This window comes from Mycolicibacterium sp. TUM20985 (genome assembly GCF_030295745.1).
Lineage (GTDB): Bacteria > Actinomycetota > Actinomycetes > Mycobacteriales > Mycobacteriaceae > Mycobacterium.
Window position 1 is genome coordinate 5,806,979 of record NZ_AP027291.1, and the last position, 228,430, is coordinate 6,035,408.

Here is a 228,430-nt window from a genome sequence, read left to right on the forward strand (position 1 = left end):
GCGGGTCGTCGACGTGACCGGCGATGGTCTTTCGGGACGTCGACAACCGGGACTGGATGTAGCCGAACTCGCGGTCACCGTGGGCGGCCTGATTGAGGTTCATGAAGTCCATGTCGATGCTGTCCCATGGCAGTTCGACGCCGAACTGGGTGTGCAGGTGCAGCAGAGGCTTGCGCAGTGCCTTTAGCCCGCGGATCCACATCTTCGCCGGCGAGAACGTGTGCATCCAGGCGATCACGCCGATGCACTCGGGTGTGCTGCTCGCCTCGGTGAGCACGCGGGCGATCTGGTCGGCGTCGGTGACCACGGGGATCCAGCGCACCTCGACCGGGATCTCGGTGCTGCCGTCGAGCCGCTCGGCGATCTGGCGGGACTGATCGGCGACCTGGTCGAGGATCTCCTGCCCGTACATGGACTGGCTGCCCGTGATCATCCAGACCTGGCTGGTGACGAGTCTGGACGCGATCATCGCTGGTTCTCCTCGAGAGTGTCGGCGTGCGGGCTGGTTTGGCCGTACACGTTCTGGTAGCGCTCGAACAACGCCGTCACGTCCGCCGCATCGATGGATGGCGCCATGCCGAGTTGACGGCTGATGTGTACGGTCCGGGCGACGTCCTCGACCATGACCGCCGCCTTCACCGCGTCACGGGCCGTGCGGCCGATGGTGAAGGGGCCGTGGTGCCGCATCAGGACCGCTGGAGATCGGCTGTCGCGCAACGTCTCGACGATGCCGCGGCCGATCGAGTCGTCACCGATGAGCGCGAAGGGACCGACCGGAACATCACCGCCGAACTCGTCGGCGATCATGGTGAGCACGCACGGGATGGGCTCACCCCTGGCGGCCCACGCCGTGGCATACGTGGAGTGGGTGTGCACGACACCGCCCACCTCGGGCATGTGCCGGTAGACGTATGCATGCGCGGCGGTGTCCGACGACGGGTTGAGCGCACCGTCGACGAGGTTGCCGTACAGGTCGCACACCACCATGTCGTCGGCGGTCAGCGAATCGTAGTCCGCCCCGGACGGTTTGATCACCATGAGGTCGCTGTCGGGCACCCTGGCCGAGACGTTGCCCGCGGTCCAGATCACCAGCTCGTAGTGCGTCAGCTGCGCGTGGAGTTCGCAGACCTCGCGGCGCAGCCTGGCGATGACGCGGTCGGTCTCGGACGTGACGGTCATCGCAGCGCTCCGATCGCGTCGCGCGACCCGATGCGACGCAGCCGGCGCATCATGTCGTTACCGCGCCCGAACCAGTCATACATCGACACGTACTCGCGATAGAGCTCGTCGTAGAGCGCGACGTTCTCTGGTATCGGGTTGTAGGCTCCGCGGATTCGCCGACCCATCTGCTTGGCGGCGGCGCGGACGTCGTCGAAGGCGCCCGCCGCGGTGGCCGCGTGGATCGCCGCACCCAGCGCGGGTGCCTGCGTCGAGGGCACCGTCGACAGTGGCAGGCCCACCACGTCGGCGTAGATCTGCATCAGGAGGCGGTTCTTCAGCAGGCCGCCTGCCACCACCAGCTCGGTGACCGGAACACCGCTGTCGACGAAGGTCTCGACGATCATTCGGGTGCCGAAGGCGGTGGCCTCCAGCAACGCCCGGTACATGTCGACACACGTGGTCTTCAACGTCTGCCCGACGATGACCCCGGACAGTTCGTGGTCCACCAGGACAGACCGGTTGCCGCTGTGCCAGTCCAGCGCGACCAGCCCGTGCTCACCGACCCGCTGCGGGGCGGCCAGCTCGGTGAGGTATTCGTGCAGGGTGATGCCACGACGGCGCGCCTCGACCTGGTACCGCTCCGGGACGCAGTTGTCGATGAACCAGGCGAAGATGTCCCCCACGCCGGACTGGCCGGCTTCGTAACCCCAACTCCCCTCGAGGATCCCACCGTCGACGACGCCGCACATACCGGGTACCTCGCGCAGCACGTCGGAGTTCATCACATGGCAGGTGGACGTGCCGATGATCGCCACCAGCTCGCCGGACTCCAGCGCGTCGGCGGCCGCGACGGTCACGTGGGCATCGACGTTGCCCACGGCCACCGAGATGCCCTCGGGCAACCCGGTCCACTGCGCGGCCTCGGCGGTGAGGGTTCCGGCGCGGTCGCCGAGTTGGCCGATCGCGTGATCCAGCTTCTCGGTGACGAAGTCGGCGAAATCCGGGTGCACCTCGGCGAGGAAGTCCCGGGAGGGGTACCTGCCGTCCTGGCGGATGCCCTTGTACCCGGCGGTGCACGCGTTGCGGACGTAGCTGCCGCACAGCTGCCAGACGATCCAGTCGGCGGCCTCGACGAAGTGGTCCATGGTCGCGTACATCTGCGGATCCTCTTCCAGGATCTGCAGCGCCTTGGCGAACTCCCACTCACTGGAGATCAGCCCGCCGTAGCGCGGCAACCAGGTCTCACCCCGTTGGGCCGCAACGGTATTGATGCGGTCGGCCTGGGGTTGCGGCGAATGGTGGCGCCACAACTTCGCGTAGGCGTGCGGCCGGTCGGCGAACTGCTCGAGATCGCAGAGCGGCGTCCCGTCGTCGAGCACCGGCACCATGGTGCAGGCGGTGAAGTCGGTGCCGATGCCGATGACGTCGGACGGATCGATGCCGGCCCTGGCCACGGCTTCGGGGACCGCGGTACGCAGCACGTCGACGTAGTCGGAGGGAACTTGAAGAGCCGTGGACGCCGGCAGCCTGACGTCGTGACCGGGCAGCGTCTCGGAGACCACACCGTGTTCGTAGACGTGTTCGGCGCTCGCCAGCTCGTGCCCGTCGCTGATGCGTACCACCAGGGCCCGTCCGGAGAGGGTGCCGAAATCGACTCCGACGGTGTATTTCTCGGTGGCCTGCTCGCCGCTCATCGGGTCTCCTCGTGCGGTGCCGTGCTACTGCGGACGATCAGTTCCGGCGGCAGCAGTGGCACGTTGGTGGTCGAGCCGTCCAGGGTGGCAGCGACCAGGTCGATGGCCTTGCGGCCGATCGCCTGGAAGTCCTGTCGGACGGTGGTGAGGGCGGGGTTGAGGTACCCCGCCTCGGGGATGTCGTCGAACCCGACGATGCTGATGTCTCCGGGGACCGACAGCTTGGCCTCGGCGAACGCGTGCAGGACGCCGATGGCCATCTGGTCGTTGGCCACGAACACCGCGGATGCCTCACCGCGGGCGGCCAATTCGCGACCGATCTGGTAGCCGCGCGCCGGGGTCCAGTCGCCCTCCCAGTGTTCCCTGGGGGTCAGCCCGGCGTCCCGCATCGCCTGTTCGTAGCCGGTGCGGCGGCCCTTGGCCTCGGTCCAGCTCACCGGTCCCGAGACGTGGTCGATGGCGCGGTGCCCGAGGTCGATCAAATGCTGGGTGGCCTGGCGCGCCCCGTCGATCTGATCGACACCGACGCTGAGACCGCGACCGGAGAGGTCGCCCTCGACCACGATCAGAGGCAGACCGGGGTCGGCGGAGTGCACGACCGCGAGGGCGTCCTCCTGCGCGGCGATCATCACGATGGCCTCGACCGATTGGCGCACGAGGTAGTCCAACGCACCCCGCAGGTCCTCCACGGTCACCTCGGCCAACGGCACCAGGCTGGAGAAGTAGCCTGCCGCGCGGGCAGCTTCCTGCACCGACCGCTGGATGCTCGCCGGGCCGTAGAGCGCGCTGTTCGTACCGACGATTCCGATGACACCGGACCGCCTCGTCACCAGCGCCCGGGCGGCGGTGTTGGGCCGGTACCCGAGTTCCTCGATGGCCTGGACGACGCGCGCCTTCGTGGCGGGCCGGATACTCGGCGACCCGTTGATCACCCGTGACACGGTCTGGTGGCTCACACCGGCCAGCCGTGCCACGTCGGCCATGACGGGCTTCGGCGTCATCGGTTGCAGGGGATGGCTACTCATCCGGGCTTCCTCACCAGTAGTCGCTGAACGAGCACGAACATCAGCAGCAGTACTCCGGTCATGATCCTGGTCCAGTAGGAATCGAGATTCTCCGCGGTCACGAATGTCTGGATGGTGCCGAGGACGAGCACGCCGATCAGTGAGCCGAGGACGAATCCCACACCGCCGGAGAGCAGCACCCCGCCGATCACCGCGGCGGCGATGGCGTCGAGTTCGAGGCCGATGCCGTTGAGGCTGTATCCGGACAGCTTCTGCGTCGCGAGCAGCAGCCCCGCCATGGCCGCGCAGAACCCGCTGATCGCGTATACCGACACCCGGGCGCGAGACGCCTTGAGGCCCATCAGCCGCGCCGACTGCAGGTTGCCGCCCACGGCGTAGACGGTGCGGCCGTAACGGGTCTGGTGCAACACGAAGACCGCGACGACCACTGCGATCAATGCGACCACCACGGACCACCGGATGAACTTGTCCTCGTAGACGTAGACGTAGTTCAAACCGAACTGGCGCAACAGCGGATCCTTGATCGGCAGCGTGTCGACACTGATGACGTAGCAGAGGCCGCGGGCCAGGAACATGCCGGCGAGCGTGGCGATGAACGGCTGGACGTCGAAGTATTCGATCACCAGTCCCATCAGCAGGCCCAGTAGCGGACCCACCACCAGCACGGCGCCGACGGCCAAGGGCATCGGCCACCCCGCCTTCAGTGCGGTCGCGACGATCACCGTGGACAGGGCCACCACCGACCCGACGGACAGGTCGATGCCCCCGGTCAGGATGACGAATGTCATGCCGACCGCCAGCACGATGAGATAGGCGTTGTCCACCAACAGGTTCAGGAAGACTTGCGTGGGGCTGGCGAAGTCGTAGCGGGCGACGACCACGCCGAATAGGACGACGAACAGCACCAGGGAGGCGAGCGGGGACAGGTATCGACCCCGTATTCGCCGCATCAGTTCGCCGGTGTCGACGAGTGGACGGGTCGCGGATTGAACGCTCATTTGGCCGCCATCGCCGTAGGGGGTACCGAAACGGGTTGTGCGGCAGCATCATCTGTTGGCGGAGCCACTGTCGGCGGCGAGGTCCGGGTCCGGCGTCTGGCCAACAGGGCGCGGAACTTCGGCGCCTGCAGCAGGCAGACGGCGATGACGACGAGGGCCTTGAACACCAACGTCGTCTCCGGGGTGATGCCCGCGGTGTACACCGTGGTGGTCAGGGTCTGGATGATCAGGGCGCCGAGGATGGTGCCGGTGAGGCTGAATCGTCCACCGAGGAGCGAAGTTCCACCGATCACCACGGCGAGAATGGCATCCATCTCGATCCACAGGCCCGCGTTGTTGGCGTCCGCGGCCGAGATGTTCGAGGCGATCATCAGCCCGGCGATCCCCGCGCACAGCGCGCAGAAGACGTACACGGCGAACACGATGGTGCGGTGACGCACGCCGGCCAGCCTGCTGGCCTCCGGGTTGATGCCGACCGATTCCAGCAGCATGCCGAGCGCAGTGCGCCGGGTGAGCAGACCCACCAGGGCGAACACGGACAGGCTCACCAGGATCGCGACGGGCAGTCCGAAGACGAAGCCCGCGCCGAGCACCTTGAACGGGGGGCTGGTGATCGTGACGATCTGCCCGTCGGTGATCAGCAGCGCCAGGCCGCGGCCAGCCGTCATTATGAGCACCAGGGTGGCGATGATCGGCTGAACCCCGAACACCGACACCAGCATTCCGTTCCACAGGCCCAGCGCGACCGCGACGCCCAGCGCAATGGCCATCGCGGTCACGACGGTGCCGGCGCCGGTCGGGTCTGCGGAAGCGGCGATGTGCGCACAGGCGAGAGCTCCGCTAACGGCGACGACCGCGCCGACGGACAGGTCGATTCCGCGGGAGGCGATCACCAACGTCATGCCGAGGGCCACCAGCATGGTGGGGGCGCCGTTGCGCAGGATGTCGATGAGGCTGCCGAACAGGTGACCGTCCTGTATGCGGATGTTCAGGAAGCTGGGCGTCACGATGACGTTGACGACCAGGAGGGCGATCAGTGCCAGCGCCGGCCAGATCAGCGGCGACGCACTCAGCTTCTTCGTCATCGCGCACCTCCCGCCGCGATGAGGGTGGTGAGTTCCGAGACGCTGCGGTCGGAGCCGACCTGCGCGACGCAGTGGCCGTCGCGCAGGACGGCGATGCGGTCGCTGATCCGGGCTACCTCGTCGAGTTCGGCGGAGATGAACACCACGCCCATACCCTCGTTGGCCAGGTCGGCGACGAGTTTCTGGATCTGCGCCTTGGCGCCAACGTCGATGCCGCGCGTCGGTTCGTCGAGGATGAACAGTTGAGGTTCGGTGATCAGCCACCGCGCCAGCAGCACCTTCTGCTGGTTGCCGCCGCTGAGATTCTTGACCGGTATCGACGCGTTGCGGGGCCGGATGTCGAGGGCGTCCAGGTAGCGTTCGACGAGGTCGTCCTTGGCCTTGTGTGACAAGGGGCGGGCGAAGCCGCGGCGAGCCTGCAGTGCGAGCACCAGGTTGTCGCGCACGCTGAGTTCACCGATGATGCCCTCGGCCTTGCGATCCTCCGAGGAGAAGGCGAGTCCCTTCGCGATGGCGGCGCGCGGCGAGCGCATCGCGGCCGGTTTGCCATTGACCAGCATCCGTCCCGTGGTCGCCCGGTCGGCGCCGAAGAGCAGTCGCGCCAGCTCCGTTCGCCCGGAGCCCAGTAGACCGGCCAGGCCAACCACTTCGCCGCGGTGCACGTCGAGATCCATGGGTTGTAACCGGGGTTTGCGCCCAATTCCCCTGGCGCTGAGCACGATCTCGTCGGTGGTCGGCGTGGTGGTGGCCGCGGTGTCGGCGATCTCCTCCAGAAGATTCAGGTCGTGTCCCAGCATCGCGGCCACCAGCGCGACCCGGTCGAGCGCCGCGGTCGGGTACTCACCCACCAGACGGCCGTTGCGCAGCACCGTCATTCGGTCCGAGACTTCGTAGACCTGGTCCAGGAAGTGGGATACGAACAGGATCGCCGTACCACCGTCACGGAGGCGGCGCATCACCCGGAACAGCTCGGCGACCTCGTCGGCATCGAGGCTGGAAGTCGGCTCGTCGAGGATCAGCACGCGGGCCGAGACCGCCGTGGCGCGGGCGATCGCGACGAGCTGCTGGATGGCGATCGGGTGCGCACCGAGGGTCGACCGGGGGTCGATCTCGAGGTCGAGCTCGCCGAGCAGTTCGGTCGCGCGACGGTTCATCGCGCGGTAGTCGATGCGGCCGAGGCGGCGTGGCTCGCGGCCGAGCAGGATGTTCTCCGCCACAGTCAGATTCGCGCAGAGGTTGACCTCTTGGTAGACGGTGCTGATCCCGGCGTCCTGCGCTTGTCTGGGGCCGCTGAACCGTTGTTCGACACCGTCGACCGTGATGCTGCCCGAATCGATCTCGTAGACACCGGTGAGCGCCTTGATCAACGTCGACTTGCCCGCGCCGTTCTCCCCCATCAACGCGTGGATCTCACCGGGCAGCAGCCGGAAGTCGACACCGTCGAGCGCCTTCACGCCAGGAAAGTCGATGGTGACGTCCTGCACGAGGACCACCGCGGCGTCGGCGGGCCCGGGGCGGGGTGTGGTCATCGGAGCATCCTTAGTGATATTCGACAGTGGTAGTCAACGCCGCCCGGACATGGCCGGGCAGGGCATCCGGGCGGCGTCGACGGTCTTGGTGGAGTCAGTACTTGCGTTCGGGCAGCACGGCCGCGGCCTGCTGCTGATCGAACGCCTCGTCCGGGGTGACCACACGCGGCGGCACCGGCTCGCCGGCCACCACCTTCTTGGCCAGGTCCATCAGTTCCGGCCCGAGCAACGGGTTGCATTCCACGATGTAATTGAACTTGCCGTCGGCCAACGCCTGCATGCCGTCGTGGGTCGCATCCACGGCGACGATCTTGATGTCCTGGCCCGGCTTGAGGCCGGCGGCTTCGATGGCCTCCATGGCGCCCAGACCCATGTCGTCGTTCTGCGCGAACACCAGGTCGATCTTCGGGTTGGCCTTGAGGAACGCCTCCATGACCTGCTTGCCGCCGGAGCGGGTGAAGTCGCCGGTTTGGGAGGCGATCACCTTCAGGTTGGGGTTCGCGGCAATGGCCTTGGCGAAGCCGGTGTTGCGCTCGATGGCGGGATCGGCACCGGTGGTGCCCTCGAGCTGAACGATGTTGACCGGACCGGGGGCGGACGCGTACTGCTTCACCACCCAGTCGCCCGCGCGTTGGCCCTCCTCCACGAAGTCCGCCCCGAGGAAGGTCTTGTAGACGTCCTTCTCCTGGGTGTCGACGGCGCGGTCGGTCAGGATGACCGGGATGTTGGCGTTCTTGGCCTCGAGCAGCACGGCGTCCCATCCGGTGCGGACCACCGGGCTGAAGGCGATTAGGTCGACCCGCTGCTGAATGAACGAGCGGATGGCCGAGATCTGATTCTCCTGCTCACCGTTGGCGTCGGAGAACTTGAGGTCGACGTCGGCCGCCTTGGCCGCGTCCTGGATGGACTTCGTGTTGGCGGTCCGCCACCCGCTCTCGGCACCCACCTGGGAGAAGCCCATGGTGATCTGGCCATCGCCCGCGCCGCCGCCCGAGCCGCTGTTGGGTGCGGGCCCGCTGCCACACGCTGCGAGTACGCCTGCCGTCGCGATGCTCAGCACCGCGGTCAGAATCTTCTTCACCACAACTCCTTCGTTGTCTTTGGTTGCCGAACTCGGACCGTGCCGGGCATGTTCGGCAGGACCCACGGGGTGCGGGAGGCTGCGGCAGACGATGTGACCGGCGTTACACGCTGGGGATGTTAACGCTCACATTCGTCGGGTGTCAACACTTTGTTAGCGCTCACATTCGGTGCCCGTCCGGGCTTGACAAAGCCGTGAGCCGCGTCACAAGATCTGAATGTTAACGCTCACATCATTGGCGGTCGGTTGTGCGATCGCGATGGGAAGCCGGAACCAAAATCGGAGGACTTCATGCGTAAGGGCTTTGTTCGAGTAGGGAGCGCGCTCGTCTGGGCGTTGATGGTGGTGGTGGCGCTCACCAGTGCCGGTTGCGGCCGCTCGACGACGGAGGAACCGGCCGCCAGCGGGGGCGAACGTACGGGGACGGTGGGCATCGCGATGCCGACGAAGTCGTCCGAGCGCTGGGTGGCCGACGGTGACAACATGGCCGAGCAGTTCAAGGCGCTCGGCTACGACACCGACCTGCAGTACGGCGACGACGTCGTGCAGAACCAGGTGTCGCAGATCGAGAACATGATCACCAAGGGCGTGAAGGTGTTGGTCATCGCCCCCATCGACAGCTCGTCGCTCACCGACACGCTGCAGCGCGCCGCGGACGCCAAGATTCCGGTGGTCAGCTACGACCGCCTGATCCGCGGTACCGAGAACGTGAACTACTACGCGACCTTCGACAACTTCAAGGTCGGCGTGCTGCAGGCCACCTACATCACCGACAAGCTCGGCCTCGCTCAGGGCAAGGGCCCCTTCAACATCGAGTTGTTCGCCGGCTCTCCCGACGACAACAACGCGACCTTCTTCTTCAAGGGCGCGATGAGCGTCCTGCAGCCGTACATCGACAGCGGCAAACTCGTCGTCAAGAGCGGCCAGACGTCCTTCGACCAGGTGGCCACGCTGCGCTGGGACGGCGGGCTGGCACAGTCGCGGATGGACAACCTGCTGAGCAAGGCCTACACCAGCGGCCGGGTCGACGCGGTCCTCTCGCCGTACGACGGCATGTCGCTAGGCATCATCTCGGCCCTGAAGAGCGCGGGCTACGGCATGCCGGCCAACCCGCTGCCCATCGTCACGGGCCAGGACGCCGAGCTGGCGTCGGTCAAGTCGATCATCGCCGGCGAGCAGACGCAGACGGTGTCCAAGGACACCCGCGAGCTGGCGAAAGCGGCTGTGCAGATGGCTGATTCGCTGCTCACCGGCGGCAAGCCCGAGGTCAACGACACCACCACCTACGACAACGGCGTGAAGGTCGTGCCGGCGTTCCTGCTGCAACCGGTCAGCGTGGACGCGTCCAACTACCAGAAGGTGCTGGTCGACTCCGGGTACTACACCGCCGGGCAGTTGGCGTGACGGTCACCGAGACCGCGCCACTGCTCGAGATGCGGGACATCACCAAGCGATTCGCGGGTGTCACGGCGCTGTCGGAGGTCAACCTCGCCGTGCGCCGTGGCGAGATTCACGCGATCTGCGGTGAGAACGGCGCCGGAAAGTCGACGCTGATGAAGGTGCTCAGCGGCATCTACCCGCACGGCAGCTACGAGGGCGAGATCCTCTTCGACGGCCGACCCGGCGACTTCAAGGACATCCGGTCCAGCGAGCGCCGCGGTATCGGCATCATCCATCAGGAGCTTGCGCTGGTTCCGGTGTTGTCCATCGCGGAGAACATCTTTCTCGGCAACGAGCATTCGTCGGCCGGGGTGATCAGCTGGCACGAGACCATGACCGACGCCGCTCGGCTCCTCGCCAGGGTCGGCCTGTCGGAGAGCCCGCGCACCAGGATCGCGGACATCGGCGTCGGCAAGCAGCAGCTGGTCGAGATCGCCAAGGCGTTGTCCAAGAAGGCCAAGCTGCTGATACTCGACGAGCCCACCGCGGCGCTCAACGACGAGGACAGCAGGCATCTCCTCGACCTCATCGTCGAGCTCCGCGACCAGGGCCTGACATGCATCATCATCTCGCACAAGCTCAATGAGGTGATGCGGGTCGCGGACACCATCACGATCCTTCGCGACGGCCGCACCATCGAGACCCTGGCCGTCGGTCCCGAACTGACCGAGGAGCACATCATCCGCGGCATGGTGGGGCGCGACATGACCGACCGCTTTCCCGAGCGGGCCGATCACCCGATCGGCGACGTCACCTTCGCCATCGAGGACTGGACCGTCTTCCATCCACTCGACCAACAGCGCAAGGTGGCCGACGGCGTCTCGATCAACGTCCGCCGCGGCGAGGTGGTCGGGCTGGCCGGGCTGATGGGCGCCGGCCGCACCGAGCTCGCGATGAGCGTCTTCGGACGGAGCTACGGCAAGAAGGCGGGCGGCACGGTCTTCAAGGACGGCAAGGAGATTCGCACGCGGACGGTGCCCGAGGCCATCAGCCACCGGATCGCCTACGCCACGGAGGACCGCAAGCACTACGGGCTCAATCTGATGGATGACATCGCGCGCAGCGTGACGCTGGCCTCGCTGCAGAAGGTCAGCCGGGCGTCGGTCATCAACGAGCACGAGGAGACCGTGGTCGCGGAACGCTTCCGAAAGGACATGCAGATCAAGGCCGCCTCGGTGCGGGCGACCACAGGCAACCTGTCCGGCGGGAACCAGCAGAAGGTGGTGCTGAGCAAGTGGATCTACGCCGACCCCGACGTGCTCATCCTCGACGAGCCGACGCGAGGTATCGACGTCGGTGCCAAGTACGAGATCTACACGATCATCAACGACCTTGCCGCCCAGGGCAAGGCGGTGATCGTGATCTCGTCGGAACTACCCGAACTGATCGGTCTCTGCGACCGCATCTACACCCTCAACGAGGGGCGGCTCACCGGCGAGGTGGCCCGCGCGGACGCGAAGCAGGAGACCCTGATGCGCTACATGATGAAGGGACGCAGCTAGATGACCACCACCCCCACGGTGAGCACCGCTTCGAGCGCGCCGACGCCGTCGCGCCCGCCCACCCCACCGGGTGGACGGCTCCGTGCGGTGCTGCAGGGCAACTTCCGGCAGTACGGCATGGTGGCCGCGCTCGCGGTGATCGTCATCCTGTTCCAGGTCTGGACCAGTGGCATCCTGCTGAAGCCGTTGAACGTCACCAACATCGTCCAGCAGAACGGCTACATCCTGATCCTCGCGATCGGGATGGTCATCGTCATCATCTCCGGTCACATCGACCTTTCCGTCGGCTCGATCGCCGGGTTCGTCGGGGCGATGTCCGCCGTTCTGATGATCAAGAACGACATGCCGTGGCCGGTCGCGGTGGCCCTGTGCCTGGGGCTCGGTGCGCTGATCGGTGCGTGGCAAGGGTTTTGGATTGCCTACGTCGGCATCCCGTCGTTCATCGTGACCTTGGCGGGCATGCTGGTGTTCCGCGGCGCCACCCAGTATCTGTTGGAGGGGCAGTCCATCGCGCCGTTCCCCCGCAGCTTCAGTCAGGTCAGCAGCGGCTTCCTGCCCGAGATCGGCGGCCCCGGGCTGTACCACTGGCCCACCGTCATCCTCGGGCTCTTCGTCATGGCGGCCGCCGTGTGGCAGCAGGTGCGGCAGCGAAGGACGCAGTCGCGCTACGGTTTCGAGGTCTCACCGCTGGGCTGGTTCGCATTCAAGTGCGCGGCCATCGTCGCCGCGCTGGCCGCCTTCACCCTGCTGTTGGCCAGCTATCGCGGCGTGCCCGTGGTCGGCATCATCCTCGCCGTCGCGTTCGTCATCTACGCCTTCGTAATGCGAAGCACGGTCTTCGGCAGGCAGGTGTACGCGGTCGGCGGCAACGAGGCGGCCGCACGGCTGTCCGGCGTCAAGACCAAGCGGGTCACGTTCCTGGTCTTCGTCAACATGGGCCTGCTGTCGGCACTGGCCGGGCTGCTATTCGCGGCGCGGCTGAATTCCGCCACCCCGCAGGCCGGTATCGGCATGGAACTCGAGGCCATCGCCGCGGCGTTCATCGGCGGTGCGTCGGCCAGCGGCGGTGTCGGCACCGTGCTCGGCGCGATCATCGGCGGCTTCGTCCTCGGCGTGCTGAACAACGGGATGTCGCTCATCGGCATCGGTAGCGACGTGCAGCAGGTGATCAAGGGTCTCGTCCTGCTGGCCGCCGTCGGCTTCGACATCTACAACAAGAAGAAGGGTGGGTCATGACGTGCCGAACGACCACATCGCGGATCGCTTCGCCCACGACATCGTCACCTTCATGCGCAACTGGGCGCCCTATGGAGGGCCGCCCGCCGACGAGGTGCTCCCCGCGTTCGGCTTGACCCGGGATCAACTCGTCCAGCGCTATCAGCAGATCCTCGCGGTCGAGGCGACCCGGCGGATGCGCGGTTACGCGGGCGTGCGGCCCACTACTCGCCTCGCCGCGGACACCGAGCGGTGACCGGTCAGGCAGATTCGGTTCCCGGCTCCGGTTCGCTGCGCCCCGCCATCGTCGTGTAGTCCTCCTGCACGGTGTCGCCGTGCTGGTTGAAGATCCGGCTGCGCAGGGTGAGGACGTCGGCCCCGAACGCCCGTCGCAGTGAGTCGATGCGGATCTCGCAGTAGAGCTGGTCGCCGGCCTTGATCGGCTGCAGGAACTTCAGGCCCTGTTCGGCCTGGATCAGCTTCTCCTCGAAGATCGGGATGTTGGCGTGCTCGAAGAACGCCAGCTGCGCGCGGAGGCCCAGGATGGAGACGAAGGTCAGAGGGGCCAGGATTGCGTCGTGTCCCAGCGCGCGGGCGGCCTCGTCCTCGTAGTACGCCGGGTCGGTGTGCTTCACCGCGCTGGCGTACTGCCGAACCGCCTCCCGACCGACCTCATAGTGATCGGGGTACAGGTACGTCATGCCGACGATGTCTGGTGACAGGGCCATGGTCCCCAAACTTAGCCGGTATGCACCGGTGGGCACCGGTTTCGTCAGCGAAGGCGAAGGGTATCGCCAGCTCATGACATCTTCGGAGCAGCCAAACGAGAACGACGAGATCGTGACCACGCCAGCCACACCGGGTGCCCAGGCGCTGCCGACCAGCGCGCCCGATCCGGACGCCGGCGACGACGCCGCCGCCGAATGACGGTGTCAGGAATATCGGCGCCCCTGGCACCGTTGGCGAGCACATGACTGACAACACCGAGTTGAGCCCCACCGACTGGGTCCGCGAGCAGACCGAGCGCATCCTGGCGCAGGGCACCACGGACGGCGTCGAGGTGCTGGACCGGCCCATCGTGCTGTTCACCACCACGGGCGTGAAGTCGGGCAAGCAGCGGTACGTGCCGCTGATGCGCGTCGAGGAGAACGGCCGCTACGCGATGGTCGCCTCCAAGGGCGGCGATCCCAAGCACCCGTCCTGGTACTTCAACGTCAAGGCCAACCCCACCGTCACCGTGCAGGACGGCGAGCAGACGACGACGCTCACCGCGCGTGAGGTCGACGGCGATGAGCGCGCGCACTGGTGGGAGCTGGCGGTCGCGGCCTACCCGCCGTACGCCGAGTACCAGACCAAGACCGATCGACAGATTCCCGTCTTCGTCCTGGAGTAGTTCACCCCTCCGGTGCTGACGGTGCCGCTACGACTTCGCCTCCATGGCCATCAGCACGGACGAGCGGCGACCCACTGCCTCCGATGGCGGTGCAATTTCCGGAGTGCGGAACTTGTGCTCGGACGAGGTCTCCGGCGCGTCGTCGGACGTGGCCGTGAGAAACCGATCTGGCAGGGCCAACTTCAGAATCGTTCGCAGGGTGAGCAGGTACTGGCGGGTCAACGCACCCGTGGTGTACGGCAGATCGTAGGTTGCGCAGACAGCCCTCACCCGCCGCGAGATCTCGGCATAACGGTTACTGGGAAGGTCGGGGAAGAGGTGGTGCTCGATCTGGTAACAGAGATTGCCGCTCATGAAGGCCATGGTGGGCCCTGCGTTGAAGTTCGCCGTTCCCAGCATCTGGCGCAGATACCATGCTGGCTTCGTCTCGTCTGCGAGTGCGGCTTCCGTGAACTTCTCTGCGCCGTCGGCGAAGTGCCCACAACAGATCACCACGTAGGCCCACACGTTGCGGAGGAAATTTGCCGTCGCGTTGGCCTTCAGCGTCCGACGCCATCTGCGCCCGCTGAACAGGGGTAGAAGCACGTAGTCCTTGCCCACCTGACGGGCAGTCTTGCGGGCAAAGGCGGCGACGGTAGCGGAGTCAGTGGTGGCCGCGCTCGCACGTTCCCGCTCGGAATGGAGGTCGTGAAGCGCAATGCCCCACTCAAAGGTCAGCGCCATCAGCATGTTTCGCAAAGGCTGCGTCAGATTGGCGACTCTCCACTGTTCATCGCGGGTCACCCTCATGACTCCGTAACCGAGATCTTCGTCGACACCGACGACGTTGGTGAAGACGTGATGGCGGTAGTTGTGCGAATAGCGCCACTGCGACGACGGGCCCACCATGTCCCACTCCCAGGTGGTGGAGTGAATCTCGGGATCGTTCATCCAATCCCATTGTCCGTGCCCGATGTTATGGGCGAGCTCCATGTTCTCGATGCTCTTGGCGACAGCCAGTGCAGTGGTTCCCACGGCCCAACCAAGCCTGCCCTTGCTCAGGCCGATCGTGAGTCGTGCGGCGATGTCGAGGCCGCGTTGCAAGAGGATCGTGCGACAGATATAGGCGCGATCCTGCTCGCCCCGAGAGTCCTCGACGTCAGCGCGAATTTCGTCGAGCTCGGCCGCGAACGCCTCGAGGTCCGCAGTGCTGAGATGGGCGTACTTGGCGACGTCGGTGATGGCCATGAGGTGCCTTTTCTAGGATGCTCGCCACCATCGGGAAGCCGGGAAGCAAGACGAGCAAACACACTTGCGTCGACCGGGGGCCAGGGGGCCAGGGAGTCGTCTGACCCTTCTTGTATGCCCATCCTGATGCCGTCAAAACTGCGCGTGACAGCGTTCACAGCTGCGGACATCACATGCGCAGGTTTACGACCGAAGTTGGCAGGCTATGAGTAATGCCCTTGCCGCCCAGGGATTCTCCACTAGGCCCAGCAATGATCCGTTGATTTGCGAGCCCTCCACCGCCCTCGATTTGGAACGGAAGCTACTCGCAGGTAACCTCGGCGACGTTGGTGCTACAGACTGCTGGCACCGATCCGTCTAGGCAATTTGCCTCGGCGCCAGACTTCATTCGACCAGTTCATGACCGCCTGCGATCAGGCCCCGCCGCAAATGCGGCGGTCAAGCGGCAAACACCAAATTTCTGCAAGCCCGATCACTGCTGCGGTCACGCTGTCGCGTCTGCGCCCATGGAAAGTTGCCAGCTCACTGCCGGTTCACCCTTGAACCGGCGTCCGTAGAGGAGTACTACATGACCACGAACAATCCCACCGCGCATGGTTCCACCACCGCGAACCGGCCTGCCGCGCCGATGGCCCACAGCTCGGCCGAGTCCCATGCCGTGCGAGTCCCAGCGCGTCGCAGCGACGAAACCAAAGTGGCCTTCAAGACGACCGAGTTCATCGTCTACGTCTTGGCCGTCATCGGCGTTCTGATCGCGTCGTTCGTCGTCAGCACCACTGACGCGCACGAGGACTACTTCAGGGCCGACCGCGCGTGGTTCTACGTCGTGCTGCTGACCATCGGCTACATGGTGAGTCGTGGCCTGGCAAAGTCCGGCAGCCGCCACAGCGACGACGCCTAACCCGACTAGAAACGACTACCCCCGCCAGCGCACTGTCGCGTTGGCGGGGGTAGTTGCGTTGTACTACAGCGGCATCCGTATTCGCTGCCGTGCTCGATGGGACGTGGCCGGTGTGGAGCCTGCGTCACCACCTGTCCATCAACCCCGCAACCTGCAGTAGGTAGAGGACCGCGACGGTGAGGAAGATGGCAATCAGCACGCCCACCACGACCATCCCCCCCACCATCGCAGGGGTGAACCTGCTCCGGGGCGGTGGGTCCTGGTTGGCCGTTGCCGACGTCGACCCCGAATCAGGGGGAGTCTCACCGGGTTCGACGCCGTGCGCGCTCCCCACGGTGGGCATCTCGACGGGATCGGGGTCTGGCGGTACTGCGGTCATCGTGTGACGAACGTATCGAGCATCTTCATGATTAGCCTCCTGTAGCCCTGGTCTAGGGCGCATCCCCGCCGCCCGGGACCCTCAAACTCGCAAGGTCCGCCGAGAGCGCCACAGAGGTGGCCTATTCCTTATCGTGACCTTATCTTTTCCTTAGCTTTCTTAGACGAGGTGTACCGTCGGCACCATGAATCACTCCCGAATCCGAACAGTGCTGGTGACGGGCGCGTCGAGGGGCATCGGCGCGGAGGTGGCTCAGCAGCTCGCCAGCCCGGACACCCACGTCATCGTGAATTACCGACAGAAGACGGACCGGGCGGAGGCCGTCGCGCAGACCATCCGCGAGGCAGGCGGCCTCGCGTCGACGTTGGGCGCCGACATCTCCGATGAGGCCGAACGGGTCGCGATGATGGCAACGATCGCTGCGCGATTCGGCGGCCTCGACGCGCTCGTCCTGAACGCCTCGGGCGGCCCCGATCTGGGTACCGACCCCCAGTACGCGATGCGCCTCAACCGGGACGCGCAGCGTCACCTCGCGCAGCTCGCCGTACCGCTGATGCCGGCGGGCGCGCGCATCGTGTTCGTGACCAGCCACCAGGCTCACTTCTTCCCGAACAAGGCTGTGCCGAAGGGTTACTCGGCCGTCGCCGCGAGCAAGCGGGCGGGAGAAACGGCGCTCTACACGATGCGGTTCGTCTTCAGTCGGTCTGGCGTCGGCCTGACCGTGGTTTCCGGGGACGTGACCGATGGAACGAGTGTCGTGCCGACCGTGGACGAATTCGCCCGAGCCATCGTCGCTGCGACCATTGCCAAGAACCCGCCGGGAATCGTGTACGTGGGTTCGGCCGACTACCGCATGACCGCATAAGCGAATTCGTCATTCAATGCGTCGCTACTCGGCGCATTGCCTTTGTTCGAATTGCCGAACGCCGTCAAAAGGCTCGAATTGCCGACGATTCGATCAAGAAATGATCTCGCCGGACGCATGGGGCTCCATACTGGGCAGTGGGTCTCGAGCTGCTGAAAGACGTTGGAATCGAAGGGTTTTGTCACTGCGCGGCCACGGGGCGGTCACAGTTCGACTCATTACCTGCGGACGCGATAATTAGCGCGCGTCACCTCTGGACACCATTTACGCGCTGCTATACCGTTCGGGTGAAGAATTGCAACAGTGTCATTCAGGAAAGAAATGAGGAGGTCGATGGTGACGATTATCTTTGATCGTTCCGCTATCAAGATAGTCGCCGGCGCAGGACTATGCGCGGTCGCCGTGGCCTTGAGCCCGCAGGCCGCGGCGGTGCCGTTGCTCACGGGTGGAACGAACTGCGTTGAGGATCTTGCGGGCGGGTTCGCTCCTGGCGGCGGTGCACCGGCTGCCGGTGGCGGAGCCGTGGCGGGCGCCGGCGGTGGCGGTGGCGGCGCGCCGTGTAGCGCCCCGGCGGTCCAGTCGGCGGGGATCGTGCCCGCCGCACTGCCGGGGCCGGTGCCCGTCGCGGCACCCGTCCCAGTCGCCGCACCGATCCCGGTCGGCGCACCAGTCCCCGTCGGCGCACCGATCCCGGTGGGCGCACCAGTCCCCGTTGGGGCACCAGTCCCGGTTGGCGCACCCGTGCCCGTCGGGGCACCCATCCCGATCGGCGCACCGATTGCCGTGGCAGCCGGCGCCCCGGCGGCCGTACCGGGAGCGGTCATGGCGCCACTCACCGAGATGGGCGGCGCGGCAAAGGACAAGGGCGCGATGAACATTCAGCCGCCCTCTGGAGACGGTGTGACACCTGGAGTGCCGCTCCTGCCCGGCCCGACGGGCTGATCCGCACCTGCAATTCCCCCGACTGCACGCTCGTCGAATACCAACGACGAGCGTGCAGTTGGCGTTTGGCGTCAGACCGACGTCCGGGCCCGGAACGCGCCTGTATCCAGGTGTGCCTGGAACTTCGCGCTATGCGCGTCCTCGACACCAGGGTCGCCATTCCGCTAGTCGAGCGTCGAATCCACGACCGTGGTGCAGCAATCGCGGCCGGGACCCACCGTTGAGCTTCGACATCGACACCAGGGTCGCCAGATCGCGCGCCGACGGCCAGAGCCACGACCGTGGTGCAGGGAACGTGCATAGCGCTTCATTCGGGCACATCCCGAAAGGAGCTATCCCGCAGCCTATTCCTGGACGATGACGGGGTCGCCGACCTCGACGGTGTTGAAGTACCACTCAGCGGTGGTCGGGTCCAGGCTGATGCAGCCGTGGCTGACGTTCTCGAAACCCATTGCGTTGACCGCCCATGGTGCCGAGTGCACGTAGAGGCCTCGCCGGGAGATGCGCACGGCATAATCCACCGTTAGCAGATAGCCGTCGGGATCGGTGATCGGTATGCCGACGCTACTGGAGTCCATGATGACGTCGCGATCCTTCGAGAGGACCGTGTAGGTGTCGACGGGCGTCGGATACTCCGGCCGGCCCATGGAGGCCAGCAGCACACCCTGCTCGCCTGCGTGCGGAAGATGGTGCGGCGCAGGGCCGGTCGCGACGCCGTCGACCGTCACGGTGAACGTGTGCTCGGAGATGTCCGCGATGCCGACGACTGCGGGACCCGTGTCGAATTCCGTGGTCCGGTTGCCCACCGACAGCATGATCGTGCTGTGCGCCGGCCAGTATCGGTCGGGAACCCACTGCACCACCGTGTCATTCAGCCACTCGAAGCTGCCGGTCATGCCGGTGGTCGACGTGACGTCGATGGCCCGTTCGGCGGCGGCGCGGTTGGAGATGGGTTGGTTGAAGGTCACCACCACGGGGTGAGCCACGCCCACCCGTTCGCCGGGGGCCGGCGAGATCGACTCGATGGGCGAGCCCAACGGAAGGCTGGCCGCCATCGTGTCGACGTCCGTCCCACTCCCGGCCACGCCCGTGGACACCAAACCGACCGCTATAACGAATTGAATGACCGCTCGCATCAACCGATCCCGTTGCATTTGACCAACACGTCATTATCGGTTGTCACCGTACCGGCTGATGAAGCCCGAACACGCATGCACGCGTTGACATTTCGGTCAAGCCTTCGTCACGGTTCGGCCACGGGATGGAGTCGGCCGCGGCTCCTCCGCTACAGGTCCACGACACGCCCGCCGTCGACCACCCAGGACCGGTCCAATCGCACGTTCTGCAGCATCCGGCGGTCGTGGGTCACCAGGAGTAGCGCACCGTCGTAGCTCTCGAGCGCCTCCTCGAGTTGCTCGATGGCCGCGAGGTCCAGGTGGTTCGTCGGCTCGTCAAGCACCAGGACGTTCGTGCCTCGGGCCTGCAGCAGGGCCAGGCCAGCGCGGGTCCGCTCACCGGGCGACAGCTCGTCGACCGCGCGCTCGACGTGGTCGGCTCGCAACCCGAACTTGGCCAACAGCGTCCGCACGTCGGCCGTCGTCCAGTCCGGCACCCGCTCCTCGAAGCGGTCGACGAGGCGGCCCGCACCGGAGAACTCGGCGCGGGCCTGGTCGATCTCACCCACCGCGACGTTGGCACCCAGGCTCGCGCGCCCCTGATCGGGCAGCCGGCGACCCAGGAGCAGCCGTAGCAGGGTCGACTTCCCCGCCCCGTTCGAGCCCGTGATGCCGATCCGCTCGCCGGCATCGACCTGCAACGAGACCGGGCCCAGGACGAAGTCGCCCTGCCGCACGACGGCCTCGTCGAGGGTGGCCACGACCGCGCTCGAGCGCGGCGCCGAACCGATGGTGAACTCCAGCGTCCATTCCTTGCGCGGTTCGACGACTTCCTCGAGCCGGGCGATCCGACTCTCCATCTGGCGGACCTTTTGCGCCTGCTTCTCACTGGATTCGGTAGCGGCGCGCCGCCGGTTCTTGTCGTTGTCGGGGGCCTTGCGCATCGCGTTGCGGACACCCTGGCTCGACCATTCCCGCTGAATGCGGGCTCGCGCCACCAGGTCTGCCTTCTTGTCGGCGAACTCGTCGTAGTTCTCGCGGCGGTGCCGGCGGCCGACCTCGCGCTCCTCCAGATAGCTCTCGTACCCGCCGCCGAAGACAGTGGTGGTGTTCTGTGCCAGATCCAGCTCGCAGACGCGGGTCACGCTGCGGGCCAGGAACTCTCGATCGTGGCTCACCAGCACGACACCTCCGCGGAGGTCGCGGACGAAGTGTTCGAGGCGCGCGAGTCCGTCGAGATCCAGATCGTTGGTGGGCTCATCGAGCAGGACGATGTCGAACCGCGACAGCATCAGCGCCGCCAAGCCCACCCGCGCTGCCTGCCCACCCGACAACGCGGTCATCATCGTCGAATCCGGGCGTAGGGCTTCGGAATCGAGTCCCAGGTCGGCGAGAACGGCGGGCACGCGTTCGTCGAGGTCCGCCGCGCCGGTGGCGAGCCAGTGGTCCAATGCGGCGGAGTAGGCATCGGCGGGATCAGCACCCGCGGAACTGGGTTCGGCCAATGCGGCGGCCGCCGCCTCCATGATCCGCGTCGCTTCGGTGCATCCAGCGCGGCGGGAGATGTAGGCGGCAACCGTTTCTCCCGGCACTCGCTCGTGCTCCTGCGGAAGCCACCCCACGAACGCGTCGGCCGGCGCGAGATTGACGGCACCTTCGAGCGGTTCGAGCACGCCGGCCAGGATCCGCAGCAGCGTGCTCTTGCCGGCGCCGTTCGCGCCGACGACTCCGACCACGTCGCCCGGTGCCACCGTCAGGTCGAGCCCCTCGAAGAGGGTGCGGTGGGCGAATCCGCCCGCCACGTTCTTCGCGACGAGCGTTGCGGTCATGGGTCCATGGTCTCACCACGGGCGCCACACCCCGGCGCCCGTGGGCGCCGGGGTGTGGGTTACACCGCGAGCAGGCGGTCGAGGAAGCCGCGATAACGCTTGAGGGCAAGGCGGAGGTCTTCGGTGCTGGCCTCTTCACCCCGACTCCACTGTTGTTCGAGGCGTGAGCGGGCGTCCGTGAAGCCCGAAGTGAGTTGGGTGACGACGTCCGCCACGAGGCCGTCCGCCTTCTGGACGCAGTCTCTGGGATCGTCGACGAACCCCGCTTGCACGGTGTCCCATCGGGCGCGCAACCCAGCAAGCTCGTCGTCGGCGAACAGCGACCCGTCTCGCGTCGAGTCCGTCTCGGATCTCGCCGCGTCCGGCATGTCGGCGTGCTGGGCGGTGTGTGACGCGTCGGGGTCGGCCCGGCCATCTCCGAAGTCGTCTCGGTTCACCGGTGGGGTATCGACGACGTATCGATCAGTCGCCGCGGCCTTCGGCCCAACCTCTCGGAGGGTAGGAACGTCTTCGAGACGTCGGTCGTCAGTGGTCATGCGCGTGTCTCCTGTGCTGTTTCGGTGGGCCGTGATCGGGTGGTGTCGGCGTCCCGCTCGAGAAGCCGTTCGAACAGTGCGCGGTAGTGAACGAATGCCTGGCGCTGCTGTTCGGTACCGACGTCGCCGCGCCGGTGTGCAAGGTGAATCGCGTGGGCGGCTCGGTAGTTCTCCACCACCGTTGGATGGTCGACCGAGACGTCGGCGGCCCGCTGTTCGAAGTCGTCGACCGGGTATCCGCGCTCTCGCATGACCTCGGTCACGAGGTCGTCTGCCTCACCGACCGCGCTCGTGGGGTCGTCGACGAACGCGGTCTGGACGGTCTTCCAACGGCTCGTGTATTCCTGCAGCGCGGTGGATGTCAGCGGCACGATCTCCAGCTCGTCGCGCTTCCGCTCACGTTCGACGAGCTCCCGCTCGGCCGCACCGTGATCTCCGGATGCGGCCACGGCCCGGTCGTACTCGGGTCCGAACCGCTCCTTGAGGTGGTGGGTTCGCTTTCGTCGGCCCGTCACCAGGGCGACGGCCAACACCGCCCCGGCGATCACCACCATCGCTACGATGACCAGCCATACCCAATCAGGCATGAGATCTTCTCCTTCTCAGTCGAGTTCGGTTGTGGCTCAGTAGTAGTGGCGTCGACCGCCGACGGCGCGCCCCGCGGTTCCCATGATCGCCAGGATCACGCCAACGACGAGCAGGATGACCCCGACCACCAAGACGAGGTGAGCAAAGGCAAAGGCGGGGACGAGGCTGGGCAGAATGAGCCCCAGCACGATGAGGACGATCCCGAGAACGATCATGGCGAACCTTTCGATGAGACGCCGCGAAGGGGCCGGCGGGTACACGATGGCTGGGCGGATGCCTGGCCTGTCACCAATAGAAGACCCTTTAGGGGGGTTCCAATACACCCTTAGGGCGGTACCTTCGAGCCATGCCCCCACCACAGGACGGTCCCATTACCGTGGCGCTCGTCGACGACTACGACGTCGTCGTCATGGGGGTGGCCAACATGTTCGACCGCTACCGCGATCGCGTCGTCGTCGCCGAACTCGACACCACCATGCCCGTCGACGACACGGTGGACATCGTGCTGTACGACTCGTTCGCCCAGCCCGAGTCCGATCATCACGAAATCGGTGTGCTGGTGGCCAATCCGCGTGCCCACCGAGTCGTGGTGTACACCTGGAACTTTCACCCCGACCTCATCGCGAGCGCCAAAAAGCATGGGGCACACGGCTATCTGTCGAAGACACTGCCCGCCCGAGACTTGGTCGCCGCACTGGAAGCCGTGCATGCGGGCGAACTCGTGGTCAGCGACCCGCCGCTGCGCGCGCGGAGCGCACCGGGCCTTGACTGGCCCGGTCGCGGGGAGGGGCTCAGCGATCGCGAGTCGGAGATCCTTGCGCTCATCACCCAGGGCAAGAACAACGCCGAGGTCGCCCAGCTGACCTACCTCAGCCCGAACACCGTGAAGTCATACATCCGGTCGATCTACCGCAAGATCGACGTCGGCAGCCGCACCCAAGCCGTCCTCTGGGGTGTCAAGCACGGCTTCACCCCCGACCACAACCGGATCGAGCACTGGAAGGGCGGCCCGTAGTCCCGGCCGTGGGAGTGCGCGCTATTGGCCCGCGTTGCGGGCGAGGTCGATGGCGTACTGGTTGACGAAGCGCCCCGCTCCGGGGTTCCCGCGACCGCAGGACCCGTCGGACTCGCCGGGACGCTTGACCCACAGGAAGGCGTCGACGTTCCCGTTCCCGGTGGCCGTCGTGGGCGGGCTGCCGAGCGCACGTCCGCTGGGATTGCACCAGTACAGCGGGTCACCCTCGACGGGTCCCGCGCCGTTGCGCCCCGTGTCGATCACGTACGGCTTCCCGTTGGTCAGCCCCGAGATCGCGTCGCCGTAACCCATCTCCTCGGCGGTGGTGAAGAAGTTCGCGGTGTTGAGACTGAAGCCCCTGGCCTTGGCGACGCCGACCTGGTTGAGCATGCCCGCCATGTCGTCGGCGCTGACCCAGCGCGAGTGGCCTGCGTCGACGTACACGGCCGTCGCCGGGTTGCGGGTCAGCGTGTCGACGGCGTAGCTGATCAGGTCCAAGCGTTCCTGGCGCTGATCGCCCGAGAGACAGCCGGCCATCGCGAGCGCGTCGGGTTCCAGGATGACGGCCGCCGGGCCACCGCCAATGGCACCTGCGACGCCGTCGATCCACCCGCGGTAGGCCGCCGCCGACCCGAACCCGCCTGCGGCGAAGCTGCCGCAGTCGCGATGCGGTATCCCATAGAGGGACAGCAGTGGGATGGTGCCGGCAGCCTGGGCCGCGGCGATGTACTTCGCGTCCACGGCGGGCGTGGACAGCTGGTCCATCCAGTACGCCTGGGGCGTGTTCGCGATGGCGGTCAACGCCGGATTCGGCGGATCGGTGGCCCTGGCAGCGCGCATCGCCGCCGAGTCGGGATTGACGTAGAGCGGCAGTCCGGCCAACGGGTTGGCATCGGCGGCGAGGCGCATCGCCGGGGCCGGGCCGCCGACGAGGCCCGTCATCACCACGGCCGCAACCGTCAGCAGGGGGGCGATCCAACGTGCGGCTGCACCGGCAGCTGAAGACTTCACCTTCGGGAAATTAGTGCCTCGAAGGACCCAACGCCAATCACTCCTGGCGGTGTGGGTACCGGGGGCGGGAACATGGGGACCATGCCCGAGGGGACGTGGTGGTGCCGCAACTGCCAGCGGGGCGCTGATGGCGGCCGCTAGGGACGACGATCGACTGGTCCTTCGCCGCGACCCCGGCGACGCCGGACGACGCCGCGTGATCGTCTCTCTGCACGGTAGCGGCTTCACCGCCCCCAACCACGAGGCGATGATCGATGCGGCCGAACTGTCTCGACGCGGTGCGCTGGTTCTCACGCCTCAGGCCTTGATCCCGTTCCGGTACGGAGACGGGTTTCCGGCGGGATTCGGCTGGAACGTTCCCGGTTCACCGTTGCCCGGCGAGGACGCGGCACGCGAGGAGCCCGACGACGTCGGCTACGTCTCCCGGCTTCTGGCGACGATCCGGCGTCGCCATCCCACCCTTCCCGTTCACCTGCTCGGGTACTCCGGCGGCGCGCGACTGGCCTCTCACGTCCTCGCGAGCGATCGGACTCCGACGTCGGCCGGTCTCGTCGCCGGCGCCGTGTTCCCCCCGACCGGCGCACCGGCCGTCAGCCCGTTGCTGGTGATCCACGGCCGGCGCGATGACGTCAATCCCTACGGCCATGGTGACGGTGCCCGCTGGCCCACCGGGATTCAGCGAACCACCGAGTCGTGGGCCGGCGCCGGCGCCGGCGCACGCCTGCAGGAACTGGAGCCCGGGGTGGTCGAGCAGCGTTTCGCCCCCCTCGCGCCGTCGGGCGCCGTCGTCCGTCTGATCAGTCTCTACGACGTGGGACACACCTGGCCGGGTACCGACGACTCACGATGCTTGCGACAGTTCGGTCCGGCCGGAACGTGGTCGGCGACGAGGCATCTGAGCACGTTCTTCGCCGGGTTCGATCGACCGGCCCACCCCACCGAGGAATGACGGCGGTCACCCAGCCGCGGTGGCCCTGACGCCGAGCGGGGTGTGGCCCGTCCAGCGATTCAACGCGCGGTGAAAGGAATTCGGATCGTCATAGCCCAGGAGAAAGGCGACAGCACCTGGCCTTCTGCGCTCGCAGATCGCGCCAACGCTCCCGCAACATGCGCCAGTCCTGCTTGGCGCGACGGCTTAGGCTGGCATCGCCGACCCACGAGGAGAATCACATGCCAGAAAAAGCCGACTTCGACGCGATGAACCGGAAGGTCATCGAGGAGTTCAGGAAGACCGGCGGCACGGCGGGTGGCATGTTCGAGGGCAAGCCGCTGGTGCTCGTGCACCACGCCGGGGCGAAGTCCGGGGTGGAGCGGATCGCCCCGCTGGTGCCGTATCTCGACGGAGGTCGCATCTTCATCTTCGCGAGCAAGGGCGGCGCCGACACCAATCCCGACTGGTATCACAACCTGGTGGCGAACCCGGGCACCACCGTCGAACTGGGGTCGGAGACGTTTCCGGTGACCGCTCGCGTGCTCACCGGTGCCGAGCGCGACGACGTCTACGCCAAGCAGGTCGCGGTCGAGCCCCAGTTCGGTGACTACCAGCGCAACACCACACGCGTAATTCCGGTCTTCGAGTTGGAGCGCATTTCCGACTGAAGTGTTGCCAGCCAACGTCTTTCGTGGTTGATCGCAGACACCTGGCCGTCTGTTGCGCCAGCCGCGGGCATTTGACGTTTGTCGCCTCCGGGTGCGGGTAAGCGTGTAAGTACCGCTGGCTTCCAGAAACGTGAGTCCGTCGGTTGAACAACGCAAGGGGCGCGTACTCAGCTACGTACACCCAACGACTAGTCCCGCGTGCGCTGACATGCGACAGTCCTCGACTCGACGTCGACCCCCTAGGAGAATTCGTGTACCTGCACACCCAGCAGCTCATCAACGAGATCGTCGCCGACGAGCCCGATCCGGCCGCGGCCAACGCGCTACAGGAAGGTCTCGGCGGACAGTTCGGCGAGATGCGCACGATGATGCAGTACCTGTTCCAGAGCATCAACTTCCGAGGCGACCCCGTCTCCAAGCCGTACAAGGACCTGATCCAGGGCGTCGGCACCGAAGAGATCAGCCACGTCGAGCTCATTGGCACGACCATCGCGCGGCTCCTGGACGGCTCCCCCGAGTACAGCGGCAAGAAGACCGACCCGGTCGACGAGCCGGGCGCCAAGGGTGCAACGCCGTTGAAGATTGCGCTGGACACCAGCAACATTCACCACTACCTGGTCGGCGCCCAAGGCGCGCTGCCGGTCGATGCCGCCGGGAATCCGTGGAGTGGCTCGTATGTCTACAACAGCGGCAACCTGGTCCTCGACCTGATGTACAACCTCATGCTCGAGTCCACCGGTCGCCTGCAGAAGTGCCGGATCTACCAGATGACGGACAACAAGACCGCCCGCGCCACCATCGCGTACCTGATCGTTCGCGATCAGGCGCACGAGAACGCGTTCGCCAAGGCACTCGAGAGCTTGGGCGTCAATTGGGGTGCGGCGCTTCCCATTCCGAAGACGAATGCCGAACAGTTCCCAGAGGTGAAGAAGCTGCTCGACATGGGGCTGCAAAGCATTCAGTACACCTTCAGCGCGGATGACGAGAACCAGGCGGCGAAGCTCTATCGCGGCGCCTCGCCGTCCAACGACGGTGCGGAGCTCAGCACCGCCGTCATGCCCGAGGGGTTCCCCATGACCATCGCGCCCGAACGGCGGGAGGAGTTCGCCCCCGGCCTGGACAAGGAGCTGCTGGCGCTCATTCAGGCGACCGCCGAAGCCGAGATCGCGGCGAACAACGGCTAGGCCAGCAATTAGCAACCAAGGGGTGGGCGGCGCCGCGCGTGCCGCCCACCTCGCTGCGCCGCCATCGTCGACGCGCAGCGTGACTCCAGAGACGTTGGGCGCGTGGGTGATCAAGTGCAACCCGCGCATGACGCCCGTCGATCCGATGCGTGCGGCTCGAGAGGCCAAACCGCTCTGGTGCATCGCCGACAACTACCGCTCCCGGCTCATACGGCCCGGCCAGCGGGTGCTCTTCTGGGTAAGCGCGCACCCGCTGCGGGGCCTGTGGGGTGCTGGACGGGTCATTGGTGACGTCACATGCGATCAAGGCAAACTCCATGTGCCCGTACACATCCCGTTGTTCCCCGCACCGGTGACGGCCGCCGAACTGTCGTCGGTCCCGGCCCTGCGCTCGATGGAGGTCTTCCGCGCCCCTCAGCAGGCCAACCCGTCGTGGGTGAGCACGACGGAGCTGGCGCTCATCGAACCGCTGCTCCCCCGGTGAGGCCGTCGAATGGAACCGTCATCCGGCGCCGCGCACACTCTCGAGTGATCGCTCCACTCGAGGAACAGCCTCCGACGTCAGCACTCGAGGCCGCGCGTTAGTGTTCGTTGGTCGGTCTCAGCGAACAAGCCGATAGAGGAGTTGGGCACACTCATGACCGCAGCACCGGAACCCTTGGCGCTTGAATCGCGGGTCGGGCACTACTACCAGATGCACGACCCGTACCTGGTCGGACGCGAGAAGGTCCGCGAGTTCGCCCGCGCCGTGCAGTGCTATCACCCGGCGCATTGGGATCTGGCCGCAGCCGCGGCGCTGGGGTACTCCGACCTGGTGGCGCCGCTGACCTTCACCTCGGCACCGGCGATGGCCTGCAATCAGCGCATGTTCGAAGCGGTGGTCGTCGGCTACGACATGTACCTGCAGACCGAGGAGGTCTTCGAACAGCACCGCCCCATCGTGGCCGGTGACGAACTCCGAATCGACGTCGAACTGACCTCGGTGCGCAGGATCGCTGGTCGAGACCTGATCACCGTGACCAACACCTTCACCGACGCCGCCGGCGAACGGGTGCACACGCTGCACACCACGGTCGTCGGCGTGACCGCCGAGGACGTCGACCCGGCGATCAGGTCGGCCGTGCAGAACGTGATGATGCACGACGTCAACATGCTGGGCGTCGACGAAACCCACGACGGCTACCAGAAGACGGTGCGCCCCGAGGGCGAGTCACGGATCGCCGAGGGCGGCACCACCCGCACGCCGGGATCGGCGTCATTCGAGGACGTGAAGGTCGGCGACGAGCTACCGGTTCACCACGCGCGGCTGTCCCGTGGCGATCTGGTCAATTACGCCGGTGTGGCGGGCGACGCCAACCCGCTGCACTGGGACGAGGCCATCGCCAAGCTGGCCGGCCAGCCCGACGTGATCGCCCACGGCATGCTCACGATGGGTTTGGGCGCTGGCTTCGCCGCGTCGTGGTCCGGCGACCCGGGCGCGCTCACCCGCCTGGCGGTGCGGCTGTCCGCACCCGCGATCGTGCCGGCTACCGGCGGCGCGGACATCGAGTTCAGCGGCCGCGTCAAGTCACTGGACCCGGCAACGCGCACCGGGGTGATCATCGTCGCCGCGAAGTCGGCAGGCCGGAAGATCTTCGGGCTGGCGACTACGGACGTCCGCTTCCGCTGACCGAGGCGGCCACGTGGCGTCAGGGGACGTCGGCCCTGGGGCCGGAACCCATCACGACGGTGATCTTGGTCGTGACCTCGACGGTGCGGTTGGCGAACGGATTGGTCCCCACCACCCGATCCTGAAGTTCGGCTGACGACGGTAGCGACGCCTGCTGGAAACTTCGGAAACCCGCGTCCATCAGCGTGCGAATAGCCTCGGCGTAGGTCAGTGCCGAGACGTCGGGAACCACCCCCACCATGGCCGGCGGGCCGCTCGGTGCCGGACCCAGCGACACGTCGAGCGTGACGTCACCGCCCGCGCCCACCGGGGCATCTGCCGGAGGTTCGGTGGCGATCACGTGGTCGGCCGGCACCGTCGGATGCACCATCTTCTCCACGCGAGGGGTGAGGCCGCGGTCGCGCAGGATGGCGATCGCCTCGGCGGAGGCCCGACCGCGCACGTCCGGCAGCGCCGTGTCGGCGGGGCTGCGCCGGTCGAGGACGATCGCGATGACCAGCACGGCGGCGAGCACCGCCAGCACACCGATCGCCGTCAGCCGCGCTGGCACCGATGACGTACGGCGAGGCGTTTCGGTCATCGCCAGCGGTGAGGTCCGTTCGGCAGCGGTCTCCCTGCCGACGGCATACGGAATGTCTCCGCGCTGGAAGCGAATCAGGTCGACGCGCATCTCGGCGGCGGACTGGTAGCGACCGCCGGGGTCCTTGGTCATCGCCTTGAGGACGATGGCATCGAACTCCGCGGTGAGTTGGGGATTGCGGCTGGACGGCGGCGCGGGGTTCTCGCGCACGTGCTGGTAGGCGACTGCCACGGGGGACTCACCGGCGAAAGGTGGCTCGCCGGTGGAGATTTCGTAGAGCACGCACCCCAGCGAGTAGACGTCGGAGCGAGCGTCGACCTCACCTCCACGCGCTTGTTCGGGAGAGAGATAGTGCGCCGTGCCCATCACCGCGCCGGTCCGGGTGATGCCGAGGTGGCTGTCGGCGAGTGCCCTGGCGATGCCAAAGTCCACCACCTTCACCACACCATCGTCCTTGCTGAGCAGGATGTTGGCCGGCTTCACGTCGCGGTGTATGAGGCCGTGCCGGTGACTGAACTCCAACGCCTCGCAGACATCCGCGACCACTGCGGCGGCCCGCCTCGACGTCATGGCCCCACGGGTCGCGAGGACCTCACGCAGCGTCTGGCCGTCGACGTACTCCATCACGATGTAGAGCAGGGGCCCCTGGGGCGTCGCCGCCTCGCCGGTGTCGTAGACGGCGGCGATCCCGGGGTGGTTCAGCCCGGCCGTCTTCTGCGCTTCCCGCCGGAAGCGCGCATTGAGGTCGGGGTCCTTGGCCAGGTCTGCGTGCAGCACCTTGACCGCGACATCGCGATTCAATCGCAGATCCCGCGCCAGGTGGACTTCGGACATGCCCCCGATCCCCACGACCTCACGAAGTTCGTAGCGATCGGCGAAGCGCCGCGGCAGGCTCACCGCGATGCCCCGAGGGGGTCTAGGTCCGACGTGCTCGGCACGCGGCTCACGATCTTGGTCGTGCGTGCTGGGCCACGTCTCGATCCTGACACGTCGCGGGCGGCCCGGCATAGCTCTATCCGCAACTAGCTCGCTGCGGGAGCTGCTTTCCCTCTTGCTCCTGCCCGATGGCCTTGTCGGCCAGTGCATCACCATCTTCGGGCGCACGGCGCCCCGTCGGTGCGGACGTGGCGCTGCCCGGCACAGGGCAATTTTCGTTGCGCCGGTTTGGCCAAGATCGGTGGGGGTATTCCCCACTGCGCGCACCGACCTGACGAAGATCGTCTGGTGCTCAGCGAGGAAGAGTGAACCCCATGTCCGCCGTGTTCGATTCCCTGATGCCGTTATCCGGTGGCAGCCTCGCCTACACTTCGGCCGGAACCGGGCCGGAGGTCCTTCTGCTCATTCACGGGCTGGGCGGGAGCCGACAGACTTGGCGCCACCTGATCCCCGCGTTGGCACGTACCCACACCGTTGTCGCTCTCGACCTCCCAGGGCACGGCGATTCGGCGCCCCCGGCCGGAGACTATTCAGTGGGCGCGCATGCCTGTGCCGTGCGTGATCTGCTGCTGGCGCTCGGTCATCAGCGGGCAACGCTCATCGGCCACAGTCTGGGTGGCGGGGTCGCCCTCCAGACCGCGTACCAATTCCCCGAGCGCACCGACCGTCTGGTCTTGGTCAGCAGTGGCGGGTTGGGGACCGAGGTGGCGCCGATATTGCGCGCCGCCACCCTGCCCGGTGCTGAAACGGTGGTGGCTGGGCTCTCCAGGATCCCGACCGCACTGACCCGGAACCTCCTCACGGTCCTCCCGCCGCTGACGTCAGCACCGGATGCGGCTGCGTTGGCGGTCGCGTTACGTGGGCTCGCGGGCCATCAACAGCGCCGCGCCTTCGTGCGGACCGCCCATGCCGTCATCGATTGGCGCGGGCAGACCGTAAGCGCCAGCCGCCAACTCGGTTTGCTCCGCGACGTCCCCGTCCTGGCGGCTTGGGGCGTGAAGGACACCACCATCCCGCCACACCACCATCAACACTTCGCCGAACGCGTCCCGCATGCGGTGATGGTCGAGATCCCGGACGCTGGGCACTTCCCCCACGAGACCGCGCCTGAGCAGTTGCTGGCCGCGCTGGAGGCATTCCTGGCCTCCACCACACCCTTCGACTATTCCGCGGCTGAGTGGACTGATTTGCTTACTACACGCCAGACGCAAAGCGTCTCCTCGGGACGTGAAGCGTTGGCGACGCACCAGGACGTCGACAGGGCCGTCGGGGTGTTGATGGGGTTGCGTAACTGCTCAGCCGAGGTCGCCCTGCGTGAACTCGTACTTGCCGGCCAGGAGACGCGCACCGGCACTGCAGGTATCAGTGCGGCCTTGGTAGATCTTGCTGCCGGCAATCGCGACGTCGAAGGCGAACGGGGGGCGGAATACGCTGCAGCGCTTGGCCGTTGGGCGCGTTTGATCGACGCGCGAGCAGAGTTCGACTCGGCAGCACGCGACGATCCCGCCGTCATGGCGGGCGACGTCATGATTCGGTACGGCGGGGTGGACGACTACACGCGGTGCTGATCCGACCGTCGCTCGTGCAGGACCGCAACCTTCGCGATCAGGCGGGCGTTCGCGGGGGACCGACCGGCGATCGGGTTCAGGAGAGCTCGGCCTGGGTGCTGCCCACGGCCGACAGAACCACCTCGCGGGTATCGGGGTCGCTGATCATCCGTCGGCACACCTCGCTGAGATGGACGTGGTTGGCCCGCGCGTAGGAACGCAGCAGGCTGTAGGCGTTGGGGACGGGTACGTCAATCGCTGCGCTCACGAAGCCCTTGGCCTGCTCGATGATGACGCGATTGTTCACCGCCGTGTGTAGGCGGGGCAGTATCGACACCGCGGTGGATGGATGTCCTTGCATGATTGCGACACACGCCAGGTGGGCAAGGGTGTGGGCGACCAGCAGGTCGGCCTCGCTCAGCTCACCGGTATCGGCGCCGAACAGACCCAGTGCGCCCAGGGTGAGACCGGCGGCGCGCATCGGCACGGCGTGCACGGAGGCAAAACCGGCCTCGATGGCGGCCGGGACGAAGTCCGGCCACCGTTGTTCTTGAGCGCTCAGGTCGGGCACCGAAACCGGTGCAGCTGTGCTGTAGCAGTCGACGCAGGGGCCCTGATCGGCGTGCAGTTGGGACAACTCCACGAGGCGTGAGGACTCCGAGGTCGCGGCCATCAGATGCAATTGGCGGCCCGGACCGGCGAGCAGGAGGCCAGCTGCGGAGACGTCGAGCAGTTCACTGCAGTGCTCGGTCAGGTCGGTGAGCAACTCGACGACGTCGAAGTCGCCGAGCAAGCTGTCGACCACGGTCACCACCGCGTCCAAGACGCGAGATTCACGCGATGAATCAGTCACATCGACCTCCACTTCGAGCGTTCTTCGGCGCGCGGCGCGATCACGGGGACGGGGCTCAATCTGGGCGGGTGCACGTCAGTTGCGTTCCAGGTGAAGGCGGCGGGCAAGGACGTCACCTGCGACCGCGGTCGCGGAGCGGCCGCTAGCGTAGGCGTGCGCGCGCAGCCGTATGAGGGCCGCAGGCGCACTGAGGTGCAGCTGGGCCATGAGGACACCAGTCGCCTGGCTGACCTCCGCCCGTGTCAACATGCGGATTTCGTTCCAAGCCGCACTACCCGGGGGGGCAGCCGCCTCGCCCATGTCGCGGGCGAGCAAGTCCATCACGGGGATTTGGGCCAGCTCGGCGGCTTCGCCGATGCCGATCAACTGCTCGACGGTCCATGCCGGGGGCTCGGCGTTGAATACGTCGAGGGCGCCTACGTACTCGCCGGCCACCACGATCGGCATCGCATACACGCCGCGGATCCGGTTGGCCAGCATTGCCTCGCCGTACGCGGGCCAGCGGCTCCCGCCTGAGCGGTCGGCGAGATCGGCGATCATGACGGGTGCGCGGTGGGCCACCGCGTCCAGGCATGGGCCCACCCCGAGGGTGAACTGCAACTCGTCATAGCTGCGCGCCGCGGGGTCGCTGGCGCCCAGGGTGGCGATGTTGACGCCATCGTTCACCAGCGAGATGGCCGCCCCATCCACGCCCAGCAGGTGTACACAGGCCTGACAGAGGCGGTCCGCGACACCCGCACCGCGTCCTCCGCCCATTTCGCCGAGCAGTGCGTCCTCGATCCTCACGTCACCTCCACACCCGATGGCGGGCGTCGCTTTGGACGGCCTCGTTAACGCGTCGTCCGCCGCGAGGGGTCGCCCGGTGCTGCGTTCTCGTCCACACCGATGGGCGCGTGAGTCCCGCGGTGGGTGCGGCCCAGCAGCAGCCCCGCGGCCAGCATGGCGGCCGCCAAGACGAGGTGCAGCCAGTTGTCGGCATCGTTGACCGGGACGAAGTTCATGGAACTCTCGTGGTCGATGACCAGGCCGTAGACGAACAACGCCAGGTAGATGACGCCGCCGCCGATCAAGTACGAGCGGGCCGCGTTGAAACTACGCGCCAATGCAATTCCTGCCACGCCGAACGCGAGATGGACGATGTTGTGCAGGATCGAGACGTTGAAGATTCCCAGCAGGGCAGCCTCGGAGTGGTGACCGGCGAAGGTGAGCTGGTCGTAGTGGGTGGTCACCCCGGGAATGAAGCCGAGGATTCCGACGAGCAGGAATACCGCGCCCATGGCCAAGGCGGCCTTCTGCACGGCCGAGGGGTACCGCGACATCGCGGAGCCCGCACCGTGGGTGGGGTTGACTGAGGTCATTGGTCGAGCCCTTCATCGAGCTGAATTTAGAACAGCAAATCTCTTACCCCGGCTCCGAGCGGCTAAACGACGTCGCTGCGACGACTTGGTGGGCGGCTGGAGCGGTTCGAGCTGCACGAGGGGGATCTTGCGGGGCCGTGGTGCCGAGAACACTCGCCCACTGGCTGATCATCGAGCAGCTCAACATGTTTCACAGATACGGCGTCGGCATCGGTCATAGCAGCGCCTGGGAGCCGGTTGCCCATGGCCGGGTCATCGATGGTATCGACGGCGGATTGATGTACGGCTTATTCTTGATGGGTGCAAGACCCTGCACCAACACCTGACCCTGCAGCGGCTGGCGACGCCGCCACCGCGGCTGACCGACCCGGCACCGAAGATCAGCCGGCCAGACGTGTCGATCAGGCGCTGCTCGGTGGCGAACCACAACGGGTCGGCCGGTTCGAATACCGCTACGACAGCGACGCCTGGACCTGGTCGGACGCGGTTGCGATCATGCACGGCTATGAACCGGGCCAGGTCCAACCCACGACCGAACTGGTTCTGAGTCACAAGCATCCCGACGACCTCGCCGAGGTCGAAGGTCTGCTCAAGCAGTCGGCGGCCCCGTTCAGCAGTCGCCACCGCATCTACACGACCACCCGAGCGCTGCGGACCGTCGTCGTCGTCGGCGACGCGGCCACCGATGACGAGGGCCGCATCGTGGCGACCCGCGGCTTCTACATCGACGTCACCGAGAGCCTGCACGCCGAGATGGAACAGTCGGTCACCGAGAAGCTTCAGCACGTGGTCGCGCACCGAGTGGTCATCGAGCAGGCCAAGGGCATGCTGATGATGGCTTATCAGATCGACGCGGACGCTGCGTTCGGGATCCTTCGGTGGCGTTCTCAAGAACTCAACGTCAAGCTCTCGGCCGTTGCGGAAAGGGTGGTCGCCGAAGTGCCGGCCCTGCTGAAGAGAGCCGCCCCCGGCACGCCCGCGCCCGCGCCCATCGACCACTACCTCATGACGCTGATCGCGCCCGAGTCCACCCCACGCTGACGTCCGGATGACGCTTACTGCGTCCGTTGCACTGCCCCGCCCTTGGACATCGGAGGTACTTGCATGGTCCGAGTCGTATACGCGCTCAACGAGTTTCACTTGGCGGTGATCGAGCACGCCGACCTCGACGGGAGCGATGGATTCAACCAGCTGCAGCGCGAGATCCGCCGAGGAATTTAAGCCGGACGTACACCGTTCGGTTTACGTGAGCAGAATTGGAGCAGAGATGACCTCACTCACCAGCCAGACCGTGCTCGTCACCGGGGCCAACCGCGGCATGGGCCGCCATTACGTCACCCAACTACTGGACCGCGGCGTGTCCAAGGTGTACGCCGCGGCCCGTGACACCTCGCAGATCGACGCCACGGACCCGCGCGTGATCCCGTTGCGGCTCGACGTCACCGATGCCGCGTCGGTGGCCGAGGCCGGGCGCGTCGCGGCGGACGTCACCGTGCTCATCAACAACGCCGGCGTCGTGCGGGGCTCCTCCGTGTTGGCCGCGGACACCACTCCGCTGCGAGAGGAGTTGGAGACCAACCTCTTCGGGCCGCTCGCGATGGCCTCGACTTTCGCCGACCGGATCGCCGACCGGTCGGGCGCCATCGTCAACGTCGCGTCGGTGCTCGCCTGGCTGCCCATCGGCGCGAGCTACGGCGTCACGAAGGCCGCGCTGTGGAGTGCCACCGACTCCATGCGGCTCGAGCTCGCGCCGCGCGGCATTCAGGTGGTGGGCGTGTACGTCGGTCTCGTCGACACCGACATGGGATCGGCCTTCCCCGGCGACAAGGCGAATCCGGCGGACGTCGTGCGACGGGTGCTCGACGGCATCGAGTCCGGCGCCGACGAGGTCTTGGCCGATGACACGACCCGCGCCGTCCGCGACCTGCTGAACAAGCCGATCATGGAACGGATGGGCAGCATCCCGCGATGAGTTTTGCGGTGCCGGCTCGTCTACATCGCTGACACCTGCTGACTTCCGACCGGGGAGACCGATGTGACCGCCACCTACACCTTCGACGTCTTCTCCAGCCTCGACGGTTTCGGCTCCGTGACCGCCGACTGGACCGGCTACTGGGGCAAGCAGGGACCAGAGCTGCTCGACCGCCGACTGGCCCTGTACGGCGCCGAACACCGAATGGTGTTCGGCGCCAATACCTATCGCCAGTTTCAACAGATGTTGGCAGGCAGCACAGCTGAATCAGAGGTGCGCGACCCGTGGGTCACCCGGATGCGGAACGCGCCGGCCACCGTGGTGTCCACGACCTTGACCGAGCCCCTCGACTGGCCGGACGCCACCGTCGTCGGCGGCGACGCGGTCGACGTCGTGGCCCGGCTCAAGAAGGAGTCCCCGGTGCCACTGCGATCACACGGCAGCCTGTCGATGAACCGGGCGCTGATGGCGGCCGGTCTGGTCGACCGCGTCCAGGTGACGATCTTTCCCGTCATCACCGGCCAGACCGGGTGCGACCCGATCTTCGCGGGGGCCCAGGACTTCGACCTGGAACTCCTCGAGCACCGGACCCTGGACGGCCGAACTCAAGAACTCATCTACCGGCCCACGCTGCACTAGTCGCTACCCCTGCGTCGTCGGCACCCAGTTGCCGTGGAAGCCGGCGGGTACGCGGTGCGGCAGCTTGATGGCGGCCACCTGATCCAGCGTCTGCGCGTCGAGGATGGCCAACTCGCTGCGATCGGTCGACACGTCGTAGACGTAGCCCATCAGGACTCCGTCGTCCTCGTCGGCGTCGGGTGACGAGGGATGGAAGACGAACTCGCCCAGCGACTTTCCCGTGCCGAAAGACTTCACCTGGCTGCCGTCGCCGACGAGGTCGTGCTTGAGGAGCGCCTCGGTGCCGCCCGTGCCCTCACCGACCGCAGGCGCGTAGCCGTACCGGTGTCGCTTGCCGACGAGGCGTTCGTCGATGCGGGGGAATTCCTGCCCACGGTCATCGATGCGCGACTCGCGGACCTTGCCGTCGATCAGGTCGACCGTCCAGCGATCCAGCGTGGGCGGTCCCTCGTTCGGCCCGAGGTGGTCGGTGTCGAACATCTTCGCGTGCCGCACCACGTCGAGGACGACGGTGTCGCCGTCGTCGTAGGCGTTCATCGGATGGAAGACGTAGCACGGCTCGACCTCGAACCAGCGCACGTCGGCGCTACCGCCGTCACGCGGCATGACGCCGACCCGGGCGGGATAGCGCGGATTCCACGAGTAGGGGAAGCGTCGGTCGGCGCTCATGCCAGAAGGCGTCCTGGCAGTGATGGGATCGGGGATGCGGATCCGACCGATCAACGCCGACAACAACAGTCGGGCCGGTAAGCGGAGCCCGCGTGGCACGGTCATCTCCGCGGCCTGACGATTGTCGAAGGTCACCGGCAGGTCGTAGAAGACGACGTGCTTCTCGGTGAGCGAGAAGTCGTGCATCATCGGGCTGCCGGTCACTTCGATGTCGACGGTGCGCCGCACCTTCCCGTCGGCTCCGATCACCGAGTACTGCACGTTGTTGCCGCGATACATGCTGTACGAGACCGCGTGCAGTTCACCGGTGTCGGGGTCGCGCTTGGGATGTGCGGTGTACCCACCGGTCAGCTTGCCATCGAAGTCACAGGGTCCGACCGTGTCGAGATCGTCGGTCAGCTCGTAGTTGGCGACACCACCCTCGACCAGGGCCAGCGTCTTGCCTGCGTGGCCAATCACGTTGGTGTTCGCGCCGATTGGCGATATTCCCGTGTGTGCGTCCGACGGCGGCTCACCGAGCAGGCGTGATGCGTGCGGGCTGCGCACCCACCGGTTGCGGTACCACTCGGCCTTGCCGTCGCGGATGCGCGTGCCGTGCACCATCCCGTCACCGATGAACCAGTGGTAGAGCTCGGGGTCGATCTCCCCGATCGGATTCGGGCCGTTGCGCAGGTATCGCCCATCGAGGTAGTCGGGGATCGAGCCGGACACCTCGAGCTCGGTGAGGGTGAATTCCTCGCTGAGCGGGGCGAAGGCGCCTTCCAAGTAGCGGTTCGTCATGACACTCCTTCCATAACAGCGTTATCAATGGCTCCTTTATAACAGCGTTATGGCAAGATCGCAATGGTGAGCGGCGTACGAGAACGATTGGTCGACGGCGGCATCCGGTTGTTGGAACGCGACGGCCTGCAGTCATTGAGCGTCCGCAACCTCGCCGCCGAGGTCGGCACGTCGACCATGGCCGTCTACACCCACTTCGGGGGGATGACCGGCGTGATCGACGCCGTCGCCAACGAGGCGTTCTCCCGTTTCACTCAAGCGCTGACGGACGTGCCGCAGACCGATGATCCCGTCGCCGACTTCTTCGTCATGGGTGCCGCCTACCGTGCGTTCGCGCTGGCGAACCCACAGCGCTACCAGCTCATCTTCGGCACGTCCTCACCGGCGTCGATCGCTGGCGATCGCACCGATGTCACCAGCTCGGGGGGCGTGACGGACCGCACGGATTCGGCCGCATCGTTCGACGCGCTCCTCAATGCCGTGCGCCGAATGATCGCCGCCGGCCGCATCCGCGACGATGGAGAATTGAACATCGCCGGCAGGTTGTGGAGCCTCACCCACGGCGAGGTCATGCTCGAGTTGGCGGGATTCTTCGGCCACGAGGGCCAGGGACTGAATCAGATCTTGGCTCCGCTCGCCGTGGACACGATCGTCGGCATGGGCGACCACCGCGAGAAGACTCTCGAATCGCTGGCTGCCGCACGGCACTAGGCGTCCCGAGCTGGGACGCTCACCTACCGTTCCCGTCAGTCTGTCGGGCGGTGGCTCACCGAACGCAGGGCGACGTAGGTCAGCCACCCGGCCACGGCGAGCAGTTGCGCCCGCTGGGCCAGGCCGACGTCGCCGTCGCGTCCGGTGTCGTCGATGGCGACGGCGATCACCGTCCACACGGTCGCCGCGGTCAGTGCCGCCAGCACGATCCATCCCAGGCGGACAATGGGTCTCGGCGTGTGCCCGACGACGTCGGCGAGGACGAACGCGATCAGCGAACCGAACGCGACGACGATCGCGGCGATGCTACTCAACGTGTGAAGGTGGTGACCGAGGGGCAGCGCGCCGGCTGCCTCGCGGGCCGCGCACAACACATCGGCATGGGGCGCACACCGGAGTGACCAGATGGTGCTGTCCAGGACGGTCACCGCGGCGAATGCGGCCAACATCCACCAGCCGAACGTGACCAGGGCGCACTTCGAGCGCGCGATGCCCGCCGCAGCGGCGACGACAAGACACCCCGCCGCCGCCAGGTCCAAGCCTCGAAACCAGGCACCGTACGGTTGATCTGCCGCGGCGAGCTCGCTGATGAACGCGTCGGGGTCGGGCAGCGAGAAGTCGATGCCGAACTCCAACAACCAATTCGAATACAGCACCATGCCCAGCAGCGTGCCGACGACCGTGACCCACCGCAGCGCGTCGTCCGTCGTGACGAACCGTGAGACGGTGCGGTCCGGTCGCATCGTCACCGCGAGGCCCGTGGCGGCCGAACGCTTCGCGCCTGCGCCGCGCTGCTCGTCCATGGGTCGCCTCCCCCAGCGGGACGCGGCCCCGTGCCAACCGCGTCGTTGCGTGCCGCCCCACACCCGGGCGAACGTGGTCACGGTAGCAGCGCGTCCTGCAGGCGGGAGGTGAACCCGCGGGTCACTCGGATGGGCTGGTAGGACGGCCCTTAACCGCCGCTGCCGCCACCGCCCGTGTCGCCATCGGGCGCACCGGAGCCGCCGCCAGAGTCGAGGTTGCCGCCACCGCCCTCGGTGCCGTCTTGACCCGTGTTGCCGGCTTCACCGCCGGAGGTCTGCGGGGCGACGTCATTGGGCCCCGTCGAACCCGTCACTCCTTCGGCACCGCCGCCGCCGCTCGCATCACCGCCAGTCGAGCCCTCACCGCTCGCGGCAGGGCCAGCCACCGGCTGGATCCAGGCCAGCAGGTCCTCGGGCCCGTTGTTGTAGACGACGCTGTTGGGTACGTCGCCGACGACGTCGAAATAGATCTTGCCGTTCGCGGTGGCGCCCTCCGCCAACGGCGCTCCACTGAGGCTGGAGACTGCTGCAAGCGCCGGGTAGTTGGCTCCACCCTCGGCGCGGGCGTTGAAGAATGGCACGACGGGAACAGCCGTGCCCCGGGTCGCCCTGGCCATGACCGAGGCCTCGTACAACTGGCCCGCGACCGGGTATGCGACGGCGTCGGCGCTCGGCAAGATCTTGGTGACCGTATAGGCGATCTCCGGGCCGTTCGGGTCCCCCAACGTCTCTTCGATACCGACGACCTGGATATTGGCCGTCGCCAACGCCGGCGGCGCGGCACCGATGCTCAACACGACTGCGGCGGCCGCAACGGCTCCCGCCAAGATCTTGTTCTCCATCTCGATGTTCCCCAATTCCTTAGAAGATGCAGTTCGCCATACCCGGCGGGTCAGCGCCCAAACCCCGCGGGTCGGACACCTCGTCCGGCGGCGTTCCGCCGGTCATCGAAGGTGGACCTCGAAGAACTCGAGTATCCGCTGCCATGCGTCCTCGGCCTGAGGCGCTGAATGATGCAATCCGGCAATGCGTTCCACGATCCGTAACGGAGAGGGCGTGCCCCACTCGTTCATGAAGCTGTGGCCGGCGCCCGGATACTCCTTGATGTCACGTGGCACCTCACTCGGAGCAAGGCCTTCCTCCAGCTTGGCGGCGGCGCCTGGCAGAAGTCGGTCGTCGGCGCCGTAACTGGCGACGATGGGACAGGAGCGCCCGGGTACGCCGGTCGCCGGCGGGAATGGTCCGTAGTTCGGTGCGATGGCGTCGAACACCCCGCGGTCGGCGAGCAGCAGGCAGAAGCCGCCGCCCATGCAGAAGCCCGCCGATCCGATCTTCCCCGTGGTCCTCTCGTCGGCCCGCAGGTAGTCGGCCGCGGCGAGGATGTCATCGACCGTCGAACCGGAACCCGTTGCAAGTGATCGGAAGGCGCCGACGATGCACAGTGGTTTATGGCCCCGTTGAAAGAGCGCCGGAGCAAATGCCAGGTAGCCATTGGCGGCGAATCGGTCGGTGATCCGCCGAATGTCGTCGTTCAGACCGAAGACTTCGTGGAGCACGACGACGGCGGGCCACGGCCCGGTTCCCGACGGGGTGGCCAAGTATCCGGGCAAGCCTTCACCCTGGATCGGCAGTTCGATGTCGGCCATGGGTAATCGGCCCTCCGTCAGATCGATGTCATCGAGGCGGTAAACCCGACCGGTGGCCCTTACCCGTTATCCGGCGGAGCGAACATGGCCCAGACTTGGGAGGGCGCCGGTTGCGGCCCGTGCACCGCGGCCCATAACGTGAATCGGTGACCGACGACCAGCGGGACCAGGGCGTGCCCGGTCCTCCCACGGCAAGGACCCTCAGCCGGCTGCTGCGGATGCTCGAGCCAGCGCGCAGGATCATCAACCCGAAGGTCTACGGCGTCGAGAACCTGCCCGAGCGCGGCGCGCTACTGGTGGGCAACCACACGCTGATCGGGCTGATCGATGCGCCGCTGCTGTGCGCCGAACTGTGGGAACGCGGAATCCGAGTGCGCGTCCTGGGCAACCACGCCCACTTCAAGCTCCCCGGGTGGCGCGATCTCCTCTTCGCCGCCGGCGTCGTACCGGGTACCCCGGCAATCGCCGACGAGCTCATGCGTCGAGGGGAGACCCTGCTCGTCTTCCCCGGCGGCGGCCGCGAGGTGGCCAAGCGCAAAGGTGAGAAGTATCAACTGATTTGGGAGAACCGAATGGGGTTCGCCCGTCTCGCGGCCGCACACGAGTACCCCATCGTCCCCTTCGCCACGGTCGGCGCCGAGGACGCGCTCGACATCCTGGTCGACACTGACCATCCCCTACTCGCCCCCGTCCAACGGCTCTTCGAGAGGGTCTCGGGCAGTCCCGACTTCTTCCCCATCGTCCGCGGTATCGGGCCGACGCCGATCCCCCGCCCGGAGCGGCAGTACTACTGGTTCGGCGAACCCATCGACACCGCGGGCGTCACGACCACCGACGATCGCGCCGTCGGATGCATCCGCGATCGAACGAAGACGGCGATCGAGCAGGGCATCACCTTCCTGCTCGACGAGCAGCGGGTGGACCCCAACCGGGCGCTGTTCAAGCGGCTGCTCGGCCCGGAACGGCGGCGATGAGATCGCCGGGCCGCGGCGGGGTCTCAGTCGGCGGCGGCGAGGTATGCGGCGAGATCGCCCGCGAGGCCAGAGGCTTGTCGCCGGAAGGACCGTAGCGGCCCGATCAACGGCTCGACGTATCCGGCGAACCACAGTCCCTCTGCGGCGCTTGGGATTCCGTTGGTCAGAGGTCCGCCGTCACGATCGAGCACTCCCAGGTGGCCGACCATTGCGTCGAGGCCCTTCTCATACCCGGTAGCGGCGATCACCACGTCGGGCCGTAGTACGGTTCCGTCCGACAACACCACGCCGTCCCCGCTGAACGCCTCGACGGAAGCGACGACTTCGATGCTGCCATCTTCGACCTTCGGCACCAAGGCATCGCCGAGGGTCGGTATGCGTCTGTCCTCGAGTAGCGCACTGTAGATCCCTTGGCGGGGCGCTGGGAGACCTTGCGCACTGAGATCGCCCAACCACACCTTGCGCATCAGCGCGGCGGCTCGGTCGAGAACGGCTACCGGCAGATGAACGAAGACGTCGCTGAACGCGTCGACGGGGATACCGGCGACGGCTCGCGGGACGAGGTGGGGTGGAGTACGCACGGCCATGCGGACTCGGCTGGCGACGCCGTCAGTGAGTTGAAGGACGATGTCGGTAGCCGAATTCCCGGAGCCGACGACCAAGACGTCGCGACCGAGGAACGAGCTGGCACTTCGGTAGTCCGCCGAGTGCACTAGCTGCCCGGTGAACTGCTCCATGCCGGGCCACCGCGGCAGCTTCGGGGTGTGATAGTTACCGGTGGCCACGACTACTGTTGTGGCAGTTAGTATTTCGTGGTCAGTCGTGACACGCCACCCGCGCGGGTAGCGGTCCAGGCGGGTGACCGTCGCATTCAAGCGCAACCGTAGTCCCTGGCGCGCCACGTAATCGTCGAAGTAGTCGACCATGTCGTCACGCCTCGGCCACCGCCCGTGACGACGGGGCATACGCTGACCCGGAAGATGTGACCAGTATCCGCACGTGTTCAACCGAAAGCCGTCGTAGCGCTGCCGCCACGACGACGCCGGGCCAGCCGCACGGTCCAGCACCAGCGCGTCGACACCCCGCTGATGCTTCAGCTGGCGAGCGAGGGCCAGTCCGCACGGGCCCGCGCCGACGATGACGACCCGCTCAACGGCTCGTTCGCGTGACCGCACTCGCCCACCCCTCCACGAACAGACTGTATCCAGGTTTGCGCGAACGCTGCTGAGGTGTCGGCTGCGGTTTGTGCGTCCTCGACCCGGGTAAGAGCAGTCGAGTAAGCCACCCCCCATCCGCCGGAAGGCATACGTCATGCGCATCGTGATCACTGGAGCCAGCGGCAACGTCGGGACCGCGCTCCTGCGCGCGCTCCCCGCCGAGCATGACATCGTCGGCGTGGTGCGCCGGCCTCCGCCACCACACGGCGTCTATCAGCGCGTCGACTGGCGCGCGCTGGACCTCACCGACCCCGACGCCATCTCGACGTTGCACACCGTCTTCGAGGGCGCCGACGTCGTCGTCCACCTCGCATGGGGATTTCAGCCCACCCGCGACACCGACTATCTGACCCGGCTGGGGGTGGGAGGAACGTCCGCGGTGTTGCAGGCCGCCCACACCAGCAGCGTCGGGCAGTTGATTCACATGTCCTCGGTCGGGACGTACGCGGCAGGGCGCTACGGCGAACGGGTCGACGAATCGTGGCCCACGACTGGAATCGGAACCTCCCCGTACAGCCGCGACAAGTCCACGGCGGAGGGGATTCTCGACGAATACGAGGGGCGCCTCGGCAGTGCGGCGATCCCGATCGCGCGGATGCGTCCAGGCTTCATCCTCCAGCGCGACGCGGCGAGCGGACTCATGCGCTACGGCTTGCCGGGATACGTTCCAATGCGACTGGTTCCGTGGTTGCCAGTGCTTCCGCTGGACCGGAATCTCTGCATCCCCCTGATCCACGCCGACGACGTCGCCAGTGCGATCGTGCTGGCGATCGAGGCCCGTGCCTCAGGACCGTTCAACCTCGCCGCCGAGCCGCCGATGGATCGCGACGACGTGGCCGCCGTAATGGGCGCCCGGGCGGTGCACGTCCCATCGGGCGTGCTCGGCGCGTTGGTGGACCTGACGTGGCGGGCCCGGCTGCAGCACATCGACCGTGGGTGGCTTGATCTGGCGTTCAGCGTTCCTCTGCTGAACTGCTCGCGCGCACGCTCGGAGCTCGGATGGGAGCCGAAGTGGACCGCGAAGGAGGCGTTGGCCGACCTTCTCGAAGGGGTTGCCGACTCCGCCCACACCGACAGTCCACCGCTTCGGCAACGCTCGCTGCTGGACCTGCTGCGTCGTGACGTCACCGACGGATTGATCTCGTCGCGCCGGGTGCCCTGATCTAGGATCACTACGGTGCTCGAGGCCAGGTATCGACGATGACCGCCATACCGACTGACCGGGTAATGCTGGGCACTTGGCCCACGCCGCTCGAACCAGCCCCTCGTCTCGCCGCGGCCCTCGGCCTGCAGCCCGAGGATCTGTGGCTCAAACGCGACGATCTCACCGGTCTCGCGGCCGGGGGGAACAAGGTTCGCAAACTCGAGTGGACCATGGCGGCCGCACTTGCCGCGGGCGCCGACACGGTGATCACCACTGGCGCAGCGCAATCCAACCACGCCCGCCTGACCGCGGCCGCAGGCGCACACCTCGGTCTCGACGTCGTCCTCGTCTTCCCGGGGACACGAGGAGCGTCATCCGCCGGGAACCTCGCGCTCGACGAACTCCTTGGTGCCACCATCATCTGGACCGGTGAGCAATCGGGACCATCGCACGACACCCTCACGGTCGGTGCCGAGGAGGCCGCTGCGAAATTGCGGGCCCAGGGACGCCGACCGGCCATCATTCCCTATGGGGGCTCCAATGCCGTTGGGGCACACGGTTACCGCCTCGCGGCGGTGGAGATCACCGACCAGCGTCCCGCCGTCGACCACGTGGTCTGCGCCCTCGGCTCGGGCGGCATGATGGCGGGCTTGATCGTGGGCCTCGGCCCGCAACGCGTCCTCGGCGTGCACACCGGCGCCGTCGACGATCCGTGGGCGCAGGTCGCCGGACTCCTTCGCGACATGGACCACCCGGTCGATCCAGACGCCCTGCGCCTCCGCACCGATCAGGTCGGGGACGGCTACGACGCCCTGACTTCGGCTGCAGCGCAGGCGATCATCACCGCCGCCCGCACCGAGGGCCTGATCCTCGATCCCGTCTACACCGCCCGCGCGCTGGCTGGGCTCACCGCCGAAGTCCGCGACGGCGCGATACGGCCCGGCCAGACCGTCGTGTTCCTCGCCAGCGGGGGCCTGCCCGGTTTGTTCGGTCACCCCGCGCTGGCGGAACTCCTCGCACAGGCGAAGGAGTAGGCAGTTCACGTGCGCCCAGGCCAGCTGCCGAGTCTGCGCTGACGGTCACGAATTACGAGCAATCCCCGCCGTGAGCGCAGAATCGAGCGCTCATCGCACACTCGCTACCGCGGCGTCGCCCGATCGGCCGCGGCCCGAACCAGGGACCACATCCCGGGCGCGAACTTGGTGATCGGCCAGGCGATCAAACCGGCCACCAGCGTGCACAGGCTCTCGGCAACCGACGACGGCACGTGATCGGGGTCCATCAGGTCGTTTTCGGCGAACGGACTCGCGTCGGCCGACACCATGAACTCGGTGAACTTCCGCAGCGAGCGGCCAGTACCGCGCAGCGCCTCGATCGCTTGGAGGAACGAGCCCCGCGAAGCCTCTTCGGCCCGGAACACCTCCAGCGACACGCCCAGGTGCTCGGCGGCCAGGTCGGCGCGCAGGCTCGCGATGTGCTGGGTCACGTCGTCGCGACCCTCCAGCGCCTCGATTGCCACGTCGCATTCGCTGTCGAAACCCAGGGAGCGGTTGTTGAGGTTCGACGATCCGATGCGCAGCAGCCGGTCGTCGATCACCAGGACCTTGGAGTGCACGTATACCGACTCGCCGCCCTTGACCGCGGGCCAGTACACCCCGAACCGGCCATGCAGATCGGCGTCCCACAGCATGCGCACCAGCCGCTCGCGCGCGCTGTCCATCGACTGCTTCTCGAGACGACTCTCGGAGCTGCGGGGCAGCACGATCACCACTTCGGGGCCGTCCGGTTCGCGAAGGCGCTCCGCGAGCGCCTCAGCCAGGCCGCGCGCCGCCAGGTACTGGTTCTCCAGGTAGATCACGTCGCGGGCGGCCGCGATGGCTGCCAGGTTCAAGGCCTCCACCTCCCGAACCTCGTCCCGTCCCGGCAGTGAGGGCATGGTTCGGGCGACACCGACCTCGACATCACGCACCGCCGGCTGCAGCCGTGGCGGCCAGGGCGACGATTCGCCCGGCTCCAGCGGCTCCAGCGTCTGACCGGTCGCGCCGGACCACCGGTCACGTGCTTGTTCGGCCAGCACGCGGGCAGCGGCGCCGTCCACCGCCACGGCCACCTCGTGGCGCGGGCCGTAGGCTTCGCCGGCGCTCCGTCGGCCGGGATCGTTTGGAGCGTGGGCCCGGGTGTCCCAGCGCCCGAGGGTGACGTCGATGCCGCCGCAGAAGGCCACCGCATCGTCGATCACCACGATCTTCTGGTGGTGCACCGCGCCCAGTGGGTGCGCCCCGTCGACGGCGAAGTTCAGTCGCCGCGAGGTGATCTGGTTGAGCAGTGACACCGGTCCGATCCCGAACCAGAATCCGTCGAAGGTCGGCAGTAGCCGCAGATTGGACTTCAGTAAATACACCTCGAGGTCTCGGCGCTGCCACAGAAGCCAGTGCAGGAACAGCGCCAGGTGGTTCGGACCAGGCAGCGTGGTGTCGCCCGATTCGAACGTGACGCGGTGGTCCAGATCCCAACCGATCAAGATGATCCGGCGCTTGGCCTGCAGCATGGCGGCCTTCACGTGAGCGAGATAGTCTGCCCCGTCGACGATCGGCGCGAACCGGTCAGCGCGTGCCGTGCGCCAGCACGTCTCCCCCGGCACCAGCAGCCGATCACCCGTCCGGCTGACCACCTCATCGTGCGATCGTTCTGCCGTCGTCACCGTGCGACCCTTCATCTCAGCTGCGTCGAGAAACTTGCCCGTCATGCCATTAGACGGATTGGGTTCCCATATCCGCACGTCACACCGCTATGCCATTGATCACATCGACGGACCGCGGTGACGGCGGGTACCCCATTCATCCGCCGATCACGCGTGGGGTCGCTCGAACCCGGGTACTGATACGTGCGCACCGCGTGGTGCCACGAATAGAACGAGGTTCAGCGTGGCCGACATCATCGATTTGATCTACGCCGACCACGACTGGCTTCGTCGCCAGTTCTTCCGGCTCGACGACGCCTCGGCTCCCGACGAGCTCGCGGCCATCTGGGATCAGTTGAGTGCCCGCCTCGACGCCCACGCGGACGCGGAGGAAACGGTGTTCTACCCGGCCCTGCTGAAGCACGGGGGTCGTGACGATCCGGGAAACCGCCAGGGGGACCCGAGGGACGAGACCGAAGACGCGATTACCGATCACAACGCCATTCGCGACGCCGTACGCGATTCCCGCCGACACGCACCCGGCAGCCCGGAGTGGTTCGAAGCCGTCTTCAAGGCCCGCGCCGAGAACGGTGAGCACCTCGAGGAGGAAGAACGCGAGGCGATGCCCGACTTCATCAAGAGCGCGTCACTGCAAATCCGCCACGAGTTGGGCATGAAGTGGCTTCAGTTCTACGCTCGGCACGACTCGACTGAGGGCATCGACAATTCGGACAAGGACGCCGACGCCTACCTCGACGAGCACGGCTGAGACGGGTGGCACGCGTGAGCGCGTGCACCGCACGTTCCTAGAACGACCCTGTAACGATCCGAGGTACGACGATGTCCGCTGCACCGGCCGCGGTCGGTTTCCGCTCCGAGCGGGGACCGGTGCTCATCTCGGTCATGCTCAGCACCGGACTGGTCGCCATCGATGCGACGGTCCTGGCGACCGCCATCCCGTCGATCGTCGGGGAGTTGGGTGGTTTCCATCAGTTCCCCTGGTTGTTCTCGGCATACCTGCTGGGCCAAGCCGTCACCACACCCGTCTACGCGAAGCTCTCCGACCTGTTCGGCCGCAAACCCATCCTGCTGCTCGGGATCGGCCTGTTCCTGGTGGGATCGATCCTGTGTGCCGCGGCGTGGAACATGCTGGCCCTGATCGTGTTTCGGGCAGTCCAGGGCCTGGGTGCCGGCGCGGTGCAACCTACGGCGATGACGATCGTCGGTGACATCTATACCGTGGCCGAACGTGCCAGGGTGCAGGGCTATCTGGCGAGCGTGTGGGCCGTATCGTCGGTCGTCGGGCCGATGCTGGGCGGCGTGTTCTCTCAGCTCGGGATTTGGCGGGGCGTATTCCTCGTCAACATCCCGCTCTGCGTGCTGGCGGCGTGGATGTTCCACCGGCACTTCCACGAAACCGTCACGCCGCGCCACAGCAAGGTCGACATCCTGGGCGCGGTGCTGCTCACCTCGTCGATGACCTCGCTCGTGCTCGCCGTCCTCGGCGGAGGTCAATCCTGGCCATGGACGTCGGCACAGAGCATCGGCGCGTTCACCGCCGGAGCCGTGCTGTTGGTGGCCTTCGTGGTTGCGGAGCGCCGGGCACCCGAGCCGATCCTGCCGCTGTGGGTGTTCTCCCGCCGACTGCTGTGTGCCACCACCGTCGTCGCGTTCGGTGTCGGCGCCATCCTCATGGGCCTGACCTCCTACGTGCCGACCTATCTCGAGGGCTCATTGAACACCACCCCCATCGTCGCCGGTCTTGCGTTGGCCGCGTTGACGATTGGCTGGCCGGCAACTGCAGCCGTGGCCGGCCGGTTCTATCTGCGATGGGGTTTCAAGCGCACCGCGTTCATCGGCGCCACGCTGGTCGTCGGCGGATCAGCGGTACTCGCCGCGGTGGCGAACAGACCCAATGTCGCCATCGTCGCCGTGGTCTGTTTCGTGATCGGCGCCGGTATGGGACTGCTGGCGATGCCGACGTTGATCGCGGCGCAGGCGAGCGTCGACTGGCACGAACGCGGCGTGGTCACGGGCACCAACATGTTCGCGCGCTCGCTGGGTAGTGCTCTCGGTGTGGCGATCTTCGGGGCGATCGCGAACTCGATCTTCGGCTCTGGCGACATCCACTCGATCGGTCCGGCGGCCATCCGGTCGGGGTCGGCGGCAGTGTTCGCAGCAGTGCTGGTCGTTGCCGTCGCCACCTCCGTCGCAGTGCTCGCGATGCCCCGCACCCCCGTGTCAGATCACGCTGCGCCCGTGCGGGAGTGAGCGGTCACGTCACCGGGTGACCTGCGTGCGAACCGTTCGAGTTGCGCCGCCGCGCTTGCCGAATTGCTTACTAACTTATAAGTTAGCGTGCCATGAGCACTCCAACCAAGACAGCCGTCGACGATCTCGCCTCGGTCCACGCATTCACCCGCGATTGGGCGACCGCCTGGAACAGTCGTGACGGTGCAGCGGTCGCCGCACTGTGCGCCGGGGATCTGGTGTATGACGAACCCGCACTTGGCGATACGGTCCACGGCCGTCAGCCCATCGAGGACTTCGTCAACCACCTGGCAGGGGCCTTCCCCGACTACGCGTTCTCGCTACAGGGCCTCTATGCCGAGGTGAGCCGACCCGCGGTACTGGTCGCGTGGGAGTTCACCGGAATCCTCGCGGGAACCGAGTGCACGGTTCGATTCCACGGGGATGACCGTCTCGAGTTCGACGACGATGGGCAGATTAGCGCGTACCGGTGCCTGTACGACAACGACCTCGTCAACAAGCAGATTGCGGCGGCTCGCCAGCAGTGACGTCCGCCCCAGCACGGCGCACGGGTCGCAAGCCGGCCTCCACCCGACGAGCCGAGATCATCGACGCGGCGGCGGTTCAGTTTGCACTGAGCGGCCTGGCGGGCACCAGCCTTGAATCCATCGCGGCGCGCGTAGAGGTCTCGCACCCGCGCATCGTGCAGATGTTCGGCTCCAAACGCGCCTTGTTCCTCGACGTCCTGGCAGCCGCCTACGAGCAGATCGGCGTGGAATTCACCCGGGCCGCAGCAGTTTCGACAGATGGTGTCGTCCCTCTGCTCGACCTCGGTCAGGCGTACCGTCGCCTCCTGGTTCGCGATGGCAACATCGCCCTAGTGATCCTCCAGGGGTACGCCGCCGCAGGTGACGAGACGGTTAGGAGTGCCGCGGCGCGCCACCACGGCGATCTCGAGAAGAGGATCGCGACCATCAGCGGTGCAAATGACTTCGACGTACGCACATTCATCGCCACCGGACTCGTCGTCACCGTCTCGACTGCCCTGGGGCTGCGCAGCCGCAGGAAGGACGACGCCTGGGCGGCAACTCTTCTGAATCCGGCCGACTGATCCAGTCCTCGTGCGAGGAAGGTGGCTGCGTCATCCTTCCTCGATCGACCGCGCATAGAGTGGTTCAGTCCTTCGCACCGAGGACTGACAGGGGCTGGCATGGGTTCGTTGGATGGCAAGGTCGCCATCGTCACCGGCACCAGCCGTGGCGTCGGAGACGGGATCGCCGAGGAGTTGTTGCGAGCGGGCGCCACCGTCGTCGGCTGTTCGCGGTCACCGCTCGACGAGCTACCCGCGGTGACCCGGGTCCCCGGTGGCCGCGAGAGGTCCGCGCAGTGGGTGTGCGACCAGGGTGACTACCACGCCATCGATGCCTTCGTGCGCCGCGTCGCCGATGAGTATGGCCGCATCGACATCCTGGTCAACAACGCCGGTGGCACCGTCCCGAGCCCCAGTGTCGACGCCGTTCCCGAACTGGTGCAACGCATTCAGGGAAGCCCGCGCAGCGACGGCGACTTCGAGCGCAGCGTGCTGTTTCACGCCTTCGCCATTCAGATGAACCTCGTCAGCCCGTTGTGGTTCGCCATCCGGGCCGCACCCGAGATGCGCCGTGGCGGTGGGGGCTCGATCATCAACATCTCCAGCGGGGCAGGACATCCGGCAGGATCGCCGACACTGGTGTCCTATGGCGCAGCGAAGTCCGGTCTCAACCATCTGACGCGGTCACTCGCCCAGGAGTGGGGGCCTCGGATTCGCGTGAACTGTCTCGCCCTGGGGCCCACCATGACCGAGAACTTCCGTGACTTCGTGCTGCCATCCGATGACAAGGACGGGAGCGAGTACTTCACGAAGGTGCCCCTCAAACGCGCGGGCGGCGCCGACGAGGTCGGCCGGACCGTGGTCTTCCTGTGCAGCGGGCAAGCTGATTACGTCAACGGGACGACCATCGAGATCGACGGGGGCATGCTCCCGGGCGTCCTCTACGACGCCGGGCTGAAGACGATCACCGATCTGATGTGACGACACCGGGAGTTTCGCTGATGCTCAGAGTGATTCAGTTCTCGACGGGTAACGTCGGCCAGCACGCGTTGCGCCACATCATCGAGCACCCCGCCCTCGAACTGGTCGGCGTGTACGCCAGCAGCCCGGCCAAGGTCGGCCGCGACGCAGCAGATCTCTGCGGTCTGGATCAGCCCACCGGGATCACCGCCACCGACGACCTCGAGGCCTTGGCGGCACTGCACGCCGACTGCGTCGTGTACACCTCCCAGGGCGAAACGCGCGCGACCGAGGCGCTGGCGGAGCTCACCGGGTTCCTGCGCAGCGGCACGAACGTGGTGGCGACGTCACTCGTCTGGCTGGTCAATCCCGCATCAGCCGACCCGTGGCTGCGCGAGCCACTGGAGGCCGCCTGCCACGAGGGGGGGACCACCATGTACGTCAACGGCATCGACCCGGGGTTCTCCGGAGACATGCTGCCGTTCGCTGCGCTGAGCCTGTGCCAGTCCGCGACGTCGGTGACGGTCCAGGAAGTCTTCGACTACGGCACCTACGACGACGCCGAGTTCACCGGCCTCAGTTTCGGATTCGGCTTCACACCCGAGCAGGATCCGCCACTGATGTTCCTCCCCGGGGTACTGCGCTCGATCTGGGGCGGACCCGTGCAGCACCTGGCCGAATGCCTCGGTATCGAGCTCGACGAGATCCGCGAGCGCCATGAAACCTGGGTGACGCCGGAGCCGATCGACTGCGCCATGGTGCACGTCGACCCAGGTCACATCGCAGCGGTGCGGTTCGCCGTCGAGGGCATCAAGGACCAGACGCCCGTCATCGTCATGGAACACGTGAACCGCCTTACCGCGGCCGCGGCTCCCGGTTGGCCCTATCCACCAGAAGGCCGGGGTGGTGTGCACCGCGTCGTCGTGACCGGCAGACCGGGTGTCGAGATCAACACCCACGTGGGGTCGGGTGACATCGATCAGAACGAAGGCGGTGTCATCGCCACCGCGGCGAAGGCGGTCAACTCCGTCGCCGCGGTGTGCGCGGCACCACCCGGGATGATCTCGCTGCGCGATCTACCGATCGCACAAGTCCACGGCCTGATGAGGTGACGGCGGGGCCGAAGTGAGGGTGCGTCGTCGTCCAGTGACCTAGGGGGTCGACCGTCACGGGCTGGTGAATCGTTCGACGAGCAGTCGCACGCGCTCCAAGTCGAGGCCGGACCGTAGTCGGCCGCCGCGGCCGAGGGTGACCATGCCGTGCAGTGCACTGAAGAACACCTCGGTCAGCGAATCGGCGTCCGGGTCCTCGGCGGCGAGGGCGACCGCTTGGCGCATCTCGGCGAAGGCAGCGTTCAACTCCGGTGCCGTGTCCTGGTTGGCGAAGAGCAAAGTGGTTGCGCGGCTGAACATCACGTCGTAAACCGCCGGATTGTCGCGGGCGAATTCGAGATAGGCGTGCGCAATTCGGATCAGGGCGGCCTCGGCCGCGTCGGCATCCGAGCGGGCAGCCCGAATGACCTCGGCCAGTTCACCGAACCCGTCGATGGCGATGGCTTCGGCGATCTGTTCCATTCCGGTGAAGTGCTTGTACAACACGGGCTGGCTGTATTCGATCTCCGCGGCCAACCGGCGGGTGGTGACCGCGTCCCAGCCTTCGGCCTCGGCCAAGGTGCGGGCAGTGGAGATGATCAGGCGTCGCCGGGCGGACCGCTCCCGCTCGCGCCGATCCTCGATGGCCATGCCAGCACGATATCACCGCTAGTCGTACTAGCACCGCTATTGACGAGCCGACTTTCGGGGGTTAGCGTTGCTAGCACTTACTGGCACGACGAGGGAGCACCACATGGTCCTGGAGAACATCGCCCGCGTTACCGCGCTTATCGCAGTGCTCGCAACTGCGGTCGTCTATGGCACCGATGTCTTCTGCGCGATGGTGCTGCGGCCGGCCCTGGCTCGCGTCGACGACGCCGCGGTCGTGGCGGTCATGGGACACGTGCACCGCTACGGAGATCGCCGCATGCCAGTGCCTGGAGTGCTGGGGGTCCTCGGCGCCGCGTTGAGTACGGCACTCGCCGCCATGGCGCTGCAGTGGACGCAGGCTTTCGCTGCCGGCACCGCGCTGGTCCTGCTGGTGATCTGGCTGGTGCTCTACACCCGGGTGAGTGCACCCATCAATAGGCAGATGACGGCCGCCACCGACGCCAGCAGGGCGCTACCGAATAGCCGCGCCCTGCAGGCCAAGTGGGACTCCGTCATCAACACCCGCGCCGTGCTGCAAGGCCTGGCAGTGGCGGGCCTGTGCGTGGTGCTGATGACCTGACCCGCCACCTGACGACCTTCGATGCGTTCGGAGTCACCACTCACGGCGTCTGGACCGGAACGAGCCGCCAACGCGACCCGCCTAGTCGCGCTGGTCGGCTACCCCTCGGGCGCCGACCCCGAACACCTCACGCGCGAGATCATGGCCAGCCCGGAGTTCGCCGCCGACATGGCCGGTTTCGACCTCGACGACATCGTGGACGTCCAGACGACACTGCTCGACGCGACATCGTTCTCACCGCTTCACCAATCGACCCAGGAGGGTTCGACATGACCGTCACCACCACGATCGGCTACGTACTCGCCGGACTGCTCGCCGCGGGCATCATCTTCATCGGGATCCGCTTCCTCGTCGCCCCGCGCGTCGCCGCCGCCGGCTACGGCGTGCTCTCCGAACTCGACCAGTCATCCGCACGTGCCTACACGAGCGTCAAGGGCGTCCGCGACATCGCTACGGGGCTGTTCGTCATCATCCTGATGCTCGCGGGTGCGACGCGCCTCCTCGGATGCGTGATGTTGGCCGCGACCATCATTCCGATCGCTGACGCACTGATCGTGCTGCGCAGTGGTGGCCCCAGGTCGATTGCCTGGGGAGTGCACGGCGCCACCGCCGCCGTCATGCTCATCACCACCGCCCTGCTGCTGGTCGCCTGAACCAATTGCACCCGCCGCGGTACCACCCGATGCGGCGCGGAATAGGACCCGGCTCCACCGACGTTGCCCTCAGCCAAGGGCCGCAAACACCACGGAGGCGAACCATGCAGATTGGAATCATCGGGGCTGGGCAGATCGGGGGAACGTTGACGCGACGGCTCCGTGAACTCGGACATGACGTGAAGGTGTCGAACTCCCGCGCTCCCGAGACCCTCGCGGACCTCGCCACCGAGACTGGCGCGACGGCCGTATGGGCCAAGGACGCCGCAGCCGATGCCGACCTCGTCATCGTGAGTATTCCGCAGAAGAACGTTCCCGACCTCGCCGACGGAATCGTCGATGCGCGCAAGGCGGGCGCACCGGTCATCGAGACGAACAACTACTACCCGCAACAACGCGACGGTGAGATCGCGGCGATCGAGGACGGCCAGCCCGAGAGTGCGTGGGTCGCCGAACAGATCGGTGCACCGGTGTACAAGGTGTTCAACGGGATCTGGTGGAAGCACCTCCTCGAAGGAGGGAAGCCCAGCGGCACGTCGAAGCGCATCGCACTGCCGGTCGCCGGCGAGGACGGAGCGGGCCGGGCACTGGTGCACGACATCGTCGACCAACTCGGCTTCGAGCCCGTCGATGCCGGCCCGATCTCCGAATCGTGGCGCCAGCAACCGGGTACGCCGGTGTACGGCAAGGACTTCGACTCGGACGTGACGCGCAAGGCACTCGCGGAGGCGACGCGCGAGCGTACTGCCGAGTGGAGCGCCCGCACGGCGTGACGCGCGTCCCGCGGTCCCCATCAGGCGCAGACGCGCGCTGGCTCAGCTCGATTCGAGTCGCGTGATCACGCCTCGGTCGCCGTCCACCCTGACCCGGTCGCCGGTCTTGAGCACCTGGGTGGCCACCAACGTGTTGACGACACAGGGAAGGCCGTACTCCCGCGCGACGACCGCGCCGTGGGACACCGAGCTACCGATGTCGGTGACCAGTGCGGCGATGACCGTGAAGTACGGCGTCCAGCCCACATCGGTGACGGGTGCGACGAGGATCTCTCCGCGCCGAACCTGGCGCGCATCCTGAATCGATTTCGCCACGCGGACAGTACCTTCCACGATCCCCCGGCTCGCCGGCCGTCCGACGATCTGGTCGTCGGCGACGATGCCCGAAGTTCGAGCGAGGACGGGTGTGGGTCGTCCGACCGAGACGTCGTCGAACTCCAGTGACTGTTGGAACGCCAGCGCATCACGACGCTTGAGCGCGCGCTGCACGAGGTCGCTGACCTCATCGGGGTCGGCGATGTCGGCCACCACCCGGGGCAATTCGGAGCGATCGAAGAAGAAGACCAGGTCGGGATCGGGAAGGTGACCGGAGTCGGCCAGCACCTCGCCGAGGTGTCGGTACCCGAGCTTGAGGCGGTGCGCCATCAGGGCCATCTTCGACTTGGTCTCCTCACGTCCGCGGGCCCCGCCCTGAGCCAGGCGGGCAAGCAGCCTGACCGTGCGTGACGTGGGTTCGGCGACGGCGTTGCAGGTGGGACCCACCCCGACGGTTTCGCGGGTCGACTGCACCATCACCTGCATCATCGACCCGAGCCCCTCGGCGTCCTCGGCCCACGCGGGGTCGCGCATGCACAGCTCCCGGTAACCGCGGTGGCCGTGTCGAATCAGGAACCGTCGCAGCGCTACCCCGCCAGGGCCGTCCGAGTTCCGTAATCGGTCGAGGGCATCGGCGGGCGCCGCGGCGAGGAACTGCTCGGCGGCATCGTCGGCGGCGATCTCCCGCACCACCGCATGCAGTTCGGCGACCATCATCGCGCTCTCGACGTCATCGGCACCTGCCATCAGGCGGGCGGCCTCGGACTGACCCTCGCTCTCATCGCGACCGTCCTTGACCGCTTTGCGCACGAGGTAGCTCTCGAGCACGTTCGCACCGACCGCTGCCCGTGACGAGGACCGGACGTGGACCAGCGTGACGTGGCAGTACAGCTCGACGCCTGACTCCAGTTGCCGTAGGACGTCTTTGGCGTCGCGACCGGTGGGGATGGCGAAGGCGGTGATCTGGTCGCCGAGCCGCCGGATCGCGGGCCCGGCGGACAGCGCGTGGGACGTGAGCCGAATCGTGTTGACGAGCTTGGCGGGGAACGGTTTGGGCGGCTTGGCCTCGAGCTCATCGACCACCCGACCGCAGATGGACATGGAGAACTGCTCCAAGGAGTTTCCGAGGATTCCCGAACTCAGGCCCGTGCCCTCGGTCATGTTCAAGAACATGTGCCCGTAGAAGTAGCCCACCTGAAGCCATGGCTCGTCGTAGCGTTCCTGCGCCCGCGCCACCACCTGCGTCATCTGCATCGCATAGTCGATCGCGTGCCCGGACACCGATGCGGTGAGTGGACAGAAGGCCCCCGGCATCATCTCGCCGATGTTGCAGCGCGTGTAGACGTGCGCGGCGCCGGCCACGGGGGTGTCCATCTCGTTGAGGTCGCCGGGCAGCGTCGTGATCGGCCGGGCCTGGAGCCACCACAGCTGGCCGGTTCCATCGATCGCCCACTCCAGATCCATTGGTCTGCCCCAATGCTGCGCCGCGTCGAGCGCACCCGCGCGAATGCTGGCGACCTCCGCATCCAACAGGACGGGCACCTCGCCGACCTCGCGCACCACCTGGGTGCCGTCGGTGTCCAGCACGAGGTGGTCGGAGCTGGCCGATCCGTCGACGAGTGCTTCCCCCAGACCGGCGATGGCATCGATGACCAGGAGATCCCTGCGACCGGACGCCGGATCGGCGGTGAAGACCACTCCGGCCGCGCGGGCATCGACCATCCGTTGGACCACCACGTTCATCGCGACCGCACCCGGCTCGCCGTCATGGCTGCCGTAGGACGAGGCGCGCTCGGACCCGATGGAGTCGACACATCGTCGGACGGCCGCGGTGAAGCCCTCGAGCGAATCGACGCCGAGCACGGTGTCGTACTGTCCGGCGAACGACTGCTCGACTCCGTCCTCTCCGGTCGCCGACGAACGGACGGCCACGGGTGCCGTCCCCGTTGCCCGCAGTTGGGTGAAGCGTTCCGTCACGGCGTCCGGAAGTGGGCCCGGTGAAGCCTGTCCGATGACGAAACCCGTGGGGACGGAGAGCCCTAGCCGCGTGAGTTCGGCCAGCCCGAGGGCCTTTCCACCGAACCGGTCGTCGAAGATGTCGTCGAACTCGATCGTCGTGATGGGCATTCGTCAGCCCAACGCGTCGATGATCTCGGCCAGCGGCTCCACGGCGATGGGCCCGGGTTGGTAGAGACAGATTCGGTCCGAGACGCCGTCGACGCGGTCTCGGATGTGCGCGGCCACCTCGGCCGGGGTCCCACAGGCCGCGATCGTGTGGAGCATCTCGTCGTCGATCAGCGTCGACATGTCCTGCCACCGCCCCTGCTTGGACATGGCGTTCAGTTCGGGCTGTAGGTCACCCCAGCCGTGGACGTCCAGCACCGGGCGGTAGGCGGGGGTTGAACCGTAGAACGCCAACAACATCCGCGTCGACGTGTGGTCCTCGCCGACCGACACGATGATCTCCGGTACCACCGCGAAATCAGCAGCGTCTCGTCCAGCGATGGTCAGCCCCTTGCGAACGGCCGGCATGGTCTTCTCGTGCAGGAACCGCTTCGACCCGAACGGCATCACCAACAGCCCGTCGGCCACTTCGGCTGTGGCCCTGGTCATCTGTGGGCCGAGCGCACCTAGGTAGATCGGCGGTGGCCCGAACGGGTTGGGCCCCGGATTGAACGTCGGCGTCATCAGGGTGTGCCGGTAGAACTCACCGTGGAAGTCGAGTCGCTCGCCGTCGTTCCATGCCGCGAAGATCGCCCGGAGTGCACCGACCATCTCCTTGATCCGAGCCACCGGGCGGTCGAACTCGGCGCCGTAGCGCTTCTCGATCTGCGTCCGAATCTGCGTGCCCAGGCCGAGGATGAAACGCCCCTCGGATATCTCCTGCAGGTCATTTGCTTCGTGGGCCAGCTGGATGGGGTTGCGGGGGAATGCAATCGCCACATTGGTCATGAGGTCGAGGCCCTTGACCGTGGAGGCCAGTATCAGTGGGGTGAAGACCTCACGGGGGCCCTCGAAGGTGAAGACACCCGATGCCCCGGCTTCACGCAGAAGCGCTGCCCGCTGCACCGCGTCCGTCGGGCCGAACAGTGCCGTCATGACCTTCATGGCGTCGCCTGTGCCAGGACGTCGGTCCAGTCGGCGAACCCCGACGGGTGGTGCGGGCCGATTACGGCGTGCTCGAACAAGCCCACGCCTTTCCGTGTACTGCCGTCGGCCTCGGTGCAGACGGCGCGGCCGACGTGGTCGATCAAGCTGAAGGGCGCTCGCGCCAGGACTTCGGGGTCGGTCATGTCGTAGGAGACGCGTTCGGCGAACGGCCCGTCCCGCCACGTGCCGTGCGCCCAGGACGAATCGCCGCCGTATCCGGAACCAAAGGCGATGGGAGTGAACAACTTCGACTCGACGTCGAGTTGGAGTCGCTCTCCGGACCGGGTCATCATCTCGACGTGCGCGCCGTGCGGGATTCGGGTGCCGGGTGTGTAGTGGATCGTCGCCCGCACGCCGTCGAGCTGTTCGACCCTGCCATCTCGCCAACGTCGGGTGCAGTCGTAGAGGCTGCGGTGGCCGTCCGGGTCCTCCTGAATGATCAGGAAGAGCTGGTAGTCGTCGAACGCCAGCGGTAGGTACAGCCACCACATTCCGCCGAACGCGGTGTCTGGCCGGCCAGCAGGCTCCGCCTCTCCGATGGGCCGGATGCCCCACGACCTGTCCCGACTGCCCACCGAGGTGGTCGTGTCGACGTTCAGGCGGTCACCGTCGACGTCGATCCACCCCTCCCATGTGCCCAGCTGAGCAAAACGGCACGCCTGCAACGTAACTCGCCGTTCCGAATGCATCTCGTGTGGATGCTCCAGGGCGGCGGAGAACAGGCCGCGCCACCTGAGGTCGGCCGAGATGCCCTCGGTGTCGGCGACGGTCAGATGCAATTCCTGCAGCGGTTCGACGACCTCGAGCCGGTAGCCGTTGACGTTCTGGTGGAGACGATCCCCGTCGATCGCGTCGCTGAAGCGGACGGCGGTCTGCGTGTCCCCGCGCCGGATGACCACGTAGGCGTCCTTCACGCCCAGCCGGGGGTAGTAACCGATACCCGTCAGCGCCATGAATTCGCCGTTGCGATCGAGCACGTTGAAGTACGAGCGATCGTAGAAGTTGCGATCCGAGGTGGCCGGGGCGCTGATGGGCACCGGCGCCTGGTGGATCGGGTACTCGTCGAGCGGACTCAGGTACACGCGGCTTCTCCAAGATTAGATACGATGCGAGTTATATTGAAATTATGAGAACAGATCGGCCGAGGGATGACAAGGGACCAAACCGGTCACCCCCGGGGCGACCGCGCGACGGCAAGATCGATGCCGCGATCGTGGAAGCTACCCGGGAGCTCCTGTTGGAGACGGGTTATCCCGCGCTCTCACTGTCCGCGATCGCGGCCCGCGCGGGGACCACGACGGCGGCGATCTACCGGCGCTGGTCGGGCAAGGCCCAACTCGTCCACGAGGCGATCCTCCCGGCCGAGGTAATGGCCATGCCGAGTGCCTCCGGGGACGTCGAGGGGGACATCCGGGCCTTGGTGGAGGCGACGCGCACGATGTTCGACCGCCCGGAAGTCCGGATCGCCCTACCGGCGTTGATCGCCGATACGGTCGCTGATCCCGATGTGCACAGCAGAATGACCTCTCGTTTCGCCGGCAGTCTCGCCACTTTTCGCACCAGGCTCGACCAGCCCGATGACGACGGCGACCTGCCCCTGCTCGCGGAGGTCGTCGTCGGCAGTGCGATCTTCCGCATCATCGTGCGGCACGATGCACCGTTGGACGCGGCATGGGTGGACGACCTGACCAAACTGGTCACTGCCGGCTGGTCCTCGATGTCGGGTGGTTCCTCGTCCCCGTCGTAGGACGTCGATTCAGGGCACCCGGGTGAGCAGAACGTCGACGGGGTGGGGCAGTATCCCGGGTCGGCCGGGCAGCGAGATGTCACGCAGGTAGTCGAGCAACCACTCGCGCGCGTCCGGTCCAAGCGCGCGCGAACGCGCGCCGATGAGGAAGTCCAGCACGGCCTCTCCACGCCCCAGCGGATCGTTGAGCGCGTCGCGGGCATCGAGGTGTCCGACGATGGTCTCGGTGCGTGTGGACAGGCCGCGCAGCTCGAGCTCCTCGTGAACGTCCTCGGCGAACCACGGCTTGAGTCCAGCCCATGGGCACAGCAGCTCGGTCAGCGCGCACAGCGGCTGCAGCGGCGCGATGGCGGCCAGCAGCAGACCGCCGGGTCTGACCATGCTCAATCCGTGGTCTAGCGCCGCCGACAGGTCCTCGACGTAGTACAGCGAGTGGACGAAGTGCACCAGATCGGCGGGATGGCCGGCGTCGTGGTCGGCGAAATCGCCGATGACGACGGTCGGCGTGAGCGTTAGCTCCTCCATCGCGTTCAGCTTGGCGGCGAACTGCGCCGCCGAAGGCGGATGCGGTTCCACCCCGGTGTAGCGCACCCGGCGTCCGTCCGCGGCGAGCGCTGCCGCCAGTGGCGCGTCGATGCTCCCGTCCCCGACTCCGACGCCGACCACCCGCAGCGGATCGCTCTCGCCGAGCATCGGTGGCAACGCGGTGGTGAGCCACGACTGGAGTCGCGGTCGCTGATCGCTAGCCGCCTCGTAGAGAGCGTGGGTATGTGCGTATCGCTCCGGCGACAGCGCCGGTAGTGCCGGCCGGTCGAGGATCTGCGCCCGTAGTCCATCGAGGGGCAGGGGCGGCCCCATGACTGTCATCGAGACCAGTCTTCACTGAAAACGGCGTCGAACGGCTCGATCGTCGGGGCCGACACCGTTAGGTAAGAAGTGGGTCCTCCGATCCATGGTTGGCTTGAGCGATGTCCCGACCAGATACCGCCCAGCGCAGCCTCGACCACTGGAGCGAGGCCGGCCGGTCGGAGATGCAAGCCTTCTATGCCCTGGCCACCGAGGACTACCGGCAACTCGTCGCTGCCCGAGATTGGGCCACCGATCTGCGCAAGCACGGCGTCGACGGCCGGGTCCGCCTGCTCGACGTGGCGTGCGGGAGCGGGAAGTTCCCCGCGGCACTGCTCGCTGCGGGCCTGCCCGAACACCCGGTCGTCGACGTCGACCTGCTCGACCCCTCGGCGTTCAGCATCGCCGAGGCGCGACAGGCCCTCGCGCCACCGTTCACCGCCGCGGGCGAGCACGAGGTGTTCCTGCAGGACTTCGCGGGCACGGGTTACGACGTCGCCTGGGCCACCCATGCGCTATACGCGCTGCCGCCCGCCGAATTGGCCGCCGGCGTGGCCAAGATGGTGGGAGCCCTTCGTCCCGGCGGGTTCGGGGCCGTCGCGCAGGCGTCGTCGCGTTCGCACTACCTGACCTTCTACGACGCGTACCGCGCCTCGTTCGCACCCGACGCCACGCCCTACACCGACGCGGAGGGGGTCGCCTCCGCCCTGCGCGCGGCCGACGCAGCGATCGAGGTCCAGGTAATCCACTACCGCACCGGGACGTCCGACCGCGCGGTCGCGGAGGGTTTCCTGCAGCGCTGCGCGTTCGACGACGCGGTGTCGCTGGATCGCATGGAGGCCAGCGAGGCGCTTGGTGCGTACCTGGCCGACTGCCGGGATCCCAACGGCGCCTACGAGTTCCAGCACGAGGCACACCTGATCACTTGGCAGCAGCCATGATTCGCAATCCCCACCTGTCCGAGACCACCGCTGCGGGCACGGCGTCCGACGTCGCCGTCGAATGGGATCGCGGCAACGACCAGTGGTGGGACTGGTACATGTCGCTGGCCGACGGACCCACGCCCGGTGGCCCGCTCGTCGACCCGCCGCCACACGATCCGGGTCCGCTACCGTCCGACGACGAGATGATGGCGCAACTCGCCGAGCCCTACCCGGTCACCGCGGCTCAGATCCGGCAGTTCGAATCCGACGCGTTCATCAAGTTGCCCGGTGTGCTGACTCCGGGCGCGGTGGAACGGCTGCGGGCCCGGTTGCGCGAATTGCTCGACGAGGCCGTCGATCCCACGGTCGGATTCCAGAGTCGCGAGATGATGTGGCTGGAGGACGACCTGGTTCGCGCCGCCGTGTTGTCACCCCGCATCGGCGGCATCGGTGCGGCCCTGCTCGACACCAGTCAGGTACGGCTATACCACGACAACGCATTGTCGAAGGAACCCGGCGCGGGGCGCACCCCATGGCATTACGACGCCCACCACTTTCCACTGGACTCGCCTGACGTGCTGACGGCGTGGATTCCGCTGCAGCCCACCCCTCGCGAGATGGGTCCGCTGGCGTTCGCCCGCGGTGCCGACGTCGGGAAGCTGGTCGCCGACCTCGAATTCGACAAGCACGGTACGTCCTACGATCGTGGTGTCTCCGAGACTCTTCGCAACCGACGGGTGCCGATCGAGGATGGGCCCTTCGCGGCAGGAGAAGTCAGCTTCCACGCCGCTAGCTGCTTCCACACGGCTGGGGCGAACCGCACCACCGCCGCGCGCGTCGTACTGGCCACGACGTACTTCGCCGACGGCACCCGGGTGGTGCCCAGCCCGACCATGATCAGCGGCGACTGGCGCAAGTTCATCCCCGGCGCCGAGCCGGGCCAGGTGGTGGCGAGTCCCCGGAACCCCCTGGTGGCGCGTCCTCGATCGGCCTCAGTCCAGGAGGCAAGCCACGAGGGCTTCCAGGTCGGCGTGCAGTCGTCGACGTGAGACGTCCTCGGTGCTGACGAGGTGGTCCACCAGATCTATCCGGGTGGCGGCGAGCAGGACGTAGGCGAACCATCGGGCGTTGCCGTGGTCGCCTACTTCGGTCACCAACTGCACCAGCAGTTGGTGCGTCGTGACATAGCCCGGTGACGTGTACAGCGTGGGTGCCCCGCCGGTCTGATCCTGCTCGATGGCGAGCGCCAGCCGGCGGTTGTCCAGCTTGAAGTCGACGATCGCCTCGAGCACCGCGGAGATGCGCGTCCGGGAATCCCCGTCGGGTCCCAGCGGCGGCGGGCCGGATTCGATTGCCGTGCGCAGATCGACCAGCCGGGCGTCGTAGACGGCACGTAAGAGGCTCGCGCGGTCCCCGAAGCGACGAAACAGAGTTCCCTTGCCAACGCCTGCCGCTCGGGCGACGTCATCCATCGACACGGCGTCGACATCGGCGGCGTCGTCGAACAGGCGGCCGGCGGCGGAGAGCACCGCTTGCCGGTTGCGCGCGGCATCGGCGCGTTCCGCCATGACGGCCTCCCTTGCCAAAACGGACCGCCGGTCCATATAGTCGGGGACCAAGCGGACTAGCGGTCCGAATATTAGCCGAAAGGAGAGCCACATGACCATTTCCCTCCCAGGAGACGTGTTCGTCGAAGCCACGGAGGCGATCCGGACAGGTGACGCCGACGGATGGCTGGCGAGGTGTCACGACGACGTCGTCCTCGAATTCCCCTACGCGCCCGCAGGACGACCGCAGCGGGTCGAGGGCAAGGCCGCCGCCGGTGAGTACCTGCGCGCCGTCCCCGCGCAGATCAGCTTCGAGCGCGTGACGAACCTCGTGGTGCATCAGACGGTCGATCCGAACACGGCGATCATCGAGTGGTCGGCGACCGGACGCGTCAAGGCCACGGGCGCCGCGTACGAGATGTCCTACGTCGTCGTGCTCACCGTGGTCGATGGGAAGATCGCGCACTACCGCGACTACTGGAACCCGCTGACCGTCCTCGACGCGATCGAGATGCCGTGACGGCCAGGTCATTTGCGGCGATTCTCGTCACCGGAGCCACCGGCAACACCGGCAAGCACATCTGCGCGGAACTCGCCGCGGCCGGTGCGGCGGTGGTCGCCGCCAGCAGGGGCGGCGAGGCACCGGCAGCGGGTAACGGTGCCCACTTCGACTGGTACGACCGCACCACGTGGCGTCCAGTCCTGGCCGGGGTCGACCGCGTCTACCTCATCGCTCCCTCCAACGACCCGTCACCCGAGTCGGTGATGCGACCATTCCTGGAACTGGCCCTGGAATCAGGAGTCGAACGCGTCGTGTTGCAAGGCAGTTCGCTCATCGAGTCGGGTGACCCCACCCTCGGCCGCGTCCACGCCCTCGTCGCCGAGACGTTCCCGGAATGGACGGTGTTGCGCCCGAGCTGGTTCATGCAGAACTTCTCCGGCCGACATCCGCATGCCGATTCGATCCGCGAACGAGCCGTCGTCACCACCGCGACCGACGGCGGCCGAGTAGGCTTCATCGACGTCCGCGACATCGCCCGGGTGGCCGCGCATGCTCTGACGTCCGAGGTGGCCTTGAATGCCGATCCGATCCTGACGGGTCCGGCGGCGCTGAGCTACGACGACGTGGCCGCGATCATCGGCCGGGCGTCCGGTCGCCCCGTCGCACACGTCGCCGTCGACCTCGAACGCATGCGGCAGCTCTACGCCGCGGACGGAATGCCTCCCGCCTACGCCGACATGCTGACCGGCCTAGACGCGTTGATCGCCACCGGCGCGGAGGACCGCGTGACCGACGAGGTACTGCGCTTGACCGGAACCGCACCGCGGTCCTTCGAGGAGTTCGCCGCGGAGACCCTGGGTCGTTGAGTCGGCAGGAGCGCTGGGTTCGAGACCGGTGAAACCCGTCGGCAGGGCACGATGGACACATGGACGTGCTAGTGGTCGGGGGCGGGCCTGCGGGTCTCGCGTTGGCCGGGGCGTGCGGGCGGCTCGGTCTGGCAACCGGGTTGGTGGACAAGGCCCCCGACCGCCCGTGGACGGCGACGTATGGGATGTGGAGCGACGAACTGCCGGCCGACCTGCCGGAGTCCGCGGTCGCGGCCCGCGCTGCCGGTCGCGCGATCGCGGTAACCGAGCACGAGTTGGGTTGGGAGTACGCCGTTCTCGACGTGCCTGCTCTGCGCGCACATCTAGCGGACGGGCTGACCGGCGTACGGGTCCACGCCGCGCGCGTCGTCGGGTCTCCGGAGTCCGGCGTCGTTGCCTTGGCCGATGGGTCGGACCTGCGTGCTTCGGTCATCATCGACGCCGGGGGCGGCGCTCGACCCTTGGACTCATCCGCGTCGCGCCGGGCGCCCGCGGCACAAACTGCTTACGGCTTGGTCATCGACGAAGCGGCTGCCGCGCCGTTCGTGGTCCCCGGCGACGCACTGTTCATGGATTGGCGTGCCGATCATGGCGAGCCGGGCTGGCCGACGTTCCTCTACGTCATCCCGCTCGGCGGTGGACAAGTGCTGGTGGAGGAGACGTCGCTGGCGCGCCGGCCGGGGCTGCCGTTGTCGACGCTGCGCCGTCGGCTCCACGCCCGGCTGGCCCGTCACGGCGTCCAGCCCCCGAAAGATGCTCGCAGCGAACGGGTTTCGTTCCGAGTGGACCACCCGCGACACCGCGGGTCCGGCGTGCTCGGGTTCGGTGCTGCCGCGCCACTGATCCATCCGGCGACCGGCTTCAGCCTGGCCGCTTCACTGCGACTCGCTCCGGAGGTGGCCGCCGCGCTGGCCGCACACCTACCGGATGGTCCCGGTAGGGCGCTGGCAGCGGCGCAGAAGACCGTGTGGCCGCTCGACGCGCAGGTGGTCCACCGCGTCCGGCGGATCGGCCTGGAGTCCCTGCTCCGGATGCCTCCGGCCGATGTCCCGGGCTTCTTCGAGCAATTCTTCGCGCTTCCGGACTCACACCGCTGGACCTATCTCACCGCGCGCGACGACGTCCGCGGCATCGTGGCAGCGATGAATTGCCTCTTCCGGACGTCGAGCGGTCGGTTGCGTCGGCACCTCGTCACCTCAGCCCTGCGTCCCGCGGTGGTGACCAAGGATGCGGGCGAGCTGAATTGATCGCGGCGCGAGCCGACTATTCGAAGATCTTGCCGGGGTTGAGGATTCTTGCAGGGTCGAGTGCATCCTTGATCGCACGATGGAGTCCCAGCACCGTCGGCGACAACTCGTGCACGAGACCGCCACGCTTGAGGAGGCCGATGCCATGCTCGCCGCTGATGGTGCCGCCGAGGGACAATGCGGCCTCGAGGATGCCGTCGAATGCGGCATGGATCCGGAGCCACAGGTCGGCGTCCTCGCCTGGCGGTCCGATGATCAAGGGGTGCAGGTTGCCGTCGCCGGCGTGCGCGATGTTGGCGATCTGCACGTCGTGCTGGGCCGCAAGTGCCTCGATGCGGGCCAGCATCTCCGGGACGTGCTCCTTGGGCACGCAGACGTCCTCCGTGATCACCGGTCCGAGTCGCTCCAGCGCCGGGTAGGCCAACCGGCGGGCCGCGAACAACGCGTCGGCCTCCTCGGCGTCAGTTGAGCGTTCGGCCCAGGATGCGCCGGTCGCGCGGAAGTGTTCGACGATGGCGTCGGCGAGCGCGGTACCGGTGGGCTCTGGATCGTCGACCCGCGCGAGCAGCAGCACGTCTCCTGCGGCCGCCAGCCCCATCTGTTTCCAATCATCCACGGCGCGTAGGCAATACCGGTCCATCAGCTCCAGTGCCGACGGGTTGATGCCCGCCGCACCTACCGCACGCACCGCGTTGCCGGCGGCCACCAGCGACGGGAAGAAGCCCGCCACCGTGGTGGGTGCGCTGGGCAGGCTGCGGAGTCGAACCGTGATCTCCGTGACGATGCCCAAGGTGCCCTCGGACCCGACGATCAGGCCGACCAGGTCGTAGCCGGCGACGCCCTTGGCGGTCCGGTGCCCGATTCGCACCACTTCCGCCGAACCGGTCACCATCTCGAGTTCGAGCACGTACTCACGGGTGACGCCGTACTTGACGCAACACAATCCGCCGGCGTTCGTGGCGACGTTGCCACCCAACGTCGACCATGGCGAACTCGCGGGATCGGGTGGGTACCACAACCCGTGCTCTGCCACCGCCGCTCGGAGGTCGTCGTTGACCACGCCCGGCTGAACCACCGCCAACCGTTCCAAGGGGTTGATGTCGAGGATCTTCGACATCGCCTCCAGCGACAGCACCACGCAGCCGTCGATCGCGTTCGCGCCACCGGACAACCCGGTGCCCGCTCCGCGCGCTACGACCGGGATGCGGTGACGCAGACAGATCTCGACCACCCGACGGACCTCTTCGGTGCTGCGGGCGCGCACGACGGCGGCTGGCTCGCCGGCGGGGGCCCCGGCCGCCTGATCGCGGCTCAGGCTTCGAGCCACGTCGGCGTCGACGATCAATCGTCCCTCGGGCAACGCGGCCCGAAGTTCGTCGACGACGGTCTCGGTTGTGGCAGTCACCAATTGCTGGGCCGGTGGCGTCATGCGGTGACCTCCAGTGCCTCGGGGCGCGTCTGTATGAAGGCTAGCCCCGTCGGGCTCAGCGCAGCAGGGTGCGGCCCGGCCGACCGCGGCCGCGCCGCAGCCCGTGGAGAGCCCCGCCGAACGACCGTGCGACCGCCGCGCCGACCAGCAACCCGACCGCGATGGCACAGACCACCGTCACCACCCCGAACGCATTCGCGCCACCACCGTCGGGGTTGGTGACCAGGGTGGTGCTGGAGAGCAGACCGAGGCTGCCGGGGACGAGCAACCAGAAGGCCGGCAGGAAGACCACCAACCGCGGCAGATTCGGACGCACGGCCTCGACGAGCGAAGAACCCAGTGTGGCGGCGACGGCACCGAGGAAGCTACCGAGCGCCGCGCCACCGACATGCTGGCCGAAACTCTGGGCAGCGAAGGCAAGGATCAAGACCGCGGTGATCCAGGGCAGCAGCCGCACCGGTGGACTCTCCAGGACACCGATCCCGATGCTGATCAGGATCAACCCCAATGGCGCGGCCCACCAGCCGAGGGTGTCGACTCGGAGATTGGTCAATTCAGCTGCCGGCACGGTGATTACGTGACTGGCCGCCACGATGCCCAGAGTGAACAGGAGCAACTGGACCAGCCCGAAGGTCAACCGCGAGGCTCCGGCCACCATGTCACCCGCGGCCAGCTCGGACATCGCCGTGACGATCAACGCGCCGGGCAACAGGACCGCCAACGGCGGCAGCAGGGTGCGCAGCGGTCCTTCGAGCAGATCGGCGTTGGCGGCTGCGAAGACCCCGCACGCCAGGAGGAATGCCGCGAGCGTCGGTAACAGCGTGGCGACCAGAACGAACCGCTGCCCCAGCCGGAAGAGAGCGACCACCACGACCGCCCCCACGGCGGCGAAGGCGACGTTGGCGCCGCCGGGCTGCAGGATCAGGGCGATTCCCGTGGCGATCGCGATCCAGCCGAGGTTGGCCACCCACTGCGGGTAGCGGGGTGGGCGATGCCGAAGCGCGAGCAAGCCCTCGGTGGCCTGGGCCACCGTGAGGGCAGACTGCGACAACCCATGGCGAATCGTTCGTACGTCGGCGGCCTGGTCGAGACGCAGTCCACCCTTGACCGACTCGAACGTCGCGGGGGCGCCGCTGGCCAGGTTCACGAAGACGCCGGTCGGCGACGCCGCGATCTGGACGTCGGGGTAGCCCAGCACGGTGCTCACCTCGGCCAGCTCGTCCTCCACGTCGCTGACCGGTTGTCCCGTGGCCACCATCGCGGCGCCGAGGTAGGCCAGGAGAACGCGGACGGCGTCGTCGTCTTCGGACACGGAGTCACTCTGCCAGGTCGGGGCACAGGCGCAGAGATGGGCTAGGCGATCGGCCTAGCGCATCGCCCGTCCCGCCGATCCCAACATCTGTGCCGCCTCGACAACCCTTGCGGCCATGGCATTCTCGGCCGGCTTGCCCCACGACCGCGGGTCGTAGGCCTTCTTGTCGCCGTAGCCGCCGTCGACCTTGAGCACCTGGTCGTACTTGCCGATCATGTGGCCGGCGATGGACCGGGTGAAGGCGTATTGGGTGTCGGTGTCGACGTTCATCTTGACGACGCCACTCGCGACGGCGGACGCGATGTCCTCTGCACTCGATCCCGATCCGCCGTGGAAGACGAGGTCGAACGGCTTGGCCATTCCCGTCTCGGCGCCGATGACGGTCTGGATCTCCTCGAGGATCTCGGGACGCAGATGCACCGAGTCCGGGTGGTAGACACCGTGCACGTTGCCGAAGGTCAGCGCCGTCAGATACCGACCGCGCTCCCCCGTCCCCAGTGCCTCGATGGTGGCGCGCGCATCTTCGACGGTGGAGTACAGCTGTTCGTTGATCTCATGGGACACGCCGTCCTCCTCGCCGCCGATCACGCCGACCTCGATCTCGAGGAGCGTGTTCGCCTCGAGTGACGACTCGAGCAATCCCGCGGCGATGCGCAGGTTCTCGTCGAGAGGTACCGCGGACCCGTCCCACATGTGTGACTGATACAGCGGGTCCAGGCCCCGCCCGCGCCGCTCGATCGAGTCGGCGATCAACGGCCTGACCCAGTCGTCGAGGTTCTCGGCGGGACAGTGATCGGTGTGCAGGGCGACGGTGACCGGGTAGTGCGAGGCCACTTCGTGGGCATAGAGTGCGAGCGCCTTCGACCCTGCGAAGCGGCTCTGAACCTTGTTGCCGGACAGATAGAGTGCCGTCCCCAGCGATACCTGGATGATGCCGTCACTGTCCGCTTCGGCGAACCCTTGCAGGGCGGCGTTGAGGGTCTGGGAGCTGGTGACGTTGATGGCCGGGTAGGCGAATCCGCTCTCCTTGGCGCGATCGAGCATCGCCACGTAGTGATCGGGGGTCGCCATCGGCATGGTGTGAACGTCCTATCGGTGCGTGTTACGTGCATCCGCACGAGTTACGGTGGTGGAACGTGGTCGGTACGTAGATCCGTTGCGGCGCTTCACCCTGTCCCCGGATTCGGCGCAGAAGTAGCTCGACCGCGGTGGCGCCGATCGTGTCGACGTCCTGCGCCGCGGCGGTGAGCTTGGGTTCGAACAGATCCGCCCATTCGAAGTCGTCGTAACAGACGAATGCCACGTCACCCGGGATCGACAACCCGAGCGCGTTGACGGCTTTGAGTGTGCCGATGGTCATGGAGTTGTTCAGGGACACCAACGCGGTGGGCCGGTTGGCCCCCGACATCAACGCGTGGACTTCGCGTTCCGCCACGTCGGTGCTGGAGTTGCCATCGAGGACGAGTGCGGGGTCGACGGCGACGTCGCGTCCTTCGAGCGCCGCGCAGTAGCCCTCGAATCGCTCAGTGGTGGATGAGATCCCGGCGAGGCCACGGACGACCGCGATCCGGCGATGGCCGAGGTCGAGTAGGTGCTCGGTCAACGACCGCGCCGACGAGACGTTCTCCGGGCCGACCTGGTCGCAGCCGACGTCGACACCGCGGTCGATCAGCACCAACGGCGTTGCGGAGTGGGCGATCTTGGGAAGCGTGACCCGCTCCGACCCGGCGGCAGGTGCCACGATCATCCCGTCGACCCGCCGGTCGAGAAGCGAGTCGGTGACGCGCTTCTCCGAGTCCACGTCGTCGTGGGAATCCCCGACGATGAGCACGTACCCGGCGTCCGACAGAGCCCGCTCCACGGCGTGGACCAGGTTTCCGAAGTAGGGGTTCGTCAACGCGGAGATCGAGAGTCCGACGGTGTGCGTACGCCCGGCCGCGAGTGATCGGGCGACGACGTTACGCCGGTACCCCGTCTTCTCGATGGCCGCCTCGACGCGTACGCGCGTGGCTTTTTCGACGTTGCGCGTGCCGTTGAGCACGTGCGAGACCGTGGACGCCGAGACGCCGGCAAGGCGCGCGACGTCGCCCATCGTGGTCACCGGAGCCGCACGATCCGGTCCGCGCGACCTGCGGTCGACTCGATGAGTTGGGCGTTGCGCTCATCGGACCCGAAGGCCCAGAACGCCGCGTTCTCCGGTGACTTCCCGTGCGCCTGGTGCCGGCGCAGCAACCGGTCGTGACGAATGTCGTTGTCGGGGGCTAGGAACCAGACTTCGTCGATGCTGGACCGCGCCGTGGGCCACGCATCGGATTGCAGTAGGAGGTAGTTCCCCTCCGTGACCACGAGTGGCACGGTCGGGAGGACGGGAATGGACGAGCCGATCGACTCCTCGATCTCGCGTCGGAACCGCGGCGCGTACACCACGGGGTCGTCCACGCGCTGCGCTCGTAGGGTCGCGATCAGCCGGGCATACCCGCCGTCGTCGAACGTGTCGTGCGCGCCCTTGCGATTCAGGATCTCCTTGTCGATCAACACCTCGTTGGCGAGATGGAAGCCGTCCATGGGGACGAGTACCGCGACATCGGGCCCCAGCGCATCGACGAGTTGCTCTGCGACGGTGGACTTTCCGGCTCCCGGAGCACCGGTGAGGCCGAGGATTCGGCGTTCCCCGGGAACGTCGAGTGCGGTGGCCCACTCGACCAACTGGCCGAGTGTCGCGTTCTGCACGTCCTGCTCGATGGTCACCGTTCTCACTTTCGAGTCTCGTCGAGGGGAAGCGCGCTGAGCCACGCCCGCGGCCCGACCACCGAACACCGGAGTGCCGCCACGCGGGCCGAGCGCTCGACGCGCGCGCCGATCCCGCCGTCGCCCCGAGTCGAGAAGTACGAGTACGCGCCGTGGAAGGCATCGCCCGCACCCAGTGTGTCCACCACCTCCACCGGTGGCACCGGCACGGAGCCGGAGTCGCCGTCCGACCACCAGTCGATGGGCTCCCCGCCGTGCGTGGTGACGACGGTGCGGACCCCACTGCGGACCAGCGACGCGGCCGTTGACTCCGGCGTGTCGGTGCCCGGCATCCGGAAGTCGCTGGAGCACACCATGTCCGTCACGTGCGGGACGATGTGGATCATCACTGGCTTCCATCGGCCGGCGTCGACGACGAGAGTGACGCCCCTGGCTGCCCCATGCTCGACGGCGGCCCGGGCCATCAGGGGGTGGTGCCCGTCGACGAGTACGACGTCCGCCTTCGCCACGAGGTCGCCGAGCGCATCGGGTGGCGTCGCGTCGGAGTTCACGGCGTCGAGTGAGACGACCGACCGGTCACCGGTCGATTCGACGACCGACACGGCGGAGACGGGCACCGCCCGCGTGGTTCCCGTCGCCGCATCGACGACCGTGACGCCGTACGCCGCGAGGTCGGCGCGGATCAGTTCGGCGACCGGGTCGTCGCCGAGGGCGGTTACCAGGATCGCGGCGCCGCCCAGCGCCGCGAAGGTGACTGCAGCATTCGCCGCGGGTCCACCCGCGGCGACGAACTGAGCGCTCGACGTGATCTTCTGGTTCACCGCTGGCGCTTTCGCGATGCGGTGGATCACGTCGAGGGTCGCCAGCCCGACGAAGACCCCGACCGGAGCCTTCTCAGAGGCCGGCGCGTTCCTCATCGCTCGGCTCCTCTGCACCGGTCATGAGCGCGACCACCTCGGACATCGAGCGCGTCTTGGGATCGACGACTCCGGCGCGTTGGCCGAGCCGGTGGATGTGGATCCGGTCGGCCACCTCGAAGACGTGCGGCATGTCGTGGCTGATGAGCACCACGGGGATGCCGCGGTCGCGGATCGATCGGATCAAGTCGATGACCTGTCCCGACTCCCGAACACCGAGAGCCGCGGTCGGCTCGTCCATGATGATCACGCCGCGGCCGAACGCGGCGGCCCGCGCCACCGCGACACCCTGACGCTGACCACCGGACAACGTCTCCACGGCCTGGTTCACGGACTTGATGCCGATCTTGAGATCCGCGAGGTGCTGCGACGCCTCCTGGCGCATTCTCGGCATGTCGAGTCGGCGGAAGAGGCTGCCCGCGATTCCCTTTCGTCGCACTTCGCGTCCCAGGTACAAGTTCGAGGCGATGTCGAGAGCCGGTACCACCGCGAGGTCCTGGTACACCGTTTCGATTCCCGCCGCTCTGGCGTCTCGGGTGTTCCTGAACGACATGGGCTTTCCACTCATCAGGATCTCGCCCGAATCGGGAATCACCGCGCCGGCCAAGGCCTTGATCAGACTGGACTTTCCGGCACCGTTGTCACCGATGACCGCAAGCACCTCGCCCTCGCGGAGTTCGAAGTCGGCGCCGTTGATCGCCGTCACGTTGCCGTACTTCTTGACGAGTCCGCGAGCTTCGAGAACGGGTGCGCCGGTCGTGTCAGTCGTCATCGTGATCTCCTGCGGGTGAACTGATCCACGGCCACCGCGACGATGACGAGGATTCCGGTCGCGATGTTCTGGTAGAGGCTGTCGACGCCGGCCTGGGTGAGGCCGTTGCGGAGAACGCCGACGATCAATGTGCCCACCAGTGTTCCGCCGACGCCGCCGCGCCCACCGAACAGACTGGTTCCGCCGATGACCACCGCGGTGATCGTCTCGAGGTTGGCGTTCTGATAGGCGTTGGGGTCGGCGTTCGGGATGCGACCGAGTGCCGCCCACGCGGCGATGGCGGCGATCACACCCGTGGTGAGGTAGACGGAGAACAGCACCCGCCCGGACTTGATACCCGATAGGTCGGACGCCTGGGGGTTGCCGCCGACGGCGTAAATGTGCTTGCCCCATGAGGTTTGGGACAACGCATACCACATCACCAGATAGACCAGGAGCATCGCGACCACGCCGAACGTCGTCGAGAACGAACCGATGCGGAAGGACGTGCCCAGGAACGTGAGCGGCCCCGGCTCGACGCGGTAGGTCTCCGAGCCCGCGAGCAGGCGGGTGGCCGCCTGGATCGCGGTAAACGTTCCCAGCGTGACGATGAACGGTGGCAGTCGCAGGGACGTGACGAGCCCGCCGTTGATCGCACCGAATACCACGCAGACCAGGAGCGTCGACCCCAGCGCCACGACGGGCCCGTTGGCGCCCGCACTCTGCGCCATCACGATGGTGCCGAAGACGGCGACCGCGCCGATCGACAGGTCGATGCCCGAGGTGAGGATGATCAGCGTCTGGCCGACGGCGAGAATGCCGACGACCACCGACTGTTGCAGGATCAGGGACACGTTCTGCGGGTTGAGGAACGAGTCCGAGACCGCGCTGAAGATGATGATCGCGATGACGAGCGCCGCCAGCGGACCGAGGAGCGGTTCACGCAGGAGGTTGCGTGCGTTGAACCGGCTCGATACCGACGGTGTCGCCGTCGCGGGAGCGCCAGTGGTCATGACCCGGCTTTGCCCCAGCAGTTCTGTTCGCCCCAGGCGGTGTCCTTGGACTCGAGTCCGGCAACGGGCTTGTCGGTGACGAGCTGCGAGCCGGTGTCGTTGAATCCGCTGGGCTTGGTTCCGTCCTTGGCGAATGCGACCACGGCCTGCACGCCGAGCTCGGCCATCTTCGCCGGGAACTGCAGCACCGTGGCGCCGAACTTGCCGGCCTTCACGTCCGCGATGCCCGTGCAGCTTCCGTCGATCGACCCGATGGTGATCTGGCCGGCGCGGTTGGCGGACTGGATCGCCTGGTAGGCACCGGCGGCTGCGGGCTCGTTGATGGTGTAGAGCGCGTTGATGCCGGGGGCGCGCTGGAGGATGTTCTCCATGGCGGTCTGCGCCTTGGTCTGGTCGCCGTTGGTGTTCTCCTGGCCGACGATCTCCGGCGATTCGTTCGTGATGCCGAAGCCCTCGAGGAATCCGTCGTGCCGGAAGGTGTCGACGGTTCCGCCCGGGGTTCCGTCCAGCATCACGACCTGGGGCGGTGTGTTGCCGAGCGCAGCCCTCACCCACTTGCCCTGACTGACGCCCGCGGCCTTGTTGTCGGTGGCGAAGGTGGCGTCGACGGCGTCCTCGGGGTCGGTCGCGGTGTCCAGAGCGATCACGATGACGCCGGCGTCGCGCGCCTTCTTGATCGCGTCGAGCACTCCGGTCGAGGAGTTCGGGGTGATCAGGATGCCCTTCACGCCTTGCCCGACCATGTTCTCGATGGCCGCGACCTGGCCCTCGTTGTCGCCGTCGAACGCACCCGCCAACGCGACCAGCTCGGCGCCGTCCTTGTCGGCCTGCGCCTGGGCCGCCTCACGCAACTTCACGAAGTAGGGGTTCGAGTCGGTCTTGGTGATCAGGCCGACCTTGACTCCGTCCGAGTCCGAGCCGCCGCAGCCGGTCAGGCCGAGCACCAGCGAGCCGGCCATGAGTGCCGCGCCGATGGCGGCAGTGCCTCTGTTGCGCTTTCCGAGCATGTGGACTCCCTTGTCCTCGAGGTGACGCCGATCACGTCTCGGCTCGAGCCTATGGGGAATGCAAGCGCTTGCGCATGCGCTTTCGCGAAATGAATTCGCGTCGCCGTCCTGGTGCTGGGGCGGAGTGCGTACGCCTCGAGAACGGGGGGCTGCACGCTTGCGCACCCGGCGTCCTCGCTAGCGCACCACCAGGACGGGGCACTGGGCGTGGTGGATCACGTTCTGACTGACCGACCCCAGGGTCGCCGCCGCAATCCTGCCTCTGCCGTGGCTGCCCACCACGACCAGCTGTGCATCCCCAGACAGCTCAGTGAGACCCTTCGCCGGGCCGATGTCGCGAAAGATTTTGCCCACGTGTGTGTTCGGGTGCTTCTTGGCAAGAGGAGCGACGAGTTCGTCCATGCGTTGACGCTGCTGGGTCTGCAGCAGATCGAGCAGCTTCCAGTCCATCAAGCCCTGGCTGTAGCCCAGCCCTACCGCAGCGCCTATCTCCCACATGTGGACCACCGTGAGGGGCGCGTGCAGAACGTGCGCGGTATCGAAGGCGACCGTCAGCGCCCGCAGAGAATCCTCCGATTCGTCGATGCCGACGACGATGGGCAGCGGTTTGCCGGTGCGATGCGCCACCGGGGTGCGCCAGACGAGCACCGGGCACAGCGCCCGGTGGGTGATGCGCACGACGTGGCTCCCCAGGGCCCCGCCGTCCGCGCCGGTTCCCACCACGAGCAGCCGGGCGCCTTCGGATGCGTCCTGCAGAGCGCTGGCAACGGACTCCTTGATCGTCTCGCAGCGGACGTCGAGATCCGGATGCGCTTTGAGCACCGCCGCCTTGGCGGCACCGAGAACGGAGTCAGCCGTGTCGTTTCCGTCGATCGCAGGCGCCTGCGCCTCGCCGAGGAAGTGCCAGTCCAGCCTGGCCACCGCGTGCAGCAACACCAGCGGCGAGGAGCTCTTCGCGACGAACTCGGCGGCCCAGAGCGCGGCCGCCAGCGCACTGTCGGAGCCGTCGACTCCCACCACGACCGGCTGCCCATTGTCAACGAAGGTGTTCACCGCCTGACACTATCGCTGGGATCGGTGCACGCGACGGGTTACCGCCGCGGCCGCCGGACCGTAACGCCCGGCCGGACCAGGTGCACTACCGGTCCATGCACACAACGAAGATTGATGTCACCGCTGCCCGCGGGTGGGCCACATTGCTTGGGAACCCCGAAATCGCCTGGTGCGCATCGACACTCATTCTATTCGCAGTGACGCGGCGAGAGCCGCCGCGTCGTGCCGCGCCGCTACTTCCCCGCGTCGTGTAACGCACGGGTCTTTCGCCGACACAACGCCACAGTTGAACGATCAACCCGAAGCAAGGAGACACCATCATGAAGAATCTCGGACTCGCCGGAATCATCGCCAGTGGATTCGCCGCCGCCGTGCTCGGTCTGGCCTCCCCCGCCAACGCCGACTACGGACACAACCAGTGGATCAACGAGATGAGCTCTAGCGTGTCGGTGCCCCACGTCGACACCACCGCCCACCGCTGACCCTCGGCCTCCGCTACGCAGTGCACGACCGCGTCGTCACCCACGCGGTATGTCAGGTCAGTTTCGAGCTCATGGCCTTACGGGTCTTGCGTACCTTGCGGAGGTCGGTCTTCAGCGATTTGACCGTGCCGCGATGGGTGGCCGCAGTCTTCTTCAGCTGGTCCAGCGTATTCTTTTGCCCCTTCAGCGCTTTGCGAAGCGCGTTCTCCTTGCGTTCGACGGTCCGCAGAATCTTCTGTGCGGCAGCCACGTCAGCAGCGGCAGGGGTGGGCCCCAATCGTTTGCCAGAGGTCACCTTGGCGCCCTTCGCGGCGGTCGGACGGCTGGCGCGCCGGACAGGCTGCTTGGTGCTGCCTGCGCTCTTGCCGACTCGTGGGGTGGTCTTGGTGGCCATGTATTCGGTCCTCTCGATTGCGGTCGCTTGGCGATCACCAAGCGTGGGGCTGCTGCGCGAGCGGCTTCGTGCTACTCGACGCGGTGCCCACGCCGCGGACGTTTGTCGACGTGGACCGTGGTGCGTGTCGCCACCGCGACATCACCCAAGACGTCGGCGATTTGGCGTCCCACCAGGTCGATCGGTGTCCTCAGGTCGGTGAGAGTCATTGGTGAGGAAGCATTTACGACGAGGTCGATGGTGCGGGTGCCGCGGTCGATGACCGCTTTGCCCTTGGCCGAGTCGATGTTGGGATCTTCTTCGAGGGCGCGTGCGGCGGCGTCGGCGACCGCGCCGAGATCGGCCGTGATCGTGCCGTTCTCGCCGCTCGCTAGCCGAAGGTCCTTGACCTTGGCCTTCGGCGTGTGGCTGAGCAGCCACCGGAGGGCGATCAGGATGAGCAGGATCCCACCGACGCCGAGGGCCCAGGGCCACCAAGCGGTGCCGGCGGCAGTGACGAACCCGGGCGCGGTAATCGCCTGAGGGATGCGCGGAACCCAGTCGGTATTCCACACCAATAGCCCCAGCCCCAGCACGATCAGGAGCACCCCGAGCAGCAGGGCAGCCAAGCGGTCGACGGTACTGGCCGTGCGAGTCATCTAACGACCTCCTGTCCGGGTGCGCACCGAGACCTTCAGCGGGGTGGCCAGGAAGTCATTGACGGTGTCGCCGACGGCCTCGGCGATGGCCTTCTTGATCTGCTTGCCATCCTTGCTGACGTCTTCATCAGACGTGGTCTGGGCAGTGACGACGATCTTGCGGAGACCCGCCGACGAACGGGCGTCGAGGACGCCGGGCACGGATTGCGCTGCGGCGGAGGCAATCCGGGCAAGATCGGCGGGCGAGATCCAGACGCTGGTATCCGCGGCCACGGGTATTGCAGTTCGGCGGCGGGGTCGCAGCGCGGCGTACACCCACCACGCTCCGATGAGAATCGCGAGGATGCCGACGGGGCTGGTCCACCAGGAGACGGTGAGACCGTCGATCCCCTCGATGGCTGTGGTGGTGAACGGCTGGCCGTCGAGCCATCCCGCAAGCACGGCGGTGTCGCGTAGGGCAACGATCCCAGCGCCGAGCAGAACCAGGGCGATGACGGTGCCGACGTACCCGGCGGATGGGGCGGCCACCGGTGCCCGTCCAGCTGCCGGCAGTCGGGCGGGGCGCCGATCCGTGGCGGAGGCGGTCTCCGAGGGTGTCGTCACAGCAGAGTCCTGGTGGCGTCCGGGGTGGGGCCGACGACGGCCTCGATGGCCACGTCCACACCGTCGACCACGAGTCCAATGGCGTTGGTGAGGGCATCGGTGACGTTTCGTTGCACCGCGGCGCCGACTTCGGGAAGCGGATGTGGCCAGGCGACCGCGATGTCGAGGTGAGCCCGCACCCGGGTCACGGACAGGTACACCTTCGCGCGCGGCAGTTCACGACCGGTCAGTTTGTCGAGGCCGGCGGCGTGAGATTGCACGCCTGCGGTGTCGCGGGCGGCTTTCTCGGCGACGCGTTGGGCGACCTTGTCGCGGATGACCAGACCCCCGCGGTCACCACCATCGTCGCCTCCCCCACCTGGGGAGGTGGGACGTGACGCAGCTGGGTGGAGCGCGGGGTCAACCACGGTTGCGTCCCCGAAGCAGGGCGGCCAGATCGAACTCCCCATCGCGTTGTCCGCCGATCAGGTACCCGGCGGCGCCGAGCAGCAGCGCAACGAGGAAGCCGGTGAAACCGCCGGCCGCGGCCGCGACACCAAGCAGCAGTCCAGCAATCAAACCCATTGTTGATGTGGTCATCGAAACCTCCAAACGAATGTCCGACGGGATGTCCGTCGTACGTGAGCTAAATACCAAGGGGCAAGAACGTTTTCAGAGCAGATGTCGCGGCGACTGCACTTGATGAAGTTGGCGGCGCACGGTCCACCACCGAGGTGTCACGACCCCGTCGTGCCCGTCAGATCGGGTGTGGCGACATCGGGCTGGGCGGTACTCGTCTCGACGACGTCCTCGACGGTCACGTCCACGCTGCCGCCCACCAGGGGACCGACCACGTCGCGGATTCGGGCGGCGGTCTCCGAGACCGGTGAACCGAACGACAACGTCACGTGCACCTCGGTGGTGCCGTCGGCGATCCGGACGCCTGGGACGCGGCGACCGGGAAGGTAGGTGCCGACTTCGCCGAACATGCCCGCGTGCAGCCCAGCGACCCCGGGAACACCGGCTACCGCTGCGGCCACGACGTCCGCCAACTCAGTCATCTGCTGCCCCTCGCCATCAACGGACTCGATCCGCGTCACTGCACCCGCGCGGGTGCTGGCTCGTCCGCGTCGTCGTCCTCATCGTCGAGGTGGACGTCGTGCACGGTGACGTTGACCTCGGTCACCTGCAAACCAGTCATGCGTTCGATCGCGGCAATGACATTGCGACGCAACCCGTTCGCCAAATCGGTTATCGACACGCCGTACTGCGCGACGATGTCGATGTCCACTGCAGTCTGCGTCTCGCCCACCTCGACCGATACTCCCTGCGCGTGGTTCGTACTCGCGCCGGGGATGCGCTCGCGCAGCGCGCCGACGACGCGGGAGGCGCCGCCGCCGAGGCTGAAGACACCGTGGACTTCCCGTGCCGCGATGCCGGCGATCTTGGAGACGACGGTGTCGGCGATCGTGGTCTTTCCCTGCGAACTCTCCAGCGTGGACTGGTTGCGCGAGTCGACGTCCTTCGAAGTGGCTGCCACGGCGGTGGCCGTCGATGGTTGCGTGCTTGTCATGTGTTTACGACTCCTTCAGTCTGCGATTGCTTACCTCTGTTAGTCGGTGTTCGGGCGTCGATCCGCATGTCCGACCGAGCGTGACCTATGTCACATACTTGGCGGCTCCGTCAATTGGCGCGGTGATCCCGATTGCGCCCGCCACGTTCGGGTACTTCAGCTTGGGGCGGAGGGTCGATTGAGGAGCACGTGGTGACATACCGGCCGGAGGTGCTCGACCTACGGACTGCGGGTGATGGCTACCTTGCGAGCGCAGCGGCACTCGGTGACCGGGCGGCGTTCGAAGTCCTGGTACACCGACACGGTCCTTCGTTGTTCGGTTACGCCCGTCGAATGCTCGCCAACGAGAACGACGTCGCCGACGTCGTCCAAGACACGTTCGTCGCAGCTTGGCGCCAACTCGACGCGTACCGCGGCGGATCCGCGTTGCGGACGTGGCTTACCGCCATCTGCGCCCGCAAAGTCGTAGACACCTACCGCGTCAAACGGGCTCAACCCCTCGACGACCAACTCCTTGAAGCGTATCCGGCGACCGACATCGCCTCGGATCCGTTCGCCTCCGCGTCAACCACGGCCTTTCTCGCCGCGCTCGAAGCGGCGTTGGCCGAACTTCCGCCGCGGCAACGGGCATCATGGGTGTTGCGCGAAATCAACGAGATGAGTTTCCCGCAAATCGGCGACGCACTCGGTCTGAGTCCGGACGGCGCCCGCGGACATCACTTCCGCGCCACGGCAACGCTGAGGCACCGACTGGAGAGGTGGAGATGACCGAAACCCGAGATCTCCTGTCGCAGGCCACTGACTTCATGCGACACCAGCCGGAACCCGGATGGGACGCCATCGCCGACCGCGTCATCGCCGCCGTACGAGCGACGCCCCGCCACGGCGGTCGCCCATTGCGTGCTCAAGTCCCCCCCGGGGACGCGACTCCGGGCCACACCTACATCAGCGAGCACGTGGTGCGCAGCGCCTTGGTGGTCGCTCTGAGACGGCGATACCTGTGCGTGCCCACCGCCATCGACTTCGACATCCCCGACGACGCCATCCGTGCCGTCCACATCGAGGTCACCGGCAGCTACGGCACTGAATTGCTCAAACTGGGCGACCGCATCCGCGCCACCACGGTCGACACCATCGACGAACTGCTCGGGGCCTCCGCCAACGACCGTCGGCCCGTCGACGTCACCATCACCGACGTCGTCGCGGTCGACCCCCTGGAGATCTAGTCATTGAACGGCCGGGCCCGGTGTGAGCCGAGCGCGAGCGTCCGTCACAGGTCGAGTACGACGGTCTCGGAGGGTTGTGAACAACAGATCAGGATGTTTCCCTCGGCGGGCCGTTCCAAGGGTTCTGGGTCGTAGTGGACCGTCCCCGACAACAGCGCGGTCTCGCAGTTGTGACACACCCCGACGCGGCAGGACCACCGGGTCGGAACGTCGCACGTCTCGGCGAACTCGAGCAGGCTGGTGCTTGGCGGTCCCCAGGGTGCCGACAGTCCGCTGCGCGCGAACTGAATCTCCGGCCCGGATCCTGGCGGTCCCACGGGTGGGTGCGGCGGAACGGACGTCGCAGCGATTCCGGGGGTGAGGGCGGCTGCGGCGCCGAAGATTTCGGTGTGCACACGGGAGGGATCCAGTCCGTAGGTCGCGAGGCCGGAGCTCAGTTCGGTCATGAAAGCCGACGGTCCGCAAAGATAGGCGTCCGCGTCGCGTGGAAGGCCCAGTCCGGCAATCGCTTCGAGCGACAGCCGACCCTGCTCGGTGAAGTCGAAACCGCGTCGGTCCGTCGACGTGGGACGGCTGTAGAAGACGTGAGAATGACTGTTGGGCAACTGGTTCAGGAGATCACGGCATTCTTCCGCAAACGGGTGCTCCTCCCCATTTCGGGCGCCGTGCAACCACCAGAGCGGACGTTCTGAGCGCGTCGCCACCAGCCAATGCAGCATCGAGAGCACCGGGGTGGCTCCCACACCTGCGGAGAGCAGGATGACCGGCGCATCCGCATCGCTCAGGAAGAAGGTGCCGCGTGGTGCGGCGACGTCGAGCAGATCACCGGGGTGGACGTGACCGTGGAGGTATCCGCTCGCCAAACCTCGCGGTTCCCGTTTGACGCTGATCCGGTAATCCGCGGACCCCGGCTCATTCGACAGCGAGTAGTTGCGGATCAGCGGTGCGCCGTTCGGGTCGGGGAGAAGCCGGAGTGTGATCGACTGGCCGGGTGACCATTTCGGTAGGGGCGTGCCGTCGGGGGCGGTCAGCGAAACTGAGCGCACATGGTGACTTTCGTCGTGGACAGCGCTGACCCGCAGCGGGCGAAACCGGGTCCACGCCGGCGGTGGACTAGTCGCGGCGGCCGTCAGGCCGACATTGCCCGTCGCCCCCGACGAGTTCTCGTTCTGCTCCGCCAGACTCCGCAGGGACGCTTGCCAGCCGGGGCTCAGGGCCGGCACGCGCAGCGCGCGTTGCAGGGCCTCGCGGGGATGGCCGGGCAGGTAGAGCAGGGCGTCGACCTCGGCGACCGACACCCCCTCGGGTCCGGAGCCGACCTTGACGATGTCTTGGCCAGCTTCCACTTCCCCTTCGGTGATGACCCGGCAGTAGAAACCGGGACGCCGATGGGAGACGAGCAGTGCCGCCATCCGCGGCTCGCCGATGCGCATGCCGGCGCGGTAACAGGTGACGCGTGGCTGGGTGACCTCGAAGACGGCCTGCCCAATCCGATACCGGTCTCCAATGCACACCTCGTCGTCGGACAGGCCGTCGACGGTGAGGTTCTCCCCCAGCAGCCCGGGTGCCAGGTCGTCGCGGTCGAATACCTGCGCCCAGTGCCGGTAGGAGTCGAGTTGGTAGATCAGGACGGCGCGGTTCTCTCCACCGTGGCCGCCGAGGTCACCTTGGCCGTCGCCGTCGACGTTGAGCCGACGCACCATTCGGGGACCGGTCACCGGTTGTTTCCACGCGCCGGTGTAGACGGTCCGTTGCTTCCACTCGACATTCCTCGGCATGCCGACGTTCACCGACGTCAGTGTCGCCATTGCGGTCTCCTCTCTTCGGGGTGGTCGACGGGCTACTCTCCGCGGTCGAGCTTCTCGCGTAGCTGGGTGTTGTCGGTGCGCAGCGCGGCGAGTTCACGGCGCAGCGGGTCGGTTTCCGGCCAAACTTGGCCCAACGCGAGCCCGGCCAGGTTGATCCGCGCTGCAGGGGAGAGCTACCCGTCTGCCTCGCCGGCGGAATAATCGCTTCGGATCCACGCATCCTCGCTCAGTCGTGCTCATCATCCCGCAAGGCGATCCCTCAAGACGAGTACTGCAGTACTCGCGTCAGACTCGTCGACGCGCAGCATGCCGGCGGTAGGCCTCGATGGGAGATGCACGATGACCACTCTGGAGCAACACGCACTCGATTCCTTCTATGCGCTCGACAATGTTGAGACGATCAAGATCCTTATGCCGCAAGCTGAGTGGGAGGCGGTGCGAAACGAGGAGTCCAAGGGTGGTCGGTGCAACTTCGAATGCTGCCGGTGCGCGCTAGCCCACCGCCGAGGAGCTGCCAAAGCTGGGCGGGGCACATGATCCCGAGCGCAATGCTGGCGGGGAGAACGGATGTCGGGCTTCGATACCGCGGTGATCACCGACGGACTGATCACGGTCATGTGCCTCGTGCGGCCGAGCCGATTAGGCTTAGATCACCGGTGGGTGCAGCCTCGACTCCGCTCCCCTGGATCAGGATCTGCTCCGAGGAGATGTATGCGTCAGCGGCTGCCCAAATGGGCGACGGCGGGAATGGCGGCCATGTGCGTCGCGCTGCTGGTCAATGGATGTGAAGCACGGGTCTGGGGTACGCCGCCGGCCGCCGACGACACGCCGCCGGCCACGGTCGTGACCCCGCCGGCCACGCTTCCCGTGCTGCCCGCAGCCCCGCCCGACCAGGCCGCCGCGCCATTCGACGGGCTCGAAGCGCGGGTTCGTCAGGCTACCGCCGATGCGGCCGCGTCCGGGGCCACCATCGAGACGGTGGTGATGGACCGCGACACCGGCCAGATCGTCTCCAATGGGGTCACCAAACCCTTCCCGATCGCGTCGGTGGTGAAGCTGTTCATCGCCGACGACCTGCTGCTGCAGCAGTCGACGGGGCAGACGACACTATCCGCGGCCGAACGCAAGTCACTCGACGTCATGCTTCGCTCCTCCGATGACAGCGCGGCCCAGATGTTCTGGGACCGCAGCGGCGGGAACGCCGTCATCTCCCGCGTCAAGGCGCGGTATGGCTTGGCGGGCACGACCGCGCCCTACAACGGGCATTGGGACGTCACGCAAAGCACCGCAGGCGATCTCGTCCGGTACTACGACATGCTGTTGGACGGCACCGGCGGGCTGCCCCCCGAGCAGGCCGTCGTCATCATGAGCAACCTCGCGCAATCCACGCCGACGGGAAGCGACGGGTATCCGCAGCGGTTCGGAATTCCCGAGGGGCTCTTCGCCGAGCCGGTCGCGGTCAAGCAGGGCTGGTTCTGCTGCTGGAGCGGCGCGAACCAGTTGCACGTGTCGACCGGCGCGATCGGACCCGAACGCCGCTACGTGATGGCGATCAGCTCCCTGGAACCCGATGACGCCGCCGACGCCCGCGACACCATGACTCAGGCCGTGAAGACCATGTTCCCTGGCGGCAAGATCTAAGGCGGCCGTGCCGCGAGTATTTCGATTTCGCGTCACCTAGACCGCGAACCGGATACGGCCAGTCCAGGTTCCACGATGAGCGGCATCCACGTTGTTAACGTCGCCCGGTGCTGGACTCGCCGGGAACCACGGACCTGCAGTCGTCGCGCCCGATGTCCCGGCGCGACGCACTGCGCTACGCCGCCGCGACGTCGGCGCTGGCCGGGCTGGGTGCCGCAGCGGGTGCTGGCGCGCCGGCGGCGTCGGCCGCCGCCCCCACGTTGATCGACTTCGCCATGCGTCAGGTTGCGGCGCGGGACATCCGGGCGGCAGGACACTCGGGGGTCATCAACTACGTCTCGACGTCACGGCCCGGATCGTCATTCGGCGCCAAGCCGATCACCCTGCCCTACGCGCAGTCACTGACCGCCGCCGGGCTGGTCATCGTCAGCAACTACCAATACGGGAAGCCGGGTGGGACTGCGCCGTCGGACTTCACCCGCGGGTACGCCGGGGGCGTGGCCGACGCTCGTACCGCCTGGCAGTTGCATACCGCCGCAGGTGGCGGGCAGAGCGCGCCGATCTTCTTCAGCGTCGACGACGACGTCAACCGGGATACCTGGAATAACGTGGTGCTCCAATGGTTTCGCGGGATCAACTCGATGATCGGCGTGCAGCGCACCGGCATCTACGGCGGTATCAATGCGTGCCAGTGGGCTGCCGCCGACGGAGTGATCGGACGTTCACGCTCACCCGGTCACGTCTGGGCGTGGCAGACGCGGTCGTGGTCGCGCGGGCAGATCTACCCCGCCGCCGTTCTCTACCAGCGCGTGGTGAGCACCGCGTCGAATCCAGGCCCGGTCGTTGGCGGGCTCGAAGTGGACGTCAGCGACGTACTAGCCCAAGATTGCGGCCAGTGGAACCTGCATCCGTGAGGGTGTAGCCACCCGAGCTGGACCGTGGGGCCCCGAGATGCGAGAAGCCCTGCCCGCCAACGCGCCGCTGCAGAACGCTGAAGCAGTAGCGCGTGGCCACCTCCGAGGCCCGACAGGATTGACCGTGCAAAATAGTCGGTCACGATTGCGTAAGACTTTTCGCGTAACCCCAACCACCGTTGTCGACACCTCCCTATAGCTCACGCGGCGCCGTCACCCTGACGGCCCGAATGAATAGAAGGAAGTGCAGCATGATGATGACACGCAACCGCGGATTCGTGACGGCCTGCGCCGCAGCCGGGTTCCTAGCCCTCGGCGTTGGCGCCACCGGTGGAACACCTGCCGGCGCATCGCCGGCGACCATGCCGGCCTCGGCGACCTACATCGCCGATCTGCCCGGAGGGCCCGGGAGTGAGACGATGACAGTAGCCATCACGATGCGGGACGACGACGTCGTCGCGTACGCGACCAACGGCACCAACGAAGACGCGTACTTTCTGGGCACGTACGAAGACGATGGCATGCACTTGATGTCGATCTACGGCGACGTACTCAAAGCGTCGTTCGACGGCACGAACATCGCTGGCGAGGTCACGATGAACGAGGCTAACTCGGTGCCGGCGAAACTGACCGCCGTGCGGGTCGGGGCGCCAGCAGGCATCTACACGGCCGCCATGGGCACCTCCCGCGCCACCTATGTCGTTCGCCCCGACCGTTCGGTCGTCGGCGTCATGGACAACAGTGCTCCCGGCGACCACCGGGTTACCGACGCCATCATGGCGAACGAAGACGCCTTCAAGGACAGCGTGCGTCAGATGCGACTCGACCGCTCGGCCAGCCAAGCACCTTCGCTGAACACCGACACCATGGAGGGTGAGATGGGCGGTCAGCGGTTCCGCGCGGTGGCAGTTACAGGCGACATGTCCCTCTGATGACCTCAGCCATGCGCTGCCGCTTGGGTGCGAACGCCACCAAGTCCATCAAAGCCCCCATTCGTGCTCTCCTGCTTGCGATCACTGTGCTGGCCGCAGCGCCGCTCGCCTTCGCGGAGGCGGACCCCATAATTCCCCAGGCGGGTTCGGAGCCAGCCGATGCGACGATCAGGGACTTGCAGACAGCTGGATTCGATGTCCGTATCAATTACTCGAGTGGGACTCCGAACGTGCCACTCTCCGAATGCAAGGTCACCGATATCAACAATCCCAACGGCCCCACGGCCAGCATGCTGACGTTGTCGACCATCTATGTCAGCATCAGTTGTGCCAACGCAAAGTAGTGCGTGGTACTCGCTGAGGTATGCCTTTACATGTGGGCGAACGCATGCTTGAGCCAATTGCATGCCGCCAGGTGTGGTGCACATTCTGTCGGTCATCGTGTAGCGGGGCGGTACCGACGGCGTGGCCTAGGTACGTGTGGTGAACGGCAGCTGGCAGGGAGTACCCCGCATTCAGCACCATGCCGCATCGGTGCTCGTAACTGCCTACGAGCGAGGCGATTTGGTGTGCGTCAACGTCGCCCTAGCCAATCGGAAGGGGCACGCCCATATTTCGCGCGTGTGGCCGTCGGCGTCGGTATCAGCTGGAAGCATCGTCTGAGTGCTCGACCAGCCACGATGCCTCATTGCGGTGAACCCGGCGGCGCTCGGCCACCATCAGTACGGTCGCGGCCCCACCGATCACCAGCGCACCGACGACCAACGCGCCTGCCCAGCGCGGCTGCATGTACCCGGCAGATGCCAGTGCCGAAACGAGCACGGTAACTGCGACGGCCAAGAGACCAAAGGCGGGCAGTGCCACGCGGCTTCGGAAGGCTACGCCCGCATGTGGCTGGGTCGTGCGGTAGTGATCGATCGGATCATGTCGAGAATCCTTGCTCATGCTTACGTGGTGTGCGGCAACGGCGGATTCGTTACACGTCGCCAAACAGGGCCAGCGCGCCGCGATGATCACCGCCGAGCTGCATGTTCCGGCGCACAGTCAGCCGGGTCGAGCCGACCGACGCCGAGTGGCCACGTACGGCACGCTTTGACGCGTCAGCCGTCACATCGGTGGCCACTCGGCGCTGGTGTCGATGTCAGCCTTGTCGTTCTCGCACAGTGTCTTTCGCGTCCTGCGCACGACCCTGCACGTCCTGGGCGGCGGAAGTGCCCTCGTCCTTGACGGTGCTGGCCGCCTCAGTCGCAGTGTCCTTCACCGACTGAGCGGCCTGCTGCGCGGGCTCCTTCAGGTGCTGCGCCGCCTCCTTGGCAACGTCGGTGACTTCCTGCTGCAGCGGCTGAGCCTTCTCCTTGACCGCCACCGCGACCTGTTGCTCCGTCTCGCTCGCCGGGATCATCGCTGCGACCACGAGGCCAGCGCCGAAGGCGATCAGACCGGCCGCAAGCGGGTTGCCCTGGGCCTGCCTGCGTACCGCGGAGGGTGCGGACTGCGCAGCATCCGTCGCCGACGACATCGCCGACTGGGCAGAGTCACTGATGGACGACGTGCTGTCGTGAGCCGAGCCCATCACGCGTTCCCGTATCCCGCCGACCGCACCGCTGACCTTGCCGACCTGGCGTTTGGCCATCGTGCTCGGCTTCGCCTCGTAGGCCAGGGTGTCGACGTTGGTGCTGAGACGGCTGCGGGTCCGCTCGATCTCGGCGCGGATCTGATCGGGGTCGTTGCTGCTGGTCATCGGGTCTCCTCGGGTCGTGGGGTGAGCGCATCAGGAATACGTTTGATGGTGTCGGTCGTGCGGGGCAGTCCCTTGACTGCGGTCAAGGCGGAACGTCCCATGAGGGCCAGCACCACGGCGATGATCGCCCAGACGAGCATCACCACCAACGCCGACCAAGAACGCCCGATGGCATTGCCGAGCGCCCACCAGCCGGCCACCGATAGGAACATGAGCACGAAGAAACCGGCCACGGCGGCACCGGCGAGCATGCCGACGCCCTTCCCCGCACGGCTGGCTGTCTGCGTTGCTTCCGCCTTGGCGAGCGCCAACTCCTGACGCATCAACTCGGAGAGGTCGCTGCTGACCTCGCCTACGAGTTCACCCAGCGACGGCGCGGGCGCAGCGGCATGATCTGGACCGCTGTACTGGGCACTCACGGATTCAGGTCCCGTCCGCTATATCCCTGCGGATGGCCGGGCGCCGGCTCGGACGAATAGCCCAGTGGTCGTTCGTATCCCGGCGGCGGCGGCGGGTAATTAGGTGCCGGCGGTGGGTAGTTGGGCGTGGCAGGCGGGTAGTTGGGCGCGGGAGGTGGGGGCGTGTAGCCGGAAGCCGGGTCGTATCCCCCGCTGGGCCCGTAGCCGGGCGTCGGCGGATAGGTCGGAGCCGATGGCGACGGCGGCGGCGCGTACCCGGTTGCGCGGGTGTCGGCGATCGGTGCGCGGGACACCGCTCCGTCGTTGCTGTCGTCACTCGCCGCTTTCAGACCGCGTCCGAGGCGGCCGACGAGGAGGCCAGCACCGGCCGCAAGCGCCAGGAACGTTCCAGGGCGTTGCCGTGCGAAGCGGGTGACCTCGTCGACGACGTGCCCGGGTTCGCGCTGCTCCAACCACGACGCCACCGCGTCGGTGCGCTGACTGGCTTGATGAACGAGGTCGGTTGCCATGCCGGATTGCTCCGAACCTTGCGCCATCGTGCTCAGTTCCTTGCTGAGCGAACGCAATCCACTTGCCACCCGTTGCTGTTGAGTCGCCGCCTGCTCGGTGAGTTCGCCTCGCGTTTGGTGCACGAGATGCTTGACCTGCTGCGTGGCTTCGGAAGCCACCTGGCTGGCCTGCTCGCCGGCAACCCCGGCGACGTGCTTGCCAGCGTCGCGTGCCGTACCTGCTACCTCGGCGGCTTGATCCTTGGCGACATCGGCGGTGGGCTGCTGCTGCTGGGGACGCTGCGGATACTGCGGACGTTGTGCACCAAAGTCACGGTCGAGGCCGTTGGGTTCGCCCGCCGGGTATGGCGCCGGATAGGCCCCACTGCCGAGCAGGGGATCGTTCGCGTGAGTCATGGGCTTCCCTTCGTGTTCGGACTACGGATCCGAGGCCGCCGGCCGGTGATCGTTGGCCTGTAGGTCGCTCTACCCGCGAAAATTGACGGGAAACGAGAAACACCGGAATCAAACCGTGGGTCGCGCTAAACCTCTCGCGTGCTGCACTGCTCGCAGAACGTGGCGTGCTGGTCAAGTGCCCTCGAGAACTCGACCGCGCTCCGCACGCCGTCCAACTGCTGATGACGACGGCCAAGGCTTCAGCTCGGGTCAGGGCGGCGATATGACTCCAACCGCCGATGCGCTCACGAATTTCGGGTCAGACTCGCAGGGTGAAGGGAACCGCCATGCGACGGTCGGCATACGAACGCCTCCGCGCCGCTCACCTCGGTGCGGTGCAGGCCGCACTCGACGATCACGTCGGCCGCCTCGACTGGTCGGCGGAGAAAATTCGCCGGCACCGCGACCATGGGCTGCGTTCGCTACTTGCCTACGCCCGCGAGCGTTCTCCGTTCTACTCCGATCGACTGCGGGGCCTTGACATCGACGCGGCCACGCCAGCCGACCTGGCGTCCCTCCCGATGCTGACCAAGGCGGAGGCGCAGGGCCAGTGGGATGCGATCGTGACCGCAGCCGACCTCGATCGCGCAGCCGCTGAACGGGTGCTGAGTGAACAAACGTGGTTCTCGTACACGCGTCACGATCAGCAGATGTTCAGTTCGGGTGGCTCCAGCGGAGTGCGCGGGGTGTACGTCTGGGATTGGCAATTCTTCATCTCCTCGGCGTGCCTCGCGTGGCGCGTGCAGGCCCGCGAGGAGCGACGCCGCGGGCCCGGACCGATCTCGCGGCTCGCGGTCCTCACCGCCGGTGTCCCGCCGCACGCCAGCACACCGTTGTTCGACGTGCCCACCGCCGCAGGTATGGACACCGCCGTCATCGAAGCCGGGGCTCCGTTCGAAGAGGTACTCGCGGCCGTCGAGAAGTACGCTCCGACTCACCTCGTGGGCTACGCGAGCGTCATTGGCCGACTGGCCCGCGCATCGTTGACGGGCGATCTCCACATCCGTCCCGAGCGGGTGAGCACCAACTCGGAGCCGTTGCTACCGGAGGACCGAGACGCGATCGTCGATGCTTGGCGAGCTCCCTTGCACAATCTTTGGGGCTCAACGGAACTCGGCGTTCAGGCCGTCGGCTGCGGCAAAGGTGCGGGCCTGCACATCTGCGAGGACGAAGTGATCCTCGAACGGGTCGACGCCACGGGAGCACCCGTGGGGCCCGACGAACCTGCGGTACACACCCTGGCCACGGGCTTGTCGAACCGTACGTTCCCCTTCATCCGGTACGACCTCGGCGATGACATCGCGATGATGTCCGAACCATGTCCGTGCGGCAGCGCGTTCGCCCGGGTGGCCGACATCAGCGGTCGCCGCGACGACGACTTCGTCTACGGCTCACACACGGTGCCCGCCAGCGCCTTTCGGCACGTACTCGGAACGGACCGACGCATCGCCGAGTATCAGGTGCTTCAGACCGCGGACGGTGCGGAGGTACTGGTGGTCGCCGACGGCGAAATGCACTCGCTGGCTTCGGCGTTGGTCGCGGCGATGCAGCGCTTCGGCGTTGCCCACCCGACGATTCGCATACGCACCGTTGAAACCCTGGGTCGCAACCAGGCCAGCGGCAAGCTCAAGCGCTTCGTGCCACTACCGGTTCGCTGACGGGGTCAGAGTCGGCGTCACGGGCGGTCGCTGCGCTGCTCCACCCCGTCCCCGAACCGGAACCTGCGCCCGGTGATCTCGTTGGGCACGATGCGGATGAAGCGATTCTTCGTCGTCGTGATCCACGACAGCACCTTCGCACGTTCAGCTTCGGCGAGTTCTGCGCTGCCCAGCACATAGGCCCGCCCCTTGACGACGACACTCCAGCCCTCGTCGACACCGTGGTCATCGACTTCGAAGGCGACCTCGGCATTGGTGATCGCGTTCGACAGTTTCGTGCCTTCGGCGGTGCGCAGCAGAATCGTGTGTTGCTGGACGACGAAATTGACCGGGAAGATATCCGGCCGGCCTTGGACACTGGTGGCCAGTCGGCCCAATGTGTTGCTGGCCAGTAGGTTCCAGCTGTCCCGATCGTCGAGCTCGCTCACTGGATTGACTTCGAAAGCGGTCATCGTGGGTCCAATCGGTCCGTGGGGATCCGCGGCCCACCAGTAACGCCGAGAGCCTACGTTCACGACAGTAAGTCACGTGCCTCTCCAGCGTCTCGGGGCATGGGTCACCGAGGGCGGGGCACAAAGTCACACCTGGCCGCGCGGCGCCGTGTACTTCTTTGCTTCTGCGGCGTGGATCGCTGGGGAGCGTCGGACGCGGCGACACCAGGAATATGTGGGGATGTGTCCCCGTTTATGCCTATGGCCGCGAAAGGGCCTCCCCCGCTAGTTAGGAGACGTCATGACCAGGATCGCCGTGATCATCACCAGTACCCGCCAAGAGCGCTTCGCCGACCGACCGGCCGCGTGGGTGACGGAGCGACTACGCCGCGAGGGCCTGGACGTGGACGTCATCGATATGCGCGACCACGACCTACCCAGCTTCGACGGCGGGTCACCGATGTATGCCCCGCGTCAGTACGCAACGCCGGCGGTCGCTGAGTTCGGCCGTCGGATCGACGAGGCCGATGCGTACATCGTGCTGACCAGCGAGTACAACCACGGATACACCGGTGTGTTCAAGAACGCAGCCGACCATCTGTTCGCTGAATGGGACCGTAAGCCGATCGCATTCGTGGGCTGGGGAAACGTCGGCGGTGCGCGCGCAGTGGAGCAATTACGAACCATTGCAATCGAATTCGGGATGGTGCCCATTCGCCCGGCGGTGCACATCCTGCCCGACGTGCTGGTGCCCGCGATGACGGCGTCCACCTTTGATGGCGAACTCTTCACTTCATTGGCACCGAAGCTCGACGCGCTGGTGGAGGAGTTGATCTGGTGGGCGGGCACGTTGCGCCGGGCGCGGGGCCCCGTGTCCTCGGTTTGACTCTCAAGCACAGGCCAGCTCAGTTGTGCAGCGCTCGGCGAATCTGGGGGTCGCTGGGAGCCGGCGGCACTTCGACGGAGATCTCGTGGAAGATCAGACCGGCCAACCACAGCGCGACCAGTCGGGCGCTGGACCGCGGAGCGTGATCGGCGGTGCGGTGGATGAGACCCGCGTTGGCAATCAAGAGCGCCGCCATGTCGACGGGGGTTGCGTCAGCGCGCACCTTGCCGCTGCGTACCGCGCGCTTGAACACCGTGGCGATGGCGAGGTGGTGGCGAGCTCGGAGTTCTTCGACGTGCGGCGACAACGGTCGTAGCGATGCCAACAGATCGGCCAGTCCTCGGTTCGTGGCCTGCAGCGCGCAGGTGGCGGTGACGCAATCCCGCAACGCGATCACCGGATCGGCTGCGCAGGCGGCGTCTTCGGCGAGCTCGCAGTAGCGCTCGAGGTGGCCCGTGTAGACCTCGGCAAGCAACACCTCTCGAGTTGGAAAATGCCGGTACACCGTCGCATTCCCAATCTCGGCGCGCCGGGCGATCTCGTTCAGCGATACCTCCACCCCTTGTTCGGCGTACACCGCCTCGGCGGCGTCCAGCACAGCAGTCCGATTGCGTTGGGCATCGGCACGCACCAGCGAACCCCTTTGGTCGTCGAACGGAATATCTGGGGATAACTCCCCGTTTAATCTTACGCCCGGATAAATGGGGAGGTCTCCCCGTATAGGAGGAGTTCGGCATGAAAGCAGTAGTGGTCACCGAGTACGGCGGTCCGGAAGTTCTTCGGCAGGTGGACATCGACGAGCCGCACGCTGGTCCCGGCCGGGTCCGCATCCGGGTCCACGCCGCGACTGTCAATCCCGCGGACGTGTTGCTGCGGATCGGCGACATCGACGAGGCGCTGCGGGCGAGCACGTTGTCGCCGCCGTACCGTCCGGGCATGGAGGTCGCCGGACTGGTCGACGAGATCGGCCCCGGCACGACTACCGACATCCGCGTCGGTGACCGCGTGATGGCGATCCTGATGCCGATCGACGACTCCGGCGGTGCCTACGCCGAATACGTCGTCGTCGACGCCGACCAGGTCACCGCCGCGCCCGCCGGAAGCAGTCACGCCGAGGCAGCCACGTTGCCGATGAACGGTCTCACGGCTCGGCGGGCGCTCGACGTGTTGAACCTGGCACCTGGTGACACCCTCGCAGTCACCGGCGCCGCGGGTGCAGTCGGCGGTTATGCCGTCCAGCTGGCGAAGGCCGACGGACTCCGGGTGATCGCCGACGCCGCCCCCGCCGACGAGGAGCTCGTCTCGGCCCTCGGCGCCGACGAGATCGTCGCGCGTGGATCTACTGTGGGAGAATGCATTCGGCGGCGTCACCCCGAAGGTGTCGCGGCGGTTGTCGACGCCGCGTTGCAAGGCGACGAGGTCATGCCAGCGCTGCGCGACGGCGGTCAGATCGCCATCGTTCGTCGCCCCGGGGAGCGCGGCACCTCGACGCTCCATCCCGAACGCGACATCACGATCCGCGATGTGTGGGTGCCCGACTACACCCACGCGACCGACAAGCTCGACAGCCTTCGCGCCCTCGCGGAGCAGGGCCAGATCACGCTGCGGGTGGCACAGACATTCCCCGCCGCGGATGCCGCCGCGGCACACCGCGCCATCGAACAGGGCGGCGTCCGTGGCCGCCTCGTCCTCACCTTCGACTAGACCGCTCTTCAACCAGAAAGGGACCATCGCGATGAAACCCATCGGAGTCGGCATCATCGGCGCCAGCCCGGGCACCGGATGGGCCGCCGCAACGCACGTTCCGGCGCTGCGGGCCCTGCCGCAGTACGACCTTCGTGCAGTTGCCACCAGCCGCCACGAATCAGCTCGGCGCGCTGCTGCCGAATGGAAGGTCGATGCCTTCGACGATCCACGGCAGCTGATCGCCCATCCCGGTGTTGATCTCGTCGTCGTCGCCGTGAAAGTTCCCGGCCATCACGACCTGGTGACGCAGGCACTGACGGCAGGGAAGATGGTCTTCAGCGAGTGGCCACTGGGCGTCGACCTCGCGGAGGCCGAGGACCTGGCCGCGATGGCGGCCGCGGCCGGTGTTGGCAACGTGATCGGCCTCCAGGCTCGATTCGACCCGGTGGTCGCACACCTACGGGCCCTGGTTCGGCACGGCTATCTCGGCCGGGTGTTGGCGACGAATCTCGTTGGTTCAGGCCAGGCCTGGGGTGCGATCACCGATCCGGCGCACGTCTATCAGTACGACCGTCGCAACGGCGTCACACCGCTGTCGGTGTCAGTCGGTCACACCCTCGACGCGCTGACCTTCGTCCTCGGCGACGTCGCCTCGGTCACCGCAACGCTCGGGATCGGCCACCGGGACATCACCGTGCTGGACAGCGCACCGATCAGCTCCACCACGCCTGACCAGGTGGCGGTGACCGGTGGGTTGGAAAGCGGAGCGGTTGCCTCGATCTTTTACCGAGGCGGCCTCTCTCGCGCGGGTGACCTCCGGTGGGAGATCAACGGAACCGACGGCGATCTACTGATCACCTCCCCCGCCCCCAACGGCAACATCCAGGCCACCGAGTTGGTGCTGGCGGGCGGACGCGGATCGGATGGCCACGTGCAACCCATCATTGCGCCCGACGACTACTCCGGCGGCGGATTGCCTGGCCCAGCCCGCAATGTGGCGGCGCTCTACGCGGCCTTCGCTCGCGACCTCAGCGAGGGCACCGCAGTGGCTCCGTCTTTCGGCGACGCGGTGCGGTTGCACCGGTTGGTCGACCGGATAGCCCGCGGTGCATCCACCGCTGGGGTGAAGATGACAGGTGATTCCGAGGAGTCATCATGCGCGCTGCAGTCCTGACCGCCTACAACGCCCCGCTGCGGGTGAGCGAGATCCCCGATCCCACCCCGGGTCCCCGCGAAGTCCTGGTTCGCGTCATGGCCAGCGGTGTCAACCCACTCGACATCAAGATCCGCCGGGGGGAGGCCGCGCACGCGAAGATGGCGCCCCCGGGCGTTCTCGGCATCGACATGGCCGGGGTGGTGGAGGCAGTGGGGGCACAGGTCGACGAATTCCACATCGGTGACGAAGTATTCGGCATGACCGGCGGAATCGGCGGCGTGGCGGGGTCGCTGGCCGAACTGGCCGCGGTCGATGCGCGGTTGATCGCTCACAAACCCAAAGCACTGTCAATGGAGCAGGCTGCGGCCCTTCCGCTGGGCTTCATCACGTCCTGGGAGGGGCTCGTCGACCGTGCGGATGTCGCTGCGGGGCACCAGGTACTGATCCACGGCGGCGCGGGCGGAGTCGGTTTCCTCGCGGTGCAGCTCGCCATCGCCCGCGGCGCGCAGGTGTTCGCCACCGGAGGCCCCTCGAGCCAGGACGCAATCCGCCAGGTCGGGGCGACCCCCATCGACTACACGACGAGTGCAGTCGCCGAATACGTCGCTGAGTACACCGGCGACGAGGGCTTCGACATCGTGGTCGACAACGTCGGCGGCGCCACGCTTGACGCTTCGTTCGCCGCGGTCAAGCGCTACACCGGCCACGTCGTGAGCGCACTGGGATGGGGCACTCACAGCCTGGCGCCCCTGTCCTTCCGCGGAGCCACCTACTCGGGGGTGTTCACCCTGATGCCGCTGTTGAGCGGCCGCGGCCGCGAACACCACGGCCACATCGTGTCTCAAGCTGCCGCACTCACCGACGGTGGCAAGCTGGCCCCTCGGCTGCACTCGACGACCTTCACCCTCGACGAGGTCAACGACGCCCATGCGATCGTCGAGAACGGCGCCGCTACAGGCAAAGTGATCGTGCTGCCACCGCTGTAGCCGGCTACCAGCTAGCAGGTACCGAGCACACCGGTCAACAGGAGTCCGTGATGGCCGCGAACACTGACGACATCAGCCGCCGATCGAGGGAACATCGATGGGCATCCTCTTAGACACGTCCGCCGACATGAAGAGAGACACCCCGATGGACTGGAACTCCAGCGACACCGCCGTGGTATTCATCGACCCGCAGAACGACGTCCTGAGCCCCACCGGAATCAACTGGGCGGCGACCGGCGCCAGCGTCACGGAGAACGACACCGTCGCGCACATGCTCGCCATCTTCGAAGCCGCGAAGGCCGCGGCGTTCGGGATGTTCATCTCGCCGCACTACTTCTATCCCACCGATCACCGCTGGCTGTTCAACGGCGCACTCGAGGCCGACGAACTGCGCACCGGCACCTTCGACCGGCAGGGCCCGTTGACCCTCGACGGGTTCGACGGCTCGGGAGCCGACTGGCTCGAGGAGTTCAAGCCCTTCATCAACGATCCGGGCACGGTGGTCGTCAGCCCGCACAAAGTATTCGGCCCGCAAACCAACGACCTGACTCTGCAGTTGCGTAAACGGCGGATCAACAAAGTCCTCTTGGGCGGGATGCTCGCGAACATGTGCGTCGAGTCGCACCTGCGCGATCTCCTCGAACAAGGCTTCGAGGTCTACGTCGTACGCGATGCCATCGCCGGTCCACGCCACCCCGAGTGGGGGGATGGTTACCAGGCCGCTCTGGTCAACTACGCCTTCCTCGCCCACGGGGTGGTCTGGACCGAGGATGTCGTCACCGCAATGCGGGCCACGCATAGCCGTTGACCGACAGAAGGATGCGACGGAGACGGTCAGCGGGACGAGCCGTGCGGCTTCACCCAACGCCACTGCCGCGTGGAGCATTCCTGCGCGTCGGGCACCCGATCCCGCACTGCGGCAACCACACCCGGCCACCACTGCTGGTCATAGTCGTCTCCGGACAGCCAACCGCCCGGGGCGACCTTGGGCAGCCAGCCGTCGATGTCGGCGACCACACTGTCGTACTCGTGGCGGGCGTCGAGGTGCACCCAGGCCAGGGACCCGTCGGCGAAGAGCGCGGCAGCGGCCGGTGACGGGCTGACCAGAAGGTGCACCTGGTCGGCGAACCCACACCCGATGACGTTGCGGTGCAACTGTCCGGCGAGGGTGCCGCCACCATCGGCGACGGCGGCGGCATGAGAATCCTTGTCCGCGGTGCCCTCGCGTCCGCTGCCACGGCAGGAGTCGACGCCGACGACGGTGAAGTCGCGATTCGACTCGCTCACCACCTCGGCCAGCGAACACAGGCTGCGGCCGAGGTAGGAACCAACCTCGACGAACGTGCTGCCCTCGGCGAAGGTCGCCACGGCCTCCTCCTGCAGGTCGCGCCAACCGAACCAGCCGTGAATCTGCGACCAGTGTGATGGCGGCGAAGCGTGGTCTTCGGCGGGTGGGCTCACGTGTTCAGATCCTTTCCGAGCCGTCACCGTCGAGCATCCGACAGCACGCCTCGCTGAATGCCAATGGTCCCCGTCGCTCGCATTCGCTGTTGACACTCTGGCGTGGGGTGAACCGCCACGAACGATCTGGCACCAGGACAGTGTCGCCCCCACAGGGCGTCCACACCACGTCGGCAACCCGTCGCGCAGATCATCGCGGGGGGCTGCACCCGGTTTGATCATGGCAATCGGCCAACGGATATCGTTGGTAGACAGAGTGTTTCGCTCCGGTACGCGTGCCTGAACTCCGCTGCTCGCTTACCCTCGCATCTCGACAATCGAGCGTGAGTCGGTACAGTCGAGGATTACCATGGTCAAGAAGCGCAACGTTCGACGATTGGCACTAGTGCTGGTCGTCTTGGTGATGACCACCGCGCTCGGATCTGCGACTGCCGGGGCCGCCGAACTCAGCGATTATCTCTGGGATCGCCGTCCCTTGCTGGTGTTCGCGCCGACGGACAGAGATCCGAGGGTCGGTGAAACGCTGAGTCGAATCGAGGCCACTCGCTGTGACTTCGTCGGTCGTGACATGGTGTTTGGCTTGGTGGTGACCGAGGGCAACAGCACGCTCGATGGTCAAGGCATCAGCGCCGATGAGTCACGACGGCTGAGGAACCAGTACGCGATTGGTGAGACCGCCTTCGGCGTGCTGTTGATCGGAAAGGACGGCGGCGAGAAACTGCGCGTCAACGAGGTACCGGATCTCCAAGCCATCTATGCCGTGATCGATGGCATGCCCATGCGCAGCCGCGAGATGAGCACCAATGCGAGTCGGTGTTGATGTCGGAGACAGCGGTGAACAGGCATCGATTACAGCTTGGACTAGTCGGCATCTTGGTCGCACTTCTGATCGTCTCGTGCGGAAGCGCCGGGCGAACCGCCAACGCAGACGAGACGACGAACCCGCCGACGACACCTAGCTCGGCCGCCCAGGCCGTCACGCTCGTCGACCTCGACGAGGCCAGCGAGGTAGCCACCTGGACAACGGTCAACGACCCCGTCATGGGCGGTCAGTCGACCTCGAGGATCACGTTCGGCGATGGTGGCCTCGTGTTCTCGGGCGACATCTCGCTGGAGAACAATGGCGGGTTCGCCTCGGCGCGCAGCCCGCAGGACCCCGATATCGGGCGACGAGCCACAGGCGCGAAGTCGCTGCGCGTGCGCGCTCTGGGCGACGGTAAGACCTACGTACTGAAGGTCGGCACTGCCGGGCAACCTTGGTCCTACATCCAGCGCTTCACCACCGAGGCCGCCGTCCAGCGGATCTACGAACTCCCCATTGCAGGCTTTCAGCCCGTTGGCCAGCGCCTCGATCCCGCACCCGACGCGCCGCAGACTTTGGACCCGTCGAACATCGACCAGGTTTCGGTCTACATCCTCGACAAACAGCAGGGCCCCTTCGAACTCACCATCAGCACGATCGACGCGACGACCTGAGGACTGAGTGGCAGCGCTACGCTGGTGGTCCAATCTGACCGGATTGCTTTGCGGCGCAGGTCAATCGCGGACTGAAGAGGTCCGCCCACGCGAAGTCGTCGACGACCCCGAGCGCCGCGCATTCACGCGTGCGTGGCGAGTTCCTCGAACTCGGTGACGTTGTCGAGTTCGGTGCCCATCGCGACGTTGGTGATCTTCTCCAAGATCACCTCGACGACGACCGGCACGCGGAACTCGGCCATCATCGCCATCGCCTTCTCGAACGCTGCCCCCAGCTCGTCGGGTTCGCGGACGCGAATAGCCTTGCAGCCCAAGCCTTCGGCGACCTTGACGTGGTCGACTCCATAGCCCTCCAAGTTCGGCGAGTTGACGTTGTCGAACCCGAGCTGCACCCCGTAGTCCATGTCGAACGGCCGCTGGGCCTGACGGATGAGCCCCAGGTATGAATTGTTCACCAGGACATGAACGAAGGGCAGTCGGAACTGCGCGCCGCAGGCGAGCTGCTCGACCAGGAACTGGAAGTCGTAGTCACCGGAGAGCCCGACCACGGTGGCCTCGGGGTCGGCTACGCACACGCCCAGCGCAGCGGGCACCGTCCAGCCCAGCGGGCCGGCTTGGCCGGCGTCGATCCAACCCCGCGGCCGATATACGTGCAGGAACTGCGCACCCGCGATCTGGGACAGCCCGATGTTGCTGACGTAGCGGGTGTCCCGCCCGAAGGCCTTGTTCATCTCCTGGTAGACGCGCTGCGGCTTGATTGGTACGTCGGGGAAGTCGGTGCGACGATGCATCGTCTCCTTGCGATCGACGCACTCGGCCACCCACGCGGTGCGGTCGGGAAGCCTCCCCTCGTCCCGGCGTTCGTGGGCCACTTCGACGAGCCGCTCCAGCGCCGCGCGGGCGTCGGAGACGATGGCGTAGTCCGGGGCGAAGATTCGTCCGATCTGCGTCGGTTCGATGTCGACGTGTACGAACGTGCGGCCGTCGCGATAGACGTCCAGCCCTCCGGTGTGCCGGTTTGCCCAGCGGTTTCCGATGCCCAGCACGAAGTCCGACGCCAGCACCGTGGCGTTGCCGTAACGGTGCGCGGTCTGCAGCCCAGCCATGCCGGCCATCAGCCGGTGGTCGTCCGGGATCGTGCCCCAGCCCATCAGGGTGGGGATCACCGGCACGTCCAGAATTTCGGCAAGCTCGACCAGCAGCTCGGCGGCATCGGCGTTCACGATTCCGCCGCCCGCGACCAGCAGCGGGCGCTCGGCGGCGCAGAGCATGTCGATCGCCCGCTCGGCCTGCTCCCGGGTCGCGGCCGGCTTGGTCACCGGCAACGGCTCGTAAGTGTCGATGTCGAACTCGATCTCGGCGAGCTGTACGTCGACGGGCAGATCGAGCAGGACTGGCCCGGGCCGTCCTGAGCGCATGACGTGGAACGCGCGTTGGAACGCCCCGGGTACCTGAGCGGGCTCCATTACGGTCTCGGCCATCTTGGTGACGGGAGCGGCGATGGCCGCGATGTCGACGGCCTGGAAGTCCTCCTTGTGCAACTTCGCGACCGGCGCCTGCCCGGTGACCACGAGCAGAGGCACCGAATCGCCCCACGCGGAGTACAGCCCGGTGATGGTGTCGGTGCCGCCCGGGCCGCTGGTGGCCAGGCACACCCCGATGTTGCCCGGTTCAGCCCGGCTGTAGCCCTCTGCCATGTGTACGGCGCCCTCGACGTGGCGACCGAGGTAGTGAGTGATGCTGCCGCGCTTGCGCATAGCGGAGTAGAGCGGATTGATCGCCGCACCAGGGACACCGAACGCACACGTGATGCCTTCCCGTTCCAGGACGAGGACGACGGCATCGATCGCGCGCATGCGGGCCATGTCAGGCTCCCTTGGTCGGGTTGGATAACTGCTGGACGAGCAGAAGCAACGCGCTGTGATCCAGCCCGCCGTGTCCCTGGGCCCGAAGTGCGCCGACCAACTGGGCGACGTGAGCGCCGAGCGGAATAGTCACGCCGGCTTCGCGAGCGGCCGCGGTCACGATGCCAAGATCTTTGTGGTGCAGGTCAATTCGGAAGCCCGGCTCGAACGTACCGGCGAGCATGCCCGCGGCCTTGCGGTCCAGGACGGTGCTGCCGGCCAGGCCACCGCCGAGAACCTTGATCGCAGCGTCGAGGTCGACACCGTGCGCGTTCAGGAACACGATCGCCTCGGCCAGCAGTTCCAGGTGCCCGGCGACGATGAGCTGATTCGCCGCCTTGACCGTCTGTCCCGCGCCGGTCGGTCCGACGTGAACCACGGTGGAACCCACCGCTTCCAGCAGCGGACGGGCCCGTTCCACGTCGGCGTCCCCGCCGCCGACCATGATCGACAGCGTGCCCTCGACGGCGGCCGGTTGTCCGCCACTGACCGGGGCATCGATCACCCGCAGGCCGCGTTGTTCACCTTCGGCGGCGAGGCCCCGCGCCACGTCGGGCCGGATCGACGAGCAGTCGATGTGCAGCGTCCCGGGCTTGGCGTTCGCGTGGATGCCATCCTCACCGTGGGCGACTGCCTCCACGTCGGGACTGTCCGGCAGCATCGTGATGACGACCTCGGCTTCGGCGGACGCGGCAGCCACGGTGCCCGCGCGGGCACCGCGCTCGGTCAGCCGCTCGACGGCCTCCTGGCTGCGGTTCACGGCGATGACGTCATGGCCCGCCTCGACCAGGTTCGCGGCCATGGGCTCGCCCATGATGCCGAGGCCGATGAATGCGATCGTGGTCATGTCGCCCTCCCTGCGGTGTTGGCGGCCGCCCGGCGTTCGCGAGGCAGCCAGTGAAGTCCGGCTTCGGTGGTGGTGGCGGGCGCGTATTCGAGGCCGACCCAGCCGGTGTAGCCCCGGGCCTCTAGTTCACGAAGGGGCGTGTCGAGATCGAGGTCACCGCTGCCGGGCTCGTGACGGCCGGGCGCATCGGCGATCTGGACATGGCCGATGCGCGAGTGATGTTGCGCGACTGCGGCATTGAGATCATCGCCGTTGGTGGCCAGGTGGTAGAGGTCGGCGAGCAGTCGCAGGTTGTCCGCACCCGACTCCCGCTCGACACGGTCGAGGACGGCGACGACGTCGGCCGCCGTGCGCAGCGGGTAACGCGGAGCGCCGCTGACGGGCTCCAGCAGTACGACCGCGCCGATGCGGGCTGCTGCGGTGGCCGCATGCGCCAGGTTCTGCGCGGCCAAGTCGTTCTGGGCGGCGGCGTCCTCGTCATCGAGGCGGTTGCCGTAGAGAGCGTTGAAGGCGTGGGTTCCGAGTTGGCCGGCGATGCCCACGGCCACCTCCACACCGTCTTGGAATTCCGCGGCGCGCCCCAACCAGGACAGCAGGCCCCGGTCACCCGACGGCATGTCACCGGCCGGGAAGTTCAGTCCGACCAACCGAACCCCGGCGTCGGAGATTGCCGTCACGAAGGCGTCGACCTCCGGGTCGGACGGGACGGCACGGTCGAAGGGCCACCAGAACTCGATGGCGTCGAAACCCGCGGCATGCGCTGCCGCCGGACGTTCCAGCAGGGGTGACTCGGTGAACATGATGGAGCAGTTCGCAAGGTAGGGAAGTTCGTGTCGCATGCCATTCTTCCGTATCGTGGAAATATACATCTGCTATGTGGAATCTACGGGTGACCCAGCTCACGGTCAACCCCCTTTGGCCGCAGTAGGTGTAAATTCCGCAATGCGGAACGAACTGAGGGAGCCGGGCGGCGTGGACGAAACTCGCGGGAGCGGTGTGCAGTCGCTGGACCGCGCCATCGCGTTGCTGGAGCACCTGGCGGATGCGGGAGGATCCATGAGACTGGCCGAACTCGAGGCCGCCACCGGACTTCCGCTGCCGACGATCCACCGGCTCCTGGGGTCGCTGGCACACAACGGCTACGTACGGCGGGAGCCCTCCCGGCGCTATGCGCTCGGCCCGCGGTTGATCCGACTGGGCGAGACGGCCGTGCGCGCCCTTGGCGGCAGCTGGGCCGGGCCGCGATTGGCCGAATTGGTGGAGGAGATCGGCGAAACGGCGAACATGGCCGTGCTCGAGGGCGATGCCGTCGTCTACGTGGCGCAGGTGCCGTCCGCCCATTCGATGCGAATGTTCACCGAGGTGGGTCGCCGGGTCTCCGCGCACAGCACCGGCGTGGGCAAGGCACTGCTTTCCCAGCTGCCGAACGGTCAGGTGCTGGAGTTGCTGCGGCGGACCGGAATGCCCGCCTCGACGCCTCGCACGCACACCGATCCCGCGGCGTTCCTCGCCGAACTCGACGAGATACGCGAGCAGGGGTGGGCGGTGGACGACGCCGAGCAGGAGGCCGGAGTCCGGTGCGTCGCCGTACCGGTCCTCGACGCGCCCGCCTGTTCGGCGTTGTCGGTGTCGGGACCGTCTGGCCGCATCACCGCGGGCCGCGTCGTCGAGATCGCCCCCATCCTCATCCGGGTGGCGAAGAGTCTCAGCCGCGATCTTCACGGTGACCCCTCGGTCTGAGATCGGCCGCGTTCGCTCCTGGCCTAAGGTCGTCATAGGTATGTGACGGTTGACACACGCCTCCTTAGCGCGCAGTCTTCCATTAGTCGGTAGTTAGATTCCGAAATATGGAAGCCGAGGTAGACGATGACGTCGACGCAGGTCAGGGCGGCACCGACCGGTGACATCACCGGCACGATGGCCGACGAACTCCGTCGACGGCTCTCGCCGGACCGAGTCATCACCGACCGGACTCGCCTCAAGGCCTATGAGTGCGACGGGCTCACTGGTTACCGCGTGATCCCCGCACTGGTAGCACTGCCGGAGTCCACCGAGGAGGTGGCGGCCGTGGTCGCGGCGTGTGCACGCGCCCACGTCCCGTTCGTCGCCCGTGGTGCGGGCACCGGCTTGTCGGGCGGCGCCCTGCCGGTTGCCGACGGCGTGGTGGTGTCCCTGGCGCGGATGCGTCGAATCCTCGACATCGACGTGGCCAATCGGCGGATGACCGTCGAGCCCGGCGTCACCAACGCCGACATCAGCCGCGCCGTGGTCGCACACGACCTGTACTTCGCCCCCGACCCGTCCAGCCAGACGGTGTGCACCATCGGTGGCAACATCGCCGAGAACTCGGGCGGCGCGCACTGCATGAAGTACGGCTTCACCAGCAACCACGTGCACGGCATGACGCTGGTGCTGCCCGACGCCACGGTGGTCACCGTCGGCGGGGATGGGCCCGAGGTGGTCGGCCCGGACCTGCGCGGCGCCGTGATCGGTTCCGAGGGAACCCTCGCGATCGCCACCTCCGTCACCGTGCGCCTGATGCGCCGCCCCGAAGCCGTCCGCACGCTGGTGGCCGACTTCACCAGCCCCGCTGCCGCGGGTGAGGCGGTCAGCGGCATCATCGCGGCCGGGATCGTCCCCGCCGCAGTGGAAATGCTCGACGCACTCGCCATCGAAGCGTGCGAGGCCGCCGTCCACGCCGGTTTCTCCCTCGACACCGCTGCCGCACTCGTCGTGGAACTCGATGGCCCGGCGCACGAATGCGACGAGGGGTTCGCCGAGGTCGAGCGGATCTGCCGCGCCGCCGGCACCACCGGAATCCGGTTCGCAGCCGACGCCGACGAGCGCGCACTGATCTGGAAGGGCCGCAAGGCCGCCTTCGCCGCGATGGGGCGGATCAGCCCCGACTACTACGTGCAGGACGGCGTCATCCCCCGCACCCGCCTCGGCGAGGTGCTGGCGAGCATGCAGGAGATGGCCGACGAGGCCGGGCTGCGAGTGGCGAACGTCTTCCACGCCGGAGACGGCAACCTGCACCCGCTGGTGCTCTACGACGCAGCGGTGGAGGGGGAGTCCGAGCGTGGCGAACACCTGTCCACGGCGATCGCGGAGCTGTGTGTCCAGATGGGCGGGTCGATCACCGGCGAGCACGGCGTGGGTACCGACAAGGCGTGCTCGATGCCGAAGATGTTCTCCGAGGACGATCTGGCGGTGATGAAGCGGCTGCGTGCTGCGTTCGACCCGGACGGAATTGCCAACCCCGGCAAGATCTTTCCCACCCCGAGGCTATGTGGCGAGCGTCCCGGACCCTACCGCGTGCATCCTCTCGAGGCAGCTGGCGTGATCGAGCGCATGTGAAAGACGGAGGCGAAACGATGACCGCACCCGCGACCCGGCGGCAGGACGTGCAGCGCCCCGGCACAGTGGCCGAGGCCGCGCAGCTCCTGCGGGACTCCACCGGCTCGGTGCTGGTCCGCGGCGGCGGAACCAAGCTCGATTGGGCGGGCCGGGTGTCCGACCCGGACCTGCTCCTCGACACCACCGACCTTTCCGGGGTCTTGACCCACAACCCCGGTGACATGACCGCATCGGTCCGCGCGGGCACCACCCTCGACACCTTGCAGGACCACCTCGCCGAGAGCGGTCAGTGGCTGGCACTGGATCCGCCGAGCGCAGCCAACGGAGCGACGCTGGGTGGGCTCTTGGCAGCCGGGGACTCGGGACCGTCGCGGCTTCGCTACGGCGGGCTGCGCGATCTGGTCATCGGCGTCACGCTCGTGCTCCCCGACGGCACCGTCGCCCGCTCCGGTGGCCACGTCATCAAGAACGTCGCCGGCTATGACCTCGCCAAGTTGGTACACGGTTCGCTCGGCTCGCTCGCCCTGATCGGTGAGGTCGTCCTGCGGCTGCACCCGCGGCCCCCGGCCGAACTGACGACGACGGGCACCGCCGACGCGACGCAGGCCACCGCGGCCGCACTCGCGCTCGCTGCCTCTCCGCTCGAACCCGCGGCCGTGGAATGGATCTCGGGTGAGCCGGGGCGGCTCCTCGTGCGATTTCACGGCACCCAGGCCTCGGTCGAGGCGGCCGGCACCCGCGCCGCCGATCTGCTGGCAGGGCTTGGCATCCACGCCGATGTGATCGAAGACGCCGCGGCCACTTGGCGGGAACACGGCGCAGCCGTTCTCGGTGCCGACGACGAGACGGTCCTCCGCATCGCAGGGCTGCCCAGCGGACTCGACCATCTCGCCGGCCACGTCGTGGAAGAGGCCGGCCGCGCCGGCCTGGACGCGCACGTCGTCTCCAGTGCCGCACTGGGGATGCACACCGTCCGGCTTCGCGGCGCATCGGCGCCGGAGCACGCGACGATGCTGACGGCCCTGCGCGAGTACGCCGCGAAGCATCGCCTGAGCCTCCTGCTGCGCCATCGCCCCGACGGCGTCGAGGACCTCGTCGACGCGCTCGGTCCGCCTCCGTCGACCCTCGAACTCCTCCGAAGGATCAAGACCCAGTTCGACCCCACCGGGCGTCTTGCACCAGGCCGCTTCCAGCCCTGGTACTGAGCCGCCAGACATGACTCGTCGACCACGAAGGACCGTGTGATGACCGATCCAGCTTCCCGACACACCGACGAGCTCTCGGTGGCGGCGGCGATCGATACCGAGGGCGTTGGCTTCGGCATCTTCGATGCGCACCACCCGCCGAGTGAGGAACTCATCGACGACTGCGTGCACTGCGGCTTCTGCCTGCCCACCTGCCCCACCTACCTACTCGAGGGCAACGAGGCCAACTCCCCGCGCGGGCGCGTCTACCTCATGGAGGCGGGCAAGGCCGGTGAGGTGCCGATGGACCAGGATTTCGTAGCGAACTTCGACGCCTGCCTGGGCTGCATGGCGTGCGTGACGTCGTGTCCGTCCGGGGTGAAGTACGACCAGCTCATCGAGGCCGTCCGGCCGCAGATCGAACGCAACTGGGAGCGCACCCGAGCCGATCGCCTGTTCCGGACTTTGATCTTCAGCCTGTTCCCTTACCCCACGCGACTCCGCCCCGCGGCCCTCTTCGGTGCGCTCTACCAGCGTCTCGGGCTGCGTCGGCTACTGATGGCCACCGGCCTGCTCGACCGGCTCCCGGCCCGGCTGCGTGCGATGGAAGCCCTCCTGCCAGACCTGTCACTGCGCGACGTGGTAGCCCGCCAGCCCGCCTTCACCCCCGCCGTCGGCACCTCGCGCCAACGCGTCGGGATGCTCTCGGGATGCGTCCAGCGCGTCTTCTTCGGTGACGTCAACGCGGCCGCCACCCGGGTACTGGCTGCCGAGGGATGCGACGTCGTCGCCCCCAAGGACCAGCAGTGCTGCGGGGCGCTGTCCAGCCACTCCGGCCGCGAAGAGGAAGCGATCGCGCGCGCGCGCCGGCTCATCGACGTCTTCGACGCTGCCGACGTCCAGAGCATCGTGGTCAACGTTGCCGGTTGCGGCTCATCGATGAAGGAGTACGCCGTGCTCCTGCGTGACGACCCCGACTATGCCGACCGCGCCGCCGCCTTCAGCGCCAAGGTCCGCGACATCTCGGAGCTTCTGGCCGAACTCGGACCCGTCGCGCCGCGCCACCCCATTCCCGCCCGTGTCGCCTACCACGACGCCTGCCATCTGGCCCACGCCCAGGGGATCAGGGCCCAGCCGCGCGCGGTCCTGCACGGCATTCCGCAGCTGACCGTCACCGACATCCCCGAACCCGACATCTGCTGCGGCTCGGCTGGCATCTACAACCTCGTCCAACCCGACGCCGCCGAGCGGCTCGGCCAACGCAAGGTCGAGCAGATCAACACCACCGCACCCGACGCGGTCGTGACCTCGAATGCGGGCTGCCTCCTGCAGATCCGGCGCTACCTGGATGCCGGCGTGCCCCTGTTCCATCCCGTCCAGCTCATCGACGCCTCCATCCGCGGCGTCAATCCGATCCCGTCGAGAGGGCCCGACCATGTATGAGCAGATCTTCGATCCGATAGGTGGATCGCTCGCACTGTCCTCGGCGTTCGCGGCGCTGCCGCTACTGACCATCTTCGTGCTGCTGGGTGCCGTGCGAATGAAGGCCCAGTGGGCTGCGCTGATAGCCCTGGCGGTGGCGTTGATCGTTGCGGTCGCCGTCTACGGCATGCCCGTCGGGCAAGCCTTCAGCAGCGCCGCCGAGGGCGCCACCTTTGGGATCTTCCCGATCATGTGGATCGTCGTGACGGCCATTTGGATCTACAACATGACGGTCGAGACTGGCCACTTCGGCGTGCTGCGCCGCTCGTTCGGCACCGTGTCGAGCGACCAGCGTGTCCAGGCGGTCATCATCGCGTTCTGCTTCGGCGGGCTGATGGAGGCCCTCGCCGGCTTCGGGACGCCGGTTGCCATCAGTGCGGTCATGCTCATCGCGCTGGGGTTCTCGCCGATGAAGGCGGCCACGGTCGCACTGGTCGCGAACACCGCGCCCGTCGCATTCGGCGCCATCGCGGTACCCATCACGACGCTGGCCAAGATCACCGGAATCCCCGTTGACGACCTGGCCTCCACCGTCGGCCGGCAGACCCCGATCCTTGCCTTGTTCGTACCGCTGGTGCTCGTCCTGATCGTCGACGGCCGTCGAGGGATCCGGCAGTGCTGGCTGCCGGCCGTCGTCGCCGGGGTGGTGTTCGCAATCGGGCAGTTCGTCTCGTCGAATTTCTTATCCGTCGAGTTGACCGACATCATTGCCTCACTTGCCGCCGCTGGCGCACTGGTCATTCTGATGCGGGTCTGGCAGCCGTCCGAGGAACTCACCGTCGAGCGCCTGAGCGAGGACGAGATGCAGGACCGGATCTCCAACGCCGAGTCGTCGGCCCACGCCGTCGAGACGGGTGACCGCGGTCGCGGCACCACCGCGGTGTCCACCCGATCGGGGGGCGTATCCGGCGATGGCACGCCGCCGAACGATTCCGGTCGGAAGGTACCCCGAGGAGCATCCGACGGCCACGATGATCGGGGTGACCACCCGCACGACGACGCCGATTCCAAGCGGGAGGTGCTCAAGGCATATTCGCCCTACCTCATCATCATCGCCGTGTTCTCCCTGGCGCAGATCGGCCCCATCAAGACGCTGCTCGCCAAGGGCGCCGTGACCTTCCCCTGGCCGGGGCTGAACATCGTTACCCCGGCGGGCAAACCGCCGTCAGGCGTGACCTTCGCCTTCGGATGGCTGTCCGCGGCCGGCACGCTTCTGCTCATCTCCGGCCTCATCACGATGGCCGTCCTCGGGCTAAGTCCCGCCTCTGCGCTCAAGGCCTTCGGCGCGACCCTCAGCCAGCTCAAGTGGGCGATCGTCACCGTGGCCGCCGTCCTAGCTCTGGCGTACGTGATGAACTTCTCCGGCCAGACCATCACCATTGGTCAGTGGATCGCCGGGACCGGCAGCTTCTTCGCCTTCCTGTCCCCCGTGCTCGGCTGGCTTGGCGTCGCGGTGACGGGTTCGGACACCTCGTCGAACGCGCTATTCGGCACCCTGCAGGTCGCCGCAGCGCAGAAGGCGGGCCTGAGTGAGGTGCTACTCGCGGCGGCCAACAGCTCGGGTGGCGTGCTCGGCAAGATGATCTCCCCGCAGAACCTCGCGATCGCCGCGGCGGCCACTGGCATGGCGGGTAAGGAGGGCGACCTGTTCCGCAAGGTCATCGGATGGTCAATAGGTTTCCTATTGTTGATGTGCGTGTTGGTCTACCTGCAGTCCACGCCGGTGCTGGCCTGGATGCTGCCGTGACCCCGGGCCGGCCGCGGATCGTGGTGGCGCCCGACGAGTTCAAGGGCAGTCTGACCGCCACGCAGGAACCCGCTACATAGCCGGCGCGGCGGCACCACCACGGCGCTGAGGTTCCGTTGAGGACCGCGCCCGATGCTCTATCTCATGCAGCCACACCAAGTGGCTTCGAGAAGAGGAGCTCCCATGATCACCACCCGCATCGCCACCGCCGCGGCCATCCTCACCTTCGGAATCGCCGGGCTCGGCGGAACCCTGGTGGCCATCGCCGCCCCGGCCCACGCCGACACCGCGACGATCACCCACATCGACGGAACCCCCATGACGGGCACCGCCGGGCCAGCCGTCGAAGACGCCAGCACGATCACCGACGAACTCGAAGCTGCCACCCGCGGCCCCAACGTCGCAGCCGTCCCCGCCCCCGGCACCGCCGCCACCCAGCAGCACATCCCCTTCCCCCACAACCCCGCCCCGCACAGCGACCACGCGGGCCAGGGCCACAAGGGAAGCAACGAGCAGCACGGCCGCTGACACCGGGCAAGGGCAATGCCGCAGTTTCGGTCTTTGACCTGTTCACGGCGTTGTACGGTCACGTCGACCACGACACTGGATCCGGCTCCAAACGAACGAAGAACGAGGGGATCCATGTCCAGCAAGAGTCGAAGACGCGCAACGTGTTCCATGGCAATCGGCGCCGTCACCGCCATCACACTCGCGGGCGGCTCCGGCACGGCCTGGGCCGCGGAGCCCACGAACGGGGAGTCGCTGCGCATCGCGCTGGGTTCGCAACCGCAGGCGTCGCAGATCCCACTGGTCTACGGCGTAGACCACAACGGAGGCGACTTCGGGCTGGCCATCAGCGTCGAGCAGAACGTGACGACGTCCGATTCCCACACCACCGCCGTGCAGACCTTCCTCGACGGCAAGGCTCAGGTCATGGCGACGTCGTTCTCCGCGATCCTGGATGCACGCGAGCAGGGTGAGAACGTCAAATTGTTCTGCCCATTCGTCAGCATGGACGACTTCGTGCTGGCGGGTGCCAATGGCGTGAACACCGCCGGACAGCTGTTCGACCCGTCGGCCAGGGTCGGCATCGACAGCCCGGGCGGCGCCGGGGCGATCGTGCTGAACGCGATGCTCAGCGGCGTCGGCGAGCCCCGCGACGTCGATGAGATCCCCACGCAGCGGATCATCGAAAGTTCCAGCGCCCGAACGGCGGAGTGGGCCGCAGGCGGCCTGGATGCCACGGTCATCCACGACACGCAGTACGACGGCGCGCACGCTTCGGTGAACCAGCCGGTGGAGATCGCCACCCTGTACGACAACGCCCCCGGATTCATCAAGGTGGCTCAGGCCGCCCGCGCGGAATGGCTCGACCAGAACCGTGAACTCGCCGCCAGATACTGCGCCACCACGCTGCGCGCGATGAAGACGTTGAAGAGCGACTTCGGCCTGTTCCAGGCGGCGGTCGACGAATACGTTGCGGAACCGCCCTCCGACGTATCGCTGCGAGAGCTGTTCGCGCTCATCCAGCGGTACCCGTTCTGGACCGAGGACGGTGGGCTCTCCGACGACAGCGTGAAGTTCATGATCGACATGGCGAGCGAGTCGGGCGTGCTCACCCAACCGATGAACGCTTCCGATGTCGTCGACCGTGCGACGCTGACTCGGGCCGTCGAACTGGCCAACCAACCGCCGGGGTAGTAACCGCCTCCTGCAACGGGTTTGGACTCAGGAGCACGCGCGGTCGGTGAGCATCTCCAGCGGAACCGCGTCAGCCATCGCCTGGTAGCCGGCGAGGTTGAAGTGCAGGCCGTCGGAACCGTCGTAGGCCGGATTGATCCGCGACGGGTCGGCGGGGTCGCGGACAGCGGCGTCGAAGTCGACCACTCCGTCCGCTGGGCTTTCCTGCCGGATCCAGGAGTTGACGGCCTGGCGCACGGCGTCGCTACCCGGCGGGGCGGCGGAACTACCACCGGCCGGGGTGAGCGTGCCCTGCAGCACTCGCAGACCCTGCGAGTGCAGGCGGTCGATCACGTCTCGGTACCCGCCGGTCAGCTGCTCGACGGTGGCGTTGGGGGACATCAGCAAGTCATTGATGCCCTCGAGCCAAATCACCGTCGTCACGCCCGACTGGGTCAACACGTCGGCGTCGAGCCGACGGATCACCGCCGCTCCCTGGACATCCGGTTGGCCACCGACTGCCGAATCCTGCAGCACGCGGTTGCCTGCGATACCGAGGTTGAGCACCGACAGTGGGCGGTCCGCGGCGGCAAGCCGGCGGGCGAGGTCGTCTGGCCAGCGCCCGTCCGCATCGATACCCTCCAGTGTCTCGGGTGCCCCTGCTGGCACCGCTTGGTAGCCGTCGGTGATCGAGTCACCGAGTGCCGCAACAGCACTGTCCGACAGTGGCGCCAGCACCTCGACGCCGCTGACGAAGGGGCGGCTGGTGGTGCGTTGGGTGAACGCGTCCCCATCGACGTCGCTGGTGTGGTCACCAGTGCCCTCGGGCGTGAGGTAGGACGTCTGCCGCGCGACGTCATGCTCGGTCGGCTTACCGACGTCGCCGGCCACGTGCAGGCTCACGGCCAGCGACTCGAATGCCTGGACGGCGAATTCGACGGGGTCGCTCAGCACGTCCTGACCGGGGGCCACTGTGACGCTCCGGTCCCCGGCGAAGGTCAGCGGTGCAGTGGTGTCCGGAACCAACGCCGGCCCGGATGCACGGCGCGCGACGGCCGCGTGCGCGAATGTCACTGGGACGGTGCCGAATCGGTTCGACAACCGGACTCGCGCGGTGGTGCCACCGAACGTCGGCGTCAGGATCGCCCGGATGGTCTCGTCCCGCACCACCGACTTAGGGTTCATCGACATGTCGTACCGATCCATGTCGTCGGTGCCGCCAGAGGCATCCGACGGCGCGGCCGCCCACACCCCGAGCCAGCCCTGATCCGAACAGCTGGGCAGTGGATCGGCCGCAGCCACGCCGGGCGCGACGAGTTGGATGACCAGCCCGGCCACCGCGGCCGAGATCGAAAGACGCTGGCGGGTATTGGTGGAGGTCATGCGGTCGTCTCCCGAACGGTCACGACGGCGTCGCCGAACCGCGCTTCTGTGTCTAGGATTTGGCGGCGGAAGTAGACATGTACGCGAAGTACACGCCGCCGGCGAGGATGAGGCCGACGACGATCAGGACCGGAATGGTGTTGTCGCCGGGTGTGACGAGCACCAACAGGAAGAATGCCTCCCAGATCAGCGCAGCTACGGCGACCGGCATTTCGAAGCGCCCCAGGCTGAAGCCACCTTCCCTGTGCTCCAAGCGTTTTCGCACCGCCAGGTAGCGGATCACGATGCCGGTGTAGATCAGCGCGGGCAGGAGCGTCGATCCCACGATCAGCGGGATCAGTGCGTCACCGGGGAGCGCGAGCATCAAGACGACGCCGACGGCGAGGATCAGAAGCGTCGCCGGAACCGGGGTTTGCGTCTTGGGGTTGACCTTCTTCATCAGCTCGTGCGCCGGGAACCGATTGTCGCGGGCCATCGCGAACACCTGCCGTGAACACGCGGCTATCACTACCATGCCTGCCCCGAACATCGCGAACACCAGGCCCGCCAACAGGATCCGCTCGGCGACCACGCCAGACTGGCTGCGGATGATCTCGGCGACCGGCGATCCACTCGAGGTCACTCCCGAAATATCCTTGATGGCGACGGTCAAGACGATCAGGAACAAGAACCCAAGCACTCCGGCTGCGAGCGCCGACGCCACGATCGCGCGAGGGACGCTGTTGAACGGATCCTTGGCTTCTTCAGCCAGATTCGTCGCGGAGTCGAAGCCGACCAGAGTTGTCAGGCCCATGATCATGCCGGCCATCAAGCCGCCGCCGATGGCGAAGTAGTTCGGTGCGTCGGTGGTGACATCGCGAGCTCGATGCCTACCGCACTGGACGTGATCATGCCGAGCAGTCGCGTGGAGGCGATCACCAGCACCGCCTGGATGACCAGTATCGCCACCGTGAGCATCCGCGCGGTGTCTTCGTTCTCGGCCATTCCGACCAGAGGCAAGAACGCCTGGCTGGCCAGCGCGTTGTCCAGCGCCACGACGGCGATCGCCAGGTACCAGAACGTCAACCAGCCGGACAGCCAGCCGATCTTCGGGTTGGCCAGCCGCGACGCCCACTTATAGGAGGATCCACTGAGCGCAATTCGGGCCGCGAACTGCGCCACCACGAGGGCTACCAGCGCTTGCCCGATGGCGGCAAGGATCCACAACCAGATGCCGACCGGTCCGGAGCTCTTGAGGAGGTCGTCGTAGGTCGCGAAGATGCCGACGGCCACCGAGATGAATGCGAAGGAGACCGCGAACACCTGGAATGCACTGAGGGTTCGCTTGAGTTCGGGTTCGTAACCGCGATCCGGACTTCGTTCGTCCGGAGCGGCGAGGTTCGCCATATCATCTGCCGTCATCGACGTTCCGCTCTTCTATGGCTGGTGCGTACGGGACACTAGAGCAAAGTTCAAGCCTTGCGGCGCAGAATCTGCTTTTGCGTCAAACCGCCTCCGACGCCGATTCCCGTGGCGGGCGTCAGCACGATCACTCGTCGGTGTACGAGCTCGCATGGTTGATGTCCCGCAGCCACTCCGGAGCCCCTTGCTCGGTGTTGAGGCCCTTCTCGATGATGGCTAGGTTGTGGTGCACGTGCACGCCCGTGATGGCCAGATCGGTCTTCGACGGTTGATCGTCGCCGGTCCGTATCTGCTCCGACTGGTGCAGGCCGTCCAACATGGTCTTGATGAGCTCCATGGACATGTACTGGGCTGACGGGTCCCGGTCGCCGCCCCAGTCGGGCCAACACGACGACGCCAAGTCCTCGATGACGTCGTAGATGCCACCCGGTTTCACGTGTGGGAATAGGGCATTGAAAGAGGCCGCAACGACTCTCTCGCAGTCTTGTTGACTCACGTCAATCTCGCGGTCCCACGGACGCCTACCGAGCGTCAGCTCTCCGGCAGCGCGGCGAAGCGCTTCTTGACGTCGTTGTACCAACCCATCGACTTCAGCGGGTGGCGCCAGCGGCCCTTCATGTCGTCGCGGGCGGGTACGTGTTCGTCGTCTCCGGCTTGCACAAGTTCCTTGAGGTGTTGGTCCTGGGCGTTGATGATGTCATCGGCACTGTCACCGCGGTGCGCGAGATCGCAGGGGCCACCGAGATCTTGGCAGGTCATCGACTTCACGGACGTTCCTCCTGTCTTGGTCACACCGGACAATCCGGGTGCGTCAAGGTGATGACGCATCCGACGACGAAAGTGTGACCGCGATGGTGAGCGACGACCAGCTGCGCGAGGGCTTCCAGGCCGAGCGGCCTCGTCTGGAGCGCATCGCTGCGCGAATCTTGGGCGACGCCCACGCGGCCGAAGACATCGTGCAGCAGGCGTGGCTGAGGCTGCACGCCACCGACGAGCCCATCGACAACCTGGCGGGCTGGCTCACGACGGTGACGTCACGGTTGTGCCTGGACCGGCTGCGGGTGCGTACCCCGGAGCCGATGGATTCGATCGAGGTCGAGGCGACGGCACCCGACCCGGCCGACGACGTGGTGCTCGCCGACACCGTTGGCATCGCGCTGCAGGTGGTGCTCGACCGACTCACGCCCGCCGAGCGGGTGGCGTTCGTGCTGCACGATAGCTTCGCCGTCGACTTCGATCTGATTGCCGCGATGCTCGATACGACTCCGGTCGCCGCGCGCAAGCTGGCGTCTCGGGCGCGCGCCAAGGTGCGCCCCGCCGCGCCCGAAGATGCTCTCGCCGACTGGGAGATCGTGGACGCCTTCATGGCCGCGGCCCGCGAAGGCGACTTCGCCCGGCTGCTGGAACTGCTGGCTCCCGACGTGGTGGTGTCCGCCGACGCGGCCGCCGGTGCGCTCGGCACGCCGACGCACATGCGGGGCTCCGATGAGGTAGCCACCTTCTTCAACGGCGCTGCGGCGGCTGCCTTTCCGGTGTTCGTCGATGATCGCCCCGGGGCGGCGTGGATCAATCGCGGCGAGGTGAAGGTCGCCTTCGACTTCACCGTCGAGAACGGTCAGGTGCGGCGGCTCCACTTTCGCGCCGACGACGACGTGCTGGCCGGCGTACGACGGCGCGAGGGCGGGAGTGCGCGACAGTGACCCGCTGGTGATCTAGCTGACGTTGAGCGTCACGGTCGCAACGGCGCTGTCGACCTTTCCGTCATTGACCTTGTAGGAGAAGGAGTCTTGCCCGACGTAGCCCGCCGTGGGCTGGTAGGTGAACGCTCGCTGGTCGCCAAGGAAGACAAGAGTGCCGTGCTGAGTGCTGGTGACGAGTATCCCGGTCAGCACGTCGCCGTCGACGTCGGACGATCGGTTGGCCAGCGCGATGGCCACGAAGCTGTCCTTTGCGATGGGAATGACGTCGTTGAGCGCCACGACCGGTGCGTCGTTGACGGCGGTCACCGTGATGGTGACGGTCGTGAAGGCCGTCTCGGCAGCCCCGTCGCTCGCCTTGTAGGTGAACGTGTCCGTGCCGTTGACGTTGGGTCCCGGCGTGTAGGTGAAGGACCCGTCCGAGCGGAGCTCCAGCGAGCCAAGAGTCGGTTCGATGCCAATGCTCACGACGCTCAGCGTTTGGCCGTCGGCATCTGTGTCGTTGCCGAGGAGGCCTGGGGCGTTCACGGTCAGGACCGTGTCTTCGGCGATGGTGTAGGAATCCGAATTACTCACCGGCGCAATATTGTTGGCGTCGGCCGTGACGGTGATCGTGACGGTGCCCTGGCTGGTCGCCGTGCCGTCGCTCACCGTGTAGGTAAAGGAATCGGCTCCGGCGTAGTTGGCTGCCGGCGTGTAGGTGAAGGTGCCGTTCGAGAGCAGCCCGGACAGCGTGCCGTGTTGAGGTGCGATGGCCGCCGTGATGCGGATCTGGTCGCCGTCGGGGTCGGTGTCGTTGGCCAACAGGCCCGGTGAGTTGATGGTCAGGGTGCCGTTTCCGGCGACGGTGTAGGCGTCGTTGCCGGCGATGGGCGCGTCGTTGACTGCGGTGATCGTCATCGTCACGGTCGCTTCATTACTGAGCGCGCCGGTGTCGTCCCTGACCTTGTAGCCGAAGCTGTCGGTCCTCGCCTCGCTGCCGTTGTTGACGTAGGTGACCGAGCCGTTGGCGTTGGCGGTCGCGGTTCCCGCGGTGGGTTGTCGGGTGATGACGACGGTGGTGGTGTCCACGGTGCCGTCGCCGTCGATGTCGTTGGTCGTCACCGCGATGGTGGTGCTGCCGCCTTCGGCGACGGTCGCGGCGTCGTTCACGGCGACCGGTGCGTCGTTGACTGCGGTGATCGTCATCGTCACGGTCGCTTCATTACTGAGCGCACCGGTGTCGTCCCTGACCTTGTAGCCGAAGTTGTCGGTCCTCACTTCACTGCCGTTGTGGGCGTACGTGACCGTGCCACCGGCGTTGACGGTGACGGTTCCTGCGGTGGGCTGCCGGGTGATGACCACGGTGGTGGTGTCCACGGTGCCGTCGCCGTCGGTGTCGTTGGTCGTCACCGCGATGGTGGTGCTGCCGCCCTCGGCAACGGTGGCGGCGTCGTTCACGGCCGCCGGCGGTGTGTTGAGCGCGGCGGTCGCGGAGGAGATCAGGACGGTGTGATTACTGGCGGCGACCTGGGTGTAGGTGACCCCGGCCGGCAACACCGGGATGTTGAGCTGCCCGCTGGCATTCTGCCCGAAGGCGACGGCGGTGCCGTCGGAGCGCAGCAGCGCCGAGTTGTAGCGGGCGGCGGCTACCCCGGTGTAGGTCACCCCGGCAGGCAACGCCGGAACGATGGATTGCCCCCAGCCATTGTTCCCGACCGCGACGGCGGTGCCATCGGAACGCAGCAGCACCGTGTGTATCTCGCCCGCGGCGACCTGGGTGTACTTCACCCCGGCCGGAAGCGCGGGGATGTTGAGTTGCCCCCAGCTGTTGTCGCCGATGACGACAGCGGAGCCGTCGGAGCGCAGCAACACCGTGTGCCGTATGCCGACCGCAGCCTGGGTGTAGGTGACCCCGGCCGGCAGCGCGGGGATGTTGAGTTGTCCGTAGTCATTCTGACCTACGCCGACGGCGGTGCCGTCGGAGCGAAGCAGGACCGTGCCATCTTCGCCGGCGGCGATGCGGATGTAGGTCACCCCAGTCGGCAGCTGGGGGATGTCGATCTGCCCGTCGTCGTTGTCCCCGAGGCCGATTGCGGTGCCATCGGAGCGCAGTAGCACCGTGTGCCGGTAGCCGGCCGCTACTTGGGTGTAGGTGACCCCTGCCGATAGCTGAGGAATGTCGAGCTGCCCATCGGAGTTGTACCCGACTGCGACGGCGGTGCCATCGGACCGCAGCAACACCGTCGAAAACAAGCTGACGGCCACTTGGGTGTAGGTGACCCCGGCCGGTAGCGCTGGGATGTTCGCCTGCCCGGAGACGTTGATCCCGATGGCGGTCGCGTTGCTGGCGGTGCCGATGACCAAACTCTTCGTCGCCGTGGCGTTTTGGGAATCCGTGACGGTGACGGTGACCGGCAACTGTGCGCCGGGGTGCGCGCGGGCCCAGGTGGGGTCGACGACTACCTGGATGGAACCACCGGCCAGTTGAGTCACAGTGAGCGGGATGGTGCCATTGGCGCTAGTGACCGTGGTGGTCAGCGTGTCCCCGTCGACGTCGCTGGCGTTCGGCGATATCACCCACGTGTTGCCGACTCCCGGTGTGGACGTCGGCTGTCCGAGGACCGGGGCGTCGTTGACCGCGGTGACGGTGATGGTGACGGTGGCGGTGGAGCCGCCGGCGAGGGTGTAGGTGAAGGTGTCCGTGCCGTTGTAATTGGCAGTGGGCCTGTACCTCAGCGTGCTGCCGGTGAAGGTGACCACGCCATTGATGGGTTGGGTCACGCCGGTGATCGTCTTGGGCCCGGCGTCGACGTCAGTGTCGTTGCCCAACACGTTGATCAGCGTGGTGCCGCTGTCCTCAGCGACGGTGGCGGCGTCACCGACCGCGACGGGTGCGTCGTCGACGGCGGCGACGGCAATGGTGACGGTCGCGGTGGAGCCGCCGGCGAGGGTGTAGGTGAAGGTATCTATGCCGGTGAAGTTCGCGTTCGGCGTGTAGCTCAGGGACGTGCCGGTGAACGTGACCGTGCCCCCGGCGGGCTGGGTGACGCCGGCGATCGTCCTGGGCCCAGCGTCGACGTCAGTGTCGTTGCCCAACACGTCGATCAGCGTGGTGCCGCTGTCCTCAACGACGGTGGCGGCGTCACCAACCGCGACGGGTGCGTCGTCGACGGCCGTGACCGTGATGGTGACGGTCGCGGTGGAACCGCCGGCGAGGGTGTAGGTGAAGGTATCTATGCCGGTGAAGTTGGCGTTCGGCGTGTAGCTCAGGGACGTGCCGGTGAAGGTGACCGTGCCCCCGGCGGGCTGGGTGACGCCGGCGATCGTCCTGGGCCCAGCGTCGACGTCAGTGTCGTTGCCCAACAAGTTGATCAGCGTGGTGCCGCTGTCCTCGGTGACCGTGGCGGCGTCACCAACCGCGACGGGTGCGTCGTCGACGGCCGTGACCGTGATGGTGGCGGTGGCGCTGAGGCCGCCGTTGAGGGTGTAGGTGAAGGTGTCGGTGCCGGTGTAGTTGGCGTTCGGCGTGTAGCTCAGGGTCGTGCCGGTGAAGGTGACCGTGCCCCCGGCGGGCTGGGTGACGGCGGTGATCGTCTTGGGCCCGGCGTCGACGTCAGTGTCGTTGGCCAACACGTCGATCAGCGTGGTGCCGCTGTCCTCAACGACGGTGGCGGTGTCGTTCACAGCGACCGGGACGTCGTCGACCGCAGTGACGGTCACGGTGACCGTGGCTGTGCCGGTCAAGGAGCCATCGGTCGCGGTGTAGGTGAAGCTGTCGGTGCCGTTGTAGTTGGCGTTCGGGGTGTAGGTGACCCCCGAAGCGGTGAAAGTGGTTGTGCCGTGGCTTGCTTGGGTGACGCCACTGACCGTCAGCGGGCTTCCGTTGGCGTCGGTGTCGTTGCCGAGCACGGCGATGGTGATCGGGGTTTCTTCGACGGTGGTGCTGACGTCGCCGTTGATCACCGGCGCGACGTCGACGCGGTTGAGCGATACGGCGACTGTCCCGCTGGCGGTCGTGGAACTCCCGGACAGCGGGATGCCGAAGAAGTTCCGACGGGCGCCGGCGTCACTAACGGTGTAGGTGAAGGTGTCCGTGCCCCCACTCAGCGCATAGGCGTCGTCGGGGTCGTAGGTGAAGGTGCCGGTCGTCTGGTCGACGGTCACGGTGCCATGGGTGGGACCTCCGACGGCACCGCGCGCGGGCACGGTGTAGGTCAGCGGATCACCGTCGGCGTCGGTCGCGGCGAATGCCACGGGTCCGCTCACGGCAGTGGGGGTCGTCAGCGTGACGGTGACGTTCTGGTTGGGCGCCGTCGGCGTCGAATTCGCGAAGGTGCGCTGTAACTCGCGACGCACCCAGGCCAGGACCGCCCACAGCAGCGGTGGTTGCGCGGGTGCGATCGGAGCGCCACCGAAGAAGGGTCTCAACACTGCGTTGATCAGCGTGGTGACGATGGATACGGGCACTGCCAGGAATGCGCTGATCGGGTCGCTGGCCACCGCCGGCGCGAGTGCCGCCGTCGTGGCCGCGAAACTCGTTCGTTGCGTCGTGGATTCGACACCGGAAGCAGATTGCTCCGACACCGAAGTGGTCGGGCGCAGGCTGCGCGGGAGTGCCGCGGCCTTCGGTTCGGTGGTCGACTTCGGCGAGGGCACCGTCGTGGAGGAGTCCGCCACCGAGGTTTTCGGTTCGTCCGTCTGCGTCTCAACGTCGTCGGAGCTGGGCGGCGGGCTCGCGGTTGGCGTCGAGGAGGCAGTCGGGGCGACGGTGGCGTCACTAGTCGTGTCGTCACTAGTGGTGTCGTCGACGGCCGGCTCGGGGGTGACGGGCGCGGTGGGCGTTGCGGTGGGCCCGGTCGTCGCACTCGTCGATGCCTGAGTGCTGGTACCGGTGTTGGTTTGAGCACTCACGGTGCTCGACGGCGCCTCGCTGCCGCCGCCCTGGCCGTCGCTCGTGGTGCCATTCGTCGACGCGTCCGTCGTGGTGTCCTGCGGTGATTCGACGTTCGTCACCGCAGTCGCCGCTCCGGGGGCGTCAGCCGGCGACTGCGCTGACACGCCGACTGGCTCGTTCGGAGAACCGCCTTCGTCGGCGAACGCGGGTTGCGGGAATACGACGACCGTGCCGACTCCCAGCACCACGGCCAACGCCCCGACACGGCCGACGTATCGACTGAAACCCATTGATCCACCATTCACGAGCTCAGCTAACCAAGTATCGTTACAGCAATCGCGGCAACGTCGTCACAATACTTACCTTGGCGTCAGCGGTTTTGTGCTGCATCTGTGAACATCGCGTGTGGATCTAGCAAAGTGTTGAAGATCTGGACGAGGTATCGACGACATCTCGGTCGACGTCAGGACGCCCCGGGCCGCACGCGACACGGCACGCCGTTGACGACGTGGGTGCTACTGGGGACGTCCAGGACGTCAATGGGGTTGAGCAGATTGGCGTTGATTCCGGGGTGCGCGTTGGCCACCGCGAGCATCGTTCCAGGCAGGCCATGACCCCAGCCGTGCGGCAGCGAGACGACGCCGAAAAAAACATCATCTCAGCGCTTACCTGCACCACCACGTCCACCGACCCGCCATCGGTCTCCACCGTTGCCGTCTTCGGGCGGCGGCGGACCCCAACGCGCGTGCGTCGTCGGGGTGCACGAGCAGCGTGCAACGTTCCCTACCGCAACCATATCCATAGCTGGGTGAGGCGTCAACCATTGGAGGTAACCTGGGGTCATGGAACCGAATTGGCTGGATGCCCGTGAAGAGCGCGCCTGGCGGGCGTTCGTCGACGCGCGTCACCGCGTCGGCGTGCACCTGGAGAGGGGTCTGCAGCGATCGGGCCTGTCGGGGGCTGACTACGAGGTCTTGGCATTGCTCTCCGATCACGACGAGGACCGAATGCCTTCCCATGAGCTACGCAACGCATTGGGCTGGGAGAAGAGCCGCCTGTCTCACCAGCTCCGAGGCATGGAGAAAGGTGGGCTGATCAGCCGCGAGCCCAACCCGAATGACGCCCGCAGCACCATGGTCTGCTTATCGCCGGCGGGTCGAACCGCGATCGAGAATGCGGCGCCCGGCCACGTGGCGGACGTCCGCCGGAACTTCATCGATCTGCTCACCCCAGCTGAGCTCGACCTACTCGCCACTCTCAACGAACGAATCCTGCAGCACCTGGCCGCGAACGACGACTCCCCCGCCGACGAAGAGCCTTCATGACCCGCATCGGCCGTGAGGGATTCAGCGCCGAAAGCGGTATTTGCGTCGGGCGGCACCGGTGCCCTACTCGCTGATCGACCGGACGATAGAAACCGAACACGTGCCGATGGCCAAAGCGCTACACGTAGCTCAGCTGAGTGATGTTGTTCCGCTGCATGGATTTCGTAGCTTGTCCTGGCCGGGGTTGCGCCACAATGCCTTTGGCAGAACGGCATCCGCCGACTGGCGGACGGTCTCGAACGCAATCTCTCGGGATGCGACACCCCCACCGGGGATCTGTCCGCGTCGGTCAGTTCGGCTCACCATCTGTAACGGCATCGTCGTTGCCGGCCGCTGGCCGCAACTTCGCTCCGTTGAATACCAGATTGACGCTGCGGTCGATGGTCTTGCGAACGTTGTGGATGGTGCTGCGCCCGAGCGCCCACGAACGAGTTCGAGCGCCGAGCACGGCGACGAGGGTGTCGACGATGGCCTGCCCGTCGGCTGGGCGGACGTCATGCAGCGCGTGGAGCATGACCTCGAGGTGTCGGTCTGTGAACTGTTCGAAGAGCTGCTGGACGTTGGGGTCTGTGGAACTTTCGAGTGCGATCTCTGCCCGCAGTACTTGCGGTCGGCGTTCGAAGGCGCCCACCGCTCGCATCAGCAAGCCGCGGATGCGTTCCTCGTCGCTGGCGCCGGGTATGAGATTTTCGTCGTTGAGGTCGAAGTCGGTCGACCACTCGAGGAGGGTGGCTGCATAGAGGTGCTCCTTGGACGTGAAGTAGCGGTAGAGCGTTCCGAGCGACACCTTGGCCGCTTCGGCCACTTCGCGCATTTGGATGTTGGCGTACTCGTCGTTCTCCAGGAGCTCGAACGCGGTTTGGAGGATCCGTGTTCGGCGGGCCAAGCGATCTGCGGGCAGCTCCAACGGATCAGGTGGGACGGCTTTTTTCACTGGTTCACGCCACCACTCCGCGTTCTCGGAGGTCCGCGGCGCGGTCACCGGCACCGATCTCCTCCAAGATCTCGGTGGTGTGTTGCCCCAACGCCGGCGCTGGGCGACCCAGGCTCGCGGGAGTTGCCGAGAACCTGGTCGGGTGCCGCGGCATTCTGACCTGGCCGGCGATGGGGTGGTGCTGTTTCTCGAGGAGGCCGATCGCCAGGGCGTGCTCATCGTCGATCAGTTCCTTGGGACTGACCACCATCGAAAACGGCACACGCTCAGCGTCCAGTCGCCGGGTCGCTTCTGCCTTGGTCAGGTTTGCGGCGTGGGCGCGACACAGATCGAAGATCGCCGTGACCGCACCAGAGTTGTTCCAGCGCGCCGCCATCGTCGCGACCTCGGGGTCGTCGTAGCCGTCGACGCCGAAGGCGCGGCACACCCCGGCGAAGTCGTCGTCGCTGGTCGGTACGACCACGCCCCAGCCATCTTGGAACTCAAAGGGAGCGAAGCCACCGACCATCGACGACGGCGTTGAATCGTCCGAATCCATCAAGACTTCGTTCCCTGCGCAGTCCAACCAGAGAAACGAGACGATGGAATCCATCATCGACGATTCGAGGTGTTGTCCGCCCGCACCGTGCTCGCGCGCGTAGAGGGCGGCGGAAATCGCTTGAGCGGCAAAGAGTGCGGTCACCTTGTCGGCCACCGTCTGGCGGACGAACACGGGCACGCCATCAGTGGGATCGGCCTGAACCGAAGCGACGCCGCCGTACCCCTGAATGGCCAAGTCGTAGGCACTTCGGTGCGCGTAGGGACCAGCGGAGCCGTAGCCCGAAAGCGACGCATAGATCACCCCGGGGTTGTCAGCGGCAATGTCGTGGTAGCCGAGCCCGAGCCGGTCCATCACACCAGTTCTAAAGTTCTGGATGACCACGTCGGCCTCCGCGCAGAGTCGGCGGGCAATGTCGAGGCCGTCTGGGGTGGCGAGATCGATCGCAATGGACCTCTTGCCTCGATTGCATAGAAGGAAGGCCGCCGACATGCCGTTGACGCTGGTACCGACCCAACGACAGATGTCGCCGATACCAGGACGTTCGACCTTGACGACGTCGGCGCCTTGGTCGGCGAGTATCGCCGCCGCGAATGGCCCAGTCATGGCGACAGAGAACTCGACTACACGGATTCCATCGAGGGGTCCTGCGGCTGACGCTGGTTGCATGGGGATTCTCCGTACGTGGGTTGAGATTAGGAGCGGGACTGCACCGACGGGTCGGGGTCCGCGAAGGCGAACACGCCCCGGTCGACCGAGACCGGGCGGCCTGGTGCGTCTGTCGTGAGGAATCGGGCGATCACAGCCACATCCTGGGAGTAGGCGACAGTTCGCTCGCCGGTGGCGAGGTCCACGATCACGATTGCTCGTTCGGCCTCGTTCCCCGCGAAGGTGACGGTCGACGCGACGATCGTGCCGTAGCCGTCAGCGATCTCGGCGACGGGTAGCGCCGGTTCCGCCTGCGCGACGGCGTCGGTCACGTCTACGACGGTGAACGGACGTCGCGGTGGTTGGGCCGCGAGAATCATGAGGCCTTGCTTCGTGTAGAGGCCGCTCACGCTGCTCACCAGAGCGTACTCACCCGCTTCGGCCGAAAGCCGTTGCGCAGCAGCGACGAGCGCGTCGAAGACGTAGCTGTTGAACGGCCCTCCGGCGAATGACATGCCACCCGTGACGGTCAGATCACGTCCCGCGGGGACGTTGAGCCCCTCGGCGGCAGCGTTAACGGCCACCGGCATCGGGCTGTACAGATCGAGGATCTCGATGTCAGCGGTGTCGATCTCGGCTTCCCGTCGAACCGCTTCGGCCATGATTCGCATTGCGGCGGGCTGAGATGGACGCGTGCGCGCAGTGACCGGCACGACGTGGTTGGATTCCACCGCAGCGGCCGGAAACAACCATGTCGACCGTGGGATTCCGAGCCGTGATGCGGTGCTAGCCGACGCGAACAGCAGCGCGCTTCCGGAGTCGACCGTCCACGTCGACACCATGTGCTTCGTGTACGGGAACGCCACCATGGGGTTGGCGTCGGAGTGCTCGCGGAGCCAGTCCGCGCTCCGAACCTGCGGGCGAACCGCGTGCGGGTTCATCGCCGCGATCTCGGTGAATCGGCTGTACAGGCGGGCGATGTCATCGCGGTGAGCGTCGAGTCCGCGGCCGTGCGCCACTCGCCATTCGCTGTCGAGCAGTGCATAGAATCCGGGCGCGCCGCCGAGTCCGGCATCGACCTCTGCGCGAAGGACCAGTTCAGCCTCGACAGTGAGGGTCTCGTCGGGAACCGTCCCGGCGGGCTGGGCCGTGATGGAGGCGACCTCGCCGGCCGCCCTCGCGCGAACGTCTCGGTATCTCGCCTCGGCACCGACCACCAGTGCCAATTGCGATGTCCCAGCCTGCACCCGACGGCAGGCCTCGGAGAGCAGGGTCTGCTGCATCACACCGACCTTGGCGAGGACGGTGTGGGCTCCGGGCGCGCCCATCGCCTCGGCCACGATCCGCCCCGGATCGGCGTACACCGTCAGGCCATCGGTCGCGCCGATCCAGTCGACCTCGCCGAGCACGCTGTCCGCCAATGGGGTTGGCAGCATCGACTGGGTCGCCTCGATCATGAGTGCCGCAGCCTCGGGCGAGGCGGTGTGGTCCGGCTCGCGTCTGCTCACTGATGCCCAACCGACAAGGACCGGCGTGGACGGGTCGACGCTCCCTTCACCGGTACCGGTGCGCGAGCCCATCAGCGTGGGACCGTCACGATGACGGTGCCGGGCCCGACCGAGAGTCCGCCCGAGTTCGCCGTCCACACCATTAATTCGGCGACCGTGCGGTCCCCGTCGTTCCGATGGGATTGCACCTTGCCCCGCACCGTCGCGGTGTCGCCCGCTGTATTGAACGAGACCATTCGGAATCCCGAGATCCGCTCGATCGTCCCCTTGTTGCCGATGAACGCCCGGACCGTCCGTTCCCACATACCTTGCAAGAACAGCGTATTGGCATACATCTCAGGGGCCCCGCTGGCCTGTGCGGCCTCGGTGTTGTGGTGAATCAGATTGAAGTCTCGGTTGGCACCCGCCGCCATCACCAAGCGCAAGACCGGTAGCGGAAACGAGATAGCTTCGATGAGTTGACCCGGCTCGATGTCGCGGCCTGTTCGTTGGCCGTCGACGATGGGAGCCGATGACCCCTCGAGCCAATCGTCGGGCACCGGAATTTCCGGCAGGGTCCCACGATCTCCGTTCTCGTTGGAGCCGGTCGGTTCGTTGGGCTCGAAGACGAACAAGCCGGTGCGTAGCGTGGCAACCGGCAGCTCCGCTCGGTCGACCATCGTCGACTCGGACTTCACGAACGCACCACGGCCAACGCGCGTCTGCTTGAGGGACACGTCCGTCAACGTGCGGCCCCGCCCGCCAAGGCGTTCTCCGACGACCACCGGCCGAATGAACTCGACTTCGAAATCGGTCGCAAAGAGACCCGTTGCAGCAGCGGGGTATTCGCCCGGATCGATCACCAGCCGCTGCGGCGCGGCATTGCGGTCCGCAGAAGGAAACGCCACCTCGCCCGGGGACCACTGGGGTCCTCCCACGAAGGAGAAGATGCTCGTATAAGGGGCGATCACGTCGTCGTAGCCGTGCTTCTGGGCAACCTCGGTCGAGTAGTGGAGCGCACAATCGAACTCGAGCGGTTCTAGATAGCGCCTCACGGCACCTCGCTCGACCACGTCAGCTGCCCAGGTGATCGAGCCGTCACCGACGGTCCTACCGACCCGACTGATCACGTCATGCCAATCGGCCTTCCAGTCCTCCGCATCCGACATTCGTTGCCTTCCTCCGCGCACGTACCGCCGACGCGAGACCCCGGTCGGAGCTGACCGACCGGGCGCAACGAGCGCTCCAAACAATAGACAGTAATCGGATTACCGTGCAAGTAGTTACGAAGGTGCCGGGCCGGAAGCTAACCCGATCTGCACTAAACCTCTCACTCTGCCTGGGAACGGTTTGAGCAAAGGGTCATTGAAAGGCCAGACCCAGGCTGGCCACCATGGCCTGCTCGGACTCGTCGGTACGCTCGCGTCCGATAAAGTAATGAGATTCTTCTCCATCGACGAGCCGGACATCGAATTGTGTCGACCGCACCCTCGCCTGGACGTCGGTGCCAAATACCCCCTTGCCCCCCGAGGTCGCTGTCGAGATGCAGCGAAGCCACGGTCGAGGCCCCGGCGAGGCTTCACGATTAACTCCCGTCTCATCGTTAACATCGGGGCCGTGCAGGACTCGCCGGAGACTCTCGGCCTTGGGCCGTTGCGCCCGGTATCCAGGCGCGACGCGTTGCGTTACGCCGCCGCTGCATCGGCGGTGGCCGCGTTGGGTATCGGGTCGGCAGCTGCCGGCAGTCCCACGGCGGCGGCCGCCACTCCGTTATTGATCGACTATGCCGCGCATCAAATTCCTGCCGAACACATCAAGGCTGCAGGCTACGCGGGAGTGGTGAACTACGTTTCGATGTCGCGTCCCGGCACGAACTTCGGCGCCAAGCCGATCACTCGCCCCTACGCCGAGACATTGGCCAAAGCAGGGCTGGTGATCATCAGCAATTATCAGTACGGAAAGCCGGGCGGCGGCGCACCGTCGGACTTCACCCGCGGGTTCGCCGGCGGTGTCGCCGACGCCCGGGCTGCCTGGCAGCTGCACACCGCGGCCGGTGGCGCCCGCAACGCTCCGATCTTCTTCTCCATCGATGAGGACATCAACCGCACTACATGGAACAATGTTGCGCTGCAATGGTTTTACGGAATCAATTCCGTACTCGGTGTGCAACGCACCGGCGTTTACGGCGGCATCGATGTGTGCCATTGGGCTGCGGTAGATGGCGTGATAGGGAACTCCCGCACACCCGGACGCGTATGGGCGTGGCAGACCCGGGCCTGGTCAGACAAGCGAGTCCACCCCAATGCTGTTCTCTATCAGCGCATTGTGGCCACCAAGTCAAATCCAGGCCCGTTGGTTGGGGGCTTCGAAGTCGACGTCAACGACGCCCTGGCCCAGGATTGCGGCCAGTGGAATCTGCATCCGTGAAGTGCTACCGCACATCCGCCGGACCGTGGCAGGGTGTCGGCGTGAATTCAGTTGGCGCGGAGGCCGGCGGCAGGTCAGCGTTCAGCCTCGGGTTGCGGATGAGGCGAAGTCCGACTCTGAGGTGTCAACCGAACGGGCTAGGGCTGCAGCCATGTAGCGGCGCCACAGCGGTTTGAACGGTCCGGCGATGATCCAGCGGCGACCGGGCAGAGGCTTGAACTCGTAGGACCACCGAATGAGAGTTCCGTTGCCGTCGGGTGTGAAGGTCCACTCACCGCGAACGCCGACGGCGAGCTTGGAGAGCATGTTGGTGAAGCCGGTGAGTTGGTAGGCGAAGCTTGTGCCCGCGGTGTACTCGGTCATTTGCTCGTCGGCCTGGGACCCATCGGTGAACTGCGGATTTCGGGTAGGCCCGGGGTGATCCCACGCCTCGGTCTGATTGGCGACACCTGCGACACCGGGAAACGGCAATACGGGAAGGAACACCCGTGAAAGATCAATCGGCGCAATGAGACTCATGGAGTCCGCGGGAGCCAAGCGTGAACGCTGCTGAACGGTGATCGGTACCGTGCGTGTCGTTTGCCATGAGCATGGGACCACTGTGACCTGATTTTGCCAGTGGGATGGGACCACCTGGATTGCCAGTTATGGGACCACCGGCGCGCCGCGTCGGTGGTCTCTTCGTTTGCCCGTTCGATCGCCGTGACAGTTCAAGTCACGGAGGCACGGGCATGGCTTTTCGGGAGGTCAGTGTGAACGAGATCAGGGAAGTGCTGCGGGTGTGGCTCGGGGTGGTGGGGTTACCGGCGCCGGGGTACCGCAGGATCGCCGCGCATTGCGGTGTGGACCGCAAAACGGTGCGCCGCTACGTGGAGGCCGCCCAGGCAGCGGGGCTGCGCCGAGACGACGATGTCAGCGCGCTCGATGACGGGTTGATCGGTGCGGTCGCCGAAGCGGTCCGCCCGGTGCGCCCCGATGGTCACGGCGCGGCCTGGGATCGGCTGCTCGAATTCGAGGAGCAGATCACCGCGTGGGTGGCCGGCGAGGGCGAGGCGCGGCCGTTGACGATCACCAAGATCGCGACGCTGTTGGACCGCCGAGGGTGTGTGGTTCCGTATCGGACGTTGAACCGATTCGCCAGTGAACGTTGCGGTTTCGGACGTAAGGACACCACGGTGCGAGTCGCCGACGGCGACCCGGGGGTGGAATGCCAGATCGATTTCGGCTACCTGGGGATGCTCACCGACACCGGTGATGGTCGTCGCCGCAAGGTGCACGCGTTGATCTTCACCGCCGTCTACAGCCGGCACATGTTCGTGTGGTTGTCGTATTCGCAGACCTTGGCGGCGGTGATCGCTGGCGCTCAGGCGGCGTGGGAGTTCTTCGGCGGCGTCTTCGCGGTGCTGATCCCGGATAACTTGAAACCGGTGATCGCCGCTGCCGATGCGGTCAACCCCCGGTTCACCGCGGGCTGGCTCGATTACGCCGGTCATGGCGGGTTCCTCACCGACCCGGCCCGGGTGCGCTCGCCCAAGGACAAGCCGCGGGTCGAACGCACGGTGCAGTATGTGCGTGGAAACTTCTGGGACGGTGAAACATTCACCAGTCTCGAGCAGGCGCAGCAGGCGGCGACCGCGTGGTGTGAGCGGACGGCCGGTATGCGCATCCACGGCACCACCTGCGCACGGCCGGTGGAGGTGTTCACCGCCGAAGAACAGCGACTCCTGCTGCCGGTGCCGGGGGCCTACGACGTGCCGGTGTTCAAGGCGGTCAAGGTGCACCGCGACTTCCACGCCGAGGTCGGCAAAGCCCTGTACTCGTTGCCCGAGCAGTGGATCGGCACCACGGTGGACGTGCGCGCCGATAGCGAGCTGGTGAAGTTCTATCACCGCGGCACGCTGGTGAAGGTCCATCCCCGCCAACCGGCAGGTGGGCGCAGCACCGACCGCAATGATCTGCCTGAGCACAAGGCCAGCTATGCGCTGCGGGACTTGGCGGCGTTGATCGCGGCGTGTGCCAGCCACGGGCCGAATGTCGGGATCTACGCCGAACGCATCCTCGATGACCCGCTGCCCTGGACCCGGATGCGGACCGTCTACCGGCTCCAGGGTCTGGTGCGCCGTTACGGCGCTGAGCGCGTCGATCGAGCATGTTCACTCGCGTTGGACCTCGACGTCGTCTCGGTCAACAAGATCGCTTCCATGCTGGAACGCGCCACCGAAACCACCACTCCGGCATTGCCCCGGGCGGTCGGGCAGTCAGCTACCCGGTTCTCGCGTGATCCATCCGAATTCACCAACACCCCAGCATCATTGACCGTCGTGGCCGATGCGCAACCCGAGGAGACCCGCTGACATGACCACGACCAACCGCGCAGCCGCCGACCCGGTCGGCGCTGATCTGCTCCGACTGCTCAAAGCACTCAAACTCGGCGCGTTGGCCGACACCCTGCCCGAACGTGCCGCCCTGGCCCGCCAACACAAACTCAGCCACATCGGGTTCCTCGAAACTCTGCTGGCTGATGAGGTATCCCGACGCGAATCCCGCTCAGCCGCCTTACGGGCGACCAAAGCCGGACTCGACCCGAGCATGCGTTTCGACACCTGGACCGCACAAGAGGACCTCCGCTATGACCGCACCCTGCTCGGGGATCTGACCTCGCTGCGGTTCCTCGACGCCGGCCAGTCCGCGATCGTCCTCGGGCCCGTCGGAGTAGGCAAGACGCATTTGGCAACAGCGTTGGGGCACATGGCTATTCGCCGACGGCACACCGTCATATTCGGTCGCGCCGACAAACTGTTCACCCGGCTACGCGCAGCCCGACTCGACCACACCGTCGACACCGAGATCCGCCGCCTGGCCGCGATTGACGTCCTCATCATCGACGACTTCGCGCTGCGCTCGCTCGATGCCACCGAAACCAGCGACTTCTACGAAATCGTCGTCGAACGTCACCGCACCAAGACCACCATCGTGACCTCCAACCGGGAACCCGCCGAATGGCTGACCATGACCGCCGACACGCTATTGGCTCAATCAGCCATCGACCGACTGACCGCGGCGGCCCACACCCTGGTCATCGAAGGACCGTCCTACCGCCAACGCGCCCGGCCCGGCCAGCTTGACCCAGACCACCCCGCCGAGCATCCTCAATAACGCGCCACGGTGGTCCCATCCTCCTGGCAATCAGGTGGTCCCATCACCCTGGCAAGCGACACGTGCGGTCCGTAGAGTCGATGAGGAGTGCGCTCGGGATCGGGTGGGCCATGACCTGAGCATGCAGGCTCCACGAGTTCCTCACCAGAGACCACCAGTACCACCCAGTGATCGACAGTGCGGTGGCAGACTCGGGTAATGACCGAGCTCGGGGTGGCGATCAGAGCGTGGCGCGACCGCGTGAGCCCCGCGGAGGTAGGTCTGCCGGCCGGCCGGGATCGTCGCAGCCCGGGTCTTCGCCGTGAAGAATTGGCCTCCCTCTCCGGCCTGTCCGTGGACTACCTGGTGCGTCTCGAGCAGGGTCGGGCGCAGAATCCCTCACCACAGGTGATCGCCGCACTGGCGCGCGCTTTGAGGCTCAGCGTCGATGAACGCGACGTGCTCTACCGCTCGGCGGGAATCGCACCGCCACCGCGTGGCGTGATCTCTGCGCACCTGAGTCCGGGACTGCAGCGCATCCTCGATCACCTGACGGGCACTCCCGTCGGTGTGTACACCGCGGCATGGGATTTCGTGCTCGGCAACCAGATGTGGCACGCGCTCTTCGGGGATCTAACCGCCCTCTCCGGTCGTGAATCCAACCTGATCTGGCGCGCGTTCGTAACCGAGAACATCCCCCTCGTGCGGTCGGTGGAACAGGCGGATGACTTTGCGCAAGAGATGGTTTCAGACCTCCACGCCGCGATGAGTGCCTACCCAGACGACCAGGGCCTGATCGGACTCGTCGCCGATCTGCGCGCAGCCAGCCCCGCCTTCGAGGCGTGCTGGGGACAGTGGCGCGTAGCGAACCGACGCAGCGAACGCAAGACAGTCGACTCACCTGTCGTTGGGCACATCACCTTCGACTGCGACGTGCTTTCGACGACCGACTCCGACCTGCGCGTCGTGGTCTACACGGCTCCGGTCGGCAGCACTGATGCGGACAAGCTCGACCTGCTCAGGGTGGTCGGCATTCAGACCCAGTAGCGCGGCCGGCCAAAGAGATGATCTAGCGGGCGCGCTTGACGCGGGCCTCGTCCCAGACGGGTTCGGTGGTCTCGCGGACGGTGCCGTCGGCGCCGAAGACCAGGAAGCGATCAAAGGTACGGGCGAACCAGCGGTCGTGGGTCACCGCCAACACGGTGCCTTCGTAGGACTCCAGGCCTTCCTGTAGGGCCTCGGCGGATTCGAGGTCGAGGTTGTCGGTGGGCTCGTCGAGCAGCAACGCGGTCGCGCCTTCGATCTCCAGTAACAGGATCTGGAAGCGGGCCTGCTGGCCGCCCGAGAGCTTGCCGAACGGCTGGTCGCCTTGGCGTTCAAGCTCGTAGCGGCGCAGGACACTCATGGCCGCACCGCGGCCCCTGGCGTGCGCCTCCCAGAGCGTGTCGACCAAGGTCCGCTTCTCTAGTTCGGGATGGGCGTGCGTCTGGGCGAAGAACCCGGGGACAACCCGGGCACCGAGCTTCCAGGTGCCGGTGTGGGGTACGTCGTGGCCGGCTAGCAGCCGCAGGAAGTGCGATTTCCCGGAGCCGTTGGAGCCGAGTACCGCGACCCGCTCGCCGTAGTAGACCTCGATGCTGAACGGGTGCATCAGCCCGGTCAGTTCCAGGTCCTGGCAGGTGACGGCCCGTAGGCCGGTACGGCCGCCGCGCAGCCGCATCGTGATGTCCTGCTTGCGGGGCGGCTCCGGCGGCGGCCCGGCCTCCTCGAACATCCGCAGCCGGGTCTGGGCCGCTGCGTACCGCGACGCCATCGCGTCGCTGCGCCCCGCGTACCCGCGCATGTCCAGGACGAGCTTCTTTAGCTGGGCGTGCTTCTCGTCCCAGCGGCGGCGCAGCTCATCGAACCGGTCGAACCGCCGCTCGCGCGCCTCGTGGAACGACGCGAACCCGCCGCCGTGCACCCACACGTCCGAACCGCTGGGCGTGGGCTCGACACTGGCGATCATGTCGGCTGCCACCGACAGCAGCTCTCGGTCGTGCGAGACGAATAGCACGGTCTTGGGGGTTTCTTTCAGCTGTTCCTCCAGCCAGCGTTTACCCGGCACGTCCAGGTAGTTGTCGGGCTCGTCGAGCAACAGCACTTCGTCGGGGCCGCGCAGCAGCGCCTCGAGAACCAGGCGCTTCTGCTCGCCGCCGGACAGGGTCCGCGCATCCCGCCACTGGCACTCGCTGTAGGGCACGCCGAGGGCGGCCATCGTGCACTTGTCCCAGAGGTTCTCCGCCTCGTATCCGCCCACGTCGCCCCAGTCGCTCAGCGCCTGCGCGTAGGTCATTTGCGCGGCCTCGTTGTCGCGTTCCATCATCGCCAGCTCGGCCGCGTCGACCGCCTTCGCCGCTACGGTGACGGTCGGCCGGGCGACCGCGACCAGTAGATCGCGGACCGTCCGCTCGTCACGGACCGAGCCGATGAACTGCGGCATGACGCCGAGGCCGCCACTGGTAGTGATCGTGCCTTCGTCGGGCTGCAACTCCCCGGCAATCAGGCGCATGAGCGTGGACTTTCCGGCCCCGTTCGGCCCGACCAGGGCTACGACCGAGCCTTGCTCGACCCGGAAGCTGGCGTCGGCCAGTAGCAGCCGCCCATCCGGGAGGTAGTAGTCGACATGCCCGACCTCCAGGTGACCCATGGTCGCCATCATCGTCCATACGCCGGACCGCATGATCGATGACCGCAATCGGCTCGCCCCGGCCTGACTGCTCGGGGAGCACCACCGGGGTGGACACTATGACGTGGCTCTTTCCGCAACAGTGTTCAAAATCGAACTTGGCGTCTCCGATGTCGATCACGGTTACTACGCCGATCACACGCTGACCGTGGCCCGTCACCCCAGTGAGACCGATGAGCGGATGGTGGTGCGGTTGTTGGCGTTTGGGCTGCGCGCACACCGGCTCAGCGACGTCGACGGTGAATTGGCATTCGGGGCGGGCCTGTCCACCCCTGGCGTACCGGACTTGCGGCTCGCCGACTACACGGGCCGGATCCTGGAGTGGATCACCGTTGGCCAACCCGATGAACGCGCCTTGGGCAAGGCGGCCAGCCAGGCCGACCAGGTACTGCTGTTCCCGTTCGCCGCCGGCGTGGCCACCTGGTGGCGCACCGTCGGACCCAAAGTGGCGAAGCTGCCGAACCTGTCGGTGGTGCAGATACCGAACGAGCCGGTGCAGCAGCTGGCTCAGACTGTCGATCGACGGGTCGCGGCGCAGGTGATGGTTATGGAAGGTCAGGTGACGATGACCGTGGGCGGTGTCGACGTCACCTTCACGCCAGAGCCATTGGAGTGAACGTCTGAGCCCGAGGTCTCTAGTCGCCGTCGGCGAGCTCGTGGAGCGGGCCGGGTTGAGATCCGCGGCCAAGACAGATTGCCGACGATGACGGGAACTAGGAGTGTCGGGTCTTGGAGTCGGGCAGGGGGTCGACCAGGTTGGCTACGCGAACGACTTCGTTGGTCATCGTCCATCAGTCGCCAGGTCCGGGCAACGGGCGTCGACGCTGACCCAAGGGGGCGGCGGTGACGACGACACCGCTCGCAAGGTCACGAATTCTCACTTTCACGTCCAAGATCTGGAAGCGGGCCTGCTGGCCGCCCGAAAGCTTGCCGAACGGCTGATCGCCCTGGCGGTGCAACTCGTAGCGGCGCAGGACACTCATGGCCGCACCGCGGCCCCTGGCGTGCACCTCCCAGAGCGTGTCGACCAAGGTCCGCTTCTCTAGTCCGGGATGGGCGTGCCCGCGACGACTTCGTCAACGTCATCCTGACCAACACCTGGCCCGCATAGCCGTCCACTACCAAGCAGAATCTGATGGCCTTCGAAGAGAACACCCAACCGTTGACCACCGCGGCGGGCGCGCCCGTCGTGGACAACCAGAACAGCATGTCCGCGGGCCCGCGAGGGCCGTTGCTGCGGCCCCAACGGCACGCTTCCTATCGGCGAGTGTGGCGTCGGTTGCCTGACCCACGACGTCGCCACTGCCGAGATGTTCGACGTCGAACAGTGCGTCGCCATCGGTGAGCTGCAGCTCGCCGTTGATGAGCATCCGCTGCTCGCCGGCCAGCACGCCCGTATCGGTCGCGCTCGTGGCTACCAGCGCGCGGGTGCCGGGGTGTCGATGCTCAGCGGGCGCTCGTAAGACAGGTCGTCACGATCTCGCGTTCCGACGAGGTAGCCCTTCTCCGTGAAGAATGGCAACTGCAGAACCCGGGCGTCGCCGATGAACATGCCCTCGACCGTTGACCGGCGAACGACGATGCGCCAGTGACCGTCGCGGCGCTCGAGTCGGTCGATGTAACGACCGGTGATGAACTGTGCGCTCTTGGTGTCGGGTCCGATCAGGACCACGAGCACGTAACTCTCGGCGTGCGCGGTGTCGCCATCGATCTCGCAGCTGTGGGTGGTGATGTTGTGGGTGTGTACGCGCGAGGTCTCGGCGTGGGTGGCGTTGGCCCAGGCCCCGTACTCCGGCCCCGCATTGATCGCATGTCCGTGCTCGTCGACCCCATCCTGGTGATAGGCCGCGGTGATCAGATCGATGTCGTGGCGATCGCAGCCACGCGCATGGCGGGCGATGCAATCCAGGATCTCGGTGCGATCCAAGAGATAGCGGACGTCCTTCTGGAGCGCTTCCAGGGGGCTGGGGGTGGGGTTGCTCGTCATCGTCGTCCTGCCGGTCGCGTAGGTCGGCGCCGACACGCGTCGGCACACAATGAGACTATACGACCGTACAGCAGGGGCGTTAGATGACAGAATACGGCCAACGAAACAGATCGGGAGACCATGGCGACATCGTCGCGGCGCGTCGGAGCGGAAACGTCCAAGACTCGGGACGTCCTTCTGGAGTGCGTCGAGAAGACCATGCTCGAGGAGGGTTACGCGAGCGTGTCGTACCGGACGCTCGCGTCGAAGGCCGGCGTAACGCCCAGCCTGGTGCAGTACTACTTTCCGACTCTCGACGACATCTTCGTTGCCGCGATCAGACGCTACTCGGAGCGCAGTCTCACCTACCTCGCCGCGGCGTTCCAGCGTCGAACCGAAGATCCGCTTCGTGCCGTCTGGGAGTACTCCTGGCAGGAAGCGACCGGCGCGATGATGACGGAGTTCATGGCTCTCGGAAACCACCGAAAGTCCATCCGCACCGAGATCGCCGCCGTCACCGAGGGGGTCCGCAAGATTCAACTCGAGGCACTCGAAGCGAAGTTCGGCAAGAACGCGCGACCCCTCGGCGATCTCTCCTTGCCGGCTTTGCAATTGCTGGTGTCAGGCCTACCGAAACTGCTCAATCTCGAGAAGGGAATCGGCGTGAAGTCGGCACACGCGGAAGTGACCGCGGCCTTCGAGCAGTACATCGACACCGTCGAGCCGCAGTCCGAAAAGCCCAGACGCAAGACGACTTCGCGTCGGCGCACTCCGGCGCGCAAGATTTGAGGAACACTCACCCGCCGCAGGAAGTCCTAAGTGGTCGGCAGATTGGTGGTCAGGAAGTCGGCGTAGTCGGCCCGGAACGCTTCAACGTCAGCGTCGAAGTCCAGTCTCACGGGGCGCTCATCGCATGACGTAGGCGCACTGCGGCTGAGGATGGACATCGTAGAGGTCCCGGTAGGAAGGTGGTTGGCGTCCGTCCTCGTCGGCAATTCCGTACTTCACCGCCAGTTCGGCGCCGATCAACGTCTGGCCGCTGACGTCCATCAAATCTGCGTCGTTGTAAAGCGCCCAGATGACGTGCCCTGTCAGCTCTGGAGTCTCGGCGGATTGGAGGATGTGGCCAAACTTCTCGGGCTTGGCGGCAATGATCTTGCGGACACGGTCGGTGAGTAGCGCACCCATCCAGATCGACACCGCCGCGATGCCGAACTCCTTCAAGTCGAACGCCATGTCGGCGGCCATCTTGTCCGTACCGGCTTTGGGGACCCCGTAGGCGGGCCCAAATGCGTAGTGCGCCGCGCCCGAAGACGACGAGAAAGCCACCAATCCCTTGTGCTGCGGCAGCATCAGGGGCGCTGCATGCACCGTGGCGACGTAGCTGCTGCGCAAGCCTACGTCGAGGGTGTCGATGACGTTGACGGGTTCCTCCCAGAACTTCGTCCGACCCATCATCTCGTCGCGGATGATCGCGGCGTTGTTCACCAGAATGTCGACGCGTCCCGCCTCTTCTCCGATGCGCGCGAAGAGATTTCGCACCTGTTCGTCATCGCCGTGGTCGACGGCGACGGCAATTCCCGTGCCGCCCGCGGCGGTCACGCGCGCGGCGGTCTCATCGATGGTGCCCGCCAAGCGCGATGCGGTGGTATCTCTAGTGCGGCCGGTGACGTAGACCGTGCATTCGTGATTTCCTAGAGCGTGGGCAATCCCCGCACCTGCACCGCGGCTAGCGCCGGTGACGACTGCGACTGGGTTGTCGTTGGACATGACCCTCTTCCTGTCGGTAGGACGGCAGCCTTGCTCAAGCTCCCATGCTATACGCATGTACAGCATGGGTGCAATGGCCAGGGCGGCGCCGGTGCTGGCACAGGCACCGTCGGCCGTGCGGCGCCGCCGAAACGGCTGCGTCCAGTCGGCGATCCTTGCAGCGTTCTTCAATTCGGCGATCGGTCGCGGCAATCCTTACTCATCGCAGATGGCCTGAAGTCTGTTGCTGGGCTCCGCGAGGATTCATCGGTCACACGACGGCGCCGCCATTGACCCCAATGACCTGTCCGTTGATGTATCCCGCAGCCTCGGAGCACAGAAACGAACACACGGCGGCCACGTCATCACCCGTGCCCAGGCGTCCAGCGGGGATGGCCTGGGTGAGATGCTCCGTAGCTGGGAGCTTTCCGTCCGCCTGTTGTTCCCGGAGCATGGGCGAGTCAATGACGAACGGGGGCACGGTATTAGCCGTGATGCCCTTGCGCGCATAGTCCAAGGCGAGCGTCTTCGTCATAGCGATGACGCCCCCCTTGGTGGCCGAGTAGTGCCCCTGCCGAGGAGCACCTTGCTGACCGGCGGCCGAGGAGATGGTGACGATCCGACCCCAGTTGGCTTCCACCATGTCCGAGAGCGCTGCCCGGACGGCGAGGAACGTGCCAGTCAGATTCACCGCCAGATAGCGATTCCATTCCTCGAGGGTGATCTTGTCGAACCGGGTGAATCCCGCGATCGCGGCGCTGGTCACGAGAATGCCGATAGACCCCAGTGATTCGCGGACCTCGGAGAAAGCGGACCCCACGGCCGTTTCATCCGAGACGTCGACTCCAACCGCGAGTGCGGTGCCGCCCCTCGCCTGAATCTTGGCGGCGACCTTCTCCGCATTCTCCAGATTCACATCCATGACCGCCACCCGATGGCCGTCCGCGGCCAGCTTTGCGCTGATCGACTGACCCAACCCGGATCCCCCGCCGGTCACTACTGCTGTTCGACTCAACTCACCCACTCCTCGACTGTGACCGCGCGCACCTGGTGCTGTACGAATGCATAGCTTAGGTGGGCCATGACATGAGATTGTTTGTACTAAATGCCCGCCGGCCCTGGCGCACCGTGCATGTATAGCGTCTGTCCCGAACAGAAGCTCGAGGCGTCCGAGGCGAAGAACAGTACGCCGTAACCGATCTCGTCGGGTTCACCCAGCCGACCCAACCCGTTCGACATGGCGAGCGTGCTCTCGTCGAGACCTAGCTTCTCGGCCTCGTCCATCAATGTTGCTGCGCGGACGGCCCCACAGGCGATGGCGTTGACACGAACTCCCTTGCGCGACCATGCCGCCGCCATGGAACCGGTCAAGTTGTTGACAGCCGCCTTCGCCGCCCCATAGGGCGCGGCCATGGGCATGGCCAGCAGGCTTGCGCCAGAGGAGATGTTGACGATCGCGCCCTTGCCTTGTTCAAGCATCGGGATCGACGCGGCCCTCGACAAATGCCAGACACTGCCCAGGTTGAGCGCGAGTACGTCGTCGAACTCGTCCTCGGACCATCGTTTGATCGGCTTGGTCTGCGCTCCACCCGCGTTGTTCACCAGGATGTCCACCCGACCAAATTCCTCGAGAGTGGCGTCGACCAACTGCTGACAGGCCTGCATGGTGGTGATGTCGGTCGATACCGCCAACGCTCGACGCCCAAGCGCCACAACTTCCTTGGCCGTCGATTCCAGGGGGCCTGGCCGGCGGGCCGCCAGCACGACGTCGGCGCCGTGTTCGGCCAGCACGAGCGCGGCGCCGCGGCCAATGCCCGTGCCTCCACCGGTGATGACGGCGACACGGCCATCGAGTGAGAACCGACTGCTCATTGCGCACTCCTCGGGATTCGTGGGCGGGGTGCCAGCGGGCGCGGCTGATCCGCGAAGTTGTACGAGCGTATAGCAGAACGTTCACGCCACGAAGCCGAAACGACGGATCCAGCATCGAAGACAAATGCCCGCGCTGTACAGTCGTACAGTCCACCTCCCGAGCGAAGGCACACGATGACCCTGGACATGTCCACCGATGAACTCCTGTCGACGACCCGATCGGTGCGGCTACGGCTCGACTTCGACACACCGGTGCCGCGCGCGGTGTTGAGTGAATGCCTGACCCTTGCGCTTCAAGCACCCAACGCCTCGGGCGCTCAGGGCTGGCGATGGGTGTTCGTCGACGACCCGGAGAAGAAGCGCGCGCTGGCTGAGATCTACCGGGCCAATCTTGCGGGGGTCGGTAGGAAATCTGCAGTTCGCGAACCCTCCGATCAATCGACACAGCGGGCACGGATGGCCGCCTCCGGAGCACATCTGGCCGCCCACCTACAGGACGCGCCGTTCATCCTGATTCCATGCCTGCAGGGACGGGTCGACCGCAGCCCCTCGGCCATGAGCGCCACCTTCTGGGCGTCGGTGATGCCCGCGGCGTGGAGCTTCTGCCTGGCGCTACGCTCCCGTGGATTGGGAACCTGTTGGACCACGCTGCACCTGTTCGGCAACGGTGAACGCGCCGTAGCCGAATTGCTGAACATTCCCTACGACGAGTACAGCCAGGTGGGCATGTTCCCCATCGCCTATACGAAGGGCGTGGACTTCAAGCCGGCTCGCCGCCTCGGCCCCGAGGACGTGACCCATTGGAACTGCTGGTCACCCGAAGCTTGACGTCAATGTCCGGTTGCCTGGCCATCAACCACTCCTATACAGTCGTACAGCAGCGCGGGTTTGACGCGCGTGCGATGTTTAGCTGCCGAGGGAGCCGACGTTGAGCGATCTGTATTACGACCCATGGGATTTCGACATCGACCTCGATCCCTACCCGACCTACCGACGCCTGCGCGACGAGCAACCGGTCTACTACAACGAGCGCCATGATTTTTGGGGCGTGAGTCGTTACGCCGATGTCGATGCTGCGCTGAAGGATACGGCGCGGCTCAGTTCGGCCAAGGGCGACATCCTCGAAGTGGTCATGGCCGATCCGGTGATGCCCCCGGGGATCTTCATCAACGAGGATCCACCGCTGCACACGATTCACCGGGCCATCGTGTCGAGAGCCTTTACGCCGAAGAAGATGAGGGCCATCGAGGACAAGATTCGCGCGTTCTGCGTGGCCTGCCTCGATCCACTGGTCGGCGGAGATCGCTTCGACTTCGTCGTCGACCTGGGCGCAGAGCTTCCCATGCGCACGATCGGCATGCTGGCTGGAATCCCCGACTCCGAGCAACCCGCCGTGCGCAAGCACGCGAACGAGGTGTCGCGCAACGAAGCGGGCAAGCCCATGAAGATCAAGAAGGACCAGTATTTTCGCGGTGACATGTTCGGCGAGTACGTCGACTGGCGCGAGAAGAACCCTTCGGATGACCTGATAACCGAATTGCTCGACGTGGAGTTCGAAGACGAGAACGGAACCACGCGGAAGCTGACCAAGCAGGAACTCGTGGTGTTCCTAGCGGTTGTCGCTGGCGCGGGTGTCGAGACGACGGGACGTCTCTTCGGCTGGATGGGCAAGGTGCTGGCCGAGCACCCCGACCAGCGCAAGGAGTTGGCTGAAGACCACAAGCTGATTCCGATGGCGATCGAGGAGCTACTGCGGTTCGAGCCACCGGGACCACACGTTGCGCGCTACGTCGCCACCGACGACGTGGCCTTCCACGAGCAGGTCATACCGGCGGGGAGTGCCCTGCTGATGATGCTGGCGTCGGCCAACCGGGATGAACGTCACTTCGAGGACCCAGAAAGGTTCGACATCCACCGAAAGCCTGGCGGGCATCTGACCTTTGGTCGTGGAGCGCACTTCTGCGTCGGATCCCCGCTGGCACGCCTGGAGGGCCGCGTGGCTCTGGAGGAGGTGCTCAAGCGGTGGCCCGAGTGGGACATCGACATGGCGGGCGCAACGCGGTCGCGCACATCGACGGTGCGTGGATGGGACACCATGCCCGCCAACGTTTCCTAGGATGGACTCATCACTGAATCACGTCGCGGTCATCACCGGCGCCGCGCGGGGCCAGGGACGAAGCCATGCGGTAGCTCTCGCTCGCCAGGGAATCGACATCATCGCCATCGACCTGTGCGCCGACATTGCGTCGATCCCCTACCCATTGGCCACCGAGGCCGATCTCGCCGAGACCGCCGATCTGGTGCAGGACGCCGGCGGGCGGATCCGAACCGCGGTGGCCGACGTCCGCGACCTGAGCGCACTGCAGGCTGCCGTCGACTCCGGAGTCGCCGACTTCGGCGAGATCGACGTCATGATCGCCAACGCCGGCGTCGTCGGCATGGGCCTGACCAATCCCCTCGACGAAGCGGTATTCAACGACATCGTCGATACCAACCTGCGCGGCGTCTGGAACACGATCGCCGCCACGGCCCCTTCGATGATCCGCCGGGGAACCGGGGGTTCGATGGTATTGATCAGCTCGATGCAGGGACTGGTCGGTCGCGGGGGCGACGGAAGCGCTGCCACCTTCGCCTACGCCGCCTCCAAGCACGGCATCGTCGGCCTGATGCGCTCCGCCGCCTATGCCTATGCCCAGCACAGCATTCGGGTCAACTCGGTACACCCCACCGGCGTGGCGACACCGATGATCTTCAACGAGCACATGGCGAATCTGTTCGCGGCCAATCCCGACGCCAGCGCCATGTCGGGCAACCTGTTGCCCGTTCCGTTCATCGAACCGATCGACGTCACGAACGCGGTGCTGTTCCTCGTCAACGACTCCGCGCGCTACCTCACGGGCACGGCGTTGCCCGTTGATGCTGGCTTCGCCACGATGTAACGACCACCCGTGCACCGATCACCGACCGTCGATGATCAAATCTGCTGCGCGCCAGGCCATTGCCATCATCGGGCCATTGAGGTTGCCGGCCACCATGGTGGGCATCACCGAGCAGTCGACGACCCGTAGACCGTCGATACCGCGTACCCGCAGCTGATCGTCGACGACGTCGTCGTCACTGGGACCCATGGCGCACGTGCCGGCGGCGTGATAGCCGCAATAGCCCCCGTCCAGCACTGTGTCGACCACATCGCCATCGGAGCGCACGCGCTGGCCAGGGTACGTCTCGTGACTGATCCGCTCGGCGATAGGTGATTGCTCGAAGATGCCGCGCATGGTGCGCAGCAAGTTGGCGGTCGTGGTGCGGTCATACTCGGTCTCGAGGTAGTTCGGGTCGATGCGCTGTGGCGCCGACGGATCAGCGGAGGTGATCTCGATCGATCCCTCCGAGGTGGGACGCAGCACCATTCCCAGACACGAGACGCCGGCCTGCCGCTCGATGGCCACGGGCTCACCGAGGTTGTAGGGCGGAATCGTCCACGGGCCGAGCATGATCTGGCCATCGGGTCGGTCGACGTCGGGTTGGGACTTCACGAATCCGACGATGTCGAAGGACGGGGCGGCGAGGGGACCTTTGCGTGTTGCCAGGTACCGCGCGGCCGTCAAAGCCTGTGCCACACTGCTCGACAACTGCCGGTTGTACCCCAGGTCCTCTTTGAGCTGCAGGCGCAGGGTGGCGCAGCGGTGTTCGTGTAGCCCGCGTCCGACGGTGTTACGGTCGAGATAAACGGCGACGCCCACAGCTTCCAAGACGCTGCGGGGCCCGATCCCGGACAGCTGTAACACCTTCGGAGTGTTGAGGCTGCCGAGGCTCAGGATGACGTCGCGGGTCGCGTGGACGGTGGTGGATCCGCCCTTGGCCGCGACCTGCAGTCCAACAGCTCTGCCATTGCGGAAGAGGACGTGTTCGACACGAGTTCCGGTGCGCACGGTCAAGTTGGGTCGACGCATCGCTGGCTTGAGGAACGCCGAGGACGCGCTGACCCTGATTCCGTTGCGGATGGTGGAGGTCGCGTATCCAATGCGGGCTTCGTCGGACTCGTTGATGTCTTCAACTCGCTCCAAGCCGAATGCTGCACCTGCGGTGATCATCTCTTCACACAGCGGGTCCGGATCCCGCGGGACGGAGACGTGTACTGGGCCGCCGACGCCGCGGGTCGGTGAGGCGCCCAGGATGTTGTCTTCGAAGCCTTTGAAGATGGGGAGCATGTCGTTCCAGCCCCAGCCTTTGTTGCCGAGTTGCTCCATCCCGTCCCAGTCGGCGCGGTGACCGCGGTTGTAGATCATGCCGTTGATCGAACTGGACCCACCGAGCACCTTCCCGCGCATCCACTGCTCGGAGTGTGGATTCGGACCGAACGAGGTGGTGGCGTAATGCCACATGTGCTTCTCGTTGTCGAACAACTTTCCTGAGCCCTTGGGGACGCGGAACAGCGGGCTGCGATCGGGGCCACCGGCTTCTACGAGGAGAACGGTGATGTTCGGATCCTCGGACAGCCGGTTCGCCAAGACGCATCCGGCCGAACCAGCGCCGGCAATGACGTAGTCGTAGCTGCTCATCTGCCGCCCTTCGTTGAAGCTCAGCGCAACGACGTGCGCTGTACGTTCGTATAGTACTGGATGGGCGTCACTCCACCGGCGGGGTGGGCCAACTCGGAAGCGGTGGAACGTCACTCGTATCCACCCCGTCTTCGACCTGAAGCTCCCAGCTGTTGAACGCCATCGCCAGACAGGTGTAAGCGCCTACGATGAAGGGCAGCTCGACGAGCTGGGCGTTGGTGAGCTGACCGCGCAAACGGGCCCAGGTGTCATCGTCGATGCGGTAGTGGTCGAGCAGTTGATCCGTCGCCGCCACGAGATCGCGCTCCAGCGGTGACCACGATTCCGAGTCGCCCTCGGCGATCGCCGCGAAGTCACGGGCGTCGAGTCCATATTTCGCTGCCAGCCGCACGTGGTGCACCCATTCGTAGCGCGCCCGGGTGCGCCAGGCCACACGCAGCAGCATCAGTTCCCGCTCACGATGGCCAATCGCCGGCTCCGCGAGCAGAACGTTGCCGAATCGGTTGAACGATCCGGCGAGCGCCGGATGATGAAGCATCGTAGCCAAGACGTTCGGCGCCAGCCCCTTCCTCCGGAACGCGTCAACCACCTTCGCCGGGAAGGCTTCGCGGATCGCCGCGACCGCGACGTCATCCCACTGATCCGCCGGAATCGGCGCCAGCCGCGGCACGCTCGGCGACTCGTTCTCTTCGACCATCAGCAGACTGTACATCCGTACAGCACGGGTGTTACCTTCCACCCATGACTCTCGCCCCTGAGTCGGCCGGGACCGCAGCCGGTCGAGGTCGCCTGACCGGCCGCAGGATCATCGTCGTCGGCGCCGGTTCGCGCCCCTCACCGGATCCAGAGGTGACGGTCGGCAACGGACGTGCGATCGCCGTGCTGTGCGCTCGCGAAGGTGCCAGGGTGGCATGCGTCGACGTCAACGAAGAGGCCGCCAGATTCACGGCCGACCTGTGCACGCAGGAAGGCAACGCCGCGGCACCCGTCGTCGCCGACGTTCGCGACGCCGATGCATGTCAACGGCTCGTCGAGGAGGCCCACGAAGCCCTTGGCGGCCTCGATGGCGTGGTGGCCAACGTCGGGTACGGAGAAGGCAAGGGGCTTGAAGGCACCACCCCCGAGTTGTGGGACGACATCTTCGCGGTGAACGTACGGTCACATTTCCTCGTGGCGCGGGCCGCGATGCCCTTGCTCGAGGAGGACGGAGCGTTCGTGTTCATCGGATCGGCCGCCGGCCTGAAAGCTGGCACCCGCTTCCCTGCCTACGATTCGTCGAAGGCCGCCTTGTTCGGACTCACTCGGCACGTCGCGCTCGAGGGTGCGCCCCGACGAATCCGGGCGAACTACGTCATTCCCGGCCCCGTCGACACGCCCCTCGGCCGCGTGGGCGACGCAACCGTCGCGGGCCGCACGAAGATCCGATGGCCACTGGGCCGCCAGGCCAGCGCCTGGGACATCGCCTACGCCACGGTATTCATGCTCAGCGCCGAATCCGCATACATCACGGCGCAGTCGTTGGTCGTGGACGGTGGAATTACCCAATTCGGTTGAGCCATGTGAACTCGACCCACTACCTCTGCGCCCGAGCGGGCACACGGGATCTCTCGAGAAAGGAAAGACCATGATGCGTAGATCGTTTCGCCATTTGACCTCGATCGGAGGCGCTGTCGTGATTGCACTGGGGACGATGGGGGCCTCGGTGTTGCTCAGTGGACCGGCGGCCGCCGACCCGCCCGTGCCGTCGGATGTGTGGATCCAGTGCACCGGATTCTCCGGACCCAGCACGACGTGGCCGCACCCGCTCACAGGATGCATCGCTCGGGGGCAAACGACGACGGGGTCGGGATACACCCAACGGACGGTGCCAGGGACGGAAACCATCTTCTGGGACGCACCCTTTCTCAAGGGCGCTAGCCTTCAGCTGACCAACATAGCTAATGGAGCGCCCGCTGACGGCACGTCGTGCCCCGCCGACCATCCTGCGCGCGTGGGTGTTTCGGGCGTCATCTCCGCAACGGAGCCCGGAACCAAACAGTACGACGGCTCATCGGTCAGGGCGACCATCTGTGCCAACGCGACCGACTTCTTCCTGGCGACCGGATCGAAGTTCACCGTCTACAAGAAGTAACTCGCCACGGCACTGAAGGAGCGTCGGTCAGGAGCCTGTCACCGGGGTTCTAAGGTCCTTCCATCGAGAATGGAGGTCGGCGCCTTGGCGATGGTGCCGACTTCTATCTTGATAGTCACTGTCACGATGGGTACGTTCGGATGATGGGCGTTCTCGACGGCAAGGTTGCACTCATCACGGGTGCCGGGCAGGGAGTCGGCCGCGGCATTGCTCTGGCGTTGGCCCGTGAGGGTGCCGCGATTGCCATCGTCGACCGAAACGAAGAAACCGCCTCGGAGACAGCTGTTCTCATCGAGCAACTCGGCGGCAGTGCGCTTTACCGCATCTGCGATGTACGGAACTCCGGCGAGGTAGACACCTGCGTTGCCTCGATCATCGAGGCGCTCGGCACGGTGGACATCCTGGTGAACAACGCGGTCGACGCGAGGGTAGGCATTCCGCTGGAGGACCTCGACGACGAGCAGTTCCTGATCTCCTTCACCAGCGGGCCCTTCGCGTCGTTCTGGTTCATGCGGGCGTGCTTCCCCTACTTGCAGAACGGTGGGCGTGTCATCAACCTGCGGTCGGGCACGGAAGCACAATCCATGGTGGGGTACGGCGCGTACGTCTCCGCCAAGTCGGCGGTGGGTGGGCTGACCCGAGCGGCGGCCCGCGAATGGGGGCGCAAGGGCATCACGGTCAACGCCCTGGTGCCCTTCTCGCTTAGTCCGAGTGCCGCAGCGGATCTCGCGAAGAAGCCCGGACGCCTCGACGCCCTCTACCGTCAATTGTCGATTCCGCGTACGGCCGACGCCGAGGCCGATGTCGGGCGCGCCGCGGTCTTCCTGGCCGGGCCCGACGCCACGTTCATCACCGGCTGCACCATTTCCGTGGACGGCGGCGGCTCGTTCTTCTCGTAGTCGAAAACCCCTACTCAACAAGGAGAACCAGTGACAACACTTGCTGCGCGCGAAACGGAAGCGCTGGAGTCCTATCGGCGGTACGTCGCACAACGCGAACTATGCGTGGCCGGCGACGCACCATGGTCGACCATCGGTGCGTGGTTCACCGAAGACGCCGTCTTCATCGACCCGGCCTGGGGCCGGGTGCAAGGTCGCGACGAGATCACCCGATACCTCGACCACTCGATGGCCGGCTTCGAGGGGTGGAGCTTCCCGGAAGAGTGGACCATGGTCGACGGCGACCGATTGGTGACCTACTGGTGGAATCGCTTGCCAGGAACTCGGGCAGACGGTTCTCCCTATCAGGCTCCTGCCTTCTCGCTCCTGCACTATGCCGGTGACGGGTTGTTCGACTACGAACTGGATGTGTTGAACATCGCCGAAGTAGGCGACCTGATGGTCGAATCCGCTTGGATGCCGGGAGCGGGGATGTCGGTCCCCGGAGCCCACCCCGATCGGAACATCACCCCGCCGCGGCTTGAAAAACCCTGACCGTTCTCGGCCGTCGACCACTATTTGATAGTCGCTACGATCTTGACAGTCACTCTCAATAACGACTTGAATGGTGGTCATGGCGATTCGAGTGGTGCAGTGGGCGACAGGCGGCGTGGGCAAGGCCGCGATCCAGGGCGTGCTCGCCCATCCCGACCTGGAATTGGTGGGCACCTGGGTGCACTCGGAGAGCAAGCACGGCAAGGACGTCGGCGAACTCGTCGGCCTGGACCCCATCGGTGTCCTCGCGACGACCAGCGTGGACGAAATCCTCGCTCTCGATGCCGACTGCGTGGTTTACAGCCCGCTCCTTCCGAACGAGGACGAAGTGGTGGCGCTCCTGCGTTCGGGCAAGAACGTCGTCACACCCGTGGGGTGGGTATACCCCGACCTGTCCAATTGCACTGCCATCCTCGATGCCTGCGCCGCGGGCGGAAGCACGTTGCACGGCACGGGTATTCATCCGGGTGGGATCACTGAGCGGTTCCCGCTGATGGCCTCGGCGTTGACCGCGGCCGTCACACACGTGCGGTCGGAGGAGTTCAGTGACATTCGCACCTACAACGCCCCCGACGTCGTGCGCCACATCATGGGATTCGGCGTGACGCCCGAGGTAGCGATGGCCGGCCCGATCGTCGACCTGTTGGCCGCGGGCTTCAAGGCGTCGGTACGGATGATCGTGACGGAGATGGGGTTCGACGTCGATCCCGAGCTCGAGTCAGTGCAGGAGGTCGCCGTCGCCACCATGCCGATCGAAGCGCCCATCGGCGTCATCGAGCCGGGCCAGGTCGCCGCGCGCAGGTTCCACTGGCGTGCACTGGTGGACGGGACGCCGGTCGTCACCGCAAGCGTCAACTGGCTCATGGGTGAGGAGAATTTGCATCCTGCATGGAATTTCGGCCCGGAGGGCGAGCGGTTCGAGATCGAGATCAGCGGGGACCCAGATGTGAAATTCACCATCAAGGGCCTGCAGCCCGAGACCATCGAGGCGGGGCTGATCCGAAACCCCGGCGTCGTGGTCACCGCCAATCACTGTGTCAGCGCGATCCCCTACGTCGTCGACGCCGCGCCCGGAATCAAGACCTACCTCGATCTGCCCCTGCTGGCCGGTCGGGCCGCGCCGCAGTTCGGATTTGGGCGCAGTAAGTGATTCTCGACGAGTTCCGGCTCGACGGACGCGTGGCCATCGTGACGGGCGCAAGCCAGGGCATTGGCCGCGGTATCGCACTCGGCCTGGCCGAGGCCGGAGCGAGCGTGGTCCTTGGCGCGCGCACCAAGGCCGATCTCGACGAGGTGGTCGCCAGCGTCGAGGAAGCGGGTGGCACAGCGCTCGCCGTCGCCACGGACGTCCTCGTAGACGATGATCGGCGCCGGCTCGTCGACTCTGCCGTCGAGAAGTTCGGCCGCCTCGACGTGCTCATCAACAACGCCGGAGGTACGGGGCCGCGGTCTGCCATGACGACGTCGGAGCGGTTCTTCGACATGGCGATGAAGTTCAACGTCACTGCCCCGTTTCTGATGAGCCAGCTCGCCGCTCAGCCGATGGTGGACACCGCGGGCAGCGGATCGATCGTCAACATCTCCTCTCGCGCCTCCGACATGGTGCTGAGCTCGTTCACCGCCTATGGCGCAGGCAAGGCCGCGCTCAATCAGATGACGCGGACCCTTGCGGGTGAGTTCGCACCACTGGTTCGAGTGAACGCGATCGTCGTCGGCGGCGTTGCCACCCAGGGTCTTGACGTCGTTCTGACCAACGACGAGTTGCGCGCTCAGTTCGAAGCCAACACCCCGATGGGTCGCCCGGGAACGCCGAAGGACATCGCTTGTGCTGCGCTCTATCTGGCCTCTCCGGCGTCTGCGTGGGTCACCGGCAAATTGCTTCACGTCGACGGTGGTTGTGAGCGACCGGCCATGGACGTTCCGGTACCGCGGTTGCGCCCGAGCCGATAACCCGTGACCAAACAGCGGCCACGGGTAGTCATTGCTGGACTGGGTGACATCGGGTTGCTCACCGCGATCCACCTCGCCCGCCATGCCAGGGTCGTCGGAATCTCGAGCAAGCCCGAGCTGGTCAGCGGGCAGGAGTTGGGGGTGCGGTTGGCGCGGCCCGATGACTGGGCCCGAGACAACCGGGTCGACTTCGGGCGCTATCGACGGCTCGATGGCGTACGAAGGGTCCACGGGGTACTAACCGGCCTGGACCTCGATTCCCGCGAGGTCACCGTCCGGCTGGCCGACGGCAGCCTTGCCGTGGAGGCGTACGACGTGCTGGTGGTCTCGACCGGCGTGACCAACGGATTCTGGCGCCGGCCCGAGTTGCAGTCACGCGAGCAGATTGATGCCGACATCCTGGCGCATCACCAGGCCCTTGCCACCGCCTCTTCGGTGATCGTGATCGGCGGCGGCGCGGCAGCGGTCAGCGCTGCGGCGAATCTACGGATCCGTTGGCCCGACAAGCGGATTGAGCTCTACTTCCCCGGACAGCGGGCGCTGGTTGCGCACCATCCGCGCGCCTGGGAGCAGGTACGCAGCCGCCTCGTCGACCTTGGAGTCGGCCTGCACCCAGAGCACCGCGCCGTGGTGCCGGACGGCTTCGCCTGCGAGGAGATCACCCACGAGCCAGTCCACTGGAGCACGGGGCAGCACCCCGTCGAGGCCGACGCCGTCGTATGGGCCATCGGCAAGGTCGCGCCGAACACCGACTGGCTGCCCCCGTCCCTGCTCGACGAGCACGGCTTCGTCGACGTCGACACCACGTTGCAGACCCGCACCAGGCCGGAGATCTTCGCCATCGGCGACGTCGCCGCCACCGATCCGTTGCGGTCCTCGGCCCGCAACCGTGCTGATGGCTTGCTGGCGAACAACATTCGCGCTTATGTGACCGGCCGGCCACTCAAGGACTACCGAGCCTCCCGCTCTCGGTGGGGGTCGGTGCTCGGCGTGCAGGACGACGGGCTCCTGTTCTTCGCTTCCGACGGTCACACGATCCGGGTTCCAGCCTGGTTGATCAACCGGGTACTGCTGCCGTGGGTAGTCCGGCGCGGGTTCTACCGCGGCGTTCGGCCGGCCAGGGGCTGACTGCGGTCCATCCCGGGCCAGGGCCAGAAGCGCCACGCCACCAGTATCGGCACGATTGCCCAGGGAAGGTTCATCGGCAGGTAGAGCCCAAGGTTCGGGGGGCTGTCCGGCCCGAGGAATGTCTGCATGAAGTAGAAGTACATGTTCATGCTGGCGCTGACGAAATAGATCACGGCCAGAGTTCCCAGCCACGGCCACGACTTCAACTTCCACAGGCCGATGGTCAGCACGACCATCAATGGGAGCTGCACGAAGGCGTCGTAGAGAAGCGACGCTTGTAGCGGCGGCGGCATGACCAGGTGCTGCGGTTCCTCCTCGACGGCCCAGGTGTGCAGCCAACGCAACACCGGCCAGGGACTGCTGGGGGAGATGACCACACCGAGCCCCTCGGGCAGACTCAGCGCGACGGCGTTGACGATGCCGAGGATAAATGCAGGGATCAGGACGTAGTCGAGCCGGCTGCGGACGAGGGGGCTGGGTTCCACGAGAACTGTTGTCATCTGGTCACTTCCGACGTCGGGCCGGCGGCTTGGAATTGCTCAGCCCATTGGTCACCAGGTGAAGTGCCCGCTCGGTGAGCTCGTGCAACGACTCGCTTTGGTCGTAGGTGAGCCACCACTCGTAGGCATATTCGACCGCGGCAACGGCCGCGCGGACCATGACCCCCGCCTGGATGCCCGCTGCGGTGGCGGTGTCGGCCAGGCGGAGAGCGACCGCGCCGATGAGTTCGTCACAGTCCTCGCGATTGAGCAGGGAGGCTCGGCGCAACTCAGCCGGTGCCGAAGCCATCGCCCGCCGCCAGAGTTCCATGGTCTCGTCGTCGTTGACGAACTGTGAGGTGCGAGCGAGAATCGCCGCTGCAATGGATTCCGCGACGTCCTCGTCGCGCGGACGGGCGCGAAAGTTGGCGACGATCTGTTCCCGTCCGCGCTGCGTTGCTCCGAGCAAGAGGTATTCCTTGCTCGGTACGTGTCGGAAGAATGTACTGGGCGATATACCGACCTCTTCGGCGATCGCCTCGGTGGTGACATTGCCGAAACCCTGCGCCGCAAACATTCGCAGGGCGGCGAACTGGATGTCGGCACGCAACGCAATGCGTTGCCGTTCGCGCAGCGGAATCGACGCGCTCGTCTCGGTCTGACCTGAATCCTGTTGCGTGAAGGGCATGCTCACCTCGGTGGTCGCGGTTCCAGCGGCGGAGCGGGAATCTCGACGGCAGGGACGCTGGAGCCGCCGTCGACGTTCAAGATCGCGCCGGTGACCCACGACGATGCCGGGGACGCCAAGTACAGCGCGGCACAAGCGATGTCCTCGGGCATTCCGGCACGCTGCATGGGCGTGCGCTCCAGGAGATCACGGTGCATCTGCTCATCCTGCATGACCGTGGCGAGGGCTCGCGTGTCGATGGCACCGGTACCGATGGCGTTGATCCGCACCCGTGGCGCGAACTCGGCCGCGAGGTTTCTGGTCATCTGCGTCAGGGCCGCCTTACCCACGCCGTGGGCAACGAACGACGTGAGCACCATGTCACCTGCCCGCGATGAGATGTTGACGACGCTGCCGGAGCCGACGGTGTCCACCATCGCTTGAGCTGCGACCTTCGTCAGCAGGAACGGTGCGATGGCATTGAAGTGCACGGCGGACTGAAAGAAACGTTCCGAGGTGTGCATCGCCGGTCGCGGCGCGGTGCCTCCAGCGTTGTTGATCAGGATGTCGAGCCGGCCGAAGACGCGGACCGTCTCGGCCACCAGATGGTCGAGCTGGTCGGATTCCATCACGTCGGTCCGGACCGCCAAGGCTCGCCGTCCGGTCTCTTGAATGCGCGTGACGACCTCGTCGAGGTCTGACATCGTGCGGGCTGCAACCACGACATCGGCGCCCGCCTCGGCCAAGCCGATCGCAATGCTGCGCCCGATTCCCTGGCCGCCGCCAGTGACGATGGCGACCTTGTCGGTGACGGCGAAGTTGTCGAGGATCATGCATCTACTTCCGGCCGGGGACTAACAGTGTCCAGAAGTTGATAATCACTGTCAATATCAATGTCACTGCTGTTATGAGTGTTATGTCAGGCCACTCGAACCATCCCCGAGATCCGGCCGCGGCAACGCTGCCCATGACGGTCGAAATTCTAGAACTCACCCTCTTCGTCACAGGCGTGGATGCCACACCGATGATGGCCACCATGTGTATTAACCGCAGTTCTTGCTCAGCCAGGGCTGAGTGTCCAGAGGTTTCACAGCGAGAAGGTCGTCCTGCAACTGGACCTCTTCGTCGCTAGCGACCGAAGCCGTCGATTCCAGTTCGTCGGCGCGGGCGAGGAGTCTTCCGCACCGCAGGCAGAGAAACTGAATACACAAGCCGTCCAACTCATCCCTTGTCCCGTTGGCGCAGCAAGGCGCGCAAAGCCAATCGGTCGTTTTCAGTCGCCACCTGTCGTGGCTGTACGCAGCACGTCACGCGGCAGGCCCGCCGATCTGAGGACGGCGGACCTCACACCGATGGAGCGTGCGGGCGCTCCAAGACGTCACCGGCGTCTTCGTACATCGGCTCCCGGCAGCTGCGGTGCAGACCGCGGCAACCGACCGGGCACGTGTCGTACGCATCCAGATCACCGTCGGTGCAGGCGGTCTCGATCAGGCAGGACGCGATTCCGTCGTAGAGGGGTTCACCGGCATCATCGCCACGTGTCCGGCGACCCGACCCAGGGCGAGCGCACCTGGGTGGTGATCGTCGAGGCTAGCGAAGGTGGCTGGGGCGTCAACGGCACTGCCTACGGACGGCATAACGCAACTGACTTGCTTGGCTAGTAGTGGGCGCGCAAGCCAGACCGACTCCGCTACTGTCATCAGCCGACGAACTGGGACCGTTTCCGACGTGCCACTCCGCGAGAGCGAAACCGCCTGTCGTCACGGTCTTTAGGCGTGTGCGCCATCAGGATGTTCCCAAGAACTTGGAATCGGCTATCCGTCAGCCGCCGCGCGCCTGAGGTGGGCGAGGACTCGTTGGATGTGGGGTTGGCGGTCCGCACCGGTGGGTGTCAGGGCGTAGATGCTCCGCGTCACGGGTTCGGTGAGCGGGTGAAGACTGAGTTCGCTGGTGTTGGGGGGTAGGGCCATGTCCGGTATCAGGGCTACTCCGGCGTCGACGGAGACCAGTGCGGCCAGTACGGAGAAGTCCGTCGCGAGCGCAACTGCGTTCGGTACGAAACCGGCTGCGCCACAAGCGCGTTGGATCATTTCGTGACAGGACGATTCCGGTCCGGGCATCAACCAGTCGTCGGTGGCGAAGTGCGCCAGCTCGGCAGGCTGTCCTGGGTTGAGGCCGTGCCGGGCCGCACGTCGCGGATGAAGGGCGAGGTGAACGGGTTCTTCGAGGAGCCGATGCTGCTCGCAACCGGGGGGCAGGTCGCGGGGCAGCAGGGTGTAAGCGTGCACGACCGCGATGTCGACGTGACGCTGACGCAAGACCTGGGTGGCGTCGTCAGGCTCGCTCTCGACGAGTCGCAGATCCACCTGGTGGGTGCTGTCGAGTGCGAGCTCGCGCCACACCTGTGGCATGAACGTGCGGGCAGCGGAGGGGAATATCGCGATTCTGATGACGCCGCCTCGGCCACCGCGTAACGCCTCGAGATCGGCTTCTGCTGCAGCGATCCCACCCAGAATGACCTCGGAATGCTCGACGAGCAAACTGCCAGCGGCGGTGAGGCGCAGGGTCCTGCCATGCTTTTCCAGCAGGGGCATCCCCACTTCCTTCTCCAGTGCGGCGAGCTGCTGGGACACCGCCGGGCCCGTCAGATGTGCGGCCTCCGCGGTCGCTGCGACGGTTCGGTGGACCGACAAGTCGCGCAGTAGGCGAGCACGCCTCATATCGAACAAGTAGCTCACCTTCTCGGTTGGCACAGAACAAGTAACTGGTGCTTTTGTATTGTAGGCGTGAGACTCGATCGTGTGAAGACTCCCCCGATCCCAACCCACGTCGTCGCCCTCGGCGCGACGGTGGTGTTGTGGGCGTCGGCATTCCCCGCGATCCGGGTGGGACTGCCCGGTCTCGGGGTGGCTGGGTTGTCGGTGTGGCGCTTGGTCGTCGCATCCATCGCCCTGGCAGCGATGGCGCCGGTGTTCAAGGTCCGCCTGCCCAAGCGCCAGGATCTTCCGCTTATCGCGCTCGCCGGTGTCGCCGGGATGAGCGCCTACCAACTCCTCCTCAACTGGGGCGAAGTGCACGTGTCGGCCGGTACCGCCAGCCTGCTCGTAGCAATCGCCCCGGTCTTCAGCGTCCTGCTGTCCGTGGCATTCCTGCGCACCGGCCTGACGTGGTCGACGATTGTTGGAAGCGCGATCGCGCTGACCGGTGCTGCGGTGATCGCATTGACGGGCAGCACGGCGCACCTTTCGCTGGGAGCCATGGTGGTACTGGCCGCGGCGTTCGTGCAGGGGGCCTATCACGTCGCGATCAAACCGTTGCTGTCGCGGTACACCGGATTCGAGGTCGCGTGTTACGCGATGTGGTCGGGCACTGTGTTCCTGCTCCCCTTGCTGCCGGATGCCATCGGTCGGCTCGCGGACGCACCTCAGTCCGCGATCCTTGCGGCGATCTACCTCGGGCTGTTGCCCTCCGCGGTCGGCTTCGTGACCTGGAGCTATGCCGTGGCCCGGCTGCCAGTGGCTCAATCGACGGCGGCGCTGTACTTGGTTCCACCGGTCGCCCTGATCGTTGCCCTGGTTTGGCTCGGGGAGCGGCCCCAACCGATCGAACTGATCGGCGGTGCTATCGGTATCGCCGGCGTCGTCGTCATCAACAGGTGGCGCCACACCGGCGAGGTCGCGGCACCCATCGCCAGTATCGATCGAACTGAGGTCGCGACCTGATGGTCAACCAATCTCTCACCGCCGGTATCGCATTGCCGGACACCAGAATCGCCGCCGCGGCCACCGAACTCGTGCTGCACACCACCAGCGAAACGGTCTATCACCATTCGCGGCGGGTGTACTTCTTCGGCAGCCTGATCGGCCGGCTCCGCGGACTGAGCGTCGATCCCGAACTGCTCTACGTCGCTGCACTGTTCCACGACGTGGGTCTTGCCGCCCGGTTCCACCACAGCGGGCACCGCTTCGAAGTCGACGGCGCCCACGAGGCCCGCCGATTCCTCCAGGGCTACGACGTACCCGAAGACAGCATCCGGCGGGTGTGGACGGCCATCGCCCTGCACACCACACCGGGCCTACCCGAGTTCATGGAACCCGAAGTCGCCCTGGTGGCGGCCGGCGTCGAATACGCCGTGATGGGAATCGATTTCGACCAGATCGCCGACGCCGACCGGACCGCCATCACCAAGATCCATCCCCGCCCGGACTTCAAACGGCGCATCCTCGAAGCGTTCATCGACGGCACCGCCAGCAAGCCCGACACCACCTTCGGCACCCTCACCGCCGACGTGCTCGACCAGTACGTCACCGACTTCCGGCGCCGCGACTTCGTCGACGCCATCCACCAGTCGTCCTGGCCTGAATGACGCCCACCGTGAGGACCACGACATGGGATTACCGCACCTCTACAGAGAGCCGAACATCATGAGCACCGACACCCAGACCACCGAGCGCGATCCCGCAGCGTTGTTCGCGGTGGCCGAGGAATTTCGGGCAGCGCAACTCGTCGGAGACCGCACCCGTCTGCGCACCGTGCTGTCCGAGGACGTCACTTGGGTGTTGGCGGGCGACAACACCGTTTCGGGTGAAGCGCGCGGCGTCGACGAAGTATTCGCCCGATTCGACCAACTCGCGCACTACGGCGTGCACATCGGCATCGAGCACATCACCATCGGCCGTGACGGTGCGGCCCTCATCATGCACAACACCGGCGAACACGACGGACGACTCCTCGACGAGCACCTCGTCTCGACCATGACCGTCGCCGACGGCCAGATCGTCCGAATCGACACCTACCTGTCCGATCTCGACATGATGAACGCCTACTTCATCTAGCCCTAGCGCCAGAAGAATGCGAGACACCCATGCGTGCAGCACTACTCACCGCATTCGGCGGCGATCTGCAGGTGACGACCATCGCCGACCCGGCGCCCACCCGCGGCCAGGTGTTGGTCCGGATCACCGCGAGTGGCGTCAACCCGCTCGACACGAAGATCCGCCGCGGCCAAGCCGCCCACGCAGCAACCGTGCTGCCGGCCGTGCTGGGGCTCGACCTGACCGGGGTGGTGGCAGAGCTCGGTCCCGGCGTCACCGGATTCAGCGTCGGCGACGAGGTCTACGGGATGACCGGCGGGGTCGGGGGTCATCAGGGTTCGCTCGCAGAGTTCGCCGCCGTCGATGCTCGCTTGCTGGCGATCAGGCCGAGTTCCCTGTCGATGCGCCACTGCGCCGCAATGCCGTTGAGCATCATCACCGCCTGGGAAGGTCTCGTCGATCGTGCCCGGGTCCACCCTGGACAGCGGGTGCTGGTGCACGGCGGTGCTGGCGGGATCGGCCACATCGCGGTGCAGCTGGCCCGGGCACGAGGCGCCGAGGTCTACGCGACGGCGTCGCCGGGCAACAAGGACACCATCCGACGTCTCGGTGCGACCCCGATCGACTACACCACGGACACCGTCGACGACTACGTCGGAACCCACACCGGCGGTGAGGGATTCGACGTCGTCTTCGACACCGTCGGCGGTGCCACGCTCGACGACTCCTTCGCCGCCGCCAAGCGCTACACCGGTCACGTGGTGAGCGCTCTGGGTTGGGGCACCCACAGCCTGGCCCCGCTCTCGTTCCGAGGAGCCAGCTACTCGGGGATCTTTGCGCTGATGCCGCTGCTCTCCGGAAACGGGCGCGAACACCACGGCGACATCCTGCGTCACGCCCGCGAACTCGCCGACACCGGACACCTCATCCCCCGCGTCGACCCCCGCACGTTCACCCTCGACAAGATCGGCGCCGCCCACGACGCCGTCGAGAGCGGACACACCGACGGGAAGGTGGTCATCACCGTTGAGTGACCGCCCCGACCGCGTCAGATGACGATCACCGCTTGCCCCGACCCCAGAAAGAAGCAGCCATGAACCGGACATCGCAGAGCCAAACCGTCCCATCACCTGAACACCGCACCCACCCATCTGACATCGAGTGCAGCGTGAAGACACTCGTGGTCGGAGCGGGAGCCACCGGCGGATACCTCGGCGTCCACCTCATCCGAGCCGGTCGCGACGTCACGTTCCTGGCACGTCCACGCACACTGTCACGGCTCACCGCCGACGGTGTCCGTATCCAGGGCCGCGACGGACTATCGACCACACCGGTCAACGCCATCGCCACGGCCGATCTCGACGGCCCCTACGACGTGGTGCTTCTGGCCGTGCGCAGCGACGCCGTCGAATCGGCCACCGACGACTTCCGTGCAGCGGTGGGCGTGCACACGCGGATCGTTCCGATGACGAACGGCATGGCGCACCTATCGACGCTCGCCAAAGCGTTCGGCGAAGACGCCGTTCTGGGTGCGACGGCAAAACTGGCTACCTCACTACTGCCGGACGGCACCATAGACGAAGTCGTTCCCGGCGCGCAGCTGGAGATCGGGTCGCTCGACGGCAGCCAGTCCGACGACATCAGCTCGATGGCAAAGGAATTCGCGGTCGACGGCATCTCCGTCCGCACCACGAACACCGTTCGGGTGGCGATGTGGGAGAAGTTCGCGTTCATTACGACGACGGCCGTTCTGACCTGCCTGGCCGGCGACGTCATCGGGCCCATCGCCCGCGCCTCGGGCGGCACCACCCTGGCAGTCCGGATCCTCGACGAGGTCGATTCCGTCGCGACTGCGGAGGGATATCCGCTGAGCCGCCCAGCCAAGGAGGCGCTCCACGGACTGCTCACCGACCCAACGTCCAGCTTCGGGCCCTCGATGTTCCGAGACCTGCGCGCCGGGCGGCCCGTCGAAACCTCGGTGTTCAGCGATCTCACTGCCCGAGCGCGACACCACGACATCGCCATCCCGCTCGTCGACGCGGCCACCGTCGTCATCGACGTACGCGGCCGCTGACACGCAGCCCCCACCTCATCACCCTCGAAAGGAACTCCAGTCATGGCTCTCTCTCCCAGAACGTGGTTCATCACCGGCAGCAGCCGTGGGCTCGGACGCGCATTGGCGCAGGCCGCGCTACTCCTCGGCGACAATGTGGTCGCGACCGCCCGTGACACCGCGTCGCTCGCCAATCTCGTGGCTCAGCACGGTGGTCGCGTGCTGCCGGTGAGGCTGGACGTCGCCGATCCGCACGCCGCGATCGCAGCAGTCCGGGCGGCCACCGCACGATTCGGGCGGCTCGACGTCGTGGTCAACAACGCCGGCTACGCCAATTTCGGTTCCTTCGAGGACATTCCGTCCGACGACTTCCGTGCGCAAGTGGAGACCAACCTGTTCGGCGTCATCAACGTCACCCGAGCGGTCGTGCCCCTGCTGCGAACCCAGGGCAACGGTCACATCGTGAACGTCTCCTCCCTGGGCGGACGCCTCGCAGGTGCGGGCCTGACTGCGTATCAACTGTCCAAATGGGCCGTCAGCGGGTTCAGTGTCGGCTTGGCCGCCGAACTCGCACCACTCGGCATCCACGTCACCGCCATCGAACCGGGCGGCATCCGCACGGATTGGGCCGGTGATTCCATGCAGGTGCTGCCCATCTCCGAGCCCTACCGGGCCACCCTCGACCGGTTCGCCAACGTGCGCGGTTCCGTCCGCCAAGCCAGTGACCCCGCCAAGGTCGCCGCAGCCATCCTGACGATCGTCGAACTCGACGACCCGCCGACGCGGATTTTGCTGGGCTCCGACGCGGTCACCATCGCCGCCGTCGCCGAGGCGGCTCAACGCGACAGCGACACCCGCTACCGCGAGCTGAGCCGCTCCACCGACGCCGACGACGTGACCGCTGCCGAACTCGATCCACTCAACATCGCCGCCGGCGCGGCTTCGACGGTGGCGTCATGAGCCTGCACGACGCACGCGTCCTGCTCATCGGCGGCACCTCCGGTATCGGTCTCGGGGTCGCCCACGCCGTCGCCGATCGGGGCGCCCACCCCATCGTGGTGTCGCGGCACCAATCCAGTGTCGACCGGGCACTTGCCGAACTCCCCGACGACGCCCGGGGAGCCACGGTGGACCTCACCGACCCCGGTGCGCTGGACCGACTGGCCGAAGGAGTCGGCGACGTCGATCACCTCGTATACACCGCGGGCGAATCGCTCGAGCTGGCTCCGTTGACCGATCTGACCCCCGAGGTCATCCACGGATTTCTGCAGACCCGGTTCATCGGTGCGCTCAGCGCGGTGCGCGTGTTCGGCCCCCGCTTGCGCGCCGGTGGTTCGGTGACCCTGACCAGTGGCACCGCGGCCTGGCAGGCGGGTTATGGTGCGCTGCCGGTCAGCGTGTGTGGCGCGATGAATGCTTTGACCACCGCCCTCGCAGTCGAACTCGCGCCCATCCGGGTCAACGCCGTCGCACCCGGCCTGATCCGCACCCCGCTCTGGGATGCCATGTCCGAGGGTGACCGCGCATCCCTTTACCACCAAGAGGCGCAACGGGTTCCGCTGGGTCGCATCGGCGAGGTCGAGGACGTCGCACGTGCCTACGTCTACTGTATGGAGCAAGTGTTCAGCACCGGCACGGTACTCACCGTCGAAGGCGGGACACTCCTTGTCTAGGTCAATGCGGGCACTCGCTGACAGACTGACTCGATGACCGTCACCGAGCACCTCGAACTTGCCGGCCGAACCGCGTTGATCACCGGCGGCACACGCGGCATCGGCAAGGGCATCGCCGATCGGCTGCGCGCCGGTGGAGCACGAGTCATCGTCGCTGCGCGAACGCTCCCCCCGGGACAATCCCCCGACGACGTCATCGTCGCCGACGTCAGCACCAGCGACGGTGTGTCTGAACTGGCTGAGCGGGCCCACCACCAGCTTGGCGGCATCGACATCGTGGTGCACAACGTCGGTGGATCCGCGCAGGCATCCGGTGGCGCCGCCACACTCACCGACGGGGACTGGCAGTCGGCCTTCGATCAGAACCTATTCGCCGCCGTCCGGCTAGACCGCGCCGTGGTCCCGGGCATGGTCGAACGCGGACGCGGCAGCATCATTCACATCACATCCATCCAGCGCCGCTCACCGCTGCCAACCACGCTGCCCTATGCGGCGGCCAAGGCCGCCCTGGCCAACTACAGCAAGGCGCTGTCAAACGAGCTGGCACCCAAAGGGATTCGAGTCAACGCCGTGGCGCCAGGCTTCATAGAAACTGAATCTGCACACCAAATGGTCGTCGACATCGCAGAGCTCAGCGACCTGAGCCTCGACGAGGCCCGCGCACAGATCATCGCATCGATCGGCGGCATCCCGATGGGAACACCTGGCACCCCCGCCGACGTCGGCGAACTCGTAGCCTTTCTCGTCTCCGACCGCGCCGCATACATCACCGGAAGCGAATACGTCGTCGACGGCGGCAGCATCCGCACCGTGTGACCGATGACTACGGAAAGACGCCTTCGCGTTGGTGCTCCGTCCGTTGCACTCAGCAGACTTAGCCGCTGGCACATGATGCCCCGCGGAGAAGGACCCTTCACTGGCTAGATTCAACGGTTCTGCGCGAGCGGCTGCGCTGAACGGATCGTCGCGCGTGGTAAGCCCTGTCCAGCAGGGGCTTCATCGATTCCGCGGCGATGCTGTCGACCTGGTGTCCGTCGATGATCCCGACGCCATTGATTCGTCTGCGGCGCTACAGCATTCCAGCACGACGCCGGGCTCTCCGCTCCGGTGTGGGGAGAGCTCGCGCCAACCTCACTCATCGACGAACTCCGCGACCTTTGGCGGCGACACCTGCGCACGATCCTGCGCGGATCCCAGGACTGAAGGCCGAGCCCTACTGCAGCGGTGAGCACGGGATCGGTTCGAGTATCCGAACCTGCCTCGAAACAATCAGCGAGACATCGAAATCCACATGGTCGGCGATGAAGTCCGCACTCCTCGCGTAGACCTCGGCGAGGCGCGCTGGGTCATCGCCCGGACGATAGCCGACGAGCGCCATGACACGAAAGCCGTCGAAGGCCACATCGGTCCAGACGCCGTGGACGACGATGCCGTATCGGCGCAGGGTGTCGACGTGCCGCGGCCAGAAGTCCCGTGTGTACTGGCGCAATGCCTCCGCGTTAGCCAAGGTGTACGTGCGCAGTTCCATCACCGCGGATCCCCTTCCGATCGACGTACCCTCAAGTGCTCTCACTCACGGACACTCGCCACGTCAGGACGTCGCGCGGACTACGTGATCGGAGATTAGTCCGTACACCCGTCGGGTGGCATCGCCGGCCTGCGGTGCGTCGCTCATGATGTTGTACCCGTGGTCGAGCCCCTCGACCTCCTGGTACTCGGCCAACGCCCCCACGGCCTCGAGTTTGCGGGCATACGCGGCGGCTTCGCCACGGAGGCGGTCGAATTCGGCGGTGGTGATCAGCGCGGGGGTGATGCCGGCGAGCCCGTCACCGTTGACGCCCCACGCCGGTGAGGCCAGCGGGTCGCGCCGCCGCATCGCATCGGGTATGTAGGCGGTGTCGAACACGGCACCCATCCAAGGCTTCATCACCGCGGCGTGCTTGCGCGGACTGGGTTTGTCCTTGGTCGCGGTGACGAGATCCAGTGGTGCGTAGTGCAGCACCTGCAGACGAATCGCCGGACCGCCAGTGTTCCAGGCGACTCGGGACACCGCCGCGGCGAGGTTCCCGCCGGCACTCTGTCCTCCCACGCACAACCGGGTGCCATCCCAGTCACGGTCGGTCGACGCGGCCCAGCACAGGACGTCGTGAAGCTGATCGACCGGAGCTGGGAAGCGATGCCTCGGCGCGAGCACGTAGTCGGTGTTGACCACCACCACGCCGGCGTGCGCGGCCAGGTAGCGGCACCACGGGTCGTCCTGGTCGCGGTGCCCGACCACGAAGCCACCGCCGTGCACGTTCACATAGACCGCCGCTCGCCGAGTTCGAGGAGAAGGCCAGTAGACGGTGGCGTCGGTCGGGCCGTACCGCGTCGGGATCGCAATCGTGGTGGTGTTGCCGGGGATCTCGGGGAAGCGGACGGTCGGCTTGGGTGTCGGATCGACGAGCGCGCCGAAACTTCGTGCCACCGCATCGGCGACCAGCCGATTGGACAGGACGGACATATTTCCCCTTTGGACGATCGAGCAGTTTGAGATCCGTTGGTGCTAAGTGGCGTTCAGCGGACCGGCGAATGACTTTCGTAGCGCGCTCGGAGCGACCACCGGTAACAGTGCCGCCAACGCCTTGCGCTTGAGCCCGGAGGGCGCCGCGTCAGCTCGACGTCGATGCGGGCACCACGGCCGTCAGGAGCCAGCTGGCAGACCCAGCCGCGCAGTACGCAGTGCCCGCCGGGTTCGCCGCCATCGCCGAACTCGTCCACAACGGTCTGGGCACCACCTTCATGCCCCACTCGGACGCCACCCGATTCAGCGACCTGCGGAACGTCGAACTCATGAAACCCGTGCTGTGGCAGGTCTACCTGGCCTCGCCACCCGTCGATCACATGACCCAGGCCGCGAGGCGGCTGGCAGATACGCTGCTCGACGCCGCCGCTCAGGCCCGAACTCACTGAAAGGCACCTGCTCAACGGACACCGACCTTCACACGCCCTGAAGCGATCGGATCGGGAGGCTTCTCGAGGGGGGATTCCTCAAATCGCCGACCAGCCTCCGTCGACGCTGAGGACGGCGCCATGGACATTGCTGGCGGCGGCGCCGGCGAGAAAGACCACGCAGGCGGCGACTTCCTCGGGTGTGCTCATGCGGCGCGAGGGCAGACGTGCCAGGACCGGCTCGAGGTGTTCGGCGTATTCCTGTTGTCGTTCGGTGGCGATGGGTCCAGGCGCGACGGCGTTCACCCGTACCCCGACTGGGCCGTATTCGTCGGCCCACGATTTCGTCAGCGAGTGTATGGCCGCCTTGTTCGCGCAATAGACCGCCGAGCCACTGGCGCCGTGCAGTCCGGTGATGGAACCGATGTTGACGATGGCACCTCCGCCATGACGCGCCATCTGCGGCGCGATGATGCCGGTGAGCAACAATGGGGCGAACACGTTGACGGCGAACACATCTCGCAGCTGACCCTCGGTGATGTCCGCGGTGGGGGTGGGCATCACCAGGGTGGCGGCATTGTTCACCAGGACGTCGAGATGGCCACCCGCGACCTCGGTGGCGGTCGCGGCGACGCGCCGGATCTCGTCCTCGCCCGCACCGAGGTCGGCGGCGACGAACGCGGCCCGGCCGCCTGAGGAGCAGATGTCGGCGACGACGGTCTCGCCCCGCGCTTCGTCTCGTCCGCTGACGACGACGAAGACGTCCTGTGCGGCCAGCGCCGCGGCGATCGCGACGCCGAGGCCGCCGGTCGATCCGGTCACCAATGCGGTACGGCCCGATGGCCGGGTATCTTCTGGGTTCATGAGCGCCCATGTTTCCGCGTCTAAAATGGACCTGCAAGTCCAGAAATTGACGACGAAGGGACACGCCACCCGGCAGCGAATCGTTGAAGGTGCGGCCACCGAGATCCGAGACCGCGGAGTGGCGCTGACCACCCTCGAGGACGTCATGGCGCGAACGCGCACGTCGAAAAGCCAGTTGTTCCATTATTTTCCGGACGGCAAGGACCAGTTGCTGTTGGCCGTCGCGGCCTTCGAATCGCAGAGGGTGCTCGACGATCAGCAACCGTTCTTGGGGGCGCTCACTTCCTGGGCGGCATGGCAGCGTTGGCGGGACGCCGTGGTGGACCGTTACCGCCGCCAGGGACAGAACTGTCCGATCGCCGTACTCATGTCGGAAGTGGGTCGATCGACTCCCGGAGCGCGAGCCGTGACCGCCGAGTTGATGGTCAAGTGGCACGGTGCGATCGCCGGGGGTGTCCGCTCGATTCAGCAGCAGGGCAAGATCGCCGCCGAGGTGGACGCGGACCGAGCTGCCGCGGCGCTGCTCGCCGGTATCCAGGGCGGTGTCGGCATCATGCTCGCCACGGACGACCTGTCCTATCTCGAGGCCGCCCTCGACCAGGGGATCGCCACACTCCACCGTGACTAAAGCGTTATGGCACAACAACTCGCTGGCAGGTGAGTGTGTGTGCGACGGTGAGATGTACACCGCCTGCCGCCACAGCAGATTGTTTCTGGGATCTCGGTCGAAAGAAGCGCTATCACCGCGGCACGCTGGTGAAGGTCCACCCCCGCCAACACCCGGCGCCCGCAGCACTGACCGACATGATCTGCCCGAACACAAGGCCAGCACCGCACTGCGGGACGTGACGGCGTTGATCGCGGCATGTGCCGAACACGGGCCCAACATCGGGATCTACGTCGAACGCAGCCTCGACGATCCGCTGCCCTGGACCCGGATGCGCACCGTCTACCGGCTTCAAGGACTGGTGCGACGTACGGTGCCGATCGCGTCGATCGAGCCTGTGCACTTTCGCTGGACCTCGACGTTGTCTCGGTCAACAAGATCGGCTCCAAGCTGGAGCGCGCCACCGAAGCCACCAGTCCGGCACTGCCCCGGGCAGTCGGCCACACCGCTACCAGGCTCTCGCGCGATCCATCCGAATTCACCAACACCACAACACCATTGAGTGTTGTCCCCCACACTGATTCCGATGGAGAACCGCTGACATGACCACCCACCGTAGCCCCGCCGACCCGGTCGGCGCGGACCTGACCCGACTACTCAAAGCACTCAAACTCGGCGCGCTGGCCGACACCCTGCCCGAACGCGCCGCACTGGCCCGCCAGCACAAACTCAGCCACATCGGGTTCCTCGAAACCCTTCTGGCCGACGAGGTGTCACGGCGTGAATCCCGTTCAGCAGCACTACGAGCAGCCAAAGCCGGCCTCGACCCGACCATGCGCTTCGACACCTGGACCACCCAAGATGACCTGCGCTATGACCGCACCCTGCTCGGTGACCTGACCTCACTGAGGTTCCTCGACGCCGGCCAGTCCGCGATCGTCCTCGGGCCCGTCGGCGTCGGCAAGACCCATCTGGCAACAGCGCTGGGGCACATGGCATTCCACCGACGCAGATCCGTCCTGTTCGCACGCTCCGACAAACTGTTCACCCGACTGCGCGCCGCCCGCCTGGACAACACCGTCGACGCCGAAATCCGCCGCCTGGCCGCCATCGACGTCCTCATCATCGACGACTTTGCACTCAAGCCACTCGACGCCATCGAAACCAGCGACTTCTAAGAAAATCGTCTCGAACGCCACCGCACCAAGACCACCATCGTGACCTCCAACCGAGAACCCGCCGAAGGATTGACAATGACCGCCGGCACGCTACTGGCCCAATCGGCCATCGACCGACTGACCGCCACCGCCCACACCCTGGTCATCGAAGGACTCGTCGTACCGCCAACGCAACCGCGGCCGGCTTGACCCAAACCACCCCGGCGAGCATCCTCGATAACGCGCCACGGTGGTCCCATCCTCCTGGCAATCAGGTGGTCCCATCACCCTGGCAAGCGACAGAAGAACACCCAATAGGGGGAAGGATCGCCACATGCCCACCTATATGTGCACCAGTGCGCCCGGTGTCATCGACGACGAACAGAAACAGCGCCATCGCCCAAGCCATCGCCAAGATCCACAGTCGGCACACCGGTGCCCCGATCGGATTCGCGCAGTGCATCTTTCAGAACACCAACCCCTCAGACCACTTCATCGGCGGGGTGCCGGCACCTGCCGGCAGCGTGTGGGTGCTCGGCCACATCCGTGCTGGACGATCGGCCGAGGTCAAGAACGGAATCCTGACGGGGATCACCAAACTCCTCGTCGACGTCCTCGGCGTCCCCGACACCATGGTCTGGACCTACCTCAACGAACTCGACCACCACCACATGGTCGAATTCGGACGGGTCCTGCCGGCTGACGGCGAGGAGTGGAACTGGGTAAGCCGACTGCCGCACGGGCTACGCGACCGGATCACCGTTCAGCAAGGAGACGATTCGACTGGCTAGCTTGCCAAAAGCACTGACCCACGGGGTACACCACCACCACCACCACCCGAGATGAACCGTCCCGAGTTTCATGCACCCTCGAGGTCCCGTGACTCGGCCGTTCGGCTGGCGTCCAATTGATCGTAGTATTCAGCTTCCGCTTCGGCAGGTGGGATTCGTCCGAGGCGGTGCAGGAGGCGCTGCTGGTTGTACCAGGCGACGTAGTCTGCGGTGATGAGTTCGACGTCGCCGAGGTTGCGCAGTGGGCCGCGTCTAAACGGTGAATCGGGGCGGATGCACTCGTTCTCGTAGAGCCCGATCGTCGTCTCGGCCAGTGCGTTGTCGTATGCGTCACCGACGCTTCCGATCGAGGGCCGCAGCCCCGGCAGCGACGGCGTTTCACCGAAATGCATTGCAGTGTACTATGAACCGGTATCCAAGTGGTGGATGGCACCGTCGATTCGGTGGCCTTGACGGGCTCGTAACGTTGCCGCTTGACGGATCGCGGACTCCACGAAACGGGTCTGCTTCACGCTGGCGGCTTCCCATCCGATGATCGCACCGGCATAGGCGTCGATGATGAACGCGACATAGACGAAGATCCCGGTGACGAGTTTGACGTAGGTGAAGTCGGCAACGACCAGTGCATTCGGTGTGGGAACCCGGAACTGGCGGTCCACCAGGTCCGGTGCCAGCTCGGCGGTCGGGTCGGCGATCGTTGTGCGTATCGACTTCTGCAGGCGCACGCCCTGCCAGCCGTGACGGCGCATCAGTCGCTCGACGGTGGACTTGGCCACCGGGAAGCCGTGGCGCTGCAGGTGAGCCCACATCTTCACCGGTCCGTACAACGATTCCGGCTGGCGGCGTCCATGCTCGTCGGGCTCGTAGAAGCCGGCCAGCACCTCGGTGATGGCCGCATCCCACAAGGCTCGCTTCGAGGGCGCCCGCACCGCCCAGCCATGGAACGTGCGTGGGGCGATCTGGACGCCATGCTCAGATAGAACGCGACAGATCGGAGCGACCCCGAAGCGTCCTTGTTCTCGGCGATGAACGCGCAGACCGAACTCGTCAGCGGCGGCTGTGCGGGTCGCTCTCCCGCACGAAGAAAGACGTTGCCGCTTTGAGGATTTCGATGGTCTGCTCCAGTTCGGCGTTGCGCCGCTTGAGCGCCTTGATCTCCGCGGCGGCCTCGCTGGTGACCCCGTCACGCTGCCCGTCGTCGACCTGCTGTGTGCGGATCCAGTTCCGCAGCGTCTCGGCGTTCATTACCAGCCGTTTGGATACCGCCGTGATCGCCGCCCACTCGCTCGGATATTCCTCGCGATGCTCCAGCACCAACCGGACGGCCTTCGCCCGCGTCTCCGGGTCGTACTTGCTTGGCATGTGATGCACCTTCCCAAGAAAGGAGGTGCGCATCAAACGCGGGACGGTTCAACCAAGGTTCCATGGTCGTCAACACGTCGTCGGTATCTGCGCCTGGGTGATACAAGACGTTGATCATTACGGGGTAGAAGTACTCCACTGGAATGGGGACGTCCAGGTAAGCCCCCGCGACCCCACGGTCGCTCAACTGCAACCCTTCATCTCCGCATGGATGCCCACGGTTGCCAGCCCAGCGCCGAGGACCCAGAAGATTCTCACCTTCATGTCCAATTGGACATCAGGTGGACATCTCACTTGAGAATTGGACTTCAAACTTGAGAAGCCACGAGAAGAGGTAGTGTGGCTTCTCAAGTTTCGTGTCCATTCGCGGTCCGTTGAGCTGCGGCGACAGCGGCGTTCTCACCTGATGTCCATATGATGGATTCTCACTTCCGTGTCCACTTCGATAACGGCGCGACGATCGTTCTTGAGGCAGTCGGCCGCCAGGGCTAGGTGCCAGGCTTTAATTCGTCACAGTGACAGTGACAGCGGAGCCATGGGTCGATGGCTTCAAAACTCCTTGCTAACAGCATGTTCCGTGGATCCCGCGGTCCGCACTCAAAGCGATCCACGACCCCGCCCTAGGTCAAGCAGTGCTCTAAACGCACCTCCTCAGGCCATCTGCCCGCGCAAGTCGCACTCCACATCACGGAATGATGCGGTTGCAACCAGCCGGAGGGGACGTCCGGCTCCCGATCATGGAAGACGGTCTGACATGCTCGGGCTGAGCTTTGCTGCCTACCTCGTTCTGGCCGTCAGTGGCGATGACACGCCGATCGTTCCGCCAGCCCATCCCTCGTACGGGCAGCTGGGGATGGTGGCCGCAGAACAATGCCGATAAATCCCGAAGACGTCAAGGTACGTCCGGCGCCATCAGCATGTTGCGCAGCACATTCGCCGATATCATCCAAGTGACGACCTCCTCGAATCCGGCGGGACGGGTGCCACGCATGTAACCAAGCAATGCGCCCGGAGAACACCATTTCCCCAGCCAGTCGAGATGTCTCGACGCCGAAAGCGCTGATGCTCAGGGACTGAATGTCCTCATTGACCACGACGTCCTGCGCTAGGGCGGCGGTCCTCAGGTCGATGGAGCGTGCGATCGAGTCCTCCTATCCCAGTCTGATTGCATTGGTTGTCATGAGGATCGACACACTTGCGCACAGTGGCCTACGCGGGGTACCGGTGGTGAACTCCTCAGTGATAGCTGCGAAGGTGTTAGAACAGAACCCGACCGGACCGCTGAAGACCAATTGAAAACTGTTTCAGCACAGCGGATATCGACGTTGCGTCCCCCACCATGGATTGACCGCCGATGTCGGGTGACGATGCTCCGTCGACATTCCCCTTGCCGTCACCTCGTGGCTCATGATCATCCACGCCGCTTCCCCTGGTCGATCCGGTGGGCGTGAACTGCGGTCACGGGCAGGTGGATCTGATCGTCGTCGAGTAACGGGATAATTGTGGCCATGCGCTCGTTGCCCTTTTGAAGCTGTTCCAGCTGCTCGGGGGAGAAATTACTCATGTCCGCCCACGGCGAGTCCTCGCTGGGCGCGGCCTGGGCGGTGAAGGCCCTGGCGTTGGCCAGATAGGTTGTCGGGCCTAGGAAGTCGATCGCCCAGCCGTTGGCAGCGAGCGTGTTCCTGATGTTCGAATGCAACACTGCGCCCGTGGGGCCAGCCATGATCACGCCGTTGACATTGCCCCCGGAGAAACACGTGAGATGCCAACGTGCGCCGGGACGTGTCGCGCGATGCATGCTGGCGGCGTAGGCCTGACGTCCTTCGTCATCGAGGCAATGGTAGAGCGCGCTGTCGAGGACCGTGTCGAACCGTCCGTCGAAGCCGGTCAGATTGGTGGCGTCCGCGACGGCAAAGGTGGGTTTCAACCCCGCATCGGCGGCCCGCCTACGGGCTTGCTCGATTGCCGCCGGGGAACCGTCCAACCCAGTCACCGAATACCCACGCGACGCTAGGAAGATCGCATTGTCGCCAAGGCCGCAGCCGATGTCTAGGACTTCGCCGCTAAAGCCGCCCAAAGCTTCGAGTTCCATCAGGCGCGGCTGAGCTTGGTGCGTGTCCCAGGGGACTTCGGCGGCATCGGGCCCGTAGAAGTAGAACTCGTCGAAGCTGTCGGTGCCGGTGGGAGGCGGTGAGGGAAACGTCACGCTGCCACCTCCACGCGACTGTTCAGTTCGCCGGTCCCGCGATGTGCAAAGTCGAACATCCCGCCTCCGTGTTGCGTCACGCTTCCGGCTCCTTGGACGTCGACGACGTGGCAGATGACTACTGGACCGAGTAGGTGGCGGGACGCACCGTGGTCCGAGAGCGCACTGCGATATCGAGTGGCCAGCGCAACCAAGCCGTCACCCACCTAGCATTATCTCGATCGTTGATCATCTTGATGATTACGACGATACCGAGGAGGCGGCCACGCGGTCAACCGATGACGGGGGGCTGCACGACTGCCTGATGCGGCTCCCCTTGACAGCTGGTTGCGGCGGCTGACGAGGTCAGCGCTGCGTTGGTCCGTTCACCGGATGCATCCCACCGACACGGCTGCACCGCGCGGGGCCCTATCCCTCGATCAGCCGAATCGCCTCCATCGGACAGCTGTCCACGGCTGCGATGACCGCCTCATCCGACTTGTCGGTGACGTCGACGCGCACCTGCGCTTTTCCATCGGCACCCATCGTGAAGACGCTCGGTGCCAGGCCAACGCACGTACTCACGCCGATGCACTTGTCCCGGTCCAATTCGATCTTCATCTTGATCCTTTCCTCACCGTCGGGACCACGTCAGGTCGGCTGCCCGTCGGTTTCAGCGCCGACGAGATCGGCAACTTCGCTCCATCGGTAGTGCATGGAGTCCACCGGGTCATGCACTGTCTGGCACGAGCCACACGTGCGGGCGGCGGCGTCGGCGTTGAATGCCTTGCAACCGTTGTCGTAGCCCAGTTGTGCCGGTTCCTGCGAGGCATCGAACTCGTACCGCCAGAGCTCTGCGTCGCATGACGGGCAGAACCACGCCACGGCTTCGAGGCCGGGGACCACGGGCTTGAAGCGTATGTAGATGGACTCCTCGTGCGGCTCGATACGGCTCGCCGTTCCGCCGGGGACGTAGAGAAGGTCACCTACGGTCAGCTTGGTTTCGCGGACACCGCTGTAGCGAAGCTCGGCTTTGCCGCTGCCCGTTGTCTGCATGAGGACGGTGTCCTTCTCGCAGATCAAGAAGAAGGGTTGCCTCTCCACACTCCTCGACAGGTGGACCTGTGGATCCGCGAAAGGCGGCGAGACTGGGCGCTCGTCCCATTCACCGATCTCCTGCGCCATCTGGAACATGTTCTGGAATCGACCGCGCTCGATCATCGGGTCGCTCCCGCGGTCGCAAGGTGGCTGGCGTTCGCGGCAACCATCGACGCGGCGGCGTCGTTGGCGATGCGGTTCTGGGCGACCCAGTCGTTCCATCCCCACGTCTCGAAGGGGAACGGCTCGTTGACGTGCCCGCACTTCGTGCAAGTGCGCAACGCTTCGTCTTCTTTGAACCGCTGCGCGCCGGTGGAGCACCCCCAGAGGGTGGAGAACATCGGATAGCGATCGCCTTCGCGGGTGCCGTGCTTCTCCGGCGTTGTCGGATCGGCGTTGTAGATTTCGCGGAGTAGGGGCTGTTCGCAGCTCTGGCAGTGGAGGTGGAAGCCCTCGTATTGCTCGCTTGGATGGGCGCCGACGTCTTCCTGCCGCTGCACGATGAGAAGCAGCAGGAACGAATCAGGGTTCTGGTTGTCGCTCAGGGCAGCACTGACGGCGTGGAACTTGGCGCCGCACATCACTGAGCCGAGCGGCATCATGGCCATGTTCGAGGCCGCAATGAAGCTGATCTCCTCCTGGGAGTTCTCGTGGAAGAACTGCCCGTACTGCTTGCCGGGGATTCCCCGTTGGAGGGCTGCGGTCACCACGATCGCACCCGGACCGAGGTACGGAAACAGTGGTGCCAGCATGCAGTTCAGCGAGATCGATCTTTCATACACGTTGACCTTGAGTACTTCCTTCGCGCCAGTGGCGGGTGGAATGAGGTGACGGGTGGTCATGGATTGCCTTTCGGTTGGGTCGAAAAATGGGTGAGAACTAGACACTGACGAGCGAGGTGCCCAGGGTCTGTGGGCGCGTCCCGAGACGCTGCGCGCCGTCTGGCCGGACGACGACCATGTCGCCCCAGGTCAGCTCGTGGCTTCGGGCCATCTCGTCGGACTGAGCGGCTGGGTATACGTGCGGCTTGCACATGTGGACGGTGTTCTCCTCGACCTCGTCGTCAAGCCAGTCGTCGTGGCGGTCATGGGGGATGAGCATCGGACCGTGCGGGCCACCGTGGAGCAGGAACGTCACCGCCCACCCGGTGCCGGTAGCAACCGCAAGGGTCGCCTCCTTGACTTCGCGCCACGTGACGCCGGGCAATAGCGCATCACGGGCGGCGTTGAACGCGGCGATGTTCAAGGCGAATGCTTCACGCTGTTCGGCGCTGACCTCTCCGGCGATGAAGGACTGCGCGGTCTGTGCGAAATAGCCGCGCGAGACGGCGACGATCTCGACGGTCACGCAGAGCCCGTCGTCGATCTTCCCGCTGGGTACGCTCACCATCCGGGGGCGGTGCTCGCCCCATTGCCCTGGACACCACGCGATGTTGGGTACAGGGCCTGCCGCTCCGGTGAGACCCGGTTGAAGCAGGGCCGCGTAGCCGGCGCGATACGCCGCGGCCTGATCGGCACCCACCCGATAGGCATCACCGATCAGGGACGCCGCTGCTTCTGCAGCGTTGACACCGAACCGGACTGCATCGATCTCGGCCTCGCTCTTCACGTAGCGTGCGAGTCCGAGCACGTCAGACCCGTTGACCAGCTCTGCCCCTGACAGCACGGCCATGATCCGGACGATGGTGGCGTGAACGACGTAACCGTCGAGCGAACGCACGTGCGAGTAACGGCTGCCGTCCAGCCCAGCGACGGCGACTCGCCGGGGATTGATCTGCAGGCGTTCGAGCGCATCGGCCACTGCGGTGCCATACGAGAACCGATTCACCCCGGACGCGGTGGCGCTCGTTCGCTGGTCGATCCAACCGTGACGGGCGACGGCCAAGTTGCTGTCCTCGCCGCCGATGACGATCCACGGGTCGCCGTCGAGAGGAAACAGCACGGCGCCCATCTCTTGGGCCACGTACAGCACGTCGTCCGCATTTGACTCCGGTAAGACGACGAGGAGGTCGATCCCTTGCTCGGCCATCTCCTTGCGGATGCGGCCCCAGCGGCGGTCGCGCTCGGCGGTGTCGAAGGCAGGAGCATCTCCCGGAGCGCTCATCGCGTCAACCCGTGGGATTGCCCGTGCGTCAGGCTGAAGCGCACCCTGTTGTGTCATGCTTCCGGCTCCTTCGACCTCGTCAGCCGGGCAGATGAATACTGGACCGCGTGTATGTGCGGCAGATGCGCCATGGTCGGAGAACGCAACGCGACATTGAGTGGGCGGCCCCGGCAGGCCGTAATCCACCTACCGTTATCTCGATCATTGATTATCTTGATGAATGAGACAATACCTAGGAGGCGGCCGTGAAGTCAACCGATGATGGGGAGCTGCACGACCGCGTGTTGCGACTGACTCAACAGTTGGTGGCGGCGGCCGACAAGGTCAGTGATGCCTTCGTCGCCGTTCATCGGATGCACCCCACCGACATGAACGCCTTGATCTATGTCCTCCTCGCCCAACAACTCGGGGAACCGGTCACCGCAGGGTCCCTCGGGGAGGAACTCGGGCTGACCTCGGGAGCCGTCACCGCGGTGGTCGATCGGCTCGAGCGGTCCGGCAACCTCCGACGAGTGCGCGACGAGCAGGACAGACGGCGGGTGTTGTTGGAGAACTCCCCCAAGGGGCGGAAGTTGACCGATCAGTATTTCGGCCCCATCCGATCCCGAAGCGACGAGGTCATGCACCAGTTCACCGCGGGTGAACTCGAAGTCGTCAGTCGCTATCTCGCCGCCACGACATCGGCGATGACCGCCCACCGAGAGTTACTCGTGGCCACCGAAGATAGTGATGGCGGCGGGATCACCTCCGACGCATGAAACGCCGCGGCGTCGTCATCTGGCTCTGGGTTCGAGCGTGCTCATGATCGTGTGCAGGTCGAGGTTGAGTCGCTGCGAGGTCGCCCGATCCAGGCCCATCGCCTCGGGGGCGAAAGCCGCGATCACACGGGGTGTGACCTCGTCGAGCAAGGCACGTCCCGCGTCGGATGCATAGACCGCCGAGGGAAGGCCGCGGCCCGCGGGTGGGGTGCGCTCCACCCTGCCCTGGTCCTCCATGACCCGCAGCAGCTCCCCCACCGACTGAGGCGTAGCCAGCACAACGCGGGCGAGGTCGGCCTGGCTGCGGCCCGGGACCTCGACGAGGTGCATGAGCACGCTGAACTGTTGCGGGGGCAGATCGAAGGGCGCCAGCGCGGCGACGAACGTGCGGCGCAGCACGAGCGATGCTCGGACCAGGGTCATGGCCGTGAAGTCGTCGGGGTCACCCCCGCTCCACCCGGGACCCGCAGTTGGCATGCGCGCAGTCTATGTGTAAGTTTACTGATACCTATCAGTTTCCTTACACTCCTGAATGGACGATCCTTCCCGTGAAGCAACTCAGCCGAGCACCCATCGACGGGAGGGCCCGGCCGTGAGCGCGACGTCACCCGGCCCCCACGTCGACTCCGCCGCTGCCACCTCTACCGAGGTCTTCACGGACGAGGCACGCCGGCCTCGGCACGCTCGACTGCTCGTCCTCGGAGCGAACGGGCCCACCGGCCGGCAGACCCTGCAACGGGCTCTCGATCGCGGCCACCACGTGCACGCGCTGACGCGTCACCCCGAGACCTTCCCGCTCCGCCACGACCGCTTACACGTCATCGCCGGTGATGCCACCGACCAGGGCGTCATCGCCGACGCCGTCGCGGAGACCGACGCCGTGATCTGCACCATCGGCGCGTCCTTCACCCGACAGCCGGTCGAGGTGTACTCGACCAGCGCCCGCCTGCTCGTCGAGTCGATGAGCCGCCTCCAGAAGCGGCGCCTGATCGTCGTCACATCGGGCGGGGTGGACGCCTCCCACCAGCCCGACGGGATCCTGGGCCGGTTGTCCCGGTCGGTGATGCGGGACTTCATCGGCAAGACCGTGTACGACGACATGGAGAAGATGGAGTCGACGGTGTCGACCAGCGACCTGGACTGGACGATCGTGCGCCCCCCTGGGCTGACCGACGAACCCGGCACCGGATACGCGGTCGCCGAGACCAGCATCGACGGGCCGTTCATGTCCCGCGAGGACCTGGCCGAGATGATGCTCGACCAGCTCGACGACGACCGGTTCAGCCGAAAGATCGCCGCGGTCACCACCCCGGGGTTGAAGGTCGGCGCCCTATACATGCTTCGTCATGAAGTACTCAAACGCTGACGAAGCACCCCGCCGAGCTGGCCCGAGAAGGGCGTCCGCGGACCAACCCATGCGTAGCCACCAGGATCCAGCAGGGCCCGGACCCCTACAGCCCTAGGCACAGCTAACCGGGACCGGGGTAACGGAAAGGCGTGCCGCGCAGGTCTGATGATCCGTTAGGAGGATGACGCCCAACCGGGGATCGAACTCGCCAGTGTGTTCCTGGACGGTGCTCGGCCACTCGTTCGGATCTGACCTGGCCGCCTCTTGGCACGGCAGGGGTTATGCACGAATGAGTTTCGCCGAGCAGAGGGTTGGAGTGAGCGCGCCGATACCGAGTAACCATGTGCACGTCGCGGCCCGGTCATCTCGCATGCGCAGCAGCACTCCCTTCTCGAAGATGAACTTGGCTGGCGGCCCATATTGGCTGCACTGCAACACCTTTGACCGTATCGCCCATCGTGGGCGTTGGCTGCGCCAGAGACTGGCCCATACTCGCATTGCCCACTTGGAACAGCCGAAAATCTCACTTTCATGTCCAATTGGACATCAGGTGGACATTTCACTTGAGAATTGGACATAAAACTTGAGAAGCCACAGGTAGTGTGGCTTCTCAAGTTTCGTGTCCATCGTCCCTCTGTTGACCTGCGGCGACAGCGGCGTTCTCACCTGATGTCCATACCATCGATTCTCACTTTCATGTCCACTTCGATAACGGCGCGATGATCGTTCTTGAGGCAGTCGGCCGCCAGAGCTAGGTGCCAGGTTTTAATTCGTCACAGTGACGTTGAGAGCGGAGCCGTGACTCTAGGACTTCAAAACTGGTTGCTAACAGCATGTTCCGTGGATCCCGCGGTCCGCACTCAAAGCGATCCACAACCCCGCCTTCGCTAAAGGAACAGTTGTCTCGTTTCTACTTACTTCCGAACCACTGCTGGTGTCCTCGCGACGGCCTCTAACCAATCTGGTTGTGGAGGCCTCTCATGAGACCGGCGTCGTGATGAAGCTGGTGGTGGTTCACCCTTGCGGCCTCGGCCGTCGGCAAACGCCTATCTCGTTTCCGGACCTGGCGTCCTTTCTCTAGACCGTGCGTGTCGCGGCGGGGTCGCAAGGGGTGTATTCGGTGGGATTAGCCCGTGGTCTTGCCCGCCCGCACGGATTCAACGACTCAATGTTCTCGAGCCGAGAGCTCTTTCATAAACCGGCGCCGTGCGGGTTCGCTGGGATCGCGAACAGCTCATCGGAGGGAAGGCCATCGAGCCTCGTAAGTAGAGCGCTGCGCGTCCCAATTCGGGTTGGTGAACCGCACTCAATCCGCCACTGATAGGAGGAAACGACACCGTGAAACTCTTCTGCGGCATCGACTGGGCCGAAGCCCACCACGACGTCGCCATCGTCGACGATAACGGCCAGCTGGTGGCCAAGAAGCGCATCGCCGATGACCCCACCGGTCTGGCCCAGTTGGTCGAGCTGTTCGCCGATGTCGGTGATAGCGCCGCGGATCCAATCCCGGTGGCCATCGAGACGCCGCGGGGTCTGTTGGTGGCGTCGCTGCGGGCGACCGGTCGGGCCATCTATTCGATCAATCCGTTGGCGGTCGCCCGCTACCGCGAAAGGCACTCGGTGGCGCGGGCGAAGTCTGATCACGCCGACGCGATGACCCTAGCCAACATCCTTCGGGTGGATGCTCACTTGCATCGGCAGCTGCCGGTCGACAGTGAACTGTGCCAGGCGATCGCTGTTCTGGCCCGTGCCCATCAGGATGCGACATGGCGACGGATCAAGGCGCACAACGAATTACGTTCGATTTTGCGCGAGTTCTTCCCGACCTTCCTGGCCGCGTTCACCAACCGATTCCCGCTGGGGATCGCCAGCCCCGAAGCCAGGGCCATCTTGGCCATCGCACCCACTCCAGCAGCGGCAAGCAGGCTGTCTGTCAGCCGGATCGCCGCGGCGCTGCGCCGCGCTGGCCGCAGTCGCGGCATCGATGAAGCGGCCACCGAGATCAAGACGGCGCTGCGCGTGCCTCAGATGCGTCACCTCGCTCAAGTAGAGGCCGCGATGGGCAAGCAGACGTCGGCGTTGCTAGCAGCGCTGAACACCGCGTGCGCGAGCGTAGACGACCTCGGTCAGGCCTCTGCCGAGCTGTTCGAACGCCATCCGGACTACCCGATCATCACCAGTTTCCCCGGTCTTGGTGACTCGACCGGTGCCCGCGTGCTCGCCGAAATAGGTGATGACCGCAGCCGCTTCATCGATGCCCGTGCGTTGAAGGCCTACGCCGGGTCCGCGCCCATCACCCGAGCCTCCGGAAAGTCCGTTTCGATTACCCATCGCCGGATCAAGAACGACAGGTTGGCCGCGGCCGGGTGGATCTGGGCATTCGGCGCTGCTACCCACTGCCGACCTGCTGGCGAGCACTACCGTCGGCGACGAGAACACGGCGATCGTCACGCCGCAGCGCGGCGGCACCTATTCAACAAGCTCATCGGTCAACTCCATTACTGCCTTCAGAACCAACAGCCCTACGACGAGACCAAGGCCTTCCCGGTATTGATGACCCCCGGGGCATAGCCTCGAGACGTCGAACGGATGTCAGCGGTGCCATTCACGCCGTTCCCGACAGCTACCGGCCACAAAGCCCACAAAGCTCAGCCCCGACCGGCAAGAGCAGCTGCGGCGCTTGGCAGCTACCGGAGAACCCGTTACGGAGCTTGCTGCTGCGTTTGGAATCGGCCGGGCCACTGCTTACCGATATCTCGCTAATAACGAAGCGATGCAACCGAATGGCTGAACCAGCGTGGAAGCTCGGCACCTTGACTGCGGTGGCTCAAGTGCTTGCCGACACCCAAGACGGCCTCACCGGATATCAGATTGGTCAGCTGCTAGGCCGGCTGAAGATGGAAGATCCCGGAGCTGGTCTGACGAAGTGGAAGCGGCTGGAGGAGGCGTTTGTACGCCGACAGAACACCGATGGCCATCCGCAGCGGATCATCACGTTCATTCAGCACGCTATGGATCCCATCAACTATGTCGGCCGACCTGAGCTGTTCACACTGCGCCAAGACCAGCTCGATGAGGTCCTAACCTTCGTCGGTCTCCGCGTTGAAGACACCGGCAAGGTACACCGCGGCCCCCGTTCCTCCACGCTGGATGAGGCATCGCGCAACGCCACCTCATTGCGGGCAGAGCTACGGCGCCGAGACACCCACCACGAGGTGCTGCGCTACTGCACCGTGGAGCTGCTCAAGAAGAACAACTTTCACGCCTCACTGGAGGCGACTAAGAGCGTGTTCGAACGAGTTCGGCAGATGTCAGGCCTAAGTGGCGACGGTGCCGCGTTGATCGACGCGGCCCTATCTCTCGGGAAATCAGGGGCGCCGGTCATTGCGATCAACGATCTGAACTCTCAAACCGATCGTGATGAACAAACAGGCTTCGCCAATCTCATCAAAGGACTAGCTGGCATGTTCAGGAACCCAGTGGCTCACGATCCGCGTGCCCTACGAACGGTGACCGACACCCAGCTGCTTGAACTGGCGACGGCGCTATCGCTGGTGCACCGCCGACTGGATGTTGCGACTGTGAAGCGTCCATCCACATAGTCACCTCACATCTCAAATTGCGACTGGCACAACCGAATATGCTTTGAATCAAATGCCGGGATGTTCGCCCTCATCATCTTCGCGGAACCAATCTACGTCCTCGCCGAATACCTCCCGGGCCGCCGCCGCAAGCTCGCCGAGCGTGTCATGCCGGTCGGTGTTGCTGATCGCGTCATCGCGCATGCGATGGATCCGATCCGGTACATCGGGGTGCGCGACAAAGTGCCCCCACCGCGCGGCGGCATCGTCGCAGCGCCTGGGGATGACTTCGGTGAACTGCTTGACCATCGGCTCTACACTGCCTTCGTGCAGTTCGAGGTTGTACGACAGTTCGGTGTTGAGTTCCTCGAACTTGCGCGCATCGTCATCGGTGTGGGCAACTGCAGGCCTGACGTACTGCCGCCACGTTGGAATAACGTGAAAACCTAACTGCTGGGCCATCTTTCCCGTTAGGAACTGAACACGCCGACACACGAAGATGGGCATCACGGGCAGGGTCGGGTTCGCCACGCGAAGGCGCGCGGACTTATCGAGGAGCTGATAGAGCTCTTGGGTTCGCGGGTAGATCCACTGGCGGACGTTCTTCGCCTCTATAGGCATCAGCTTCGTTGAGCTGGGCAGGCCATCGACCCCCACCCTGGTGTGAAAGGCCGCGTTATCTACCTTCCCGCCTGGGACCGGCTTTCCGGCTATCTGACCCACTTCCCCCCCATCAGGGCGCAGAAGAAGATAACCGTGAGGCGCCGCCTCCAACAGTGACCGATGGATAACCCGCTCCAGCGCCGCCGGAATGGGCGGCGCACCCCATTCAGTCGCCGAGGCGCTACTCCAGCTCAGATAGCGACTGTGCAGAAGACGTTTGCGGCCGGCGATCCGCAAGACCGCTTTGGACGGGTCCGCTAAGACAAAAGTGGCCACGATCTGACCACCTCGTGTTCGTTCGTTGACACGTTCGATCACCCCTGCATCAAGCAGCCGCTTGCGCGCAGTTGTCAGATGATGAGGATGGATCGGACTGTCAAACTTGGCGTACTTCGCGTCCGCCAGCTTGGCCTCCATACCCGGTTGAGTGGCCGCCCCCTCAGCATCAAGCAACGCGACGATGCCCGTGGCGGCTAGTGACCGCCATTCCTCTGCTGTGGGCACCCCGAGAGACTCCTATATATGGGGGGCCGGTTCAGGTGAAATGCCCGCAGCATCCGATGCTATGGGCGCCACCAGCGAATACTCGGATACTCGGCGCGAAGAACGGACTAGTAATCCGAAGATCGTTGCTACTCCCAGCGTGGGAGGACATCGCTGACCGAAGGGGCATTCTTGGCCAGTGTTGTCCGCCAGTCCAAGCGACCCTGTTTCTGCAATTGGCCAATCAGCACGATGCGCGCGAGTCCGAGTTTTGTTGCAGCCTGTTCGACCCACGGCGCGTTGATCCGTGAGGGCACCGACGGGTACCCGTTGGGAAAGATCCAAGTGCCGGCGCCGTCGTTGGCTTCCCTCTCACGGATTGACTCCTGCGCACGACTGTCCTCCAAGTCCTCGACGATGGGGCCGTCGTCAACGTGTCCACGGAGAATGTGGGCGATCTCGTGAAGCAAGGTGAACAAGACTTTGTCGAGGCGCTTGCCTCGTCCAGACAGCCCGATGACCGGGCGGCCATCCACGAACATTGCACACCCGTCGATCTTGGCGCTTGGTAGTGCTTCGACGTAGACCAGCCGTACGCCGGCATCGCGCAATTGGTCTGGCAGCGTTGCGAAGTCCTCAGCTGTTCTCACTGACCGTGGGAGTGATGCGGCAAGTTTGGCGAGCCTTTCAGGCGAATACTCACCATCGGGAGGTAACTTTCTCGCCTGTTTTCGCACGCAGGCAACCCATGCTTGCTGCAGCATGGTGATGTCTTCGCCGGGGTTTGCGCGTTTGGCTGCCGCTCCGAGGCCAGGCTGATCATTGATGGACGTGAGTTCGAACAACTCCATCACCTCGGCTTCCAGCTCGTCCAGCGTCGAACCGGTGAGGATCTTTCTCTTCTGCAGAAGTTGAATGGGTGCGAGCTCGTTGAGTCGCGCCCGGCGACGTACGTCGTCGAGTTTTGCCTGCGTAGTCGGATTCTTAGCTTGCTGGGCCAGAAGGTATTGGTCCTGCAACTTCAGCCAAAATTCCGGCGATAGGGAGAGGGCCGCACCGATCTGGGCGGCCGACTCTCGGGTGATCTCTTTCTTGCCAGTCACGATCTCGGACACGAATTGGGTCGGGCGGTCGATCACGGCGGCGAAGTCGGCTTGGGACCATCCGCGAGCCTCAAGTTCATCACCTAGAAGTTCGCCAACAGGTCGCTGATTGATTGGTATCGGGTTGTTGTATGTGGTGTTGCTCATCGCTGGGGTTCCATCTCTACTGCCAAGACCCCGAAGACCACAGCGCCGTGGTTGTCGGAAATCTTGAACGTGAGGTCGATAACGCGGCCAGAACTCAACGTGGCCCGGGCCCGTGTGGGGTCACCGGAATGGTCGGGTTCGATCCGCAGCAAACGCATGTTCCGCAGGTCGGTTTCGACGTGAGCGGCACGTACGCACTGGATGAGACGGTGAAACTCCCGGATCTCATGGTCACTCCAACCCGCCGGGCGGAACCCTGGATCAGTGGCGAGGCGGCGCAACCCCTCGTCCGAATAGTCCTGTTCCACGCGTCTGTACTCCATCACCCATCGGCTGATGACTTGAATGTCGTCACCGAACCTACCGGCACGCGCCAAGAATGCTTGTCACGACACCCGCGATACTAGTCTACCCGTCATCACCCATTAGGCGATGGAGATGATCTGATACTGTAAAGATGACATGGGCGCACTGCCGGAGGTGGTCGGACATGTCTCGGCAGTAAGGCGAGGCCCGCATGGGGGTTTGCCGACTTGATTCCAGGAGGACGCAGAAATGTCAGATCTTCACCAGGACCGGCGGGAGCAGGACTCCCGTCGGCATAAGCCCATCACCATCGACATCGATGGCGTCGAGTTCGACACTGTCGATGACGACCAGGACGCGGCATCCCTGCTGCGTCTCGCGGGTCGCGACCCCAAGAACTTCGACCTCTTCATCGTCGACAAGCACGGTGTCGAGACGCACGTCAAGGACAAGCAAATCGTCAACCTGCGGGACGGCGGGCGGTTCCGCACCCGCCGCAAAGTGCGCTTCACCATTGACGGCGAACACCACACCAGCTGGGACGACGATCAGACCGCCGTCGCGTTGCTGCGGCTGGCCGGTGTCGACCCCGCCAAGTACGACCTGGCTCGGGTCACCGCTGCCGGCGGTCCCGAGACCTTCACCGGAGATCAGATGGTGACCATCCACGACGGGGACGAGTTCGTCACCGCCAGGCACATCGGCGGGGTCGCGTGACCGACCTGCCGCCACCCGGCTCCCCTGCGCGTCGCTTCGCCGACGATATGACCGCCGCGGGGGCGCCGGTGCGCGCCGAGCCTGGACGCCTGATGTTCGACATCCTCGCCGTCGGCGGTGCGTTGGCCGGGCAATGGGTCGCGACGGGTGTCAGCTTGGCAGAGGTGCAGACCTGGCCTCAGGTGCCGCCACACTGGGTGCATCTGCCCGAGACCGTGGTGTTCGAGACCACCAACACCGACACCACTGACTGCCCACCCGGATGGCGGCGGCATTCTCGTGAATTCACCCACACCGACACCTCGATCTCACCGGCGAAGGCATGGCTGAGTCACGTTCGCGGCCTGCTGTCGCTAGCCATCGCGCCCGCGGCTTAGCGCCGCCCCCGACGCCCAACGAACAGCAAGTCAACTTTCAAGGAAGGGCGCCGACATGCGGTACTCGGTCGCCATGACGGGCGCGGTGCACGCGACGATGCGCGATCACCTCGTCCGTGACGACGGGCAAGAAGACGTACTCGCCGCCACCTACCTGTTGTCCACCGGCGTGAGTCGCACGACAGCCGTCGTGCAGACCGTAATCCCGCCTCGGGACGGAGAACGGCTGGTGCACGGCAACGCCTCCTTCACCAGCACCTACGTCCTGCGCGCAGCAACCGAGGCCCGCACTCGCGGTGAAGGGTTGGTGCTGTTGCACTCTCATCCCCGCGGCCGCGGATGGCAGGTCCTGAGCGCCACCGACCACGACACCGAAGCCGACTACGAACGCGTCGCACGCGCCTACACGAAGATGCCGCTACTCGGCATGACCCTCGCAGGCCGCGACGACGGGTGGTCGGCTCGCTTCTGGTTCGACGACACCCACCCCAGCTGGGCTGAATCGGTGCGCTGCGTATCCGACAAGTTGGTCGTGACCTGGAACGACACCCTGAGGCCAGCACCTCAGCCGACCCCATCACAACAGCGCACCGTCTCAGCATGGGGTGACTCCGTACAAGCATCGATCGCCCGCCTGCGCGTTCTGATCGTCGGCACCGGCAGCGTTGGCCTCGACGTCGCGCAACGCCTTGCCGCTACCGGGCTCCTCGAAGTTGGCGTCATGGACTTCGACGCCGTCGAGCCCGTCAACCTGGATCGCATGATCGGCGCCACGCGGCTCGACGCCGACCTGGGCCGCGCGAAAGTCGCCGTCGCCGCACGGCTCATGACCTCCGCAGCCACCGGCAACAACTTTCATCCCGTCGTGCATGAAGTGAGCATCACCGACCCCGCCGGGCTTCAAGCCGCCTTGGACTACGACCTTATTTTCTCTTGCGTCGATCGACCCTGGCCGCGAGCGGTACTCAATCAGACCGCCTACGCCGACCTCATCCCCGTCATCGACGGTGGCATCGCTCTCGACACCTTTGCCGACGGCAGGCTACGCAGCGGCATCTGGCGCGCCCACACTGTCGTACCCGGGCGCCCCTGCATGGTGTGTTTGGGACAGCTCGACCTCGGCGAACTCAGTCTCGATATGCAAGGACTACTCGACGATCCCACCTACATCGCCAAAACCGGCAGACAGGCGCCTGCCGGTCAAAACGTTGCCGCTCTGTCCGCCAGCGTCAGCGCCGCACTCCTCGCCCAGTTCGTAAGTCTCGTCGCACATCCCGGCGGGCGCGGTGTCCCCGCACCACTGCGTTATCTCCTTGCACCCCACCGCCTCGAACACTCCGACGCGACGACCGGGCAGCACTGCAGCTACGAGTCCGAAACTGCGACCGCAGACCATCGTCCAACGCTTACCAAAGCTCAGACGGAATGGCGGCACATCGTCGCCGAACGCAACAAGCGAAAGCCTCGGCTGCGGCTGCGGCTGCTCGACGCGGCGCACCGGGCACTGCAGAACTTGACCTCCCGAATGGTATGAGATCTATTGCCGAACATGAGTTTTCATGTTTGTGGTCAGCCCCCGGTAGTCGGGCTGTGTTCCCCAGGCCGGCGCAAATTTGGGCCAGCGCGGAGACGGTCGACCGTACCCGTCACTCCTCTGCTCGAAAACCTTGGTTCGCGAGATACTTTCACGTTCCGCGCCGCCGTCGAAACCGGCCGTGCCAGTTGACGGAGGTCGCGATTATCGGCAGCTCCCCGCCGCATGCAGCCGACACGCCACCGTGGCCGCACACGAACAATGTCTTGGGGAGAAGACGATGGCCATCCGTCTGTAAAGAGCACTTGGGGAACGCACGCTTCAGCGCCAAACCCCTCAGCCCTGTCGGATCTAACTTCTAAACTTTGGTCCCATGGGGGATTTCGACGGCCTGTACGGCAACCTTGATGCTGACCCGCGGGTGCGCGGCCGGCAGTTCGAGCACGTCTGTAAGTGGTTTCTGGAGAATGACCCGGTATATCGCAGTGAACTGCGGCGGGTGTGGTTGTGGGACGAGTGGCCGGGCCGGTGGGGTGGTGACGCCGGGATCGACCTCGTGGCCGAGGACCGCAACGGCGACCTGTGGGCGATCCAGGCCAAGGCCTATGACCCCCAGTACCGGGTGTCGAAGAAGGACGTGGATAAATTCCTGGCTGAGTCGGGCCGCAAGGTTTTCACCTACCGAATGCTCGTAGCGACCACGGATCTGATCGACCGGACAGGCGAGCGCACGATCCAGCAGCAGGAGAAGCGCAGCGCGTTCTTCCGGCTCAATGGTTTGCGTGCCGCCTCTGTAGATTGGCCGTCCTCGCCGCAAGCGTTGAGGCCGGCGAAGCCGCGCAAGCCGGCCCGCCCGCGTAAGCATCAAACCGACGCGATCCGCGATGTAGTGAAGGGATTCACGGCCTCAGATCGCGGCCAGCTCATCATGGCGTGCGGGACGGGCAAGACCCTGGCGGCGCTGTTCATCACCGAGAAGCTGGAATCCAAGCGCACCTTGGTGTTGGTGCCGTCGTTGTCGCTGTTGAAGCAGACGCTGAACGAGTGGCGTGCGAACTGCACGACTGAGTTCGCCTCGATGCCGGTGTGCTCTGACGACACCGTCGGAAACGATGACGCCGCGGTTTCACACACCTCTGATCTGAACGTTCCCGCCGAGACCGATCCGGAGAAGATCGCCGCCTTCCTGCGCCGCAGGTCCAGCCCCCTGGTGGTGTTTTCGACGTATCAGTCCAGCCCGCAGATCGCTCATGCGTTCCGGCTGGGCCGGGTGCCGGGGTTTGACTTCATCATTGCCGATGAGGCTCATCGCTGCGCTGGCCCGGTGTCGTCGGAGTTCGCCACGGTTCTGGACGCGGAGGCGATCAAGGGGAGCCGGCGGCTGTTCATGACGGCCACGCCGCGCTACTTCACCGGCCGGGTGCTCAAGGCCGCCAAGGACGGCGACTACGAAGTCGCGTCCATGGACGACGAGGAAAAGTTCGGGCCGGTTTTCCATCGGCTGCCGTTCGGCGAGGCCATCAAACGTGATCTGCTCACCGATTACCGGGTGGCCGTCGTTGGTGTCGATGACGCGACGTATCGGGAGTGGGCCCAAAAGGGCACCCTCGTCACCCGCGACGGCAAGGAGAAACTCAGCGCCGCAACGCTTGCCGGACAGATCGGCCTGGCCAAAGCAATGAAGAAGTACGGCCTGCGGCGCACGATTTCCTTCCACTCCCGGGTGGCCCGCGCCCAAGACTTCGCCTCGTCCATGCCCGACGTGCTGGCGTGGATGCCCGCCCGGCAACGCCCAAAGTGCACACTGTGGTCCCGCCATGCCTCCGGTGACATGCCTGCCGGCGACCGCTACGTGTTACTCCAACACCTCGCCCACCTCGACGACGGCGAGTGTGGCCTGCTCGCCAACGCACGCTGCCTCTCCGAGGGAGTCGACGTCCCCACACTGGACGGGGTGGCGTTCATCGACCCCCGCCGCTCAGAGGTAGACATCGTTCAAGCCGTGGGACGCGCGATCCGTAAGTCCGACGCGAAGGCACTGGGCACCATCGTGATCCCGGTGTTCATCGACACCGGCGCCGATCCCGAAGTGGCACTGGACTCCTCGGCGTTCAAACCGGTCTGGGATGTGATCAAGGCCCTGCGGGCCCACGACAGCGAACTCGGCGAACAACTCGACACCCTGCGCCGCGAGATGGGACGCAAACACGGCCCACCCCGGCTGCCCCCCAAGATCCACCTCGACCTCCCCACGAGAATCGGCCGAGACTTCTCGTTAGCCTTCAACGCCCACCTAGTAGAGAACTCCACCCAACCCTGGGAGTTCTGGTACGGACTGCTGGAGAAATACGTAGCTCACAACGGAAGCGTCGAGGTGCCTGTAGAAGCCAAGCTGGACGGGTATCGACTAGGAGGCTGGTGTAGCAACCAGCGGGTCCACTACCAGTCAGGAGAGCTTGGGCCCGAAAAGGCCGCAAGGCTTGATACGCTCCCAGGCTGGACCTGGAACCGCAACGAGGGACGGTGGGAAGCGGGACTCAGCCAGATGCTCAAGTATCTTAAAGAACACGGAAACACCCTTATCCCCGCCGCCACCGACTACCACGGATATCCACTTGGCGATTGGGCTGCGATTCAGCGGCGCGACGCTCGTGCCGGAAAGCTGGGCGAGGCCCGACGGGAGAAGCTGGATGCCATTCCCGGTTGGGTGTGGGGCCTCGAAGAAGAGCGTTGGGAGAACGGATTTCGCCACCTCCAGCAGTACATCGACGAGCGCGGCGATTCCCGGGTCAAGCAGCCCCACAAATCAAACGACGACTTCCGCCTCGGTGCCTGGGTCAACTTTCAGAGGACGCGTTACGCCCAAGGAAAGCTGGAATCCGACCGTGTCGAACGTCTAGCGGCACTACCCGGCTGGGTGTGGACCGCTCTGGAATCCCGCTGGGAAGAGGCGTTCGAGAAACTCAGACAGTTCGGCCGGGAGAATAGTCATGTCGTCATCCCTATCGACTACCCCGCCGACGATGACGGATTCAACCTGCGAACCTGGTATGCAAATCAGAGGGCGAAGTTCCCCCGCCTGAGCGCGGATAGGCAGGAGCGGCTGAGAGCGCTCCCGGGCTGGGGCACGGTGACAAATGAAGGCAAGTGGGAGTTCGGCTTTCACCAGCTTCTTGCTTATGTACGGGCGTTCGGCGACGCAAAAGTTGAACGCTCGTACATCGTTGATGACTTCCCGCTGGGCACCTGGGCGATGACCCAGCGGCTGGAGTTCAAGAAGGGGAAACTCAGCCCTGACCGCGCGGAGAGACTTGCGGCGCTGTCGGGTTGGGATTGGGATCGTCGGGGTGGAAAGTGGGAGGAAGGGTTCTCGCGCCTCAGCGGATACATGAAGGCCCATGGACAGCCGCCACCAACCGATTACGAAGAAGACGGCTACCGCCTCGGCGCTTGGGCTGCGCAACAACGCCTTTACAAGCGGACCGGCAAATTGACCCCGGATCGCATCCGGCGACTTGACGGCTTACGGGGTTGGGATTGGTCACCGCCTCGTGGGGTGGCGGTTCGTAACTACCGTCGAAAGAAGGCTTGATAGCCGCATGGGGGATTTCGACGGCCTGTACGGCAATCTTGATGCTGACCCGCGGGTGCGCGGCCGGCAGTTCGAGCACGTCTGTAAGTGGTTTCTGGAGAATGACCCGGTATATCGCAGTGAACTGCGGCGGGTGTGGTTGTGGGACGAGTGGCCGGGCCGGTGGGGTGGTGACGCCGGGATCGACCTGGTGGCCGAGGACCGCAACGGCGACCTGTGGGCGATCCAGGCCAAGGCCTATGACCCCCAGTACCGGGTCAGCAAGAGAGACGTCGATAAGTTCCTCTCCGAGTCCGGCCGTAAGACGTTCGCCTACCGGATCCTGATTGCCACCACCGATCTGATCGACCGCACCGGCGAGCGCACCATCCAGCAGCAGGAGAAACGCAGCAGTTTCTTCCGTCTCAACGATCTGCGGGCAGCCGCGCTGGATTGGCCGGCATCACCGGCGAAGCTGCGCCCGACCAAGCGACGCAAACCGGCTAAGCCCCGGCCGCACCAGGCCGAGGCGATCCGCGATGTGCTCAAGGGGTTCAAGACCTCTGATCGCGGCCAGCTCATCATGGCCTGCGGCACTGGCAAGACCCTCGCGGGCTTGTTCATCACCGAGAGGCTGAAAGCCCAACGGACCCTGGTGCTGCTGCCGTCGCTGTCGCTGCTCAAGCAGACCCTCAACGAGTGGCGGGCCAACTGCGCCAACGACTTCACCGCACTTCCGGTGTGTTCCGACGACAGCGTCGCCGACTCCCACGACGCCGCGATCGCCCACACCGCCGACCTCGGCGTCCCGGTCACCACCAACCCGAACGAGATCGCGGCGTTCCTGCGCCGCAAGTCCGGGCCGTTAGTGGTGCTCTCCACCTATCAGTCCTCTCCGCAGATCGAGGCCGCATTCAAGCTCGGCCGGATGCCCGGCTTCGACCTCGTGATCGCCGACGAGGCGCACCGGGTCGCCGGCCCGGTGTCGTCGGACTTCGCCACCGTGCTGGATTCCAAAGCGCTCAAGGGCGATCGCCGCCTGTTCATGACGGCTACCCCGCGCTACTTCACCGGCCGGGTGCTCAAAGCCGCGCAAGAGGCCGACTATGAGGTCGCCTCGATGGACGACCAGAAGAAGTTCGGGCCGGTGTTCCACCGGCTGTCCTTTGGTGACGCGATTCAGCGTGACCTGCTGACCGACTATCAGGTGGTGATCGTCGGCGTGGACGACGCCACCTACCGCGAGTGGGCCGAGAGGGGCGCCCTGGTCACCCGCGACGGTAAGCAGATAGACAACGCCGCGACACTGGCCGGGCAGATCGGCCTCGCCAAGGCGATGCGCGAGTACAACCTGCGGCGGGTGATCTCGTTTCACTCCCGGGTCAAGAGAGCTCGGGAGTTCGCATCCTCGATGCCCGACGTCATCGACTGGATGCCTGCGCGGCAGAGGCCGAAGGGCACGCTGTGGTCTGACGTCGCCACCGGGGAAATGCCCGCCGGGGACCGCTATGTGCTGCTGCAGCACCTGGGCCGCCTCGATGACGCCGACCGCGGCCTGCTGAGCAACGCCCGCTGCCTATCCGAAGGCATAGACCTGCCGACGCTGGACGGGGTTGCGTTCATCGACCCCCGCCGCAGCGAGGTCGACATCGTTCAGGCGGTCGGCCGCGCCATCCGTAAATCCGACGCGAAAACTGTTGGCACCATTGTCATCCCGGTCTTCATCGACACCGACGAGGACCCCGACGTGGCCCTGGACTCATCGGTGTTCAAGCCGGTGTGGGACATCATCAAAGCCCTGCGGGCACACGACGTCGAACTCGGCGAACAACTCGACTCGCTGCGCCGGCAGATTAGCCGCAACGGTGACAAACCGAAGTTGCCCGACAAGATTCACCTCGACGTACCCGCCACCGTCGGCGCGGACTTCGCCGCGGCGTTTGACGTCCGACTGGTGGATGCGACCACAGTGCCGTGGGAGTTCTGGTTCGGGCTACTGGAGAAGTATGTTGCCGAACGCGGGACTGCTCGAGTTCCACCCCTATTCACCGATGGTGACTACCGGCTAGGTGGATGGGTCGCCAAGCAGAGGGCCAGAGGCTCCGAATGGGCGCTGAATCCGGACCGCTCCCGCCGCCTCGCCGAATTACCCGGTTGGACTTGGGATCCGCGAGAAGACCTCTGGGAAGAGGGCTTTGAAAGACTCGGGGAGTACGTCAAGAACCATAGCGACGCCGTTGTGCCGAAGGCCTACACCATCGACGGATATCAGCTTGGGGCATGGGTCACGACCCAACGACGTGCGTACAAGCAAGCCCGGCTGCCCCTGGAACGGCAGCAGCGGCTCAAAGGCGTTAAAGGTTGGACGTGGGACTCGGTCAAGGATCGCTGGCAAGAGGCTTACCTGCTACTGCAGCGCTACGTTGCAGAGCACGGCCACACTCGGATACCGGCCCTGGAGAAATACCAGGACTACCGCCTCGGGCAGTGGGTCGCCCAGCAGCGATACCACCGGAACAAGGGAACTCTTGCTACTGATCGCATCAGGCTGCTGGAGAAATTCCCGGACTGGACCTGGGACGCCGTCACCGATGAGTGGGAGGAAGGGTTCCGTCACCTCCAGGATTACGTCCGACAAAACGGCGACAGTCTCGTCCCACAGGCATTCCAATGCGAGGACGGCTACAGGCTTGGTTCGTGGGTCACTTCTGTCCGGTCTGATTACCGCACCGGTGACTTGGACGATGAGCGGCAGGTACGACTGAAAAACATGCCGGGCTGGTCATGGGCGCCCCGTGACTCCAAGTGGGAAGAGGGATTTCGGCGACTTGAGGCACACGCAAGAACCCACGTTGGCACACGTATGGTGCGCACTTACGTTGATCCTGCGGACGGTTATCAACTGGGAGCGTGGGCGGCCAATCAAAGGGGTTCGTTCGCTAGGGGGCGCCTTAGTGCGGAGCGGATCGCCCGTTTGAAGTCGCTCCCCGGGTGGGTGTGGGACACCAACGAGGGCGCGTGGGAGGACAACTACCGCAAGCTCGCGGAATACGCAGCGGAGCACGGCCACTGCTCACCGACAAAGTCGACTGTTCACGACGGGCAGAGGCTCGGGGCCTGGGTCAATTTGCAGCGGGCCTTGCGGAACAAGGGAAAGCTGCTCCCTGATCTCGCGTACCGCTTGGGTGCGCTGCCGGGATGGGTGTGGTCAGTTAACGACGCGAAATGGGAAGAGGGCTTTAGCCAACTCTTGGACTATGTGGAACTACACGGGACTGCGCTGGTCCCCGCCCGGTTGCGACACAACGGCTACCCATTGGGTTCGTGGGTGCCGAAGCAACGTGACATCTACCGCACCGGGGGGATGACTTCCGACAGGACCGAACGGCTGGAAGGGCTGCCCGGTTGGTCATGGGACCCATTCGCGGAGAGGTGGGAGCGGACCCTCGCTTTGCTCGAGCAGTACGTCGCCGCGCACGGCACCGCACGCGTTCCCAACAAGTACACCGTCGATGGAGTCAAGCTCCAACAGTGGGTGGCAGTGCAACAAAGCACCCACGCAGAGGGAACTCTGAACCCGGAACGCCAGCAGCGCCTTGAGGCTCTTCCAGGATGGTCCTGGGAGGACCGCCGAGAAGAACGATGGGAAGCCACCTACGCACTCCTTGAGAAGTACGTCGAACGGGAAGGTCATTTCCTTGTTCCTCAAAAGCACGTCGAGAACGGCGTGCGCCTAGGAACGTGGCTGACTATCCAGCGCGGCCAATACAGGCAGCAGAAACTCAGCCCCGAGAGTCAAGAACGCCTAAAAGCATTGCCGGGATGGGAGTGGAACCCACCTCGCGGACGGACTCCCCGATCACCACAGAGCTGATCATTCGCCCGAGGTTGGAATAATCCGTCCAAGGCTGGGCCATGGATAGCGCCGAAAAACCCCGCGCCCAAGAGGTTAGGCGATGTCATAAACGCTTCCCGCCGTCGCAGCCATCTGGGTCGGGGTTTGGGTTGAGCCATTTACCGTAAGTGACCGGGCCGGCGGGGTGTCGGCCGTCAGGTAATTCCGCCGGGTCGTCTGTCATGTAATTCCGCCACCGGTGGGCCTCGGGTGTAGGTCTACCGGGCTGGCTTGGTGTTGTCTACCGGCGCGTGAGCGCCGGGTCTTTTTCGGGGTCGGTAGCTGGGTCCGTCCATCAGGATTTGGTGGCTGGTGTTGATCAGGCGGTCGAGCAGGGATTCGGCCACGACGGGGTTGGGGAACAGGTTGTACCAGTCCTTGGGTGAGCGGTTGGAGGTCAGGATGAGCGGCTTGCCGTTGACGGCGCGGTCGGAGATCAACTCGTAGAGGTCGTCGGCGTGCATCGCGGTGTGCTCGCGCATCGCGAAGTCGTCGAGGATCAGCACCAGCGGTTTGGTGTATTCGCGGATACGTTGGCCCCAGGTGCGATCGGCGTGGCCGCCGGCCAGATCGGAGAGCACTCGGGAGGTCTTGGCGAAGCGGACGTCGCCGCCGCGGCGGGCTACGGCGTGTCCAAGTGCTTGTGCCATATGGGTTTTCCCGACTCCGACGGGTCCGTAGAGGATGACTGATTCGGCGGCGTCGAGCCAGCGTAGTGCCGCGAGATCGCGCAGCATCGCCGCGGGGAGCTTGGTGTTGGCGGTGAAGTCGAAGGATTCGAAGGTGGATTGTTCCTCGAACTTGGCGCGGCGGATGCGCCGTGTGAGTGCTGCTGATTCGCGGCGGGCGATCTCGTCTTCGCAGAGGACCTGCAGGAAGTCCAGGTGCCCGAGGGTGCCGTCGCGGGTTTGGGCCAACCGGGCATCGAGGGTCTCGAGCATGCCGGTGAGTTTGAGGGTGCGCAGCGCATTGCGAAGCGAAGGATCGAGGATGCTCATGGTGATGTTGTCCTATGTTCGGATCGAATGATGTTGGGTGACAGACGGATAGACGTTGGAAGTCATGCAGTCTCACCGGTGGTGGTGTCGAAGGCTTCGGGTCCGCGCAGATGTGCTGGGGCGTGCGGTGCCGTCGGCGGGATGGTTCCGTCGAGTTCGGTGCCGGCGGCGAGGATGCCCTTGACGGTGCGGTAGCTCGGATCGCCGACGGTGATGGCCCGCGCGCAGGCCGTCTCCAGGCGGACGTCGCCGACGGTCTTGCGCAGTGCCAGGACACCTTGAGCGCTGCGCAGACGGTGGATGGCGTTGACTTCCATGAACTCGGCGATGACCTGCGTGCAGGCCGGCCCGACCTCGGCGGCCGTCCGGCGACACCAGGTGGGGTTGCGCATCGTGAAGGCGATCTTCTCCGGCGGGTAGTGCTCGAAGTCGGTGGCCCGTCCCCGCGGATGGGTGACATGGGTGGCCACGACGTCCCCGCCGTGCACGATCTGCACGATGTCCCCGCACGTGCGGGCGTGGACCTGCTGGCCCATCAGCCGCCACGGCACCGAGTAGAGCGCCGCGCCGACCTTGACGTGACAGTCGGTGGCGACCTTGCCAGAGGACCACACCGCGAGCTGGAACGCATTGCGCGGCAACGGCAGCAGGGCGTGTTGTTCGACGGTGGAGAACACGAACCCGGGCTGCTCACCATCCAGCGCCCGCGACGCCCGGGCCCCGGCGACCTCACGGCACCACACCACTGCTGCGGCCTGCATCTGCTCCAGCGAGGTGAACTCCCGGCCCCGCCAGAACGAGTCCCGAACGTACTGCATCGGACGCTCGACGCGTGGTTTGTCCTTCGGTTTGTTCGCCCGCGCCGGGTCGATCAGGCAGCCGTAGTGCGAACCCAGTTCGGCGTAGGCCTTGTTGATCTTCGGGTCATACAGATCCGACCGGGTGACACCGGTCTTCAGGTTGTCCGGGACCAGCCGGGCGGGGACACCGCCGAAGAACTCGAACGCCGCCACATGCGATGCGCACCAGGAGGATTGGTGCATCCACAGGACGGGTTGGACGAACAGGTGCCGCGAGTGAGCCAGCACCATCACGAACGCCCACACCGTGACGCGTCGACCACTGACCGGGTCGAACCACATCCCGAGCTTGCCGTAGTCGATCTGGGCCTCACTGCCCGCCGGCACCGGCCCGCGTGCCACGGTCACCCTCTCCCGCGTCGACTCTTCGGAGAGATTGGCCGAAATCCATCTCCGCACCGAGGATTCCGACGCCGCAACACCATGGTCGTCGCGCAGCCGCTGCGCCACGGTCGCCGCACTCACCTCGGCCTTGAGCCAGTCGACGATCCGATCGCGGTGCACCTCGATCCCCGGCCACGTCGTGGCCCGCAGACCCGGGTCGGCGACCTCGGGGAACCACCGGCCGACGTGGGCGGCCCACGCCGCCTCCGTGACCGGCTCCCCGCCCGGGGTCAGCGACTCGGCAATCGCCGGCGCCAGATACTTCGCGATCGTCTTGCGGTCGATGCCAAGACTCTCCGAGAGCTGGCGCTGGGACCGACCCGCATGCCAATGGGTCAACAACTCGATCAGGTCGAACACGTCGAAACTTCTCCTCGCCATCGGCGCCCTTCCTCACGAGTCGATCCGTGAGTCGAGCGAACCTGTATGCGAAGCCCACAACCGGCTGCCACACCGCCCCGGGTGGGGGAATTACGTGACAGACAGGGTGGAGGAATTCCGTGACGGACAACCCCTCACGCTGGGGGAATTACCTGACCGCTGACAGCGGGGACGGTGGCCAGCACCGCGCGCACCTGTTCTTTGGTCGCGAAGCATACCCACGTCCCAGTCCCGGTACAGGCGATCAGAATGCCGACGCAGGCTTGCCATGCCCGCCATTAGGGACAACCGGTAGCCCGGCCCACTGGGTGCAGAATTGTCCCGTCATCCCGCCCTCCCCGTTTTTTACGTCGACAGGGCGCAGATTTGGCCCGTTCTGGGCGGGCATGACCGAGCTTTGACGTCCAGTCGCACTCCGCTAGCCGCGCACATCGAATTCAACGCCGCCCGCAGCGCGATACCTACGACGAAACGGGACTTGCCGGCAGAAGTCCCTATCTCCTATCGCAGGACGCGCGGACAGGACTCAACCCCACCAAACACAAAGGTCACGACCTCTTTCGAGTTCGTGACCTTCATGCCTGGAGTCCGTAGAACTCCTCCCTGTGAGCGAAAGGGGACGTGAACCCTGAGGTCCCCCAACACCTGGAACTGTGAGCAGCTGGGCGAGGGAAGTCGCCAGACGCCGACGCCCGAGGCCGGTTGCGCAGCTGTCGCCCCTCGCCAGCGTCGAGGCGGGATCCGCCGCTGCAATCTCTTGCTGCGACCGCCCGCCAATTAACCCAGGCCGGCACCTCGACGGTTGCCGGTCGCACTGATTTGTTGAGAGCCAACATGCGCCCTCCGTGCGGGCCCGCACTTTCCTCCAAGCAACCGTCGGACATCCTCGACGGCCGGCCCCCAGCGTGGCTCGCGTCTCGGGCACCCGAAATTCTCACTTCAATGTCCAATTGGACATCGTGTGGACATTTGGAATGAGAATTGGACAAAAAGTTTGAGAAGCCACAGGTAGAAACCTCAGTGCGCCATATTCGTAAACCGCGACAGATGCAGCTGATGCGCCACGGTGATCGTCTTCGTCGGTCCCGCACGGTGTTTGGCGATGATGAGGTCGGCCTCGCCGCCGCGCGGATCGTCGCGCTCGAACGCGTCCGGCCGATGCAAGAGGATGACCATGTCCGCATCCTGCTCGATCGATCCCGATTCACGAAGGTCGGACAGCATGGGCTTCTTGTCCGTGCGCTGTTCCGGGCCGCGGTTCAGCTGGCTCATCGCCACCACGGGCACCTCGAGTTCCTTGGCGAGAAGCTTTATCTGCCTCGAGAACTCGGACACTTCCTGCTGGCGCGATTCGACCTTCTTGCCAGAGGTCATCAACTGCAGGTAGTCGACGACGATGAGTCGCAGGTCGGCTTTCTGATGCAGTCGACGAGCCTTCGCCCGAATCTCCATCATCGTCAGGTTCGGTGAGTCGTCGATGTAGAGCGGCGCCTCGCTGATCTCGCTCATCCGCCGCGCCAGACGCGTCCAGTCGTCGTCGCTCATCCGTCCGGACCGCATGTCGGCCAGCTTGATCTTCGCCTCGGCCGACAACAGCCGCATGACGATCTCGGACTTGCTCATCTCCAGCGAGAAGATGACGCTCGACATCCGGTTCTTGATCGAGCACGACCGCAAGAAATCCAGGCCCAGAGTCGATTTGCCCACACCGGGCCGCGCCGCCACCACGATCATCTGGCCGGCGTGCAGCCCATTGGTCACCTCGTCGAGTTCGACGAAGCCCGTGGGAACACCGCGCGCCACACCGCCCTGCGAGGCGATCGCGTCGATCTCGTCCATCGTCGGTTGCAGCAGCTGTTCGAGGACGACGAAGTCCTCGGTGGCACGTCGCTCGGTGACGTCGTAGATCTCGGCCTGCGCGCGATCCACCACGTCGGCGACGTCCGCGCCGTCCGCTCCGGCGTACCCGTACTGCACGACGCGCGTGCCAGCCTCCACGAGGCGGCGTAGGAGCGACTTCTCCGCGACGATGCCCGCGTAGTACCCGGCGTTGGCTGCGGTCGGCACGGTGGAGATCAGCGTGTGCAGATACGGCGCCCCGCCGATCCGCTTGAGCAGCCCGCGACGGTCCAGCTCGGCGGAGACGGTGATGGCGTCGGCGGGCTCACCGCGGCCGTAGAGGTCGAGGATCGCGTCGTACACGCTCTGGTGCGCGGGCCGGTAGAAGTCACCGGGCCTCAACCGCTCGAGCACGTCGGCGATGGCGTCCTTGGACAGCAGCATCCCGCCGAGCACCGACTGCTCGGCTGCCATGTCCTGCGGAGGCTGGCGGCCGTAATCCTCGGCCGGCGGGCCGTCCTGGTCGGAGCGCCCTCCGGCCTGGCCCGGTCTGCCCAGGTCGTCTACGACAGCCACTAAGCGTCCCACCTCCCCTTTCAAGCTCCTGCGCCCGTGTCGAACATTCATTCGACGTCCACGTGCGCGACGGTAGATCAGCCCCCCGACAACCGGCGGGCCTCGATGGCGCCGGAGCAGCTTCGACGGATCACGCTAGACGTTGCTGGGAGGAGTGCAAGCGCGTCCTGTTAGTGAACTCGTGGATGGGGTGTGGATAGGCGCGGTCGGCCATGTTGAACTGCTGGGGACAACCTGTGCACAACTGCGCGGCTTTTTCGCATCTACGCAGATAAGGGCACCACAAGGGCTGTCGGAAACTGTGGATGCGAATTCGTTCGGCGTGTCGGCCGGGGTTGCCGTCTCGGGCGTGTTGTGTTGCGCGTGCGGGCCAGTCAGGTTAACAGCTGGTTATCTTCGCTGTGTCGCAATCGGAGTGAGGAGTTCGCCAACCCAGACAGCAACGTCCGGGTGAAGCCTGATCAAGGCTTCACCCGGACGTATTGACGCTGGTGTTATTACTCGGCGACGACGTTCAGTGACACCGCGACGCTCACCTCGGGGTGCAGGTGCACCGCGACGGCGTACGCGCCCGTCGCCTTGATGTGCGACTTCGGCAGATTCACGGTGCGCTTGTCGAGGTTCGGTCCACCGGCCTTCTTGATGGCCGCCACGACATCGCCGGCCAACACGGAGCCGAAGAGCTTGCCTGCTCCGGCAGTGCGGACCGGCAACGCCACCGGGCCCAGCTCCTCGAGAGCGGTCTTCAATTCCTTAGCGTGGTCCAGATCGCGAACGGTCTTGTTCTCGCGGGCCCGACGGATCTCCTCGGCCTGGCGCTCGGCGCCACGAGACGCCACGATCGCCATGCCGCGGGGAAGGAGGAAGTTGCGGCCGTAGCCGTCCTTCACGTCGACGGTGTCGCCGGCCGAACCCAAGTGGTCGACCTCAGCGGTCAGAATCAGTTTCATGTGAGTGTCTTCCGTTCCGGACTAGCGCGTCGCCGCGCTGAACGGCAGCAGAGCCACCTCGCGGGCGTTCTTGACCGCGATCGCGATGTCGCGCTGGTGCTGTACGCAGTTACCGGTCACCCGGCGGGCACGGATCTTGCCGCGCTCGCTGATGTAGGTCCGCAGCAGTGCAGTGTCCTTGTAGTCGATGATCTGGTTCTTGCCCTTCTTCGAGCAGAACGAACACTTGCGGGTCTTGATCGGCTTCTCGGGAGCCGGACGCCTCTTCGTGGAGGAGGACTTGGCCATGTCTATCTCTTTTCTCAGTGCGTGGAATCAGTTGAATCAGAAGGGAGGTTCTTCGTCGGCGCCGCTGAACGAACCGGATGCCGGGGCGCTGCCCCACGGATCGTCCTTCGGGCCGTCGTTGGAGCCACTGTTGGCGGGGGGACGGGATCCGCCGCCACCGCCTCCACCGAAGCCGCCTCCGCCGCCGCCACTGCGGCTGGCCTTGTTGACCTTGGCCGTCGCGTACTTCAACGACGGGCCGATCTCGTCGACTTCGAGCTCGACGACGGTGCGCTTCTCACCCTCACGCGTTTCGTAGGACCGCTGCTTGAGCCGACCGGTCACGATCACCCGCGAACCGCGGGTGAGGCTCTCGGCTACGTTCTCGGCAGCCTCGCGCCAGATGCTGCACCGCATGAACAGCGGGTCGCCGTCTTTCCACTCGTTGGTCTGACGGTCCATCATCCGGGGCGTAGACGCCACCGTGAAGTTGGCGACGGCAGCCCCGGACGGCGTGAACCGCAGTTCGGGGTCGGCGGTCAGGTTTCCGACGATGGTGAGGTTGGTGTCACCAGCAGCCACGGGATCCTCCTGGGTTGGGTGGTGTAAGTCGCATGCGAGCGGGTCGCACGCGAGCCTACGGAAGCGCTCCGACGTGCACGGCCTGTTGGGCCTAGTGCTTGTCGGTCCGCATCACCTTGGTCCGCAGGACGGACTCGTTGAGGCTGAGCTGGCGATCCAGCTCGGACACCGTGGCCGGTTCGGCCTTCACGTCGATGACGGCGTAGATGCCCTCGGGGTGCTTGAGGATCTCGTACGCCAACCGGCGCCGGCCCCAGATGTCGATCTTCTCGACCGTGCCGCCGTCCTTGCGGATGACGTTCAAGAACGTCTCCAGGGATGGTGCAACAGTCCGCTCGTCGAGCGTGGGGTCGAGGATGACCATGATTTCGTATGGACGCATATGAACCCATCACCTCCTATGGTCGTGTGCGGCCACGGCGTGTCCGTGGCAGGAGGGTCGCCTGCGTCGGCAACCCGGCAAGGCTACCGCAGGACCGCCTGAGCAGCGAAATCGTGCGTCGGGGCCGGGGTTCGGCAGCCGTTGTGAATCGTCTGCGATTCTGCGGCCACTTTCTCGCACAGAGTTCACGAACGACGACGGATCGAGAGTCCGCCGCGACTCAGCCGCCCTCGGCGGTGCGCTTGATCGCGGCGAGCGTCACCGGGATGCCCTCCCTGGCCGCCCGCGTCCGAACGGCGATCTGCTCCTCGGCGTGCTCGCCGAACCGCCCGTGAAAGCCCTCGATGCCCTCGGGTTGGAACGCCCACGACTCGGTCAGCCGCGTGCTGCCCGCCGGGTCCGACAGGGGTTCGAGAGTAAATCCCCAACGCACCCAACCGTCGTTCACCACCCATGCGAACTCGCGACCCGGATCGGCGGCCACCACGCGGCTGCGGGTCTCCCACGTCCGGTGGCCGTCGTCGTTACGGCCGGTGAAGTACGTGCCGACCGTCGGACCGCCGCCGTCATCCCACCAACACGCCCGACACTGCGGGCTCCACTCGCCCATCCTGGTGACGTCGGCGACCATCTCGTAGAGCTGGTCGGCATCGATGTCCACCACGACGGAGTCGCTGAATGTCAGGTCGCTCATGTCCTCGTCAACTCCTGCTCGGGTTGGATGGCCGGTTCCAACGGCGTGGGTCGCAGCCGGGCGGGCAACCACTTGGGCGGCGCGTCCGGCGCGTGGTCGAATACCCCGCCCGATGGGTCGTCAACCCGGCCGCCGTGGCGAACCAGGTCGAGTTCCGGACGGTAGATCTGGCGAATCACCAGTGCGCACAGCGTGATCACCGCGATGTCGCGGAGCAGCACTGTGGTGGTGAACCATTCCTGCGGCAGGCCCATCTTCTGCTCACCGAACAGATAGAGCATTCGCGGCACCCAGACCAGTGCGTCAATCGTCATCCACACCAACAGGATTCGGCGATGCGGCAGCGCGAGAACCGCCAGCGGCACCAACCACAGCGAGTACTGCGGACTCCACACCTTGTTCGTCAGCAGGAACGCCGCGATGACCAGGAACGCCAGCTGCGCCAGCCGCGGCCGCTGCCTGGCCGTCAGCCCGACGTAGGTGATTCCGCAGAGGCACACCGCGAACAGCACCGCCGTCACGGCGTTGGTCACCGACGGCGGTTCCCAGAAGCCGAGGTTCGGATCGAATCCCGGCCAGCCGGTGAACGACTTCACGACGTTGTAGATCGAATCCATGTCATCGCCACGACGGGTGTTGAGCCGGAAGAACTCCGTCCATCCGCGAGGGTAGAGCACCATGATCGGCAGGTTGACCACCAGCCACGCCACCACCGCGGCGGCGGCCGTCTTGCTCACCTCGCGCATCCGGCCGGTGCGCAACCCGAGTATCACCATCGGCACCAGCAGCAGCAGCGGATACAGCTTGAGCGCCACGCCGATCCCGATCAGGACACCCGCCACCGCCGGTCGTCGACGGGCCCAGGCCAGCATCGCGCCCGCCGCGCACGCCGTCGCGAGGGCATCGAAGTTGGTGAAGATCTGGAAGATCAACAGCGGTGACGCCGCGACGAGGGCCGCATCCCACACCCGCCGGCCCGCCAATCGTGCCGTCGCCCACACCGTCGCCAGCCACGCCAGCGCCAGACCGAATGCGGCGATGTTGAAGAACATCACGACCTCGGCCATGACGGGCACCGCGACGAGCTTCGTCAACGCCGTATACGTCTTCGCCAAGGCCATCGACACGTACTGGTAGAGCCCCGTCAGCACCGGATACTCCATGTACCGCACGGCGGGGGCACCGTCGTACTGCGTCGCGGGCGCGCCCTTGGCGTCTCTCTCGACCCAGGAGGACTTGTACGGAAACTTCCCCTGGCTCAACAACTCTGCGGTGTATAGGGGAACGGTGTCCGAGTAGCACAGCTCGTAGTACGCCCGCTGGTTCTCCCAAACCGCCACTCGCTGGTCGGCGGTGCCGGTATCCGTCGACTGCAGGCACGCCGCCTTAGTCGAATACCCCAGCGCCAGGAACACCAGCGCGATCATCAGCATCACCCGCAGCGGCGTCATGAACCGCGCCCTGCCGATCAGCGCATGCCTGCCGACCGGGCCGCCGATCGCACCCGCCAGCGCCGCGCCGATCGTGTCCGTCCGGCTGGGCAGGTCGCGGTCGTCGTCACTGCGCAGATCTTCCGCCAGCGGAGCTGGCGATACGGCCGAAGCCAGCGGTGCACTCGTCGTCGGCCTATTCGAGTCCTGCTCGATCACGGCGGAGGCGGCGGCGCAGTGATCGTCGGGGTGGGAGCTGCCGCCGGGTCACCGGGTCCCGGGGGCGGCGCCTGCGGCGGGGCGGTGATCGTCGTCGGCGGACCGAACGGGATGGTGATCCCCGGACCCAACTCGATCGTCGGTTGGATGACCGTCTCCGACGCCGGTGGCGGCGGAGGTGGTGGCGGTGGTGGCGCCGGTGCGACGGGCGGGCCGGCGTAACCGCCGATCTCCGCCGGCTTCGGGAACGATTCGTTGTCAGTGCCGTCGAGGGCGCCGTCCATCGTCGCCTTCCAGATGTCCGACGGGATGCCCGAGCCGTAGACCGATCCGCCCGAACTGTTCACCAGCGGCTTGGTGCCCTCGGTGGTGCCCACCCACACTGCCGTCGACAGCGACGGCGTGTAGCCGACCATCCAGGCGTCCCGGTTGGCGTCGGTGTCACCGAGCTGATTGGTGCCGGTCTTGGCCGCGGACTGCCGACCGCCCGCCAGGTTGTGACCCCGCGAGTAGCCCGCGATGGGACGCATCGCGGCCGCGACGTTGTCGGCGACGGCCTTGTCGATCTTCTGCTCGCCGGGGTCATCCTGCGCCGCGGCATCGAAGAGCACCTGACCGTCGGACCGCACGACCTTCTGGATGAAGTGCGGCCGATGGTAGACACCGGAATTGGCGAGTGTGGCGTAAGCCGAGGCCATGTCGATCACCCTGGACTGGTACTGGCCGAGCACGACGCCGTTATTCGGCGGCCCGCCCTTGCCGTCCTCGCTCAAGGTGTGCTCGACGCCGGGGAAGCTCTCGGCGACACCGGCCGCATGCGCCGCGTCCGCGACGTCCTGCGGTCCGTTCTTCAGCTTCAGCATCAGCCGGTAGTAGCTGGTGTTCAGCGACTGCTTGAGCGCCTCGGCGATGTTGCAGGTGCCGCAACCCTCACCCTCGACGTTGCTGATCTTGATGCCGTTCACCTCGACCGGCGAGCTGTCGACCTGGTAGCCCAGCCCGATGCCCTGCTGCAACGCCGCGACCAACGCGAAGACCTTGAACGACGACCCCGTCGGCAGGCCCGCCTGCGCGAAGTCGAACCCGTTGGCGTCCGACCCGCCGTAGTACGCCCGCACCCCGCCGGTCTTGGGATCGATGGACGCGACCGCGGTCCGCATGTCCGGGTCCTGGCCCTCCATGTACTCGGCGACCGCGTCCTCGGCGGCCTTCTGCGCCTTGGGGTCGATCGTCGTGGTGACCTGTAGGCCCTCGGTGTTCAACGTCTGTTCGTCGATGTTGAACAGGTCCATCAGTTCCTTGGTGACCTGTCGCTCGATCAGGCCGTTGGGCCCGGTCGTCTGGTTCTGCGCGCTGGCCTGATCCGCGGGCACCGTCGGCGGGAACACCTGCGCGGCGCGGTCACCCTCCGACAGGGCGCCCATCGTCACCATGCCGTCGAGCACCCAGTTCCACCGTTCGGCCGAACCCTCGGGGTCCACGGCCGGGTCCAGGGCTGACGGCTGCTGGATCAACGCCGCAAGCAGCGCGCCATCGGAGACGTTCAGCTGTTCGACGGGCTTGCCGAAGTAGGCCTGTGACGCCGCCGCGATGCCGTACGCGCCGCGGCCGAAGTAGATGATGTTGAGGTAGGACTCCAACACCTGATCCTTGGACCACTCGCCCGACATCTTCGTCGAGATGACGAGTTCCTTGGCTTTTCGAACCAGCCCGCCCACGCCCGAGCGCGCATCGCCGACGAGCGCGTTCTTCACGTACTGCTGCGTGATGGTCGAGCCGCCCTGGAGGTCACCGCCGAAGATGTTGTTCTTGAAGGCGCGCAGGAAGCCGGTGAAGGAGAACCCGGGGTTGGAGTAGAAGTCACGGTCCTCGGCCGCCATCACCGCGTCACGCACGTGCACCGGGATCTGGTCGATGTCGACGTCGACCCGGTTGCCCTCGGGCGGCACGATCTTCGCGATCTCACTGCCGTCGCTGGCGAGGATCGTCGACACCTGGTTGGTGCGGATGTCACCGGGCTTCGGGATATCGACGATGACGTAGGCCATCGCGAACGTCACGATGGGCACCAGGATCGCGAGTACCAGAGCGACCAGCGATCCGCGTCGAATCCACTTCCAGTTGACGTGGAACTGACGGCCCGGGCCCTTACCTCCAGGCGGTCCGCCACCCGTCGGCGGCCCCGGCGGGGGCTGCTTCGGCGGTGGGGTTCCGTCGAGCGCGGCCTTGACGACGTCGATCTGGTCGCGGTACTGCGGCGGAGGTGCGCCGGTGACCGGCGGGATGACCATCGTCTGGCGGTCGTCGGGTCGCGCCGGGGGGCGTGGCTGCGGGATCGCCCGCGTCGGACCGTCCGCGCCCGAGGGTGCCGAATGTCTGCCTAGCGGTGGTGGCGGCGCGCCCGTACCGCCAGCCGGGGACTCCTTGCGAACGTCGTCGGCTGGCTGTTCGTGGCGCCCTTCGCTATTCACTGGCCGTACGCGGTCGGTGAGCCCGCCGGCCGGGTGCCGCGCGCTTCGGAGAACGTGGTGCGCCGAGCACGTATGACTTGACCAGATGATTCCAACTGCACGTTCGGCAGACCTCCACGACGTGCACCGCGAACTCGTCGAACTTGGCTGCTAGCAAGACCAACTCCTCCGTAGTGCGGGCTGATCCCGACACGGCGCCCATGTGATCGCCGAAGACCCACGACACCAGCGTTAGCTGTTCCTTGCGACATATTGGACACATCACCTGACTGGTCTTGCCGTGAAATTTGGCGGCGCGCAGTAGATACGGATTGGCGTCACAGACCTCGGAGACACCGGTGCGTCCCGAGTACACCTCGGCCAGCAGGGACCGCCGCTTGAGCGCGTAGTCCACCACCTGTCGCTGCAATCGCACGGAGACCAGAGTACGTCGGGCCCTTCCCGGCGAAGCTGAGACTGTGCCGGTCTCGGCCCGGTTTCGCGTCTGGTCTGCGCCGATGGCCGGTGAACTCCTACGATCTTGGTCGTGGCAGGAAGCTCAGGGCGGCAGACGGCAAGTACCCGCGCCAAGGACAGCGACCGGAACAACACGTGCCAGGTACTCGACAGTGCGCTCAGCGACGGACAACTGTCGATGGAGGAGCACCGCCTCCGGGTGGCGGCCGCAACTCAGGCCGCCACGCTGGGCAACCTGCAGCATCTCGTCGACGACCTGCAGACCGAGAACGCGCCGGTCCAGATGCCAAACCTGAGTCGACCCTCGCGGTTCGCGGGCGGCTCGGGCGTGGCGGCAGGCTTGGGGACGCGGGCCGCGGTGGCCGGTGTCCTGGTGGTGCTCGGCATCGCGATCGGGTGGGGGCTCTACGGCAACACGAGCTCACCGCTGAGCTTCACGTCCGATCCCGGTGCCAAGTCCGACGGGATCCCCGCGAAGGTGATCACGCCGCCGAAGCAGTTGCAGTCCCTCGGCGGCCTGAACGGATTGCTCGAGCAGATGCGCCAGCGGTTCGGCGACACCATGGGCTACGGCCTCGTCATCTATCCCGAGTACGCCGTGCTGTCGCGGGCGGACCCCACCGACGACCGACGCAAACTCAGCTACACCTACCGCGGCGGGTTCGACGACCCCTCGACCTCGGCGAAGGACGCGGATGACGTACCGGTCGACCTCGGCGCCTTCGACGTGGAGAAGACCGTCGCCCTCCTGCGGGGCGCGGCGGAAACGGTCGGCCTGCAACAGCAGGACGTCAAGGCGGACAGCACCTATCTCAGCATCGACCCGGCCAACGACCCGTTGGCACCCGGCGCGCTCCAGCTGCGGGCCAGCGTGTCGAGCGAGTTCGGAAGCGGTGCGGTCACCTTCGCGGGCGACGGCACCATCAAGCGGATCGACAGCGCCGTCAGCTGACCTGCGGAAATACTCCACGCCCTAATGTTCTGTGGTTCCGATGTAGCGTTATATATATCGGCGCGATACAGTTTTGCGAGGTGTCGCACCATCGTAGCGACCGCGCAAAGGAGGTGATTCGGGTGTTGGAGCTCGCCATCCTGGGACTTCTCCTCGAATCGCCCATGCACGGTTACGAACTGCGCAAGCGCCTCACGGGCCTGCTGGGCGCCTTCCGGGCGTTCTCGTACGGTTCGCTCTACCCGGCCCTGCGCCGGATGCAGGCCGACGGACTCATCGTCGAGGAGTCGGCCCCGGTGGGCGCCGTCAAGGTGCGGCGCGCCCGGCGGGTCTACGTACTCACCGACGCGGGCCGCACCCGTTTCACCGAACTCGTCGCGGATACCGGACCGCAGAACTACACCGACGACGGCTTCGGCGTTCACCTGGCCTTCTTCAATCGCACCCCGGCCGAGGCCAGGATGCGGATCCTGGAAGGTCGCCGCCGTCAGGTGGAGGAACGCCGAGAGGGCCTGCGTGAAGCCATCGCGCGCGCCACCAACTCGCTCGACCGCTACACCCGCCAGCTACACCAACTCGGGCTCGAGTCCAGCGAGCGCGAGGTCAAGTGGCTCAACGACTTGATCGCGGCTGAACGCGTGGCCGCACCCGGGCACGTCGAGACCGCCCCAGAACAGCCCTAACAACACCCGAACCGCAGTCGTCGGTATTAGAAGGAGATCGCCCCATGTCCGAGTCGAATGAAATCCGGGTCGCCATCGTCGGCGTCGGCAACTGCGCGTCGTCGCTGGTGCAGGGTGTGCAGTACTACCTAGACGCCGACGAGAACTCGACCGTCCCCGGCCTCATGCACGTCAAGCTCGGCAAGTACCACGTGCGCGACGTGCAGTTCGTCGCCGCGTTCGACGTGGACGCCAAGAAGGTCGGCTTCGACCTGTCCGAGGCGATCTTCGCCTCCGAGAACAACACCATCAAGATCGCCGACGTGCCGCCTACCAACGTGACGGTCCAACGTGGTCCCACTCTGGATGGCATCGGCAAGTACTACTCCGAGACCATCGAGATCTCCGACCTCGAGGCCGTCGACGTCGTGCAGGCACTCAAGGCCGCGAAGGTCGACGTCATGGTGTCCTACCTGCCGGTGGGCTCCGAAGATGCCGACAAGTTCTACGCCCAGTGCGCGATCGACGCAGGAGTGGCGTTCGTCAATGCACTGCCCGTCTTCATCGCCTCCGACCCCGTGTGGGCCGAGAAGTTCCGCGCCGCAGGCGTCCCCATCGTCGGCGACGACATCAAGAGCCAGGTCGGTGCCACCATCACCCACCGCGTGATGGCCAAGCTGTTCGAAGATCGCGGCGTGCAGCTCGACCGCACCATGCAGCTCAACGTCGGCGGCAACATGGACTTTCTCAACATGCTGGAGCGCACGCGCCTCGAATCGAAGAAGATCTCGAAGACCCAGGCCGTCACCTCGAACCTGCAGCGCGAGTTCAACGCCAAGGACGTCCACATCGGACCGTCGGATCACGTCGGCTGGCTCGACGACCGCAAGTGGGCCTACGTCCGCCTCGAGGGTCGCGCCTTCGGCGACGTGCCGCTGAACCTGGAGTACAAGCTCGAGGTGTGGGATTCGCCGAACTCCGCAGGCGTCATCATCGACGCGGTGCGGGCAGCGAAGATCGCCTTGGACCGTGGCATCGGCGGACCCGTCGAGGCCGCGTCGGCGTACCTGATGAAGAGCCCGCCCAAGCAGATGCCCGACGACATCGCGCGCGCCGAGCTCGAAACCTTCATCGAGGGCTAGTCCCCCGCGATTCGTGCACCCGTACCCGCGGTCAACGCGGTTGCGGGTGCACGAATCGCTATGGTGAGTCCCGTGGTCACCGACGACGGACTGCTGAACCTCGACGAGTTCGCCCTGCTGCCCGAGAACGCCGAACAGATCGGTGCGACCGGCCCGCTGCCGCCCGTCGTGCGGGTCGAATCCGGTCCCATCAGCGCGCTGAAGTGGGGCGAGGCCGACCCGCAGGTCGTCTTCCTGCACGGCGGCGGGCAGAACGCCCACACCTGGGACACCGTCATCCTTGGGCTCGGCGTGCCAGCGCTCGCGATCGACCTGCCCGGCCACGGCCACTCCGCGTGGCGCGAGGACGGCGACTACGGCCCCAAGCTGAGTGCCGAGACCCTTCGACCGATTCTGCGCGAGTGGGTGCCCGCGCCACGACTGGTGGTCGGTATGTCACTCGGCGGGTTGACTGCGCTGCGCCTGGCCGCGAGCGACCCGGCTCTCGTCCCCGAGTTGGTGCTCGTCGACGTGACACCATCGGCGCCCGAACGGCACGAACAGATGACGCAGGCGCAGATGGGCACCGTGGCCCTGGTCCAGGGTGACCGCACCTTCCCGAGCTTCGCCGCGATGCTCGACGTCACCGTGGCCGCTGCGCCGCATCGTGACCGGAAGTCGTTGCGCCGCGGCGTTTTTCACAACAGCAAGCAGCTCGACGACGGTACCTGGACGTGGCGCTACGATACCTTCCGCAAGGGTGAGGGATTCGAGGGACTCTGGGACGACGTGCCGTCGATCGCGATGCCCACGACCCTCATCAGGGGAGCCAACTCACACTTCGTCAACGACGAGGACGCCGACGCGTTCGCCACCTCCGCCCCCGGCTTTCAGCGCACCCACGTGGTCGCCGACGCCGGCCACTCCGTACAGGGGGATCAGCCCGCGGCGTTGATCGACCTGCTGCGCGGTGTGCTGGCGGGCTGACGCGTAAGACTCCGTTCACCTCGTGCTTGACAGCTGATCACCAGGATTCCGTAAGTTTGCCACGGTCTGTCCACAGCCCGGCCGGACTATCGCTGGAAGGATCCCTCTCGCATGTCGTTGGTGCCATTGAACCTCTTCGTGTCCCATGACGGCCGGTCGTCGCGGCAGCGGGTGACGTGCCGCTACAAGTGCGCCGACGCGTGCTCGCACCCCGCCCCGAACACCAGCACCAACGAGTACTTCGGCGACGTGGTCCGTCAGGCCATGTCGCGACGCGCGGCCCTTCGCGCGGGTGCGGTGACCGTCTTGGCGGTTGGCGCAGGATCCGCCCTCGCCGCGTGTTCCAGCAACGAATCATCCACTGCGACAACGACGTCCGCGGATGCCGAACCGGCCACTCCGCCGGGGATGAACTTCGCCGCGGTGGCGCCCAACTCCGAGGACGTCGTGGTGATCCCCGACGGATATCAGCAGTCGGTGGTCATCAGCTGGGGTGACCCCGTCCTGCCCGGCGCGCCCGCATTCGACGTGACGAAGCAGACCGCCGAGGCGCAGCGCGGACAGTTCGGATTCAACAATGACTTCGCCGGCCTGCTGCCGATCGAGGGCACGCCGGGCCACTTCCTGCTCGTCGTCAACCACGAGTACACGACGGAACAGTTCATGCACCCCGGCTACGACGCGGACCGCCCGACCCGCGGACAGTTCGACATCGCCGTCGCCGCGCACGGACTCACCGTCGTCGAGGTGGAGCGCACGCCAAACGGCCTCACGCCGGTGATGGGTCGTTACAACCGCCGGATCACCGCTGACACACCGTTCGCCCTCACCGGCCCTGGTGCAGGCACCGACTTCGTCAAGACCCCTGCCGACCCCAGCGGTCGGACCGTCGCGGGCACGTTCGCCAACTGTGCGGGCGGAGTGACGCCGTGGGGCACGGTGCTCTCCGGCGAGGAGAACTTCAACGGCTACTTCGGCGCTACCGAGGGTGCGCCCGCCCTCAGCCCGGTGATCAGCGATCAGTTCAAGCGATACGGCATCAAACCCGAAGCATCGGAACGCAAGTGGGAGACCTTCGACCCACGCTTCGACGTGACCAAGACGCCCAACGAGGTCAACCGGTTCGGCTACGTCGTCGAGGTCAACCCGTGGGACCCCGCATCGACGCCGGTGAAACACACCGCGATGGGCCGGCTCAAGCACGAGGGCGCCACCATCTTCGTCACCGACGATGGCACGGTCGTCTCGTACACCGGCGACGACGAGCGCTTCGACTACATGTACAAGTTCGTGTCCAGCAAGAAGATCCAGCCAGGACTCGGCGCGGCCGCGATGGCCAACAACCTCACGGTGCTCGACGAGGGCACGCTCTACGTCGCGAAGCTCACCAGCGAGATCCCGGCTGGCGAGATCGACGGCTCGGGCAAGCTGCCCGCCGCCGGGGCGTTCGAGGGCAGCGGCACGTGGCTTCCGCTGCTGCGATCGGGTCCCAACGGGACGGCTGAATCCCTCGTCGCGGGCATGACGCCGCAGGAGGTGGCGGTGTTCACCCGGTTCGCCGCCGACAAGGCCGGCGCCACCAAGATGGACCGCCCGGAGGACTTCGAGGCCAACCCGAAGACCGGCAAGGTGTACGTCGCGCTGACCAACAACGACGAGCGCGGCGTCCCCGGCGAAGCCCGGCCGGATGCGGCGAATCCACGCAACGACAACAAGAGCGGGCAGATCCTCGAGCTCACCGACGACCACGCCGGCACTGCCTTCTCGTGGAATCTCCTTCTGGTGTGTGGCGATCCGGCTGCGGCGGACACGTACTTTGGCGGCTTCGACAAGACCAAGGTCAGCCCCATCTCCTGCCCGGACAACCTGGCGTTCGACACCCACGGCAACCTGTGGATCTCGACCGATGGCAACGCGCTCGACTCCAACGACGGACTGTTCGCCGTCGCCCTCGACGGACCCAACCGCGGCGAGACCAAGCAGTTCCTGACGGTGCCGCTCGGCGCGGAGACCTGCGGCCCGGTCATCACCGACGACTTGGTGACGGTCTGCGTACAGCATCCCGGCGAGAATGACGACAACAGCGTCGACGATCCCCTGTCCCGGTGGCCGGAAGGTGACGACGGCACCGCGCGACCGTCGGTGGTCGCGGTGTGGAGGGACTCGGGCAACATCGGCGTGTAGGCGGGCCTAACGTGGAGCCATGAGCTTCCCCACCCGCATCGGCGTCCAACTGCAACCGCAGCACTCCCCGAACTACGGTCGTCTGCGTGACGCGGTGATGCGCTGCGAGGACATGGGCGTGGACGTCGCCTTCAACTGGGACCACTTCTACCCCCTCTACGGCGATCCCGACGGCGCCCACTACGAATGCTGGACCATGCTCGGCGCGTGGGCCGAACAGACCTCGCGCATCGAGATCGGCGCGCTGGTGACCTGCAACTCCTACCGCAACCCCGAACTCCTCGCCGACATGGCGCGGACCGTCGACAACATCTCCGACGGCCGGCTGATCCTCGGCATCGGCTCGGGCTGGAAGCAGAAGGACTACGACGAATACGGCTACGACTTCGGCACTGTCGGCAGCCGGCTCGACGACCTCGCGGGCGCCCTGCCCCGGATCACGTCGCGGCTCGGCAAGCTCAATCCCGCACCGCTGCGCGACATTCCGATTCTCATCGGTGGCCAGGGCGAGAAGAAGACCCTGCGCCTGGTGGCCGAGTACGCCCACATGTGGCACGGCTTCACCACCGCCGAGACCTATCCCGGCAAGGCCGAGGTCCTCGATCGGCACTGCGCCGAACTCGGTCGCGACGCCGCGAGCATCGAACGGTCGGCGGGCGTGGAGAACACCAGCGGCGTGGCGCGCGGTGAGGGCCTCGACGCGCTGCTCGCCAACGCCGAGGCGCTCGTCGGTCTCGGGGTAAGCCTGCTGACGGTCGGCGTCAACGGCCCCGACTACGACCTTGGCGCTGCGGAGGCGTTGTGTCGCTGGCGGGACGAACGCGCCTGAGCGCGCCGTGACCAAGAAGTACGGGGTCAAGGAGAAGGATCTGGTCGTCGCACACGTCGTGAACCAGATCCTCACCGGCAAGCTGCGCACCGGAGATCGGTTGGACCGCAACGAGATCGCCGAGCAGCTTGGTTTCAGCCGCGTGCCCGTCCAAGAGGCCGTGGCCGAGTTGGAACAGATCGGCCTGCTGGCCACCCGATACCACCGGGGCGCCTTCGTCGAGCGCTTCGACGAAGGCGTCGTCCGCGAGCACCACGAGATCTACGGCGCGCTCAACGGCATCGCGTCGGCCAGGGCCGCCCGCGAGCATCGGCCGGCGATCGTCGACCAGCTCCGAGCCACGCTCGCCGCGCTGCACACCAGCCGGGAGTCGCGTGCGTTCCACGAGCACACCTGGCGCTACCGCGAGACCATCAATGCCGCTTACGCCGGCCCTCGCCTCAAGGCCGCGATCCGCGCCTCCACCACGTTCATGCCGCGCAGCTTTTGGACGGCGTACCTGGGCAGCCACGACGAGCTGCTTCCGTTCTACGTCGCCGAGACCGCCGCGATCGGCGACGGTGATGCCGATGCGGCGCGTGTCGCCTGCGCCGGCCGTGCCGAGCTGATGGGTCGGATCATGCTCTCGGAGTTGATCCGTCGCACGGTGTTGCGTCCCGAGCAGCCGCCCGTCGAGTTCTGAGTGAGCCCAAGTGCCTGCAATCGGACCGGTGAACGCTAGGTTTCCATGATGACCAGCCACCGACTGTTCAAGGGTGTCGTCGTCGTGCTCGCCGCGCTGCTCGTCGCCCTGATGGGACTGGCCCCCGTCGCCGGCGCCGACGATGCGGACCAGTGCGCACCCCCCGGTGTGAACAGCGCCAGCGCGCTACCCACCAATCTAGCGTCGGCGGCCAAGGGCCCCGGTGAGGACAAGTACACGACCCCGGGCGTCGAGCCATTGACCTCGGTAAACCCAGCAGCGCTGAATCTCGGCACCCCCGGCGTGCTCACCGTCGGCACCCTGTCCGACGCACCGCCGAGCATCTGCATCAATGCGGCGGGCCAGTTCACCGGCTTCGACAACGAATTGCTCCGCGCGGTCGCCGACAAGCTCGGCCTCAAGGTCAACTTCGTCGGCACCGACTTCTCCGGCTTGCTCGCGCAGGTGGCGTCGCGGCGCTTCGACGTCGGCTCGTCGTCGATCACGACCACCGACGCCCGGCGCCAGACCGTCGGCTTCACCAACGGTTACGACTTCGGCTACTTCTCGCTGGTCGTTCCACCCGGCTCACCGATCACCGGCTTCGAGAAGCTGGCCGCGGGACAGCGCATCGGCGTGGTGCAGGGCACCGTGCAGGAGGCCTACGTCGTCGACACGCTGGGCCTGGACCCGGTGAAGTTTCCCGACTACAACACCCTCTACGCCAGCCTGAAGACCCGTCAGATCGACGCGTGGGTGGCCCCGTCGCAGCAGGCCGTCGGCACCGTCCAGGACGGCGATCCCGCGGTCATCGTCGAGAACACCTTCAGCCTCGACAACTTCGTGGCGTGGGCGGTGGCCAAGGAGAACAAGCCGCTGATCGACGCCCTCAACGCCGGTCTCGACGCGGTGATCGCCGACGGCACGTGGGCGAAGCTGTACGCCGACTGGGTGCCCCGCGCCCTACCGCCCGGCTGGAAACCTGGCTCGAAGGCGGCGCCGGTGCCCCAGCTTCCCGACTTCGACGCGATCGCCGCGGCCAAGGAGCCGGGTGCCGACAACTCCGCCGTCGCCCCGAAATCGGTTCTGTCGCAATTGGCTAGCTCATTCCTGGACTGGGAGCTGTACAAGCGGGCGATCCCCGATCTGTTCAAGACCGGCTTGCCGAACACGCTGATCCTGACGGTCAGCGCCGCCGTCATCGGCCTCGTGCTCGGGATGGTGCTCGCCGTCGCGGGCATCTCGACGACACGCTGGCTCAGGTGGCCGGCCCGCATCTATACCGACGTGTTCCGCGGCCTGCCCGAGGTGGTGATCATCCTGATCATCGGGCTGGGCGTCGGGCCCATCGTCGGCGGCCTCACCGGCAACAACCCCTACCCGCTGGGCATCGCGGCACTGGGCCTGATGGCCGCGGCCTACATTGGCGAGATCCTGCGCTCCGGCATCCAGAGCGTGGAGGCCGGCCAGCTGGAAGCCACACGGGCCCTTGGCTTCAGCTACTCGTCGTCGATGCGACTGGTCGTCGTACCGCAGGGTGTGCGCCGCGTGCTGCCCGCCCTCGTCAATCAGTTCATCTCGCTGCTGAAGGCCTCGTCGCTGGTGTACTTCCTCGGCTTGATCGCCAGCCAGCGCGAGCTGTTCCAGGTCGGCCGGGACCTCAACGCCCAGACGGGCAACCTGTCACCCCTCGTGGCCGCGGGCCTGTTCTACCTCGCTCTGACCATTCCGCTGACACACCTGGTCAACTACATCGACGCCCGACTGCGCCGCGGCCGGACCGCGACCGAGGCGGAAGACCCGTTGGCCCCCACGGCTACCCAGGAGATGATCTGATGGCTGCGGCTCCTGTTTCCCTGACCGGCAAGGACATTCACCTGTCGTTCGGACCGAACCCCGTGCTGCGGGGAGTCGGCATCGACGTGCCCGCCGGCACCACGACGGCGGTGATCGGCCCGTCCGGTTCGGGGAAGTCGACACTGTTGCGGGCCCTCAACCGGCTCTACGAGCCCGACAGCGGCGACATCCTGCTCGACGGGACGTCGGTCCTCAATGACGACCCCGACGCGCTGCGGCAACGCATCGGCATGGTGTTCCAGCAGTTCAACCTCTTCCCGCACAAGAGCGTGCTCGACAACGTCACCCTCGGACCGCGCAAGCTGAAGAAGCTTTCCGCCGACGCGGCACGTGAGCTCGGTCTCGAGCAGTTGGAGCGAGTGGGCTTGCGGCACAAGGCCGATGTCCGGCCGGCCACGCTGTCCGGCGGACAGCAGCAGCGGGTCGCCATCGCGCGCGCCCTGGCGATGGCGCCTCAGGTGATGTTCTTCGACGAGGCCACGTCGGCGCTCGATCCCGAACTGGTGAAGGGAATCCTCGCGCTGATCGCCGAGCTCGGCGACGACGGCATGACCATGGTGGTGGTCACCCACGAAATGGGTTTCGCCCGCTCCGCCGCAGACGCGGTCGTCTTCATGGATCACGGCAAGGTCGTCGAATCCGGGCCGCCGGAAGGGGTTTTCGAGGGCGCTGAAACCGAACGTCTCCGCCAGTTCCTGTCGCAAGTGCTCTAGGCGCGGCCCGCCGGCGAAAGGCCCACGGGTGTCCGTCTAGGTCAGTTGGGTGAATTCGACGCATGTCGAACCTCTGGCAGGCGGTAACAGGTTAGACTAGCGAATTATGGTAGAGACGGAACCGCAGGTCACTGAGCTGGCCGGGGAGCTGCAGCAGGTGCTGTCCAAGCTTTTCTCCGTCCTGCGTCGCGGCGACACGAGTCGCAACACCCCCGAGGGCGGCGCCGACCTCACGCTGGCACAGCTGTCGATCCTTCTGACGCTGCTCGACCTCGGTCCCATCAGAATGACCGAACTCGCGGCCCACGAGCGCGTCCGCACGCCGACCACCACCGTCGCGATCCGCCGACTCGAGAAGCTGGGACTGGTCAAGCGGTCCCGTGACCCCTCGGATCTGCGCGCCGTCCTGGTCGACGTCACCCCGCGCGGCCTCGTGCAGCACCGCGAGGCACTGGCCACCCGGCGCGCGCAGATCGCGGCGATGCTCACCAAGCTCAGCGCCGAGGAACGCGAGACCCTGGCCAATGCCCTTGCGCCGCTGACCCGGTTGGCTGAACAGGGCGGTTAGCCCTCGGCTCAACCCAGCCAGTCCAGTACCGCCGCGGCGGTCCACGACTGCTGCATGCTGCCCAGCGGCTCGCCGGTGAACGGTTCGTAGTACTCGGCGAACGTGCCGTCGCTGGCCTGCCGGAGTCCCTCTCGTCGCAGGTTCGACGAGCGTTCCGCCCAACCGCGACGCGCGAAGCACCACGAGAACAACCACGTCACCACCGGCCAGACCGGGCCCCGCCAGTACTCGCGGGCCCGGAAGTCGCGTGACACCGGCGACGTCGAGGGAATCAGGCAGTACTTGAGGTCGGGATGTCCGCAGAACCGCGGTCCCTCCAGGAGGCGCAGCAACGCGCGTTCCCTGTCGTGCGGCAGGCCACCGCACAGCAGCGGGGAGAACTGCGCGACCGTCTCGGTGGAGATCCAGTTCTTGCCGCGGAGATCGTAATCCCTTGCTGCGCCGGTACGTTCGTCCGTCGTCTCGACGACGCCCTTGCGGAAGCGCTCGGCCCAGCTATAGAGGTCTCGGACGTCGGCGTGCGGCCGCTTGTAATCCTCGCCGATCTCGGCCAGCACGGTGCACGCCACCGACAGGATCGCGGAGACGAAGACGTCCTCGACGGCGAAGCTCATCACCTTGGGCAGCAGCTGATCGTCGTAGTGAACCGACTTCATCTCCTCGACCAGCCACATGTACCGGTCGTACTCCAGGTCCGACGGCCGCTGCGAGGCATCGGTGACGATGGTGTTGTCTTCGCGTTGGTACTCGGGAACGACGCCGGGCACCACGTTTCCGTAGGCGGCGTCCCACCGCGGCGAGTTGTCCATCCCGGACTCCCAGCCGTGATACATCGTGACGCGGCCGCGCGAGTCGGGATCGCGCGCCTCGGACAGCCAGCGATGCCAGCGCACCAGGTCATCCCACCGGCGGTCCAGGAACCCCTCCGCGACGGCGCGCGTGGAGCGGCCCCGCGTGCGGGCGTGGTCGAGGATGCGCTGCACCGCGATCGCGTGCACCGGCGGCTGCGTGATCCCCGACGTGTGCCGATTGCGCGGCGCGTTCACCGCCAAGGCCGACGTCGCCCAGCGGGCGGGCCCGGGGAAGTATCCGTCGACCCCGTTGGCGAACACGATGTGCGGGATCATCCCGTTGCTCCACTGCGCCGACAGCAATGTGTCCAGTTCGACGACCGCCCGCTCGACGCTCAACGGGGCGAGCCCGATCGACACGAACGCGGCGTCCCAACTCCACATGTGCGGGTACAGCAGCGGCGCGGCGGTGGTCATCACGCCGAGGTCATTGCCACGCAGGAGGTACGCGGCGCGAGCCGCCAACTGAGTGGGCGCAAAGCTGGAATCGGGTGGCATCGGGTCAATCATGCGACGCCGACGGCGGGCGCGCAGGTCGGTAGGGTTCCTCGGGTGCCTACCGCGATGATCACGGGTGCTGCTGGCGGGCTTGGCGTAGCCATCGCCGACGCCCTGGCTCCCACCCATACCCTGCTCCTGGCGGGGCGCCCGTCGGACCGCCTCGACGCCCTTGCCGCGCGTCTCGGCGCTCCGACCTGGCCACTCGACCTCGCCGACACCGAATCCCTGGAATCCGCGGCCGAAGTGCTGACCGATCTCGACGTGCTGATCCACAACGCCGGGGTCTCCTATCCGGGCCGGGTCGCCGAGTCCAGCGCCGACGAGTGGCGGGCGACCTTCGAGGTGAACGTCGTCGGCGCGGTCGCGCTGACGCTGGCGTTGCTTCCCGCGCTGCGCAGCGCGCGCGGCCAGGTGATCTTCATCAACTCGGGCGCCGGGATCAACGCGTCCCCGGGTCTGGCGTCCTACTCCGCGAGCAAGTTCGCGCTGCGGTCGTTCGCGGACTCGCTGCGCGCCGACGAGCCCACCCTGCGCGTGACGTCGGTGCACCCGGGACGGATCGACACCGAGATGCAACGCGATCTGATCGCCTACGAGGAACGCGAGTACGTGGCCGAGCAGTTCCTGTCGGCGCACACGGTGGCAGCCGTCGTCGCGCAGGCTGTCAACTCCCCGCCCGACGCCCACGTCCACCAGATCCTGGTCCGGCCGAGGTAGCGGTGATCCCCGTCGAGGTCCACGAGGCGACGATCGCCGACCTGCGCTCCGCCCTGGAGACCGGCCGCGCCACCGCGGTGGGGTTGCTCGAGTCGTACCTGGCCCGCATCGCCGCCTTCGACGGCGCTCTGAACGCCATCGTCGTGACCAATCCGGAGGCTCGGACCGACGCGGCGACGTCCGACGCGCGTCGGGCTGCGGGCTGCCCGCACGGACCGCTGGACGGCATCCCGTACACGGTCAAGGACAGTTACCAGGCGCGTGGGCTCACCGTGGCCGCGGGCAGCCCGGCGTTCGCGGACTTGGTGGCCCAACGTGACTCGTTCGTCGTCGAGCGCCTGCGTGCGTCAGGCGCGATCCTGATCGGCCTGACCAACATGCCGCCGATGGCCAACGGCGGCATGCAGCGCGGAGTCTACGGCCGGGCCGAAAGTCCCTACAACGCAGCGTATCTCACCGCACCATTCGCCTCCGGCTCATCCAACGGTTCCGGCACGGCGACCGCGTCGTCGTTGTGCGCCTTCGGGATCGGCGAGGAGACCTGGTCCTCGGGACGTGGCCCCGCGTCGAACAATGCTCTGTGCGCGTACACCCCTTCCCGCGGCGTGATCTCGACGCGTGGAGGGTGGCCGCTGGTACCGACGATGGACGTCGTGGTGCCGCACACCCGCACGATGGCCGACCTGCTGGAGGTGCTCGACGTCCTCGTCGCCGAGGATCCCGACGCGCGCGGTGACTTCTGGCGCCTGCAGCCGTGGGTGCGGATGCCACGTATCGACGAGGTGCGACCGGCTTCCTACCCGGCACTGGCTGGATCCCGAGATGTTTTGGTGGGCAAGCGTTTCGGTGTGCCGCGGATGTACGTCAACGGCGATCCCGAGGCGGGTGTCGGAGCGACGGGCATCGGCGGGCCGACCGGCAGGCGCATCGACACCCGGCCGTCGGTAATCGACCTGTTCGACGCGGTGCGACGCGATCTGGTCGCCGCGGGGGCCGAAGTGGTCGACGCCGACTTCCCCGTCGTCAGCAATTACGAGGGTGACCGGGCGGGAGCACCGACGATCGCCACCCGGGGGTTGGTCAGCCCCGAATACCTGCGGCGCGAGATCGTCGACCTGTCGGCGTGGGCCTGGGACGACTTCCTCGCCGCCAATGGCGATCCCGCCCTCAACCGACTCGCCGACGTCGATGGTGAACGCATCTTCCCCACCCCGCCCGGCGCCCTGCCCGACCGGTACGACGGCTTCGACGATGACATCGCCGACTATCCCGCGTTTCTCAGGACCAACCCCATCGACTCGTTCCTCGCCATCCCGAACCTCCCCGCGGGCGTGCACGCCCTCGAGCGCACCCGCCAACTCGACCTCGAGGAGTGGATGGCCGGGCTGGGACTCGACGCCGTGATCTTCCCGGCGGTCGCCGACGTCGGGCCCGCCAACATGGACGTCGACGTGGCGTCGGCAGACCTCGGCTGGCGCAACGGCGTGTGGGTCGCCAACGGCAACTTGGCAATTCGCCATCTCGGTATCCCGACTGTCACGGTGCCGATGGGCACGATGGCCGACATCGGCATGCCGGTGGGTCTGACGATCGCGGGCCGGGCCTACGACGACGTGGCGCTGCTTCGCTACGCCGCGGCAGTGGAGGCGACTGGCTCCCGCCGAACCCCGCCACCCCTCCCGTCGTGATTTCGGCGCGCAAACAGTCGCTGAGCGAACGTTTTCGCGCCGAAATCGCCTAGATGACGACGTTGACCAGCTTGCCCGCGACGACGATGACCTTCTTCGGCGTCGCACCCGCCATGAACGCCACCACCTTCTCGTCGGCCAGCGCGGCTGTCTCCACCGCGTCGGCGGTGGCGTCCGCCGCGACCGTGACGCGGCCACGCACCTTGCCGTTGACCTGAACGGGGTACTCGACGGTGTCCTCCACCAAGTACGCGGGGTCGGCCGTCGGGAAGGGTCCGTGAGCGAGTGACGTGTCGTGACCGAGCCGCCGCCACAGCTCCTCGGCCAGGTGCGGCGCCAGCGGCGCAACCATCAGCACCAGGGGCTCGACCGCGGCGCGCGCGGTGACGTCCTCCTTGGTCAAGTGGTTGGTGTACTCGATCAGCTTGGCGGCGGCGGTGTTGTTGCGAAGTCCCGCATAGTCTTCCGCGACTCCGGCGATCGTCTTGTTCAGCAGCCGCAGCGTCGCCTCGGTCAGCGCTTCGTGGTCGGCGACCTTCTCGGCGCCGGTGGTCTCGTCGACGACGACGCGCCACACCCGTTGCAGGAAGCGGTAGGCCCCGACGACGTCCTTGGTGGCCCACGGCCGCGACGCCTCGAGTGGGCCCATCGACATCTCGTAGACCCGCAGGGTGTCGGCGCCGTACTCCTCGCAGATCTCGTCGGGCGACACTGAGTTCTTCAGGCTCTTGCCGATCTTGCCGAACTCGCGGTTGACCTCGATCTCACCGTCCGGCCCCGGCCAATGGAACTTGCCATCGCGCTCGACGACTTCGGCTGCGGGAACGTAGGTTCCGCGTGAATCGGTGTAGGCGAACGCCTGGATGTACCCCTGGTTGACCAGTCGCCGGTACGGCTCGCGGGAGCTCACGTGACCCAGGTCGTAGAGCACCTTGTGCCAGAACCTGGAGTACAGCAGGTGCAGCACGGCGTGCTCGACGCCGCCGACGTAGAGGTCGACACCGCCGGGGTCCGACGGGCCGTGCTCGGCGGGGCGCGGCCCCATCCAATACGCCTCGTTCTCCTTGGCGCAGAACTCCTGTGAGTTGTGCGGGTCGGCGTAGCGCAGCTCGTACCAGGAGCTGCCCGCCCACTGCGGCATCACGTTGGTGTCGCGGGTGTAGGGCTGAATCCCGTCGCCGAGATCGAGGTCGACGTGCACCCACTCGGTCGCCTTCCCGAGCGGGGGCGACGGTTCACTGTCGGCGTCGTCGGGATCGAACTGCACCGGCGCGTAGTTTGGGATGTCGGGCAGCTCGACGGGTAGCGCCGATTCCGGAAGACCGTGGGCGCGGCCATCGGCGTCGTACACGATCGGGAACGGTTCACCCCAGTACCGCTGGCGGGCGAACAGCCAGTCGCGCAGCTTGTACTCCACGCGGGCCCGGCCACGACCGTCGGCGACCAGATGCGCGGTCACCGCCTCCTTGGCCGACTCGACGCTCAACCCGTCGAGGTAGCCGGAGTTCACCAGCTCACCGTCACCGGTGTAGGCGCCCGCCGAGACGTCACCGCCGGGTTGATCCCCGGGTCGCTCCGCTCCAGCCCGCCGCGAGATGACCTCGACGATCGGCAGCCCGAACGCCGTGGCGAACTCCCAGTCGCGTGGATCGTGCCCCGGCACCGCCATGATGGCGCCGGTACCGTAGCCGGCCAGCACGTAGTCCGCGATGAACACCGGAACTCGTTTTCCATCAACGGGATTCGTGGCATACGCGCCGGTGAACACGCCCGTCTTGGACTTGTTCTCCTGGCGCTCCAGGTCGCTCTTGGCCGCCACGGCTGCGCGGTAGGTCGCCACGGCCTCCGCCGGTGTCGCCGCACCGAACGTCCAGCGGTCGTCGGTGCCCTCGGGCCACGCCGGGGTGACCAGCGCGTCGACCAGACCGTGCTCGGGCGCCAACACCATGTACGTCGCCCCGAACAGCGTGTCGGGCCTGGTGGTGAAGACCTCGATGTCCCCCGCCTCGGTGGCGAACCGGACCTCGGCACCGGTCGACCGACCGATCCAGTTGCGCTGCATCGCCTTGACCTTGTCCGGCCAGTCCAGGTCGTCGAGGTCGTCGAGCAGCCGGTCGGAGTAGGCGGTGATGCGCATCATCCACTGCCGCAAGCGCTTCCGGAACACCGGGAAGTTGCCGCGGTCGCTGCGGCCGTCGGAGGTCACCTCTTCGTTGGCCAGCACCGTGCCCAGCCCGGGACACCAGTTCACCACCGAGTCGGCGCGATACACCAACCGATGGGAGTCGACGACGTCTGCGCGCTCCCCCGGCGTCATCGTCGCCCAGTCACCACCGGAGTCCGGCGTGCGAACCCCCGACTCGAACTCGGCGATGAGTTCGCTGATGGGCCTGGCCTTGTTGGCCGCCACGTCGAACCAGGAGTCGAGGATCTGCAGGAAGATCCACTGCGTCCACTTGTAGAAGTCGGTGTCGGTGGTGGCGAAGCTGCGCCGGGCATCGTGGCCCAGGCCGAGCCGGCCGAGCTGACGACGGAAGTTGACGATGTTGGCCTCGGTACGGGTCCGCGGATGCGTGCCCGTCTGGACGGCGTACTGCTCGGCGGGCAGGCCGAACGCATCGAACCCCAACGTGTGCAGGACATTACGACCCGTCATCCGAAAGTAGCGCGCGTACACGTCGGTGGCGATGTACCCGAGCGGATGACCGACGTGCAGACCCTCACCGGACGGGTAGGGGAACATGTCCTGGACGAACATCTTGTCCGCAGGCACCGGCGCACCGTCGGACGGCGCAAGCGACCCGACCGGGTTGGGCACGTGGAACGTCCCGAGCCGAGCCCACGTCTCCTGCCACGTGCGTTCGATCTCCTCGGCGAGCGCCGCGTCGTAGCGGTGCTGCGGGGTCCCCGAGGCGTCCGCGCCGCCTTCCGCATCAATCACGTGAACAGGGTAGTCAACGCCGCACGTCGGACCCGCACTGCAGGTCCCGGGCAACGGGTTGGTATCGGTTCCGTTGCGGGGGGGTCAGGGCATGGTTGCAGGTCGATCCCAGACGTAGAGGCGGGCGCCGCCGCGTGGATACAGTCGGCGCCTGGCCACGGGCACCCGTCCGAGGCCAGACCGCATGATCCGGAAGGACGGACGTTAGATGTTCGAGAATGCCCGTCGTTGGGGACTTCTGGCAGGAGGGTTCGCCGCAGGAACGGCGTGCGTCCTCGGTCTCGCCGGCACCACCGCGTCCGCTGAGCCCACCCTTCCGCTACCCGCCGTGCCGGCCCCGGCGACGGTGACGCAAACCGTGACCGTGCAGGCCGGAGTGCCCGCGGCCGCCGCGATCGGCCCCGGCGACCTCGTAGCCACCCCGCAGGCTGTCGGTCTCGGCCCCGCCGCGCCCGCCGTTCCCGCGGTCCCCGTCGCGCCCGTCGCCGCCATCGTCCCCGCGACGTCCGGGACCCTGGTGGACTTCTTCAAGGAGAAGAACGTCGCGATGGAACCGCAGAAGGCCGCGGACTTCAAGGCCCTGACCATCGTGCTGCCGATGCCCACCGGCTGGAGCCAGGTGCCCGACCCCAACGTCCCCGACGCCTTCGCGGTGATCGCGGACCGCGTGGGCGGCGACGGCCTCTACACCTCGAACGCCGCCGTTCAGGTGTACAAGTTGGTCGGCGACTTCGACTCCAACGAAGCCATCAGCCACGGCCTCATCGACACGCAGCAGCTGCCGGCCTGGCGGGCCACCAACGGGTCGCTCGCCAATTTCGGGGGCATGCCGTCGGCGTTCATCGAGGGCACCTACCGGCAGAACAACATGACGCTGAACACCACCCGGCGCCACACCATCGCGACATCGGGACCCGATCGTTTCCTGGTGTCCCTGTCGGTCACCACCAGCGCCCAGGTGTCCGTCGCCGCGGGCTCGGCGACCGACGCCGTCGTCAACGGTTTCAAGGTCGGCTCTCCGGATGCGCCCCCGCCGCTGCCCGCGCCCGCCGTGGCCGGAGTGCCGGCAGCGCCGGCCCCCGCCGGACCGGCGGCGCTTCCCGCGGTCGCCCAGCCGCTCGGCTTGCCGAGTTAGCCCCGAACCGCGAGCAGCCGGCAGGCCTCGTATTGTGAGGTCATGTTGATTGCCGCCGTGCTGTGCCTCTGCGCCGCCGTGGCGACCGCCGCCGCCGGTGCGTGGTCGATGGCCCGGCCGCAGTCGTCCGACGTGGTGCAGCAGGTCCTGCGGGCGGTGGTGCCGACCCAACTCGCAGCGGCGGTGATGCTGGGGGCGGGCGGAGTCGTCGCCCTCGCCGCACCACCGCAGACCGGGGTGTTGGCACTGATCGCCTGCGTCGTCGGGGCGGTGGGCACCGTGGCTGCGGGCTGCTATCAGAGTGCCAAGTCAGTCGCTCGGCGGGAGGCCGCGAACTCCGTCGACGCCGGCTGCGCGGGCGCGTGCGCGTCATGCACCCTGTCGTGCCGCTGACGGCTGAATTCCGCTGCGGCCGAACGCTTTTCGTACCGGCTAGTTCCGGCTGACGTCGATCGGGTGGGTGGCCAGGAGCGACAACGGCATCGGCTGCCGGCGCAGCACCCGAGCCCACAGATCAACCCGCGGCTCGACCAGCACGTCAGACGGCAACGCCGATAGCACGATCCAGTCGTCACGTTCGATCTCGCCCTCGAGCTGGCCGATCGTCCACCCGGAGTACCCGGCGTAGATGCGGACCCCTTCGACCGCAGGCGCGATGGTGTCTGGATCGGCGTCGAGATCGACCATCACGATGCGCCCCTGCACGTGGCGCAGACCCGGCACGTTCTCCGGCTGCAGACCGGCGCGCAACGTCGCGAGGCAGAGCGCCGCGTCCCGCTTCACGGGGCCGCCGACGAACATCGTCTTGGGTTTGGTGGCGAGCTTGGTCCACTGCGGCAACACGTTGAACACCGCGGTCTCACTCGGCCGGTTCAGCACCACGCCGAGGGTGCCGCCGTCGTTGTGTTCCACCACGTAGATGACGCTGCGGCGGAACGTGGGCTCCATGAGATCGGTGTTGGCGAGCAGCAGCGTTCCGGCTCGCACCCGGTGCGTCGCAGGAGCGAAGTGGTCCTCCGGGTCCTCTGACTGCGCCACCCGTCCATCATGACACCGCCGTGGACATCCGGTGGCGATCGGGCGCGGCCGAGGCGGGTCGATTTGCGAATCTTTGTAGGGTGGTTCGGTAGCCCATCGGCACGCTCGACACTTCAATCGGCATCGGATCAACGTGGTCAAGCCTCACCCCCGCACGGCCGTCTGGCGTTCCGTACGCGCGCTGCCCGCGTTCCGCCGACTCCTCGAGTTGCGCGCCGTCAGCCTCTTCGGCGACGGGTTGTTCCAGGGCGGTCTCGCGGGGGCGTTGCTCTTCAATCCGGAGCGGGCCGCCAGCCCGTGGGCCATCGCGGGGGCCTTCGCGGTGCTGTTCCTGCCGTACTCGCTGCTCGGGCCCTTCGCGGGCGCACTCCTGGACCGGTGGGACCGCAGGCTGGTCCTCATCGTCGCCACCTCGGCCAGACTGGGCCTGATCCTCGTCGTGGCAACCCTGCTCGCCATCGGCGCCAGCGACCTGACGATTCTGTGCGGCGCGCTGATCGTCAATGGTTTCAACCGATTCGTGTCGTCGGGCCTGTCCGCGGCGCTGCCGCACGTCGTCCCCCGCGACCAGGTTGTGACGCTCAACTCGGTGGCCACCGCCGTCGGTGCGGCCTCGACCTTCCTCGGCGCCAACTTCATGCTCGTTCCGCGCTGGCTCGTCGGTACCGGTGACTCCGGTTCTGCCACAGTCATATTCATCGTGGCCATTCCGGTGGCGCTGGCCCTGTGGCTCGCTTACCGGTTCGAGCCGCGCGTCCTGGGTCCCGACGATAGCAAGCGGGCCGTCCACGGGTCGGTTGCCTACGTGGTCGCCACCGGCTGGGGTTACGGCGTGCGGACGGTGCTGCGGGTTCGCACCGTGGGCGCCACCCTGGCGGGGCTGGCCGCCCATCGCATCGTCTTCGGCGTGAACACACTCCTGGTGCTCGTCATCGTCCGGCACACCGGGAGCATGGACGTCGGCGGCTTCGGCGTAGCCGTCGTGTTCGTCGCCTCGACGGGGCTGGGCTCATTCCTGGCCAACTTCGTCACGCCGCCCGCGGTGCGCCGCTGGGGCCGCTACGGCACCGCCAACGGCGCACTGGCTCTCGCGGCCGCCATCCAGCTGGGTGCCGCCTGGCTGTACCTGCCGATGATGGTCGCGTGCGGGTTCCTCCTCGGAGCAGCGGGCCAGGTCGTCAAGTTGTGCGCCGACTCGGCCATGCAGATAGACGTCGACGACGCCATGCGCGGACACGTGTTCACGGTTCAGGATTCGGTGTTCTGGTTGTCGTTCGTCGCGGCGATCGGCGCCGCGGCGGCCCTCATCCCGGGTGACGGCTACGCGCCGGGGCTGGTGATCGCCGGGTCCGTGGTGTACCTGCTCGGGTTGGCGGCACACGCCGCGATCGGCAGGGGTGCAACGCCATCGGACTAGGGTGACGCCATGGCCGGAGCCGAGGCAGTCGTCGCGGACCTGCGCGCCGAGAGTGACGCGCTCGACGACCTGGTCGCCGGTCTCGACGATGCGGGCTGGCGGCTCGCGACACCCGCGCCGGGGTGGACCATTGCCCACCAGATCGCCCATCTGTGGTGGACCGACCGCGCCTCCCTCGTCGCCGTCACCGACGAACCCGGCTTCCGCGCGATCGTCGACGAGGCGTCGACCAACCCCACCGGCTTCGTCGACGACGGCGCCGAACGACTCGCCGCGACCCCGCCCGCCGAGATGCTCGCGGAGTGGCGGCGGACGCGGTCGCGCCTGCACGACGAGCTGCTCGGTGTCGTCGACGGTCGCAGGCTGCCGTGGTTCGGGCCGCCGATGAGCGCTGCCTCGATGGCCACCGCGCGGCTCATGGAGACCTGGGCGCACGGGCTGGACGTCGCCGACGCGCTGGGCGTCGAGCGGCCCGCGACGGCGCGACTGCGCTCGATCGCGCACATCGGCGTCCGCACCAGGGACTTCGCGTTCACGATTCATGGCTTACCCGTGCCCACCGAGCCCTTCCTCGTCCAGTTGCGTGCCCCCGACCGTTCGACGTGGTCGTGGGGGCCGGCCGACGCGGGCCAGCGGGTGACGGGCTCGGCGCAGGATTTCTGCCTGCTGGTGACGCAGCGACGCCCGCCCGCAGAGCTCGACGTGGTCGCCGTTGGTGAGGACGCGGCGACCTGGCTGACCATCGCGCAGGCGTTCGCGGGGCCACCGGGGACCGGGCGCCAGGCGTGATTTCGGCGCGTTCCTCCGCGGTGAGCGAGGCTCAGCGCGCCGAAGTCGCGCAGCTAGAGCCGGCTGGCCGCGTCGGCAGCGCCGTCCCCGTCACCATCGGACAGCTTCACGTCCCAGCGCCCGTCGGCATCGACGTCGACGTAGGCCTCGTCACCGACGAACGCGCGATCCGCGAGGCCATCCCGGTCGGCGTCGAGCAGGCGGTCGTCCACCTGACCGTCACCGTCGAAGTCCACCGTTGGGCCGCCGGTCACCTCGACGCCGTCGAGGCCCAGCCAGCGAAGCTGCCCGGCCCGGCCACCCGAGTCGGCGCCGAGCGCCCAGGTGCCCGAACCATCGTCGGTGAACGACACCTCCGCCCGGCCGTCATCGTCGAGATCGAGTAGCAGGTGGTCGGCGGTTCCATCGCCGTCGAGGTCGGCCATCGCATCATCGAGCCTGCCGTCACCGTCGAAGTCCAGACCGAGCGCGTCGAACACGCCGTCATCGTCGGTGTCCACGTTCATCTCGGCCGACCAGATCGTCGCCGACCCGTCACCGTCCCCCAGGCAGTAGTCCATGGATGTAAGACGCGGGTCTACTCCCGGGAGTTCCACCACTTCCGAAGTTCCTCGACCGCCTCGTCGTGCTCGAGCGGCCCGCGGTCCAGCCGCAACTCCTTGAGGTACTTCCACGCCTGGCCCACCTGCGGGCCCGCCGGGATGTCCAGGATCCTCATGATCTCGTTGCCGTCGAGATCCGGGCGGACCCGCTGCAGGTCCTCCTTGGCGGCCAGTTCCCGGATCCGGTTCTCGAGGTCGTCGTAGTTCGCCTGCAGGCGGGCGGCGCGACGCTTGTTGCGGGTCGTGCTGTCCGCGCGCACCAGCTTGTGCAGCCGTTCGAGCAGCGGCCCGGCATCGGTGACGTAGCGCCGGACCGCGGAGTCGGTCCACTTGCCGGTGCCGCCGGCGTCGGCATAGCCGTGGAACCGCAGATGGAGATACACCAGCTGCGACACGTCGTCGACCATGTGATTGGAGTACTTCAGCGCCCGCATGCGCTTGCGGGTCATCTTCGCGCCGACGACCTCGTGGTGGTGGAAGCTGACGCCGCCGTCGCTTTCGTGCTTGCGGGTGGCCGGCTTGCCGATGTCGTGCAGCAGGGCCGCCCACCGCAACACCAAATCGGGACCGCCATCGCTTCCCGGGTCCTGCCCTCCGGATTTGCTTCCCGAGTCGCTGCGCTCCTGCCCTCCGGAACCCTCCAGATCGATCGCCTGCCGCAACACCGTCAGCGAATGTTGGTAGACGTCCTTGTGCTGGTGATGCTCGTCGATGGCCATCCGCATGCCCCCCACCTCCGGCAGCACGACGTCCCCGAGGCCGGTCTGCACCATCAGGTCGATGCCGGCGACCGGGTCGGCGCCCAGCATCGTCTTGTCCAACTCGGCGGCGACCCGCTCGACGGTGATGCGCCCGAGTTCGTCCGCCATCCGCGTCATCGCCTCGCGCACCCGCGGCGCGACGCCGAAGCCCAGCTGCGAGACGA

At 66.2% G+C, this 228,430-nt stretch carries 227 protein-coding genes and 6 pseudogenes (2 of these 233 cut by a window edge); 121 read left to right on the plus strand and 112 right to left on the minus strand.

Going from position 1 to position 228,430, the window contains the following annotated elements; translation table 11 throughout:
• From araA to QUE68_RS28220, 8 genes are all read right to left on the minus strand, one after another.
• Positions 1-469, minus strand: partial view of an L-arabinose isomerase gene (araA, locus tag QUE68_RS28185; protein ID WP_286274819.1) — the start only. It extends 1,043 nt beyond the left edge of the window; only the first 469 of its 1,512 coding nucleotides appear in the window; it begins with the start codon at positions 467-469; its stop codon lies beyond the left edge, outside the window.
• The gene (locus QUE68_RS28190; protein WP_286274820.1) at positions 466-1,179 is read right to left on the minus strand and encodes an L-ribulose-5-phosphate 4-epimerase; all 714 of its coding nucleotides are present in this window, start codon (positions 1,177-1,179) and stop codon (positions 466-468) included. Before QUE68_RS28190 ends, araA begins: the two co-directional genes overlap by 4 nt.
• Positions 1,176-2,855 carry a ribulokinase gene (araB, locus tag QUE68_RS28195; RefSeq protein WP_286274821.1) on the minus strand — a complete coding sequence of 560 codons (1,680 nt, stop codon included), beginning with the start codon at positions 2,853-2,855 and terminating at the stop codon, positions 1,176-1,178. Before araB ends, QUE68_RS28190 begins: the two co-directional genes overlap by 4 nt.
• Positions 2,852-3,880 (minus strand): LacI family DNA-binding transcriptional regulator, encoded by a 1,029-nt coding sequence (locus QUE68_RS28200; RefSeq protein WP_286274822.1) that lies wholly within the window; start codon positions 3,878-3,880, stop codon positions 2,852-2,854. Before QUE68_RS28200 ends, araB begins: the two co-directional genes overlap by 4 nt.
• Entirely contained in the window at positions 3,877-4,878 is a 1,002-nt protein-coding gene (locus QUE68_RS28205) for an ABC transporter permease subunit (RefSeq protein ID WP_286274823.1), read from the minus strand. Before QUE68_RS28205 ends, QUE68_RS28200 begins: the two co-directional genes overlap by 4 nt.
• Positions 4,875-5,963: an ABC transporter permease gene (locus QUE68_RS28210; RefSeq protein ID WP_286274824.1), complete on the minus strand. Its 1,089-nt coding sequence runs from the start codon at positions 5,961-5,963 to the stop codon at positions 4,875-4,877. Before QUE68_RS28210 ends, QUE68_RS28205 begins: the two co-directional genes overlap by 4 nt.
• Positions 5,960-7,492: a sugar ABC transporter ATP-binding protein gene (locus tag QUE68_RS28215; RefSeq protein ID WP_286274825.1), complete on the minus strand. Its 1,533-nt coding sequence runs from the start codon at positions 7,490-7,492 to the stop codon at positions 5,960-5,962. The genes QUE68_RS28210 and QUE68_RS28215 overlap by 4 nt, the downstream gene beginning before the upstream one ends.
• Before the next feature lie 94 nt (positions 7,493-7,586).
• Positions 7,587-8,573 carry an ABC transporter substrate-binding protein gene (locus QUE68_RS28220; RefSeq protein WP_286274826.1) on the minus strand — a complete coding sequence of 329 codons (987 nt, stop codon included), beginning with the start codon at positions 8,571-8,573 and terminating at the stop codon, positions 7,587-7,589.
• A 291-nt stretch (positions 8,574-8,864) separates the two neighbouring features.
• Between QUE68_RS28220 and chvE the strand changes: the two genes are divergently transcribed.
• From chvE to QUE68_RS28240, 4 genes are read left to right on the plus strand one after another with little or no spacing between them, the layout of a single operon-like run.
• Entirely contained in the window at positions 8,865-9,977 is a 1,113-nt protein-coding gene (gene chvE, locus QUE68_RS28225; RefSeq protein ID WP_286274827.1) for a multiple monosaccharide ABC transporter substrate-binding protein, read from the plus strand.
• Between the two features lie 29 nt (positions 9,978-10,006).
• A complete protein-coding gene (mmsA, locus tag QUE68_RS28230; protein WP_286275961.1) occupies positions 10,007-11,515 on the plus strand; it encodes a multiple monosaccharide ABC transporter ATP-binding protein in 1,509 nt (502 codons plus the stop codon).
• Complete coding sequence (gene mmsB, locus QUE68_RS28235) at positions 11,516-12,751, plus strand: multiple monosaccharide ABC transporter permease (RefSeq protein ID WP_286274828.1); 1,236 nt, start codon at positions 11,516-11,518, stop codon at positions 12,749-12,751. It abuts the gene before it with no gap.
• A gap of 1 nt (position 12,752) precedes the next feature.
• Complete coding sequence (locus QUE68_RS28240; protein WP_286274829.1) at positions 12,753-12,986, plus strand: hypothetical protein; 234 nt, start codon at positions 12,753-12,755, stop codon at positions 12,984-12,986.
• 4 nt (positions 12,987-12,990) lie between these two features.
• Here the strand turns inward: QUE68_RS28240 and hadA are convergent, their stop codons facing one another.
• Positions 12,991-13,458, minus strand: a complete 468-nt coding sequence (gene hadA, locus QUE68_RS28245) for a (3R)-hydroxyacyl-ACP dehydratase subunit HadA (protein WP_284230210.1) — start codon at positions 13,456-13,458, stop codon at positions 12,991-12,993.
• 73 nt (positions 13,459-13,531) lie between these two features.
• Between hadA and QUE68_RS28250 the strand changes: the two genes are divergently transcribed.
• Both QUE68_RS28250 and QUE68_RS28255 read left to right on the plus strand, forming a co-directional pair.
• Entirely contained in the window at positions 13,532-13,657 is a 126-nt protein-coding gene (locus QUE68_RS28250; RefSeq protein ID WP_286274830.1) for a hypothetical protein, read from the plus strand.
• A gap of 43 nt (positions 13,658-13,700) precedes the next feature.
• Positions 13,701-14,123 carry a nitroreductase family deazaflavin-dependent oxidoreductase gene (locus QUE68_RS28255; RefSeq protein WP_286274831.1) on the plus strand — a complete coding sequence of 141 codons (423 nt, stop codon included), beginning with the start codon at positions 13,701-13,703 and terminating at the stop codon, positions 14,121-14,123.
• 27 nt (positions 14,124-14,150) lie between these two features.
• Here the strand turns inward: QUE68_RS28255 and QUE68_RS28260 are convergent, their stop codons facing one another.
• A complete protein-coding gene (locus QUE68_RS28260; protein ID WP_286274832.1) occupies positions 14,151-15,350 on the minus strand; it encodes a fatty acid desaturase family protein in 1,200 nt (399 codons plus the stop codon).
• Between the two features lie 568 nt (positions 15,351-15,918).
• Between QUE68_RS28260 and QUE68_RS28265 the strand changes: the two genes are divergently transcribed.
• On the plus strand, positions 15,919-16,251 hold the full coding sequence (locus tag QUE68_RS28265; protein ID WP_286274833.1) for a hypothetical protein: 333 nt from the start codon (positions 15,919-15,921) through the stop codon (positions 16,249-16,251).
• 124 nt (positions 16,252-16,375) lie between these two features.
• Here the strand turns inward: QUE68_RS28265 and QUE68_RS28270 are convergent, their stop codons facing one another.
• Positions 16,376-16,630 carry a DUF6480 family protein gene (locus QUE68_RS28270; RefSeq protein ID WP_284230218.1) on the minus strand — a complete coding sequence of 85 codons (255 nt, stop codon included), beginning with the start codon at positions 16,628-16,630 and terminating at the stop codon, positions 16,376-16,378.
• Between the two features lie 184 nt (positions 16,631-16,814).
• Here QUE68_RS28270 and QUE68_RS28275 point away from each other — a divergent pair, with 184 nt between their 5' ends.
• Positions 16,815-17,495, plus strand: a complete 681-nt coding sequence (locus tag QUE68_RS28275; protein WP_284234460.1) for an SDR family oxidoreductase — start codon at positions 16,815-16,817, stop codon at positions 17,493-17,495.
• Positions 17,496-17,816: 321 nt separating this feature from the next.
• Entirely contained in the window at positions 17,817-18,437 is a 621-nt protein-coding gene (locus tag QUE68_RS28280; RefSeq protein ID WP_454786446.1) for a hypothetical protein, read from the plus strand.
• A 344-nt stretch (positions 18,438-18,781) separates the two neighbouring features.
• Here QUE68_RS28280 and QUE68_RS28285 read toward each other — a convergent pair whose 3' ends face one another.
• From QUE68_RS28285 to QUE68_RS28305, 5 genes are all read right to left on the minus strand, one after another.
• Entirely contained in the window at positions 18,782-19,573 is a 792-nt protein-coding gene (locus QUE68_RS28285) for a L,D-transpeptidase (RefSeq protein WP_286274834.1), read from the minus strand.
• 149 nt (positions 19,574-19,722) lie between these two features.
• The gene (locus QUE68_RS28290) at positions 19,723-21,381 is read right to left on the minus strand and encodes an ABC-F family ATP-binding cassette domain-containing protein (RefSeq protein WP_286274835.1); all 1,659 of its coding nucleotides are present in this window, start codon (positions 21,379-21,381) and stop codon (positions 19,723-19,725) included.
• Between the two features lie 59 nt (positions 21,382-21,440).
• A complete protein-coding gene (locus tag QUE68_RS28295; protein WP_286274836.1) occupies positions 21,441-21,917 on the minus strand; it encodes a hypothetical protein in 477 nt (158 codons plus the stop codon).
• Entirely contained in the window at positions 21,914-22,504 is a 591-nt protein-coding gene (locus tag QUE68_RS28300) for a hypothetical protein (protein WP_286274837.1), read from the minus strand. The genes QUE68_RS28295 and QUE68_RS28300 overlap by 4 nt, the downstream gene beginning before the upstream one ends.
• Positions 22,505-22,540: 36 nt before the next feature.
• Complete coding sequence (locus tag QUE68_RS28305) at positions 22,541-22,720, minus strand: DUF6131 family protein (protein ID WP_284230232.1); 180 nt, start codon at positions 22,718-22,720, stop codon at positions 22,541-22,543.
• 131 nt (positions 22,721-22,851) lie between these two features.
• Between QUE68_RS28305 and QUE68_RS28310 the strand changes: the two genes are divergently transcribed.
• The gene (locus QUE68_RS28310; protein WP_284230233.1) at positions 22,852-23,520 is read left to right on the plus strand and encodes a response regulator transcription factor; all 669 of its coding nucleotides are present in this window, start codon (positions 22,852-22,854) and stop codon (positions 23,518-23,520) included.
• Between the two features lie 21 nt (positions 23,521-23,541).
• Here QUE68_RS28310 and QUE68_RS28315 read toward each other — a convergent pair whose 3' ends face one another.
• Complete coding sequence (locus QUE68_RS28315) at positions 23,542-24,660, minus strand: glycoside hydrolase family 6 protein (RefSeq protein WP_455013547.1); 1,119 nt, start codon at positions 24,658-24,660, stop codon at positions 23,542-23,544.
• Between QUE68_RS28315 and QUE68_RS28320 the strand changes: the two genes are divergently transcribed.
• The 5 genes from QUE68_RS28320 to QUE68_RS28340 all read left to right on the plus strand — a co-directional run bounded on the left by QUE68_RS28320 (position 24,659) and on the right by QUE68_RS28340 (position 28,983).
• Positions 24,659-25,480 (plus strand): alpha/beta hydrolase family protein, encoded by an 822-nt coding sequence (locus tag QUE68_RS28320; RefSeq protein WP_286274839.1) that lies wholly within the window; start codon positions 24,659-24,661, stop codon positions 25,478-25,480. The genes QUE68_RS28315 and QUE68_RS28320 overlap by 2 nt on opposite strands.
• 221 nt (positions 25,481-25,701) lie before the next feature.
• Positions 25,702-26,130 carry a nitroreductase family deazaflavin-dependent oxidoreductase gene (locus QUE68_RS28325; protein WP_284230237.1) on the plus strand — a complete coding sequence of 143 codons (429 nt, stop codon included), beginning with the start codon at positions 25,702-25,704 and terminating at the stop codon, positions 26,128-26,130.
• Positions 26,131-26,381: 251 nt separating this feature from the next.
• Entirely contained in the window at positions 26,382-27,314 is a 933-nt protein-coding gene (locus QUE68_RS28330) for a manganese catalase family protein (protein ID WP_286274840.1), read from the plus strand.
• 22 nt (positions 27,315-27,336) lie between these two features.
• Complete coding sequence (locus QUE68_RS28335) at positions 27,337-27,798, plus strand: EVE domain-containing protein (protein ID WP_286274841.1); 462 nt, start codon at positions 27,337-27,339, stop codon at positions 27,796-27,798.
• A gap of 153 nt (positions 27,799-27,951) precedes the next feature.
• Positions 27,952-28,983, plus strand: a complete 1,032-nt coding sequence (locus QUE68_RS28340) for a fused (3R)-hydroxyacyl-ACP dehydratase subunits HadA/HadB (protein WP_286274842.1) — start codon at positions 27,952-27,954, stop codon at positions 28,981-28,983.
• Between the two features lie 97 nt (positions 28,984-29,080).
• Here the strand turns inward: QUE68_RS28340 and QUE68_RS28345 are convergent.
• Positions 29,081-30,460 (minus strand): annotated as a pseudogene (locus QUE68_RS28345) (protein kinase domain-containing protein); the annotation flags it as partial.
• 353 nt (positions 30,461-30,813) lie between these two features.
• Between QUE68_RS28345 and QUE68_RS28350 the strand changes: the two are divergent.
• Complete coding sequence (locus tag QUE68_RS28350; protein ID WP_286274844.1) at positions 30,814-32,067, plus strand: alpha/beta fold hydrolase; 1,254 nt, start codon at positions 30,814-30,816, stop codon at positions 32,065-32,067.
• Positions 32,068-32,143: 76 nt separating this feature from the next.
• Here the strand turns inward: QUE68_RS28350 and QUE68_RS28355 are convergent, their stop codons facing one another.
• The 3 genes from QUE68_RS28355 to QUE68_RS28365 all read right to left on the minus strand — a co-directional run bounded on the left by QUE68_RS28355 (position 32,144) and on the right by QUE68_RS28365 (position 34,218).
• Positions 32,144-32,899 (minus strand): GAF and ANTAR domain-containing protein, encoded by a 756-nt coding sequence (locus QUE68_RS28355; protein ID WP_286274845.1) that lies wholly within the window; start codon positions 32,897-32,899, stop codon positions 32,144-32,146.
• A 75-nt stretch (positions 32,900-32,974) separates the two neighbouring features.
• Complete coding sequence (locus tag QUE68_RS28360) at positions 32,975-33,685, minus strand: GAF and ANTAR domain-containing protein (RefSeq protein ID WP_286274846.1); 711 nt, start codon at positions 33,683-33,685, stop codon at positions 32,975-32,977.
• A gap of 44 nt (positions 33,686-33,729) precedes the next feature.
• Positions 33,730-34,218: a DUF4383 domain-containing protein gene (locus tag QUE68_RS28365; protein ID WP_286275962.1), complete on the minus strand. Its 489-nt coding sequence runs from the start codon at positions 34,216-34,218 to the stop codon at positions 33,730-33,732.
• Positions 34,219-34,256: 38 nt separating this feature from the next.
• Here QUE68_RS28365 and QUE68_RS28370 point away from each other — a divergent pair, with 38 nt between their 5' ends.
• From QUE68_RS28370 to QUE68_RS28385, 4 genes are all read left to right on the plus strand, one after another.
• The gene (locus QUE68_RS28370; protein WP_286274847.1) at positions 34,257-34,583 is read left to right on the plus strand and encodes a hypothetical protein; all 327 of its coding nucleotides are present in this window, start codon (positions 34,257-34,259) and stop codon (positions 34,581-34,583) included.
• Complete coding sequence (locus QUE68_RS28375) at positions 34,558-35,298, plus strand: ANTAR domain-containing protein (RefSeq protein ID WP_286274848.1); 741 nt, start codon at positions 34,558-34,560, stop codon at positions 35,296-35,298. Before QUE68_RS28370 ends, QUE68_RS28375 begins: the two co-directional genes overlap by 26 nt.
• Positions 35,299-35,524: 226 nt before the next feature.
• Positions 35,525-36,229 (plus strand): SDR family oxidoreductase, encoded by a 705-nt coding sequence (locus tag QUE68_RS28380; RefSeq protein ID WP_286274849.1) that lies wholly within the window; start codon positions 35,525-35,527, stop codon positions 36,227-36,229.
• A 63-nt stretch (positions 36,230-36,292) separates the two neighbouring features.
• Positions 36,293-36,868 (plus strand): dihydrofolate reductase family protein, encoded by a 576-nt coding sequence (locus tag QUE68_RS28385; RefSeq protein WP_286274850.1) that lies wholly within the window; start codon positions 36,293-36,295, stop codon positions 36,866-36,868.
• A gap of 3 nt (positions 36,869-36,871) precedes the next feature.
• On the opposite strand, the gene QUE68_RS28390 is transcribed toward QUE68_RS28385, so the two are convergent.
• On the minus strand, positions 36,872-38,317 hold the full coding sequence (locus QUE68_RS28390) for a carotenoid oxygenase family protein (RefSeq protein WP_286274851.1): 1,446 nt from the start codon (positions 38,315-38,317) through the stop codon (positions 36,872-36,874).
• Between the two features lie 63 nt (positions 38,318-38,380).
• On the opposite strand from QUE68_RS28390, the gene QUE68_RS28395 reads away from it, so the two are divergent.
• On the plus strand, positions 38,381-39,028 hold the full coding sequence (locus QUE68_RS28395; protein WP_286274852.1) for a TetR/AcrR family transcriptional regulator: 648 nt from the start codon (positions 38,381-38,383) through the stop codon (positions 39,026-39,028).
• Between the two features lie 35 nt (positions 39,029-39,063).
• Here the strand turns inward: QUE68_RS28395 and QUE68_RS28400 are convergent, their stop codons facing one another.
• The 3 genes from QUE68_RS28400 to QUE68_RS28410 form a co-directional block, all read right to left on the minus strand.
• Positions 39,064-39,831: a DUF998 domain-containing protein gene (locus tag QUE68_RS28400; RefSeq protein ID WP_286274853.1), complete on the minus strand. Its 768-nt coding sequence runs from the start codon at positions 39,829-39,831 to the stop codon at positions 39,064-39,066.
• Positions 39,832-39,980: 149 nt separating this feature from the next.
• Complete coding sequence (locus QUE68_RS28405) at positions 39,981-40,673, minus strand: DUF1942 domain-containing protein (protein WP_284230279.1); 693 nt, start codon at positions 40,671-40,673, stop codon at positions 39,981-39,983.
• Positions 40,674-40,775: 102 nt separating this feature from the next.
• Positions 40,776-41,477 carry a dienelactone hydrolase family protein gene (locus QUE68_RS28410; RefSeq protein ID WP_286274854.1) on the minus strand — a complete coding sequence of 234 codons (702 nt, stop codon included), beginning with the start codon at positions 41,475-41,477 and terminating at the stop codon, positions 40,776-40,778.
• A gap of 146 nt (positions 41,478-41,623) precedes the next feature.
• On the opposite strand from QUE68_RS28410, the gene QUE68_RS28415 reads away from it, so the two are divergent.
• Entirely contained in the window at positions 41,624-42,451 is an 828-nt protein-coding gene (locus tag QUE68_RS28415; protein ID WP_455012674.1) for a lysophospholipid acyltransferase family protein, read from the plus strand.
• Between the two features lie 23 nt (positions 42,452-42,474).
• On the opposite strand, the gene QUE68_RS28420 is transcribed toward QUE68_RS28415, so the two are convergent.
• Complete coding sequence (locus QUE68_RS28420) at positions 42,475-43,626, minus strand: flavin-containing monooxygenase (RefSeq protein ID WP_286274855.1); 1,152 nt, start codon at positions 43,624-43,626, stop codon at positions 42,475-42,477.
• Between the two features lie 136 nt (positions 43,627-43,762).
• Between QUE68_RS28420 and QUE68_RS28425 the strand changes: the two genes are divergently transcribed.
• A complete protein-coding gene (locus tag QUE68_RS28425) occupies positions 43,763-44,830 on the plus strand; it encodes an NAD-dependent epimerase/dehydratase family protein (protein WP_286274856.1) in 1,068 nt (355 codons plus the stop codon).
• Between the two features lie 38 nt (positions 44,831-44,868).
• Positions 44,869-45,846 (plus strand): D-cysteine desulfhydrase family protein, encoded by a 978-nt coding sequence (locus tag QUE68_RS28430; RefSeq protein WP_286274857.1) that lies wholly within the window; start codon positions 44,869-44,871, stop codon positions 45,844-45,846.
• 104 nt (positions 45,847-45,950) lie between these two features.
• On the opposite strand, the gene QUE68_RS28435 is transcribed toward QUE68_RS28430, so the two are convergent.
• Complete coding sequence (locus QUE68_RS28435) at positions 45,951-47,513, minus strand: phospholipase D-like domain-containing protein (protein ID WP_286274858.1); 1,563 nt, start codon at positions 47,511-47,513, stop codon at positions 45,951-45,953.
• 223 nt (positions 47,514-47,736) lie between these two features.
• Here QUE68_RS28435 and QUE68_RS28440 point away from each other — a divergent pair, with 223 nt between their 5' ends.
• The 6 genes from QUE68_RS28440 to QUE68_RS28465 all read left to right on the plus strand — a co-directional run bounded on the left by QUE68_RS28440 (position 47,737) and on the right by QUE68_RS28465 (position 52,904).
• Positions 47,737-48,261, plus strand: coding sequence for a hemerythrin domain-containing protein (locus QUE68_RS28440; RefSeq protein WP_286274859.1), 525 nt, complete (start codon positions 47,737-47,739; stop codon positions 48,259-48,261).
• 71 nt (positions 48,262-48,332) lie between these two features.
• Positions 48,333-49,763: an MFS transporter gene (locus tag QUE68_RS28445; protein ID WP_286274860.1), complete on the plus strand. Its 1,431-nt coding sequence runs from the start codon at positions 48,333-48,335 to the stop codon at positions 49,761-49,763.
• A gap of 92 nt (positions 49,764-49,855) precedes the next feature.
• Positions 49,856-50,290 carry a nuclear transport factor 2 family protein gene (locus QUE68_RS28450; protein WP_286274861.1) on the plus strand — a complete coding sequence of 145 codons (435 nt, stop codon included), beginning with the start codon at positions 49,856-49,858 and terminating at the stop codon, positions 50,288-50,290.
• Entirely contained in the window at positions 50,287-50,853 is a 567-nt protein-coding gene (locus tag QUE68_RS28455) for a TetR/AcrR family transcriptional regulator (RefSeq protein WP_286274862.1), read from the plus strand. Before QUE68_RS28450 ends, QUE68_RS28455 begins: the two co-directional genes overlap by 4 nt.
• A 99-nt stretch (positions 50,854-50,952) precedes the next feature.
• Positions 50,953-51,813, plus strand: coding sequence for an SDR family NAD(P)-dependent oxidoreductase (locus QUE68_RS28460; RefSeq protein ID WP_284234478.1), 861 nt, complete (start codon positions 50,953-50,955; stop codon positions 51,811-51,813).
• Positions 51,814-51,833: 20 nt separating this feature from the next.
• The gene (locus QUE68_RS28465; protein WP_284234480.1) at positions 51,834-52,904 is read left to right on the plus strand and encodes an NAD(P)H-dependent amine dehydrogenase family protein; all 1,071 of its coding nucleotides are present in this window, start codon (positions 51,834-51,836) and stop codon (positions 52,902-52,904) included.
• A gap of 54 nt (positions 52,905-52,958) precedes the next feature.
• Here QUE68_RS28465 and QUE68_RS28470 read toward each other — a convergent pair whose 3' ends face one another.
• Positions 52,959-53,534 (minus strand): TetR-like C-terminal domain-containing protein, encoded by a 576-nt coding sequence (locus QUE68_RS28470; protein WP_284234482.1) that lies wholly within the window; start codon positions 53,532-53,534, stop codon positions 52,959-52,961.
• A gap of 103 nt (positions 53,535-53,637) precedes the next feature.
• Between QUE68_RS28470 and QUE68_RS28475 the strand changes: the two genes are divergently transcribed.
• From QUE68_RS28475 to QUE68_RS28490, 4 genes are all read left to right on the plus strand, one after another.
• A complete protein-coding gene (locus QUE68_RS28475) occupies positions 53,638-54,114 on the plus strand; it encodes a DUF1772 domain-containing protein (protein ID WP_284234483.1) in 477 nt (158 codons plus the stop codon).
• Between the two features lie 21 nt (positions 54,115-54,135).
• Positions 54,136-54,387 (plus strand): hypothetical protein, encoded by a 252-nt coding sequence (locus QUE68_RS28480; RefSeq protein WP_284234485.1) that lies wholly within the window; start codon positions 54,136-54,138, stop codon positions 54,385-54,387.
• The gene (locus tag QUE68_RS28485) at positions 54,384-54,767 is read left to right on the plus strand and encodes a DUF4267 domain-containing protein (protein ID WP_284234487.1); all 384 of its coding nucleotides are present in this window, start codon (positions 54,384-54,386) and stop codon (positions 54,765-54,767) included. The genes QUE68_RS28480 and QUE68_RS28485 overlap by 4 nt, the downstream gene beginning before the upstream one ends.
• Positions 54,768-54,871: 104 nt before the next feature.
• Positions 54,872-55,540: an NADPH-dependent F420 reductase gene (locus QUE68_RS28490; RefSeq protein ID WP_286274864.1), complete on the plus strand. Its 669-nt coding sequence runs from the start codon at positions 54,872-54,874 to the stop codon at positions 55,538-55,540.
• Positions 55,541-55,582: 42 nt separating this feature from the next.
• Here QUE68_RS28490 and QUE68_RS28495 read toward each other — a convergent pair whose 3' ends face one another.
• The 3 genes from QUE68_RS28495 to QUE68_RS28505 are packed head-to-tail and all read right to left on the minus strand — an operon-like array spanning position 55,583 to position 60,087.
• The gene (locus QUE68_RS28495) at positions 55,583-57,982 is read right to left on the minus strand and encodes a PEP/pyruvate-binding domain-containing protein (protein ID WP_284234489.1); all 2,400 of its coding nucleotides are present in this window, start codon (positions 57,980-57,982) and stop codon (positions 55,583-55,585) included.
• Positions 57,983-57,985: 3 nt separating this feature from the next.
• On the minus strand, positions 57,986-58,963 hold the full coding sequence (locus QUE68_RS28500) for a TIGR03617 family F420-dependent LLM class oxidoreductase (RefSeq protein WP_284234490.1): 978 nt from the start codon (positions 58,961-58,963) through the stop codon (positions 57,986-57,988).
• Entirely contained in the window at positions 58,960-60,087 is a 1,128-nt protein-coding gene (locus QUE68_RS28505) for a hypothetical protein (RefSeq protein WP_284230308.1), read from the minus strand. The genes QUE68_RS28500 and QUE68_RS28505 overlap by 4 nt, the downstream gene beginning before the upstream one ends.
• Positions 60,088-60,131: 44 nt before the next feature.
• Between QUE68_RS28505 and QUE68_RS28510 the strand changes: the two genes are divergently transcribed.
• On the plus strand, positions 60,132-60,752 hold the full coding sequence (locus QUE68_RS28510) for a TetR-like C-terminal domain-containing protein (RefSeq protein ID WP_284234492.1): 621 nt from the start codon (positions 60,132-60,134) through the stop codon (positions 60,750-60,752).
• A gap of 9 nt (positions 60,753-60,761) precedes the next feature.
• Here the strand turns inward: QUE68_RS28510 and QUE68_RS28515 are convergent, their stop codons facing one another.
• On the minus strand, positions 60,762-61,619 hold the full coding sequence (locus QUE68_RS28515) for a methyltransferase (RefSeq protein WP_284234494.1): 858 nt from the start codon (positions 61,617-61,619) through the stop codon (positions 60,762-60,764).
• Positions 61,620-61,720: 101 nt separating this feature from the next.
• Between QUE68_RS28515 and QUE68_RS28520 the strand changes: the two genes are divergently transcribed.
• Together QUE68_RS28520 and QUE68_RS28525 are read left to right on the plus strand one after the other, a co-directional pair.
• Positions 61,721-62,539: a class I SAM-dependent methyltransferase gene (locus QUE68_RS28520; protein ID WP_284234496.1), complete on the plus strand. Its 819-nt coding sequence runs from the start codon at positions 61,721-61,723 to the stop codon at positions 62,537-62,539.
• The gene (locus QUE68_RS28525) at positions 62,536-63,570 is read left to right on the plus strand and encodes a phytanoyl-CoA dioxygenase family protein (protein WP_284234498.1); all 1,035 of its coding nucleotides are present in this window, start codon (positions 62,536-62,538) and stop codon (positions 63,568-63,570) included. Before QUE68_RS28520 ends, QUE68_RS28525 begins: the two co-directional genes overlap by 4 nt.
• Here QUE68_RS28525 and QUE68_RS28530 read toward each other — a convergent pair.
• The gene (locus QUE68_RS28530; RefSeq protein ID WP_284234501.1) at positions 63,514-64,089 is read right to left on the minus strand and encodes a TetR/AcrR family transcriptional regulator; all 576 of its coding nucleotides are present in this window, start codon (positions 64,087-64,089) and stop codon (positions 63,514-63,516) included. The genes QUE68_RS28525 and QUE68_RS28530 overlap by 57 nt on opposite strands.
• A 91-nt stretch (positions 64,090-64,180) precedes the next feature.
• Between QUE68_RS28530 and QUE68_RS28535 the strand changes: the two genes are divergently transcribed.
• Genes QUE68_RS28535 through QUE68_RS28545 form a run of 3 tightly spaced genes read left to right on the plus strand, consistent with a single transcriptional unit; the run spans position 64,181 to position 66,683 of the window.
• Positions 64,181-64,588 (plus strand): nuclear transport factor 2 family protein, encoded by a 408-nt coding sequence (locus QUE68_RS28535; protein ID WP_284234503.1) that lies wholly within the window; start codon positions 64,181-64,183, stop codon positions 64,586-64,588.
• A complete protein-coding gene (locus QUE68_RS28540; RefSeq protein ID WP_284234505.1) occupies positions 64,585-65,436 on the plus strand; it encodes an NmrA family NAD(P)-binding protein in 852 nt (283 codons plus the stop codon). Before QUE68_RS28535 ends, QUE68_RS28540 begins: the two co-directional genes overlap by 4 nt.
• A gap of 59 nt (positions 65,437-65,495) precedes the next feature.
• Positions 65,496-66,683, plus strand: a complete 1,188-nt coding sequence (locus QUE68_RS28545; RefSeq protein WP_284234507.1) for a lycopene cyclase family protein — start codon at positions 65,496-65,498, stop codon at positions 66,681-66,683.
• A 16-nt stretch (positions 66,684-66,699) separates the two neighbouring features.
• Here the strand turns inward: QUE68_RS28545 and QUE68_RS28550 are convergent, their stop codons facing one another.
• The 10 genes from QUE68_RS28550 to QUE68_RS28595 all read right to left on the minus strand — a co-directional run bounded on the left by QUE68_RS28550 (position 66,700) and on the right by QUE68_RS28595 (position 76,913).
• Entirely contained in the window at positions 66,700-68,112 is a 1,413-nt protein-coding gene (locus tag QUE68_RS28550) for an FAD-binding oxidoreductase (RefSeq protein ID WP_284234509.1), read from the minus strand.
• Between the two features lie 55 nt (positions 68,113-68,167).
• Positions 68,168-69,424, minus strand: coding sequence for a threonine/serine exporter family protein (locus QUE68_RS28555; RefSeq protein WP_284234510.1), 1,257 nt, complete (start codon positions 69,422-69,424; stop codon positions 68,168-68,170).
• Between the two features lie 54 nt (positions 69,425-69,478).
• The gene (gene fbaA / locus QUE68_RS28560) at positions 69,479-70,501 is read right to left on the minus strand and encodes a class II fructose-bisphosphate aldolase (protein WP_284234512.1); all 1,023 of its coding nucleotides are present in this window, start codon (positions 70,499-70,501) and stop codon (positions 69,479-69,481) included.
• A 25-nt stretch (positions 70,502-70,526) separates the two neighbouring features.
• Positions 70,527-71,516: a LacI family DNA-binding transcriptional regulator gene (locus QUE68_RS28565; protein ID WP_284234741.1), complete on the minus strand. Its 990-nt coding sequence runs from the start codon at positions 71,514-71,516 to the stop codon at positions 70,527-70,529.
• A gap of 5 nt (positions 71,517-71,521) precedes the next feature.
• Positions 71,522-72,172 carry a nucleoside/nucleotide kinase family protein gene (locus QUE68_RS28570; protein ID WP_284234514.1) on the minus strand — a complete coding sequence of 217 codons (651 nt, stop codon included), beginning with the start codon at positions 72,170-72,172 and terminating at the stop codon, positions 71,522-71,524.
• Between the two features lie 5 nt (positions 72,173-72,177).
• Complete coding sequence (locus QUE68_RS28575; RefSeq protein ID WP_284234516.1) at positions 72,178-73,089, minus strand: PfkB family carbohydrate kinase; 912 nt, start codon at positions 73,087-73,089, stop codon at positions 72,178-72,180.
• Positions 73,067-73,861, minus strand: a complete 795-nt coding sequence (locus tag QUE68_RS28580) for an ATP-binding cassette domain-containing protein (protein WP_284230322.1) — start codon at positions 73,859-73,861, stop codon at positions 73,067-73,069. The genes QUE68_RS28575 and QUE68_RS28580 overlap by 23 nt, the downstream gene beginning before the upstream one ends.
• Positions 73,858-74,853 carry an ABC transporter permease gene (locus QUE68_RS28585; RefSeq protein ID WP_284230323.1) on the minus strand — a complete coding sequence of 332 codons (996 nt, stop codon included), beginning with the start codon at positions 74,851-74,853 and terminating at the stop codon, positions 73,858-73,860. Before QUE68_RS28585 ends, QUE68_RS28580 begins: the two co-directional genes overlap by 4 nt.
• Entirely contained in the window at positions 74,850-75,860 is a 1,011-nt protein-coding gene (locus QUE68_RS28590; protein WP_284230324.1) for a substrate-binding domain-containing protein, read from the minus strand. Before QUE68_RS28590 ends, QUE68_RS28585 begins: the two co-directional genes overlap by 4 nt.
• A gap of 177 nt (positions 75,861-76,037) precedes the next feature.
• On the minus strand, positions 76,038-76,913 hold the full coding sequence (locus QUE68_RS28595; protein WP_284230326.1) for a universal stress protein: 876 nt from the start codon (positions 76,911-76,913) through the stop codon (positions 76,038-76,040).
• Between the two features lie 320 nt (positions 76,914-77,233).
• Here QUE68_RS28595 and QUE68_RS28600 point away from each other — a divergent pair, with 320 nt between their 5' ends.
• Positions 77,234-77,395 (plus strand): hypothetical protein, encoded by a 162-nt coding sequence (locus tag QUE68_RS28600; RefSeq protein ID WP_284234518.1) that lies wholly within the window; start codon positions 77,234-77,236, stop codon positions 77,393-77,395.
• Between the two features lie 52 nt (positions 77,396-77,447).
• Here QUE68_RS28600 and QUE68_RS28605 read toward each other — a convergent pair whose 3' ends face one another.
• The 7 genes from QUE68_RS28605 to QUE68_RS28635 form a co-directional block, all read right to left on the minus strand.
• Positions 77,448-77,789 carry a hypothetical protein gene (locus QUE68_RS28605; RefSeq protein WP_284234520.1) on the minus strand — a complete coding sequence of 114 codons (342 nt, stop codon included), beginning with the start codon at positions 77,787-77,789 and terminating at the stop codon, positions 77,448-77,450.
• 71 nt (positions 77,790-77,860) lie between these two features.
• The gene (locus tag QUE68_RS28610; protein ID WP_284230330.1) at positions 77,861-78,427 is read right to left on the minus strand and encodes an alkaline shock response membrane anchor protein AmaP; all 567 of its coding nucleotides are present in this window, start codon (positions 78,425-78,427) and stop codon (positions 77,861-77,863) included.
• Complete coding sequence (locus QUE68_RS28615; protein ID WP_286274865.1) at positions 78,428-79,030, minus strand: DUF6286 domain-containing protein; 603 nt, start codon at positions 79,028-79,030, stop codon at positions 78,428-78,430.
• Positions 79,027-79,437 (minus strand): Asp23/Gls24 family envelope stress response protein, encoded by a 411-nt coding sequence (locus QUE68_RS28620; RefSeq protein ID WP_284230334.1) that lies wholly within the window; start codon positions 79,435-79,437, stop codon positions 79,027-79,029. The genes QUE68_RS28615 and QUE68_RS28620 overlap by 4 nt, the downstream gene beginning before the upstream one ends.
• On the minus strand, positions 79,430-79,609 hold the full coding sequence (locus QUE68_RS28625; RefSeq protein ID WP_284230336.1) for a hypothetical protein: 180 nt from the start codon (positions 79,607-79,609) through the stop codon (positions 79,430-79,432). Before QUE68_RS28625 ends, QUE68_RS28620 begins: the two co-directional genes overlap by 8 nt.
• 137 nt (positions 79,610-79,746) lie before the next feature.
• Complete coding sequence (locus QUE68_RS28630; RefSeq protein WP_286274866.1) at positions 79,747-80,070, minus strand: Asp23/Gls24 family envelope stress response protein; 324 nt, start codon at positions 80,068-80,070, stop codon at positions 79,747-79,749.
• A gap of 35 nt (positions 80,071-80,105) precedes the next feature.
• A complete protein-coding gene (locus QUE68_RS28635) occupies positions 80,106-80,582 on the minus strand; it encodes an Asp23/Gls24 family envelope stress response protein (protein ID WP_284230340.1) in 477 nt (158 codons plus the stop codon).
• A 192-nt stretch (positions 80,583-80,774) separates the two neighbouring features.
• On the opposite strand from QUE68_RS28635, the gene QUE68_RS28640 reads away from it, so the two are divergent.
• Entirely contained in the window at positions 80,775-81,350 is a 576-nt protein-coding gene (locus QUE68_RS28640) for an RNA polymerase sigma factor (protein ID WP_286274867.1), read from the plus strand.
• Positions 81,347-81,808 (plus strand): hypothetical protein, encoded by a 462-nt coding sequence (locus QUE68_RS28645; protein ID WP_286274868.1) that lies wholly within the window; start codon positions 81,347-81,349, stop codon positions 81,806-81,808. Before QUE68_RS28640 ends, QUE68_RS28645 begins: the two co-directional genes overlap by 4 nt.
• 44 nt (positions 81,809-81,852) lie before the next feature.
• On the opposite strand, the gene QUE68_RS28650 is transcribed toward QUE68_RS28645, so the two are convergent.
• Entirely contained in the window at positions 81,853-83,616 is a 1,764-nt protein-coding gene (locus QUE68_RS28650; RefSeq protein ID WP_286274869.1) for an MOSC and FAD-binding oxidoreductase domain-containing protein, read from the minus strand.
• Positions 83,617-84,327: 711 nt separating this feature from the next.
• Here QUE68_RS28650 and QUE68_RS28655 point away from each other — a divergent pair.
• The 4 genes from QUE68_RS28655 to QUE68_RS28670 all read left to right on the plus strand — a co-directional run bounded on the left by QUE68_RS28655 (position 84,328) and on the right by QUE68_RS28670 (position 87,447).
• Positions 84,328-85,257: a serine hydrolase family protein gene (locus tag QUE68_RS28655; protein ID WP_286274870.1), complete on the plus strand. Its 930-nt coding sequence runs from the start codon at positions 84,328-84,330 to the stop codon at positions 85,255-85,257.
• Between the two features lie 152 nt (positions 85,258-85,409).
• On the plus strand, positions 85,410-86,171 hold the full coding sequence (locus QUE68_RS28660) for a DUF1906 domain-containing protein (RefSeq protein WP_284234742.1): 762 nt from the start codon (positions 85,410-85,412) through the stop codon (positions 86,169-86,171).
• 251 nt (positions 86,172-86,422) lie between these two features.
• Positions 86,423-87,103, plus strand: coding sequence for a hypothetical protein (locus tag QUE68_RS28665; RefSeq protein WP_286274871.1), 681 nt, complete (start codon positions 86,423-86,425; stop codon positions 87,101-87,103).
• On the plus strand, positions 87,103-87,447 hold the full coding sequence (locus QUE68_RS28670) for a hypothetical protein (RefSeq protein WP_286274872.1): 345 nt from the start codon (positions 87,103-87,105) through the stop codon (positions 87,445-87,447). Before QUE68_RS28665 ends, QUE68_RS28670 begins: the two co-directional genes overlap by 1 nt.
• A 298-nt stretch (positions 87,448-87,745) precedes the next feature.
• Here QUE68_RS28670 and QUE68_RS28675 read toward each other — a convergent pair whose 3' ends face one another.
• The 4 genes from QUE68_RS28675 to QUE68_RS28690 all read right to left on the minus strand — a co-directional run bounded on the left by QUE68_RS28675 (position 87,746) and on the right by QUE68_RS28690 (position 90,168).
• The gene (locus QUE68_RS28675) at positions 87,746-88,048 is read right to left on the minus strand and encodes a hypothetical protein (protein ID WP_286274873.1); all 303 of its coding nucleotides are present in this window, start codon (positions 88,046-88,048) and stop codon (positions 87,746-87,748) included.
• Positions 88,049-88,244: 196 nt separating this feature from the next.
• Complete coding sequence (locus tag QUE68_RS28680) at positions 88,245-88,844, minus strand: DUF3618 domain-containing protein (protein WP_284234522.1); 600 nt, start codon at positions 88,842-88,844, stop codon at positions 88,245-88,247.
• On the minus strand, positions 88,841-89,263 hold the full coding sequence (locus tag QUE68_RS28685; protein ID WP_284234523.1) for a phage holin family protein: 423 nt from the start codon (positions 89,261-89,263) through the stop codon (positions 88,841-88,843). Before QUE68_RS28685 ends, QUE68_RS28680 begins: the two co-directional genes overlap by 4 nt.
• Positions 89,260-90,168: a hypothetical protein gene (locus QUE68_RS28690; RefSeq protein WP_284234524.1), complete on the minus strand. Its 909-nt coding sequence runs from the start codon at positions 90,166-90,168 to the stop codon at positions 89,260-89,262. Before QUE68_RS28690 ends, QUE68_RS28685 begins: the two co-directional genes overlap by 4 nt.
• A 278-nt stretch (positions 90,169-90,446) precedes the next feature.
• Between QUE68_RS28690 and QUE68_RS28695 the strand changes: the two genes are divergently transcribed.
• Positions 90,447-91,865 (plus strand): phenylacetate--CoA ligase family protein, encoded by a 1,419-nt coding sequence (locus tag QUE68_RS28695; protein WP_454786447.1) that lies wholly within the window; start codon positions 90,447-90,449, stop codon positions 91,863-91,865.
• Positions 91,866-91,882: 17 nt separating this feature from the next.
• Here the strand turns inward: QUE68_RS28695 and QUE68_RS28700 are convergent, their stop codons facing one another.
• Positions 91,883-92,317 (minus strand): pyridoxamine 5'-phosphate oxidase family protein, encoded by a 435-nt coding sequence (locus QUE68_RS28700; RefSeq protein ID WP_284230360.1) that lies wholly within the window; start codon positions 92,315-92,317, stop codon positions 91,883-91,885.
• A gap of 280 nt (positions 92,318-92,597) precedes the next feature.
• On the opposite strand from QUE68_RS28700, the gene QUE68_RS28705 reads away from it, so the two are divergent.
• The gene (locus QUE68_RS28705) at positions 92,598-93,182 is read left to right on the plus strand and encodes an NADPH-dependent FMN reductase (protein WP_284234525.1); all 585 of its coding nucleotides are present in this window, start codon (positions 92,598-92,600) and stop codon (positions 93,180-93,182) included.
• Positions 93,183-93,201: 19 nt separating this feature from the next.
• Here the strand turns inward: QUE68_RS28705 and QUE68_RS28710 are convergent, their stop codons facing one another.
• Positions 93,202-93,813 (minus strand): TetR/AcrR family transcriptional regulator, encoded by a 612-nt coding sequence (locus QUE68_RS28710; protein ID WP_284234526.1) that lies wholly within the window; start codon positions 93,811-93,813, stop codon positions 93,202-93,204.
• A gap of 104 nt (positions 93,814-93,917) precedes the next feature.
• On the opposite strand from QUE68_RS28710, the gene QUE68_RS28715 reads away from it, so the two are divergent.
• The 4 genes from QUE68_RS28715 to QUE68_RS28730 all read left to right on the plus strand — a co-directional run bounded on the left by QUE68_RS28715 (position 93,918) and on the right by QUE68_RS28730 (position 97,818).
• Complete coding sequence (locus QUE68_RS28715) at positions 93,918-94,886, plus strand: NADP-dependent oxidoreductase (protein WP_284234528.1); 969 nt, start codon at positions 93,918-93,920, stop codon at positions 94,884-94,886.
• 31 nt (positions 94,887-94,917) lie between these two features.
• Positions 94,918-96,042: a Gfo/Idh/MocA family protein gene (locus tag QUE68_RS28720; protein WP_284234530.1), complete on the plus strand. Its 1,125-nt coding sequence runs from the start codon at positions 94,918-94,920 to the stop codon at positions 96,040-96,042.
• The gene (locus QUE68_RS28725) at positions 96,024-97,010 is read left to right on the plus strand and encodes a zinc-dependent alcohol dehydrogenase family protein (RefSeq protein WP_284234531.1); all 987 of its coding nucleotides are present in this window, start codon (positions 96,024-96,026) and stop codon (positions 97,008-97,010) included. Before QUE68_RS28720 ends, QUE68_RS28725 begins: the two co-directional genes overlap by 19 nt.
• A 97-nt stretch (positions 97,011-97,107) precedes the next feature.
• Complete coding sequence (locus QUE68_RS28730) at positions 97,108-97,818, plus strand: isochorismatase family protein (RefSeq protein ID WP_284234532.1); 711 nt, start codon at positions 97,108-97,110, stop codon at positions 97,816-97,818.
• A gap of 26 nt (positions 97,819-97,844) precedes the next feature.
• Here QUE68_RS28730 and QUE68_RS28735 read toward each other — a convergent pair whose 3' ends face one another.
• Positions 97,845-98,471, minus strand: a complete 627-nt coding sequence (locus QUE68_RS28735; protein ID WP_284230361.1) for a class I SAM-dependent methyltransferase — start codon at positions 98,469-98,471, stop codon at positions 97,845-97,847.
• Positions 98,472-98,874: 403 nt separating this feature from the next.
• Between QUE68_RS28735 and QUE68_RS28740 the strand changes: the two genes are divergently transcribed.
• Both QUE68_RS28740 and QUE68_RS28745 read left to right on the plus strand, forming a co-directional pair.
• Positions 98,875-99,291 (plus strand): DUF4174 domain-containing protein, encoded by a 417-nt coding sequence (locus tag QUE68_RS28740; RefSeq protein WP_286274874.1) that lies wholly within the window; start codon positions 98,875-98,877, stop codon positions 99,289-99,291.
• A 53-nt stretch (positions 99,292-99,344) separates the two neighbouring features.
• Positions 99,345-99,947 carry a CIA30 family protein gene (locus QUE68_RS28745; RefSeq protein ID WP_286274875.1) on the plus strand — a complete coding sequence of 201 codons (603 nt, stop codon included), beginning with the start codon at positions 99,345-99,347 and terminating at the stop codon, positions 99,945-99,947.
• A 122-nt stretch (positions 99,948-100,069) separates the two neighbouring features.
• Here QUE68_RS28745 and gcl read toward each other — a convergent pair whose 3' ends face one another.
• From gcl to QUE68_RS28760, 3 genes are read right to left on the minus strand one after another with little or no spacing between them, the layout of a single operon-like run.
• Positions 100,070-101,812 carry a glyoxylate carboligase gene (gene gcl / locus QUE68_RS28750; protein WP_284234537.1) on the minus strand — a complete coding sequence of 581 codons (1,743 nt, stop codon included), beginning with the start codon at positions 101,810-101,812 and terminating at the stop codon, positions 100,070-100,072.
• Between the two features lies 1 nt (position 101,813).
• A complete protein-coding gene (locus QUE68_RS28755; protein WP_284234744.1) occupies positions 101,814-102,749 on the minus strand; it encodes a 2-hydroxy-3-oxopropionate reductase in 936 nt (311 codons plus the stop codon).
• Positions 102,695-103,537, minus strand: a complete 843-nt coding sequence (locus QUE68_RS28760; protein WP_284234539.1) for a hydroxypyruvate isomerase family protein — start codon at positions 103,535-103,537, stop codon at positions 102,695-102,697. Before QUE68_RS28760 ends, QUE68_RS28755 begins: the two co-directional genes overlap by 55 nt.
• A gap of 133 nt (positions 103,538-103,670) precedes the next feature.
• Here QUE68_RS28760 and QUE68_RS28765 point away from each other — a divergent pair, with 133 nt between their 5' ends.
• From QUE68_RS28765 to QUE68_RS28795, 7 genes are all read left to right on the plus strand, one after another.
• Complete coding sequence (locus QUE68_RS28765) at positions 103,671-104,438, plus strand: IclR family transcriptional regulator (RefSeq protein ID WP_286274876.1); 768 nt, start codon at positions 103,671-103,673, stop codon at positions 104,436-104,438.
• Positions 104,439-104,564: 126 nt separating this feature from the next.
• Positions 104,565-106,055, plus strand: coding sequence for an FAD-linked oxidase C-terminal domain-containing protein (locus QUE68_RS28770; RefSeq protein WP_284234541.1), 1,491 nt, complete (start codon positions 104,565-104,567; stop codon positions 106,053-106,055).
• A 17-nt stretch (positions 106,056-106,072) separates the two neighbouring features.
• Complete coding sequence (locus tag QUE68_RS28775) at positions 106,073-107,260, plus strand: FAD-binding oxidoreductase (protein WP_284234543.1); 1,188 nt, start codon at positions 106,073-106,075, stop codon at positions 107,258-107,260.
• A gap of 39 nt (positions 107,261-107,299) precedes the next feature.
• Complete coding sequence (locus QUE68_RS28780; protein WP_284234545.1) at positions 107,300-108,682, plus strand: (Fe-S)-binding protein; 1,383 nt, start codon at positions 107,300-107,302, stop codon at positions 108,680-108,682.
• Positions 108,675-110,468: an L-lactate permease gene (locus tag QUE68_RS28785; RefSeq protein ID WP_284234547.1), complete on the plus strand. Its 1,794-nt coding sequence runs from the start codon at positions 108,675-108,677 to the stop codon at positions 110,466-110,468. The genes QUE68_RS28780 and QUE68_RS28785 overlap by 8 nt, the downstream gene beginning before the upstream one ends.
• 183 nt (positions 110,469-110,651) lie before the next feature.
• The gene (locus QUE68_RS28790; RefSeq protein ID WP_284230375.1) at positions 110,652-110,996 is read left to right on the plus strand and encodes a hypothetical protein; all 345 of its coding nucleotides are present in this window, start codon (positions 110,652-110,654) and stop codon (positions 110,994-110,996) included.
• A gap of 150 nt (positions 110,997-111,146) precedes the next feature.
• Positions 111,147-112,169, plus strand: a complete 1,023-nt coding sequence (locus tag QUE68_RS28795; RefSeq protein ID WP_284234550.1) for an ABC transporter substrate-binding protein — start codon at positions 111,147-111,149, stop codon at positions 112,167-112,169.
• Between the two features lie 27 nt (positions 112,170-112,196).
• Here QUE68_RS28795 and QUE68_RS28800 read toward each other — a convergent pair whose 3' ends face one another.
• The 4 genes and pseudogenes from QUE68_RS28800 to QUE68_RS28815 all read right to left on the minus strand — a co-directional run bounded on the left by QUE68_RS28800 (position 112,197) and on the right by QUE68_RS28815 (position 115,691).
• Complete coding sequence (locus tag QUE68_RS28800) at positions 112,197-113,531, minus strand: SGNH/GDSL hydrolase family protein (RefSeq protein WP_284234552.1); 1,335 nt, start codon at positions 113,529-113,531, stop codon at positions 112,197-112,199.
• Positions 113,528-114,932, minus strand: a pseudogene (locus QUE68_RS28805) (APC family permease). The gene QUE68_RS28800 and the pseudogene QUE68_RS28805 overlap by 4 nt, the downstream one beginning before the upstream one ends.
• A 127-nt stretch (positions 114,933-115,059) precedes the next feature.
• Entirely contained in the window at positions 115,060-115,368 is a 309-nt protein-coding gene (locus QUE68_RS28810) for a hypothetical protein (protein WP_286274878.1), read from the minus strand.
• 95 nt (positions 115,369-115,463) lie between these two features.
• On the minus strand, positions 115,464-115,691 hold the full coding sequence (locus QUE68_RS28815) for a hypothetical protein (RefSeq protein ID WP_284234745.1): 228 nt from the start codon (positions 115,689-115,691) through the stop codon (positions 115,464-115,466).
• 92 nt (positions 115,692-115,783) lie between these two features.
• Between QUE68_RS28815 and QUE68_RS28820 the strand changes: the two genes are divergently transcribed.
• Entirely contained in the window at positions 115,784-116,632 is an 849-nt protein-coding gene (locus tag QUE68_RS28820; protein WP_284234746.1) for a sigma-70 family RNA polymerase sigma factor, read from the plus strand.
• Positions 116,633-116,644: 12 nt separating this feature from the next.
• On the opposite strand, the gene QUE68_RS28825 is transcribed toward QUE68_RS28820, so the two are convergent.
• Complete coding sequence (locus QUE68_RS28825) at positions 116,645-121,078, minus strand: Ig-like domain-containing protein (RefSeq protein ID WP_286274879.1); 4,434 nt, start codon at positions 121,076-121,078, stop codon at positions 116,645-116,647.
• Here QUE68_RS28825 and QUE68_RS28830 point away from each other — a divergent pair.
• A complete protein-coding gene (locus QUE68_RS28830) occupies positions 121,065-121,490 on the plus strand; it encodes a hypothetical protein (protein ID WP_286274880.1) in 426 nt (141 codons plus the stop codon). The genes QUE68_RS28825 and QUE68_RS28830 overlap by 14 nt on opposite strands.
• A gap of 478 nt (positions 121,491-121,968) precedes the next feature.
• Here the strand turns inward: QUE68_RS28830 and QUE68_RS28835 are convergent, their stop codons facing one another.
• Positions 121,969-122,091: a hypothetical protein gene (locus QUE68_RS28835; RefSeq protein ID WP_286274881.1), complete on the minus strand. Its 123-nt coding sequence runs from the start codon at positions 122,089-122,091 to the stop codon at positions 121,969-121,971.
• 256 nt (positions 122,092-122,347) lie between these two features.
• Here QUE68_RS28835 and QUE68_RS28840 point away from each other — a divergent pair, with 256 nt between their 5' ends.
• Positions 122,348-122,830 (plus strand): MarR family winged helix-turn-helix transcriptional regulator, encoded by a 483-nt coding sequence (locus QUE68_RS28840; RefSeq protein ID WP_286274882.1) that lies wholly within the window; start codon positions 122,348-122,350, stop codon positions 122,828-122,830.
• A gap of 289 nt (positions 122,831-123,119) precedes the next feature.
• On the opposite strand, the gene QUE68_RS28845 is transcribed toward QUE68_RS28840, so the two are convergent.
• The 4 genes from QUE68_RS28845 to QUE68_RS28860 all read right to left on the minus strand — a co-directional run bounded on the left by QUE68_RS28845 (position 123,120) and on the right by QUE68_RS28860 (position 127,606).
• Entirely contained in the window at positions 123,120-123,764 is a 645-nt protein-coding gene (locus QUE68_RS28845) for a TetR/AcrR family transcriptional regulator (protein WP_286274883.1), read from the minus strand.
• A 4-nt stretch (positions 123,765-123,768) separates the two neighbouring features.
• Positions 123,769-124,908 carry a CaiB/BaiF CoA transferase family protein gene (locus tag QUE68_RS28850; protein WP_286274884.1) on the minus strand — a complete coding sequence of 380 codons (1,140 nt, stop codon included), beginning with the start codon at positions 124,906-124,908 and terminating at the stop codon, positions 123,769-123,771.
• A gap of 89 nt (positions 124,909-124,997) precedes the next feature.
• On the minus strand, positions 124,998-126,458 hold the full coding sequence (locus tag QUE68_RS28855) for a hypothetical protein (RefSeq protein WP_286274885.1): 1,461 nt from the start codon (positions 126,456-126,458) through the stop codon (positions 124,998-125,000).
• Between the two features lie 71 nt (positions 126,459-126,529).
• Complete coding sequence (locus QUE68_RS28860) at positions 126,530-127,606, minus strand: FAS1-like dehydratase domain-containing protein (protein ID WP_286274886.1); 1,077 nt, start codon at positions 127,604-127,606, stop codon at positions 126,530-126,532.
• 448 nt (positions 127,607-128,054) lie between these two features.
• Between QUE68_RS28860 and QUE68_RS28865 the strand changes: the two genes are divergently transcribed.
• Positions 128,055-128,864 (plus strand): DUF1906 domain-containing protein, encoded by an 810-nt coding sequence (locus tag QUE68_RS28865; protein WP_286274887.1) that lies wholly within the window; start codon positions 128,055-128,057, stop codon positions 128,862-128,864.
• 81 nt (positions 128,865-128,945) lie between these two features.
• Here QUE68_RS28865 and QUE68_RS28870 read toward each other — a convergent pair whose 3' ends face one another.
• Positions 128,946-129,350: an SRPBCC family protein gene (locus QUE68_RS28870; RefSeq protein ID WP_286274888.1), complete on the minus strand. Its 405-nt coding sequence runs from the start codon at positions 129,348-129,350 to the stop codon at positions 128,946-128,948.
• A 245-nt stretch (positions 129,351-129,595) separates the two neighbouring features.
• Between QUE68_RS28870 and istA (QUE68_RS28875) the strand changes: the two genes are divergently transcribed.
• The 4 genes and pseudogenes from istA (QUE68_RS28875) (at position 129,596) to QUE68_RS28890 (ending at position 133,046) form a co-directional block, all read left to right on the plus strand.
• Positions 129,596-131,218: an IS21 family transposase gene (gene istA, locus QUE68_RS28875; RefSeq protein ID WP_284226301.1), complete on the plus strand. Its 1,623-nt coding sequence runs from the start codon at positions 129,596-129,598 to the stop codon at positions 131,216-131,218.
• Between the two features lies 1 nt (position 131,219).
• Positions 131,220-132,020, plus strand: coding sequence for an IS21-like element helper ATPase IstB (istB, locus tag QUE68_RS28880; protein ID WP_284226300.1), 801 nt, complete (start codon positions 131,220-131,222; stop codon positions 132,018-132,020).
• A 198-nt stretch (positions 132,021-132,218) separates the two neighbouring features.
• Positions 132,219-132,404, plus strand: a pseudogene (locus QUE68_RS28885) (helix-turn-helix domain-containing protein); the annotation flags it as partial.
• 3 nt (positions 132,405-132,407) lie between these two features.
• Positions 132,408-133,046 (plus strand): MmyB family transcriptional regulator, encoded by a 639-nt coding sequence (locus tag QUE68_RS28890; RefSeq protein ID WP_286275964.1) that lies wholly within the window; start codon positions 132,408-132,410, stop codon positions 133,044-133,046.
• A gap of 22 nt (positions 133,047-133,068) precedes the next feature.
• Here QUE68_RS28890 and QUE68_RS28895 read toward each other — a convergent pair whose 3' ends face one another.
• On the minus strand, positions 133,069-134,688 hold the full coding sequence (locus QUE68_RS28895; RefSeq protein WP_286274889.1) for an ABC-F family ATP-binding cassette domain-containing protein: 1,620 nt from the start codon (positions 134,686-134,688) through the stop codon (positions 133,069-133,071).
• A gap of 103 nt (positions 134,689-134,791) precedes the next feature.
• Here QUE68_RS28895 and QUE68_RS28900 point away from each other — a divergent pair, with 103 nt between their 5' ends.
• Positions 134,792-135,343, plus strand: coding sequence for a YaeQ family protein (locus tag QUE68_RS28900; RefSeq protein WP_286274890.1), 552 nt, complete (start codon positions 134,792-134,794; stop codon positions 135,341-135,343).
• A gap of 175 nt (positions 135,344-135,518) precedes the next feature.
• Here the strand turns inward: QUE68_RS28900 and QUE68_RS28905 are convergent, their stop codons facing one another.
• Both QUE68_RS28905 and QUE68_RS28910 read right to left on the minus strand, forming a co-directional pair.
• Entirely contained in the window at positions 135,519-135,758 is a 240-nt protein-coding gene (locus QUE68_RS28905) for a hypothetical protein (protein ID WP_284230407.1), read from the minus strand.
• 383 nt (positions 135,759-136,141) lie between these two features.
• Positions 136,142-136,714, minus strand: coding sequence for a nuclear transport factor 2 family protein (locus tag QUE68_RS28910; RefSeq protein WP_284231461.1), 573 nt, complete (start codon positions 136,712-136,714; stop codon positions 136,142-136,144).
• Between the two features lie 120 nt (positions 136,715-136,834).
• Here QUE68_RS28910 and QUE68_RS28915 point away from each other — a divergent pair, with 120 nt between their 5' ends.
• Positions 136,835-137,482 (plus strand): TetR/AcrR family transcriptional regulator, encoded by a 648-nt coding sequence (locus tag QUE68_RS28915; RefSeq protein WP_286274891.1) that lies wholly within the window; start codon positions 136,835-136,837, stop codon positions 137,480-137,482.
• 117 nt (positions 137,483-137,599) lie between these two features.
• Here QUE68_RS28915 and QUE68_RS28920 read toward each other — a convergent pair whose 3' ends face one another.
• Positions 137,600-138,463, minus strand: a complete 864-nt coding sequence (locus tag QUE68_RS28920) for an SDR family NAD(P)-dependent oxidoreductase (protein WP_286274892.1) — start codon at positions 138,461-138,463, stop codon at positions 137,600-137,602.
• 55 nt (positions 138,464-138,518) lie between these two features.
• Between QUE68_RS28920 and QUE68_RS28925 the strand changes: the two genes are divergently transcribed.
• Positions 138,519-138,680: a hypothetical protein gene (locus tag QUE68_RS28925; protein ID WP_286274893.1), complete on the plus strand. Its 162-nt coding sequence runs from the start codon at positions 138,519-138,521 to the stop codon at positions 138,678-138,680.
• Positions 138,681-138,713: 33 nt separating this feature from the next.
• Here the strand turns inward: QUE68_RS28925 and QUE68_RS28930 are convergent, their stop codons facing one another.
• A complete protein-coding gene (locus QUE68_RS28930; protein WP_284230413.1) occupies positions 138,714-139,457 on the minus strand; it encodes an SDR family NAD(P)-dependent oxidoreductase in 744 nt (247 codons plus the stop codon).
• An 86-nt stretch (positions 139,458-139,543) separates the two neighbouring features.
• Positions 139,544-140,314, minus strand: a complete 771-nt coding sequence (locus tag QUE68_RS28935) for an SDR family NAD(P)-dependent oxidoreductase (protein ID WP_284234578.1) — start codon at positions 140,312-140,314, stop codon at positions 139,544-139,546.
• A gap of 174 nt (positions 140,315-140,488) precedes the next feature.
• Between QUE68_RS28935 and QUE68_RS28940 the strand changes: the two genes are divergently transcribed.
• The 3 genes from QUE68_RS28940 to QUE68_RS28950 all read left to right on the plus strand — a co-directional run bounded on the left by QUE68_RS28940 (position 140,489) and on the right by QUE68_RS28950 (position 143,253).
• Entirely contained in the window at positions 140,489-141,142 is a 654-nt protein-coding gene (locus QUE68_RS28940) for a nitroreductase family protein (protein WP_284234579.1), read from the plus strand.
• A 100-nt stretch (positions 141,143-141,242) separates the two neighbouring features.
• Positions 141,243-142,430, plus strand: a complete 1,188-nt coding sequence (locus tag QUE68_RS28945; RefSeq protein WP_286274894.1) for a cytochrome P450 — start codon at positions 141,243-141,245, stop codon at positions 142,428-142,430.
• Between the two features lies 1 nt (position 142,431).
• On the plus strand, positions 142,432-143,253 hold the full coding sequence (locus QUE68_RS28950) for a mycofactocin-coupled SDR family oxidoreductase (RefSeq protein WP_286274895.1): 822 nt from the start codon (positions 142,432-142,434) through the stop codon (positions 143,251-143,253).
• Positions 143,254-143,271: 18 nt separating this feature from the next.
• Here QUE68_RS28950 and QUE68_RS28955 read toward each other — a convergent pair whose 3' ends face one another.
• A complete protein-coding gene (locus QUE68_RS28955; RefSeq protein WP_286274896.1) occupies positions 143,272-144,873 on the minus strand; it encodes a GMC family oxidoreductase in 1,602 nt (533 codons plus the stop codon).
• Positions 144,874-144,940: 67 nt separating this feature from the next.
• On the minus strand, positions 144,941-145,570 hold the full coding sequence (locus tag QUE68_RS28960) for a carboxymuconolactone decarboxylase family protein (RefSeq protein WP_286274897.1): 630 nt from the start codon (positions 145,568-145,570) through the stop codon (positions 144,941-144,943).
• 44 nt (positions 145,571-145,614) lie between these two features.
• Here QUE68_RS28960 and QUE68_RS28965 point away from each other — a divergent pair, with 44 nt between their 5' ends.
• The 7 genes from QUE68_RS28965 to QUE68_RS28995 all read left to right on the plus strand — a co-directional run bounded on the left by QUE68_RS28965 (position 145,615) and on the right by QUE68_RS28995 (position 151,515).
• Positions 145,615-146,427 carry an SDR family NAD(P)-dependent oxidoreductase gene (locus tag QUE68_RS28965; RefSeq protein WP_284230428.1) on the plus strand — a complete coding sequence of 271 codons (813 nt, stop codon included), beginning with the start codon at positions 145,615-145,617 and terminating at the stop codon, positions 146,425-146,427.
• 436 nt (positions 146,428-146,863) lie between these two features.
• Positions 146,864-147,004 (plus strand): hypothetical protein, encoded by a 141-nt coding sequence (locus QUE68_RS28970; protein WP_284230430.1) that lies wholly within the window; start codon positions 146,864-146,866, stop codon positions 147,002-147,004.
• Positions 147,005-147,147: 143 nt separating this feature from the next.
• Positions 147,148-147,903 carry an SDR family NAD(P)-dependent oxidoreductase gene (locus QUE68_RS28975; RefSeq protein WP_286274898.1) on the plus strand — a complete coding sequence of 252 codons (756 nt, stop codon included), beginning with the start codon at positions 147,148-147,150 and terminating at the stop codon, positions 147,901-147,903.
• 30 nt (positions 147,904-147,933) lie between these two features.
• Positions 147,934-148,437 (plus strand): nuclear transport factor 2 family protein, encoded by a 504-nt coding sequence (locus QUE68_RS28980; RefSeq protein WP_284234589.1) that lies wholly within the window; start codon positions 147,934-147,936, stop codon positions 148,435-148,437.
• 79 nt (positions 148,438-148,516) lie between these two features.
• Positions 148,517-149,587: an NAD(P)H-dependent amine dehydrogenase family protein gene (locus tag QUE68_RS28985; protein ID WP_286274899.1), complete on the plus strand. Its 1,071-nt coding sequence runs from the start codon at positions 148,517-148,519 to the stop codon at positions 149,585-149,587.
• Positions 149,584-150,387, plus strand: coding sequence for a glucose 1-dehydrogenase (locus tag QUE68_RS28990; RefSeq protein ID WP_286274900.1), 804 nt, complete (start codon positions 149,584-149,586; stop codon positions 150,385-150,387). The genes QUE68_RS28985 and QUE68_RS28990 overlap by 4 nt, the downstream gene beginning before the upstream one ends.
• Positions 150,388-150,390: 3 nt before the next feature.
• Positions 150,391-151,515 carry an FAD-dependent oxidoreductase gene (locus tag QUE68_RS28995; RefSeq protein ID WP_286274901.1) on the plus strand — a complete coding sequence of 375 codons (1,125 nt, stop codon included), beginning with the start codon at positions 150,391-150,393 and terminating at the stop codon, positions 151,513-151,515.
• On the opposite strand, the gene QUE68_RS29000 is transcribed toward QUE68_RS28995, so the two are convergent.
• The 4 genes from QUE68_RS29000 to QUE68_RS29015 form a co-directional block, all read right to left on the minus strand.
• Entirely contained in the window at positions 151,485-152,015 is a 531-nt protein-coding gene (locus QUE68_RS29000) for an EXPERA domain-containing protein (protein WP_286274902.1), read from the minus strand. The two genes, QUE68_RS28995 and QUE68_RS29000, sit on opposite strands and share 31 nt — an antisense overlap.
• 4 nt (positions 152,016-152,019) lie before the next feature.
• On the minus strand, positions 152,020-152,682 hold the full coding sequence (locus tag QUE68_RS29005; RefSeq protein WP_284234594.1) for a TetR/AcrR family transcriptional regulator: 663 nt from the start codon (positions 152,680-152,682) through the stop codon (positions 152,020-152,022).
• A gap of 2 nt (positions 152,683-152,684) precedes the next feature.
• Positions 152,685-153,494 carry a glucose 1-dehydrogenase gene (locus QUE68_RS29010; RefSeq protein WP_286274903.1) on the minus strand — a complete coding sequence of 270 codons (810 nt, stop codon included), beginning with the start codon at positions 153,492-153,494 and terminating at the stop codon, positions 152,685-152,687.
• Positions 153,495-154,475: 981 nt separating this feature from the next.
• Positions 154,476-155,354 carry a LysR family transcriptional regulator gene (locus tag QUE68_RS29015; protein WP_286274904.1) on the minus strand — a complete coding sequence of 293 codons (879 nt, stop codon included), beginning with the start codon at positions 155,352-155,354 and terminating at the stop codon, positions 154,476-154,478.
• A 108-nt stretch (positions 155,355-155,462) separates the two neighbouring features.
• Here QUE68_RS29015 and QUE68_RS29020 point away from each other — a divergent pair, with 108 nt between their 5' ends.
• The 8 genes from QUE68_RS29020 to QUE68_RS29055 all read left to right on the plus strand — a co-directional run bounded on the left by QUE68_RS29020 (position 155,463) and on the right by QUE68_RS29055 (position 162,017).
• On the plus strand, positions 155,463-156,383 hold the full coding sequence (locus QUE68_RS29020) for a DMT family transporter (protein WP_286274905.1): 921 nt from the start codon (positions 155,463-155,465) through the stop codon (positions 156,381-156,383).
• Positions 156,383-157,027, plus strand: a complete 645-nt coding sequence (locus QUE68_RS29025; protein ID WP_286274906.1) for an HD domain-containing protein — start codon at positions 156,383-156,385, stop codon at positions 157,025-157,027. The genes QUE68_RS29020 and QUE68_RS29025 overlap by 1 nt, the downstream gene beginning before the upstream one ends.
• Before the next feature lie 58 nt (positions 157,028-157,085).
• The gene (locus tag QUE68_RS29030) at positions 157,086-157,496 is read left to right on the plus strand and encodes a nuclear transport factor 2 family protein (RefSeq protein WP_286274907.1); all 411 of its coding nucleotides are present in this window, start codon (positions 157,086-157,088) and stop codon (positions 157,494-157,496) included.
• Between the two features lie 29 nt (positions 157,497-157,525).
• Entirely contained in the window at positions 157,526-158,509 is a 984-nt protein-coding gene (locus tag QUE68_RS29035) for a zinc-dependent alcohol dehydrogenase family protein (protein ID WP_286274908.1), read from the plus strand.
• Positions 158,510-158,643: 134 nt separating this feature from the next.
• Positions 158,644-159,549 carry a ketopantoate reductase family protein gene (locus QUE68_RS29040; protein WP_286274909.1) on the plus strand — a complete coding sequence of 302 codons (906 nt, stop codon included), beginning with the start codon at positions 158,644-158,646 and terminating at the stop codon, positions 159,547-159,549.
• Positions 159,550-159,591: 42 nt separating this feature from the next.
• A complete protein-coding gene (locus tag QUE68_RS29045; protein ID WP_286274910.1) occupies positions 159,592-160,488 on the plus strand; it encodes an SDR family NAD(P)-dependent oxidoreductase in 897 nt (298 codons plus the stop codon).
• Positions 160,485-161,201: an SDR family oxidoreductase gene (locus QUE68_RS29050; protein ID WP_286274911.1), complete on the plus strand. Its 717-nt coding sequence runs from the start codon at positions 160,485-160,487 to the stop codon at positions 161,199-161,201. Before QUE68_RS29045 ends, QUE68_RS29050 begins: the two co-directional genes overlap by 4 nt.
• Before the next feature lie 33 nt (positions 161,202-161,234).
• Complete coding sequence (locus tag QUE68_RS29055) at positions 161,235-162,017, plus strand: SDR family oxidoreductase (protein WP_286274912.1); 783 nt, start codon at positions 161,235-161,237, stop codon at positions 162,015-162,017.
• 397 nt (positions 162,018-162,414) lie between these two features.
• Here the strand turns inward: QUE68_RS29055 and QUE68_RS29060 are convergent, their stop codons facing one another.
• Positions 162,415-162,732: an NIPSNAP domain-containing protein gene (locus QUE68_RS29060; RefSeq protein ID WP_353507019.1), complete on the minus strand. Its 318-nt coding sequence runs from the start codon at positions 162,730-162,732 to the stop codon at positions 162,415-162,417.
• Between the two features lie 60 nt (positions 162,733-162,792).
• Complete coding sequence (locus QUE68_RS29065; RefSeq protein ID WP_286274913.1) at positions 162,793-163,704, minus strand: alpha/beta hydrolase; 912 nt, start codon at positions 163,702-163,704, stop codon at positions 162,793-162,795.
• 218 nt (positions 163,705-163,922) lie between these two features.
• Between QUE68_RS29065 and QUE68_RS29070 the strand changes: the two genes are divergently transcribed.
• Positions 163,923-164,153, plus strand: a complete 231-nt coding sequence (locus QUE68_RS29070) for a type 2 periplasmic-binding domain-containing protein (protein WP_286274914.1) — start codon at positions 163,923-163,925, stop codon at positions 164,151-164,153.
• A gap of 78 nt (positions 164,154-164,231) precedes the next feature.
• On the opposite strand, the gene QUE68_RS29075 is transcribed toward QUE68_RS29070, so the two are convergent.
• Positions 164,232-164,996 (minus strand): SDR family NAD(P)-dependent oxidoreductase, encoded by a 765-nt coding sequence (locus QUE68_RS29075; RefSeq protein WP_286274915.1) that lies wholly within the window; start codon positions 164,994-164,996, stop codon positions 164,232-164,234.
• Positions 164,997-165,021: 25 nt separating this feature from the next.
• Between QUE68_RS29075 and QUE68_RS29080 the strand changes: the two genes are divergently transcribed.
• The 3 genes and pseudogenes from QUE68_RS29080 to QUE68_RS29095 all read left to right on the plus strand — a co-directional run bounded on the left by QUE68_RS29080 (position 165,022) and on the right by QUE68_RS29095 (position 167,551).
• Complete coding sequence (locus QUE68_RS29080; protein WP_286275966.1) at positions 165,022-165,624, plus strand: TetR/AcrR family transcriptional regulator; 603 nt, start codon at positions 165,022-165,024, stop codon at positions 165,622-165,624.
• 581 nt (positions 165,625-166,205) lie between these two features.
• Positions 166,206-167,001: pseudogene (locus tag QUE68_RS29090) on the plus strand (ATP-binding protein).
• Between the two features lie 124 nt (positions 167,002-167,125).
• The gene (locus tag QUE68_RS29095; RefSeq protein ID WP_286274917.1) at positions 167,126-167,551 is read left to right on the plus strand and encodes a tautomerase family protein; all 426 of its coding nucleotides are present in this window, start codon (positions 167,126-167,128) and stop codon (positions 167,549-167,551) included.
• Positions 167,552-167,619: 68 nt separating this feature from the next.
• On the opposite strand, the pseudogene QUE68_RS29100 reads toward QUE68_RS29095, so the two are convergent.
• From QUE68_RS29100 to QUE68_RS29125, 6 genes and pseudogenes are all read right to left on the minus strand, one after another.
• Positions 167,620-168,913, minus strand: a pseudogene (locus tag QUE68_RS29100) (IS3 family transposase).
• Between the two features lie 1,411 nt (positions 168,914-170,324).
• Positions 170,325-171,119, minus strand: a complete 795-nt coding sequence (locus tag QUE68_RS29105; protein ID WP_286274918.1) for a class I SAM-dependent methyltransferase — start codon at positions 171,117-171,119, stop codon at positions 170,325-170,327.
• 408 nt (positions 171,120-171,527) lie between these two features.
• Positions 171,528-171,719, minus strand: coding sequence for a ferredoxin (locus tag QUE68_RS29110; RefSeq protein ID WP_286274919.1), 192 nt, complete (start codon positions 171,717-171,719; stop codon positions 171,528-171,530).
• A 30-nt stretch (positions 171,720-171,749) separates the two neighbouring features.
• Positions 171,750-172,283, minus strand: coding sequence for a cupin domain-containing protein (locus QUE68_RS29115; protein ID WP_286274920.1), 534 nt, complete (start codon positions 172,281-172,283; stop codon positions 171,750-171,752).
• A 32-nt stretch (positions 172,284-172,315) separates the two neighbouring features.
• The gene (locus QUE68_RS29120) at positions 172,316-173,038 is read right to left on the minus strand and encodes a cupin domain-containing protein (protein WP_286274921.1); all 723 of its coding nucleotides are present in this window, start codon (positions 173,036-173,038) and stop codon (positions 172,316-172,318) included.
• A 37-nt stretch (positions 173,039-173,075) separates the two neighbouring features.
• Positions 173,076-174,299 (minus strand): M24 family metallopeptidase, encoded by a 1,224-nt coding sequence (locus QUE68_RS29125; RefSeq protein WP_286274922.1) that lies wholly within the window; start codon positions 174,297-174,299, stop codon positions 173,076-173,078.
• Positions 174,300-174,544: 245 nt separating this feature from the next.
• Between QUE68_RS29125 and QUE68_RS29130 the strand changes: the two genes are divergently transcribed.
• Positions 174,545-175,057: a MarR family winged helix-turn-helix transcriptional regulator gene (locus tag QUE68_RS29130; protein ID WP_286274923.1), complete on the plus strand. Its 513-nt coding sequence runs from the start codon at positions 174,545-174,547 to the stop codon at positions 175,055-175,057.
• A 15-nt stretch (positions 175,058-175,072) separates the two neighbouring features.
• Here QUE68_RS29130 and QUE68_RS29135 read toward each other — a convergent pair whose 3' ends face one another.
• A complete protein-coding gene (locus tag QUE68_RS29135; RefSeq protein WP_286274924.1) occupies positions 175,073-175,534 on the minus strand; it encodes a MarR family winged helix-turn-helix transcriptional regulator in 462 nt (153 codons plus the stop codon).
• A gap of 115 nt (positions 175,535-175,649) precedes the next feature.
• On the opposite strand from QUE68_RS29135, the gene QUE68_RS29140 reads away from it, so the two are divergent.
• From QUE68_RS29140 to QUE68_RS29155, 4 genes and pseudogenes are all read left to right on the plus strand, one after another.
• Complete coding sequence (locus QUE68_RS29140; RefSeq protein ID WP_286274925.1) at positions 175,650-176,423, plus strand: NAD(P)-dependent oxidoreductase; 774 nt, start codon at positions 175,650-175,652, stop codon at positions 176,421-176,423.
• A 1,320-nt stretch (positions 176,424-177,743) separates the two neighbouring features.
• Positions 177,744-178,976: an IS110 family RNA-guided transposase gene (locus QUE68_RS29145; RefSeq protein WP_286274926.1), complete on the plus strand. Its 1,233-nt coding sequence runs from the start codon at positions 177,744-177,746 to the stop codon at positions 178,974-178,976.
• A 34-nt stretch (positions 178,977-179,010) separates the two neighbouring features.
• Positions 179,011-179,196 (plus strand): annotated as a pseudogene (locus tag QUE68_RS29150) (helix-turn-helix domain-containing protein); the annotation flags it as partial.
• A complete protein-coding gene (locus QUE68_RS29155) occupies positions 179,189-180,007 on the plus strand; it encodes a TIGR02391 family protein (RefSeq protein ID WP_286274927.1) in 819 nt (272 codons plus the stop codon). The pseudogene QUE68_RS29150 and the gene QUE68_RS29155, both read left to right, overlap by 8 nt.
• 48 nt (positions 180,008-180,055) lie before the next feature.
• Here QUE68_RS29155 and QUE68_RS29160 read toward each other — a convergent pair whose 3' ends face one another.
• Together QUE68_RS29160 and QUE68_RS29165 are read right to left on the minus strand one after the other, a co-directional pair.
• Positions 180,056-181,153, minus strand: coding sequence for a hypothetical protein (locus QUE68_RS29160; RefSeq protein WP_286274928.1), 1,098 nt, complete (start codon positions 181,151-181,153; stop codon positions 180,056-180,058).
• Positions 181,154-181,281: 128 nt separating this feature from the next.
• A complete protein-coding gene (locus QUE68_RS29165) occupies positions 181,282-182,382 on the minus strand; it encodes an XRE family transcriptional regulator (protein ID WP_286274929.1) in 1,101 nt (366 codons plus the stop codon).
• Positions 182,383-182,937: 555 nt separating this feature from the next.
• Between QUE68_RS29165 and QUE68_RS29170 the strand changes: the two genes are divergently transcribed.
• The 5 genes from QUE68_RS29170 (at position 182,938) to QUE68_RS29190 (ending at position 192,761) form a co-directional block, all read left to right on the plus strand.
• Positions 182,938-183,405 carry a hypothetical protein gene (locus QUE68_RS29170; RefSeq protein ID WP_286274930.1) on the plus strand — a complete coding sequence of 156 codons (468 nt, stop codon included), beginning with the start codon at positions 182,938-182,940 and terminating at the stop codon, positions 183,403-183,405.
• A complete protein-coding gene (locus QUE68_RS29175) occupies positions 183,402-183,782 on the plus strand; it encodes a hypothetical protein (protein ID WP_286274931.1) in 381 nt (126 codons plus the stop codon). Before QUE68_RS29170 ends, QUE68_RS29175 begins: the two co-directional genes overlap by 4 nt.
• 55 nt (positions 183,783-183,837) lie before the next feature.
• Complete coding sequence (locus QUE68_RS29180; protein ID WP_286274932.1) at positions 183,838-185,316, plus strand: ThiF family adenylyltransferase; 1,479 nt, start codon at positions 183,838-183,840, stop codon at positions 185,314-185,316.
• A 373-nt stretch (positions 185,317-185,689) separates the two neighbouring features.
• Positions 185,690-188,908 (plus strand): DEAD/DEAH box helicase, encoded by a 3,219-nt coding sequence (locus QUE68_RS29185; protein WP_286274933.1) that lies wholly within the window; start codon positions 185,690-185,692, stop codon positions 188,906-188,908.
• 7 nt (positions 188,909-188,915) lie between these two features.
• Positions 188,916-192,761: a DEAD/DEAH box helicase gene (locus QUE68_RS29190; protein ID WP_286274934.1), complete on the plus strand. Its 3,846-nt coding sequence runs from the start codon at positions 188,916-188,918 to the stop codon at positions 192,759-192,761.
• Between the two features lie 239 nt (positions 192,762-193,000).
• Here the strand turns inward: QUE68_RS29190 and istB (QUE68_RS29195) are convergent, their stop codons facing one another.
• The 11 genes from istB (QUE68_RS29195) to QUE68_RS29245 form a co-directional block, all read right to left on the minus strand.
• A complete protein-coding gene (istB, locus tag QUE68_RS29195; protein ID WP_284230424.1) occupies positions 193,001-193,780 on the minus strand; it encodes an IS21-like element helper ATPase IstB in 780 nt (259 codons plus the stop codon).
• A 62-nt stretch (positions 193,781-193,842) separates the two neighbouring features.
• Positions 193,843-195,384 carry an IS21 family transposase gene (istA, locus tag QUE68_RS29200; protein ID WP_284231462.1) on the minus strand — a complete coding sequence of 514 codons (1,542 nt, stop codon included), beginning with the start codon at positions 195,382-195,384 and terminating at the stop codon, positions 193,843-193,845.
• A gap of 1,038 nt (positions 195,385-196,422) precedes the next feature.
• On the minus strand, positions 196,423-197,820 hold the full coding sequence (gene dnaB, locus QUE68_RS29205; RefSeq protein ID WP_284230454.1) for a replicative DNA helicase: 1,398 nt from the start codon (positions 197,818-197,820) through the stop codon (positions 196,423-196,425).
• 497 nt (positions 197,821-198,317) lie between these two features.
• The gene (gene rplI / locus QUE68_RS29210) at positions 198,318-198,770 is read right to left on the minus strand and encodes a 50S ribosomal protein L9 (RefSeq protein WP_286274935.1); all 453 of its coding nucleotides are present in this window, start codon (positions 198,768-198,770) and stop codon (positions 198,318-198,320) included.
• 21 nt (positions 198,771-198,791) lie between these two features.
• Positions 198,792-199,058, minus strand: coding sequence for a 30S ribosomal protein S18 (rpsR, locus tag QUE68_RS29215; RefSeq protein WP_140689895.1), 267 nt, complete (start codon positions 199,056-199,058; stop codon positions 198,792-198,794).
• Positions 199,059-199,094: 36 nt separating this feature from the next.
• On the minus strand, positions 199,095-199,619 hold the full coding sequence (locus QUE68_RS29220) for a single-stranded DNA-binding protein (RefSeq protein WP_284230460.1): 525 nt from the start codon (positions 199,617-199,619) through the stop codon (positions 199,095-199,097).
• Positions 199,620-199,710: 91 nt separating this feature from the next.
• Positions 199,711-200,001 carry a 30S ribosomal protein S6 gene (gene rpsF, locus QUE68_RS29225; RefSeq protein ID WP_140689897.1) on the minus strand — a complete coding sequence of 97 codons (291 nt, stop codon included), beginning with the start codon at positions 199,999-200,001 and terminating at the stop codon, positions 199,711-199,713.
• A gap of 220 nt (positions 200,002-200,221) precedes the next feature.
• Entirely contained in the window at positions 200,222-200,695 is a 474-nt protein-coding gene (locus QUE68_RS29230) for an SRPBCC family protein (RefSeq protein WP_286274936.1), read from the minus strand.
• The gene (locus QUE68_RS29235; protein WP_286274937.1) at positions 200,692-202,344 is read right to left on the minus strand and encodes a glycosyltransferase family 87 protein; all 1,653 of its coding nucleotides are present in this window, start codon (positions 202,342-202,344) and stop codon (positions 200,692-200,694) included. The genes QUE68_RS29230 and QUE68_RS29235 overlap by 4 nt, the downstream gene beginning before the upstream one ends.
• Complete coding sequence (locus QUE68_RS29240) at positions 202,341-204,815, minus strand: transglycosylase domain-containing protein (protein WP_455012712.1); 2,475 nt, start codon at positions 204,813-204,815, stop codon at positions 202,341-202,343. The genes QUE68_RS29235 and QUE68_RS29240 overlap by 4 nt, the downstream gene beginning before the upstream one ends.
• Entirely contained in the window at positions 204,808-205,230 is a 423-nt protein-coding gene (locus QUE68_RS29245) for a DUF5318 family protein (protein ID WP_284230469.1), read from the minus strand. Before QUE68_RS29245 ends, QUE68_RS29240 begins: the two co-directional genes overlap by 8 nt.
• 111 nt (positions 205,231-205,341) lie before the next feature.
• Here QUE68_RS29245 and QUE68_RS29250 point away from each other — a divergent pair, with 111 nt between their 5' ends.
• The 10 genes from QUE68_RS29250 to QUE68_RS29295 all read left to right on the plus strand — a co-directional run bounded on the left by QUE68_RS29250 (position 205,342) and on the right by QUE68_RS29295 (position 215,826).
• Positions 205,342-206,223 carry a DUF1707 SHOCT-like domain-containing protein gene (locus QUE68_RS29250; RefSeq protein ID WP_284230471.1) on the plus strand — a complete coding sequence of 294 codons (882 nt, stop codon included), beginning with the start codon at positions 205,342-205,344 and terminating at the stop codon, positions 206,221-206,223.
• A gap of 122 nt (positions 206,224-206,345) precedes the next feature.
• Positions 206,346-206,906: a PadR family transcriptional regulator gene (locus QUE68_RS29255; RefSeq protein WP_284231465.1), complete on the plus strand. Its 561-nt coding sequence runs from the start codon at positions 206,346-206,348 to the stop codon at positions 206,904-206,906.
• A gap of 44 nt (positions 206,907-206,950) precedes the next feature.
• Positions 206,951-208,027: an inositol-3-phosphate synthase gene (locus tag QUE68_RS29260; RefSeq protein WP_284230474.1), complete on the plus strand. Its 1,077-nt coding sequence runs from the start codon at positions 206,951-206,953 to the stop codon at positions 208,025-208,027.
• 60 nt (positions 208,028-208,087) lie between these two features.
• Positions 208,088-208,993, plus strand: a complete 906-nt coding sequence (locus QUE68_RS29265; protein ID WP_284230477.1) for an alpha/beta fold hydrolase — start codon at positions 208,088-208,090, stop codon at positions 208,991-208,993.
• Positions 208,994-209,104: 111 nt separating this feature from the next.
• Entirely contained in the window at positions 209,105-211,177 is a 2,073-nt protein-coding gene (locus tag QUE68_RS29270) for a PhoX family protein (RefSeq protein WP_284230479.1), read from the plus strand.
• 19 nt (positions 211,178-211,196) lie between these two features.
• The gene (locus QUE68_RS29275) at positions 211,197-212,006 is read left to right on the plus strand and encodes an LLM class F420-dependent oxidoreductase (RefSeq protein WP_284230480.1); all 810 of its coding nucleotides are present in this window, start codon (positions 211,197-211,199) and stop codon (positions 212,004-212,006) included.
• A 7-nt stretch (positions 212,007-212,013) separates the two neighbouring features.
• A complete protein-coding gene (locus QUE68_RS29280) occupies positions 212,014-212,688 on the plus strand; it encodes a GntR family transcriptional regulator (RefSeq protein ID WP_284230482.1) in 675 nt (224 codons plus the stop codon).
• 48 nt (positions 212,689-212,736) lie between these two features.
• The gene (locus QUE68_RS29285; RefSeq protein WP_284230484.1) at positions 212,737-214,524 is read left to right on the plus strand and encodes an ABC transporter substrate-binding protein/permease; all 1,788 of its coding nucleotides are present in this window, start codon (positions 212,737-212,739) and stop codon (positions 214,522-214,524) included.
• Positions 214,524-215,258 (plus strand): amino acid ABC transporter ATP-binding protein, encoded by a 735-nt coding sequence (locus QUE68_RS29290; RefSeq protein WP_284230485.1) that lies wholly within the window; start codon positions 214,524-214,526, stop codon positions 215,256-215,258. Before QUE68_RS29285 ends, QUE68_RS29290 begins: the two co-directional genes overlap by 1 nt.
• A 106-nt stretch (positions 215,259-215,364) precedes the next feature.
• A complete protein-coding gene (locus QUE68_RS29295) occupies positions 215,365-215,826 on the plus strand; it encodes a MarR family winged helix-turn-helix transcriptional regulator (protein WP_284230486.1) in 462 nt (153 codons plus the stop codon).
• A gap of 8 nt (positions 215,827-215,834) precedes the next feature.
• Here the strand turns inward: QUE68_RS29295 and ggh are convergent, their stop codons facing one another.
• On the minus strand, positions 215,835-217,175 hold the full coding sequence (gene ggh / locus QUE68_RS29300) for a glucosylglycerate hydrolase (RefSeq protein ID WP_284230487.1): 1,341 nt from the start codon (positions 217,173-217,175) through the stop codon (positions 215,835-215,837).
• Positions 217,176-217,229: 54 nt separating this feature from the next.
• Between ggh and QUE68_RS29305 the strand changes: the two genes are divergently transcribed.
• The gene (locus tag QUE68_RS29305) at positions 217,230-217,895 is read left to right on the plus strand and encodes an SDR family oxidoreductase (RefSeq protein ID WP_284234611.1); all 666 of its coding nucleotides are present in this window, start codon (positions 217,230-217,232) and stop codon (positions 217,893-217,895) included.
• A gap of 2 nt (positions 217,896-217,897) precedes the next feature.
• On the plus strand, positions 217,898-219,583 hold the full coding sequence (locus QUE68_RS29310; RefSeq protein WP_286274938.1) for an amidase: 1,686 nt from the start codon (positions 217,898-217,900) through the stop codon (positions 219,581-219,583).
• Positions 219,584-219,632: 49 nt separating this feature from the next.
• Here QUE68_RS29310 and leuS read toward each other — a convergent pair whose 3' ends face one another.
• The gene (gene leuS, locus QUE68_RS29315; RefSeq protein WP_286274939.1) at positions 219,633-222,524 is read right to left on the minus strand and encodes a leucine--tRNA ligase; all 2,892 of its coding nucleotides are present in this window, start codon (positions 222,522-222,524) and stop codon (positions 219,633-219,635) included.
• Between the two features lie 208 nt (positions 222,525-222,732).
• On the opposite strand from leuS, the gene QUE68_RS29320 reads away from it, so the two are divergent.
• Entirely contained in the window at positions 222,733-223,659 is a 927-nt protein-coding gene (locus QUE68_RS29320) for an LpqN/LpqT family lipoprotein (RefSeq protein ID WP_286274940.1), read from the plus strand.
• 42 nt (positions 223,660-223,701) lie between these two features.
• Positions 223,702-224,052: a hypothetical protein gene (locus QUE68_RS29325; protein WP_286274941.1), complete on the plus strand. Its 351-nt coding sequence runs from the start codon at positions 223,702-223,704 to the stop codon at positions 224,050-224,052.
• A gap of 39 nt (positions 224,053-224,091) precedes the next feature.
• Here the strand turns inward: QUE68_RS29325 and QUE68_RS29330 are convergent, their stop codons facing one another.
• The gene (locus tag QUE68_RS29330) at positions 224,092-224,697 is read right to left on the minus strand and encodes a YqgE/AlgH family protein (RefSeq protein ID WP_286274942.1); all 606 of its coding nucleotides are present in this window, start codon (positions 224,695-224,697) and stop codon (positions 224,092-224,094) included.
• A gap of 133 nt (positions 224,698-224,830) precedes the next feature.
• Here QUE68_RS29330 and QUE68_RS29335 point away from each other — a divergent pair, with 133 nt between their 5' ends.
• Both QUE68_RS29335 and QUE68_RS29340 read left to right on the plus strand, forming a co-directional pair.
• Positions 224,831-226,114, plus strand: a complete 1,284-nt coding sequence (locus tag QUE68_RS29335) for an MFS transporter (protein WP_286274943.1) — start codon at positions 224,831-224,833, stop codon at positions 226,112-226,114.
• Positions 226,115-226,123: 9 nt separating this feature from the next.
• Positions 226,124-226,903, plus strand: coding sequence for a TIGR03084 family metal-binding protein (locus QUE68_RS29340; RefSeq protein WP_286274944.1), 780 nt, complete (start codon positions 226,124-226,126; stop codon positions 226,901-226,903).
• Positions 226,904-226,956: 53 nt separating this feature from the next.
• On the opposite strand, the gene QUE68_RS29345 is transcribed toward QUE68_RS29340, so the two are convergent.
• Complete coding sequence (locus QUE68_RS29345) at positions 226,957-227,463, minus strand: pullulanase (protein ID WP_286274945.1); 507 nt, start codon at positions 227,461-227,463, stop codon at positions 226,957-226,959.
• Positions 227,464-227,480: 17 nt separating this feature from the next.
• Positions 227,481-228,430, minus strand: partial view of a CCA tRNA nucleotidyltransferase gene (locus QUE68_RS29350; protein ID WP_286274946.1) — the 3' portion only. The gene runs 586 nt beyond the window's last position; the window shows 950 of its 1,536 coding nt (coding positions 587-1,536); its start codon lies off the right edge, out of view; the stop codon is at positions 227,481-227,483.

Bases quoted from the DNA above. Each gene is read 5' to 3' on its own strand.
- QUE68_RS28190 (WP_286274820.1), bottom strand. From the start codon at position 1,179: ATGACCGTCACGTCCGAGACCGACCGCGTCATCGCCAGGCTGCGCCGC.
- araB (WP_286274821.1), bottom strand. From the start codon at position 2,855: ATGAGCGGCGAGCAGGCCACCGAGAAATACACCGTCGGAGTCGATTTC.
- QUE68_RS28200 (WP_286274822.1), bottom strand. From the start codon at position 3,880: ATGAGTAGCCATCCCCTGCAACCGATGACGCCGAAGCCCGTCATGGCC.
- QUE68_RS28205 (WP_286274823.1), bottom strand. From the start codon at position 4,878: ATGAGCGTTCAATCCGCGACCCGTCCACTCGTCGACACCGGCGAACTG.
- QUE68_RS28210 (WP_286274824.1), bottom strand. From the start codon at position 5,963: ATGACGAAGAAGCTGAGTGCGTCGCCGCTGATCTGGCCGGCGCTGGCA.
- QUE68_RS28215 (WP_286274825.1), bottom strand. From the start codon at position 7,492: ATGACCACACCCCGCCCCGGGCCCGCCGACGCCGCGGTGGTCCTCGTG.
- chvE (WP_286274827.1), top strand. From the start codon at position 8,865: ATGCGTAAGGGCTTTGTTCGAGTAGGGAGCGCGCTCGTCTGGGCGTTG.
- mmsA (WP_286275961.1), top strand. From the start codon at position 10,007: ATGCGGGACATCACCAAGCGATTCGCGGGTGTCACGGCGCTGTCGGAG.
- mmsB (WP_286274828.1), top strand. From the start codon at position 11,516: ATGACCACCACCCCCACGGTGAGCACCGCTTCGAGCGCGCCGACGCCG.
- hadA (WP_284230210.1), bottom strand. From the start codon at position 13,458: ATGGCCCTGTCACCAGACATCGTCGGCATGACGTACCTGTACCCCGAT.
- QUE68_RS28250 (WP_286274830.1), top strand. From the start codon at position 13,532: ATGACATCTTCGGAGCAGCCAAACGAGAACGACGAGATCGTGACCACG.
- QUE68_RS28255 (WP_286274831.1), top strand. From the start codon at position 13,701: ATGACTGACAACACCGAGTTGAGCCCCACCGACTGGGTCCGCGAGCAG.
- QUE68_RS28260 (WP_286274832.1), bottom strand. From the start codon at position 15,350: ATGGCCATCACCGACGTCGCCAAGTACGCCCATCTCAGCACTGCGGAC.
- QUE68_RS28265 (WP_286274833.1), top strand. From the start codon at position 15,919: ATGACCACGAACAATCCCACCGCGCATGGTTCCACCACCGCGAACCGG.
- QUE68_RS28270 (WP_284230218.1), bottom strand. From the start codon at position 16,630: ATGACCGCAGTACCGCCAGACCCCGATCCCGTCGAGATGCCCACCGTG.
- QUE68_RS28275 (WP_284234460.1), top strand. From the start codon at position 16,815: ATGAATCACTCCCGAATCCGAACAGTGCTGGTGACGGGCGCGTCGAGG.
- QUE68_RS28280 (WP_454786446.1), top strand. From the start codon at position 17,817: ATGAGGAGGTCGATGGTGACGATTATCTTTGATCGTTCCGCTATCAAG.
- QUE68_RS28285 (WP_286274834.1), bottom strand. From the start codon at position 19,573: ATGCGAGCGGTCATTCAATTCGTTATAGCGGTCGGTTTGGTGTCCACG.
- QUE68_RS28290 (WP_286274835.1), bottom strand. From the start codon at position 21,381: ATGACCGCAACGCTCGTCGCGAAGAACGTGGCGGGCGGATTCGCCCAC.
- QUE68_RS28295 (WP_286274836.1), bottom strand. From the start codon at position 21,917: ATGACCACTGACGACCGACGTCTCGAAGACGTTCCTACCCTCCGAGAG.
- QUE68_RS28300 (WP_286274837.1), bottom strand. From the start codon at position 22,504: ATGCCTGATTGGGTATGGCTGGTCATCGTAGCGATGGTGGTGATCGCC.
- QUE68_RS28305 (WP_284230232.1), bottom strand. From the start codon at position 22,720: ATGATCGTTCTCGGGATCGTCCTCATCGTGCTGGGGCTCATTCTGCCC.
- QUE68_RS28310 (WP_284230233.1), top strand. From the start codon at position 22,852: ATGCCCCCACCACAGGACGGTCCCATTACCGTGGCGCTCGTCGACGAC.
- QUE68_RS28320 (WP_286274839.1), top strand. From the start codon at position 24,659: ATGGCGGCCGCTAGGGACGACGATCGACTGGTCCTTCGCCGCGACCCC.
- QUE68_RS28325 (WP_284230237.1), top strand. From the start codon at position 25,702: ATGCCAGAAAAAGCCGACTTCGACGCGATGAACCGGAAGGTCATCGAG.
- QUE68_RS28340 (WP_286274842.1), top strand. From the start codon at position 27,952: ATGACCGCAGCACCGGAACCCTTGGCGCTTGAATCGCGGGTCGGGCAC.
- QUE68_RS28350 (WP_286274844.1), top strand. From the start codon at position 30,814: ATGTCCGCCGTGTTCGATTCCCTGATGCCGTTATCCGGTGGCAGCCTC.
- QUE68_RS28365 (WP_286275962.1), bottom strand. From the start codon at position 34,218: ATGTCGCGGTACCCCTCGGCCGTGCAGAAGGCCGCCTTGGCCATGGGC.
- QUE68_RS28380 (WP_286274849.1), top strand. From the start codon at position 35,525: ATGACCTCACTCACCAGCCAGACCGTGCTCGTCACCGGGGCCAACCGC.
- QUE68_RS28390 (WP_286274851.1), bottom strand. From the start codon at position 38,317: ATGACGAACCGCTACTTGGAAGGCGCCTTCGCCCCGCTCAGCGAGGAA.
- QUE68_RS28395 (WP_286274852.1), top strand. From the start codon at position 38,381: ATGGTGAGCGGCGTACGAGAACGATTGGTCGACGGCGGCATCCGGTTG.
- QUE68_RS28400 (WP_286274853.1), bottom strand. From the start codon at position 39,831: ATGGACGAGCAGCGCGGCGCAGGCGCGAAGCGTTCGGCCGCCACGGGC.
- QUE68_RS28405 (WP_284230279.1), bottom strand. From the start codon at position 40,673: ATGGAGAACAAGATCTTGGCGGGAGCCGTTGCGGCCGCCGCAGTCGTG.
- QUE68_RS28410 (WP_286274854.1), bottom strand. From the start codon at position 41,477: ATGGCCGACATCGAACTGCCGATCCAGGGTGAAGGCTTGCCCGGATAC.
- QUE68_RS28425 (WP_286274856.1), top strand. From the start codon at position 43,763: ATGCGCATCGTGATCACTGGAGCCAGCGGCAACGTCGGGACCGCGCTC.
- QUE68_RS28430 (WP_286274857.1), top strand. From the start codon at position 44,869: ATGACCGCCATACCGACTGACCGGGTAATGCTGGGCACTTGGCCCACG.
- QUE68_RS28445 (WP_286274860.1), top strand. From the start codon at position 48,333: ATGTCCGCTGCACCGGCCGCGGTCGGTTTCCGCTCCGAGCGGGGACCG.
- QUE68_RS28450 (WP_286274861.1), top strand. From the start codon at position 49,856: ATGAGCACTCCAACCAAGACAGCCGTCGACGATCTCGCCTCGGTCCAC.
- QUE68_RS28460 (WP_284234478.1), top strand. From the start codon at position 50,953: ATGGGTTCGTTGGATGGCAAGGTCGCCATCGTCACCGGCACCAGCCGT.
- QUE68_RS28465 (WP_284234480.1), top strand. From the start codon at position 51,834: ATGCTCAGAGTGATTCAGTTCTCGACGGGTAACGTCGGCCAGCACGCG.
- QUE68_RS28470 (WP_284234482.1), bottom strand. From the start codon at position 53,534: ATGGCCATCGAGGATCGGCGCGAGCGGGAGCGGTCCGCCCGGCGACGC.
- QUE68_RS28475 (WP_284234483.1), top strand. From the start codon at position 53,638: ATGGTCCTGGAGAACATCGCCCGCGTTACCGCGCTTATCGCAGTGCTC.
- QUE68_RS28480 (WP_284234485.1), top strand. From the start codon at position 54,136: ATGCGTTCGGAGTCACCACTCACGGCGTCTGGACCGGAACGAGCCGCC.
- QUE68_RS28485 (WP_284234487.1), top strand. From the start codon at position 54,384: ATGACCGTCACCACCACGATCGGCTACGTACTCGCCGGACTGCTCGCC.
- QUE68_RS28490 (WP_286274864.1), top strand. From the start codon at position 54,872: ATGCAGATTGGAATCATCGGGGCTGGGCAGATCGGGGGAACGTTGACG.
- QUE68_RS28495 (WP_284234489.1), bottom strand. From the start codon at position 57,982: ATGCCCATCACGACGATCGAGTTCGACGACATCTTCGACGACCGGTTC.
- QUE68_RS28500 (WP_284234490.1), bottom strand. From the start codon at position 58,963: ATGAAGGTCATGACGGCACTGTTCGGCCCGACGGACGCGGTGCAGCGG.
- QUE68_RS28510 (WP_284234492.1), top strand. From the start codon at position 60,132: ATGAGAACAGATCGGCCGAGGGATGACAAGGGACCAAACCGGTCACCC.
- QUE68_RS28515 (WP_284234494.1), bottom strand. From the start codon at position 61,619: ATGACAGTCATGGGGCCGCCCCTGCCCCTCGATGGACTACGGGCGCAG.
- QUE68_RS28520 (WP_284234496.1), top strand. From the start codon at position 61,721: ATGTCCCGACCAGATACCGCCCAGCGCAGCCTCGACCACTGGAGCGAG.
- QUE68_RS28525 (WP_284234498.1), top strand. From the start codon at position 62,536: ATGATTCGCAATCCCCACCTGTCCGAGACCACCGCTGCGGGCACGGCG.
- QUE68_RS28530 (WP_284234501.1), bottom strand. From the start codon at position 64,089: ATGGCGGAACGCGCCGATGCCGCGCGCAACCGGCAAGCGGTGCTCTCC.
- QUE68_RS28535 (WP_284234503.1), top strand. From the start codon at position 64,181: ATGACCATTTCCCTCCCAGGAGACGTGTTCGTCGAAGCCACGGAGGCG.
- QUE68_RS28545 (WP_284234507.1), top strand. From the start codon at position 65,496: ATGGACGTGCTAGTGGTCGGGGGCGGGCCTGCGGGTCTCGCGTTGGCC.
- QUE68_RS28550 (WP_284234509.1), bottom strand. From the start codon at position 68,112: ATGACGCCACCGGCCCAGCAATTGGTGACTGCCACAACCGAGACCGTC.
- fbaA (WP_284234512.1), bottom strand. From the start codon at position 70,501: ATGCCGATGGCGACCCCCGATCACTACGTGGCGATGCTCGATCGCGCC.
- QUE68_RS28565 (WP_284234741.1), bottom strand. From the start codon at position 71,516: ATGGGCGACGTCGCGCGCCTTGCCGGCGTCTCGGCGTCCACGGTCTCG.
- QUE68_RS28575 (WP_284234516.1), bottom strand. From the start codon at position 73,089: ATGAGGAACGCGCCGGCCTCTGAGAAGGCTCCGGTCGGGGTCTTCGTC.
- QUE68_RS28580 (WP_284230322.1), bottom strand. From the start codon at position 73,861: ATGACGACTGACACGACCGGCGCACCCGTTCTCGAAGCTCGCGGACTC.
- QUE68_RS28585 (WP_284230323.1), bottom strand. From the start codon at position 74,853: ATGACCACTGGCGCTCCCGCGACGGCGACACCGTCGGTATCGAGCCGG.
- QUE68_RS28590 (WP_284230324.1), bottom strand. From the start codon at position 75,860: ATGCTCGGAAAGCGCAACAGAGGCACTGCCGCCATCGGCGCGGCACTC.
- QUE68_RS28600 (WP_284234518.1), top strand. From the start codon at position 77,234: ATGAAGAATCTCGGACTCGCCGGAATCATCGCCAGTGGATTCGCCGCC.
- QUE68_RS28605 (WP_284234520.1), bottom strand. From the start codon at position 77,789: ATGGCCACCAAGACCACCCCACGAGTCGGCAAGAGCGCAGGCAGCACC.
- QUE68_RS28610 (WP_284230330.1), bottom strand. From the start codon at position 78,427: ATGACTCGCACGGCCAGTACCGTCGACCGCTTGGCTGCCCTGCTGCTC.
- QUE68_RS28625 (WP_284230336.1), bottom strand. From the start codon at position 79,609: ATGACCACATCAACAATGGGTTTGATTGCTGGACTGCTGCTTGGTGTC.
- QUE68_RS28630 (WP_286274866.1), bottom strand. From the start codon at position 80,070: ATGACTGAGTTGGCGGACGTCGTGGCCGCAGCGGTAGCCGGTGTTCCC.
- QUE68_RS28635 (WP_284230340.1), bottom strand. From the start codon at position 80,582: ATGACAAGCACGCAACCATCGACGGCCACCGCCGTGGCAGCCACTTCG.
- QUE68_RS28645 (WP_286274868.1), top strand. From the start codon at position 81,347: ATGACCGAAACCCGAGATCTCCTGTCGCAGGCCACTGACTTCATGCGA.
- QUE68_RS28650 (WP_286274869.1), bottom strand. From the start codon at position 83,616: ATGGCGACACTGACGTCGGTGAACGTCGGCATGCCGAGGAATGTCGAG.
- QUE68_RS28655 (WP_286274870.1), top strand. From the start codon at position 84,328: ATGCGTCAGCGGCTGCCCAAATGGGCGACGGCGGGAATGGCGGCCATG.
- QUE68_RS28660 (WP_284234742.1), top strand. From the start codon at position 85,410: ATGTCCCGGCGCGACGCACTGCGCTACGCCGCCGCGACGTCGGCGCTG.
- QUE68_RS28665 (WP_286274871.1), top strand. From the start codon at position 86,423: ATGATGATGACACGCAACCGCGGATTCGTGACGGCCTGCGCCGCAGCC.
- QUE68_RS28670 (WP_286274872.1), top strand. From the start codon at position 87,103: ATGACCTCAGCCATGCGCTGCCGCTTGGGTGCGAACGCCACCAAGTCC.
- QUE68_RS28675 (WP_286274873.1), bottom strand. From the start codon at position 88,048: ATGAGCAAGGATTCTCGACATGATCCGATCGATCACTACCGCACGACC.
- QUE68_RS28680 (WP_284234522.1), bottom strand. From the start codon at position 88,844: ATGACCAGCAGCAACGACCCCGATCAGATCCGCGCCGAGATCGAGCGG.
- QUE68_RS28690 (WP_284234524.1), bottom strand. From the start codon at position 90,168: ATGACTCACGCGAACGATCCCCTGCTCGGCAGTGGGGCCTATCCGGCG.
- QUE68_RS28695 (WP_454786447.1), top strand. From the start codon at position 90,447: ATGCGCTCACGAATTTCGGGTCAGACTCGCAGGGTGAAGGGAACCGCC.
- QUE68_RS28700 (WP_284230360.1), bottom strand. From the start codon at position 92,317: ATGACCGCTTTCGAAGTCAATCCAGTGAGCGAGCTCGACGATCGGGAC.
- QUE68_RS28705 (WP_284234525.1), top strand. From the start codon at position 92,598: ATGACCAGGATCGCCGTGATCATCACCAGTACCCGCCAAGAGCGCTTC.
- QUE68_RS28715 (WP_284234528.1), top strand. From the start codon at position 93,918: ATGAAAGCAGTAGTGGTCACCGAGTACGGCGGTCCGGAAGTTCTTCGG.
- QUE68_RS28720 (WP_284234530.1), top strand. From the start codon at position 94,918: ATGAAACCCATCGGAGTCGGCATCATCGGCGCCAGCCCGGGCACCGGA.
- QUE68_RS28725 (WP_284234531.1), top strand. From the start codon at position 96,024: ATGCGCGCTGCAGTCCTGACCGCCTACAACGCCCCGCTGCGGGTGAGC.
- QUE68_RS28730 (WP_284234532.1), top strand. From the start codon at position 97,108: ATGGGCATCCTCTTAGACACGTCCGCCGACATGAAGAGAGACACCCCG.
- QUE68_RS28740 (WP_286274874.1), top strand. From the start codon at position 98,875: ATGACCACCGCGCTCGGATCTGCGACTGCCGGGGCCGCCGAACTCAGC.
- gcl (WP_284234537.1), bottom strand. From the start codon at position 101,812: ATGGCCCGCATGCGCGCGATCGATGCCGTCGTCCTCGTCCTGGAACGG.
- QUE68_RS28760 (WP_284234539.1), bottom strand. From the start codon at position 103,537: ATGCGACACGAACTTCCCTACCTTGCGAACTGCTCCATCATGTTCACC.
- QUE68_RS28770 (WP_284234541.1), top strand. From the start codon at position 104,565: ATGACGTCGACGCAGGTCAGGGCGGCACCGACCGGTGACATCACCGGC.
- QUE68_RS28775 (WP_284234543.1), top strand. From the start codon at position 106,073: ATGACCGCACCCGCGACCCGGCGGCAGGACGTGCAGCGCCCCGGCACA.
- QUE68_RS28780 (WP_284234545.1), top strand. From the start codon at position 107,300: ATGACCGATCCAGCTTCCCGACACACCGACGAGCTCTCGGTGGCGGCG.
- QUE68_RS28785 (WP_284234547.1), top strand. From the start codon at position 108,675: ATGTATGAGCAGATCTTCGATCCGATAGGTGGATCGCTCGCACTGTCC.
- QUE68_RS28790 (WP_284230375.1), top strand. From the start codon at position 110,652: ATGATCACCACCCGCATCGCCACCGCCGCGGCCATCCTCACCTTCGGA.
- QUE68_RS28795 (WP_284234550.1), top strand. From the start codon at position 111,147: ATGGCAATCGGCGCCGTCACCGCCATCACACTCGCGGGCGGCTCCGGC.
- QUE68_RS28800 (WP_284234552.1), bottom strand. From the start codon at position 113,531: ATGACCTCCACCAATACCCGCCAGCGTCTTTCGATCTCGGCCGCGGTG.
- QUE68_RS28815 (WP_284234745.1), bottom strand. From the start codon at position 115,691: ATGACCTGCCAAGATCTCGGTGGCCCCTGCGATCTCGCGCACCGCGGT.
- QUE68_RS28820 (WP_284234746.1), top strand. From the start codon at position 115,784: ATGGTGAGCGACGACCAGCTGCGCGAGGGCTTCCAGGCCGAGCGGCCT.
- QUE68_RS28830 (WP_286274880.1), top strand. From the start codon at position 121,065: ATGGATACGGGCACTGCCAGGAATGCGCTGATCGGGTCGCTGGCCACC.
- QUE68_RS28840 (WP_286274882.1), top strand. From the start codon at position 122,348: ATGGAACCGAATTGGCTGGATGCCCGTGAAGAGCGCGCCTGGCGGGCG.
- QUE68_RS28850 (WP_286274884.1), bottom strand. From the start codon at position 124,908: ATGACTGGGCCATTCGCGGCGGCGATACTCGCCGACCAAGGCGCCGAC.
- QUE68_RS28860 (WP_286274886.1), bottom strand. From the start codon at position 127,606: ATGTCGGATGCGGAGGACTGGAAGGCCGATTGGCATGACGTGATCAGT.
- istA (WP_284226301.1), top strand. From the start codon at position 129,596: ATGGCTTTTCGGGAGGTCAGTGTGAACGAGATCAGGGAAGTGCTGCGG.
- istB (WP_284226300.1), top strand. From the start codon at position 131,220: ATGACCACGACCAACCGCGCAGCCGCCGACCCGGTCGGCGCTGATCTG.
- QUE68_RS28895 (WP_286274889.1), bottom strand. From the start codon at position 134,688: ATGGGTCACCTGGAGGTCGGGCATGTCGACTACTACCTCCCGGATGGG.
- QUE68_RS28910 (WP_284231461.1), bottom strand. From the start codon at position 136,714: ATGACGAGCAACCCCACCCCCAGCCCCCTGGAAGCGCTCCAGAAGGAC.
- QUE68_RS28915 (WP_286274891.1), top strand. From the start codon at position 136,835: ATGGCGACATCGTCGCGGCGCGTCGGAGCGGAAACGTCCAAGACTCGG.
- QUE68_RS28920 (WP_286274892.1), bottom strand. From the start codon at position 138,463: ATGTCCAACGACAACCCAGTCGCAGTCGTCACCGGCGCTAGCCGCGGT.
- QUE68_RS28925 (WP_286274893.1), top strand. From the start codon at position 138,519: ATGTACAGCATGGGTGCAATGGCCAGGGCGGCGCCGGTGCTGGCACAG.
- QUE68_RS28935 (WP_284234578.1), bottom strand. From the start codon at position 140,314: ATGAGCAGTCGGTTCTCACTCGATGGCCGTGTCGCCGTCATCACCGGT.
- QUE68_RS28940 (WP_284234579.1), top strand. From the start codon at position 140,489: ATGACCCTGGACATGTCCACCGATGAACTCCTGTCGACGACCCGATCG.
- QUE68_RS28950 (WP_286274895.1), top strand. From the start codon at position 142,432: ATGGACTCATCACTGAATCACGTCGCGGTCATCACCGGCGCCGCGCGG.
- QUE68_RS28955 (WP_286274896.1), bottom strand. From the start codon at position 144,873: ATGAGCAGCTACGACTACGTCATTGCCGGCGCTGGTTCGGCCGGATGC.
- QUE68_RS28960 (WP_286274897.1), bottom strand. From the start codon at position 145,570: ATGGTCGAAGAGAACGAGTCGCCGAGCGTGCCGCGGCTGGCGCCGATT.
- QUE68_RS28965 (WP_284230428.1), top strand. From the start codon at position 145,615: ATGACTCTCGCCCCTGAGTCGGCCGGGACCGCAGCCGGTCGAGGTCGC.
- QUE68_RS28975 (WP_286274898.1), top strand. From the start codon at position 147,148: ATGGGCGTTCTCGACGGCAAGGTTGCACTCATCACGGGTGCCGGGCAG.
- QUE68_RS28985 (WP_286274899.1), top strand. From the start codon at position 148,517: ATGGCGATTCGAGTGGTGCAGTGGGCGACAGGCGGCGTGGGCAAGGCC.
- QUE68_RS29000 (WP_286274902.1), bottom strand. From the start codon at position 152,015: ATGACAACAGTTCTCGTGGAACCCAGCCCCCTCGTCCGCAGCCGGCTC.
- QUE68_RS29005 (WP_284234594.1), bottom strand. From the start codon at position 152,682: ATGCCCTTCACGCAACAGGATTCAGGTCAGACCGAGACGAGCGCGTCG.
- QUE68_RS29010 (WP_286274903.1), bottom strand. From the start codon at position 153,494: ATGATCCTCGACAACTTCGCCGTCACCGACAAGGTCGCCATCGTCACT.
- QUE68_RS29025 (WP_286274906.1), top strand. From the start codon at position 156,383: ATGGTCAACCAATCTCTCACCGCCGGTATCGCATTGCCGGACACCAGA.
- QUE68_RS29030 (WP_286274907.1), top strand. From the start codon at position 157,086: ATGAGCACCGACACCCAGACCACCGAGCGCGATCCCGCAGCGTTGTTC.
- QUE68_RS29035 (WP_286274908.1), top strand. From the start codon at position 157,526: ATGCGTGCAGCACTACTCACCGCATTCGGCGGCGATCTGCAGGTGACG.
- QUE68_RS29045 (WP_286274910.1), top strand. From the start codon at position 159,592: ATGGCTCTCTCTCCCAGAACGTGGTTCATCACCGGCAGCAGCCGTGGG.
- QUE68_RS29050 (WP_286274911.1), top strand. From the start codon at position 160,485: ATGAGCCTGCACGACGCACGCGTCCTGCTCATCGGCGGCACCTCCGGT.
- QUE68_RS29055 (WP_286274912.1), top strand. From the start codon at position 161,235: ATGACCGTCACCGAGCACCTCGAACTTGCCGGCCGAACCGCGTTGATC.
- QUE68_RS29065 (WP_286274913.1), bottom strand. From the start codon at position 163,704: ATGTCCGTCCTGTCCAATCGGCTGGTCGCCGATGCGGTGGCACGAAGT.
- QUE68_RS29075 (WP_286274915.1), bottom strand. From the start codon at position 164,996: ATGAACCCAGAAGATACCCGGCCATCGGGCCGTACCGCATTGGTGACC.
- QUE68_RS29080 (WP_286275966.1), top strand. From the start codon at position 165,022: ATGGACCTGCAAGTCCAGAAATTGACGACGAAGGGACACGCCACCCGG.
- QUE68_RS29110 (WP_286274919.1), bottom strand. From the start codon at position 171,719: ATGAAGATCGAATTGGACCGGGACAAGTGCATCGGCGTGAGTACGTGC.
- QUE68_RS29115 (WP_286274920.1), bottom strand. From the start codon at position 172,283: ATGGCGCAGGAGATCGGTGAATGGGACGAGCGCCCAGTCTCGCCGCCT.
- QUE68_RS29120 (WP_286274921.1), bottom strand. From the start codon at position 173,038: ATGACCACCCGTCACCTCATTCCACCCGCCACTGGCGCGAAGGAAGTA.
- QUE68_RS29125 (WP_286274922.1), bottom strand. From the start codon at position 174,299: ATGAGCGCTCCGGGAGATGCTCCTGCCTTCGACACCGCCGAGCGCGAC.
- QUE68_RS29135 (WP_286274924.1), bottom strand. From the start codon at position 175,534: ATGCCAACTGCGGGTCCCGGGTGGAGCGGGGGTGACCCCGACGACTTC.
- QUE68_RS29155 (WP_286274927.1), top strand. From the start codon at position 179,189: ATGGCTGAACCAGCGTGGAAGCTCGGCACCTTGACTGCGGTGGCTCAA.
- QUE68_RS29165 (WP_286274929.1), bottom strand. From the start codon at position 182,382: ATGAGCAACACCACATACAACAACCCGATACCAATCAATCAGCGACCT.
- QUE68_RS29170 (WP_286274930.1), top strand. From the start codon at position 182,938: ATGTCAGATCTTCACCAGGACCGGCGGGAGCAGGACTCCCGTCGGCAT.
- QUE68_RS29180 (WP_286274932.1), top strand. From the start codon at position 183,838: ATGCGGTACTCGGTCGCCATGACGGGCGCGGTGCACGCGACGATGCGC.
- QUE68_RS29185 (WP_286274933.1), top strand. From the start codon at position 185,690: ATGGGGGATTTCGACGGCCTGTACGGCAACCTTGATGCTGACCCGCGG.
- QUE68_RS29190 (WP_286274934.1), top strand. From the start codon at position 188,916: ATGGGGGATTTCGACGGCCTGTACGGCAATCTTGATGCTGACCCGCGG.
- istB (WP_284230424.1), bottom strand. From the start codon at position 193,780: ATGAGCATCCTCGATCCTTCGCTTCGCAATGCGCTGCGCACCCTCAAA.
- rplI (WP_286274935.1), bottom strand. From the start codon at position 198,770: ATGAAACTGATTCTGACCGCTGAGGTCGACCACTTGGGTTCGGCCGGC.
- rpsR (WP_140689895.1), bottom strand. From the start codon at position 199,058: ATGGCCAAGTCCTCCTCCACGAAGAGGCGTCCGGCTCCCGAGAAGCCG.
- rpsF (WP_140689897.1), bottom strand. From the start codon at position 200,001: ATGCGTCCATACGAAATCATGGTCATCCTCGACCCCACGCTCGACGAG.
- QUE68_RS29230 (WP_286274936.1), bottom strand. From the start codon at position 200,695: ATGAGCGACCTGACATTCAGCGACTCCGTCGTGGTGGACATCGATGCC.
- QUE68_RS29260 (WP_284230474.1), top strand. From the start codon at position 206,951: ATGTCCGAGTCGAATGAAATCCGGGTCGCCATCGTCGGCGTCGGCAAC.
- QUE68_RS29265 (WP_284230477.1), top strand. From the start codon at position 208,088: ATGGTGAGTCCCGTGGTCACCGACGACGGACTGCTGAACCTCGACGAG.
- QUE68_RS29270 (WP_284230479.1), top strand. From the start codon at position 209,105: ATGTCGTTGGTGCCATTGAACCTCTTCGTGTCCCATGACGGCCGGTCG.
- QUE68_RS29275 (WP_284230480.1), top strand. From the start codon at position 211,197: ATGAGCTTCCCCACCCGCATCGGCGTCCAACTGCAACCGCAGCACTCC.
- QUE68_RS29285 (WP_284230484.1), top strand. From the start codon at position 212,737: ATGACCAGCCACCGACTGTTCAAGGGTGTCGTCGTCGTGCTCGCCGCG.
- QUE68_RS29290 (WP_284230485.1), top strand. From the start codon at position 214,524: ATGGCTGCGGCTCCTGTTTCCCTGACCGGCAAGGACATTCACCTGTCG.
- QUE68_RS29295 (WP_284230486.1), top strand. From the start codon at position 215,365: ATGGTAGAGACGGAACCGCAGGTCACTGAGCTGGCCGGGGAGCTGCAG.
- ggh (WP_284230487.1), bottom strand. From the start codon at position 217,175: ATGCCACCCGATTCCAGCTTTGCGCCCACTCAGTTGGCGGCTCGCGCC.
- QUE68_RS29320 (WP_286274940.1), top strand. From the start codon at position 222,733: ATGTTCGAGAATGCCCGTCGTTGGGGACTTCTGGCAGGAGGGTTCGCC.
- QUE68_RS29325 (WP_286274941.1), top strand. From the start codon at position 223,702: ATGTTGATTGCCGCCGTGCTGTGCCTCTGCGCCGCCGTGGCGACCGCC.
- QUE68_RS29340 (WP_286274944.1), top strand. From the start codon at position 226,124: ATGGCCGGAGCCGAGGCAGTCGTCGCGGACCTGCGCGCCGAGAGTGAC.
- QUE68_RS29345 (WP_286274945.1), bottom strand. From the start codon at position 227,463: ATGGACTACTGCCTGGGGGACGGTGACGGGTCGGCGACGATCTGGTCG.